This window comes from Enterococcus sp. JNUCC 77 (assembly GCF_054819945.1).
The window spans coordinates 1,370,686-1,601,371 of sequence record NZ_JBTHIG010000001.1 but is presented as its reverse complement, the minus strand read 5'-3'; the positions used below and the strand labels follow the sequence as shown (position 1 = coordinate 1,601,371).

The window sequence follows — 230,686 nt, the reverse complement described above, 5'->3', positions numbered from 1 at the left end:
GATGTTATGTGACTGAAGGTTCAATCCAACGAGATAGTGGAATTCGATTAATCCGTGAAGGAATTGTTATTTTTGAAGGCAAACTTGCTAGCTTGAAACGTTTCAAGGATGACGTGAAAGAAGTTAAAATGGGCTACGAATGTGGCGCTATGATTGAAAAATTCAATGATGTAAAAGTTGACGATATTATTGAAGGCTTCATCATGCAAGAAATCGAACAAAAATAAAAAGTTAGATTTTAAGTAAATATTATCTGAATAAAGGGAGTTACATGATGCCAAACTATCGTGATCGTCGTGTGGCCCAAGAGATTCTAAAAGAAGTGAATGATATTTTACGTAAAAGAGTGCGTGACCCTAGAGTGCAAGATGTAAATATTACTGATGTACATGTGACGGGTGATTTGCAACAAGCAACTATCTTTTACAGTTTATTATCTGAAAAAGCTTCTGATAAACAAAAAGCTCAAGCTGGTCTTGATAAAGCAAAAGGTTTGATTCGGCGAGAATTGGGCCAAGCATTATCGATTTATAAAACACCAGAATTGTTTTTTGAACTAGATGAATCTGTTGAATATGGGTCAAAAATCGACCAAATGTTAAGAAATCTGAATAAAGAATAATCTGTGAAAAAATCTGGACAATTCTGTTCAGATTTTTTTGCATTTTTCATGAAATCCTGTTACAGTTACCATTGTTAAAAAGATTTCTTTTTTTATCAAATCTAGGAGGCAATTAAAATGACCATCAATTTTGATGAAAAAATGCGGCAGCTTCATGAAGAGTTTGGCGGCATTTCACCTGAAGAAAAAAAAGAATTAAAACTACGCTTAAAGAAGAATAATTTATTAGCCTTCAGAAAAATTGAAAAAATCAAACATGACTTATTGCGTTTAGAAGCTAAACGAGGACAATTATGTTGTACCGTCAGTCATGAAGCAGAAATTCAAGAATTGGAAGATAAGATCATCCAAAAAAAACGTGAATTTCTTACAATTCTCATTAAAGCAAAACAAACTAAAATTAAAAGATAAGAGGTGATTCAATGGGTTTAATTGAAATAATCATTGTAATCGCCATCGCTATCACACTTTCAAATATTATCGCAAAAATACTTCCCAATATTCCTATTTTTATGATTCAGATATTATTAGGAATTCTCCTAGGTTTTACTGAACTTGGACGTTCAATAACCTTTGAGCCGGAAGTATTTTTGGTGATGATTATTGCTCCTTTACTATTTCGTGAAGGTGAAACTGCAGATATTCCATCCATTTTGAGACATTTTAAAATTATTCTGTTGTTAGCCTTTGGTGGAGTTATTTTAACGATTGTTGGATTGGGGTTTGCCCTCAAAGGATTGATTCCGACCATTCCGATTGCAGCTTGTTTAGCCTTTGGTGCATCATTGGGCCCGACAGATGCTGTGGCTGTGGGATCTTTAGCCAAACGTTTAAATATTCCTAATTCTGTTATGCATGTGTTAGAAGGAGAAGGATTAATTAATGATGCAACTGGGGTAACAGCTTTTCAGTTTGCTCTGGCGGCTTTATTAACTGGACAGTTTTCTCTAGTGGATGCTAGTGGCACATTATTATTTTCTAGTATTGCTGGTGCGTTAGCAGGATTTGCTGTGGTTTTTATCAAACGACAAATTACGAATTTAATTGAACGTATTTCGGCTCAAGATATTTCGGCTTATTTCATGATTGAATTAATTTTGCCTTTTGCAGCTTATTTTGTGGCGGAGTTATTTCACGCTTCAGGAATTATTGCAGCAGTGGTTACTGGTGTATTGGAAGCGGCAGGTTTTAGAAAAATCACTTTATTCGATGCGCAATTGTCAAATATTACTGAAAGTACTTGGGGAACGATTAGTTTTACTTTAAATGGTTTGGTATTTATATTTCTAGGTATTGAATTAACTCAAGTATTTTCTCCGGTATGGACTAACCGCAGCTATTCAAATCTGCATTTAGTAACGATAGTGTTATTATTAACTGCGTTATTATTTGTCTTGCGTTTTTTATTTGTAACAGTCTACTACGTATGTACAAAGGGCTTTAAAAATACTCATCGTCATATTCGAGAACGATTACTGCTGACTTTTGGTGGCGTAAAGGGAACAGTCAGTATTGCTACAATCTTTATTTTGCCAGCGACAATTAATGGTTTAGAGTTTCGAGATCGTTCACTACTGTTGTTTATTACGGCTTCGGTTACCTTTTTCACTTTAATTATCGGGACTTTTGTCTTGCCTCTTTTATCGGATGGTGAAAAAGTACCAGAACTAGAACCTAAATTAATGGGTATTTTTCGAGAAGTCATTGATAATTTAGAATCAGACTTGAATCAAAATGAATTAAGTGAAAAGGAGCAATTTGCTCTTCAGGCGGTGATTGCAAACTATCAAGACCGCATTCAAGAGGCGTTTAATAATGCAATGCCAGAGAGCAGCCAGCAAGAATTCCAAGAGATTCAAGCACTAATTATTTCTGTGGAGCAAGATGGCTTAGATGAAAGCTTTAGAAATCGGACCATCAATATCAATGCATATCGCTTATATTCTCGCTTTATATCAAATGTTGAATCCTCTGTGGCTAAACAGTTGCTCTCTTTCCTAAGCTTTTGGTTAATCTTTGTGAGACGCTTAATACGGATTATTCTACATCCTAAATTGGCTTGGCAAAGACGTCAGAAACGAGAAGAAATTGTTAGCAATATTGATATAAATGCTTTGAAATCAATATTTGAACGGAATAGTCAAATTATTTTAGATTCATTAGATAATTTAAGAGATGTATATGATGAAGAGTTAATCGATTTTTTTATCGCTACGCGAGAAAATTTGATGTTGCAGGTTGAAGGTGGCGGACTTTTTGGGACTTTTTTAATCCAACAAGATCCGATTTATTCAAAGGAATTGATTCGAGGCTATTATTTAGAGCGTAAAGTCATTGATGAGTTCGAAGGAGCTGGAGAAATCTCAACTTTTTCAGCGAATGAATACCGTCATCGGGTGAACCTTTTGGAGTCTTATGCGATGAAAAAAACTACCGAGTCGAGCGTTCATTTTCGCTTTAGAAATAAAAAACAGATTGCAAAGGAAAAAGCAGATAATCTTGAAGATCATTAATTAAAAAGGTGTCAGAATAAAGAGGCAAAATCTTTTTGTTCTGACACCCTTTTTTTGCTATGCTATAATATGTGAGTTGAATAAGAAACGAGGAAATGTAAATGGATGGCATTTTACCGCTATGGAAAGAACGCGGCATGACCAGTCATGATTGCGTATTTAAATTAAGAAAAATTTTGCAGACAAAAAAAGTTGGACATGGAGGAACCTTAGATCCTGATGTCGATGGTGTCTTACCAATCTGTATTGGTAAAGGCACAAAAGTCATAGAATATTTGCAAGACAATGGGAAAATTTATCAAGGAGAAATTACTTTAGGTTTTTCGACGACTACAGAAGATGCATCAGGCGAGATTGTGGAGAAAAAAGAGGTGAAAGAACCTCTATCAACCGAAGAAATCGATCAAATGATGACAAGTTTTATCGGTACAATTATTCAGGTACCTCCAATGTTTTCAGCTGTCAAGGTGAAGGGCAAAAGGCTTTACGAGTATGCTCGCGCTGGTGAAACTGTCGAAAGACCAATTCGACAAGCTGAAATTAAAAGCTTTGAACGTATTAGTGAGCCAATCTATAATCTAGAAAAGCATACTTTTTCTTGGCGTTTTCAAGTAGACTGTGGCAAAGGAACTTACGTCAGAACATTGGCAGTTGATTTAGGAGAAAAGTTGGGTTATCCAGCCCATATGTCTGACTTAACCCGTTTGGCCAGTGGCGGTTACTCAGCAGGACAGGCGAGAACCCTAGCTCAAGTAGCTGAATTAATGGAAAGTAATCAAATGAATCAAGCATTACAGCCAATCGAATCGGCAGTAACAGATTTTCCAAGAGTCAATTTGACTGACAATCAATGGCAGAAAGTAAAAAATGGGCAATTAATGCCAATTAAAGAATTTGGTTACAAGCAATTGCCTGCGCCATTAATTGCTTTTTTTTATCAAGATCAATTGGTTAGTCTATATCAGCAACATCCAGAAAAAAACTGGTTATTAAAACCTAGTAAAGTCATTCGAAATGAACAGGAGTCAAATTAATGGAAGTAATTAAACTACATCATCCTTATCAAAAAGCGATGATTCCCGATGATGATGTCGTATTGGTTTTGGGCTTTTTTGATGGTGTGCATCGAGGACACCAAGAAGTTATTGAAAAAGGTAAACAAATTGCGCATGAGCGGAACTTAAAACTCGCAGTCATGACTTTCAATCAACATCCTGCAGTTGTATTTAGTAAAGTAAAAGAGACACCGATTAAGTATTTATCGACCTTAAAACAAAAAGAAGTTTTAATGAAAAATTTAGGTGTTGATTATTTATATGAAGTGGCCTTTACCTCTGCATTTGCTGGACAGGATCCGCAGAAATTTGTTGATGAATATATAGTTGCGCTTCATGGGAAAGTCGCAGTAGTAGGATTTGATTATACTTATGGCGGTAAAGGAAAAGATGCCGATGTTGATCACTTGCCGATCTATGCTAAAAATCGTTTCGAAACAGTTGTTGTTTCAGAAAAAACTAAAGACAGTGAAAAAATCTCTTCCTCTCGCATTCGCCAATTGTTATCAGAGGGCGATTTAGAGGCGGCAAATGAATTATTAGGTTATGTCTATGAAACTAAAGGAACTGTTATCCATGGTGATGCTAGAGGACGCACGCTAGGTTATCCAACAGCCAATATTTTAATTGATCATGATATTCTTTTACCTAAAGAGGGCGTGTATGCCAATGAGATTTTTGTCGGCAATAAGTGGTATCAGGCAATGGGATCGATTGGACATAATGATACTTTTGAAGCAAATCGTCCCTTAACAGTTGAGTTGAATATTTTAGATTTTGACCAAGATATCTATGGAGAAAAAGTAAAAGTTCGTTGGTATCATTTGCTTAGAGGTCAAGTAGCATTTTCATCGGCAGAGGAACTAATTCAACAATTAGAGCAAGACAAAGAGAATACGTGTAAATATTTTGAACTCATCAAGTAGTTATTGATGAGTTTTTTTGCAAAAACTATTAGAATAACTAAAAAATATTTTGATCGCGTGTGATTTCTTCTATATAATAAAGATATCAATCATTGACGGGAGTGAGTTAATGGCAGTTTTATTAGGAGTTATTTCAGCTTTTTTCTTTTCGATAACTTTTGTTTTAAACCAAGTGATGTCTCTAGATGGCGGCGATTGGCTTTGGACTGCCGCACTCCGTTATTTAATTATGCTGCCATTTTTCTTTTTTATCGTAGCAAGAAAAAGACATCAGCTTCGAAAAGTCTTTAATGAGATCAAACGCTCACCTTTACGCTGGATTTTATGGAGTCAAGTTGGTTTTGGTTTGTTTTATGTTCCGCTGACTTTTGCGTCCACCTTGGCACCTGGCTGGTTAGTGGCGAGTACCTGGCAGATTACAATTATTGCTGGTAGTATCTTGGCACCGTTCTTAGCAAAAACGAATCAAGCAAAAATAGACAGTCGCATGACAACCTTTGATTTGTTTTGTTTTGCAGTTATTTTATTTGGAATAGTATTGGTGGAATCCAGTCATTTTTCTGCTAGTTCTTGGCAAAATAGTTTACTAGCTTTTTTTGTTGTTTTAGTCGCAGCTTTTGCTTATCCATTAGGCAATCGAAAAGTTATGTTGTTAAATGTGGAAGGGAGCAATTTAACAACGATGGAAAGAATTTTAGCGATGCTTATTTGTAGTTTGCCAACTTGGCTTATTTGCAGCGTTATCGCGTTCGTACGTAGTGGCTTGCCGAGTCAAAGCCAGGTAACGGCAAGTTTTATTGTAGCACTTTCATCAGGAGTGATTGCTACTTATTTGTTTTTCCGAGGTACCCAAATGGTGCATGATAATTTGCGATTACTTGCCACGACAGAAGCAACGCAGTCATTAGAAGTAGTTTTTTCCGTTTTATTAGGAATTATTATTTTAGGAGATCCATTACCAAATATTGTGACTTTTTTTGGTCTCGCATGTATTGTTGCTGGGATGAGTATAAAAGTAATGCGTTGAAACATCCATCTATTTGGATGTTTTTTTATTTAATGATTCATGTTAAACTTTGTTAGCAGATTCAACAAGGAGACCGAGAAATGAACCAAATGAACCGAGCAACGTCTGCCTATATTCATATCCCTTTTTGTCAACATCTATGTTATTACTGTGACTTTAATAAAGTTTTTATTGAGGGGCAACCGGTAGATGAATATATTGCAGCTGTCTTAAATGAAACAAAATTACAGTTAATCGAATATCCAGTGGAAAATGTTCCCACCATTTATGTTGGTGGAGGTACACCAACATCTCTTTCAGCCAATCAATTAGAGGTTTTATTGAAAGGCTTAAGGGAAATTCTGCCCTATAGTGAAGGTGAATTTACGGTTGAAGCAAATCCGGGAGATTTAACCGAAGAAAAACTTCAAGTTTTTAAGAATAATGGTGTGAATCGTGTATCAATGGGTGTTCAGACTTTTGATAATCATTTATTAAGAAAAATTGGGCGAAAACATACCGCTGAAGATGTCTATGATTCAATCAAATTGCTGGATAAAATGGACTTTAATAATATCACGATTGATTTAATCTACGCTCTGCCGGGACAAACATTAGAAAGTTTTCGTGAGACGATTCAGCAAGCTTTGGCTTTAGATTTGCCGCATTATGCGTTGTATTCTTTAATTTTGGAAAATAAAACAATGTTTATGAATTGGATTCGTAAAGGAAAAATGATTTTACCGGAGCAAGATATCGAAGCGCAAATGTATTTAGAAGTGATGGAAGCATTGGAAAAAGCCGGCAAAAAACAATATGAAATCAGTAATTTCGCTCAACCCGGCTATGAAAGTCAACACAATATGGTTTACTGGAACAATCAAAATTATTTTGGAATTGGTGCGGGAGCTAGTGGGTATTTAGGAGATAAACGCTATAAAAATAGTGGACCGATTCAACATTATTTACAGCCTCTAAAAGAGGATCAATTACCGATTATTGAAGAAGAATTTTTGACTGTTAAAAGCCAAATAGAAGAGGAACTATTTTTAGGTTTACGAAAAAAAGAAGGCGTGTCTAAAGAAAAATTTAAAGAACGCTTTGGTAGAAGAATTGAAGATATTTATTCACTAGTCATTGAAGAATTAGTCAATGAAAAATTGCTTCAAATCAGTGATCAACGAATCTTTTTAACTCAGGCAGGTATGTTTAAAGGCAATGAAGTCTTTGAAAAATTTTTAATTGATGATGCGATTAGCACTCTTTAATAGAGAGTGCTAATTTTTTTGTCTTTTCTCTTGACTTAATCTACAATTATGGTATATTTATAATCGAGTTAGCACTTAAAGATAAAGAGTGCCAACCAGAGGGTGAGCATATGTTAACGGAAAGGCAAAATTTAATTCTCCGCTTGATCATCCAAGACTTTACTGAAACTGGTCAGCCAGTTGGTTCGAAAAGGTTGATGGAAGAAGGCGTACAAGCAAGCTCGGCAACAATTCGCAATGATATGAAAGTATTGGAAGAAAATGGCTTAATTGAAAAGACTCATTCATCTTCCGGACGAGTACCTTCGAAAAAAGGTTATCGTTATTACATTGATCATTTATTGACGCCAGCTAAGGTGAATAAGCAAGAAGTAGAGCAAATTCGTTCTTCCTTAAAAAAAGACATTCATGAGATTGATGATATTATTTCACAATCAGCCAAAATTTTATCAGAAGTTACTAGTTATACAGCATTTTCTTTAGGACCTGAGATGAAGGACCGGACGTTGACAGGGTTTAGAATTGTTCCTTTGAATGACCGTCAGATTTTAGCAATTATCGTGACAGACAAGGGAAATGTAGAAAGCCAAGTCTTTAGAATTCCTGAGAATGTAGCAAGCAGTGACTTAGAAAAAATGGTGAAGATCATTAATGACCGTCTAGTCGGTCAACCGCTCTTAACAGTCTATCAGAAGTTAAGAACGGAAATTCCGATGATTTTACATCGTTATTTTCAAACAACTGATGGTATTGGCCGATTGTTCGATATCATTTTAAATGAAGCTTTTGAGGAAAAAGTTTTTGTCAGTGGTCGGATGAATATTTTGAACGCAAATCCTGACGATTTATCTCAGTTCAAATCAATGTATTCATTGATGCAAGATTCCGATGAATTGACAAAATTACTTTTACCAACTGATCAAGAGATTCATGTTCGCATGGGTGCTGAATTGGGAGATCGCATGTTTGATAATTTGACAATGGTGCAAGCCAACTATCAAATTATTGGTCATGGTCGCGGCACAATTGCTTTATTGGGACCGACTTCAATGCCTTATTCGAAAATATTTGGTTTATTAGATGTTTTTCGTTACGAACTGACAGCAATACTGGATGATTATTATCGTTCCCTTGATTTGAATCACTAAAATATTCCTCAGAAAGGAAGAGCAAAGTGGCAGAAAAAAACAAACACGATGATGCGGAATTGAATGAAGAAATGGATCAGGAAATTGAGACAACAATTGAAGAAAACGAAATTTCTGAGTTTGATCAATTAACCGCAGAGTTTAATGAGATGGAAGATAAGTTTTTGCGGGCACGAGCAGAAATTGCTAATATGCAAAACCGCAACAAAAATGAGCGAGAACAATTAGTTAAGTATCGTTCACAAGATTTAGCTAAAAAAATTCTACCTGTGATTGACAACCTTGAACGTGCATTAGCTACTGAAGTAAATGATGATCAAGGTGCTAGCCTTAAAAAAGGTGTGGAAATGGTGTTAGAAAGTCTGACTGTAGCTTTGAAAGAAGAAGGAATTACAGAAATTCCAGCAGTTGATGTTGTATTTGATCCAAATCTGCATCAAGCAGTGCAAACAATTCCTGCAACTGATGATGTTCCTACAGATTCAATTGTGGAAGTATTGCAAAAGGGCTATCAATTACATGATCGCGTGTTACGCCCAGCGATGGTTATTGTCGCACAATAAAAAAATTCACTGATTCGTCAGCTTAAAAAATAAAGGAGACTGAAAATTATGAGTAAAATTATTGGTATTGACTTAGGTACAACAAACTCTGCCGTTGCCGTATTAGAAGGTAATGAAGCAAAAATTATTGCAAATCCAGAAGGTAACCGTACAACTCCTTCTGTTGTGTCATTCAAAAATGGAGAAATCCAAGTTGGTGAAGTAGCAAAACGCCAGGCGGTTACTAATCCACATACTGTTTCATCAATCAAACGTCATATGGGTGAAGCTGGTTATAAAGTTGAAATGGATGGCAAATCTTATACACCTCAAGAAATTTCAGCAATGATCTTACAATATATGAAAGGTTTTGCAGAAGATTATTTAGGTGAAAAAGTTGAAAAAGCAGTTATTACTGTTCCTGCTTACTTTAATGATAGTCAACGTCAAGCAACAAAAGATGCTGGTAAAATTGCTGGTTTAGAAGTTGAACGGATCGTTAATGAACCAACTGCAGCAGCTTTAGCATATGGTTTAGACAAAACTGACAAAGACCAAAAAATCTTAGTATTTGACCTTGGTGGTGGTACATTTGACGTATCAATCCTTGAATTAGGTGATGGTGTCTTTGATGTATTATCAACAGCTGGTGACAACAATTTAGGTGGGGATGATTTTGATAACAAGATCATTGACTATCTGGTTGCTGAATTTAAAAAAGAAAATGGTATTGACTTAAGTTTAGATAATATGGCTATGCAAAGATTGAAAGATGCAGCTGAAAAAGCCAAAAAAGATTTATCTGGTGTAAGCTCAACTCAAATTAGCTTACCATTTATTACAGCAGGCGATGCTGGTCCATTACACTTAGAAAATACGTTATCTCGTGCAAAATTTGATGAAATTACTGCTGATTTAGTTGAAAGAACTAAAACACCAGTCCGTCAAGCATTAAAAGATGCTGGACTTTCTCAATCAGAAGTTGATGAAGTGATTTTAGTTGGTGGTTCTACTCGTATTCCAGCAGTAGTTGAAGCAGTACGTAAAGAAACTGCTAAAGAACCAAATAAATCAGTGAACCCAGATGAAGTAGTTGCCATGGGTGCTGCTATTCAAGGTGGCGTTATCACTGGTGATGTAAAAGATGTTGTTTTACTTGATGTCACTCCATTATCTCTAGGGATTGAAACAATGGGCTCAGTCTTCACTAAATTGATTGACCGCAACACAACAATTCCAACAAGTAAATCTCAAGTATTCTCGACAGCGGCTGATAACCAACCAGCAGTAGATATTCACGTGTTACAAGGTGAACGTCCAATGGCAACTGATAATAAAACTTTAGGTAGATTCCAATTAACTGATATTCCACCAGCTCCACGTGGTATTCCTCAAATCGAAGTAACATTTGATATTGATAAAAACGGGATCGTAAATGTTTCTGCCAAAGACTTAGGCACACAAAAAGAACAAAAAATTACGATTAAATCTTCTTCAGGTTTATCTGATGATGAAATCGAACGGATGGTTAAAGATGCAGAAGCAAATGCTGAAGCTGATAAAGTTCGTAAAGAAGAAGTTGATTTACGTAATGACATTGATGCCTTATTATTCTCAGTTGATAAAACTTTGAAAGAGTTAGAAGGAAAAGTTGACGCTGAAGAAGTTAAAAAAGCCGAAGAAGCTCGCGATGAATTAAAAGCTGCTGTTGAAGCTAACAACATCGAAGACATGAAGACTAAACGTGATGCATTGAATGAAATCGTTCAAAGCTTAACTGTAAAACTTTATGAACAAGCAGCTCAACAACAAGCAGAAGAAAATCCAGAAGCTGCACAAGGTGGCGCGGATGATGTCGTAGATGCTGATTTTGAAGAAGTTGACGGCGACGACAAAGATAAATAAGCTTAAGAATAATTAGATAGCGAGACTGAAGCAAAAAACATTTTGGTTTTTGTCTCAGTCTCGTTTCTGATTTAGCTGGTATTCATCTATCGTTAATGGAAACATTGTGATACAATACTAGCGATTCTATTTTATGGAGGAAAACAAATGGCTGAAAAAAGGGATTATTATGAACTCCTTGGGGTACAAAAAGGAGCTTCAGATGATGAGATAAAAAAAGCTTATCGGAAGCTTTCAAAAAAATACCATCCAGATATTAATAAAGAAGCCGATGCAGAAGAAAAATTCAAAGAAATTTCCGAAGCCTATGAAATTTTAAGCGATCCTCAAAAACGAGCAGCCTATGATCAGTATGGTCACGCGGGAACCGATCCAAACTTTGGCGGTGGAGCTGGTGGCTTTGGCGGATTTGGTGGCGCCGGAGGATTTGGCGGCGGCGGAGCTGGTTTTGGCTTTGAAGATATCTTTGAATCATTTTTTGGAGGAGCTGGTGGCGGACGTCAAGCGGATCCTACTGCACCAAGGCAAGGTGCTGACTTACAATATTCAGTTACCTTGGAATTTGAAGAAGCAATTTTTGGTGCTGAAAAAGATGTTAAATATAACCGTGAGGAAACATGTCATACTTGTCACGGTAATGGAGCAAAACCAGGAACACAACCGGAAGTTTGTCATAAATGTCATGGTGCCGGAACAATTAATGTTGAACATCAAACTCCTTTAGGACGAGTTGTTAGTCGTCAAACATGTGATGTCTGCCATGGGACAGGTAAAGAAATCAAAGATCCTTGTCCAACATGTCATGGTTCAGGACATGAAAAACGTCCACACACTGTAAAAGTAAATGTGCCTGCAGGTGTAGAAGATGGTCAACAAATGCGTTTAGCTGAACAAGGTGAAGCGGGTACAAATGGAGGACCTTATGGCGATTTATATGTGGTTTTCCAAGTAAAACAAAGTGATATATTTGATCGTGAAGGACCAGAAATTTATTACACATTACCATTGAGCTTTGTTCAAGCAGCTTTAGGTGATGAAATTGCGATACCAACAGTTCATGGTGACGTTAAATTAAAAATTCCTGCTGGAACACAAACAGGACAAAAATTCCGCTTACGTGGTAAAGGTGCACCACGTTTGAGAGGAAATGTAAATGGCGATCAACAAGTAACAGTAAAAATTGTCACTCCTAAGAATTTAAATGACCAACAAAGAGAAGCTTTAAGAACTTTCGCTGAAGCAGGTGGGCAAACCGTTTCTGAGCAAAAAGAAGAAGGTTTTTTCAATAAGGTCAAAGATGCATTCGGTGGAAAAAAATAAAGTTTAGAACAATCGAGGATAAAACTTCGGTTGTTCTTTTTATTAATCAAATACAGACCCAGAAGTCCTCTTTTGTTATAATTAAATATAAGGAGGGGTCTTATGGGACAAATTGAAGAATTATTTAATCGATTAGCAGAAGATTTTTATCATTATTTATTTGTAGGTAGTATGGATGATGCTGATTCACTTTTAGATACGATTGATTTTTTCTTAGATCGCGTAGATAAACAAAAGTTTAGCTATAAATTAGTGGATTCTAAGACTATTCTGCAAGTTTATACTGTGGACATTCCTAAAGATTTCCCCGTTTTTTTTGGTGAAGGCTTATTGATTCATCAAGCGTTGATGGACCTATATTTTGAGTTAAGACAAGTTGATTTAATTTCTAATGAGGATTTTAAAAAAATACAGACACTATTACAAGAAAACAAAAACTTATTTTTTTACCGATTGATTGATTCAAGCTTTTGGGGAGCAGATAAGCGAAAATTGTTGGTTGAAATGACTGATAATGAAATTATTGATTTTGCTCATGTTACTAAAACGATGTTAAATGAAATTAATTATGATAAACCACATACGAAAAGTAATGTCATTCCTTTTCCTAATATGGAGATCGATTTTTTTGAGCCGTTTGAAGATGATGACGGCATGCTAAAGGGATTTCAGCTACGAGTTGATATTGTTGGTGAAAAGCCACCTGTTTGGCGGAGATTATTAGTTCCGGAAGAAATTAATTATCGGCAATTAAGTGATATTATGCAAATGATTTTTCAAATAGATCGTAAAGGGAAGTATTCATTTAAAGCTTTGCAAGGGCAAATTCAAGGAGTCGAAGAGCTAACTGAAACTTATTTGAAGAGTCATCTAGTTAATGTTGAAGATCAGTTAGTTACAAGTTTTATGGGAAAAAATAAGGAACCTTTTCGCTATTATTACTCTTCTTTGGGAAATGAATTAGTTTTAAAAGTGAAAGTAGAAGATTTACTTGGTTTCGAAGATTTCTTTCGGGAAGTTCAACCGATTTGTGCTAAGCTGGTCGGTGAAAATCCTTACGTTAGTCAGCAAAAATTACCTCAACTAGAAGAAATCAATCGAAAACTATCTGTCTATTGGCATAAAGAAATGACATAAAAATGACGCAGTAAGTTTTAAAACTTATTGCGCCATTTTCTTTTATTTGAATGTGCATCATTTAAAACAGGTGCATTGTCAGTAATCAATAGGGCAGCCATAACATAGCCGATCCAGCTATCTCGTGGATAAAGAACATAAGCCGCAGACCACTTGGTAGCATATTTATCTTTGTATTCTTTTAAGCCGCCAAAAGAATAAAAACGAGAACCAAAATTATAGACTAGGTAGGCAATTCGTTCTTGAGTAAAACTTTTTCGAGAAGTGCCCACATTAGCTAAAGGAGCCATTCCCAAATCAAAATATTGGATACCTTGTTCTTGAAAATATTGGAACAAATTAATAAATAGAAAGTCCATTGTTCCCCCAGGAGCTTTTGTCGGACTATGCCGCATAAGGTCAATGGTTGCTAGTTGGTTATCTGTATAGGTTGGCATAAAATTAGCAAATGCAACAATCTCTTGATTTTCATTTCTGATTACCCCAATTGGTGCACGTTGTAAATAATCTTCTGAGAAAAAGCCGAGAGAATAGCCTTTTTCTTTACGACCATTTAACCACTCATCAGAGATATCCTTTAATTGTTGGATTATTTCTTTTGAAAATGGTGGTTGAATGACTTCAAAGATAAAGCCTTGTTTTACTATTTTGTTGAAACTGGCTCTTTGACCCTTCATTTTTTTTCCGCTTAGAGTAAAGTCTGGTAAGTAAACATGGGCTTTTTCGCCAAACTTGATAAAATCATACCCAACTTCATGTAACAACATCACCATGTCTTCGCTATTTTCATAAAAAACAGGTTGATAATTGAAACGATCAGCAATTTCAATAAATTCTTCGGTCGCTTTTTCAAAGTCGTCCTTTTTACCTGAAGGATCTCCCATGACTAAAAGCTTATTGTTAAAGCACGACATTTGGAAAAAGACAGTATCTTCTTCGCCATTATTGTAAATATAGACCTGTTTATCCTTTAAAAAGACCAATTGACTATCAGCATTTCCACCATAATTTGCTAAAATAGTCTCAATCTTTTGTGCATCTAAGTCTTCGCCAATCTTCACTTTTTTCCCTTTTAAATAGCGCACAAAGAATAATACAATCAGTGATACGACTAAGATGGCAATAAAGCCAACTCCCCAAATCCTTTCACTAGGAAATAAGAAAAATTCTGGCAAATGGTGGCGATGATGGATGTGAGGACTATTATAAACGCCAATAACAATATACAAAATAGCTAATCCACCAAAGATAAGTCCATCAATTGTTAGCCATTCCCAACTATAAACCAATTGCTCTCGATACAATTCGTTTTTAGAGAAAATAACGAAAAATAGTAAAAACAAAAGAAAAATCCCTGTTGACAATTGGAAGCCAGCAAAAAATGCATAGATGAAAGTCAAAAGAATTAAAAGAATTGTTGGCCAATAAGCTCGTTTGACTCTGGCTTGAATGCCACGACCAGCAATAATTAATAAATAACCTAGCAATATTGCTGGAAAAACAACGATGACTCTTGATTGAATCGGGTTAAGATGATTAAACCAGCTAAACCTGAAAAAGAATTCTGGAATTGTTGCTGATAAAACCATCATGATGCCAGTCAGATATAGGAGAAATACTTCAACTTTATGAAAGATTTCTTTCAATAAATTGATAGGAATGTCATTGTAGCGTTGATTAATTGTTGTATTGAAATTTTTAATAAAGAGAGTAACCCCAATAATAAATGGCACAATATAATAAAAAAGTCTAAACAATAACAACCATGCGACAACAGTTTCACGATTAATATTTAGAGCGGATAAGCCAATAATCATCATTAAATCAAAACTACCTAATTCGCCTGGAATCATTGAGGCAATCCCAATTACGGTAGCAGCGATGAATAATGGAATGACCTCACGAATTTCAAATGAGAGCCCCATTAATAATCCAGTAGCAATAAAACTAATTAAAACAAAAGACCATTCTAAGACAGAAGTTAAGATTAATTGGAAACGATGACGGTGAGACAAGTCACCTAAGTATTCACCTTTACCAAATAAGCTTAAGCAAAAAACAATCGGGAAGTATAAACCGCCGGCAATTAACCAAACCCAATACTGACTTAAATAACTATTTGATTCGTCAAAAAAAACTAGGAAAAAGGAAAGAAGGGCATATAATGAAAGCCCTGACATGGTAAAGATTAATATTTTGGATAAAGCTTGAACAACTTTTTTTCCAGTATTTTGTTTTCCATAAAATTCTGAGCGGAGGCCAGCACTGATAAAACCACCAAACCCAGCTAAATTATTCAAAGTATTCACTAGCCAGCTAGTTTCTAGGAGATAAGTTTTTTTTGGTTTTTGACCTAAGAGTTGATTCAAAATAACGTCATAGCCTAACATTGGAAGAATTGCTATCAAACCTATTAAAGCCATTAATAAAATATTAATCGGCGGGATATTTGAAAAAATATCCTTTAATTGATGAAACGAAATAGTCTTAGCAATATTCGATAATTCGTAGAAAACAATCACTATTACAGATATTAAAAAGATTGTTTTTATTTTTTTGGCGTTTCGTTTAAACCAATCAATCAGTTTTTCCATTTTAAGACCTCGTACTTTCTAGAAGAAAGCGTAATACTTCTTCATTAAATCGTTTTGGATTTCTTCTGGCAAACATGTGACCTTGACCTTTAACTAGTGCAAAGCTAGCATTGGGAATGGTACGGGCTAAATACATTGAGTGACTCGTTTTGATAACATCATGTTTTCCAACTATAACTAACGTTGGTGCCGTAATTTCTGCTAGATCTTGACTATTTAAACCAACATCATGAAACAGTAATTTCAAAATAGGTAAAAAATTCCGCATCCCTTTATCAAAGAAGGAACCTATCCAAACAATAGCATATTGTAAATAACTTGCTAGATGAGGCATCAAGCGAACACCGCTGACCAATGTGTTTCCCGCATTTAATACTAAATGGTCACAATGATCCGGATAAAGATGGGCAAAAACCATCGCTAAATTTGCACCATCACTAAAGCCCAACAAGTCAGCTTTTTCAATTTTTTCTTGTTTCATAATTGCCAATAGATCATCTGCCATTAATTGAAAACTCGTTACTTTTTTTGTATTTGTTGACCGTCCATGGCCACGACTATCAACCACAAATACAGTGAAGTACTGACTAAAATTTTCTAATTGTTTTGAGAAATATTTCCCACTCCCACCATTTCCATGAAGTAAGAACAAGGCACTACCACTACCATATTTTTCGTAATATATTTCTGAACCGTCTGCTACAACCACTGTTTTATTTTCCACTTTCACATCATCACCTACTATTACATTAGTATAACGATTTCTATGTTTACAATGCAATTAAAAAGAGAGGACCTTACAATAATTAAAGATTGAATAATAATAGTTTAAAGAAATATAAAACTGTCGAAGTTTACTTTTTAATCTCCGTAGCTTCTTGTACTATGGAAGTCATAAGAAATTTAGTTGGATGGTTATCAATGAGAAAAATTAAAAATTTTTTTAAGGGATTCGTTATTTTCATATTAATGGGCGTTTTAATAGTTGCAGGAATTCTATTTTATCGCACGTTTCAATTTACAAAAACAGTTAATGCCTATCGCTCAGAAGTTAGTGAAATTGCTGCAGATGAAGGTATTGAAGAATACACCGATACGATATTAGGTATTATGTATACTGAATCAAAAGGTCGTGGGACAGATTTAATGCAGAGCTCTGAGAGTGCTTATGGAACTACTGGGCAAATATCTAGCCAAGAAGAAAGCTTGAAACAAGGTGTTAGTCATTTTGCTGAAAGTTTGAAATTAGCGGAGGCTGCCGGTTGTGATTTATCTACTGCTATTCAAGCCTATAATTTTGGTTTTAAATACATCGATTACGTCAAAGAAAATGGTGGTGAAAATACTGTTAGTTTGGCTGAAAATTATTCGCGGGATGTGTTATCACCAGGTATGGGTAATACAGATCAGTCTCAGTATCGCTACATGAAAATTCAGTCCTTGATGTATAATGGTGGTTATTTGTATCGTAACGGTGGCAATATGTTTTATGCTGAAATCGTTGAGATGAACCGTAAGATTCTAGATTTTTTTGCTCCAATGCAAAAGTAAGCGTAATGCTTGAAATTTTTTTGGAATCTGATAAAATGATAAATGTATATTTGTGTCTTTGAGTCGCGCTGATTAGTTTTTGAATTAGGGCGATTTTTGTGGCTGTTATTCTTTTAAAGATAGGGGTGATGGGTATGGCACAGAGAATTCCTCAGGAAGTAATTGATGATGTTAGGGAAAAAACCAATATTGTCGAAGTAATTGGTCAATATGTTCAGTTGAAAAAATCTGGAAAAAATTATTCTGGATTGTGTCCTTTTCATGAAGAAAAGACCCCTTCATTTTCAGTAGCAGAAGACAAACAGATCTTTCATTGCTTTGGATGTGGAAAAGGCGGAAATGTCTTTACTTTTTTACAGGAGATTGAAGGAATTAGTTTTCCTGAATCGGTTCAAAAAGTTGCTGAAATGGAACAAATTCCGTTACAATTAAATATCAACCCACAGACAGAAGTGGTCGAAAATTCAGATCAAAAAAAATTAATTACGCTTCATGAAAAAGCTCGTGATCTTTACAATCATATGTTAATAAACACAGCAGTCGGTGAGGCAGCATTAGATTATTTGCAGCAACGAGGATTAGATGATTCAATCATTGAAGAATTTAAGTTAGGCTTTGCGCCAAATCAACGGGATTTTTTAGTGCAGATTAGTCGTCGTGAAGGTTTTTCTGATGACATTATGGAACGCAGTGGTTTATTTATTCGGCGAGAGGATGGTAGTTTTGTTGATCGTTTTTACCAGAGGGTCATGTTTCCTTTAAATGATTTTCGTGGGAAGACAATCGGCTTTTCAGGACGGTTGCTAAAAACAGCAGAATATCCTGGTGAGGATCAGCCAAAATACCTGAATTCCCCTGAAACTGAGTTATTTAACAAGCGAGTCGTGCTTTTTAATTTTGATAAAGCTCGGAATGAGATTCGTAAACAAGGCGAAGCAATCTTGTTTGAAGGTTTTATGGATGTGATTGCTGCTTGGCGAGCTGGCATTAAAACGGGGTTAGCTTCAATGGGTACAAGTTTGACCGAACAACAAATGGCGGCGATTGAACGAATCACAAATCAGGTAATCATTGCTTATGATGGTGATTCGCCTGGAATGGCGGCAACCGAACGAGCCATCACTAGTTTTAGTAATCACTCTCGAATAAATGTTTCTGCTGTTACCATTCCAGAACAATTAGATCCAGATGAATATTTAAAAAAATATGGTGCTGAAGCATTACAAAATTTATTTCAGCATGGCCGGCAAACACCTTTTGTTTTTAAGATGAATTATTACAAAAAAGACTTGAACTTAGATAATGAAAATGATCTGTTGACTTATTTAAACGAGTTGATGCAGGATTTAGCAAAAGTTCAGTCACCGGTTGAGCAGGATTTATATTTAAGTCAATTAGCAGATAATTTTCAGTTATCAAAAGATAGCTTGAAACAACAACTACAATTGGCAAGAAACCAGGTGCGTAATGAACGGCGTCAAACCAATGTACAAAGTGCACCACAAGTAGCAGTTCAGCAGCTATCTCAAACAGAAAAGGCTGAACGAATGTTAATTTATCGTAGTATGAATGAGCCGATGGTGAGAGAAGAACTAATCGCTGGCGGATTTCAATTTGTACACGATCAATATCAGGAATTGCTTCTTTATATCGATAGTTATATGATAGTTCATGGGAATTTTATTTTAGCGGATTTCTTGAATTATTTAAAGGATGATGGGATGAAGCAATTGATCGTCGACATCTCCATAATACCTATGTCACAAGATAGTAATGAACGGGAAATTTCTGATTTGAAAAAAGTTATTGCGCTGACTGGCCTAGCTGAAGAAATCAAAAAACGACAATTAGAGCAGCTTGAAGCCAGAAAAACCGGCAATCAACAAAAAGAATTGGAATTAACGGTTCAAATTATTGAACTGACTAAGCGCTTGAAACAAGCCTAGAAGTGAAAGGGGCATTTTGTATGGCAAACAAAACAGAAAACAAAGAGTATCAAAAAAGATTACAAGCCTTTATTAAGGAAAAGAAACCATTGGGACAAGTGGTTTATGATGAATTAACCAACAAAATGGCGACACCTTATGCTTTGAACGCTGAAGAAATGGATATATTGATCCAAAAAGTGGAAGATGCTGGGATTAGTGTCGTTGATGAAAACGGCGAACCTTCTAAAGCCAGCTTGAAAACACAAGAAAAAACAGCTGAAAAAGCAAAAAATGAAGATTTATCTGCACCAACAGGTGTAAAAATTAATGACCCCGTTCGTATGTATTTAAAAGAGATTGGTCGTGTTTCATTATTAACAGCTCAAGAAGAAGTTGAGTTAGCATTATTAATTGAACAAGGTGACCAAGAAGCTAAACAAAAATTAGCCGAAGCCAACTTACGTTTAGTGGTAAGTATTGCCAAACGTTATGTCGGTCGGGGCATGCAATTTCTTGATTTAATTCAAGAAGGGAATATGGGCTTAATGAAGGCCGTTGAAAAATTTGATTACCGTAAAGGATTTAAATTCTCAACTTATGCTACTTGGTGGATTCGTCAAGCAATTACACGTGCGATTGCTGACCAAGCAAGAACGATACGAATTCCAGTGCATATGGTCGAAACCATTAATAAATTAATCCGAGTACAACGTCAATTACTTCAAGATTTAGGTCGCGAACCGACACCAGAAGAAATTGGAGCGGAAATGGATTTACCAACTGAAAAAGTTCGTGAAATTCTAAAAATTGCGCAAGAGCCAGTATCTTTGGAAACACCGATTGGTGAAGAAGATGATTCACACTTAGGTGATTTTATTGAAGACCAGGAGGCTACTAGTCCGGCTGAACATGCAGCATCTGAAATGTTAAAAGAACAATTAGAAGATGTGTTAGACACCTTAACTGATCGTGAAGAAAATGTTTTGCGATTGCGTTTTGGTTTAGATGACGGCAGAACTCGTACGCTAGAAGAAGTAGGTCGGGTATTCGGTGTAACAAGAGAACGGATTCGACAAATTGAGGCAAAAGCTTTAAGAAAATTACGTCATCCATCTCGTTCAAAACAATTAAAAGATTTCTTAGAATAAAAGATCAAAAATGGAGCATGGATATTACTATCTGTTGCTTCATTTTTTTTATTCAAATATTAAATTTATAGAAATCTAGCAAAACATCTTTTACCTTGGTAGAGGATATGATAAATTTAACAGTAAGAATGAAAAAAAGGAGCAGATTTCATTGCATAAATGTCCCAATTGCGGTTTTGAACCCGTTGATGGCAGAGCTATTTGTCCAAACTGTGGTTTTGAGTTAACCGCCAAAAATGATAGAGCGAAAAAAAATGATGAAATTGAGTGGTCAGAGTTAGCATCTATGCCGATTGATTCGGTTAAGGAAATGTTTAGTGCTACAAACGATGAATCACCTGAAGATAACGAAGGTTCTCAAGATGAATTAAAAATTGTCGAAAAGAAAGCGGAACATTTACCTGAAACGGAAGCATCTTTTGACAGAACCAATCCAATTTTGGAACAATATATCCGAGAACATAAAGAAGAATCGGAAAAGTTAAAAGAAAAGTCAAGTGCTGAAGAAAAGGCCGAAGCTGAAAGAAAAGCACTAATTGAAGCTGAGCAAGCCAAAGTTATCGCAGCAGAGCAGGCCAAGGCAGCAGCGGACGAAACTCGTTCGTTGGAGAGTCATAAAGAAAGCAATCAAGAACCACCTAAAAAAGGAAAAAAAGGTCGCAACATTGCGATAGCTGCAGTTATTTTAGTAGCACTATTAGGTGGAGGTGGTTATTACTACTCTTACCAACAGGATCAAGCGGCAGAAGAAGCCGCAGCAGAGAAAGCCGCTGCTGATAAAAAAACTAATCAAGCAATTGACGAAATTGAAGCAGAAATAACTGATTTTTATACTAATAGTAAGCAAGTCTTCCTAAAAGTGGATAAAGTCGATACTAACACAGCTAAAATTGCAGAAGAGATTAATCAATATAAAAAGAATGACCGTTATAAAGAATTAAAAAATAGTTATGATACTTTAACAGCAAAACAAAAAGATGTTCAAGCAGTTAACAATCTATTTACATCTACGGCAATTAACGGTGACATCTTAGCGAGCGATTTAAAATTAAAAGCAGCAGAAGATGTTACTTTAACTGTTGATACAAAAGATAACCAATTTAACGATTTGTTAAATGAAGCAATTAATCAAGCAAAAACACAGTATGATCAAATTATTGATTTGAGGAATTCTGTAAGTACTCTTATTACTAATGGTACAGTTGCTAGTACAGCTACTCGATCGACTTATAATGCAACAATGCAAAAAGCTGGAACTGTTCCAAATCAAGAACTCATCACAGATCAAGTTAATCAATTGGCAGAAGTAAACCAAACTTTAACCGAATGGGAAACTGCTGCCAGTGAATCAGCAAGTCGTGCTGAGAAAGAGGAAGAAACTACTTCAAGTAGTGAATCTTCAACAAGTTCACCCTCATATAGTATGAGCGGTAATAATCAACCTATTATGTCAACAAACCAAAGTCAAGTTGCAGATTCTGGTAATAGTGCTTGGTCTTGGAATAGTGGTGTGCGCGAAAAATTCTTGCAAACAGTAATTGATCGTGGTTATGTTACTGAGGGTGGTTATTCACTTGTGCCAGTTCAAATTCAAGGTGGCGAAGGATATTACAACTTATTTGCAACTAACAATCAATCCGATTTAACTAAAGGATATACGTCCGCTGATTTACCAATGTATGTTGTAACTGTTAATTGTAAAACTGGTTGGTTTAAGGGAAATGGCGGCGGCGGAAGCAGAAGCTAAAATAGTAAAAATGAATTGAAAAGAGCTGTAACATCAGTGAAGTTTCACTTGTGTTGCAGTTCCTTTCGTTTGAAAAGGAGAAAATAAATGAACGATTTATTAGGTCAAGTCTTTACTGGCTTGATTACAGACGAAAATGAAGAAGCTTATTTTGTGCAAAAAAATGGTGTCACTTTTCAATTAGCGAAAACAGAAGGAGAGCACAAGATTGGTGATCCAGTAGAGGGATTTGCTTATGTGAATCAAAAAAAACAGGGGGCTTTTACAACAGAAATTCCAGCTATTAAAAATGGGCAATATGGTTTTGCTGAAGTGATTGGTGTGCGTAAAGACTTGGGTGTATTCGTTAATATCGGTTTGCCTGATAAGGACGTAGTTGTTTCATTAGATGAATTACCGACTATGAAAGAATTATGGCCCAAAAAAGGTGATCGTCTGATGATTACTTTACGTGTCGATGATAAGGATCGTATGTGGGGAACTTTAGCTGATGAGAATGTATTTCATGCAATGGCTCGTAAAGGCACTGCTGAAATGAAAAATAAAGATGTAAAAGGAACAGTATATCGATTAAAAGTTGCTGGAACATTTTTAATTACGGATGATTTATATTTAGGTTTCATCCATCCATCTGAACGATATAATGAACCTCGTCTTGGTGAAGTCATCGAAGGACGTGTAGTTGGCTTGGCTGCTCATGATAATATGTTAAATATATCTCTTAAGCCTCGTAGTCATGAAATGATTGACGGTGATGCGGGGATGTTGTTAGCAATGCTAGAACGAAGCGAAAATAAAATGTTGCCTTATGGAGACAAATCAGGTCCTGATGAAATTAAAGCGGGATTTGGTATCAGTAAAGGACAATTTAAACGAGCAATTGGCGCTTTATTAAAAGCTAAAAAAATTGAACAACGAGATAATCAAATTTACTTAAAAAACTAATTGAGAATAGCTTGTGTTAATGAAGAATATAAATTATACTTATTCTAAACTAATCACGAAAACCAAATATTTTGTTTATAATGATTATAAATTAGCAGGGAGGTTCTCAATGAATACCGTTTTAGCTCTACAAAAAACAAAAAAACAACTCCATGATTCAGGATTTAAATTAACTCCCCAAAGAGAATCTGTTGTGATTGTCTTGTTAGAAAATGAAAAAGATCATTTGTCAGCTGAAGAAATTTATTTTCTAGTTAAGAAGAAAAGCCCTGAAATTGGTTTAGCAACAGTTTATCGGACTTTGGAAATATTGACTGATTTGCATATTGTTAATAAGGTCAGTTTTGATGATGGTTTGGCTCGTTATGATCTGAGAAAAGAAGGGGCCGCGCATTTTCATCACCATTTACTTTGTTTGGAATGTGGAAACATCGAAGAAATAGAAGAGGACTTGCTGGGAGAAGTTGAACAAGTAGTCGAGTCACGGTATCATTTTATCGTGAAGGATCACCGGTTGACTTTTCACGGTATTTGCTCGGATTGTCAAAATAAAAAACAATAAATAGTTTTTTGATTAGAAAAGCTTGAGTCCCTTAGTTGATACGTGTATCATTTTAAGGGACTTTTTGGTATGATAAAGCGAAAGTGGTGAAACGATGGAAGAACAAATCATTGAATATTTACATTATTTGACGATCGAACGAGGCCTTTCTGCCAATACTAAAAGCAGTTATCAAAGAGATTTAAAACAGTATTTAGCCTTTTTGAATGAGGCTGGTATTTCCGATTGGCAAGCTGTCGATCGTTATACAGTAGTGGCTTTTTTAGCACATTTAAATCAACTGAATAAAGCATCGGCGACTGTTACTCGCATGATTTCTAGTTTACGTCGGTTTCATCAATACTTACGGCAAGAACGATTTACTGATCATGATCCTATGCAGCATATTGAAAGTCCTAAAAAAACTCAAAAATTACCTCAAACACTTTCCTTGCAAGAAGTTGAAAAACTGATTGCTACGCCTGATACAACAACAACTTTAGGTATTAGAGACCGGGCGATTCTAGAAGTGATGTACGCAACAGGATTGCGGGTGAGTGAATTGATTGGCTTGAAAATGGGCGATATCCATTTAGAGATGGGACTTTTACAAACCTTGGGTAAAGGAGATAAAGAAAGGATTGTTCCGTTGGGAGATTATGCGATTCATTGGATTGAGCGATATTTAGCGGAATCCAGACCTTTATTAACGAAAAAAAGACCCCAAGAGAATCATTTGTTTGTCAATAATCATGGCAGTGGATTGAGCCGACAAGGTATTTGGAAAAACCTGAAAGTTTGGGTTCTAAAAGCCGGAATTATAAAAGATGTCACGCCCCATACTTTACGACATAGTTTTGCGACTCATTTGTTAGAAAATGGTGCTGATTTAAGAACTGTTCAAGAATTATTAGGTCATTCGGATATTTCGACAACTCAGATTTACACACATATCACAAAACGACGAATGACAGAAGTTTATAAGGAGCATTTTCCTAGGGCTTAATAAAGGAGTTTATATGATTACTAGGTATCGAAAAAACCAAAGAAAAATTGCGATGGGACTTTTAAGCTTCCATCAAAATTTAAAAGAGCAACAGCATCTTTTAAAAGAATTAGATACTTATGAAGAAGATAATAATTACCAATTATTTTGTTACTATCATGAAGGTGAATCTGCTAATGTTCAAGGACTAATCGGGATTAGCATTGAGAACGATAATGAAATCGTTTTGCAAGATATTAGTTTAAATCCGTCTTATCGTGGTGAACGCATTGGTTTTCAAATGTTAGATGAATTACAATTTTTATTTTCTGGTCAAAAAATCTTAGCAACAAAGACTACGGCCGATTTCTTAAGTCATTGGCATGAAAGTAAAAAGGAAGCAACAAATGAGTGAAATTAGTTTAAAATTAGATGTTTTTGAAGGTCCTTTGGATTTACTTTTACATTTAATTCAGCAGTTAGAAATTGATATTTATGATATTCCAATTACTCAAGTAACTGAACAATATATGGATTTTATTCACACAATGAAAACTTTGGAATTAGAAGTTGCCGGAGAATACATCGTGATGGCTGCGACATTAATGTCCATTAAAAGCCAAATGTTATTGCCGAAAGTAGAAGTTTCTTTAGGTGAAGATGATCTCTATGAAGAAGATCCGCGAGAGGCTTTGGTACAACAGTTATTAGAATATCGAAAATATAAATACGCGGCGAATTTATTGTCTGAAAAGGCAAGTGAACGCGGTCAATATTTTTCTAAAGAACCAATGGATTTATCAGATTACAAGGAAAATAATACCTTACTACCGGCAAATCAAGTCAATACGATTGATTTGTTTTTAGCGATGCATGATGTTTTGCAAAGAAAAAAATTAAACCGCCCACAAGATTCTGTTGTTAGTGGTGAAACCATCACAATTGAGGAGAAAGTAAATCAAATTCGTTTTAAGTTAGATGAATTAAACTCGGATGAAGGGCTTCCTTTGGAGAACTTTTTTCAAAACTATACAAAAGATGAAATGGTGACGACTTTTATGGCGTTATTGGAATTGATGAAAAATGGGCAAGCAACGGCAAAACAAATTAAAAATTACGATCCAATTTTAGTCTACAAAGGAGTTTCAGATGAATAAATTAAGTCAAGTTGAAGCTTTGCTTTTTGTTGTTGGTCAAGAAGGTATTGGCTTAGATGAGCTTTCATACAATTTAAAAATATCAACGGCTGAAACCTATCAGCTGATTGAATCGTTAACAGCAGCATATCAAGCAGATCCGAATCGAGCATTAACTGTTTTGGAGGTGGGCAGTCATTTTGTGTTAACCACCAAAAAAGAATGTGCGCCATTGTTAAAAACTTTTGCACGTTCTCCATTAGTGAACAAATTGAGCCAAGCAGCTTTAGAAACTTTATCTATTATTGCATACAAACAACCAATCAGTCGTGTACAGATTGATGAAATGCGAGGGGTTCAATCTAGTGGAGCAGTTCAAACTTTGGTATCAAGGCATTTAATTGAAGAAAAAGGTCGTGTGGAAGGGCCTGGTCGAGCGATTTTATATGGTACAAATGAGCGTTTTATGGATTATTTCGGTTTAAAAGATTTAAGTGAATTGCCAGATGTTGAAAAAATGGAGGATGATTTATCTTCCGAAGAAGAAGTTCCACTGGATTTGTTTTTTGACCGGTTAAAAGAGGAGAATATATAGATGGAAAGATTACAAAAAGTAATTGCACACGCGGGAATTGCTTCTCGTAGAAAAGCCGAGGAAATTATTTCCAATGGCAGAGTTAAGGTCAATGGAGAAGTTATTACCGAGTTAGGCACAAAGGTTGGTAAAAAAGATGTGGTAGAAGTTGATGGTGTACCCATCTACCAAGAAGAACCGGTTTATTATTTATTTTACAAACCGCGCGGCGTGATTTCTGCTGTCACAGATGATAAAAATCGTCGAGTAGTCACTGATTTTTTCCCAGAAGTGACTGAAAGAATTTATCCAGTGGGTCGTTTAGATTATGATACATCAGGAATTTTAATTTTAACCAATGATGGGGATTTTTCACAAAAATTAGCCCATCCTAAACATCAAATCGATAAAGTATATGTAGCAAAAGTTAAAGGTATAGCTGATCAAAAGAATCTATATCCTTTGACAAAAGGAATTGTGTTGGAAGGCAAAAAAACAGCACCCGCACGTTACGATATTATTTCAAGTGATAAAAAATCTGAGACGAGTATCGTAGAGCTGACTATTCATGAAGGGCGTAATCATCAAGTGAAAAATATGTTACAAGCTGTTGGTCTACCTGTTCAAAAGCTAAAACGTGAAAAATATGGTGAACTTACATTAAAAGGTTTAAAACCAGGTGAGTATCGTCGCTTAAACGCAAAAGAAATCAAAAATTTGTTGCATCAAGCAAAATAAAAACTTTTTACTTGTATTTTGTTAGTGTTGTGCTATATTTGTATTGTAAATAAAAATAATTTTAAGGTTCGTCTTCAGGGGCAGGGTGAAAATCCCGACCGGTGGTAATAGTCCACGAACTGCGTTTACGCAGCCGAATCGGTGTAAATCCGATACCGACAGTACAGTCTGGATAAAGAAGATAGGGCTTATTTGAGTGTGAAATTCAAGTAACTCTATGCTTTTTTCTGAAGCATAGAGTTTTTTTGTACTTTCAAATTCGAGTGGTTCGTTGAAGATGATTCCTGAATCTTGGAGGATGTCAAATGAAGAACTTAAAGTTACAAAAGATGACAGCAGTAGCAGTAGCAGGAGCAATGGGATTGATTTTGCAATTTATCGCTTTTCCCTTAATTCCAATTTTCCCCTTTTTAAAGTTGGATTTTAGTGATATTCCTATTTTAATTAATATGTTCTTATTTGGACCAATTACTGGGATTGCGACAGCGTTAATCAGATCGTTGCTGCATTTAACTATGACTGGCTTTTCCTTTGATAATATGATTGGAGATTTTGCTAGTTTCTTTGCCACTACTATTTATACGTTACCAATTTTTGCATTATATAATAAAAATAAATTTAGTCGAAAATTTTCTGGTTTAGCTTTAGGGATTTTGGCGATGACTTTATTCATGAGCGTGGCTAACTATTTTGTTATCACACCACTTTATTTAAAAGCATTTGGCTTATCAGCTGGACAAATGTTAGGTATGAGTTTAGGTCGTTACGTATTGGTGGGTATTGTGCCATTTAATATTTTAAAAGGTATCATTGTCAGCAGCGCTTTTGTAATACTTCATGCGAAACTATTACCATGGTTAAGTAAGAAGAGTTTTAGTAGCCATTCCCATCACTCTATTTAAATAAAAGGACTAGCCATGATATTTTGGCTAGTCCATTTTTGTGTTATAGTGAATCGTAAGAAATCGCGTAAGCTGGGCATCTTTTTGCTGCTAGCCGAACGTCTTTTTGCGATTTTTCAGGAATAAATTGTTGTCGGGCTTTTTCTTCACCAGAAAAAATGATGATTCCATCATCACGATAGTCAAAAACTTCTGGTGCAATCGTTTGACAGAGTCCGCAAGCAATGCAGCGCTCTGGAAATATTTCTGCTTTCATTTTTCACCTCAAGGAGTATCTATATGACTTTGTTTATTTTAACGTTATTTCGTTCAGGCCACAAGTTAAGAGTATCTAGCATTTATCATTTATTGACTGGGAAAAGAACTAGTTCGGTCCTTATTTTCGGGTACTTTCATCAAATTTTAGTTTTTTTAGGTAGTTTGCCTTCACTAGAGAAAGCGGTATTTAATCAAGTAATCAAAAAATTATTGCAACTTAATTATATTGAAATGAATGATGAGTTTGGAAAAATAACTGATCTAGGACAGCAAGCTTTAACTGAAGTAGTCCAATTAAAACAGTTGACACAATTAGATGGTTTTAGATTTGGGCGGATGCGAATAGAGATGTGGCGGCTCATATTATTTGCGGTTCAAGTTATTAGCTTTATCAGTGTTCGTCAAAAAAAATATACGCCAATTGAACAAAGACCCGAAGCAGTCTATCAGTTAAAAAAATGGCTGAAAAATGCAGACAGTAATTTAATCGGACTATTGCTGGCTGAACTAGAGAAAATCTTTTCACAAATGCCCCAGAACCAAGCTGATTTTCTAGCGAATCAATTAAGTGGCTATCATCAGGATGGGAAAGTAGCTTTTCAGCTATTAGCTGAGGAGTGGCAAAGTGAACCATGGAATGTACTTTTCCAACAACAATGTATTGATTCTTTTCTTGAAAAAGTAATTCCAAATAGCCAGATTGATTTATTAATAAGTGATTTTTCACAACAAAATTGCAATCAAAGTATGTTGCAAACTAGAGATTTATTTTTAGCTGATTTGAATGAAACTGAAATCTTACAACAAAGAAGTATTAAAACTGGAACCTATTATGATCATATTATCGAGTGGGCAATTAGTGATGAAAATTTTCCATTCGAAAAATTTACTTTACTTGATTTTAAAGAGTCTAAAAATTTCGAGGAAGTAATTGATTTAAGTTATAAAAATTATCAGGAGAATTATTTGAATTTTCGTTTATCGCAAATAAAAAATTTGAGGGATTGCCAATGGAATTAAAAAAGGCTCTAGAACAGTATTTTGGTTATTCTGAGTTTCGTCCAGGACAAGCTGAGATTATTTCGACTGTTTTAAAAGGGGAACCGGTCTTAGGTATGTTGCCGACTGGTACAGGGAAATCTCTATGTTATCAATTAGCCGGTTATTTATTACCTGGGACAGTAATTATTATTTCGCCCTTGATTTCATTAATGGAAGATCAAGTCAATCAGTTACAGCAACTTGGAGAAAAACGCGTGATCGCTTTGAATAGTGTTCTTTCTTACAGTGAAAAAGATTATGTCCTTAAAAATATGAAAAAGTATAAGTTCATTTTTATGAGTCCTGAGATGTTTTTACAAGAAAAAATAATGGCACAACTAAAAACAAGTAATATTTCACTCGTAGTGGTCGATGAAGCCCACTGCATTTCACAATGGGGGATTGACTTTCGACCAGAATATCTAAAGCTGTCTGCAGGAATTCATCAATTACCCCAACCGCGAATCATGGCTTTAACAGCAACAGCGACCCCAAATGTACGAGAAGATATCAAACACTTATTGTTTCATCATCAAGTAAAAAGTTTTGTTTATTCAGTTGATCGCCCTAATATTAGTTATTTTGTGTTTCAAGCAGAGAAAAAAACTAAATTGAGAGAGCTACTGGAAACTTTGTCTGGTACGGGAATTGTTTATTGTGCTACTCGTAAACAAGTAGAATCACTATACCAGCTTTTTAGAAATGATTTTCCTGTTGCCTTTTACCATGGTGGTTTAAGCGGACAAGAAAGACGGGTCTTGCAGCAACAGTTTCAGCAAGATGAATTGAAAGTTTTATTTGCCACCAATGCTTTTGGGATGGGGATCAACAAGAATAATATTAGGTATGTGATTCATTATGATTTACCTGATTCACCAGAGAACTATCTACAAGAAATCGGTCGCGCTGGTCGTGATGGGCATCATGCACAAGCTATTTTACTATATGAAAATAATGATGAAAAAATTCACTACTTTCTCCAGGATCAAATTAATGACGTACGTAAACTATATGAAATGAAACAACAAAATCCCGAATTGCTCATTGAACTACCTCTGATTAAAAAATGGGAAACATATTTTCCTGACCAAAGCGATCAAATTATTTCATTATTGGAAAAACGCCAACAAGTAAAAAGACAGCAAATCCGCTTTATGTTGGCTTATGTTCAACAGACTGAGTGTCGCAGAAAATTTCTGACAAATTACTTTGCCGAAAAGTTAGAAAAGATTCCTAAGACTTGTTGTGACAATCATGGTGCCACTTTAACAACTGTAGAAAATAATCTGCAAGAAAAAGTCCAACCACAATCATGGCAAGAAATCTTAGAAAAAATTTTTAAAAATCCCTTGAAAATTTGAAAAAAACGCCATTCTTTTTGAAGCTATGATATAATATTGAACGATATTAAAGAGGAGGTACAAAGCGTGAGTAGAAAAGACCGTTACAATCAAACAGAAAGCAACGAGCCTTGGGATCAACATATATATGAGTCTGAGGAAAGTCAGACTGCAACGAACCGAGTTTCCCGGAGTGAAGCAAGAAGAAACAGTGAAGGAAATAAAGATAATAAAAATGGTGGAGGCAATACTAAATTTTTAACTATTTTAGTTATTTTGTTAGTGGCTCTGATTACCATTCCGGCAGCTGCCTATTTTTTTATAACTAGAGATGGAGGAAATACTGCTGCAAGCTCGTCATCAAGCAGCATTACCGCTTCGTCTACATCAAGTACGGAAGAATCAAGTACAGAAGAATCAAGCGATGATGACACTTCTGCCTCGTCAGAAGCAGAGCAACAACAAGCGGCTGCTTCACAGGCTGCGGCGTCATCCGAAGCAGCTGCATCACAATCAGTAGCTGGTCAACAGTCGCAATATGTTTCACCAGCAGGTGAGGGAGCAAATACGACAACTGTTCAAGCAGGTGAAGGCTTGCAACAAATAGCTAATCGAACAGGTGTAGATATTAGTACAATCGCAGCTTTAAATGGGATTACCATTCAAGGGGATTCATTCTATCCACCAATTAATCCAGGTCAACAAATTGTGATTAGCCAATAATAGTTAAATCTGAATGATGGAGTTGTGGTATGAGTTTTTTGGAACTCGTGTCACAACTCCCTATTTATTGAAGGGAAGTTTAAAAATGAAAAAAATTTCAATTGCGATTGATGGTCCAGCTTCATCAGGAAAAAGTACAGTAGCAAAAATACTAGCGAAGGATTATCAATTCATTTACGTTGATACCGGTGCAATGTATCGAGCGGTAACCTATTTAGCAATGATCAATCAAGTCGCTTTTTCGGATGAAAAAAAGATTGTTGGATTGATTGAAGAATATCCGATTCGCTTTGAACAAGTACCTGGTGGTCAACGTGTTTTTGTAAATCAAAGTGATATTACTGAAGAAATTCGATCACAAGCGGTAACCCAAGCTGTTTCAGAAGTGGCTGCGCATCAATTGGTTCGAGAAAAACTAGTTGAAATTCAGCAAAAACTCGGAGAAACTGGCGGCGTTGTGATGGATGGCAGAGACATTGGGACTACGGTTCTTCCAAATGCAGAAGTAAAGATTTTTCTTATAGCTAGTGTGGAAGAACGTGCCCAAAGACGGTATATTGAAAATCAGGCGAAAGGCTTTTCAGCTAGCTTTGAAGAATTAAAAGAAGCAATTTCAAAACGGGATTATTTAGATTCTCATCGCGAAGTGTCACCTTTGGTGCAGGCTGAGGATGCTATTTTGGTAGATACAACAGGTATGTCGATTGAACAAGTAGTGAAACGCATCAAAGAAATTGTAATAGCAAAGGGCTTTTAAATAAAATTTTGTCGTAAGTAAAATCATTTTTTACAAATTTTAAGAAAAAAAGAGAAATCGCTTTATTTTTCCCTGTAGATAAATTAAAATGGTAATTGTAGTCTATTCATATATTGAATTGTTGGTTAGGAGGACATATGTCATGGCAGATTTAGAACAAAATCCATTAGATAACGAAAATGTATCAATGGAAGCAGCAATGGAAAGTGTACATGAAGTAAAAGTCGGCGATATCGTGAGAGGCGAAGTGCTTGCTTTGGAAGACAAACAAGTCGTTGTCGGTATCGAAGGAGCAGGAGTTGAAGGTGTAGTTCCTGCAAAAGAGCTTTCTACTTTACCAGTAGAAGATATTTCACAAGAAGTAAAAGTCGGTGATGTCTTAGACTTGGTAGTCATTTCTTCTATCGGAAAAGATAAAGAAAATGGCAGCTATCTACTTTCTAAACGTCGCTTAGATGCGAAAAAAGTTTGGGAAGACATCGAAAAAGATTTCCAAGCTGGAAAAATAATCGAAGCACCTGTTACAAATAGTGTTAAAGGTGGTTTGGTAGTTGACGTAGGTGTCCGTGGATTCGTACCAGCATCAATGATTGACGATCATTTTGTAGACGATTTTTCCGCATATATCGGTCAAACCTTGGCCTTTAAAATTATTGAAATTGAACCATCAGAAAACCGCTTGATTTTATCACATAAGGCAGTAGTTGAAGCAGAAAAAGCTGAGAAGAAAAAAGAAATCTTAGCGACTTTATATGATGGTCAAGTAATCAAAGGTCAAGTAGCTCGTTTAACGGACTTTGGTGCATTTGTTGACTTAGGCGGCATTGACGGATTGGTTCACGTATCAGAAATTTCTCATAGCCATGTTGGTAAACCTTCAGATGTTTTATCAGTCGGTGATGAAGTGGAAGTTTTGGTACTTTCTGTCGATCCTGAAAAAGAACGGATTTCATTATCAATTAAAGCAAACTTGCCTGGACCTTGGACAGACATTGACGAAAAAGCAGCACCTGGAACTGTTTTAGAAGGAACTGTTAAACGTTTGACTAGTTTTGGTGCTTTTGTGGAAATTTTCCCAGGAGTTGAAGGATTGGTTCATATCTCTCAAATCTCTCACAAGCACATTGCCACTCCTCATGAAGTATTACATGAAGGTGATAAAGTTCAAGTGAAGGTTTTAGAAGTAAATCCGGATGAACACCGAGTAGCACTATCAATCAAAGCATTACAAGAAAAACCTGAAGAGTTAAAAGAAGAAGTTGTTGAAACTGATGACTACGAAATGCCTGAAGAAAGTTCTGGTTTTACATTGGGTGATGTTTTAGGTGATGCTTTAGCTGAAAGTGAAGCTAACGAAGACAAAGAGTAAAAAAGGCTTAAGGACGTACAATTATGTGCGTCTTTTTTTGTGGTTTTTTCATCTCTTTCTTGCTATAAAGTGATTTCTTCGTTAAACTAAGGAGAATTTTAAAAAAGGAGCAAAAACATGTCAAATCCTATTATAGCCATCGTTGGACGACCCAATGTTGGTAAATCTACATTATTCAATCGTATTGCAGGAGAAAGAATTTCAATTGTCGAAGATACTCCCGGTGTTACTAGGGATCGCATTTATGCGAAAGGTGATTGGTTAGATCATGAGTTTTCAATTATTGATACTGGTGGTATTGATCTAGGTGATGAACCATTTATGGAACAAATTAAACACCAAGCACAAATAGCAATTGATGAAGCTGATGTCATTTTATTTATTGCTAGTGGCCGTGAAGGTGTGACTGACGCTGACGAAGCAGTCGCTAAAATCTTATATCGTAGTAACAAACCGGTTATTTTGGTAGTCAATAAAGTAGACAATCCAGAGATGCGTAGTGACATTTATGAGTTTTATGCACTAGGATTGGGAGAGCCTTTCCCGGTTTCTGGGAGTCATGGCTTAGGTCTAGGTGATGTTTTAGATGAAGCGGTCAAACACTTCCCAGATGATAGTGAAAATGAGGAAGATGAGAGTATTAAGTTTAGTCTAATTGGACGACCTAATGTTGGTAAGTCTTCTTTGATTAATGCGATCTTAGGGGAAGACCGTGTTATTGTGTCAGAGATTGAAGGAACAACGCGGGATGCTATTGATACTAAATTTATTGGCGAAAATGGTCAAGAATTTACCATGATAGATACAGCAGGCATGCGTAAACGTGGTAAAGTTTATGAGAACACTGAAAAATATAGTGTGATGCGGGCTATGCGCGCAATTGATCGCTCAGATGTTGTCTTAGTCGTTATTAACGGTGACGAAGGAATTCGTGAACAAGATAAACGGATTGCTGGATATGCTCATGAGGCTGGTCGTGGAGTTATTTTAGTTGTAAATAAATGGGATTTAGTTGAAAAAGATACTAATACCATGAAGGATTTTGAAGCAGAGATTCGTGATGAGTTTGCTTATTTAGATTATGCGCCGATTATTTTTGTCTCAGCTTTGACGAAGCAACGTTTAAATAAACTTCCTGATTTGATTGAAACAGTCAGCATGAATCAGAACCTGAGAATTTCCTCTTCTATCTTAAATGATGTTATTATGGATGCTGTTGCGATTAACCCGACACCAACTGATAAAGGAAAACGTCTGAAGATTTTTTATGCGACTCAAGTGGCTGTTAAACCACCGACTTTTGTTGTCTTTGTCAATGAAGAAGAATTGATGCATTTCTCTTACGCGCGCTTTTTAGAAAATCAAATTAGAAAAGCTTTTGATTTTGAAGGTACACCGATTCGAATCATCGCTAGACGGCGGAAATAAGCCATTTTACCATAAGTTATTCTGTAGGACAAATATTTTTATCAATGTTTACCATATCTAGGAATTTTTGGTGATAATCGGCTAAAAACCTTGCTATCACAAGGTTCATATGCTATCGTAAAACAAGAATATTGACCAAATCAATATTTATGGTAACTGGACCACTCAGTTACTAAAAGATGTGCAAACATCAAATCATCACTCACGGAGGTGAAAATTTACATGGCAAACAAAGCAGAATTAATCGAAAAAGTTGCAGCTGCGACTGAATTAACTAAAAAAGACGCTACAGCTGCTGTTGATGCTGTATTTTCAAGCATTCAAGACGCTTTAGCTGAAGGTGAAAAAGTTCAGTTAATCGGTTTTGGTAACTTTGAAGTTCGTGAACGTGCTGCCCGCAAAGGTCGCAACCCACAAACTGGCGAAGAAATCCAAATCCCAGCAAGCAAAGTACCTGCGTTCAAACCAGGGAAAGCCCTTAAAGACGCAGTTAAATAATTGACGTCGTAGAACCCTTGTCTTACAAGGGTTCTTTTTTCTTTTTAAGAATTCCCTGATGTTTACAAAAATACATAAAAAAAAGCATCTAAAATACAATACATAGAAAAAAGTGAATGGAGTTTATATGGATAGTCGATTATTTCAAATTTTATATATTTTATTAGAAAGAGGAAGTATCACGGCAAAGGAATTAGCGGAAAAGTTTGAAGTATCTCCCCGAACAATTTATCGTGATGTGGATACTTTAAGTGGTAGTGGGATTCCAGTCTATGCTATGCAAGGCAAGGGTGGTGGTATTTTTATTAATGAAGATTTCGCTTTAAATCGTTCTGTGCTTTCAAAAGAAGAACAGCTTCAAATTTTAACTGCTGTTCAAGGTTTATCAATATTGCCTAGTACTTTTGATGATGACTTATTAACAAAACATGGAGGATTATTTCAGCACAGACAGGCTGGTTGGCTAGAAATTGATTTTTCCGATTGGGGACAAAAAAATCAAGAAGTATTCGTCAATATTCGTGAAGCGATTATTCATAAGAAAAGGCTGTGTATTTTATATTTGAGCCAAGAAGCTGTAGATTCAGAACGTACAGTTGAACCTTTCAAATTAGTTTTTAAACAAAATGCTTGGTACTTGTACGGCTACTGTTTAAAAAAAGAAGCGAATCGAATTTTTAAATTGAGTCGCATCAGGAAAGTTCAAATCTTAGATGAATATTTTTCACGAAACTATGAAGGGAAAATATTTGAATCTAAAGAAAGCCTTGCTTTACCAGAAACTCTAATAACTTTAAAATTTAAAAAGGATCAGCTATCTCAAGTGAAAGAAAATTATCAAAAATATACTCAATTGGGTGATGGTAGTTTATTGGTAAAAGAGAAATATCCGATATCTGAAGGCTTTTATGCTTTTATACTATCATTGGGGGCTAATGTTGAGGTTGTCGAACCATTAGATATTCGGGAAGAATTAATAAAAAGAATTCAAACAATGGCAAATAATTATTAAACTTGACATAAGGTGACATGTTTCACTTGTTATAATTATTTTATCTTATAGAAGTGAGGCGAGAATGATGAAATATGAATGGCGTAAACATGAGAAAGATTTATACAGTACAGTTAAGAAAACATTATTAGTAACTGTCCCAAAACAAAATTTTATAATGATTGATGGTGAAGGAGATCCCAATCAAACAGATTTTTCAGAACGAGTAGGTGTGCTTTTTTCTTTGGCCTATGCAATAAAAATGAATTATAAAAAGCTATGGGCTGATCCGAAAAATCTATATGACGATTTTACTGTTTTTCCATTGGAAGGGCTTTGGGATTCAAAAAATAGCCAAGATACTCGCGATAAAGCCAGTTATATTTATACGATTATGATTCAGCAGCCAGAATTTATTACATCAGAAATGTTTGAAAAAGCTTTATCTATGACCAAGAAGAAACCACATTCTCTACTTGATGAAATTTATTTTAATTCTATCGAAGAAGGAAAATGTGTGCAAATGCTACATGTTGGTCCCTTTGAGAATGAGGCAGCTACCTTTGAAAAAATGCACTTATTTATTGAAGATCAAAAATATCGCAGGAACGGTCATATGCATCGGGAGATTTATTTAAATGATGCGAGAAAAACACCACCAGAAAAGCGCAAAACTATTTTACGTTTTCCATTGGCTTGACCAGTAATAATAATCATGGTAACGTTAACATAAGAAATAGAAAGCGAGGAATCCCAATGAGATATTTCACCAAATAAGTAGAAGCTGCATTCAGACTAAACCAAGGATTTTCCAAGGGGACAGTGTGCAGATTTTTGAAAAATTGGTGGAACATATGATTTGAGGGATTTTAAGCAAAGGATCAGCTAGATTTTTTTGCTGTGTTAAAAACTCAAAATATAGATATGTTTAGGAGACACCGGTTTTTCATTAATAACTGGAGTCTTTTTTTGCTCCTTTTTTCAAAGGAAGTGAGCCAGTATGTCCAATATTAAAATTGAAAATTTGTCTTTTGGTTATGATCAAATGGGAACTTTATTATTTGATGATGCACAATTAATCATTGATGATCAATGGAAGCTAGGATTAGTAGGTAGGAACGGTCGCGGAAAAACTACATTTCTTAGAATTTTACAAAAGCAATTGCCTTATAGTGGAAGAATTCAGTATCAGATGATTTTTGATTACTTTCCCAAAACAATATCTGATGCGAAGCAGCTAACTTTTTATGCTTTATTAGAAATCCGGACATTTGAATTATGGCAGATGGAGCGAGAGTTAAATTTATTAGCCTGTGATCCAGAAGTTTTGTGGCGTCCCTTTGAGACCTTATCTGGTGGTGAACAGACCAAAGTATTGTTGGCCTTAATGTTTATTGAAGAAGGCCTTTATCCTTTGATTGACGAGCCGACCAACCACTTAGATGTAGTCGGTCGTAAACAGGTTGCAAATTATTTAAAGGAAAAAAGACAAGGGTATATTTTAGTTAGCCATGATCGCCAATTTTTAGATGAAACGGTCAATCATATTTTGGCGATTGAAAAAAATCAACTGGTATTATATCAAGGGGATTTTAGTACCTATGAAGATCAAAAGGCCCGTCAAGATGCTTTTGAACAAGCACAAAATATCAAACTGAAAAAAGAGATTTCGCGTTTACAGAAGACGGCAATTGAAAAAGCTGAATGGTCGAAAAATCGTGAAAAAGACAAACTAAATCAATCAAAAGGTTTTATTGATACTGAATATCGGCGGGTAAGCCCAGGTGCAATTGGTGCTGACGCTGCACGAATGATGAAACGATCAAAAGCCATTTTACAAAGAGTAGAAGGTCAAATCAGTGAAAAGTCACAGCTATTAAAAAATATTGAAACAGTTGATGGTTTAGAAATGAATTATCAGCCAAGTTATCATCAAAGAATATTACAAATGGAGAAGGTTGTGCTTACTTATCAACAAACTCCCCTTTTTGATCCAGTTAATATTGAATTATTTAAAGGGGAATGTTTAGCTATTACAGGAGCTAACGGAAGTGGAAAAACTTCATTATTGGCAGCAATTTTGCAGGAATTTAAAGGTAAACAAGCAGGGGAAATCCATTTACCTAAAGGTATCCAAATGAGCCATATTCGGCAAAATTATCAAGATAACTCTGGGACATTAGCAGCTTTTGCTGAAACAGAAGGGCTTGATTTTTCACAGTTTTTGAATAATCTCCGTAAATTAGGCATGGAACGCAATGTTTTTGAGAATAAAATTGAAGAAATGAGTATGGGACAACGAAAAAAAGTTGAAGTGGCTAAGTCTTTAGCTCAACCAGCTAATTTATATGTTTGGGATGAGCCGTTAAATTATTTAGACGTTTTTAATCAGAAACAACTATTAACATTGCTTAAAGAAGTTTCACCAACGATGATTGTAATTGAACATGATACTCGTTTTATTGAAGCAATTGCGGATAAAATTGTCTCGTTATAGCAGAAGTCACATTTGACTTCTGTTTTTTTAACCTTTTTTTGGTATGATAAGAAAGAGGTGGTGAGAAAATGGAAAGAACTTTTCAAAGAAAAGAACCAACTAAAATTTTCTATGGAAAAACTGTGGCTAGCTTATTTCGTTCAACTGACTTAAGGGATAGTCAAATTATTTTTTGCGGGAATCAACGCTACTATGATCATTTGGCTGAGAAACTGAATCAGTTTGTTCAAGCAGCAACTTCGGTTGATTGGTTTATTACAACCAATAATCGATATTGTAATGATTTTCGAACATTTGAAGATTTTATTTCCTTCATGAATCGATTCTCACCAAATAAAAAAATGATCATGATTGGCATCGGCAATCAAGGTGTGATGGAATTGATGAGTTTTTATCAACAAGTGGCAGTTTTTGATGTAGAACTTTGGTTGATTCCCTTATCACTACGTGCATTTGCTCAGTCTTTAAACAATCAAAGTCAAATTATTTCCCAAGAGAAAGTTCAAGCAGTTATGGCAACAGAAATTTCTCCTCAGAGAATTTTGTTCGATCAGACTTTAGCTGACCAACAAATTACTGGTAAAATAGTTGATTTATTAGTACTCATTCGATGTGGAATTGTTTTGGATTACCATTTTTTACAACAGGTTTTTCGAGCATTTCCCACTCGTCAAGTATTGAATACCAAATCCTCAGCGGCATTTATTGATGCAGTCATTGATTTTTATCAAGATAGCCGAACAGAATTGGCCAGTTTTGATGAAATTTTTACCGCAGCATTTTTTCAAACAGAAAACGGACATTTGTTATCAGATAGTATGAAAAATCAGTTTGGGCTACTTTTTGCTTTCTTTTGGAATGGTCAAGTCGCGAAACTTGATTTTAATTTCAAAAATTTTATGATATGGTTGATGCAATTAGATTTTCCAGTTCTCTTGCCGGCGGCGATTTCTTTAGCTGATTATGGCGAGCAAGTAGTTATTATGGCAAAAGGAAAAGGTTCGTTAGGATTAGCCGAGGTAGGGAAAACAAATGGGTATCAAGCAGTGACAGAAGTGCAATTGGATCGTGCTTTTGCAAACTACACAAAAGTATTAAAAGAAATTAGAGGGACAATCAATGAATAGTTATAGTGAAAAAATGTTAGATGCTTTAAGAAATGAAGATTTAGCAAAAGCTCAAGAGATGTTTCAAGCAGCATTGAAAAATGATTCGGCAGAAATATTAGCCAGTTTGGCCCAAGAATTACAGAATTTAGGATTTTTAACAGAAGCTCGTGAAATTATAACGCAGTTGTTGGAAGAATTTCCTGAGGAAGATTATTTTTATTTATCGTTAGCTGAAATGGCGATTGAAGATGACGAGATCGATCAAGCTTTTGAATATCTTGAAAAGATTCCGATGGATAGCCCTAATTATTTAGAAAGTTTATTAGTTACTGCTGATTTATATCAGGTTCTAGGCATTCCTGAGGTTAGTGAAGCAAAATTGTTACAGGCCAAAGCGATAGCACCTGAGGAAACATTGATTACTTTTGCTTTAGGCGAGCTACATTTTGCCAACAACCAATTAGGTGAAGCGATTGCTGAATATGGTCAACTACAAAAACAAGGAATTAATGAAGTCGCAAATATTTCGTTAAATGAACGGATTGGCAGTGGGTATAGTTTGTTAGGCGGTTTTGAAGAGGCGATACCTTTTTTAAAAGCAGCTATTGATGAAGAAAGCACCTCTGATCGATTGTTCCAATTAGGCTTTACTTATTATCAACTGAAAGAATATCAACAAGCTATTATTTATTTTGAAGAAGTTCAAAAAATGGATCCAGAATATCAAAGTGTTTATTATTATTTAGCAGACAGTTTGAAAGAAGAAGAATTAGTAGAAGAAGCTTTGAAAATTGCTGAAGCAGGAATAAAAGAAAATCCTTATCAGGTGGAAACTTTACATTTGGCTTCCGAATTGGCTTATCGTTTACATAATCGAGAAAAATCTGAAGACTATTTAGACCAAGCTCTAAGTACAGGTGAAAAAGTCGATGAAACATTGTTAACATTGAGCAATCTATTTTTAAATGAAGGTGAACCTGAAGAAGCGATTCAAGCGATTAGTAAAATGGATGAACAAGACAATCCATATGCTTTATGGAATTTAGCACAAGCCAATGACGAGCTAGAAGAATATGCTGAAGCTGGTAAATATTATCAATTGGCCTATGAAGAATTAAAGCAAGAAGCAGAGTTTTTGAAGGCTTACGGATTATTTTTGAGAGAAGAAGGCCAATTAGCGCAAGCAAGACAGGTGTTAGCAGATTATTTAGCATTGGAACCAGAAGATATTGAGGTGCAATCGATTTTACAAGATTTATTAGAGAGGTGATCAGATGGTAGATGTAGCAGATAAAAGAGAATTTTTAGTTTGGCTAATCAATAATGTCCCTTTTCAAAGAAGAGAGGTTGTCTGGATTTTAAATTATTTAATTAATCACGAGGCTATTTTAAAAAACGTCCATGTGGTGGAGCAAGCGGAAAAAACTGAGCGAGGAATTGTTTTTCGTGATGCTAGTCAAGAAAAGATGGAACCAATGATGTTGACTGTCTCTGGACAAAATTTTGCTAGTAGTGATCAAATTTTTCATGAAATTCGTCTCCATTGGCAACAACCCTTATATATAGAATGTATTTTTCCGAACCCTTGGCAAAATGCGCTATATTTATCTGTCTTAGAAGATAATCCAGCTATCTCCTGGAATGATTCTGTCAGTGCCGAAACGATCAATGAAGTAGAATCGTATATGGAAAAAGAAGCTCAACAAGCGACTTTGAAACATTTATATCAGCAAATCGATCAAGCTCTAGAAGATGGCGATCAAGATACTTTTGTCGAGCTATCCAATGAAATCAATCGTTTAAAATTATTGATTAAAGAAAAAGAAGTTCAATAAAAAACTAAGCAAAAAGGATAATCAACTCTTGTCCTTTTTGCTTATATTGAATGAATAAGGTGAAAAATTTTGACAACAATTTAGAAATGTTTAGAGCGTCACTCTAGGGGGAAAGAGTAGTGAGATGGGATCGGATTTTTAACAAGCGATATTTAAAATCAATCTTAAACGTGAATCATTTAGATAAAAACATGAAACGAGTTCAAAGAGTCGCCAGAAAAAGAAGAATCGACATGATCTTTTGGCTAAGTTTAGGGTTACTTAGTTTGATAATGTTAGGGATTCGTTTTAGTGAAGCTAATACACAAACGAATGAACCAACAAATACACCAGTAGTTACTAAAAAAAATGAACAAAAAGCGACCATCACAGCAAGCGGAGATATGCTGTACCATGATATTTTATTCAGAAGCGCCTATGATGGTTCCGGCTATGATTTAGACAATGATTATGCTCAAATCAAGCCAATTCTAAAAGAAGCGGATTTGTCTTTAGGAGACTTTGAAGGAACGATTAATCCTGACTGGCAATTAAGTGGTTATCCGATGTTTAATGCCCCAGAAGAAGTAGCAGACAGCATTAAAGAGGCGGGATTTGATGTTGTTGACTTGGCCCATAATCATATTTTGGATACTGGACTAGCAGGACTGAAATCAACGGCTGCAACTTTTAAAAAGATTGGTATTGATCCTATTGGTGTAGAAACGGATCAAGCAGATGCAATGGTCATTAAAGAAGTTAACGGCATAAAAATCGCTTTGCTCGCATATTCTTATGGTTTTAATGGTATGGAAGCTACTTTGACTAAAAAACAATACAATCAATATTTGAGAGATTTGGATATGGAAAAAGTTGCCGCTGATTTGAAAAAAGCTGAAGAAGTGGCAGATATTACAATCGTCATGCCCCAATCCGGAGTGGAGTACTCATTAGAACCAACTAAAGAACAACAAAAAAATTATCGTAAAATGATCGACTTAGGAGCAGATATTATTTTTGGCGGACATCCCCATGTAGCAGAACCGACTGAAATTATCGAAAAAGATGGTGAAAGAAAGTTTATTATTTATTCGATGGGCAATCTTATATCCGATCAACGTTTTGAAAGTGTAGGAGATTACTGGACTGAACGCGGAGTAATTATGGAGGTCGAGATTACTAAAAATGATGGAGGAACCAAACTAACTAAGGTAAAAGCTCATCCAACTTGGGTAGATAAAGAACCAATTGCTGGTCGCTTTTATCAGCACCCAGAATATGGAACAGTCCAAGCGCAAGATTATCAAGTTTTTTTAGCTGAAAATTATCTTCCTAAGGGTAAATATGCAGATACGGTTCCAGAAATAAAAAGACAGCGAATTGAAACTGCCTATTATCGCATGTTGGATTTACTAAATATCCAATGGTAAAAATATCGAATCCTATATAACAACATAAAAAAATCCAAGTCAGTATAAAAAATTTACTGACCTGGATTTTTTAGTTTTTCTTCAAAAAGAATTTTCTACGCTGTGGCTTGAGGTAAGTGAATCCTTCTCCTACCACATCATGAACATTTGAAATAGAGATAAAGGCCTTTTCATCCACAGTATGAATAATTTTCTTTACTTCATTCATTTCTTGAGGAGAAACAATAATATAAATAATTTTTTTCAAATCAGATGAAAAGCCGCCTTCACCATGAATATAAGTGACACCTCGCTCTAAATGATCCATTAAAATTTGAGCGATTTCTTCGTTTCGATTAGAAATAATCATTACACCTTTAGCAGCGTAACCGCCAGATGATAGCATATCGACGACCTTACTAAAGACAAAGGAAACAATTAAAGTATACATCATGCGCTTTAAATCTAAATAAGTTAGAGACAATAGCAATACAATCACATCAAAGATTAGTAATGATTTACCCATTGTAAAACCAATTTTTTGTTCTAATATGCGAGCAATCACATCGGCACCACCAGTAGTTCCACCGTAACGATAAACCAAGCCACTACCAAAGCCTGCGAATAAACCAGCAAGTAGTGAAACAATAAATAAATCGTGGTCTAAATTAATCACAAGAGGTACCCGCTGCCAAATCCATAAAAAGACAGATAAACAAACTGTTCCTAAAATCGTGTAATAAAATGACCGTTTGCCTAGAACTTTACCGCCAATTAAAATCAGAGGAATATTAATCAGTAAAGTTGTATAGGCTGGATCGATACCAAATAATGCACGGATGATTAAAGTGATACCAGTCACTCCACCTTCAGCCAAATGATTCGCGATATTTAAGTAAACCAAACCAAATGCATAAATTGCCGTTCCGCCAACAATGAAGAAAATTTCTTTCACACGGGTTGATGTTGATGTTTCCATTGTGTCCTCCTTTTAGATGTTTTCCACCTTCAAACTTATCATGAAAAAGCAGGACTTACAACATCAGGATAGGAAAGAAAAGCGTTTTTTGATAAGATAGTTCTGAGGTGGTTTGATGGAACAAAAAACATTAGCAAAAATGCAAATAGAAGTTGATCAATATATTCAACAATTTAAGACTGGTTATTTTTCACCCTTAGCACAAATGGCTAGATTAACTGAGGAAGTGGGTGAACTTGCTCGAGAAATTAATCATTATTATGGTGAGAAACCTAAAAAAGATACAGAGGCAATTATTTCTGTTGAAGAAGAATTAGGAGACGTTTTATTTGTTACTTTAATTATGGCGAATTCATTAGACATTGACTTGACGAAAAGTTTTAATCAAAATATGGCGAAATTTAATCAACGAGATGCTTATCGCTTTGAACGTAAAGATGGACAGACAGGTGAGACAAAATGAAATTAGAAAATTTACCGTTGGAGTTTCAAGGAGCGATGCCGATTTTACGAAAACTACAAGAAGCGGGATATGAAGCTTATTATGTTGGTGGTAGCGTGCGAGATATTCTTCTGAATAAACCCATACATGATGTGGATATTGCTACTAGTGCTTTTCCAGCAGAAGTAAAAGCTTTATTTCGAAAAACTATTGATGTCGGTATTCAACACGGCACAGTCATGGTTATTACAAAGGAAGAAACTTATGAAGTGACGACTTTTAGAACAGAATCAACCTATCAAGATTATCGTCGTCCAGACCATGTTGAGTTTGTACGTTCGCTGAAAGAAGATTTAAAACGTCGGGATTTTACAATCAATGCTTTGGCAGTGGGAATAAATGGTGAAGTGATTGATTTATTTGATGGCCTGAATGATTTACGAAATAAAGTTTTACGGGCAGTTGGTAACCCTTACGAACGATTTCATGAAGATGCGCTACGGATGATGAGAGCTTTACGTTTTGTTAGTCAACTAGGATTTAATTTACAAAGGGAGACTTTTGATGCGATTAGTGAATATCATTCTTTGCTGGCAAAAATTTCAGTTGAACGAATAAATATGGAGTTTGTCAAATTATTAATGGGTTCTTTTCGTCAAGCAGGGATGCGCTCGTTTGTGGAATCAGAATGCTATATCTATTGCCCAGGTCTAAGAGCCTACGGTGAAGGATTATTGAGTTTTGCAGAGTTAGTAGGGCCAGCCATTCCACTAGAAAGCCAAGCTTGGACGTTGTTAATTGATCAAATTCATTTGCCGGAGGACAAAATTCGTTCTTTTTTAAAAGAATGGAAATGTTCCAATCAAGTCATTAAAGATGTGCAGCAGATGGTTCCCGCTTTAAAGTATCGCAAAGAAAATGAATGGACAGCTTGGAAATTATATCAAATCGGACGAGAATTGGCCTTATCAGTGGATTACTTATTATATTATTTTGATCAAACACCTAACTTGTCCAAGATTCGGATGATGTATCAGACTTTACCGATTCACTCTTTAAAAGATGTAGTAATCAAAGGAAATGATTTGTTTTCACTATTTGACCGACCTAAAGGACCTTGGATTAATGAAGTATTACGAGCAATTGAAAAGGGAATTGTCGAAGGAGAATTAAAAAATCAAGAGAAATCACTCATTCAATTTGCCCAAAAATATTTAGAAGAGGTGGATAATGGAAAAATTGACTAAAGAGTTTGTAGTTTCGGCAACAGATACAGCAGAAAAATTAGGTTCGGGTGATCTAGCCGTTTTGGCAACACCATGTTTGGTAGCAATGATGGAAAACACCGCAAAAAATATGTTGGATTTAGCTAGTAATATGACTAGTGTTGGTTTTATTATGGAGATGAAACACCTAGCTCCCAGTCCAGTAGGAGCTCAAATAATCGTTACTGCTGAAATTCTTGAGAGAGGTGAGCGAACAGTTGATTTCACTCTCTCTGCTTATGCTGGAGATACATTAATCGCCACAGCAAATCATCAAAGAGTCATCGTGAATCGCTTGAAATTTATGGAAAAAATTCAAAATAAGCCAATCATGTGACCGTTTACTGCTACTTATGCTAGAATTAGTTTATCTTATAGATGTAAGGAGAATGCAAAAATGGCAAGAGAAATGAGTGCTTTAAAATTTTATTTCCGTAATGGGGAAACTTGGACAATTGACCGTCGCTACATTGGCGATTTATGGATTAAACAAATTACAACAAGTTATGGTCGGATTAATGGTAGTGAGTTTGTGGAAATTCACCCAGTTGCTGGTTTCAAAATTGAAATCTATCAAGAGGGCGATCATGTCCAAACATCTGATATTAACTTAGGTGGTTTAGAATTAGGCATGTTCGAAAGAGCCCATAAATTCCAAGATATTGAAAGAATGGAAATCATTTTCCGCAGTGGTAAACCTGATATTGTTTATTTCCCATACAAAGAAAAAGATGCTGATGGTTTAGACAATGTTTATCAATCAATTAAATTCTCTGAAAAAACTAAGAGCTTATACATCGTTATTGACCCAGAAAAAGATGTAGATAGTACGTATCCTGACAAATTTTAAATCCTAAAAGACAGAATTTTCGTAATTCTGTCTTTTTTGTATAAGAAATTATTAAGGTACCATAATAAAAAGAGGAATATTGTTGCAAAAATAGTAAGGTACCTGTATTATATAAACATAAGGTACCTGAAAAAAATAATAACCTTAAGAGGAGATTTTTATTATGGAAAACAATTTAAACGAACAATTCATGAAAATGCAACATGATTTGAGAAGATATTTTCATCGTCAAAGAGCAAAAAACCATGGATTAGAAGCGCATCAAGGACAAGGGCGAGTGTTAGCCTTACTAAAATTACATCCAGAAATTTCGCAAAAAGATTTGATCTTTGTACTAGGATTACGTCCCCAATCTGCTGGAGAATTAATTCAAAAATTAACTGATAAGGGTTGGGTAACTCGTGAGGCATCAGAAGAAGATCGTCGGGCCATGATTGTTAAGCTAACTGATTTGGGTCGCGAAGAGGCTGAAAAAATCGGTCAACGTCCTGATATTACGACAGAACTATTTGTAGATTTTACTGATGAAGAAAAAATGCAATGGTCGACTTTAGTTGACAAATTAAACCAAAAACTTGAAGAAGAATTGGCAGGTGAAGAAGATTCATTTGAAGATGGACCACACGGACATCATGGTAAACCTCATGGACATCACGGACCGCATCATCGCCATCACCATCACCATCATGGTCATGGACCACACTGTCATAGAGATTAATTTCGCAAGAGAAGGAGATGCCATCCTTCTCTTTTTTTGTTACAATGAGTTGAATAAATCTAAAGGTGGCTATCATGAAAGAATTAAAAGTAACAAACTTGCATAAAACTTTTGGGGATAAAACATTGTTTGATCACATTTCTTTTTTAATTCACGAAAAAGATCGTATTGGTTTGATCGGTGTTAACGGTACTGGCAAATCGAGTTTGCTTGCCATTTTAGCTGGTTTAGATAGTGGCGATGGAGATATTTCAGCGATTGAGAAGGCTAGTGATTATCGCATTGGCTTTTTGACTCAAGCACAAGAATTTCCACCTGATGAATCAGTTTTGGAAGTTGTTTTTGCAGGGAATAATCCCTTAATGCAAACAGTTCGTCAATATGAAAAAGCCTTAATAAATTTAAATTCCGACGGTAGTAATCAACAGTTTCAGGAAGAATTTTCTAATGCTGAAGAAGCAATGAATAAACAAGATGCTTGGACAGCCGATAGTGAAGCGAAAGCGATCTTAAATAAGTTGGGAATTGATACCTTACATAAAAAAATAAGTGAATTATCTGGTGGACAGAAAAAAAGAGTGGGTTTGGCACAAGTATTAATTGATGCACCTGATTTACTTTTGTTAGATGAACCAACTAACCATCTAGATTATCAAGCGATTACTTGGTTAGAAAATTATTTGAAAAACTATCAAGGTGCCCTTCTAATGGTGACTCATGATCGTTACTTTTTAGATCGTGTAACCAATCGTATCTTTGAATTGTCATTTGGAAAACTCTATGAGTATCAAGGGAATTATGAATATTATGTAGCTGAAAAGGCAGAGCGAGATCGGATTGCTGGGGAACAAGAAGGCAAGCGAAAACAATTATTTAAACAAGAATTGGCTTGGATGCGTGCTGGTGCAAAGGCTCGAACAACCAAACAACAAGCACGGATTAATCGTTTTGAAGATTTAAAAGAAAATTTGAATCAAGTGCAAACTGATGGGAAAATTGAAGTAAATATTGCTACAAATCGTCTCGGGAAAAAAGTTTTAAAACTTGAAGATGCGAATTATGCGATCAATGGTAAAATTTTGTTAGAGCATTTTAATTTATTAATTCAGGCCAATGAACGTTTGGGTATCACCGGAAAAAATGGTGCTGGAAAATCAACGCTATTAAATATTTTAGGTGGTCGACTTGAATTAGATAGTGGTATTTATGAGATTGGTGAAACTGTTCATTTGGCTTATTACACTCAGGAAAATGAAGTAATTGATCCTAACAAACGGATGATTGCTTATTTACAAGAAGTTGCCGAAGAAGTTAAGCAAAATGATGGGAACCAAATTAGTGTGGCTGAATTATTGGAAAGATTTCTATTTCCAAGATCAATGCATGGCACATTGGTTGGCAAACTTTCAGGTGGCGAAAAACGACGTTTGTATTTGTTGAAATTATTAATTCAACAACCTAATGTCTTGTTATTAGATGAACCGACAAACGACTTAGATATTGCGACTTTGACAGTTTTAGAAGATTATTTGCAAGATTTTTCGGGTGCCGTTATTACTGTGTCTCACGATCGTTATTTCTTAGATAAAGTGACTGACAAACTCTTAATTTTCGAAGGTGAAGGCAAGATTATAAGTACTTTAGCGAGCATTATGGATTATTTAAAAGAGACAGAGGAGTCGACAAAAGTCATAAAAGCTGTTAAAAATGAGACAAAAGAAAAATCAAAAAAGAAGAAATTGTCATATAATGAACAAAAAGAGTGGGCAACCATTGAAGATCGTATTGCCAAGTTAGAAGAAAAAATCGAACAATTAACCGAAGATATGAACCATCAAGGAGAAGATTTTTCTAAATTACAGTCATTACAAAAAGAAATTGATCAAACTGAAATAGATTTAGAGGAACAAATGAATCGTTGGGAATATTTATCTGAAATAGTGGAGGAAAGCTAAATGGAACAAGCATATCTAGATTTAGGTCGTAAATTATTAGAAGAAGGTCATCAGAAAGGTGATCGTACTGGAACAGGTACCAAAAGTATTTTTGGTTATCAAATGCGTTTTGACTTAAGTGAAGGGTTCCCATTATTAACGACCAAACGGGTACCATTTGGTTTGATCAAAAGTGAATTGTTATGGTTTTTAAAAGGAGACACCAATATTCGTTATTTATTACAGCATAATAATCATATTTGGGACGAATGGGCTTTCGAGCGTTATGTTTCTTCAGAAGATTATACAGGACCTGATATGACGGATTTTGGTCGCCGTGCTTTATTGGATGAAGCTTTTAATGAAAGCTATCAAAAAGAATTAAAAGAATTTTGTCAAAAAATATTAGATGATGAAAAATTTGCTGAAAAATATGGAGAATTGGGTAATATTTATGGTTCACAATGGCGTCATTGGCAAACAAAAGATGGTGGTTTTATTGATCAAATCAGTAATGTAATTGAGATGATTAAAACGACACCTGATTCTCGCCGTTTAATTGTATCAGCATGGAATCCTGAAGATGTACCAACAATGGCGTTGCCTCCTTGCCACACGATGTTTCAGTTTTATGTGAATGATGGCAAATTAAGCTGTCAATTATATCAACGAAGTGCTGATGTATTCTTAGGTGTTCCGTTTAATATCGCGAGTTACGCATTATTGACCCATTTAATCGCCCACGAAACAAACCTTGAAGTTGGCGATTTTGTTCATACTTTAGGGGACGCGCATCTTTATTCAAATCACGAAGAACAAATGAAAGAACAATTATCTAGAAAACCGCAAGCTTTTCCTAAATTAATTTTGAATCAAGAAAAAGAATCTGTCTTCGATTTTGAGATGGACGATATAAAAGTTGAAGGATATACACCGGCAGCTGCGATTAAAGCACCGGTGGCGGTATAAACTATGTTAGTTGCAATCTGGGCACAAGATCAGAACGGCTTAATTGGTAAAAAAGGAAAACTACCTTGGCGTCTGCCAGCAGATTTGAAGTTTTTCAAGGAAACAACAGAAAATCAGACAATTGTCATGGGGAGAAAAACCTTTGTCGGGATGAATAGTCGTCCGTTACCTAATCGCAAAACAATTATTTTAACTCGCGATACAGCCTACCATGCTGAGGGTGTTGAAGTTATGCATTCAATAGAAGATATTATGACATTCGCTGAAGCAATGGAAGACGATGTTTTTATTTGTGGAGGCTCAACTATTTATCAGGCACTGTTACCTCATTGCCAAAAAATATTACGAACACTTATCTATGAAAACTTTACAGGCGATGCTTTTTTTCCAGCACTTGATTGGGATAATTTTATGCTTTTAGAAAGAAGAGTTGGAACTAAAGATGAAAAAAATCCTTATGACTACCAGTTTGAAAGCTACCTGCGAAAATAAAAATCGATGATAAAAACTGCTTTAAATAGTTTTTATAATATGCTAGTCTAAAAATGGTCCATTTTATTTTTTAATCAAAAATTTGATTGAGCAAATATAAGACTAGCGTACATATTTAAGGCTAATATTTTTAGTAGTTTTAACTGGTATGAAGCTGGCAATTTTAATTGCCAGCTTTTTTTAATAAATCTATTTTTATTAAAAAGAGTTTAAAAGGGGGAGAAAAAGTGCATAAAGAAATAGATCACATTGAAAAAAAACGGTTTAAAATGTACAAAGCTGGAAAAAAATGGCTGATTGCGCCAATTATTTTCTTTGGGTTACTGGGATTGAGCATTGCTTCTACCAGTCAAGAAGTTGCAGCTGCTGAAACCGAAGCTGTTACAAATTTTTCCGCTGACAGTATTGCAGAAATAGTTGATTTAACCAATCAAGCTATGTCTCCACTTTCTGATACCGAAGCAATTGTCGTAGAATCTCAATCAACTGAATCACTCGAATTCAATCACGAGTCCAAAGAAGATGAATCAACTCAAGCAGTTTCATCAGAAGAAACACTTGATCCAACGGTAGCTGAATCGAATTCAGAACAACCTGATTTAGAAAATACGCCTTTAAATAGTAATACGAATGAAGTAAGTAATGAACAATCGGTTGAAAAAGTACCTAATAATACGAATACATCTACTCAATCAGCTGCTAAAGAAGCGACCAACACAAATGACCAACCGATTGAAGATTTAAACAAAGTAACTACGGTAGACACGATGGATGAAATAAGTGAACCCGACCCAAAAGTATTGGGGGGAACTGTCGATAATGCGCAACCAGCTGAGCAAATTCCAGTTTATCGGGTATACAATCCTCATTCAGGTGAGCATTTTTATACAAAAGATACGAATGAACGAGACTATTTAGTAAGTATTGGCTGGCAAGATGAAGGTATCGGTTCTTATAGTGTTACCGAAGGGAATGAATTGTACCGCGTCTATAATCCTAACTCTGGTGAACATCACTATACTTTATCGCGAGGAGAAATTGATGCATTAATTATAGCTGGTTGGCAGGATGAGGGAATTGCTTGGCTGACAGCAACTGATGGATTATCAGTTTATCGGTTGTTCAATCCAAATGCTCGCAATGCTGGGTCACATCACTATACGGTAGATCTCAATGAAAGAAATCAATTACTAAAATTAGGTTGGAAAAATGAAGGAATCGCATATTATTCTGCTGGAAATAGAGCTAGAATCGATAAAGTTCTTGATTGGTTTTATCAACGACAAGACAATGTAACTTATTCGATGCAAAATCGAAAAGGTCCAAGTTCATATGATTGTTCTAGTGCGGTTTTTTATGCTTTAATTGAGAGCCATTACTTACCGTCAGATCATCGAATTGGTAATACGGAAGACTTATTTGCATTAATAGATATTTTGTTTGTTCCAATAACAAGAGATCAAGTAAAAAAAGGTAGCCTATTTATTTCCGGCGTACAAGGAAGTTCTGGTGGAGCAAGCGGTCATACAGGATTTGCCACAGGCAACGGAACGATTATTCATTGCAATTATGATGATAATGGTATTACAGAAACAGAAATCGATGGACGTACCGGTAGTCCTGTTTTTTGGTTTGACTTAAAAGATATTTATAGCGATTAGTGATTGCATAAAAAGTATTTGAGAATTTTTAATTTTTCAAATAAAATGGAAAATGGGTCGATAATTCAAGCCCATTTTTTTGAAAGTGTTTCAAGTTTTTATAAGAAGACTTCGCGACCAATGATTTATTTTTGCGTGTCTGTTATACTGGTAAATGTGTAAATGTTCTATGAGAAAGAAGGATAGAGATGTCTAAAGTAAAAATAGTTACCGATTCGTCTTGTACCATTGAAAAAAGTGTGCGGGATGATTTAAATATTACAATGATTCCATTATCAGTGATGATTGATGATGTGGTTTATCCCGATGATGATAATTTAAGTGGCGAAAAATTTATGGATATGATGGCAGGGGCAAAGAGTTTACCTAAAACTAGTCAGCCACCAATTGGTTATTTTGCTGAACTTTATGATGAATTGGGTAAAGATGGTAGCCAAATTATTTCTATTCATATGGTTCATACTTTAAGTGGGACTGTTGAAGCAGCTCGCCAAGCAACTTTTTTAACTAGTAGTGATGTCACTGTAATTGATAGTGGTTTCATTGATCAAGGATTATCTTTTCAAGTTATTCGAGCAGCTGAAATGGCAAACAATGGTGCATCAGTTGAAGAAATATTAGCAGCTATTGGTAAAATTAAGGAAAATAGCTATTTGTTTATTGGTATTTCTTCGCTAGATAATTTGGTAAAAGGTGGCCGGGTTTCTCGAGCCAAAGGTGTTATTTCAAACGTATTAAACATGCGAGTGATTATGGAATTAGAAAATGGGTTACTCACGCCCATCGTTAAAGGCCGAGGGAAAAAAACTTTCACCAAGTGGTTTGAAAATTTCAAAGATGAATTAAGTAAATTTACCATTAGAAAAATCGGTATCTCACATACCGGCAAAACAGAATTCATTGAAGAAGCCAAACAAGCATTACAAGAAATGTTTCCTGATATGGAAATTCCAGTTCTGCATACAAATCCAATTGTAGCGACACATGCTGGTAAAGAAGCTTTTGCCATCATGTATTATACTGAATAAAAATTTTGGAGCTGAGTCAAAGTCCTAGCGACTTTTGCTCAGCTTTATTTGTAAAATTATCAATGAAAAGAGGCATCTTCTCTAAATGAAAAGCGTGAATATAAAAAAATTTCTACCAGTTATTGTTCCAATTATTACAGCATTGATAGTTTTGCTTAGTTTAAATCTGCTCTTACCTAAGGCCCAGCCAAAGTTAAAATTTTCTGCGGATAATACAAAGCAAAATTATAAAGAAACGATCCATTTTGTTGCTGTTGGAGATTCTTTGACTGAAGGTGTAGGTGATGAAACCGGTGATGGTGGTTATGTGCCAATAGTAGCTAATGAATTAAAGGAACACTATGATTTGTCTACTGTCCAAAATGAAAATTTTGGAGTTGCGGGTGAACGCAGTGATCAAATTTTAAAACGAATCAAAAAGGATGATGATTTGCAAACAAGTCTTGCTAGTGCTGATTTGATAAGTATTACTGTTGGGGGTAATGATTTAATGCAAAGCTTCCAAAAAAAGATTAACGCAAAAAAATCCAGTGCTTTTAACGGAGCAATAAAAAAATACGACAACAATATTCAAGATATTATGGATGAGATTAGAGAGCTAAATAAAGAAGCACCTATCTACATAGTTGGTATTTATAATCCGTATTATCTAAATTTTTCAAATATAAAAATTATGCAAGAAGTTGTTGATAATTGGAATGAATCAACAAAAGAAATCATTGCAGATAATCAGAATACTTTCTTTATTCCAGTAAATGATTTACTTTATAAAGGTTATAAAACCGCAAATTCTGATAGTGAGGATAATTCAGTCAAAAATAATCTCTTGTCTGACGATGATAGTTTCCATCCTAATAATACTGGTTATCACATCATGGCTGAGGCGATTAGTCAGGAAATGGTCAAGAGTCATAATTTGTGGTTGTTGAAGGAGAATGAATAAATGAAGAAACCAAAAAATATATGGAAATGGGCTTTTTTGATATTAATAGGTCTGATCTTAGGTAGTGGTATTTTTTTAGGTACTAGAATCTTTTCTCAACGAGAAACCAATCTACCACCAGCTAGTGAAGTGACCGTCACAAAAGGTACGTCAGTAGTAACCATGAACACGAATAAGAAAAAATTGAACACTTTAATGTCTTATTTTTTAAATAATTTTCAAAAAGATTCCGATGTTAAATATCAGTTTTATTTAGAAGATGAGGCTTTATTAACTGGAGAGTTTCCGATTTTAGGGACAAAAGTAGAGTTCAGTCTTTATTTTGAACCGTATGTGATGACGAATGGCAATGTCCAATTAAAAGCAACTGATTTATCCATCGGAACTTTGAATTTTCCAGTGCAGCAAGTTATGTCCTTGGTTGAAAAAAGTTATGATTTTCCTGAATGGGTGGAAGTCAATCCTAGTGAGCAAACAATGACGATCAAATTAAATCAATTTAAACTGCAAAACGATATGTACGTGAAAGCAGATCATATTGATTTAGTTGGCGACGATATTCAATTTAGTTTATACTTACCGTCAGATGAAGGAGATGGTGAGTAATGGAAAAAGCAATCTTTGCTGGCGGCTGTTTTTGGTGTATGGTTCAGCCATTTGATAGTTTAGCGGGCATTGAATCAGTTGTTTCAGGCTATACTGGTGGAACAACTGAAAACCCAACTTATCAGCAAGTTAAAAAAGGAGATACGGGACACACTGAGGCAGTTGAAATTACTTTTGACCCGACAATTTTTAGTTATCGAAAATTGTTAGAAGTGTACTGGCAACAAACGGACCCAACCGATGCTTTTGGCCAGTTTGAAGATCGCGGGGACAATTATCGACCAGTGATTTTTTATCAAAGTGAAGAACAAAGACGTGCAGCGGAAAAAAGTCGCCAAGCCTTGGCAGACAGTGGCCGTTTTAATGAGCCAATTGTCACAACGATTGAACCGGCACAAATTTTTTATGCTGCTGAAATGGAACATCAAGACTATTATCAAAAAGAGCCAGAGAATTTTTCAAAGAATCATGCCATTCGAGAAGATTTCCTAGATCAAAATTGGAGGTAAATTTTGCGTAGAAGTTTCTATCATTATATATTGACGCAACGCGGTCACAATGTAGGTGATCCAGTTGAGGATTTTGCAGCCAATGTGGCAAAAGATAATAACTTTCCTAAGCAGTCACAAGACTATCATGAATTAAGTAGTTATCTAGAATTGAGTGTTAACTATCTCTCATCGATGGATTTATTTGATCAAGTTTGGGACAATTATCAAGAAAATAATCAGTAAAATTATGGGAAAAGCCAAACAGCGCTTTTCCTTTTTTTTTTTACATGCTATCATGAAAAAAAGGGATGAAAGGAGTTTTTTTTTGCATAAAAGAACGATTCCACTACCGATTTTTTTAGTTGGACTTTTTTTTACTGTGGTTGTTACTGCAGTTGTTGTTCATTTTATTGAAACTAGAGCGAGTGTACAGAATCAATCGGTTGTTCGAGTGACCCGTAGTGATTTAGATGAAGTTCAGGATTTATATGATTTAATAAGTACGAATTATGTGGAAGAAGTTAGCAAAAAAGCTTTGGTAGAAGGGGGTCTAAGCGGCATGACCGCCGTTTTAGATGATGAATATTCAGAATTTTTAACTGCTGAAGAAACCAAAAAAATTGATGAGTCTGTTTCAAGCAATTTTGGTGGTATAGGGACAAGTATAAATTTAAAGGATCGTTTGCCAGTTATCGAAGGTGTTCCAATTAAAAATTCTCCTGCGGAAAAAGCGTCTTTAAAAGCTGGAGATATTATTTTAGCTGTCGATGGTCAGTCCACTGAAAATCAGACGATTGATGAGACAGCAAATAAAATTCGGGGAAAAAAAGATACAGAAGTGAGTTTGTTGATTCGTCGTGGAGAAGAAGAATTTAGCGTTGATTTAAAAAGAGAGGTTGTTCCCAATGAAACGGTCATGGGAGAAATTAATTCAGATAATCCGACTATTGGTTATGTTGAATTAACTAATTTCCGAGAGACAACTGCGTTAGAATTTCGCAATACGATTGAAGATTTAAGAACTCAAGGAGCTACTTCTTTTGTTGTTGATATCCGTCAAAACTCCGGGAATTTACTTTCTGAAGCAGAACGAGTAGCCAGCTACTTTTTATCGGATGGTGATACAATCGCACAATTTTCAGCCCGTGGTGAGGTGGTATCAACCGAAAAAGCTGGTAGTAAAATAGATAGCGGATTTAAGGTAATTGAACCGACTGTATTTCTAGTAGATCAGGAAACAGCGTTTGGTTCAGAAGTATTGGCTGCGGCAGTTAAGCATAAAGGTTTTTCTTTAGTTGGAGTGAATACTTTTGGCAAAGGAACCATCCAAAATGTCTTACCAATTGGTGAAAATAATTATTTACAATTAACAGTCATGAACTGGCTGACACCAGATGGTTCTTCGATTGATCAGACGGGAGTAAAGCCAACGATTCAAGCAGATTATCCTGACTATGCCAAATTGCCACCAATTTCTACCAGCTCAAACTGGCGAGTTGGTGATAATGGTGAAGTAATTAAGAATATTAATGTAATGCTAGCTGCCTTAGGCTACGAGACAAGTGGTGATTCTTTTAATGAACAAACATTAGATGCAGTCAAGGATATTCAAATCAATAATAATATGGAAGCAACTGGTGTAGTGGATGAGCCGACAGCTAAGAATATTCAAGAAAGCATTTTTCAATTAGTAAAAGAAAATGATACAGCATATCAAAGTGCGGTAGATATGTTAAAAATCAATAAAATCTCCTAACATAAAATTAGAAGGAAAGATTAGATGAAAAGATTTAAAAAAGAATATTTATGGTTAGGTCTAAAATATTTGATAATTGCTTTATTTTTTGGCGTAATTATTCGGGGTTTCATTTTAATTCCTGTACCGGTGACTGGTAATTCCATGTCACCGACTTTGAAACAGTCCGATATGGTAATCATGGAGAAATTTACATCAGTGAAACGTTTTGATGTCGTTGTTTTCGAACAAGCAGATCAAACTACTTATATTAAGCGCGTGATTGGATTGCCAGGAGACCAGATTACCTATCAAGATGATATATTGTATGTGAATAACCAAGCTGTTTCCGAGCCGTATTTACAAAAGAAAAATGCAAGCAAGCAAATGCCTTATACGACAAATTTCACGCTACGAGAATTAATTGGTGAGGATCGCTTACCTGAAGATCAGTATTTTGTTTTAGGAGACAATCGCCGAATCTCTAAAGACAGTCGTTCTTTTGGAACCGTCAAGGCGGATGAAATTATTGGAAAAGCAAGGTTTGTTTATTACCCTTTTAGTGATATGAAAATTATTTCTTAAGCTCTGAGATTAAATGTCTCAGAGTTTTTTTGTGAAAAAAATAGGGGAAATCCCTATATTTTTTCAATAAAAATACGTTTACAATATTTGTGAAATACTTAATTATATGGAGGGATAAAATGCCAGAAATTGATTTATCGCGAACTCTATTTGATATAGTCAAAGACTTTCCAGAAGTTCAAACCATAATGGCCGCTAATGGATTTAAAGAAATTGCCAAACCAGGCATGCTTCAAACAGCTGGCCGCTATATGACAATACCTAAAGGAGCAAAAATGAAAAAAATTCCTTTAGCAGAAATAGTTACAAAATTTGAAGAAGCTGGTTTTATTGTGAAAGGAGTAGATTAAATGGATCAAACTAAAGCACAAAGACAAGAGAAAATTGTTGAAATATTATCTTTGTTACACCAAGGAGGCTCTTTTGAAGAAGCCAAGGAGATGTTTAATCAAGAATTTGATGGTATCGATGTGACAGAAATTACTGCAGCTGAAAAAGCTTTAATTCAAAGTGGACTAGCGCCGACTGAAATTCAAAAATTATGTAATATTCATGCGGCAGTTTTTAAAGGTTCCATTAATGAGATTCATCGTTCTGATTACGAGCATGAACAACCAGGACATCCAGTTGCTGTCTTAAAGCTAGAAAATCAAGTGTTGCAATCGTTATTGACTGATGAAGTGGATGATTTGTTACAGAAAATAAAAACTGGCGATTGGTCTCAAAAAGAGCGCTTGCTATCGGCCTTGACTGATTTAAAACAAATTGATAAACATTATGCCCGCAAAGAAACGATCATTTTTTCTTATATGGAAAAATACGGTATCACAGCGCCACCTAAAGTAATGTGGGGCGTAGACGATAACATTCGGGAAATGCTAAAAGAATTAATTACTTATCTTGATTCGTCTAAAGCAGCCTTTAATCCGCTCTTTGAAAAGTGGACAGCTTTAAAAACAGAAATTGAAGAAATGATTTTTAAAGAAGAAGAGATTATGGTACCGATGACTTTAGATGTCTTTAGTTTAGCTGATTGGGAAAAAATTGCAGCTGATAGTTTTGATATTGGCTATGCGTTTATTCCCGAACCTTTACCATGGAAAGCTAGTGAAAAAGCGAAGGCTAGTGAAATCGAAAGAGAGCCGGCTAGGCAAATCGCAATTGCTCAAGCAAAAGAGACCACAGATGGTATTGCTGCAGGATTAGAATTAACTAAAAATATGGAAGAATCGATAACCTCTAACTCAGAAATAATTGGTCTTCCGACAGGTTCATTACAGCTAAAAGAAATGGTTGCGATATTTCAAGTATTGCCGGTAGACTTAACCTTTGTTGATAAAAATGACATCGTACGTTTTTACTCTGAAGGAAAATCTCGTGTATTTCCACGGACAAATTCTGTTTTAGGCCGAGAAGTAATTAACTGTCATCCGCCAAAAAGTATGCATGTTGTGCAACAAATTTTAGATGATTTTCGAGCAGGTGTGAGAGAAACAGCTGATTTTTGGATCGATATGAAAGGGATGAAGGTTTATATTCGCTACTTTGCTTTAAAAGATCAAGAAGGTGAATACTTAGGTTGTTTAGAAGTGACTCAAGATATTACTAAAATTCAAAAGATTGAAGGCCAAAATCGTTTATTAGATGAATAAGTTTGTTTAATAATGACGTTTTGCAGACGTTCTATGCGAGCGGCTTATTACAATAAAAAATTTTTTTATGCTATATTGAATTTATAGACAAGAAAGGATGATTCAAATGGCAAAAAAAATCTCACTATCAACAGTTGTTAATGAAGGCGGTCGTGAAGGCGAAAGTAAATCAGTGACAGGATATTTAGATGTTAAAACGACTGGTGCAAAAAAAGAGGGGTATACAAATCCTGAAGAACTATTTGCAGCAGGAATTGCTGCTTGTTTTAATGGCGCGATGGTTTTCCCATTAGAACGTGATGGTAAAGGGGATCTACATCGTTCTGTCCGAGCTGAAGTTGGTTTACTTGGTGATTTGCCTGATTTTAATACTTTACATTTAGAAGTGACTTTAATTGGAAAAATCGATGGCTTGTCTAAAGAAGAAACTTTAAAATATATGGAAGAAACAGAAGGTATCTGCCCATATTCTAAAGCAATCAAAGGTAATGTAAAGATTACTTTAGATGCTGAATAATAAATGAACAATCACAAGTTGAGTAATCGGCTTGTGATTTTTTTGCATAAATTTGTAATGATCACTCCTGTAATCTTTTTGAATTTGCTATACTAAAATAAATTAGTAAAGAGAGAAGGGATAAGAATGATTGATCATTTAAGTTTAGGTGTATCTGATTTATCAAAAAGCAAAGAGTTTTATTCAAAAGCTTTGGCACCTTTAGGCTATCAGGTAAAAATCGAAATGGACCACGGAATTTGCTATGGTGCCAGTGATGGTGGGGATCTATGGATTTTAAAAAGCGAGCCAACTAAAATTCATGTAGCTTTTGGCACAACCAAACAGGAAATTGTTGATGCATTTTATCAAGCAGCAATTAATGCTGGTGGAAGAGACAATGGGGCACCGGGTCTTCGTCCTAATTACCATGAAAACTATTATGCAGCCTTTGTAATTGACCCTGACGGTTATAATATTGAAGCCGTCTGCCATCAAGAATATTAGGAGGAAAACAATGATAATTATTAATGTTTTGTTGAAAGTTAAACCAGAAAAACGAGAAGAATTTTTAGTATTTGTAGAGGATTTAGTGAGTAAATCTAGACAAGATGAAGGGGCTCTTTTCTATGATTGTTTAGAGAGCTTGGATACGAAAAATCAGTTTATGATTATAGAAAATTGGCGGGATCAAGCAGCTGTTGACTTGCATAATGAAACAGCCCATTTGAAAAAATTTATTGTTGAAATCGATCAGTATTTAGCTGCTGATAAAGAACTGAAAAAGATAGCTTATCCTGAATAATAAAAAAGTAGAGAACTATTGGCAAAATAGTTCTCTATTAACTATAGTTGCAAAGCTTGTCGTCTTTCAAAACGTTGATATAATAAACGTGAGAGAAAAACAAAAATAATCGGACCAATAATCAAGCTGAAACCATCAACATAATTGCCTAATTTAAAAGGTTGATAAATTTGAAAACCAATTGCTAGCAATATACAAAGACAGACACTGATCGACAATAAATAATTGTTTTTTTTATTTTGAATTAAACGCTCATGATCACTGACAATATTTTTTTGAATAAAGAATGGAAAACTGATGGCAACTACAAAATATGGGATAGAACGAGCGACATTTGTCATATAGGTTAATTGATTGTAGAGATTACCTAAAAATTGATTATTTAAAGATAGTGTAAGAATCACTAAAGCTACCAACACGGCTTGTAACCATAAAGCATTAACCGGCATCTGATTACTATTTAATGAAACAAACTTTTTCGGCCAAATTTCTTTTGGTGTTCCTTGAATTAAACTTTTTAACGGCCCAAAAGTAATTGAAGATAACAAACTTAAATAAGCAACAAACAAGGTGAACGCCGTATAACGAATAAAAATTTGATAAAGTAGTGCTGTTTGACTGTTAGAAAAATTAAAACTAACAGCTAAGTTTTTAGCAGTTGTACCCATTAAACCGTACATAAGATTACCCAGATGCATCTGATTTGTTTGTCTTAAAGCCTCCAAGTTATTCGCACCACTCCATAGAATAATACCTATGAAGTATAATAAAGTAATAATTACTGCAGCAATAATGACTGCTCGAGGAAACCGGCTTTTGCTTTTTTTTGTGCGGTCAGCTAAACTAGCAACAGTATCTAAGCCACCAAAAGCAGTAATTGAAAAAATAAAAAATGGTAGTTGTGAAAAAAACTGGTTATTTGTGCCAGTAAAAAAACTATCCGCATGAATACTACCGATGATATTTGGGAAAAACTCAGCAGGATGACGGCTAATAATCAGTAAATTACTAATTAATGATAAGATTAGTAAGCCGACCATGGCAAAGCTTGAAATTTTCAAAAAAGAAACTATCACTTGAAAGCCACGAGTATTTAAAGCTGTTAATAAGAAAACTGACAGAATCGATAAAAGAGCTACCCAGATTTGGCTAGAAATGCCAAACCAACTGGCTGCACTAGAAATATCTTTACCAAATAGTAAAATAGAAAATGGAATCATGATTCGCATGAACAAACTAACCATCCAAGTAAAATAGCTGCAATACCATAAGGCAGCGGTAATAAAAGCCAACTTTGGTGACAAAGATTCTTTTAACCAGTCAAAAATAGTTCCTGATCGATCAGCGTATTTTTTAGTATACTGTGCGACAATTAAAGCATAAGGAATGAAGTAACAAGCACCGCTAATTAAAAACCAGGGGAGAGACTTACTGCCCATCATGAAAAAAGCGGTAGTCATACTGGAAAAAGAAAAAACAGTGGTTGTAATAATTAGGATTAAGGTAGGTAAGGAAAGATCCTTCTTCATAATTTTTAGCCTCCAAGATTAATAAGCGAAACCTGATTCTTATATTAGTGATATTTGTAACAAAGTACAAGTGAACGAGAAAAAAATAGGGAATTGGAGTAGTTTTGATGATAGAAATCAATAGCTGGTTAGAAATGCAAAGAAAGAAAATAGGTTGTGATTTTTTAGGCGTCGCAGAAAATGTTGCAGAAAAAAATCAAACAACTGAAATTCGTTGGCTACATGTCGCTGGAAATCAGGGAACAGCCTATCAAAAAATTCGTTTACGAGTCGGTCGAGGGATTGCTGGCATTGTTTGGAAAACAGGCAGAATGCATGAAGAACATCATATTTTAAGCCAAACAGATAAATTAGCGGAGTATCCAATTGCTCGTACTGAAAAACTTCAATCCTCATTAGCTGCCCCCATTATTGATAATCGAGAAGTTTATGGGGTGGTCTTAATGGGGTATCGCCAAGAAAAATATTTTTCAGAAAACGATAAAGAATCGCTGATTCAGATTTGTGAAGCTTTGAAAGGCAAATTAGAGGAGTGAAATATTATGGAAGTAACCACTAATTTATTTCGTGAAATCAAACAGGCTTTGTGGTTGCTGGATGATCGTTCTACCGTTTTAGCTCGAACGAAAAAAGCGGAACAGCTACAAGAAAAATTTCAAATAAATTTGACAAAAATTATTGAAATCAGTCAGGGTAAGGGTTGTGCACTACATAGTACCAAAGAAGAATGCTTAAATTGTCCATTGGAAGGTGAAATTTCAGCAAACGGCTTCCCTTTTGTTTTATTGGATCATCAGCAACAACCAAAAGAATTTTGGGGGAGCTTACAAAAGGACCAAGGGAAAACAATGCTTCAAATCGAAGTTCAAAAAAGTCCATTACTCCAACCAAGTGATTCGATGTTTAACTATTTAAATAATGCCCGTGAAAACGAGCGGAAAAAAATAGCGCAAGATCTCCACGATGGTATTGCTCAAAGTATTTATAGCCTAATGTTGGAAACACGTAATTTAAAATGGATCGATCCTTCTTTACGAAGTGAAAAATTAAAAGAAATTGATCATCATTTTAGTGATGTGTTAAAAGAAGTCAAAGATCTGGCTGGAGAATTACGTCCAATGACGATTGATGAATTTGGCTTGGTGCCGGCAATCGAACAATTTGTTGAGCGAACAGTTGAAATGACAGGTTTTGAAATTGCATTATCTGTTACAGGAAAACTTGAGGCTTTAAGTGAGAATAGCCGAATCTCAACCTATCGAATTATTCAAGAAGCAGTAGTTAATTCATTGAAATATTCTGGTGTGAACCAAGTGGAATTGACATTGAACTTTACCGATAATTTTCTGCACGTTCTCATCGAAGATCAAGGAGAAGGCTTTGATTTGAAACGGGCGGAAAATGGATTTGGATTGATTAACATGCAGGAAAGAGCACACGCTGTTGCGGGAGAACTGAATATAATTTCTGCACCACAACAAGGGACAAAAGTTATTTTAAAAGTGCCAATCAAGGAGGTTTTGGAATGAAAATCTTAATTGCTGATGACCATGCAATGATTAGAAATGCCTTGGCTTTTTTAATTAATGCGCAAAAAGATATGGACGTTGTTGCCGATGCGGCTGATGGCCACGAAGTCTTTATGAAGGTTGAAAATGAACCAGTAGATATTGTTTTGATGGATATTTCAATGCCACCGGGAGAGAATGGACTGTTGACAACAAAACGATTAAAAGAAGCTTTTCCAGAAGTAAAAGTGATCATGTTGACGATGCATGATGAGCGTTCTTATGTAAAAGAAGCATTGGGAGCAAATGCTGACGGTTTTGTATTAAAAGCTGCTGACGATGAAAAATTATTAGAAGCAATTCGCCGTGTTTATAATGGAGAAATATTTTATGATGGCTATACAAAAAAAGATCTATCTGAGTTTGCCGTAGAAAAGGAAGATCCTTTGTATGCTAGTTTATCAAAGCGAGAAAAAGAGATTTTACCTCTTATTGCGTTAGGATATAATAATAAACAAATTGCTGAAAAGTTATTTATTTCAGTCAAGACTGTTGAAGTTCATAAAGCAAATATTCGTAAAAAATTGCGATTGGAGAACTATGCTGGCTTGCTAAGGTATAGTTTGAAACACCATTTAGTTGATTTTTAGGAGGTATGAAGATGAAAGGAATCATTTTTGTTTTACATGGAAGACGCGAAAAATTGTCAAAGACTAATTTTTCAATCATCGAAGAAGTAGCAGCGCAATTAGAAAATCCTTCTGCAATTGGATTATTAGAAGGCGAAGAACAAATATTAGAAGATGCTATGGAAAAAATGCAAACAGAAAAAGTTGAAGAGATTATTTTTTTACCTGTATTATTGTTTGCAGCGACGCATGTTAATGAAGATTTGCCAACACGTGCAAAAAAATATTTGATGGATACCCCTTTTAGTATTTTACCAACTTTAGGAACTACTGAAGCGGTCTTGAATTTTGTAGTTGAAGAAATTTCACAGAAAAAAGAAGATTCAGCTGTTCTATTGATTGCTCATGGAACGCCTCATTATCAAGAACCTTATGTACAACTAAGTCGAATTGCAAATGAAGCTAGTTTAAGAAGTGGTAGAAATATTTATCCTGCTTCCTACATTGGTGAAGGAAACTATCAAGACTTTTTAATTAACCACCCAGAAGAATTTATAGTTTTACCATTGTTTCTGACTTCAGGCTTTTTATTAAATAAAATTAAGACAAAAACAACTGAAATTCATGGTGACGACGATATTTGGCTACCGACTTTAGAAAATCAGCCAGCGTTGAAAGCAGCTATTTGGGAGAGATTGAAGGACGCGCATGTATCCAGTACTAATTGATCTAGAAAAAATAAAAATTGTTGTCTTTGGTGGCGGAAAGATTGGCACCCGAAAAGTGCAAGGTTTGGTGGCTGAAGGAAGTTGTCCTGTGGTTATTGCACCAGAAATCACAAACCAACTGGAAATATTATTTTCAGAAGGGAAAATCAGTTGGCAAAAAAGAGTTTTTCAAAAAGGTGATACTACAGATTTTCAAATGGTTTTTATTTGTACTAACCAGAAAGAAGTTAATCAAGAAATCTTAGAGGAAACGTCAAGCACCCAATTGGTAAATGATACAAGTGATAAAAACAACAGCAACTTTTATAACCTAGCACTGTTAAAGCAAAAGGATTTTTCAGTAGCTATAACTACTCATGGTCAGTCTCCCACAAGAAGCAAAGCAATTAAAAACAAAATTAAGGATATACTTGAAAAGCTGCCAATTTAAATTGGCGGCTTTTTTTATTAAATAGGGGATTCCCCTATATTATCTAAAATCTATTTCATTTATTGTGAGTATATTAACAAAGTATAATTCTGAGGTGAAAATTATGAAAGAACGTTTAGTCGTTATTGGCAACGGCATGGCGGGTGTCAGAACGGTAGAAGAAATTATTGAGCGAGATCCCGATCGGTATGAGATTACCATCATTGGTAAAGAAGAATATCCTAATTATAATCGTATTATGTTGTCTAATGTTTTACAAAAGAAAATGACAGTTGATGAAATCATCACAAACCCTCTTAGTTGGTATGATGAAAATGATATCGCTCTGATCAATGATGATCCAGTTGTAGGGATTGATTCAGAAATTAAAAGTGTCGTTACAGAATCAGGTTTGGTTATTCCCTACCACAAATTAATTATTGCTACAGGTTCACACCCATTTATTTTACCAATACCTGGTGCTGATAAAGAAGGCGTAGTAGCTTTTAGAACAATTGATGATACGAAAGAAATGCTAGCAGCATCAGAAAAATATAAAAAAGCTGTTGTTATTGGTGGCGGATTACTAGGATTAGAAGCCGCTAAAGGATTACAAGAACAGGGAATGGAAGTTACCGTTGTTCATCTAGCAAAATGGTTGATGGAAACTCAGTTAGATGAAAAAGCAGGTAAATTATTGCAAGCTGAGTTAGAAGATCAAGGTTTGAACTTTTTGATTGAATACGCTACCCAAGAAATATTAGGTGACAATCATGTAACAGGACTAAAATTTTCTAATGGCGAAGAACTTGAAACGGATTTAGTTGTGATGTCAATCGGTATTCGTCCAGCTGTTGAATTAGCGAAAGAGGCTGGTTTAGAAGTCAACCGTGGGATTGTGGTAGATGATTTCATGCACACAAGTCAGAAAGATATTTATAGCGTTGGTGAATGTGCTGAACATAATGGTATTGCTTATGGATTGGTGGCACCTTTATATGAACAAGGCAAGGTTTTAGCCAATCTTTTAACGGATCAAGAAGAGATCAAACCTTATCAAGGTTCTAAAACTTTCACTTCTTTAAAAGTTTCTGGTGCTGATTTGTATTCGGCAGGGAATATTTTGAATACGGATGATTTAGACAGTATTGAAGCTTATGATAGTGCTTCTCGTAAATATAAAAAAATCTTTTTGAAAGATGGAAAAATTCAAGGAATCGTTTTATATGGTGATACAGATGAAGGTAGCCGCTACTACAATATGATGAAAAAAGGGCAACCGATTGAAGACTTGCAAACTATTGCTGTTTTACAGGCGATTGGTGAAAATCTTGGGGGCGCCGAAAGTGTTGTCGATTGGGATGACGATGAAACTGTCTGTGGCTGTAACGGCGTAGAAAAAGGTGCAATCTTACGTTCCATTCGTGAAAAGGGTCTGACAAGTGTAGCTGAGGTTGGTAAAGTTACAAAGGCAGGAACTTCATGTGGAAAATGTAAACCACAAATTCAAGCTTTATTGGAACATGAACTAGGCGACGCAGTGACTGCTGCAACCGGAATTTGTTCTTGTACTGATTTGAATCGCGATCAAATTGTAACTCAAATTTATGCCAAACACTTAACTTCAACTAAAGAAGTCTATGAAGCACTAGAATGGAAAAATCCAGAAGGTTGTCCAAAATGCCGTCCGGCCGTTAACTTCTATTTAAATGTTGCTTGGCCAGAAGAGCACCAAGACGAGAGTACTTCACGAGTAGTCAATGAAAGAATGCACGCTAATATTCAAAAAGACGGGACATTTTCAGTTGTTCCAAGAATGCGTGGGGGTCAAACTTCTCCACAGCAATTGATGAAATTAGCACAGGTTGCTGAAAGATACAATGTACCTTTAGTAAAAGTTACTGGTTCCCAAAGAATTGGTTTATACGGCGTGAAGAAAGAAGATCTGCCACAAATCTGGGAAGAATTAGATATGGTAGCTGCTCAAGCATACGGGAAAGTTTTCCGTTCAGTGAAAACTTGTGTTGGTCAAAGTTTCTGTCGCTTTGGTACCCAAGATACGATGGGGCTAGGTGTAAAATTAGAAGAAGAATTTGAATATATTGATACACCTCATAAATTTAAAGTGGGTGTTTCTGGTTGTCCAAGAAGTTGTGTAGAATCTGCTGTTAAAGATTTCGGCATTATTGGTGTAGAAAATGGTTTCCAAATTTATATTGGTGGGAATGGTGGAACCGAATTAGTAGCAGCACAATTGTTAACTACGGCAGAAACGGAAGAAGAAGTTGTTGATATTTGTGGTGCGATGATGCAGTATTATCGCGAAACTGGCATCTATGCTGAAAGAACAGCACCTTGGTTAGAAAGAATGGGCTTTGAAAACGTTCAGTCTGTTTTATTAGATCCAGAAAAACGCAAGGATTTGTGGAAAGACTTAAATCGTGCATCAGCTGCGAAAGGTCGTAAGGACACTTGGGGAGTAGTCCTTCGTAATCCTGATTTGAGAGAAAAAATGTATACTATTGATCGTCCAGAAGTTGTAAAGGTGGGAGAATAAGATGAGAGTATTAGCAACTAAAAAATCAAATTTAATCCCAAGGGTGGGACGTTCAGTCGAAATTAATAATCAAAAAATTGCAGTTTTCGAAACAACTGCTGGAAATATCTATGCTTTAGCAGACTTCTGTCCTTTAACCGAAGGGCCAATCTTAGAGGGTATGGTTTCAGGTGAATATGTTTATGAACCAATGCGAGATTTTAAAATTTCATTGATTGACGGTAAAATTCAAGAACCAGATGAAGGACAAGTAAAAACTTATCCAGTAGAAATTTTAGCGGATGATATTTACATTGAGGTGTAACAATGATTTCTTTTGTGGGTAGTGGACCAGGAGATTTGGAATTAATTACGGCCAAGGGTCAAAGAAGATTGCAAGAAGCAGACGTTGTTATCTATGATCGTCTAGTTAATCCATTATTATTATTTCATTGTTCAAAAACATGTCAATTTATTTATGTGGGTAAGACGCCTTACGTTGCCAGCATGAAACAAACAGAAATTAATCAACTTTTAACTATTTATGGGAATAAAAATCAACGGGTCGTACGTTTAAAAGGCGGCGATCCCGCGATTTTTGGTAGATTATTAGAAGAGTTAGCTGTTTGTAAAGAAAATCATATCTCTTTTGAAGTTATTCCGGGAATAACCGCTGCTAGTGGTACAGCTGTCTATAACGGCATGCCTTTGACTGAAAGAGGACAAGCGCAATCGGTCACCTTTATGACGGGGCGTATCCAAACAAGTGAAGAAAATCACTTTCCTGTCATGGGAAAAAATCAAACGATTTGTTTATACATGGGTGTAGAGGCATTAAAAAAATTTATTCCGCATTTAATCAATCAGGGCTTTTTACCTGACACAAAAATTTGTGCCATAAGTTGGGGGACATACGGCCGTCAACAAAAAGCAGTGGGTACATTACTAACAATTGAAGACTTAATTGAAAAGCAAAAAATAACTAATCCAGCAATGATTATTGTTGGCGAGGTGGTTTCTAATGAAGCTAGTTATAATTGGTTTCAACAGCTACCAAAATATGGTCAGCGTGTCTTATTAGTTAGTACAAGATCTCCTGAAATATCAGAATTAATTGCTTACACTGAAAAAGGTGCAGATGTTTGGTGGCAACAAGTAGGCGAAAAACGAGATCTTCGTTTTGATAGTATTTCTGAAAGATATTTGGCAGAACAATCGTACCATGAAGTTATTTTTGTAGATAAAAAAGCAAAAGAACTTTATCAAACTTGAAAGGAAGTGGCAACTTGTCATTATCGCCAAAAGAATTAGTCGATGAAGCAATTAAAAGAGGAACAGCAAAAGCAAATTATGGTTTTTTAACAACAGCAGTTTTAAGTATCATGGCAGGAGTTTTTATTGGTGTCGCTGGTGTTGCAATGATTCGAACAATGGGATCTATGCCAGCTGAATGGGATACTTTTGTTAATTTAATGGGTGCATTGATGTTTCCATTTGGTTTAATTTGTTTATTATTAGTTGGTGGTGAATTAGTCACCGGTAATATGCTTTCTGTCTCGATGGCATTGTATGCGAAAGCAATTACTTTGAAGCAGTGGGTCAGAAATATGTTTTTAGTGACAGTTTTCAATTTAGTAGGTGCAGTTGCGGTAGCCTTTTTCTTTGGTTATCTATCCAATACGTTGCAAGGCCCTTTTGTGGAAAGAACGATTGCTGTAGCGCAAGGTCGAATTGCTGACGCACCCTTGCAAGCTTTTTTATCAGGAATTGCTTGTAATATTTTGGTTTGTACAGGTGTGTATATGAATATGGCAGCAAAAGATTTTATTGGTAAAATTATGGGGACATTTTTGCCAATTGCTGGCTTCGTCATTGCTGGTTATCAGCACGTAGTGGCTAACATGTTTTTAATTGCTGCGGGAATATTTGCCGGTGGTGCAACGATGAATCAATATATTGTCAATCTAGTTGTTGTTTGGTTAGGGAACCTTGTTGGTGGAGGCGTGATTTTAGCGGGTATGTATTTCTTAGCCTTTAAAGTCGGCATGAAGGAACCAGCAAAAGAATTGGATAATGACGAATCTTCTTCTATAATAAGTGAGAGATTAAAATAAAAGAGGTATCCATGAAAAAATTAAGAGTAGGCACACGAAAAAGTCCTTTGGCTATGAGACAAACCCAAATTGTGATCGATTTACTAAAAGCAGTCGCACCTGAAATTGAATGTGAGGTTGTTGGTTTATCAACTAAAGGTGATCGTTTACAAAAAGCAGATCTCACAAAAATTGGTGGTAAAGGTGTCTTTGTTAAAGAAGTTGAATATCAACTTCAGCAGGGGTTAATCGATTTTGCTGTCCATAGTTTAAAAGATATGCCTGCAAAATTGCCATCGGATTTATTATTAGCGGCAACTCCTCAAAGAGCTCTTGCTTTAGATTGTTTGATTTTAAAAGAAGAGGTGGATTTGAATCGACCTTTAACTATTGGAACTAGCAGTATTAGACGTGCAAAACAATTAGCTAATCAATTTCCACAGATGCGCTTCGTACCTATTCGTGGAAAAATTGAAACTCGCCTGAAAAAAATGGTAACGGAAAACTTGGATGGCACAGTGTTGGCTTGCGCAGGTTTAGAACGAATGAATTATTTTGATATTCTTGATGAGTATCAAATATTAGCTCCAGAGATTTGTGTGCCTGCTGTTGGTCAGGGTATTTTAGGAATAGAATGTTGTAAAAATGATAATGAGTTATGTCAATTATTATCTAAAATCAATCACTTAGAAACCTATCAGGCGGCACTGGCTGAACGATATTTACTAGAACAAATGGATGGAAATTGTGATGTGCCGATTGGTGCTTATGCTAAAAAGCTTGCAGATGGAGAATGGTGTTTTTATGGCTTTTTAGCAGAAAACCGTGAATCTGATGGTGAAAAAGTTGTCTTAACAGGGAGTGATCCGTTATCACTAGCAAAAAAAGCCATGAAAAAACTATCTTATTGACACGTGGAAAAGGATTAAATCACCCAGATCGTATTTTTTTTGAAAATCTAGGTTATCAAACATTAGTCGCTCCATTAAGTGTGATAAAGATTCTTCCATTATCAGTTGAAGCAATCAATGAATTAGAGAAAAGTCAGTGGGTTTTTTTCACGAGTCAAGCTCCAGTGAAAACAATTTTATCTGTTGCGCCAAAAGATATAAAAATTGCAGCTATTGGGAAAAAAACTGCAAGCGAAGTTAAAAAATATGGTTATAATCCTGATTTTGTTAGTCCTATAGAAACAAAAAAAGCTATGTTAACAAGTTGGAAAAAATTATATCCTGAACGTACAAGTATTTTTTATCCCAAAAGCCAACTAGCAGACAAGTTTTTGGAAAACTTTTTAAAAACAGACAATGTTTATTCATATGTTGCATACGAGAATGATTTTACTCACGAGGATCAAAATTTTTTAAAAAAGTTACTAATGGAACATTCTATAAGTGCTGTTTATCTGACAAGCCCATCTGCATGGCAACGATTTTATTATGTAAATTCAGACTTCGAAGATTTAGAATTCATTGTGATTGGCGAAACAACTAAGGAAGCTATTTTGGCGGATTTTCCTAAAGCATGTATTAATTTAAAAAATGACTTTTAAAAGTTAGATGACCATTCTAACTTTTGAAAGTCATTTTTTTATATCATAAATTGAAGTTCGTTCTTTCAGTCATTATTTAACGCAAAAATATATTAAAATAATTAATTAATATTTGGATAAGTATTTTTTTGTAGTTTCATTGTTTTTTATTTGCAAAATTTTTTAAAAAAATATTCTAAATATTTTCCAAATAAATTTAAAATATTTAAATTGATTTAAATATAAAAAATATGTGGAAACATCATTATTTTTAATATTAGTATATTTAAAAAGTGATTAATAAATTCTTGTATAGACTATATATTTGAGTGAAAATGATAATTAATCTAGTGATTTCTTTACTTAATTGTATCTTGGAATTTTTGATAAAAATGCTGCAGATGCTACTGAAACCATGAATAACCAAACAGTCTCCTACGATAAAGATACAAATCTAAATATGAATCAGCATAAACCATCAGGCGACTTTTTTACTGGTTGGACTACTAATTCAGATGGTTCAGGCGATACCTATGAAGATAAAGTTAGCATGAAAAATTTGGCAGAAGTAGATGAAAGTATCACGTTATATGCTCAATAGTTTTGTTTTTTATCATTTGATTTGAATCAGATGATTTAATGGGAAAATACTCATTTAAATTTTTTGAAATTACTAAAGAAGAGTTACTTCAATTAGTAATTTATCAAATGTAAATTAGACTTTAGGGTCTGACTTTATGTATTATTGTATGGTAAAGATAATACTTTATTTAGATATATTGTTTATGTTTGTAATGGGGGAAGTTACTATGAAATGAACCGAGCGAGGCGCATCATAATCAAAATGTATATTCTAATTATGATATTATATTATGATTTGAAAAAAATTAATAATGTGTGAATTTATCTGTAGAGGCTTCCACAGCGATATTTTTGCTTATAACGGTTTAACAGTTTCAAATTGTTGAACTGACTGTGTTGAAAAAAAGCCCTCATTTAAAAGAGGACTTGAAATCTTAAAAAACGTAGTTATATTAATTCATTATTTAATTCTGGCAGAAGTTTATAAATCGAAAAGAAATAGTATGATCCAATTGTCTTTATAAGATGGTGCCTCAAACCCACTATTAAGAGATGTACATTTTTAAATATCTCTAACTTATTCGAGTAGCGATAAATTAAATATGATTTCTCTAGTTTCTGAATTTTTTTAAAATCTCTTTGAATATGTTCAGTGGAAGATTCTTTAAAAAGTAAAAATTCAAAGAATTATCATTTTAAGATTATTCAATCATTTCTTCATTATTTATTAGGTCTGTAACTTTTCCTTCATCATTTTTATTTTTGTCACTTTTTTTGCATAAAGAAGTTAGATAGATGCCTGATAGGCTAGGCAGCACAATTAAAATGATTGGCAATAGACTTTTAGTAAACCACACGGACAAGATCACTAACCCAAAAGAAAATATGATTTCTTGGATGTTACCTTTTATGGTTTCTAATAATGAATATTGCTGATTTTCTTTTGGCGTTACAATGAATTTCGGTTTAATCCCAATCCATGCTTTGGTCGCTCCATAAAAACTGATCCAATATAATGAACCATAAAGAAGAAAGGCAGAAAATAAGTATCCAAGGCTTTTTAGAATTGGATAACGGCCTAATAAATAGACCATGTCATTAATAGTTGGCGCATACAAGAATATAATTGTCGGTGTCATTAACCATAGCGGATACCCTGCGCTCACACCCAATACTGGCAGGAGAATTAAATTGTTAATCAAAAATAAAAAGAAAACTGTAGACATTGGTAAACTAAATGTGAATAGAACAACATCTAACTTTTCAAACCAGCGTAAATTTTTGCTAAACATTAATTTTTTTGCATAGTTACTAATAAATTCTAAATTTCCGCCTGTCCATTTCAGATGCCTTTTTTTAAAAGCGAAGTAGTCTACAGGGTACTCTTCTTCACATACAATATAAGTTGAGAAAGCTGTAAAATAGCCTTTAATTTTTGCTTCTATAGAAAAGCATAAATCTTCTGCAACAAGATGTGGAAACTGTCCCACTGCTTTAAAGCATTCTCTAGAAATCATTGCTCCATGTCCCAAAAATGACATAAATCCATATCTTTCTTTCATTGCTTGATAAGTTGGCCAATGTGCATCTACTCCTACAGAAAAACGTTCCATGAATTTCGTTTTGTTCCTTGTTGATATGTGATTAGCTTGTAATAGTCCTATTTCTGGATAATAGGAAAAGTAATGTAAGGATTTAGTAATAAAATCTTCTGGAATGATTTCATCGCTATCTAAAATAACAAAAAAATCATAATCATCTCGATCCACTAGATAATTATTCAGATTACCAGCCTTGTATCCTTCACGATCCTCTCTTCTTACAACTTCAATTGAATGGAGTTGAGCAAAAGTATCAATTCGTTCTTTGTATTGATCTTCGCTGGAATCATCAAGGATGACTGTTTTATAATTTGAATATTGTTGATTCATAGAAGTAGTTAAACTGTCTTCTATAAAATCATTGCAAGTACAGTAAAGCAACAGAACACGAGTATCCTTGTATTGAGGTAGTACATCTGTTTCTAATACCTTCAGTTCTTGTTTTTGCAATTTTCTATATTTAAACTGATAAAAGAAAATATAAACAATATCTTTCGTTCCATTTAACCAAAAATATAAGATGAAAACAGTATTTACCATTAAAAGAATAATGGTCCAGATAGATACATTCATGGCTTTGTTCTGAATAATTGTTGTAATGAAAGTAATTAAACCGAAAGCACTTAAAATTCCCCATGCAATCAATATCCATATATATAGACTACAGTTCTTTTTTATTGTGTTTTTTTCCTTTTCCAATTTGTCCAATTCCTTTCAACGATAAAACAGACACTGCTACAATTAATAATCCTAATAAAATCGGATTTTTCATTAAATATAGAGAGTGTAGATCATTCTCAAATAGTGTTACTAAAAAGTCCAATCCTCCTCCTCCTTTGCGAGCATGTTTCAATAGCAATTTTTATAATTGCATATTTTTTAAACATAAAGTGCTTTTTGAATCCGTTTACATAGTTTTTTTATTTAGAAAAACAAATTTTTATCTATATATAAAGTATAGTTTTTCTAGAAATATTGAAGTAAAAATACTTTTTTTTAGAAATAAAAAACCTTGTCAGGATATGAAACATTTCCAATGAAAAAAAGCACTCTTTTTTCTTCAATATTAAATGTACTGGCCTTTTTGTAGCCTAATATATTGTTTATTATGAAAAAAACCATCTATAAAATAAAAAAATTGATAAAATTTTTTAGAAATCAAATGATACAAAGGAACCATTTCATTTAAAAATTGTACATGCCATCATCGAACCTATGTTTTTGCTATATGTTGCAGCAGCATCGATTTATTTCTTTTTAGTGGAGTCACTAGACGGGTTAATTATGTTGATATTTGTTAGGTTAATTATTTCTATTGAAGTGGTCTAGGAATGGAAGACTGTGGCAAGCCGCTTCAGAAGATTACTGGCGGACAGACTATGTATACGCAGGAATGCTTGTTACAGTCGGAAGTTTAGTAGTTATGGTTGATAAAAATAGCTAAAGTTATTTTGGTAGCTTCTTTTTACTATTCCTCTGAAGGATGAATTGAGAATTAAACTATTTAGATGTGTAACTTTTATAAGAATTTAGAAAATTGTGAAAAGATGCAGATCGGTTGTGTCATTTTTTTATTAAAATAACCGTGTTCAAAAAATTGCATATTTTGTAAAAAAAAATAAAAACTGATAGTTGTTTTTTTAGGGGGAAATATAAACACCTGAGCAATTTTGAAAAAGAAAGTAGTTTTAATACTATTTAAATAATTTAAGTGGATTGTTTTGTATTATTCAAAGAAAAACATCCATTTAATTATGGTACAATCAGAGGTGTCTATCTAAGATTTAAGGTATTAGGAGGAAGTATTTATATGGCTATACAATGGTTTCCAGGACACATGGCGAAGGCTCGGCGTGAAGTTCAGGAAAAATTAAAATATGTAGATATCGTTTTTGAGTTGGTAGATGCTCGGCTACCAAAATCATCCCGTAACCCGATGCTGGATCAAATTATTCAACAAAAACCACGGATTATATTATTAAACAAAGCAGATTTAGCGGACCCTGTCCAAACCCAAAAGTGGCAAAACTATTTTAACAATCTTGGCTATGAAACATTGGCTTTGACTGCGAAAAATGATAAAAGTGTCAAACAAATTGTGCCAGCTGCTAAAAAGGTTTTGGCTGAAAAAAGAGCACGGGATAAAGAAAAGGGTCTAAAAGAACGAGCTATTCGAGCAATTGTTTTAGGCATTCCAAATGTGGGGAAATCAACATTACTTAATCACTTAGCTGGGAAAAAAGTTGCCACGACAGGTAACAAGCCAGGTGTAACAAAAGGTCAGCAATGGTTGCGTTTTAATTCACAATTAGAATTATTGGATACACCAGGAATTTTGTGGCCAAAATTCGAAGATCCAGAGGTGGGTAAAAAGCTGGCTTTGACTGGTGCGATTAAGGATGATTTATTACAATTGGATGATTTAGCCATTTACGAGTTGGAAATTCTTAGTCGTTTTTATCCAGAAATTTTGATGGAACGGTATCAATTATCTGAAGATGATTTGTTTCAACCAGCAGCGGAAATATTAATGGAAATCACCAAAAAACGCGGTTTTAAAGATGATTATGAACGTGGTAGTGAGTTGTTAATCAATGAATTACGTCAAGGACGTTTAGGACGATTCACACTTGATCGTTATGAGGAGAAGGTAGATTAATGGGGAAGCTGTCAATTCAGGAAATAAAACAAATTCTATTAACAATTACAGCAGATAATGACCCACAATTAATGATCTTTCGTGAGGATTCCAGAAAAGGTGTTCAGCAAGCAATTATTCAGTGGGAAAATCAACAGTTAAAAAAAATTGCTTTAAAAAAACAATATCAAGAAATGTCGCAATTTGAAAAAGAGAAAAAAGCGGCCGGTTTTACCGCAATTTGTGGCATTGATGAAGTCGGTCGAGGGCCATTAGCGGGACCTGTGGTTGCAGCGGCAGTTATTTTAAATGAAGACCATCAAATTCTTGGTTTAAATGATTCTAAACAATTATCTATAACAAAAAGAGAAAGTTTAGTTAAAGAAATTAAGAAAAATGCTCGCGCAATTGGAATTGGGGAAGCAACGGCTGAGGAAATCGATCAAATAAATATTTATGAAGCCACAAAAGTTGCGATGCAAAGAGCAATTGATCAGTTGGAAATCTCCCCAGACTGCTTGTTAATTGATGCCATGGTATTACCAAACGGCTTACCTCAAGAAAAAATTATCAAAGGAGATGCCCGTTCGGTGTCGATCGCGGCTGCCAGCATTATTGCCAAAGTTTATCGCGATGAGTGGATGACAAATTATGGTAAAGATTATCCGGCGTACGGTTTTGACAAAAATGCTGGTTATGGCACAAAACAACATATGGCTGCTATTGAGAGTCAAGGAATATTATCGATTCATCGTAAAACTTTCGCACCGATTAAAGATAAATAAAGCAAAACCTCTCTTTTAAACTACCTTATTAATAAATGGTAGAAAAGAGGGGATTTTTTTGGAAGAAAGAGATTTTTTGTTGCGGTTAAGCTTGACAAAAGGGATAGGCATCGTTAGTAAAACCAAAATTTACAATTTTGCTAAAACAAATCATTTTTGGAATCTGACGGCTAATGAAATTGGCTTAATTACCAAATGCCGTCAGCCGAATAATTGGCACGATTTGACTATGGATCATTTAGCTGAAATAAAACGAACGCATCAATACATTACTTACTGCGATGAAATATATCCTGAAGAATTACGTCAAATTCCTCAGCCTCCACTTGTTATTTTTTATAAAGGGAATATTGATCTTATTTCCAGAAGTAAAATTGCAGTTGTTGGTGCGAGAAATGCCTCTAATTATGGTTTTGACGTTTGTAAAAAATTGGTTGGAGATTTGGTGAAGCACCAATTTGTGATTGTTAGTGGTTTAGCTAAGGGAATCGATTCGTATGCCCATCAGTTTGCCATCAGTTATTTTGGAAAAACAATTGCTGTAATTGGTACAGGCTTAGATATTTGTTATCCTAAAGAGTCAGCAAACTTACAAATTGAGATGGCTAAAAATCATTTAATCTTAAGCGAGTATCCTAATGGCACGTCTCCACAAAAATTTCATTTTCCAATGCGGAATCGAATCATTGCTGCTTTGGCAAGTGGTGTGTTAGTTGTAGAAGCAAAAGTTCGTAGCGGGTCACTAATTACGGCTCAAGTTGCTTTGGAGTATGGTAAGGAAGTTTTTGCTGTACCCGGAAGCATTATTGATGGTCGTTCCAGTGGTTGCCATCAACTAATTCAAGATGGTGCAGTCTGTGTGGAGAACGTGCAGAATATTATAGATTCTTACCAATTATTGAAAAAAATTTACTAGCGCTTACTTGACAAATAAATTCTGAATGGCTAATATAGGCTACGATTTGAAAAAAGCTTCAAAAAAGTAGATATATAATAGAAGAAAAAATTTAAGGAGGCAAAAAACTTTGGCCTATAAGAATTTAGTCATTGTGGAATCGCCAGCAAAAGCAAAAACAATTGAAAAGTATTTAGGGAGAAATTATAAAGTTGTAGCAAGTGTCGGACACGTTCGCGATCTACCGAAAAGCAAAATGGGGATTGATGTTGAAAACAATTATGAACCTCATTATATCAACATTCGTGGAAAAGGCGATGTGATTAAGGGCTTGAAACAGGCAGCCAAAAAAGCGCAAAATGTCTATCTCGCAAGTGACCCGGACCGTGAAGGTGAAGCGATAGCTTGGCATTTGGCATATATTTTGAAATTAGATTTGGAAGATAAAAATCGAGTGGTTTTTAACGAAATTACAAAAGATGCAGTAAAAGCTGCCTTCAAAGAACCTCGGACAATTGATGTTTCACTAGTCGATGCCCAACAAGCCCGTCGTGCATTGGATCGTTTAGTAGGTTATAGCATTTCACCTATTTTATGGAAAAAAGTCAAAAAAGGTTTAAGTGCGGGTCGAGTCCAATCGATTGCCTTAAAAATTATTATTGATCGCGAGAAAGAAATTCGTGATTTTAAACCAGAAGAATATTGGAGTATTGACGGTAATTTTAAAAAGAAAACCAAAAAATTTAAAGCTAATTTCTGGGGAGTCGATGGTAAAAAGAAAAAATTACCAAACTCTGAGGCTGTAAAAGAAGTTATCAATCGAATTGATGGTAAAGATTATGATGTCACCAAAGTTGAAAAGAAAGAGCGTAAACGAAATGCGCCAAATCCATTTACCACAAGTAGTTTACAACAAGAGTCTGCTCGTAAAATAAATTTCCGTACTAGGAAGACCATGATGGTAGCACAACAATTGTACGAAGGAATTACTTTAGGGAAACAGGGAACAGTCGGATTAATCACTTATATGCGTACAGATTCCACTCGGATTTCTGATACGACTAAGACTGAAGCAGCGACTTACATTGAAGAAACTTATGGTAAAGAATATTCGCAACACCATGCCCGTAAAACAAAAAATCCACAAGGTTCACAGGATGCCCATGAGGCAATTCGCCCTACCAGTGTCACTCGTACACCAGAAGTAATGAAACAATACTTAGATAAAGATCAGTTAAAACTTTATACATTAATCTGGTCACGTTTTGTTGCCAGTCAAATGACACCAGCTGTTTTTGATACAGTTCGCGCAACTTTGGAACAAAATGGTGTGACTTTTGTAGCAAATGGCTCGAGAGTGAAATTTAAAGGTTATATGATTGTGTATATAGAAGGTCGCGATGATGGCAAAGAAGATAAAGACAATATTTTGCCAGATTTAGCTGAAGGCGATAAAGTGCAATCTATCGATATCGAACCAAAACAACATTTTACTCAACCACCAGCTCGTTATAGTGAAGCAACTCTAATAAAAACTTTAGAAGAAAATGGCGTGGGACGTCCATCAACCTATGCACCAACTTTAGAAACAATTCAACGACGTTACTATGTAAAATTAAATCAAAAACGCTTTGAGCCGACAGAACTAGGCGAGATTGTTAATTCATTGATTGTGGAATTCTTCCCACAAATTGTCGATGTTAACTTTACAGCTTCGATGGAAAATGACTTGGATAAAGTCGAAGAAGGCAAAGAAGAATGGATTAAAGTCGTAGATAAATTCTACCGACCATTTGCTGAAGAGTTAGAAAAAGCTGAAGAAAATATGGAAAAAATCCAAATTAAGGATGAGCCAGCAGGTTTTGACTGCGACGTTTGTGGTAATCCGATGGTGATTAAACTTGGAAGATACGGAAAATTCTATGCATGTAGTAACTTTCCAGATTGTCGTAATACCAAACCAATCATTAAAGAAATTGGTGTGGAGTGTCCTGTCTGTCATGAAGGTCAAGTTGTGGAAAGAAAGTCTAAGAAAAATCGTTTATTCTATGGTTGTTCTCGTTATCCAGATTGTGATTTTACTTCGTGGGATAAACCAATTGGCCGTAATTGTCCGAAGGATGGCGGCTACTTAGTTGAGAAAAAAGTTAAAGGTGGCAAACAAGTAGTCTGTGTGAACGGTGATTATGAAGAAGCACCGCAAAAATAATTTGAAGTGAGGAACAAGATGAAACCTGTGAATGTAATTGGTGCGGGATTGGCTGGTAGTGAAGCCGCATGGCAGATCGCCGAAGCAGGCGTCCTGGTGAATTTATATGAAATGCGCCCAGTTAAATCAACACCCGCTCATAAAACAGAAAAATTCGCTGAATTAGTTTGTAGTAATTCTTTACGAGGAAACAGTTTAGCAAATGCGGTAGGAGTTTTAAAAGAAGAAATGCGCCGCTTAAATTCTGTCGTCATATCTTCAGCTGATGAAACAGCGGTACCAGCTGGTGGCGCCTTGGCAGTTGACCGTGAAGGCTTCTCAGAATTGATTACAAAAAAAGTTAAAAATCATCCCTTAGTGACTGTCATTAATGAAGAAGTGAATGATTTACCAGAAGGAATTACCATAATTGCAACGGGTCCTTTGACTTCTGAAACATTGGCTGAGAAAATTGCTGAATATAATGGTTCCCACGGATTTTATTTTTATGACGCTGCGGCTCCAATTTTAGATGGTTCAACGATTGATCGAGAAAAAGTTTATTTGAAATCACGCTATGACAAAGGTGAGGCAGCTTATTTAAACTGTCCAATGAATAAAGAAGAATTTGATGCTTTTCGAGAGGCACTTATTGAAGCAGAAGTAGCTGAGCAAAAAGAATTTGAAAAAGAAAAGTATTTCGAAGGCTGTATGCCGATTGAAGTAATGGCTAATCGTGGAGAAAAAACGATGCTTTTTGGTCCCATGAAACCAGTTGGACTAGAAGATCCTAAAACTGGTAAACGTCCCTACGCAGTTATTCAATTACGTCAGGATAATGCGGCAGCGTCAATGTACAATATCGTAGGTTTTCAAACTCATTTAAAATGGGGCGAACAAAAAAGAGTCTTTCGAATGATTCCCGGTTTGGAAAATGCAGAGTTTTTACGGTACGGTGTTATGCATCGTAATAGTTTTATGAATTCACCAGAATTATTAAAACCCACATATCAAAGCAAAAAACGTGCTGATTTATTTTTCGCCGGACAAATGACTGGTGTAGAAGGTTATGTTGAAAGTGCGGGCAGTGGCTTAGTCGCTGGAATTAACGCAGCAAAATTAGCCAAGGGTGAAGAGTTGATTGAATTTCCACCAGAAACTGCGATTGGCTCAATGGCATATTATATTACTCATGCAGAAGGAAAACACTTCCAACCAATGAATGCCAACTTCGGTTTATTTCCAAGTTTGCCAGAACGAATCAAAGATAAAAAACTGCGCTATGAAACGTTAGCCAATCGTGCATTAGTAGCATTAGCCGAAACAAAAATTTAATAAAAGTAAAAGATGAAGTTCATATTGACTTCATCTTTTTTTGTTATCTTAAAAAACCTAAACAGGAAATTGTAAGGTAATTCGTGAAAACTCAATAAATTCTGACAATTTAATTGTATTTATCGATTGGCTGTGCTAAATTTACATATATCTGAGGTGATTAAATGGAGAACCAAAAATTAATTTCAGAATTTTTAAGTTATTTGATTAATCAAAGAGGTTATTCACCTGAAACGGAAAAAGGCTATGGGAATGATTTAGTTGATTTTTTAGAATTCTTAACAGAGTCTGGTGAAGCTAATTTACTAAAAGTGCAACATTTAGATGTTCGAATTTACCTTTCCTATTTAAACGATCTCAAGTATAGTCGCAATACGATTAGCCGTAAAATTGCTAGCTTAAGATCATTTTACCAGTATCTTTTACGTCTAGAGATGATAGAGGAAAACCCATTTTCTTATGTCCATTTAAAAAAGAAAAATGCTAAGTTGCCACGTTTCTTTTTTGAAAAAGAAATACAAGTATTATTTGATAGCGTATCTGGTGATAAACCATTGGATCAAAGAAATCGGGCATTATTAGAAATATTATACGGTGCTGGTTTGCGAGTGAGTGAATGCGCTAACTTAACCTTGTCAGTAGTAGATTTTGATAATAGTGTCTTATTGATTCACGGAAAAGGTGGTAAAGATCGTTATGTGCCACTGGGATCTTATGCAGCGGATGCTTTAAAAGAATATTTAAATGATGGCCGACAAAAAATCATGGCACATTTTCAACAAAGCCATGATTTTGTATTCATTAACCATCGAGGTGTTCAGATTACGCCAACTGGAATTGAATATGTCTTAAAACAAATTATAAAAAAGAGTAGTTTAGCTAGTGACATTCATCCACATATGCTGCGACATACTTTTGCCACGCATTTACTAAATAATGGGGCCGATTTAAGAACGGTGCAGGAACTATTGGGTCATAGTAATCTATCTTCCACTCAAATTTACACACATGTAACAAAGGAAAGTTTACAAAAAAATTATCGCTCATTTCATCCAAGAGCATAAACTAGGAGGAAACAGGAATGTCAGAATCACAATTTCATTCAACAACTATATGTGCCGTTGAAAAAGACGGCAAATTGGCGATGGCTGGAGACGGTCAAGTAACCATGGGACAACAAATCATGATGAAGGGAACCGCTAGAAAAGTTCGCCGCATCTATAATGGAGAAGTGGTAGTCGGATTTGCAGGCAGTGTGGCAGATGCCTTTACCCTTGAAGAAAAATTTGAAGGCAAATTAAATGAATACAATGGCAATTTACAAAGAGCAGCCGTTGAGTTAGCCCAAGAGTGGCGCACTCAACAAGCAATGAAAAACTTAGAAGCTTTGTTAATTGTTATGAATAAAGAAGAAATGCTATTAGTATCAGGAAATGGTGAAGTAATTGCACCAGATGACGGTATTCTAGCCATCGGTTCAGGAGGAAACTATGCTTTAGCTGCTGCTCGAGCAATGAAAAAACATAATCCTGAAATGAGTGCTAAAGAAGTTGCTGAGAGTGCTTTAAATATTGCGGCAGATATTTGTGTCTTCACTAATCATAATATCATTGTCGAAGAAATGTAAAGGAGTTAAAAAATGAGTGAAATGAATAAAACCCCAAAAGAAATAGTCGCTGAATTAGATCAATATATTATCGGTCAAAATGACGCTAAGAGATCAGTTGCCATTGCATTACGGAATCGTTATCGACGAATGCAATTAGAAGAAAGTATGCAGCAAGAAGTAACGCCAAAAAATATTTTAATGATTGGTCCAACTGGTGTTGGGAAAACTGAAATTGCTCGTCGATTGGCTCGAATTGTTAAAGCACCTTTTGTCAAAGTCGAAGCTACAAAATTTACCGAAGTTGGTTATGTTGGTCGTGATGTTGAGTCGATGGTGCGGGATTTAGTCGAAAATGCAATTACAATAGTTGAAAAAGAACAGTATTCTCGTGTATATAGCCAAGCCTTAAAAAAAGCTAATAAACGATTAGTGAAAGTTTTAGTTCCTGGAATCAAAAAAGAACAAAATAACCAAAATAATAATCCTTATCAACAAATGATGAATATGTTTAATCAGGCACAAACCAATGAACCTAAAGAAGAAATCACAGAAGAAATAAAAGTGAATCGTTCAACAATCTTAGAACAATTAGAAAAGGGTGCTTTAGATAGCCGCGAAGTGACTATTGAAATCGAAGAGCCGAAAAAAAATGCTCCCCAAATGAATAATGCGATGGAACAAATGGGTATTGATCTTAATGATGCATTAGGCGCGCTAAGTCCTAGTAAAAAGATCCAACGAACAGTCACTGTTAAAGAGGCGCAAGAATTATTAGTCAGAGAAGAGCAAGCAAAACTTGTTAACGAGGCGGATATTTCTACTGCAGCAATTCGATTGGCTGAAAGTTCAGGCATTATTTTCATTGATGAAATCGATAAGATTACTTCAAAATCCCAACAAAATTCAGGAGAAGTTTCGCGAGAAGGTGTTCAAAGAGATATCTTGCCAATCGTGGAAGGCTCACAAGTAAATACAAAATATGGTGCCATTCAAACTGACCATGTGCTATTTATTGCTAGTGGTGCATTTTCTTTATCTAAACCAAGTGATTTGATTCCTGAATTACAAGGTCGCTTCCCAATTCGGGTAGAATTATCTGATCTAACGGCGGAAGATTTTGTTCGTATTTTAACTGAACCGAACAATGCATTAATCAGCCAGTATGTTGCTTTAATCGGAACAGAAAATGTTAATGTGATTTTTACTCAAGAAGCTATCAAAAAAATTGCCGAAATTGCGTACAATGTCAATCGTGAAACGGACAATATCGGGGCTCGACGTCTTCATACTATTTTAGAGAAATTACTAGAAGATTTATTATACGAAGCACCAGATATGCAAATGGGGGAAATCCGCATTACGGAAGCCTATGTGGATGAAAAATTAGCTAGCATTGCTGAAAACAAAGATTTAAGTCGCTATATATTATAAAAAAGGGGTTGTTAAAAATATGGTCTCATTGCTAGAAAAAACTCGTCAAATCAATAAATTGATGCAACAAAAAAACGCTTTTGAACCACAAGCTGAAATGCCTTACAATAACATGGCTCGAATTTTAGGAGATGTGTTAGAAGCTTTGACGTATATTATCGGTTCTGATGGAAAATTATTAGGTTACAATGAAAAGATTGATATTAATACTGATCGGGTAAAGTCATTTATTGTTGATCGGCAATTTCCAGAAATATATGTATCGAATATGGAAAACGTTGAAAAAACGGAAGCCAATATTTCAGTGGAAAATCCTTTAACCGCTTTTCCAACCGAACGATCTGAATATTATCCTAATGGTTTGACAACAGTGATTCCGATTTTCGGTTCTGGAGAGCGTTTAGGAACAATTGTTGTAGCTAGAACAGATGAAGCTTTTGGTGACGATGATTTAGTCCTAGCAGAATATGGTGCAACTGTTGTCGGTATGGAAATTTTGTACCAACAATTCTTAAATGTTGAAGAAAATGTTCGTTCACAAACAGCTGTCCAAATGGCCATTAACACTCTTTCATATAGTGAATTAAAGGCTGTAAAAGCGATATTTGCAGCTCTCGAAGGTGATGAAGGAAGATTAACTGCTTCTAATATTGCTGATGAAATTGGGATTACTCGTTCAGTGATTGTAAATGCTTTACGAAAGTTAGAATCGGCTGGTATTATTGATTCACGATCTTTAGGAATGAAAGGCACATACTTAAAGGTGTTGAACCCGCTCTTTAAAGAAGAGCTGGCCCGTCACCGCTAAACGAGGGGGCTTGCAAATGTCAGTAACAATTAAGAATGAATATTTGACTGCAATAATTAATGAAAAAGGGGCAGAATTAACCAGTCTTTCTGCGAATCAAATTGAGTATATTTGGCAGGCTGACCCAAATTATTGGGGACGTCACGCACCAATTCTATTTCCTTTTGTGGGTCGTTTGAAGAACGACCAATATACTTATCAAGGGGAAAATTATCCAATGGGTCAACATGGTTTTGCCCGTGATAAAAAATTTGAATTGTTAGAGCAAACTGCTGAAAAAGCTACATTTATTTTGAAGAGTGATGCTGAAACAAAAAAGATCTATCCTTTTGATTTTGTTTTGATTGTTAGTTATGAGGTTTGGGGAGAGGGGCTCCGGATACGTTTTGAAGTCCAAAATCCTAGTTCAGGCGAATTAATTTTCGCTTTGGGTGGACATCCAGCGTTTAACATTCCTTTAGAAGAAAACTTAACATTTGATGACTATTTTATTGCTTTTTCACCGCAAAAAAGTCGGATAAAGATTCCTTTGGAGGGACCGTTTGCTAATTTAGATCAAAAAACTTTAGGTCAAACCAACACCAATATTCAATTGAGTCATGACTTATTTAAAGAAGATGCGTTAATTTATGAAACTCGTGGACTTAATTCATATACTGTTGGTTCAGAAGATTCAAAACATAACGTTACAGTGACTTATAATAATATTCCTTACGTTGGCTTTTGGTCTCCAATGCCAAAAGAAGCACCCTTTTTATGTATTGAACCTTGGTGGGGATTTGCGGATACAGTTAATAGCACTGGCAAATTGGAGGACAAAGCAGGTATGCAGCATTTGCCAGCAAACGAGACATTTAAAACCGAATTTTCAATTACTATTCATTGAGGTGAAACGAATGGAAATTATTAAGTATGATAAAAAATACCAGCAGCAGTTAACCGATTTGATTGTAGGTATTCAAACAGATGAATTTGAGGTAAATATTACGTTAGCAGATCAGCCAGATTTGGCTAATATTCCTGATTTTTATCAAAAAGATGGTGGAAATTTTTGGCTAGCTATCGACCAAGGTCAGGTGGTAGGGACAATTGCTTTGATCCGTTTGAAGGATGGCAATAGTGCTTTAAGAAAAATGTTTGTTAATAAAAAATACCGTGGCAAAGCTCAAGTTGGTCAGAAATTATTGGATGTGTTGTTGGATTATTGTAAAACCGAAGACATTCACTATGTATATTTAGGAACTATTGATATTTTCAAGGCGGCTTTGGGATTTTACAAGAAAAATCAGTTTGTCGCTTTACCATTGACTGATTTTCCAAAGGACTATCCGGTTGTTGCGGTTGATAATGTATTTTTAATGAGAGAAATTTAAAAAAACCAGCTCGTCGCCTAAGCGATTAGCTGGATTTTTTGTGTAAACCAAAGGATATTCGGCTTTCTGTACCATTTTTTATTCGAATGATGTTTTCTCGATGACGATAAATAATGTAGCAAGTTAGTGCAAAACAAATAATAGTTAATAACCAGTTAAAGTTAGGTAGAATTCCTGTATGTGTCAAGGGTAAAATAATTGTCGATAATGTTACAAAGATCGCTGCAATGATACTAGTAGCGCTCACCATACTGGTAATGTACAAAATAATGATAAAAAAGATTAGCGAATACAAGAAAAACTGGGGACTGTAACCTAATAACATGCCACCACTTGTTGCAACTGCTTTTCCACCTTTAAATCCAGCAAAGATTGGTAAAGTATGGCCGATGACAGCAACTAAACCGAACCAAAGTGGATTAATCTCTAAATGGAAAATCATTGGTAGGCAAGTTGCTAAAGTTCCCTTTAATAAATCCATCAAAAAAACAATTGCACCGGCTTTTTTACCTAAAACACGGAAGGTGTTGGTAGTGCCGGTATTTTTACTACCAAAATCACGGATATCTTTTTTAAAGAAAATTTTGCCGATCCAGACACCTGATGGAATCGAACCTAAAAAATAAGCTACTGCCAAAAGCATAGCTGTTTCCATATAAATCCTCATTTCTATCAATAATATGTTCATTTTAGCAGATTTCAAATATGTGAACAAATCAATTTCACATGTTATACTATAAAAAAAGAAAGAGGTGGACTGATGGCGTTTGAAAATCCTAGTCAAGAAAAGATTTTCGATTATCTGAATGATGCTAAAGTTATTGCGGTTGTAGGCTTAAGTGATAATCCAACTAAAACAAGCTATGCCATTGCGGATCTTTTGAAAAAATTTAATTATACATTATACGGTGTGAATCCGAAACTTGCTGGTCAGACAGTGAATGAGATTCCTGTTGTCGCAACCTTAGCTGAAGTTCCTGAGTCGATTGATATTGTTGATATTTTCCGTCGTAGTGAGTTTCTACCACAAGTAGCCGAAGATTTTATCAAAACAGATGCAAAAGTATTTTGGGCTCAATTAGGTTTACAAAGCGAAGAAGCTTATGAAATTTTGAAAGAAGCCGGAAAAAAAGATGTCGTGATGAATCGGTGTATCAAGATCGAATTAGGTAAAAGAGGATAAACTTTTATTTGTAATCATGACAAAAAATTGATAAAATGCCTCTCGGGTACTAAGGGAGGCTTTTTTTTTGGCCAAATTTAGCGTATCATACAAGAGATGTATTTTTTAGATAGGAGCTGTAGGATTGGCTAAGAAGATAAATAATGAATATAATGATGCTTCTATTCAAGTGTTAGAAGGATTGGAAGCAGTTAGAAAACGTCCAGGAATGTATATCGGTTCGACTGACAGCCGTGGTTTACATCATTTGGTTTATGAAATCGTTGATAATGCAGTTGATGAAGCATTATCTGGTTTCGGTAGTGACATTGAAGTAACTTTACACCCTGATAATAGTGTGGAAGTTAGCGATAAAGGTCGTGGGATGCCAGTTGGGATGCATGCTTCAGGAATTCCCACGGTAGAAGTAATTTTTACTATTTTACATGCCGGCGGAAAATTTGGTCAGGGCGGCTACAAAACGTCTGGTGGATTACATGGTGTTGGTGCCAGTGTGGTAAACGCTCTATCAAGTTGGCTGACAGTAAATATTGTTCGTGATGGTGTTGAGTATCAACAAGAATTTAAAAATGGTGGTAAACCACAAGGCACTCTGAAAAAAATTGGCAAAACTAAAAAACCAAACGGTACAATGGTTCATTTTATGCCAGATGATACAATTTTTAGCACAGTTAAATTTTCTTTTGATACTTTAGCTGAACGATTGCGAGAATCGGCTTTCTTATTACGTGGTGTCAAAATTACTTTAAATGATTTACGGGGAGAAGAAAAAAATTCCGAAGTCTATCATTTTGAAGAAGGTATCAAGGAATTTGTAGCTTATTTAAATGAAGACAAAGATACTCTAACACCGGTTACTTATTTTTCTGGAGAAAAAGAAGGAATCGAAGTTGAGTTTTCTTATCAATATAATGATGGCTACTCAGAAAATATCTTATCTTTTGTTAATAACGTCCGCACAAAAGATGGTGGTACCCATGAAGCAGGGATGAAGACATCGATTACAAAGGCATTCAACGAGTATGCTCGTAAAACTGGGTTACTGAAAGAAAAAGATAAGAATTTAGAAGGTACAGATTTCCGTGAAGGTTTGGCGGCAGTATTATCAGTTCGCATTCCTGAAAACCTATTACAATTTGAGGGCCAAACCAAAGAAAAACTCGGAACGCCAGCTGCTAGAGGAGCGGTTGATAGTGTGATTAGTGAACAGCTAGGCTACTATCTACAAGAAAATAGCGAAAATAGTCAGATGTTGGTCCGCAAGGCTGTCAAAGCCCGAGAAGCTCGTGAGGCTGCTCGTAAAGCGCGAGAAGAAAGCCGTAATGGCAAAAAACGTAAAAAAGGTGAGTCACTACTTTCTGGTAAATTGACTCCGGCTCAATCCCGGAATGCAAAACGTAATGAACTATTTTTAGTCGAAGGAGATTCTGCTGGTGGTTCAGCTAAGCAAGGACGCGATCGAAAATTCCAAGCAATTTTGCCTTTAAGAGGGAAAGTCATCAATACTGAAAAAGCCAAAATGCAAGATATCTTAAAAAATGAAGAAATCAATACGATGATTTATACAATTGGTGCTGGCGTTGGTCCAGAATTTAGTATTGAAGACTGCAATTACGATAAAGTGATAATCATGACCGATGCGGATACCGATGGTGCCCATATCCAAGTCTTATTACTGACTTTCTTTTATCGTTATATGAAACCATTGATTGAAGCTGGGAAAATTTATATAGCTTTACCACCATTGTATAAAGTTTCAAAAGGTAGCGGTAAAAAACAAGTAGTGGAATATGTTTGGACTGACGATGAATTACAATCAGCGATTGAAACAGTTGGCAAAGGTTATATGTTACAGCGTTATAAAGGTCTCGGAGAAATGAATGCTGATCAATTATGGGAAACAACCATGGATCCAGAGCATCGTACATTGGTTCGTGTAAGAATAGATGACGCTGCTAAAGCAGAACGAAGAGTCACTACTTTAATGGGGGATAAAGTTGAACCCCGTAGAAAGTGGATTGAAAGCCATGTTCAATTTACCTTGGAAGAAGATGGTAGTTTGTTGGACAGTAAAACAGAAGACGATATTACGGCAACTACCACTGTAGTTAAAGATCCAACTGAAACGGAAATTTATCAAGCAAATTTATTTGATGGGGAGGAATAGCCTTGGAAAATCAACATGCGATTCAAGAATTAACATTAGAAGAAGTCATGGGAGAACGCTTCGGGCGCTATTCTAAATACATTATTCAAGAACGGGCACTGCCGGACATTCGAGACGGTTTAAAACCTGTTCAACGGCGCATCTTGTATGCAATGGATAAAGATGGCAATACTTTTGACAAAGGGTTTCGTAAGTCTGCTAAGTCAGTTGGAAATATCATGGGGAATTATCATCCTCACGGCGACAGTTCAATTTATGAAGCTATGGTCCGAATGAGCCAGGACTGGAAATTACGGGAAGTATTAATTGAGATGCATGGTAATAACGGTTCGATGGATGGAGATCCACCTGCTGCGATGCGGTATACTGAAGCACGTTTATCAAAATTAAGCGGTGAAATGCTGCAAGACATCGAAAAAGAAACAGTCGACTTCGTCTGGAATTTTGATGATACTGAAAAAGAACCGACTGTTTTACCAGCTGCGTATCCTAATTTGTTGGTTAATGGTTCAACAGGGATTTCTGCAGGTTATGCAACTGAAATTCCGACCCATAATTTAGCTGAAGTGATAGATGGTACCATTTATTTGATTGATCATCCTAATGCTGATCTAACTAAAATTATGACTTATATTCCTGGACCAGATTTTCCAACTGGTGCAATTTTACAAGGAAAAGATGAAATCAAAAAGGCCTATGAAACAGGTCGTGGCAAAGTAATCTTACGTTCAAAGACTTCAATTGAACAGTTAAAAGGTGGCAAACAACAAATTGTCATTCATGAAATTCCTTATGAGGTTAATAAAGCTGTGCTAGTGAAAAAAATGGATGAAATCCGTTTAAACAAGAAAATTGATGGTATCGCAGAAGTTCGTGATGAAACAGATCGGACTGGTTTGCAAATTGTTGTGGAATTGAAAAAAGATGTGAATGCAGAAGGTATTCTAAACTACCTATTTAAAAATACTGATTTACAAATCAATTATAATTTCAATATGGTTGCAATTGATAATATGACACCAAAACAAGTTGGCTTGGTTCATGTTTTAAAGAGCTATATTGGTCACCGCCAATCCGTTATTACTAAACGAAGCCAGTATGAATTGACTAAAGCTCGTAAACGTCAGCATATCGTCGAAGGTTTGGTTAAAGCTTTGTCGATTTTAGATGAAGTCATTGCAGCAATTCGCGGAAGTAAAGATAAAAAAGATGCCAAAAATAATTTAGTTGCCCAATTTGATTTTACCGAAGAACAAGCGGAAGCAATTGTGACTTTGCAATTGTATCGTTTAACCAATACGGATATCACACAATTAGAAAAAGAAGCTGAAGAGTTAGCAGCTAAGATCAAAGAATTACAATTAATCTTAAACAGTGATAAAGAACTTTTTAAAATAATGAAACAAGAACTACGTCAAATTAAGAAACAATATGGCAATGACCGTCTGACTAAAATTGAAGAAGAAATTTCTGAAATAAAAATTGAAACTGAAGTTTTAATCACACAAGAAGATGTCATAGTGACCTTAACAAAGGAAGGTTATTTGAAACGTAGTAGTATTCGGTCATATAATGCCTCACAAGTAAATGAACATGGCATGAAAGATGGCGATCAACTAATCTTTATTGATAAATTGAATACCTTGGACCATTTAATGATATTAACCAATCATGGCAATATGATCTATCGACCAATTCATGAAATTACTGATTTAAAATGGAAAGATGTTGGTGAACATATTTCACAAACAATCTCAAATTTATCAATCGATGAAGAAGTGGTAGCAGTATTTCCTTATAAAGAGATTGATGAGAATGCTGTTTTTATCTTTATGACAAGATCAGGCATGATTAAGCAAACGAAGATGTCTGAATTTTCTCCATGGCGTACCTATCGAAGTCGTTCAACCTTAGCAATGAAAATGAAAAACGCTGAAGATAAAGTTGTTTCAGCGATTTTAACCAATCAGAAAAATGACATGGACATCTTTACTGCTACCAACCGAGCTTTTGGATTGCGTTATCCATTAACTGAAGTTCCTTGTTTAGGTGCGAAAGCTGCTGGTGTGAAATCAGTTAACTTGAAAGAGGGCGATTTCATTGTTGGTGGTGCACTAGTCTTTTCTGAAGGGGATTCACCAATTACATTAATTAGTCAACGAGGTGCGGCAAAACGTATCTTGGCTCAAGAACTACCTCAACTTGGTCGTGCTAAACGAGGGTTAATGATTTTCAGAGAATTAAAGAAAAATCCTCATCGATTGGTTTATTTAACGGATCAGTCAATAGGGGAATTAAACATCACTAGTCAAAATGGCACTGAACACTCAATCGCGATTTCTGATATCGTCTTAAGTGATCGTATGTCGAACGGATCATTTGTGATAGATGAAAAAAATGAAGGTCAAGTATATAGTGTTTCATTAGTGAAGGAATTATCTGAAGAAAACAGTTAATCTGTAATACACAGATTGATGAAAACGGCTATCTGTATTAATACAGATAGCCGTTTTTTGTATCACATAATAACTGTTTCAAGAAAATTTGTTAAGAATTTTAAAAAGTAAATATGTTGCAAAAAGCTTGATATCAGCGTTTTGTTAACGATAACAAAAACCTCGGGAAAATATTGTGCAAACTGTTACAAGAAAACCTTGCAAACATTTAAAGATGTGTTATACTCTTTTTGTAGAGCTGTAGCAATTAAATAGTTGGATATTTCTAAGGAGGTCTCTTGAATGGGAACTGCAACAAACGAACTTAAAAAAATGAACAATCTTGAAAAAAGCGCATGGGATGGATTTAAAGGTCACTTATGGAAAACTGAAATTAATACACGTGACTTTATCCAAGCAAATTACACACCTTATGAAGGCGATGCATCTTTCTTAGCTGACCCTACTGACGCAACTGACAAATTATGGGGCAGATTACAACAATTACAAAAACAAGAACGTGAAAATGGCGGCGTATTAGACATGGAAGCTGATGTTGTTTCAGCTGCAAATGCTTATGGTGCTGGTTACATTGATGAAGATTTAAAAGACAAAGAAACAGTTGTTGGTTTACAAACTGACAAACCTTTAAAACGTGCATTTATGCCTTATGGTGGTATTAAAATGGCTGAAGAATCATTGAAAAGCTATGGCTATACTCCTAACCCTAAATATACTGAAATTTTTACAAAATACCATAAAACACATAACCAAGGTGTTTTTGATGTTTATACTCCAGAAATCAGAGCAGCTCGTCGTAATAAAATTATTACTGGCTTACCTGATACTTATGGTCGTGGACGTATCGTTGGTGACTATCGTCGTGTAGCATTATACGGAATTGATTACTTGATGGAACAAAAATTCCATGATCACGAAAATGTAACACATGGTCAATTCTCAGATGAAGATATTCGTCTAAGTGAAGAAATTACTGATCAATACAATGCGTTAAAACGTATGAAAGAAATGGCTGCAGCTTATGGCTACGATATTTCTCGTCCAGCTGAAAATGCTAAAGAAGCGGTTCAATGGACTTACTTTGGTTACTTAGCTGCAATCAAAGAACAAAATGGTGCGGCAATGTCAATTGGCCGAGTTTCAACTTTCTTGGATGTATATATCCAAAGAGATATCGAACGCGGATTAATGAATGAAGATCAAGCACAAGAATTAATTGACCATTTAGTAATGAAATTACGTATGGTGAAATTTGCTCGTATCCCTTCATACAATGAATTATTCTCTGGCGACCCAGTTTGGGCAACATTATCAATTGCTGGTATGGGTATGGACGGACGTACTTTAGTTACTAAAAACGATTTCCGTTTCTTACACACATTGGAAAACATGGGACCATCTCCAGAACCAAACTTGACTGTTCTTTATTCTTCACGTTTACCAGAAGGCTTTAAAGAATATGCAACTAAAGTTTCAATTGATACTTCTTCAATCCAATACGAAAACGATGATGTTATGCGTCCAGTATGGTTAGATGACTATGCAATTTGTTGCTGTGTGTCTGCCACTCAAACTGGTAAAGAAATGCAATTTTTCGGTGCTCGTGCTAACTTAGCAAAAGGTTTATTATATGCTATCAATGGCGGGGTTGATGAAAAATCTAAAACACAAGTAGGACCTGCTTATCAAGCAATCACTTCTGATGATGCTTTAGACTTTGATGAAGTAATGGCTAAATACGATGACATGATGGAATGGTTAGCTGGTATGTATGTAAATACTTTGAACATCATTCACTATATGCATGATCGCTATTTCTACGAAGCAGCTGAACTAGCTTTGATGGATACAAACTTAAAACGTACTTTCGCAACTGGTATCGCTGGATTCTCACACGTAGTAGACTCATTATCAGCAATTAAATACGCTAAAGTATATCCAGTTCGTGATGAAGATGGTATCGTTATTGACTACCGTACTGAAGGAGAATTCCCTAAATATGGTAACGACGATAGCCGTGCAGATGATTTAGCAGTTTGGTTACTTAAAACATTCATGGAAAAATTAGAACATTACAAAACTTACCGTGATTCTGAACCAACTACTTCAATCTTAACAATTACTTCAAACGTTGTTTACGGAAAAGCAACTGGTGCTTTACCTGATGGTCGTGCAGCTGGCGAACCTTTAGCTCCTGGTGCGAACCCATCTTACGGTGCGGAACAACATGGATTATTAGCTTCATTAAATTCATTAACTAAATTGCCTTACGAATATGCTTTAGACGGTATTTCAAATACTCAAAGTATCAATCCTGATGCTTTAGGTCATGATGAAGAAGAACGTATTACTAACTTGACAAGCGTATTAGATGGTTACTTTGACCAAGGCGCTCATCACTTAAACGTGAACGTATTTGGTAAAGAAAAATTAGTTGATGCAATGGAACACCCAGAAAAAGAAGAGTATGCAAACTTCACAATTCGTGTTTCTGGTTATGCTGTTAAATTTATCGACTTAACTCGTGAACAACAAATGGACGTTATTAGCCGGACTTTCCACGCTAAAATGTAATTTGGTTTCACAATAACTTTAAGCTACAAATGGGCGGATGGACGGAATGTCTATTCGCCTATTCATTTCTAAGGAGGAAAAATCTCATGACTACTGCAACTGAAACGGCTGTTTTAGGAAATGTTCACTCAATTGAAAGCTTTGGTTCTGTGGATGGACCTGGTGTACGTTTTATTGTCTTTTTACAAGGCTGTCAAATGCGTTGCCAATTTTGTCATAATCCAGATACTTGGAAAATTAATGACCCAAAGGCAAAAAAAAGAACAGCTGATGATGTATTGGATGAAGCCCTACATTATAAAAGCTATTGGGGAAAAAAAGGCGGTTTAACAGTCAGTGGCGGGGAACCTTTATTACAAATGGACTTTTTAATTGATTTATTTAAAAAGGCTAAGGAAAGAGGCGTAAACACCACCTTAGATACCTGTGGAAAACCATTTACGAGAGAAGAGCCATTTTTTTCTAAATTTGAAGAACTAATGAAATATACTGATTTAATCTTATTTGATGTGAAACATATTGATGAAAAGCAACATAAAATTCTAACCGGTCATAGTAATGAAAATATTTTGGGAATGGCTAGATATTTGTCTGAAATTAATAAGCCAGTTTGGATTCGCCATGTCCTAGTGCCAGAACGTAGTGACTATGATGAATTTTTAATTCGTTTAGATGAGTTTATCAAAACTCTGAACAATGTCGATAAAGTTGAAATTTTACCTTATCATACAATGGGTAAATATAAGTGGGAAGAATTAGGCTTTAAATATCCATTGGATGGGATTGAACCGCCAACTGATGACCGTGTTGAAAATGCCAAAAAATTATTGCATACGAGTGATTATAAAGGCTATTTGAACCGTTAATCTAAAAGAAAAGAGCAGGATTTTGTTGCTCTTTTCTTTTTTTTTGATATGATAAAAAAGAACTGATAAAAAGGAGCGATAAAATATGTCAAAAGTTTTAATTTTCGGACACCAAAATCCAGATACTGATGCTATTGGTGCTGCTTTAGCCTTTGCACATTTACAAAAAGAATTAGGTGTTGACGCGGAAGCAGTTGCGTTAGGCACACCAAATGAAGAAACTGAGTACGCGTTAAATCAATTTGGTTTGATTGCGCCACGAGTTGTTGAAAAAGTTGCTGGAGAAACGCAAGATGTCATGTTAGTTGACCATAACGAGTTTCAGCAAAGTGTTTCAGATATTGAAGAGGTGAATATTTTAGCGGTTGTTGACCATCACCGAATTGCTAACTTTCAAACAGCTAATCCTTTATACTACCGCGCCGAACCAGTCGGTTGTACTTCAACCATCGTATTGAAATTGTACAAAGAAAATAATGTGACCGTACCTAAAGAAATCGCTGGCATGATGCTTTCAGCAATTGTTTCAGATACTTTATTATTTAAATCTCCAACTTCAACTGAAGAAGATATGAAAGCCGCTAAAGAATTAGCAGCAATTGCTGATGTTGATTTAGAAAGTTATGGCTTAGAAATGTTAAAAGCTGGTACTAACTTAAGCACAAAAACTGAAGCAGAATTATTAGACTTAGATGCTAAAAGTTTCCCAATGGGAGACAAAACTATTCGAGTGGCACAAGTGAATACAGTAGATTTAGCAGAAGTTTTTGCTCGTCAAGAAGCATTGGAAGCAGCGATGATTGTCGAAAACACAAAAAATAAATATGATTTATTTGTTTTATTAGTAACGAATATTTTGAATTCTGATTCTGAGATCTTGATTGCCGGAGAGCCTAAAGAAAAAGTCGAAGTGGCTTTTAATACAAAATTAGAAAATAATCGAGCATTCCTACCAGGAGTTGTTTCTCGAAAAAAACAAGTTGTTCCCCAATTAACTGAAGCCTTTGAAAAATAATTTGACTTGGAGACTTTCATAAGAGAGTCTCCTTTTTTAGGAGTAAAAATGAAGATTATATCTAATGAAGAAAAACTAATAGAATATATAAAAAAACCAGAAATTATGACTCTACTTAATTATTTTGAAAAACAAGAAAATCCTGTGATCCTGCGAGAAATTAAAAATAATTTTCCTAGTATGCGGCATTTGGATCAATATTTAGATCGTTTGATTTCGTTTGAAATAATTTTTCGTAGAAATCGGCGCTATTATTTGCATATTCCTCAGTTAAAGGCGTATCCTTTGGTAGAAAGTTGGAACAAAATAAATCAATTGGCTGAAGAGACAGCAAAAGTAACGTTGATTTCTTTCTTAATCCAAAATTATTGGCAAGAAAAATATCCTGGCACTATAGCAGTTGATTTTAATTTGCCGGAGATAACGCAAATAGCAAATGAGGAATATCAACTGATAACAGTAAATGTGGAAAAAAGGAATGATTTTACAATTCCTAATTATTTTTCTTTTCAAACAGAAGATTATCCTGAATCATTTGAACAATTGGAAAAATTAATTGGTGATGTGAACCAAGAATTTTATTTTAATCAAGTTAGTACGGTTTTAGATTTTGTTTTGAAACAAAAGAAACCGCGGCGAGAAACTATTTATTCTCAAAGTTTAATTGTTACTGATTTGATTCAATTAGATCCAGTGCCCAAAATTTTAGTACCAGTTGTAGATGAAATTCCTGATTTACCAGAATTAGACGCTGAACTTAAAAAATTATCTGGGGATATTCGTTATTTTGCAATTCGTCGATTAATGAAAATACTAGTTCCAACATTAGGTTTTACTTATCTCATAAAGAAGGCGTAAATATGCAAAAAATTTTCAAGATATTAGTAGCAATTATTTCAGTTTTTAGTGTAACTGGAATGTTTTACTATTTTCAAATACGTTCAATAAATGGTGGCAACATATCTAAACAAAAAGGAATTAATTATAGTCAAACACCAACTGTTTTTATTCATGGCTATCAAGGAAATAGTTTTTCTTTTGGTCCGATGCTAAAAATTTTAAATGATGATCAATATGCGAAACGTGCTATGACAATTACAGTTGCTGAGGATGGTCAATTGACTGTAAAAGGGAATTTATCAAAGAAAGCAGATAATCCAACGATCATGTTACTTTTTTCAAATAATCGTGCTAGTGAGATTAAGCAAAGCCAGTGGATTTCTGATGCAATGCAATATTTATCCAAACAAGGCGTAAAAAAAGTGAATCTAGTTGCTCATTCAATGGGTGGTGTATCAGCTTTACGTTACCTTTTAGAATACGATCAAGGTCCTAAAGTAGAAAAGTTGGTGACGGTTGCTACGCCATATAATGATTTAGAAATCGCCGAAGATACTGATGAGGTATTTGCTGCAGAATTGACCGAGACGGGTCCTAGCCAAGAGACACCTATTTATCAATATTTTGACCAACAAATGAATAAATTGCCAAAAAACTTACAAGTTTTAAATATTGCTGGAAATAAAAAAGACGGGACTCAAAGTGATGGTGCGGTCTCACTGCATAGTGCATTTGCCTTACGCTATTTAATCTCGTCTCATGTAAAGAGTTATCAAGAATATACAATTACTGGTATTAAGGCAAGTCATTCTTGGATAACTAAAACAGCCGCATTTGAAAAAGAATTAATTAAATTTTTATGGCAAAAATGAGCTAGAGAATCTATCAAGGATTCTCTAGCTTTTTTCGTGTAAAATAACGATTGGTTTTTAATAGATGATGAAATGAAGTGTTTTTTTAGAAGAGAAAGTTTTCAATTCATTTTCATAAAGCTATTATTTTCTGCATATTTAAATCATTTTAGTAAAAAAAAACTATTTTAATTAGTATTTCGAGCGATCGTACGCATTTTTTTATGTTCTTATAAAAGAAGAGAAAGTTAAAAAAATAATGAAATAGAATTTTTATTTCAGATTTTTTTACAAGTATTTTTTGAGTAAAATAAGTAAATGAGGTGGCCTATGAAAGAGAAATCTGATGTTGAAGAAAAGCCGTTACTTGAAGCCAAACAGAATTTTTTGTCGGGGGAAAACTTTTATGCCCAACATTTTTTAGGCGCACACTTAAAAAATGATCAATACACATTTCGAGTATGGGCACCTAATGCACAAATGGTATTTTTGGTGGGTGACTTTAATGACTGGAATGATTCTATTCCTATGGAAAAAGATGCTTATGGTATTTGGGAAGTAACAACCGCTTTACCTAGTGAAGGTGATTTGTACAAATTCAAAGTTCGTCAAGCAAACGGTCGTGAGATTATGAAAATTGATCCTTTTGCAATCTTTTTTGAAAAAAGACCAGGTGATGCTGCAGTACTTCATACAGTACCTGAAAAAAAATGGAAAGATGGTCTTTGGCGCGGCAGAAACAAACGTGTAAATCATTTTAAACGACCAATGAATATCTATGAAGTTCATGCTAGCTCGTGGAAACATCACGAGGATGGTCAGCCGTATAATTTCGCTGAATTAACGGAAGAACTAGTGCCATATTTAGTGGAAATGAATTATACTCACGTGGAATTTATGCCATTGATGGAACATCCTTTAGGGATGAGCTGGGGTTATCAATTAATTGGTTATTTTGCATTAAGTTCATATTATGGTACACCAGAAGAATTCCAAAATTTTGTAGAAGCTTGTCATTTAAACAATATTGGCGTGCTAGTCGATTGGGTACCTGGGCATTTTTGTATTAATGATGATACATTGCCTTACTATGATGGAACGCCACAATTTGAATACCAGGATCCAGATCGGGCAAATAACGTTCGTTGGGGATCAATTAATTTTGATCTCGGCAAATCTGAAGTTCAAAGTTTCTTAATATCTAGTGCGATGTTTTGGATTGAGTTTTACCATATTGATGGTATTCGTGTAGATGCTGTTTCAAGCATGATTTATCGCGATTACGATGATGGTCCTTGGACACCCAATCATGAAGGCGGAAATCAAAATTTCGAAGGCTATTATTTCTTGCAAAAATTAAATGCAGTTATCAAATTAGCCCACCCAAATGTACTAATGATGGCTGAAGAAAGCTCTTCAGATACTCAAATTACTGGTTTAATTGAAACAGGTGCTTTAGGTTTCGATTACAAATGGAATATGGGGTGGATGAATGATATTTTACGCTTTTACGAAATGGATCCGCTATATCGTGGAGACAATTTTAATCTATTGACTTTTTCGTTTATGTACATGATGGATGAAAATTTCATTTTACCTTTGTCTCATGATGAAGTTGTTCATGGTAAGAAAAGTTTGATGCATAAAATGTGGGGAGATCGCTATAAGCAATTTGCTCAGCTGCGAAATTTGTTTACTTATTTTATGACTCATCCTGGGAAGAAGCTATTATTTATGGGTAGTGAATGGGGTCAATTTTTAGAATGGAAATATGATGAAGGCTTAGAATGGGTGGATTTAAAGGATTCTCTTAATCATTCCATGCAATTTTTCACTAGCCAGTTAAATCAGTTTTATAAAGACAATCCAGCGTTGTGGGAATTGGAAGAATCTTACGATACTATCGAGATTATTGACGCAGATAATACGAATGAAACAGTACTATCCTTTATCCGCAAAGGAAAACGTAAAAAGGACTTTTTAATTGTTATTTTAAATATGACTCCAGTAGAAAGACAAGGTTTTAGAATTGGCGTGCCTTATGCTGGCAGTTATGAAGAAGTTTGGAATACGGAAATGCTAGAGTTTGGTGGAACTTGGACGGAGCATAATCCAGTAGCAGAAAGTGATGAATATCATTTTAAAGATTATCAATCTTCAATTACTACGACGGTACCGGCTTTGGGGGCATTGATTTTAAAACCGTTAAAAGTAAATACACGGACAAAAAAATAAAAAAGGGGGATGGTGAAAGCTAATTTTTTCACCAACAAAGATTATGAAAACAGAAATCTTAGCAATGATCTTAGCCGGGGGAAAAGGCTCAAGATTAGGGAAATTGACACAACATATTGCAAAACCCGCTGTTCCGTTTGGTGGAAGGTATCGGATTATTGATTTTACTTTAAGTAATTGCGTGAATTCAGGAATAAATAATGTTGGTGTCGTGACACAATATCAACCACTTGCTTTAAATAGTCATATTGGGAATGGTTCAAGTTGGGGATTTGATGGACTGAATTCAGGGGTCACTATCTTACAACCATTTTCTAGTAATGACGGTAGTAAATGGTTTGAAGGTACTGCTCATGCAATCTATCAGAATATGGATTACATTGATCAAATGGATCCACAGTATGTCTTGATTTTATCAGGAGATCACATTTACAAAATGGATTATGAAGCAATGCTTGATGTGCATAAAGAAAATAATGCATCTTTATCTGTTGCCGTTATAGAAGTACCTATGGAAGAAGCTTCTCGTTTTGGAATTATGAATACAGATGAAAATAATCGAATTATTGAATTTGAAGAAAAACCAGAAGAACCAAAAAGTAATCTTGCATCGATGGGGATTTATATTTTCAACTGGTCTCGTTTACGAGATATGCTACTAAATAGTTACCAAAAAGATGATCATATGCTTGATTTTGGGAAACATGTTATTCCTGCTTATCTTGAATCTGGTGAAAATGTTTTTGCTTATCGATTCCAAGGTTACTGGAAAGATGTTGGTACAATTGATTCATTATGGGAATCAAATATGGAATTTATAGATCCTAATCACAGCTTAAATATTCGCGATAAAAATTGGCGAGTTCTAGCTAAAAATACAGTTTCACCACCGCATTTCTTAACTGAAACAGCCTTGGTTAAAGATTCTTTGATAGTCGACGGTTGTTATGTCGCAGGTGAAGTTGATCACAGTATCTTATCAAATGATGTTCAAGTAAAAGAAGGCGCTGTGATAAAGGATAGTTTTATTATGCCGGGAGCTACAATTGGTCGAAATGTAAAAATGAATCGTGCGATTGTTGGCGAAAAAGCTATTATTGGTGACAATGCAGTAATTGATGGGACAGATGAGATTGCTATAGTTGGCTATTCTGAAGTGATTGGAGTGAATGTTGATGAGAGCGAATAAAATAGCGGCGATTATTAGCGGCGTATATGAAAGCAAAGAATTACTACCTTTAACTGAAAATCGACCTTTATCTACTTTACCTTTTGATTGTAAATATCGTATTTTAGATTTTAGTCTTTCAAATGCTGTAAATGCCAATATTAAACAAGTTTATATGATCTTTAATCAGCATCAGACTAAGTCAGTATTTGATCATATTGGTGGAGGACGAGAATGGCATCTTGATAGTGTTGATAGCCGTTTTTTCATTAATTTTTATCAAGAATATTTACAGAAAAAAGCAGAAGGTTTACCATATTATGATGATGCGATTGATTTTTTAAATAAATCTAAGTCAGAGTACACTGTATTTATGGGTAACAGAATGCTGTGTAATATTGATATTGAATCTGTTTTGAAAATTCATCAACAAAAAGATGTCGACTTAACAGTGGTGTATAAAAAAATGTCGAAAGAATATATTTCTGCAAAAGACGTTATCTTAAAAATCGATGATGGACACGTTATTGGTTATGATCGTTTTGAAAATAATAGATTGGAAGATGAATTGCATAATTTGTCCATGACAATTTTTATCTGCCGAACAGATTGGTTGATCCGACAATTTCAAGAGGGTCAGCTAAATAATTCACCGGCTTCTATGCAAGAATTTTTAATGGATCGGATGAATCAAGTACGAACATCTGCATATGAATATACAGGATTTTTAAGTAATATTTTTGATGTCAAATCTTATTATGATGCGAATATGGCAATGCTAGATTCAAAAAAATTCAATTCATTGCTATACACTAGTCAAAAAATTTATACAAAGTTAAAAAATGAAGTTGCAACTTATTATGCGCCGACTTCAGTTGTTAATAATAGTCAGTTTGCAACGGGCTGTATTATTGAAGGAAAAGTTGAAAACTCGTTATTTTCAAGAAAAACCTTTGTCGCAAAAGATGCCGAAGTGTATGATAGTATTGTAATGGCCAATGTGAAAATTCAAGAAAATGCTTTCATAAAAAATGCAATCGTTGATAAAAATGTCATCATTGAGCCAGGTGTGAAGATTATCGGAACAGCTGAAAAACCAGTTGTTGTGAGGAAAAATGCCCATGTCTTAAACGATATCTATGGAGGCGAACATTGATGAAAGTTTTATTTGCGGCAGCTGAATGTGCTCCCTTTTTTAAATCAGGTGGATTAGGCGATGTAGCCGGTGCTTTACCGAAGGAATTAAAGAAAAAAGGGGTCGATATTAAAGTTGTGTTGCCGTTTTTTACTAAGATGGCTGAAAAATATCAAGATCAACTAGAAGATTTGCTTCATTTTGATGTATATGTTGGTTGGCGTAAACAATACTGCGGGGTAAAATATTTACAATTAAATGGAATAGATTATTACTTTCTTGATAATCTCTATTATTTCAATCGTGAAGAATTGTACGGATATTACGATGATGGTGAACGCTTTGCCTTTTTCCAATTAGCTTTGATTGAGATGATGGAAAAAATTAATTTCATTCCTGATGTTCTCCATGTGAATGATTATCATACCGCAATGGTGCCTTTCTTGTTAAAGGAAAAATATAATTGGATTTCGGCCTTCTCTGATATTCGCATCATTTTAACGATACACAATATCGAATTTCAAGGTCAGTTTGATAAACAAATTTTAGTCGACCTATTTGGGATGGGAACAGAACGTTATGATGACGGTACAATCAAATTCAATGATTGTTTGAATTTTATGAAAGCAGGAATTTTATATGCTGATCGAGTGACAACAGTTAGTCCATCTTACGCTAATGAAATCAAAACACCACAATTTTCATCAGGTTTAGATGTCATTTTACAGATGGAAAGTGGTAAATTAAGTGGCATATTAAATGGAATTGATACGGAGGTCTTTAATCCTGAAACGGATCCCGCAATCTTTGAAAAATTCAATATCGAAAATTTAGCTGAAAAGAAAAAGAATAAAACTGATTTACAAAAAGTAATGGGTCTGCCCATTCGTGAAGACGTCCCATTGATTGGTGTGGTCAGTCGTTTGACATATCAAAAAGGTTTCCATTTGGTTTTACAAGAATTAGAAAATTTACTTCAATTTGACGTGCAATTTGTATTAATTGGTACAGGTGATCCGAATTTCGAAGCTGGTTTTAGCTATATTGGTAGCAAGTATCCAGAAAAAGCTAGCATTAATATTGCTTTTGATGTGAACTTGGCGCAAAAAGTTTATGCCGGAGCAGATATGTTTTTAATGCCATCAGCTTTTGAGCCATGTGGATTATCACAAATGATTTCCATGCGTTATGGCACTTTGCCGATTGTTCATGAAGTAGGTGGATTAAAAGATACCGTAATCCCTTATAATCCAATCACTCAAGCAGGCACTGGATTTGGTTTTAATATTTTTGAATCCTATATTTTGATGAATACTTGTAAGCAAGCAATAGCTTTGTACCAAGATGAACCTGATATTTGGCAAAAATTGATGGTTAATGGTATGAAAACAGACTTTAGTTGGGACTTGTCTAGTCAGAAATATTTGGCATTGTATCAAGGCATGCAATAATTAATAAAACCAGAGTCTGCGGTTTACCGTGAGATTTTGGTTTTTCTTATAAATTCGTGAAGGTTGTGATAATTAATGAACAAAAAAGAATTTAAGGCAATATTTAAAAAGCGTTTAGCAGAAAAATACGCAATGGAAGTAGAGGATGCTACTGCTACAGAACTTTATCAAACGCTAGGTTCAATTATTACTGATAGTTATTCGCCGGATTGGTATCAAACTTGGCAAGATTATCGTAAACAAAAACAAAAACAGGTTTATTATTTCTCAATTGAATTTTTACCTGGGCAGATGTTAAAAAGTAATTTATTAAATATGGGTTGGTTAGATATTGTTGAAGACGCCTTAGCAGATATGAATATTGATTTAGCTGATTTGGCTGCTGTTGAACCAGATATGGCACTAGGAAATGGTGGACTAGGTCGGTTGGCCTCATGCTTTATGGATTCAATTGCTTCTCGTGGATTGCCAGGAAATGGTAATGGAATCCGTTATCAATATGGTTTATTTAAACAAAAATTTGTTGACGGTTATCAAGTAGAGCTACCAGACGAATGGTTAAATCAAGGGAATTTATGGGAAGTTCGCAAAGAAAGTAAAGCAGTTAATGTTCATTTTGGCGGACATGTTTGGATGAAAAAAATGCTAGATGGTAATTTAAAACCAGTTTACGAAGGTGGCTCTAAAGTTCGGGCAGTCCCTTATGATACTGGTATGGTCGGATATCAGAATCAAACGGTTAATACGATGCGCTTATGGTCGGTGGAAATTCCTGAAGAAGAGGAAGATCGTTATCGTAGTGTAGAAGAAAGACGCGCAGTTGAAGATTTAACCTCTGTATTGTATCCAGATGATTCTAATGAAGAAGGTCGAAATCTAAGATTAAGACAAGAATATTTCTTTGTTTCGGCTGGACTGCAAAGTATTTTACGTCATTATCTTCAATTACATGAACCAATTGATAAAATTAATCAATATGTGGCGATCCATATTAATGATACCCATCCAGCTATGTGTGTGGCAGAATTTATGCGTCTATTAGTTGATGAGCAAAATGTTCCTTGGGAAAAAGCTTGGGATTTAACAATTAAAGTGATGAGTTATACTAATCATACAATTATGGCTGAGGCTTTAGAAAAATGGTCAGTCGGTATGATGAAGGCTGTTTGTCCCCGAATCTATCAAATCATTGAAGAAATTGATCGTCGTTTCGTCGTAGAGACATCTTGGGTTCATGGTGAAGAATTAGTCAGTCGCACACGTATTATCCAAAATGATCAAGTTCATATGGCTCATTTAGCAATTATTGGTTCTCATTCAACTAACGGAGTGGCAAAACTCCATTCTGATTTGTTAAAATCTGTTGTGCTCCATGATTTTTATATTTTATATCCAGATCGTTTTAATAATAAAACTAATGGAATCGCACAACGTCGCTGGTCACAAATTGCTAACCCTAACATGAGTCGGGTTTTAGATAAGACTATTGGCACTTCTTGGCGTCAAAATTCTAATGATTTAAGATTACTGTTGAATTATCAGGATGATGATACTGCTTTGGATGCTTTAGCGGTTGCTAAACGAGAAAATAAAATTGAATTTGCTAATTATATTAAAGAGACAACCGGAATTACGGTGTCACCAGACGCGATTTTTGATGTACAAATAAAACGTCTGCATGCATATAAACGACAATTATTAAACTTGATGCATATTTTAAATATGTACTTTGATTTGAAAAATGATCCTACATTGGAAATTCCTGCCCGTGTATTTATTTTTGGAGCAAAAGCTGCGCCAAGTTATCATTATGCAAAAGCAATTATTAAGGTCATAAATGAAGTAGCAAAATTGATCAATAATGATCCAGCAATCAATGATAAAATAAAAATCGTCTTTTTAGAAAATTACAAAGTTTCTTTAGCTGAAAAAATTATTCCAGCAGCTGATGTTAGCGAACAAATTTCTCTCGCATCAAAAGAAGCTTCAGGAACTTCAAATATGAAACTGATGCTAAATGGTGCGGTCACAATTGCTACACTAGATGGGGCGAATGTGGAAATTAGAAATTTTGTCGGTGATGACAATATTGCTATTTTTGGCTTAACCGAGGAAGAAGTTTATCGTTATTACCAAGACAATAGTTATAATGCCGGTGATATTTATAATCAAAATGAAAAAATTCACCGGGTAGTCAATGCTTTTGTGGATGGTACCATTCCAAACATTTTATTTGAAGGACAAGAAATTTATGATTCGTTAATTAAATATAACGATGAATACTTTGTTTTACGAGATTTTGATTCTTATTTAGCTGCTCAAAAGACGATTGAGGTTGCTTATTTAGACACAAGACGCTGGCGTCAAGTGAGTTTACAGAACATTGCCAATGCTGGAAGTTTCTCAGCAGATGACACGGTTCAAAAATATGCGGACGACATTTGGCAGATTGAGCCATTATTTAGTCACAATGATGAACGAGGTACAACCCATGGTCAATATTTATTATAATGCTTGGCAGGAAAAGTATAAGCAGCCTTTTGGTGCGATTCCGATCAAACAAACAGTTCATTTCAACATCAACGTATCTGACTTTGCTAAAGCAAAAGTATATTTGGTGATTCGTGAAGAGGATAGTGCTAAGGGTGCAGAAACTTTCATGATGAATCAATTGGAAGAGGATTTGTTTCATTTTTGTTATCGTCTTGGTGAACAGGCTGGTTTGTATTTTTATTATTTCAAAATTGATTTGATCAATGAAAATAATCAAGTATCTACCTATTATTGTAGTTATGGCGAAGATGGTGGTGCAGGAAAAATTTATGATTCAAAAAATCAGATGCCAGAGTATCAACTGACTTGTTATGAGACAGCTGAGATTGCACCTGATTGGTATCAACAGGCAGTTTTTTATCAGATTTTTCCTGATCGTTTTAATAACGGTAATGAAAATGGCCAAGTAAATGCGCCTAAAAAAAATAGTTTTATATATGGAACTAAAGAAGATACGCCGATGTATATTCGAAATGAAAAAAATGAAATTTTAAGATGGGATTTCTACGGCGGTAACTTAAAAGGTATCCAAGCAAAAATTCCTTATTTACTGGAGTTAGGAATTAACGCTTTATATTTAAATCCGATTTTCGAAGCAACTAGTAATCACCGTTATGACACGAATGATTATTTTAAAATTGATCCAATGTTAGGAACAGAAAAAGATTTTGTGGAATTATTAGATGCTTTACATCAAGTCGGAATCCATATTATTTTAGATGGTGTCTTTTCCCATGTTGGTCGCAATAGCCGTTACTTTAATCAAGCCGGCATCTATGGTGAAGAAGTCGGTGCTAGCAGAAATCAACAAAGTCCTTATTATTCTTGGTTCCAATTTACTAAATATCCTGACGAATATCGTTCGTGGTGGGGTGTGGCAGATTTGCCGGAAGTAAATAAAGAAAATCCTAGTTTTCAGTCCTTTATTTATGGACCAAAGGGAGTCATAGATAAATGGACAGCGCTAGGTGTAGATGGTTGGCGTTTGGATGTTGCTGATGAATTAACGGATGATTTTATCGGCGGAATACGCCAACGCTTGAATACATTTAAAAATAAAATATTGATCGGTGAAGTCTGGGAAGATGCTTCTAACAAGATTGCTTATGAAAAAAGAAGGAAATATTTATTTGGTAATCATTTACAGTCAGTGATGAATTATCCTTTACGTCAACAGATTCTAGATATTTTAACAATGCAAAAAAAGATGAGTCAAATTACTAAGGAAATGGTAGAAATTCAAGCCAACTATCCGAAAGATTTTTACTACAATCAATTAAATAACCTTGGGACACATGATACAGAACGAATTTTTACAATGTTGAATCAATCAGAAGATGATTTAGATGTCGCCTGGGGATTATTATTCATGATGCCCGGTATCCCTTGTGTTTATTATGGTGATGAAGCTGGAGTAACCGGTGGAACAGATCCTGACAATCGAAAATATTTCCCATGGAATCACGTGAATCCAACGATTTATCAAGATTGTCATAAATGGATCAAACGCAGAAAGACACATAGCTCTCTTATGAATGGTGAATTCTATCCATTTTATACTGAAACAGAAGATGTCTTTGGTGTATTGCGTTTTAATCAAGAAGAATATAGTGCGTATATTGTGAATCGCGGAGAAAACGACAAGGTTCTGAGATTGGCTGATTTGATTAATCCACGCCAGTTTAATGGTAATTTGTCAATTCTAGAAAAATTATTTTCAGAAAAAGTAATTGAAGGTCATGCAAATTTATTTTTATCGATAAGAATATAAGATATTTTCTCTAATTTGTGCTAGAATTTAAGTACAAAATAAGATAGGATGAATGGCTATGAGTGATCAATCATTTGACGGAAAACGAGCACGTTTTCCTGCTTACGACGATGAATTAGGTGTAAAATTGCATAGTGAAAGCACAAAGGATAAATTTGAAGGTGGAATTAATTTAATTACTGATTTTCGTTTAGACGAGAAAACAGTATTTGAAAGAGAAATTAGCCGACCAACCAAAAGACGTCCCGTTCACACTGATGATAAACCAAAAAGAGAATTGGCAAAACATCGTCAAAATTTACCAGACTATGGTCCTATTGGAAGCGATCTGAAAAAACCTCGTTCACTTTTTGAAGAGGTACCAGAGAAGAATGACCATAAACTACGTTTCAAACCAGAGCAAAAAAATCTAGCGCAATTTGAGCCAACTTATGTTCCAGCTTCTTTGATTCCAGATGAGCCTGAAGATAAAATTTCTCAGAGAGAACTGTTAAATAGTATGTTAAAGGATCCAGAAAACTATATTTTATTAGCAGAAGATCGAGAAGTTCCTAACCAACCTTCGATCAAAAAGAATCAAATCCGAAAAGGTGGCCGCTTAGATCGTTCATTGCGAGGTATTTTACAAGAAGATAGTGATGCAGTTGAAAATACAAAATATTTTAAAGAATAAGAGCGGGAAATCGCCGCTCTTTTTTGAGGTGATAAGATGCAAAATCCATTTGAAGAAAAAATCAAACAACTGCGATCAGGTGAAATTGCCCAATTAGAAGTGAAACATGACGACTTTTTTATGTTTCGTGAAGCTTGGCAGCAACAAGAAGATCGGAAATTTTTCCGGGGCATTGCTGATTTGAATGGTAATATTATTTATGTCTATGATACAACTATAGTATAAAATAATGCGGTGGTGTTGGAATTGGTAGACAAGCAAGACTAAGGATCTTGTGGGCTTTGGCCCGTGTGAGTTCGAGTCTCATTCGCCGCACTAAAAAACACATTAGTAACATTGTTAAAGCAATGTTGCTAATGTGTTTTTTTTATTCTTTTCATGGAAAATCTGCGGAAAGATTTTTAAAGTACTGCTTTAATATTTAAAAATCATCCCAGCCATCATTATCAATTTCCTTATGATCATTCAATTCACGCTCTCTTTTTTCAAGCGCGATTCTTTTTGCTCGTAATTCTAATTGTCTTTCGCGTTCAGCAAGCTCAGCTTCTTCTGCGGCATGCTGTTTTCTTTGCCTCATCTTTGGAATATAGATAATTAGTCCAATGATGACTGCAATGATTAAAATAAATAACAAGTAAGGTGCAATCGTAATGAAGATTGAGCATAAAAATAGAAAGCCAATAACACTCCAACAACCGCAACCAGATTCTTCGGTAACAACATATTTTTTCCCCATCATTAAACTCCTTATAAAAATTTATTATGATACCAACCTTTATAAGTTATTATACTATTATCAACAATTCACTTAAAGAAGAAAATAAACACATCGAGAACTAATTTATAATAAAAAAGCTAGTAGATGATCATCTACTAGTTTTACCAAGTAAAGAAATCTTGTGGTGTAGTGGAATCTAAATACTCAATCAGTGCTTTTAACTCAAATAGTTTTCGCTGGCTACTTTCAATTGGAGTTAATTTTTGGTCTGAAAATTCTTCTAAGGAATACTGGATTACAAACGAGTCACGATCGGGAATAAAGACAACATAGCCAGGCATTAAGTAAGTTTTTTCTTGGTATTGAGCAAAAAAAGAATTACTTAAATCAAAATTTCCGTCTTGTACAAAGTGAAAATCCTCAGATAAAGGAACAGACCAACTCTTTAATGGTTGCCAAATAAACTCTTTTTCTCCAGTTAATTTCAAAATTTGATTGATTGTTAGGGTCATTTTTTCACTTTCCTTCTTGTTTATAGTTAATTTTATTTAATTGTTACAAAAATTCGAAATCTATCTGAAAAAGTATAGCACGAGCGCTGGGAGGGACAAAATAATTGAACCGATTACAATAAGTTAAATCAAAGGATTCTTGTCACTATCATTTCTTTAGGATAAAATAAAGAAAATGCGAATTTGCATATTTGGAGGAAATCATGGTAACGATTGGTGAAGCATTAAAGGAATTCCGTAAAGAGCGTGGTTTTACTCAAAAAGAGTTGTCACAGGATATCTGCTCGCAAAGTGTTTTAAGCCGCATCGAAAATGATGAAGAAATTCCTAATATTTTAGTTATTTCTCAATTAAGTCAACGTTTGGGTATCAGTGTGATTCAATTAATTGGTGACTTATTGCCTGAAGAATTACTGTTACGCAAATATTTTAATAAAATGTTTATGTATTTAAGGCAACAAGGCTATTTAGAAATCGAAGGTATTTTGGCTTTTTTAGAGGCTAGAAAGACGATTTATTTAGATAAGGATTTACAGTTACTATATTATTTTAAAGGTATTTGCAGTTATTATATTGATAATGATCCGAAAAAAGCATTAGAAAAAATCAAAAAAGGTTTGTCAGTTTTTTTTACCCATAAATCACAGGGCTATTTTGATCAAAAAATATTGTTATTATGCTTTGCTGGTAAGATGCAACAAATTCTTGGAAACTTTAGTGAAGCGGAACGTTTATATAGTGAAAGTTTTCAATTATATAAAACAATGATGGCAGATTATTCAGAGCGACTTGAGTTAGTCAATATTTTTACTAATTATGGAAACTTTCTGTTTGATAAAAAAAATCTTGATAAAGCGGAAAAGGTAATTGATGCAGGCTTAACCTGGAGTAAAAATCAACACAGCTATTATCAGTTGGCAGAAATGTTGATTTTAAAAATAAAAATATTGGATACCCGTGGTTTAACTAAAGAGAGTGAATATTTTAAAAAGATTTTGGCAAATATGAATTAATTCCAAGAATGGTGTAGACCATTCTTGACTTTTTTTTTCGGCTGGAGTATTTTTATTGAAAAGAGAGGAAGTTTGAAGATGAAAACATATATTTATGCTGACAAATTCTTTTTAAATTCTGGAGTGAAACCAGCAGGTTATTTAGAAATTACTGATGGCTTTTTTGGTAACTTTAGTCAAGAATTACCAGAAAAAGATGCAAAAGTAATTGACCAATCAGGCAAATGGATTGCACCAGGTTTAGTAGATACCCATATTCATGGTTATTTAAATCATGATGTTATGGATAATGATGCGGACGGTTTAAAAATCATGTCAGAAGCATTACTTTCTTGTGGCGTAACAAGTTTCTTGCCAACGACTTTAACTTCAACTAAAGAACGTTTAAAAGATGTAGCAGAAACGATTGGTAAAGTTCACGAAGATGTGCCTGGAGCAAAAATTCAAGGAATTTACTTCGAAGGACCATTTTTTACGGAAGAACATAAAGGTGCACAAAATCCCAGCTATTTTGGGGATCCAGATCTGCAAACATTTAATGAATGGCAAGAAGCTTCTGGTGGATTAATTAAAAAAATTGCTTTGGCTCCTGAACGTAAAGGCGTGAAAGAATTTGTTTCGGCTGTAACTGATGAAGGTGTAGTCGTTTCTTTAGGTCATTCCAATGCCACTTTAGAACAAGCACAAGAAGCCGTGGAAGCTGGAGCAAGTGTTTTTGTTCATGCATATAACGGTATGCGTGGTTTAGATCATCGTGAACCAGGAATGGTTGGTGCTTTAATGACTTTGGAGCATGTTTTTTCTGAATTGATTTGTGATGGTCACCATGTCCATCCGCAAGCAGCAGATTTATTGATGGAAAAAGTGGGTCATGACCATGTAGCTTTAATCACTGATTGTATGATGGCTGGCGGTATGCCAGATGGTAATTATAATTTAGGTGAGTTTCCTGTAGTGGTTAAAGATGGGACAGCGCGTTTAGACTCTGGCAATCTAGCTGGTAGCATTTTGAAATTAAAAGAAGCAATTAAAAATGTAGTCGAATGGAATATTGCGACGCCCGAAGAAGCAGTTATGATGGCTAGTTATGTACCTGCCGTTAGCTGTAAAATTGACGACCAATGCGGTATGATTAAAAAAGGACGTGCAGCTGATTTTATCGTTTTGGAACCTACGATGGATTTAGTTGCAACTTATTTAGATGGTGTAGAACGTTATCACGTATAGAAATTTTAAAACCTAGCCAATTTTGGTTAGGTTTTTTTTATGTTAAACTATCAAAAGGAGGGGAAAGTTATGGCTTATATAGATGTGATTGATGAAAGTAAACATTATAAAATGGGAGAAACGATTATTTCTGCCAATGATAAAATAAATTTTTCGATTGAACAAGGGGAAGTAGCAGTTATTCTTGGCCCAAGTGGTGCTGGGAAATCAACTGTCTTAAACATTTTAGGTGGTATGGATACTTGTGATGAGGGCCAAGTAATTATTGATGGTACAGATATCGCTACTTTTAATAATCAACAATTAACAACTTATCGACGTAATGATGTCGGTTTTGTTTTCCAATTTTATAATTTAGTTCCAAATTTGACGGCTAAAGAAAATGTTGAACTGGCTGCTCAGATTGTTCCTGACGCAATCGATGCGGCTGAAGTTTTGTCTTCAGTGGGATTGTCTGGTCGTTTGGATAATTTTCCTGCTCAACTATCTGGTGGAGAGCAACAACGGGTGACGATTGCTCGTGCCCTAGCTAAAAAACCTAAATTATTGCTATGTGATGAACCAACCGGGGCCTTAGATTATGAAACGGGAAAGCAAATTTTAAAAATTTTGCAAGATACTTCGAAGGAATTAGGAACGACAGTAGTCATAATTACCCATAATTCAGCGGTAGCACCGATGGCAGATCGGGTTATTCGGATTAATGATGCAAAAGTTCGTAGTGTTGAACTAAACGAAAATCCTCAATCAATTGAAGAAATTCAATGGTAGGAGGTTCAAAATGAAGAGTGCATTAGGGAAATCAAATTTACGAGAAATTTGGCAAACGAAAACAAGGTTTCTATCTATTTTAGGGATTATTTTTTTAGGGGTCGCTTTTTTTGTTGGTTTATCAGCCACTGGTCCAGACATGTTGGAAACAGCCAATCAATATTATAAAAAAAGTCAGTTAGCTGATGCTACTGTTTTATCTTCTACAGGACTAACCAAAACAGATGTAGCACTAACTAAAAAAAATAAAAATATTGCAGCAGTGGAAGGTCGCTATTTTCAAGATTTTTCGGTTGAAAAGGAAAATCAAGTGTTGCGACTGTATAGTTATCAAAAGCAAGATAAAATCAATCAACTGACCTTACTTGAAGGAAAACTTCCTATTAAAGATAATCAAATAGTTTTAGATGAAGTGGCTAAAAATCGTCATGGGTACAGAATTGGTGATCAGGTAACTATTAATCAAACCAATCAACAAATGACTCGAAATAAGTTTAAAGTTGTCGGTTTTGTAAAAAGTGCCCAATATATTGAAAATATTTCTCGTGGCAATACCAATGTTGGTAAAGGTTCTGTAGATTACTTTGGCTATACTAAAGAAAAAAATTTTAATCAGTCAGTCTATACTGAATTACTAGTTCGTTTTAAAAATTTAGAAAACGTTTCTGCCTATTCAAAGACGTATGATGATCGTTTAGAAAAAAATCTTAAGAAATTAAAGAAAGATTTTAAAGTAGAATCAGACAAAAGAATCACTGCGGTTAAAGAAGCACGACAAAATCAATTAGACAAAATGAAAGAACAAATTGCCTCACCAAATGATCAAGGCCAAATGGATCAAGCTCAAGCTAGTTTGTCTGCTGGACAATCAGAATACCAGCAAAAAACGGCGGAAGGTACCGCTCAAATTACTGAAAGAGAAACTTTACTAGCACAAATCCAAGCACAAATAACCGCAAAAGAACAAGAATTACAAACTGTCGAAACTTTAAATCAACAAAAAGATGAGGCCCGCCAAACGGTTTCTACTGTTAATGATCAGCTGAATCAAGTTACCCAACAATTATCGGAATTAAATCGAGAAAAATTGTTGCTTACTGAATCAAATAGTATCATTAATCAGGCACTACAAGGAGATAATAGCCATCTGAATCAATTAAATCAATTAGCAGAGGCTTTATCTAACAATCAGAAAGAAGCTATCATAAACACTTTAAAAGAGCCATCACAAGGGAACCTACAAAGCTTATTGAATAGCCAAAATGAACGCCTGTCTGAAATTAATCAGCAAACTGTTCAATTGAATCCACAGCAAAGTGCTTTAAGTGATCAGTTGAGTCAAGCGCAAGCAATCATTGATCAAAAAGGCATGTCGACCTTGCAACAAGAACAAACTAGAAAAGAAATTGAGCAATTAAAAGAATCTTTAGTGACTGGGACGCAACAATTAGAAAAAGGTAAGGCCGATTTAGCCGAAAGTCAACAAACGGCTGAAGCAGAATTAAATGATGCACAAAAATCTTTTTCTGGTTCTCAGCAGACAATGGCAGAAATAACTGCCCAAATCATTGAGGAAGAAACTGCTATTACTAATTTAGATACTATTGATTATGTTTATCAAGATCGAAATGATAATCCTGGTTATAGTGAATACCAAGATAATGCCAACCGTATCTCATCATTAGCGACCGTGTTTCCGATTATTTTCTTTTTAATTGCTGCTCTAGTAAGTCTGACGACAATGACTCGAATGGTCGAGGAAAAAAGAAGTGAATTGGGTACATTAAAAGCGTTAGGTTTTCGTAACCGCGAGATTGCGCAAAAATATATTTTATATGCTAGTCTAGCTAGTGGAATTGGAACAGTTCTAGGTTTGGCAGTTGGTTTTTATTTCTTACCAACAATTATTTTTAATGCCTATGGACAACTTTATAATTTAACCAATATGGTAACGCCATGGTATCTAAGTTACGGATTAATTGCTTTAATTGTAGCGCTGTTATGTTCGGTAGGATCAACGCTTTTTGTTTTACGTTACGATCTAAAAAGTACCCCTGCCAGTTTGATGCAACCAAAAGCACCAAAAAGCGGGAAAAGAATTTTATTAGAACGAATCACGCCGATTTGGTCACGACTGTCATTTATTCAAAAAGTCACGTTGAGAAATTTATTCAGATATAAACAGCGCATGCTGATGACGGTTATTGGAATTGCCGGGTGTATGTCAATGGTAGTGACCGGCTTTGGCTTACGGGATTCGATTGGTGATATTGTCAACATCCAATTTGATAAACTATGGCATTATCAGGCAATGGTTACTTTTGATGATGATATTTCGGATAACCAATTGACTGATTATCTGAAAGAATTGGAATCCGATAAAAATTATGAAAACCACTTATTGTTAGATAGTGAGACTTATACGGTTAGTAAATCGGGTGTAAACACGCAAGATGTAAATTTACGAGTACCAAAAGAAGTAAAAAGAGTGGATGACTTTATTGAATTTAATGATCGAACCACTGACACTCAGTATCAATTAAACAATCAAGGAGCAATTATCAATGAGAAATTAGCAAAACTTTTTGATCTCAAAGTGGGTAATAAACTTACAGTAAAAAATACGGATGGAAAAGAATTTAAGGTGAAAATTGCTAATATCACTGAAAATTATGTCGGACATTTTATTTATCTAACACCAACATATTATCAGAAAATTTTTGATGAAAAACCGAAATATAATACCGATTTGGTTAATTTCAAAAAGGATGTCAGTCATAAAAAAGAAGATAGCTTTGGTCAGAAATTAATGGGTAAAAACGGTGTGGTAAATGTTACTTTCACTTCTCGTTCTCAAAATGCTTTGCGAGATACTGTGAATAGTTTGAATATTATCATGTGGGTATTGATTGTCTCTGCTGGATTATTGGCTTTCATTGTTTTATATAATTTAACCAATATTAATATTTCCGAACGAATACGAGAATTATCGACGATTAAAGTTTTGGGATTTTATGATAAGGAAGTAGTTGCTTATGTTTATCGGGAAAATATTTTGTTAACGCTGATGGGAATTCTTTTTGGCTTACTGTTAGGAAAAATTGAACATCATTATATTTTACAGACAGTCGAAGTAGATATAACGATGTTTTCACCTATCATTCAACCGTTAAGCTATCTGTATGCCAGCGGGATCACTTTATTATTTGCGATAATAGTCGGTGTAATCATGTATTTCAAACTTAAAAAAATTGATATGATAGAAGCCTTAAAAGCCAGCGATTAAAAAAAAAGACAGAACCAAAAAATTTATTTTTTAGGTTCTGTCTCTTTTATTTTTTTTTGGACTTCTGTTAGCATTTTAGTTAAATCAGCTTCTTTTTGTTTGAGGACTTGTAAATCTTCTTCAATTTCTTTTTCTTTTTCATCGCGATTAGGCGAGATAGTGACATTTAAAGCCAATGCAATCAATGTACCAATGAAAGTATCTAATACGCGGTTCAACGCATAGAGGGCTGATTCTCCTTCTGGAATACTTAAAGCAATTAACAGCATTGTGGCAATTGCAGAAATGATACCAGTATTATTATTTAAGCCATCAGAAATAACAATTACTAAGATGACTAAAAGAGGTAACAGAAAGATATCAAAATAAATATTTTCTCGAAAGAAAGACTGAATGTAATAATAGACGAGGGCTAATAAGCCACCTAAAGAATTACCTAAGACTCTGGAACGTCCGAAAGAAACACTTGTATTTAAATCTTGCCTCAATGAAAAAACAGCGGCTAAAGCAGCAATCAAGGGGGTACCACGATTAGTAAATTCAAATAAAGCGATACAAATCATTACAGCTAGTGCTGTTTTGATTGTGCGCATCCCTAAACGAAAACGACCGATTTGCATAATACTCCCTCCTATAATTATAGTTTAACCAATTTACTAGAAAAAAGCGAAAACGTAAGGGGCGTAAGATAAGCAAAGAAGGACCTCACGTTTTAGCTTAAGAGACTAATTATTTTCCCAATGTTGGCGCATTTGATCCAATAAGTCGATAACATCTTTAGTATAGAAAAGTGATTGATTTGTTTTTTTGTTAACTATCATGTCAGTCATATTCTTGATTTCATAATTCATGGCTTGATTGCTATCACCAACTTCGATAAATTCGTGGGTACCATCATTGAAAAATATTTCGGCTTTGTTTGCGCGGGGATAATCATCTACAGTAATATAACCATTTTCAAAGGCGACAATCCCTTTTTTGGGCATCTTAGCTTGAAAAGTTAAAGTAACAGCCGCTAATTCATTTTTATTATTTTGTAAAATCGTCACAGATTGTTCATCAACACCTGTTTCAAAAGGAACCATTGTTGAAGCAATCACTTGTGGTTGGGCAGTCATAAACCAACGTGCAAAGGAAACAGCATAGGTGCCAATATCTAATAAGGCGCCACCAGCTAAATCAGGGTTAAAGAAACGATTTTTTGGATCAGGTTCTTTGTAGCTGCCAAAAGGTGCCTGAATCATTTTTAATTTTCCTAACTTATTTGTATCTATCAAGCGATGTAATTCGTGATATAATGGCATATTGAAGATGGTCATTGCCTCAGCTAGAATTAAATGATTTTTTTCAGCTAAGACCATCGCTTCTTTTAGTTCAGCACTATCCATCGTAATAGCTTTTTCAGCTAATACATGTTTACCGGCGTTTAAAGCCTTTAAAATGTGTTCATGATGTTGACGATTTGGTACTGCAACATAGATAATGGAAATATCAGGATCGGCTAATAATTCATCATAGCTGCCATATGCTTTTGACAAATTATATTTTTTTGCAAAGGCCTCAGCTTTATCTAAGCTTCTTGAAGCACAGGCTGTTAGTTGACTATCTTCTTGATGGAAAGATTCAGCAAAATCGTTAGCAATACCGCCTAATCCGATAATGCCCCATTGTATTTTTGACATAAAAACAACTCCTTTTTTTAAGTATAGCAATAATTCTTAAATTATTTCAATCAATTAAGTAAAGGACTAGGCAATTTTGAAAATTTCAGTAAAATAGATGTGGAGGAAAGAAAAAATGAATCAAGTATATTTAGATTTAGTGTTGAATGCAATTATTGAACAATACCGTAGCGAAAAAGTTTTTTATGAGGAAATACTGGGTGCGGATGAAGCGAGTTGGTTAGCTTTTAAGCAAGGTGAGTATACTTTTTCAGCTGAAACCAATCAAAAAATTAAAAATTTATTTAGTGATTATGAATGGATGCTGAGCCAAAAAGTAATTCGTCAAGCCATTTTATTTCCTGAAAAACGCCATACAGCCGTAGCTGAATATCGTGAAATGAAGACGATTGTAGCAAGGAAATGGATTGCTAGTGGTGTGGCAGAAGTCTCTCTTATTCCTCATAAAAATGGGGAAAAACAAACAGCACGAGATTTTATCGATTTGAGAGTATCGATTGATTATCAAACTTGGGGATATAATGATATTTTAAGTTTCCGTTTGCCTGCGCATATGCAAAGTCAAATTGAGACTGCACAAAAACAAACAGCCTTATTAGATTGGGTCAATGAAAACTTGACTGAAGCTTATACGTCATCTTAATAAGGTAGACAACCATGAGAGGATTTTTTTAGTTGAAACAATTATTAGGTATTTTATCAGTTATTGTCATGTTCGGCATGGCGGGCTACTCAATTTTTTTCAGTACCAGCCCAGCTATTTCTGAAAACCAAACCGAAAGCACACAATCCAGTACGCAAAATTCTGAAGCAAAAAAAACAGCGGTTCAAAAGGAATTCCCTGATTTAAAAGCCAGTGATTGGAATATGGTCTTAGTGGGTCCTTCTAATAAAATTGCTAGCGAGGTGGCTGAAGATCAGTTAACAACGTTATCTGATAATTCTCATCAATTAGATAGTAGAGTAGCTGATGCTTATGAACAATTTTCTAATGCTGCAACAGAAGCTGGTTATCCGTTGGTAGTTGTTTCTGCCTTCCGGTCAGTTGCAACACAAGAACAAGTTTTTAATGCTAATGTTCAGACGCTCGAGGCACAAGGGTATAGTGCAGAAGATGCAAATACTGAAACTAAAAAAACAATTACTGAGCCTGGATTCAGTGAACATCACACAGGGTTAGCTATTGATGTTGTTGATCAAAGTTGGTACAACAATTACAGTACAACAGTTTTAGATTCTGCTTATGGTGAACAACCAGGCGCCCAATGGATTGCTGAAAATGCACCCAAGTATGGATTTATTATTCGCTACCCTGAAGGAGAAGAAGCTGTAACTGGTATTACTTATGAACCATGGCATCTTCGATATGTTGGAGTAAATGAAGCCGAATATATTAGTGAGCGTAATATGACCTTTGAAGCCTTTCTAAATCAATTGAACGGAAATTAAGGAGAAATTATGCCAAGAAAAAAACTAAAAAAACGCAAACTAACTATCTCAACGCCTCTAATTGTTTTGGGGGCGTTGATGATTGGTCTAGCCGGCGTTTTTTCTTTCTATATTTTACCAAGCCTGAATAGATATGAGAGTCAAACCAATATTGAGAATATGAGTCATGATGAATTTATTCAGACTTTGGAACCCCACGCAAAGCAATTACAACAAAGTTATGGTATTCTACCAAGTATTATTTTGGGACAGGCAATTTTAGAGTCAAACTGGGGGCAGTCAACTTTAGCCAGTCAATATTATAATTTATTTGGCATAAAATCATCTGGTAACCAATCAAGTATCCATTTGGAAACACAAGAATATGTCAACGACCAATGGATTACCATCCAAGGGAATTTTCGTGTATATCAATCTTGGGAAGAATCAATGGATGATCATACCTTATTATTTGTGAATGGAACAGATTGGAACAGTGATTTATATAAAAATGTGTTAAGTGCTACTAATTATCAAGAAGCGGCGACAGCGCTACAAACTGCGGGTTACGCTACTGATCCCGATTACGCCCAAAAAGTAATTAATGTTATTGAGACCTATCAGTTGAACCAGTACGACTAAACATATTAGAATGAATTTAGAGAAGTACTGGGAAGGAATGATGAAAATGGACGCACCAGAAATTATGACAGATTTAAAACAAGATATTGTTCGGGTACCAAAAGTTATCAAAGAAGCATCTGGAATTATTTTCTTTGGGAAGAGAATACGTTCAATTATTTTTACGACTGATATTGCCATAATCAGAAATACAGACGCGGAGGCGGTCATCGCTGTGTATCCTTTTACACCACATCCAGCAATCACCAAAAGTATTATTGAGGCTGCAGATATCCCAGTTTTTTCTGGCATTGGTGGGGGCTTAACTCATGGGCAAAGATCAGCGTATATGGCTTTGTTTGCGGAAGCGCAAGGTAGTCTTGGAGTAGTTGTAAACGGACCGACGCCAGTTGAAACAATTGCTGAGGTCAACAACGTTATTGATATTCCAATCATCAGTACGGTTACTTCAATTCATTCAAAAATTGACGAAAAACTAGCAGCAGGTGTAAAAGTTATCAATATTTCTGCGGCTAAAGATACGGTTGAAACAGTTAAATATTTCCGAGAGAATTATCCTGATTTGCCAATTATTGCCACTGGTGGCCCCGATGAAGAAACGATTCAAAAAACAATTGAAGCTGGGGCGAATGCCATAACATATACGCCACCTTCAAATGGAGAATTGTTTAGTTCGAAAATGAAAAAATATCGGAAGCAAGAAGAATCAGAAAAATAAAGGTGAAGACCATTTCAAATGAATGAAGTGGTCTTTTTTATATTCAATTTCATTTTATCATCTAGTATAATAAAAAAAAGAGGTGTGTTTATGAAAAAGAAAAAAAGACAAGTAACAGATTTAGAGACGATCAAAGAATTTGTCGCTGAAACCCAAGTTGCAAGATTAGCTTTTTTCGATGAAGAATATCCTTATATTGTGCCAGTAAATTTTGCTGAAAAATGGCAGGAAGATCAGCTTATTTTGTATATTCATGGAGCTAAAGATGGGAAAAAAATTGATTTAATTAAGAAAAATCCAAAGGTAGCTATTGAAATGGATGGGAAGCATGAATTGATTGCAACTGGTAGAAATGCAGCTGGTTATTCTTATGCTTATCAAAGTTTAATTGGTTTTGGTGAGGTGGAAATTATCGAAGAGTTAGCTGAAAAACGTCAAGCGCTGGAAGATTTGATGGCTCACGCAGCTCCGATGGCTGAATATGATGAAATTCCAGAAAAAATGATTAAAATTACCGGTATTTTAAAAATAACTTTAAATAGCTATACAATGAAACAAAATCCACCAAAAAAGACGTCTAATTAGACGTCTTTTTTCTGATTGATAGGCGATAACCCTCAAAATATTCTGGTTTATTTCGGCTAGCAAACCAAGCGTAAATCCCCATAATCAAAGCACCAATTGTGTTGGTTAATAAATCTCCCATCGTATCCATCAAAGCAGCCCGACCAACTAAAAGCGTTCCTCCAGAAGTCGCATAGCGTTGCAAATTCATATTTGCGACAGTGTCACAGAGAAATTCCCAAAACTCCCAAAAAACACCACAAGTTCCGGCAAAAGCAAAACCAAACAATAAAAATAGCCATGGAGAAGTTTTGTTAATGCTAGCATTTTTCATCAAGATACCGATTAATCCGTACCCTAAGGCAGTCAACACCATGGGGCTAACGGCATGTAAAATTTTATCCCAAAAAGAAATGATTGAAATCATGTGGAGAGAAGTTCCTAGAAAGACTGATATTATTAAGAAAAACCAGTAGAAATAAACAATTTTATCTGGAATAACAATTTTCAATAATTTATTAGCGATTTCCGGTAGAAAAATTAAGACAATTCCGGCAAGACATTCAATCAAAAAGATAATTCCTTGTTTTGTTGAGTATTTACTAATAAAAAATTCATAGAGATTATAAATAAAGCAGAGTGTTCCAAAGGCTACTAATCCTAATTGCATTTTACGATAAGTCATTAATTTCACCAGTTTCTAAAAATTTTTGAATTCCATGAAGAAAGTCTTCTTCGTTATTGGTTATTTGACCATTTAATTTCACTAAACCAGCGGTAAAAAGATTCAAATAATGAAATTGATTTTCGGCTGTTTCTTGTAAAGCAGCTAATTTTTTCTGGTTATCCGCACCTTGTTGGCGCGTATCAGAATACAATCCAATTACTGGAATTTCTTTCGCAAAAGCAATACCAATCTCTGATGCTACACCGGGATCAATTACTAAACCGTCCAAAATAGCAATTAATAAATCACTTTTTAACACTTCATCAGCATCTGCTTGAGCAATCATCTTGCTATCAGCATAAGCGGATTTTTCATTAATATCGCCATTTTCTTGAGGAAGATAAACTGTCACTTGGTGATTTAATTGACGAATTTTTTTCACCAAATAAGCATTGTACCGCAAATCGCTATTGGCAAACATTGGTGCTGCAAAATAAATATGTTTAGAAATAGTCACTAAAATACGCCTCCATATCAGGTAATGTTGTTTCTAAGAGTGAGATGGCTTTTTTATCAGCTTCTAAGCGCTCGATTCGTGCCAAATAAGAAGCTCTGCGATAATTCATCATCATGCAAGTTAAAGTCTGAATATCTAGTTTAACTTTTTGACCTTTTGGCTGATCTGTTACAGTCAATCGTTCGTTTTCGTCCCAGCTTAAAGCAAAAATACCATTGTTCCATTCCGCTGCTGGATCACTGACTTCAAAATAAAAATCAGCGACTGGTTTGAAAAACGGATAAGCCATTAAAAATTCTTTCACATCGACAATGCGAGCCATAAAGTAAGGTGCAATGGTTTCGGTTATTTCGCTATCGTCTAATAAAAATGATAATGGTTCGTTTTTAAAAATATCTCCTTGCACCCAGTAAATCATTGAAAAATGCGCACTGATAAAATTCCACAAACCATTTCTTGCTGCTTGATTTAAATAATACATCTCTTTAATATGAAATACTTCTTCTTCAATCCAATAAAACATCACACCCATTGGCTGCTGCTTTTGATCATAATAAATCGCAGCTGTTCGTTCTTCTTGATTTTCAAAGCGCCAGTATTCATCCCAGTTTAACGGTTTACGGATCATTGCGCCATGATTTTGCAATGCGAATTCATTATAAACTTTATAAACATCTGGATCATCGACATCTTTTCGTTCAACAATTCCTGGTACATCAACCGTTTTAGGTAATTGCGTATCACGAATTTTAAAGGAAAGTTTATCAGACATAATTTCCCAACCTTTACGACGATAGTAAGGGATGTTATAAGGATATAAATAAGAAATCCATTGTTTGTCTTTTCGCATTTCTTTAAGAGCTAGTGAAATTAGGTCTTTCATTAAACCATGATTGGCATATTCAGGATAAGTACCCACGCCAGTGACACCACCCATTTCGAAAACTTTGCCGTGAATATTTACTTGGCAAGGATAGATAGCAATCTGTGAGATTAATTGATCACCATTAAACCAACCAAAAACTTTTGATTGCTCTAATACTGGTTTTTTTGCTCGAACCATTTCTCTTTTATTTTCGTAACCGCTGCTTTCAATATCACTTTCGGTGACTTGAAAAACATAACTCAATAATTCGTCATATTGGGCTAAGTGTTCTTGTCCAACTTTTTTCAAAACTAATTCTCGATTAAAATCATTGTCCATTCTTTCATCTCCAATTGTTTATTACAGAACTAGTATAGCAAAACCAGCATTATTTTTCTCTTTTTAAAGCAGTTCGGGGAAAAGACTTTTTTTTATCGGTATTGGTTGGTATAATTGAAATTGCTGACTAAAGGAAATGAGGAACTATTTATGAATATAGAAGAAATGAAAGCACGGCAAGAGAAGATACGTAATTTCTCAATCATTGCCCATATTGACCATGGGAAATCTACCTTGGCCGATCGAATTTTAGAGCAAACCAATACAGTGAGCTCTCGTGAAATGCAAGATCAATTATTAGATTCAATGGATCTTGAAAGAGAACGTGGCATTACGATTAAATTGAATGCTGTTGAATTGCACTATACTGCAAATGATGGAGAAGATTATATATTCCATTTAATTGATACACCGGGACATGTCGATTTTACATATGAAGTATCGCGCTCACTAGCTGCTTGTGAAGGTGCGGTGTTAGTAGTAGATGCGGCTCAAGGAATTGAGGCCCAAACTTTAGCAAATGTTTATTTGGCGCTTGATAATGATTTGGAAATCGTTCCAGTAATTAATAAGATTGATTTACCTGCTGCTGATCCTGAACGTGTTCGTAAAGAAATTGAAGATGTCATTGGTATTGATGCCGAAGATGCAGTGTTAGCCAGTGCAAAAACAGGAATTGGAATCGATGAAATTTTAGAACAAATCGTATCCATCGTTCCTGCTCCAAACGGAGACTTAAATGCACCGTTGAAGGCTTTAATCTTTGATTCAGTTTATGATTCTTATCGTGGTGTTGTTTTAAATGTCCGCATCAACGACGGTATCGTTAGACCAGGCGATCGTATTCAATTAATGAGTAACGGTAAAACTTTTGAAGTCACAGAAGTCGGGGTCTTTTCACCAAAAGCGGTTCAACGAGATTATTTAATGGTAGGGGATGTAGGTTATATTACAGCGGCAATTAAATCCGTTCAAGATACGCGGGTAGGGGACACTGTAACTTTAGCAGAAAATCCTGCTGAAGAAGCTTTACCTGGGTACCGTAAGATGAACCCAATGGTTTATTGTGGACTATATCCAATCGATACTTCTCGTTATAATGATTTACGAGAAGCTTTAGAAAAATTGCAACTAAATGATGCAGCTTTACAATTTGAACCAGAAACGTCCCAAGCATTAGGATTTGGATTCCGTTGCGGATTTTTAGGCTTACTTCATATGGATGTTGTGCAAGAACGTTTAGAACGAGAATTTAATTTAGAATTGATTACGACAGCACCATCAGTAATTTATCATGTTAATCAAACTGATGGTACACAAATTGTCGTGGATAATCCAGCAGAATTTCCAGACCCATCAAAAATTCAAAATGTTGAAGAACCTTTTGTGAAAGCCAATATCATGGTACCAAATGATTATGTTGGTGCAGTGATGGACCTCTCTCAAAGAAAACGGGGAGAATTCGTTACGATGGATTATCTAGATGATTATCGCGTAAACGTGGTTTACAACATTCCTTTATCAGAAATTGTTTTTGATTTCTTTGATAAACTAAAATCCAGCACAAAAGGTTACGCGTCACTAGATTACGAAATGTCTGGTTATCGCGAAAGCCGCTTAGTAAAAATGGATATCTTATTAAATGCTGAAAAAGTCGATGCCCTGAGCTTTATTGTCCATCGAGAATTTGCTCAAGAACGTGGAAAAGCTATCGTTGATAAACTAAAAGCATTGATCCCTCGTCAACAATTTGAAGTACCCATCCAAGCAGCAATTGGGACAAAAATTGTTGCCCGTACAGATATCAAAGCTTTACGTAAAAACGTATTAGCAAAATGTTACGGCGGGGATGTCTCTCGTAAGCGTAAATTATTAGAGAAACAAAAAGAAGGTAAAAAACGAATGAAACAAATTGGTTCAGTGGAAGTCCCTCAGGAAGCGTTCATGGCTGTCTTGAAAATGGATGAGGATCAACCGAAGAAATAAAATTTTTAAAATGAAAATCCTATTAAATCAGCTTTTTTAAGTTACTAAAAAATGAATAAATGTTTTTAAATTGACTTAATGCTGTCGATTCAGCTGTCGCTAGCATTAGGTTGTAACAAAAATGAACATTTTCGTGTTGGGGTTTTTATTTTCATAAGGTACGAGTAGAGCATCTTCTTTTGGAGATGCTCTTTTTTTCTTTACTAAATCAGAAGGAACAGCTAAATAGTAGGGAAATAAATATTCAAAAGGATAAAAATTAGCTAAAATAACAAATATCAATTGTTTAACAATAGCAAAATATGATTGACGGATAACCAATACTTCAGATGAAAAAACCGTCTTATTAATACATTGTAAATTAAGACAGATATATATAATAAAGATAAAATTATTGAATTGTCCAGTAACTGTTCTTTCTGGTCGAGGTTAATTAGATGTATCTTTTTTTAAAAATATCCACTACTGACACTGTCTTTTTAAAGAATTTAAATACATAAAAAAACTGTAGACTTTATCCAAATTTTGGATTTTTGCCTACAGTCTGGAATAGACTATCGATAACTCGTTTCTTCTTTTACAAATTATTTTCCATAAAAAGCAACACCTTCATTTTGCCAATCAAGTCTTAATAAATGATCTCTTTCTTCTACATTACTGGTGTAATGATGATTGAAAGCCGTCTGATTTTTATTATAGACACGATAAATTGGTTGTCCATTACTCTCGGCAGAATAAAAAGCTATACCCTCTTGACGCCACCCGATATTACCTAGTTGATTGTATTCATCTTTGTTGGCAGTATAAAAATGCTCTCCAGAATTTGGATTGTACAAACGCCAAACCTCTTTTCCTGAAGTGGGTGTCATCCATGCATTTTTTTCGTCATGCCAGCCTATAGAAATCAAATGATTTTTTTCTTTTGTTGATAAAGTATAAAAATGTTCCCCAGTGTTTGGATTATACAAACGGTAAAGATTTTGACCATTGCTGGTAATTTTTACAGTTATCTCTTTTTTTATTTCTTCATTGAAAAGAATAGTCAAATTATAATCACCAGTCGCCGTATTTTCTTGAGTATCAATCAAACCTGTTTCATCAATTGTTGCACTCGGATTATTCGTTAAATCAGCTGTTTTTGATACTAATTGATACTTAATTTGATTCGTAATCCAAGAATCAGTGATTGGTTTCTGATTGCCATCTAGAATTTCTGAGTTAATGGATAATTGATTACCTTGACTAATTTCAAGTTCGTTGTTAAGAATACTAATTTTTTCCGGTCGCGGATGACTGATGATTGTTACAGTAGGTTGAAGATTTTTTGGATTCTTGATAGTCACATCTGAATTTTCAATTTCACCAGTAAAAGTATACTTTCCAGGGACTTTTTCATCATAATTTTTTGTATCCCATTTTGAAACGGATACTTCTTGTTGACGACCATCATCTAAAGTCATAGTAACGTTTTTTGGTAAATTCAATGTATCTACGGTTTGACCAGTTAAGATATGTTGTTCAGTTTGATTGAAAGAACTGATATTTCTGCTAAGCACTTTGTCTAAAAATGCTTGTAAAGTCTGCGTATATAATTCTGGATCTGCTTCGTAAGAGGCCGCGTGTTCAGCTCCTTCGACTGTTAACAATTCTTTGTATCCTTGACTTTTTGCATATAATTCTTCAGCAACACTGACGGGTGTCCCTGTATCTGCGCGACCATGAATGAAAAGTTTTGGAATGCTATTTTGTAAACTATCAATCGGTGCAATTTCCTCCAGCCTAAATCCTAAAAGTGCTTTCGTTCGTCTACTTACTTGTTCCGCTAATTGTTCAGGGTCAATAAAATCTAAGAATGGAAATTGCTCAAAAACTTCATCAAAACCACTAGTATCACCGTTGAATAAAACATCATATCCGCTGTCTTCGATATAAGCTGCTACATTTGGGTGAGGATTTTTTTGTGACATCATTGTTACAGAAGCACCCATTGATAGTCCCATCAGAATAATTCTTTGATCTGAACTAGTTTGATTTACTTCGTTATCAATCCATAGATTCAAGTCATCTTGTTCATAATAACCAAATGACAAATATTTCCCTTCACTGCCATTCAATCCTCGACTGGAGATAATCAAAACATTGAAGCCGTCTTCCGCAAAAATTTTAGCTTGTCGGATTAAATCATTCCAGTTTGCTCTGTAGCCATGATGCAAAATGGCTGTGGTATCAGATTTGTTGTCAATGTAACGACCAGTCAATTTGATTGGATGTGTTACCTGATTGCCTGAACTATCGTGATAAGTTTCAGTTGTTTCAATCGTTCTGATACTAATATTGTCTAAGCTTTGATACCAATTTTTGGTATACCAATCACGACTCCCTTCCTCTGGATTTTCTGAAATCTCAATATTTTCATTAAAGTTTAAAATTGGATTATCTGCTAAAAAAACAAAATTTATCACTAAGTCAATAAGTGCATCAGGCAATTGTCCATCTGCCGTTAAAGGCACGTTGTCACCTTTTACTCCGGCTTGCTCTAATTCTTGCTTCAATTCATTCATTTTTTGTTCTGAATTCACATCTGCTTTTTCATCAGCAAAAGTCTGACTACTGTACGCTGTTTGTAAACTTAAAAAACAACATGCAATCAGCAATAAACCAATATTTCTTTTCATCAAATCTACTCCTTACACTATATTTAATATAAACATAACATATAATAGTATTTTTAGGATGATAAAATTCTCTATTAGAAAAAGATTATTTACTTAAGATGTTAATATAATTGTATTTTCATGTAAATGTTAGTGTATGTAATAAAATTAAATACTTTAAACTATAAAGATTATTATTAATGTATTTATCTTTAACTTGAATTTCTCCGAATTAGTGACTTGAGAAAATATGAAAATGAATATAGGCTAGAGCAATTTATAGTTTAGACAATCGCGAATATTGAGCATAGTAAATCTGTATTCTGAGATGGAATAAAAGAATGTTTTAAATTATTAGAGACGGTACTGTCCCTCAAAAGTTAGATTTTTGGTCTAACTTCTAAGGGGCTTTTTAGACTGGTATAGTCAGGCCTTTTTTAGTTTTTTGAATTTAATACGAACGATGAAATTTCAAAGTATATTTAGCACTGAGTTCAAAAAATAATCTAAACATATGCGAACTGCTACTGTTTTTCAAAAATATACCGCATTGCAGTGGAAAAAGGTTCTATTCATTTTGAGAACGTTCTCCAATATACTTTTTATTAGAGAAAAGATATTAACTAAAATCTATCGATAGACAATAGTATTAAGTGAGAAGGTGATCTTATGAATAATATGATTTAAATATGTAAAGTAAAAACGATGATGTTAGTACTAGAGGTAATAAAAGAATGGTGTTACTAAGTTTGCAAATATGGGTGAATCATTAATAAGAGTGTCGCAAACTAATCTGAATTTCAATATGGTTACTTACTTATAGAGTAGTGGGTATGCAAATGCACTTAAAAAATTAGTATATGTCATTAATTATTTTGTAATGTTTTTACTTAATAGTAAATAAATTAAGTCAGTTAGAAAACTGATTTTAGGTTAGATCTCAGTATTCAGAAAGACTATCTATCTAAATAATCAAATTCTACAACTATATTTATGGTTGAATCGATGAATTTATCCAGTAGGAGATATGGAATATCTATGTGAGTATCAATTACAAAGAAAAATAATAGTCGTTAGACCATTCATGAACAATAGCAGAATCAAAACTCGGAATTCCATAAAGAAGGAAAAAGATTTTAGAGATTTTTATAATAAATAAAATGAACTATTTTAAATTTACTTAAATAATCATTAAAAAAATTGTAGCATATTCGAAATAAAATAACTAATGTTATTTAAAAGGCGATTCATTAATATACAAATTATTTGAGAGTTTTGTTTTAATAAAAAAATTGAAGGAGAAGGCTAATAAATGAAAAAAACAGGAATAATACTAGTTTTGTTAGGCAATCTATTTTTTTCCCCGCCTCATACATTAGCTGAGGCGACGATTCAAACTAACGAACAGCCATTAAGAAATAATATTCAAGTAGAGCGGGATGAACCAGATTTTAGTAGTCAAAAAGAAATGATAGATATTATCGAAGAGGAGATGAATAATACTGAAGAATCAAACAATCAGAAATTACCAGATATAGTAGCTAATATCATATTCAGAATGACATTTGAAGCGAATATCCCAATACTAAATCTAAAGGATGATCTAATTGTTACAGATGATTCAGAAGTAGGAAGTTTTGATTGGTACACGATGAATTGGTATGATCAGCTGGATAATACTAGTGATCGATATATTACAGCTAATGAAACTTATCAAGATATACATGGGGATGAAATAAATAGACCAATTAAGCTTCGGAGTAGATATATCGATAATGGTTCAGATACAACTGTTTTAATAAATCATGGTTGGCGAACACCATGGAATAAATTGATCAAACCAGCCAAATTTTTTTCTGATGAAGGTTACAATGTCATGATGATTTCTAATCGAGCGCTTAATGGAAGTGGAGGAAAATATTTTACTTTTGGTTATAGTGAACAATCTGATTTGAACCAATGGATTGAAGATGAGGTAACGAGAACTGCACCAAATCAAAAAATTGTACTAATGGGGGTATCGATGGGGGCATCAGTAGTGATGATGTCACAAAATAATCCCCATCCCAATGTGGCTGCTTATATTGAGGATTGTGGATTTGCCACATTAAGGGATGAAATTAAACATGTCTACGCAGGGTTTACTGAGCTAATCCCGTCATTGAAAAAAATTAGTGGTGATACCGTTGTGGAACAAATCAGTCAAAGAACAGAAATGACATTAGGATTTAGTATTGATCAAATTGCTCCTGTTGATGCTTTAAGTATCAATCAAACTCCTAAGTTATTTGTTCATGGAGGATCAGATGATTTTATTCCATTGAGTGCAGTTGAACAGATGTATGACACCAGTATTGGCCCCAAAGAAAAATTGATTGTTGCAGGTGCTGGACATGGTGATTCTTATAATGTTAATCCACTATTGTATCAACAAACTGTCCAAAGATTTTTACAAGATATTCTCCATAAAAAAATTGTATCGTTTGATGTTCATGAACATCAGGTTCCTGTTGGAACCGCTGTAGAAAACTTAAACTTACCAGAGGAAGTTACTGTAATTCTGAATGATGGGAGCCTAGAAGCCGTTAAAGTATCCAATTGGGAAGCAATTCATTATGATGACACTCAAGTCGGTAGCTACACTTTTAGTGGAACATTGGAAATAGAAAATCAAAATATTATTAATCCAGATTATTTGAAGCCAGTTTTAACTGTTGTGTCTCAAGAAAATTAAGTGGATAATAATTTTTCTAAAATATTTCTATGAGTAGGTTATAAGGTAAACAATATTTTACTGTTTAATATAAATTGATGCTTAGTCCTTTTAAACTATTTTTTATTGTTTCTAAGACAAATGAAAAGTCTGCTTTGTAATTTGAAGTTTATTTATTATTTTTATGAAGTTAAAAATAAATTATGGAGGTTAGATTTATAATGAAAAAAGTTGTTCTATTATGTGCTGCTTGTTTGGGATTTTCTTTAATTGGAATACCGATTGATGCTAAAGAAACAGCTCAAGGTCAAGAAATAACTGGAGAAGAAGTTAGATCATTGGTATCCCAAAGTGACTCACCTGATTTTAAATCAAAATTTAAAGAGACACTAGAAAAAGAACTAATACAAAAGGGGGTCAGTAATCCTGAAGAACTGTTGTCATCAAATAAACCATTGCCAGATTTTGTAATTGATATCGCTTTCAACATTATGTTTAACACAAATATTCCTTTAATGAATATGAATGACGATTTAATAGTTAGTGGAGACCCTGAAGAAGGATCTGCGGAATGGTATGTTACAAGTTGGTACAATCATTTGGAGAACACAAGTTATCGTTATATTAATGCACATGAAACTTATCGAGATATTCGAGGAAATGAAGTGAGTCATCCGATTAAACTACGTAGTAGATATATTGACCATGGAGCTGATAAAACAGCAATATTGTATCATGGATATCGAGCGAATTGGTTTGATACGATTAGACAAGCGAAATTCTTTTCTGATGAAGGATATAATGTATTAATGGTAGCTAGTCGTGCTTTGAATGGAAGTGAAGGTAAATATATTACCTTTGGTTATTATGAACAAGATGATTTAAATCAATGGATTTCTGATGAAGTTGCTCAAACAAATCCCAATCAAAAAATTGTTTTACAAGGAATATCAATGGGGGCTGCCACAACAATGATGTCACAGACTACTCCTCATCCTAATGTTTTTGCTTATATTGAAGATTGTGGATATAAGGGGTTGGTATCTGAAGATGCAGGGGAGTTTGTTTCGGCAATTTTTGGTCAGTTTAATCAGAAAACTGAAGAGAGACTTGGTTTTAATTTAAATCAAATTAGTCCTCTTAATAGTGTTTCAAAAAATGAGTTACCTAAATTATTTATCATTGGCAGTGAAGATACGGAAGATAATGTAATTGGGACAGACGATCTATTTAATGCAAGTGCTGGATATAAAGAGAAGCTCGTTGTGGAAGGCGCGGGTCATGGACAAGCATTTGAGACGGATCCTGAATTATATCAAAGAACAATGCGTAATTTCTTAAAGGTTGCTTTGAAGCAAAATATCAGCTCTTTTGAATTACCTGATTATCATACTTCCACAGGTCTTTCTGTTAATGAATTAGACTTACCAACTGAAGTGGATACCAAGTTAGAAGATGGAACTCAAGTTTCTGTACCAGTATCAAATTGGGAAATGATTCATTATGATGAAAACAAGGCGGGTAATTATACCTTTAGTGGCACAGTTGAAGAGGTAGATGGGATAGATAATTTGAATAATCTTAGGCCCACATTAAATGTGATTACACATCCGATTCTTAAAAAAATTGAGATTCTCAATAAAAATATGGAATTGCAGCAAGGAAACGAACTTCAAATTAATGTACAGTTAACTGATGAAAATAATCAGGTTATCAATGATGATTGGGTAAGAAATCAGGTTCAGTATAAGGTGGAATTTGACTCTGCAAATACAACCAATAATCACAATGTATCGGTTGACGAAGATGGGGTTATTAACACTGATGCAAACACTGCTGTGGGAACTTATAAAGTTACTGCCTATAGTGGTGAAGTATCTACATCAACTAGTTTAGAAGTTAAGAAAAATCAAGAGAATTTTAACTTGTATCGATTGTATAATGAAAGTAGTGGAGAGCATTTCTATACCTTGTCAAACGATGAGAGAAGTAATCTAATTTCATATGGCTGGACTGATGAAGGTGTCTCGTGGATAACTTCGGAGTCTGGAGATCCGGTTTGGAGAGCCTATAATCCTAATACGGGAGAACATATTTATACTGCTAGTTTAGCTGAATATGAAAATCTATACTCCAAAAATTGGGTGAAAGAGGGGCATGCATTTTATTCAATGAATACTTCTGAAGGGATACCGATTTATCGACTATATAATAAACAAAAAGCTTCTTTTAATCATCACTATACAAAAAGCTTAGAAGAAAAGAAATGGCTAATTGAGAATGGATGGTATGATGAAGGAATTGTATTTTACGGTAACTAATAATAATAATTGATACGAATAATAAGTAGAGCAGAGAAATCTGCTCTTTTTTTGTATTGGTAGGAAAGATCGAACTTATTAAAATTTAGTTATTAAGGCATCTTTAGTAAAAAAATACATTATCAATGCGGTAATAGTCTATATTCATTTATTATCTTTTATAATATATAATCAAATCATAAATATATGATTTATGCATAAGTTAGTCTTCGGATATATAGTTTATATTATTTTTTCAAATCATCAAAGAAGAAGGAGGTAGTTTTATGAAAAAAGCATTAATTATTTGTGCAGGAGGAATGTCTTCTTCTGTAATTGCAAAAAAGGTAACGAAAGAATTGAAAAATATGGGAAATGATATTGAAGTGACTGCAACATCCCAGTCTCAAGGAACAACAACAATTAATAAAGATGAATTTGAATTATATCTAGTAAGCCCGCAAACTAAAATGTTTTTTGCTAGTTTAGAAAAAGCGGCCAGTAAATACGGCAAACCTGCTATTAATATACCCCCGCAAGCATACATTCCTGTACCCACGGGGATACAAAAATTAGCTCAATTAATTACAGAGAATATTGAATAAGGATTGATTACTATGTTGAGTAAACGGGAATTTCAAATTTTAAAATTGCTTGTAGAACAAATAGGTCATTACTTAACTAGTCAAGATATTGCATTATCTCTTGAAGTCTCTGGCCGCACAGTTCGAAAATACTTACATTTGTTGGAAGATACATTAAAAAAAGAACAAGTTGCAGAAATAAAAGCAAAACAAGGAAGTGGTTATAAAATAATTATTCGTGATAAAAAGAAATTCAGTAATTTCTGTTTACGGGAGATTGAACAAGAAGCAAAAGCACAGGTTTTAGGTAACGTATCCATAGCAAATGATAGACAATATTATATTTTGAATCGTTTGTTCTTTGAACAAAGTAATATCTATGTTGATGATATTGCTGAGGAATTATTTGTCTCTCGCTCAACAATTTCTAACGAATTAGCGGAAATAAAAAGATTGTTATCTCCTTATGATATTGAGTTGCAGAGTAAGAATAATCAAGGAATTTATATCGTTGGGCAAGAGAAAAACATACGTCATTTTATAATGAGTTTCTTTTTTATGGACCGCTTACAAGATAATATGTTTGCATTTTCTATTTACTCAAATTTATTACAAGGAATTAATATTGAGGGAATTGTAATGATTGTTTTGGACGAATGTCGTAAATCGGGGCTCAAGTTATCTGATTTTATTGTTTATAATTTGGTTTTACATATCGGTTTGGCGATAAAAAGAATTCATGATGGATTTGAAATTGATGTATCTTTGGAGTCTTATTTAGATTTTAACTCTATCGAATACAAAACAGCTCTTAAAATAATTTCTCGGATTGAAGAATCTGATCAAATACATTTTCCCAAACAAGAAGCAGAATTTATTACTATGCATTTAAAAAGTCGCGTGACAGGGCGATCTGCTCTTCACAAAGAATATTTTGATGAAGTTGAAATAAGAGAACAACTGTTAAGATCCTTAGTAGAAATTGATCAAATAGGCGCTTTTGACTTGACTAAAGATGAAATACTCATTGAAGGATTGATGGTTCATTTCTTACCATTACTGACACGTCTTCAGAATCAGATAAAAATAGAGAATCCTTTAACCAGTGAAATCAAAAGTCAATATGCAGATTTATTCACTCTCACTGTTAAACAGCTTTCACAAATGCCGATTTTTACAAAATATGAAATAACAGACAGTGAATGGGCGTATATAGTTATTCATGTCATTGCAGCAGTGGAGCGATTTTATAATCATAGAAAAGCCAGAGTCATAGTTATTTGTACGACAGGACTTGGGAGCGCACAACTGATTCGAAATCGCTTAGAGCGAGAATTCGGGAGTAAAATATCGATTGAAAAAGTTATTAGTTACTATGAAGTTGCTAATCAAGATTTATCTAAAATTGATTTAATTATTTCTTCAATTAATTTAGGAAATATCACACTTAATCGTCCTATTCTTGAAGTTAGTGTTTTCTTGAATAAGGAGGATATACAAAAAATCAACCAGGCATTAGCTGATTTAAAAATTATGGAGCAGAAAACGGCAATCACTAATGTTATCCAAGAAGATATTTCAGAGAAAATTGTTCTGTTGAAAAAATGTTTTAAGCCAGAATTATTCTATTGCTTAACAGGAAAACCAGATAAAGAACAAGTTTTATCGAAATTAGTTCATGGTATTGAATCAATCGAAAATAGATCAATTGCTGAAATATTTTTCAAACAAATAAAATTGCGAGAATCGTATAGTTCGGTAGTATTTTCAAATTATTTGGCTGTTCCTCACCCGATTGAAGCTGTCACTAATAAAGCCTATGTAGCAGTTGCTGTTGTTCCTGAAGGTGTGATTTGGGATGGGAAATATGATGGAATTCAGCTGGTCTTTCTGCTGTCACCAGATAAGTTGCAGCAATTTGAGATAGAAAAGGTGAGTCAGCTTTTGATTTTGATTATGGAAGATGACCAACTGCGAAAGCAATTAAGTCAATGTGAAAGTTTTGAGAGTTTCATCGATACGTTTATTAGAGGAATAGAAAAATCTAATAATTAAGGGGAAAAAAATGGACAATGAAAAATTACAAGAAATTGCCTTTAAAATCATTTTAAGCAGTGGAGATGCAAGAACGCTAATACACGAAGCATTTAAAGCAATGCGAGAAAAAAATTTTAAGATGGCTCATCAATATATTGATGACGTGAACGAGGCTTTAATTGAGGCTCACAAGGTTCAAACGAGTCTCTTACAAAAATATGCAGAAGGTAAAAAAATTGAATTAGAAATAATTATGGTACACGCTCAAGATCATTTAATGACTACAATGACGTTAAAAGAGGTAGCGATAGAAATGTTATACCTTTACAAAGAAGTAGCGGAGAAATGAGGTGTGACGATGGAGGAGCAAAAAATTCAATATCAAAAGAAAAAAATGATGCTTAAGAATTTTAGATTTAATCGTTTTTTACTTTTGAGATATGTTTTGGCACTGTTTTTCTTTTCAAATTTATATTGGGGATTAGCATTGTTTATGACCAATCGGGTGTATTCATTAGTACCTTTTGGATTGTTAATATTTTCAATATTAGCAATTGTTGAACACGTTAAATTATATGGCTTTATTTCAGATAAGTTACGCAATCAATTAGACAATCATTTACGATATCAAAAAATTCAACTATCGATTAATGTTATCCTGATTATTACACTGCCTTTAAAAAAAATTCAATCGCAATTATTTCCATTTATGAATAGCAGCTTTTCTGTGAAAATTACTTTATGGTTGGTTTTTTTTGTTGGGATCACGCTATCTGTGATTGTGATCCAAATGATAAATAAAATATATACCCAAAAAGATAAGTATTATAAATATATTCAAATTATTAAAAAAAATAATGTATAGAAGGAGTGTGAAATCATTATGGAAGATTCGAGTAATAAGTTTTTTAGTTTTTTTGAAAAAACTTTGATGGAACCAATGGGGAAATTGGCACAATTCAAAATTGTTCGAGCTATCATGGGTGCCGGATTAAGTGCAATTCCTTTTACAATTGTTGGGTCAATGTTTTTGGTCTTTAATATTTTACCATTGACTTTTCCTTCTTTAGAAGGAATATTTAATGCAACATTTTTTAAAATCAGTGATTTATATATGCTAGCTAATAGTGCGACAATGGGCATATTAAGTTTGTACTTTTGTGTGGCTTTAGGCTATGAGTATACTAAAATTATTGCTGAAGAAGAAGAATTAAATATGACACCGATCAGTGGTGCCTTATTAGCGATGTTTGCTTTCTTTTTATCAATTCCACAACTGATAAATGACGGAGGACAAATTACTCGCTTAACGAATATAGATGATTTGATTATCAATGGTTGGGCGATGGGGAATGATGGTGTTACTCGATTAGGTACTATTGGTATTTTCACGGGAATTGTCATGGCTGTTATTGCTGTTCAATTGTATCGATTATGTGTGACGAAGAACTGGGTAATTAAAATGCCAGATTCAGTTCCAGAAGGTGTTACTCGTGCCTTCACGGCGCTAATTCCAGCTTTTGTAGTAGCTTTTGTTGTTTTAATAATTATTGGGATTTTAACTGTTTTTAATACAGATATCTTCCAAATGATAGCGATACCATTTAGTTTTGTAACAAAATTAACTAATAGTTGGTTAGGTATAATTGCTATTTATTTTTTAGTCCACGCATTATGGTTAGTAGGAATTCATGGGGCTAATATAATTTTCCCGTTAATTTCACCAATTCTTTTAAGTAACTTATCGGCTAATACAGAAGGAGCACATATTCCACTAGCTGGAGAATTTAACAACGCTTTTGTAACTATAGGAGGATCAGGTGCAACCCTCGGTTTATGTTTATTTTTGGTATATATGGCAAAGTCTGAACAACTAAAAGTTTTAGGGAAAGCCTCACTAGTTCCTGTGTTTTTCAATATTAATGAGCCTTTGATTTTTGGTATTCCATTAATCTATAATCCGTATTTAGCTATTCCATTTTTCTTAGCACCCATGGCATCCGCTAGCATTGGATATTTTGCTATAAAATTTGAAATGATTCAACCAATTATTGCAAACATGCCTTGGCCATCCCCTGTTGGTATTGGTGCATTTATTAGTACTGGAGGAGATTGGAAAGCTGCTGTTGTAGCGCTCATTTGTGCATTAGTTGCATTTTTGATTTATTTACCTTTTGCCCGTTTCTATGATCAAAAATTAGTGAAACAAGAAAAAAGAGAAATGTAATGTAAATCGATATTATTCAACACAATGAATAATATTATTATGAATAGGAATGAAAAATATGAATAGAAAACTAAAAAGAATTATTGTTGCCTCACTTTTTACAGGAATATTGGTGGGAACGGAAACAACAAATTTTTTGACTATTAATCAAGAGACGGCTCAAGCCGCAGTTATTGGTGGCAATATCAATGAAAAAACAATATTAACTACTGATTTTCAGCAGATTAAAAATATTGGTGCAAATTATGGACAATTCGTAGTAGAAAATTCAGCACTTGCAGAGTTTCAATTATTATTGAAAGGAAATAAAACGGCAGCTATTAAGATTCCTGATGAATTAAAAGGATATGTTTCACTAACAGCTGATGCACAAGTGACAGTTCAAATGGGACTCGATTTATCAGAAAATGTAAAATTGATAAAGGATCTGCTGACTGAGTCAAATAAGGCATTAGTGACTTTATCACAACTAATTGATGATCAATCTTTACTTGGATTTAGCATTAATGCAGAGGAGGTTTATACAGCATTAGATGCTGTAAATCAGTTAGTGAATGTAGATTTGGTCCAATCTTCTTCAAAAGTTGTAATCAGTGATGATGGAGCAGTTCTGAATGCAGAGTTCAATGAAGCAACAGTAAAATTGTTAGCTACTAAAGTTTATGAAATTGTTTCCCACTTGAAGTCGGCAATTAGTACTTTTGAAATGCAGGGGGCATCTAGACCTGTGTTAGTTCCTGTAATAAATATTGCACTATTACCTGTAAAAATGATTGTAAATGCTTATTTGGATCAATTTCCTAATCAGATAAATATGGTGCCTGAATTTGTGAAATTGCTAGGTGATGCGGCAATTTTAAAATCTTCTAAAATAATTTTCCCTGTAAGTTTAAATCTCGACAAAAATTGGTTTAAAAATAATGCACCAAATGGACTTGTAACTGAAGTCTTTGCCTCAATAGATGAATCTAATCTAATTTCAATCAATCTTTTTGAGAAGCAGGGAAATAATATCATACCACTAGTTTTTTCTGATATTATTGCTCCAAACGTTCCAATTGTTAGTAATATTAATGCTGAAAAAGATGGATTTTCTTTTGACATAACTGCTGAATCAGGTTCTATTATTACTGTCTACAATAACGAAGATACGATACTTACAAGTTCAAATTCTGTCCCGGGAACAGCGGATGGTAAAACTGCAGGAAAAATTTCCTTGGATGTAAAAGCAGATCCCGGAAGTAAATTGGTTGTGAAAGCAACAGATAAATCAGGAAATGAAAGTATGCCGTTAGAATTTTATTTACCAACTAAATCTGATAAAAATATTCCTTTATATCGTGCATATAATCCAAACTCAGGGGAGCATCTATATACAAAAGATAAAACTGAGTTAAACGATTTAATATCGAATGGTTGGATGGATGAAGATATCGCATGGATAACACCTTCTGAAGGTGTTATTGTGTATCGTTCATATAACCCAAATTCAGGAGAGCACTTTTACACAAAAGATTTAGATGAATTTGAGAGAATTATAGAACAAGGTTGGGAAAATGAAGGGATTGGTTTTTATTCAAACATTGACAAAGACCAAAATAATTCTATTTATCGAGTATTTAATCCTAATGCTAGTGGTCCTGGATCACATCACTTTACTAGTTCTATAGAAGAGAGGAACAATCTTATACTAAGGGGGTGGACTGACGAAAAAGAAGCGTTTTATAGTATTATCGAAAATTAATTTTCAGTTATTATTATAAAAAGTAGATATAAATAATTATATTTATAAATTAATGTGTTTCAATGGAGTTAATGGTGATAATGATAGATCAATATATTTTTAAATGAAAAATATTACTTCCCTTAATTTTTAGATCAGTGTTAATCCAAAAATTTTTTTGGATAAAAGTTGATTTTAGCAACGAGTCAAATTCTACCTTTGTAATTCTTTAAAATATGATTGAATCATTTATTATTGATTAACTTTTGAGAATAAATTCTAGCAATTAATTTTGTTAGAGGAGGCTGTAGACAAATTTTTGTCTGCAGCCTTTTCATTTATTGGTCCTAAAAAGCCGAGTTTCGTATGGACTTTGCTTAAAATAAAAAAACATATGCTGTGCAGGTAGAAACCATTGGTTATACAAAAAATATCATTCTTACAACTCAAATATTATACGACATACAAAATGGATGAGTGAATATCACATTATTTTTACTTCAAGATTAGACCGAAAATAATTTACAATTAATTGAGAAAAAAACTAAAATAATAAAAAAGATATATCCCAATTTTACACAAATGCTCATGATCTGAAGAATTGATATAAGTGTCGTTTTTAAATAATTTAAAAATTTGTTATTCTAATTCAATTAGTTTCAATTCTTCAATATTTAAAAAATGTTGTGCCGCGTATGCAACACCACCGTAAAGAACGGGATTCCATTCGATGGGGCTATTTATTATTTTGATATTCTTAGAAAATCGATTGGTTAAGTGTTCGTTGATCAAAGTAATCATATCCGGAATCTTTTTGGTTAAAGCACTATTGAAGATTACCAACTGCGGGGCGTACATCATTATCACATTATTTACTCCTACAGCTAAAAGAGAGGCATACTTTTGAACAAGAAGTCTAACTTCCTCGTCATTACTATCATATAAATCTTTCATGATTTCAGAATTTACTATGTCTAGATTTTTAATTTCCTTCGTTTCATCATAAATCTTTTTTGTTGAACAGTATTGATCAAAACAACCTCGGTTTCCACATGGACACTGACGCCCCTCGGGAAATAAAATCATGTGCCCAATTTCTCCGGCATTCCCATTATTACCAACCTCTAAGCGACCTCTTTTAACAATTCCAGCACCAATTCCTCTATGTAAGCTAATTGAAATTAAACTTTCAAAGTCAGATGAAAAAGTGTACTCTCCTAAAGCTGATAAATTTGCTTCATTCTCAATATAAATAGGAAATGAATACTTACTATTTAATATATCGTAAAGATCAATATTACTTAAATCATAGTAAGGAGTAAAAATAAGCTTGTTTTTAAAAACTTGGCCCTGTATACCGATAGTCATACCTACAATTCCGTGCGGTGTTTTAGGTAAATTTGCTTCAAATTGAACAACAATTTCATCGATAATTGTTTGTATATTTTCAGAAGTAACTAACAGATTTTTTCTCTGAACTCTACCAACTTCACTGCCATCTACATAAGTTAAGATAGCATCCACATAATTAAAGCCTAAATCTATAGCAATTAATAAAGCAGACTTTTTGTTAAAAGTAAGAAGAATGGGTTTTCTGCCACCTAAAATGGAGGCTTCTCCCGTACCTACTTCATGAATGAGATGTTCATCAATTAGTTTTTTTGTGATAGAAGAAACAGATGCCTTATTTAACGCTGAAATTTCAGATAGACTTGCGCGAGAAATTTTTTTGTTTTTTATAATGTAATTTAAAATGTTAGCTTCATTCTGTTCTCGAATCGTATATTTACTGGATATCATTTTAAATAAACTCCTTTATTTTCGATAATTCTATTATACTTTTTTTGAAAGCGGTTGACATTTATTTTTAAATGTTTTATAGTTTCCTTGTAAGTTAGTTTATCGTACTAACTAACTAAAATCAAGTACATCAACTATGAGAAATTGGAGGTAGCAAGATGAGTTTTTTCCCAAATGTAAAACAAGTGCAATATGAAGGTGTAAATAGTAAAAATAAGTACGCATTTCGCCATTACAATCCCGATGAAATTATTTTAGGGAAAACAATGAAAGCGCATTTAAGATTTGCTGTAGCTTATTGGCATACTATGACACAGGATGGATCAGATCCTTTTGGTGATGCAATTAACATACGTGACTGGCAAGCAGATTCACCTATGGAAGTTGCCAAGAAGAGAGTAGATGCTTTTTTTGAAATTTTAGAAAAATTAGATGTTGACTATTTCTGTTTTCATGATGTCGATATTGCACCTCAAGGAGATTCTTTAGAGGAATTTTTCCAGAATGTTGATACAATTACGGATTTAATTAAAGAGAAAATGGATCAAACTGGAAAAAAACTTTTATGGAATACCGCTAATATGTTTTCGCATCCACACTTTACGAACGGTGCTGGCTCAACTAACAATGCCGAAGTTTATGCAATCGCGGCAGCGCAAGTAAAAAAAGGAATTGATATAAGTAAAAAACTTAATGGAGCAAACTATGTATTCTGGGGTGGCAGAGAAGGTTACGAGTCATTACTTAATACAGATATGAAGTTTGAGCAAGAGAATATCGCACGACTATTCAAAATGTCAGTTGCCTATGGGGAAAAAATTGGATATAAACCACAGTTTTTAATTGAGCCAAAACCAAAAGAGCCTTCAAAACATCAATATGATTTTGATGCTGCTACAACGATGGCTTTCATTCAAAAATATCATTTAGAAAATGATTTTAAGTTAAATCTTGAAGCCAACCACGCAACGTTAGCAGGACATACCTTTGAGCATGAGTTAAATGTTGCACGGGTGTATGAGGCGCTGGGTTCGATTGATGCAAATCAAGGAGATTTGCTACTAGGCTGGGATACAGATGAATTTCCGACTAATATTTATGACACGACATTAACGATGTATGAGTTATTAGAAAACGGTGGAATTGCACCTGGCGGTATTAACTTTGATGCAAAAGTAAGACGTTCATCATTTGAAATGGAAGATTTATTATTAGCTCATATAGCTGGTATGGACACATATGCTAGAGGACTAAAAGCCGCTGCTAGACTAAAATCAGATGGCTTCTTTAATCAATTGAAGGCAGAACGCTATCAAAGCTTCAAATCAGATTTAGGAAAAAGTATTTTGGCAGACAAGGAGAGTCTAGACAGTCTAGCGGAATATGCAATGAAACACGATACGGTCAACTTAGAGTCAGGTCATCTTGAATATGTGAAGTCATTATTAAATGACTATTTAGTATAGGTGAAATTATGGAGTATGTTTTAGGAATAGATTTAGGAACCAGCAGTTTAAAAGGAATTGTAATGAATCAGGAGGGTAGTGTTGAAGAGACAGCCTCGACAAACTATGTCACATTTCATCCGCAATCTGGTTTTAGCGAACAAGACCCCAAAGTTTGGATAGAAGCTTTCCATGAAGTTTTAACGGAATTGTTGGCAAAGAAACCGGCTCTAAAGGAAAATCTTGTTGGTATAAGTTTTTCGGGACAAATGCATAGTTTAGTCGTACTAGATGAACAGAATCAGGTACTAAGAAATGCTATCTTGTGGAATGATGTCCGTACGACAGAACAAACACAAAAAATTACTGAATATTTTGGTGATGAGCTATTAAAAATCACTAAAAATATTGCTTTAGAAGGATTTACATTACCCAAAATACTTTGGATTCAGGAACATGAACCAGATGTTTGGCTAAAAGTCAGACATTTATTGTTACCGAAGGACTATTTAAATTATCACCTTACTGACAAAATGACGACAGATTATTCTGATGCAGCGGGAACATTATTGTTAGATATGCAAAAAAAAGAATGGTCTACAGAAATACTAAAAGAATTTAATATTCCAAGGGAGTACTTACCAGATTTAAAAGAGTCTAATGATCAAACTGGAATACTTAACCATGAGATAAAACAAAAATATGGATTTGAAAGAGAAATAAAGGTATTTGCCGGAGGTGCTGACAATGCATGTGGTGCCGCTGCCTCAGGAATTTTTGACGAAGAAATGGCCATGTTAAGTATTGGAACTTCTGGGGTATTCTTATCGTTTGAAAAAAATGTTACTTCAGATTACAACGGCAAACTACATTTATTTAGTCATGTATTTAAAAATGGGTATTATTCGATGGGTGTCACTTTGGCAGCAGGAGATAGTTTAAGTTGGTATAAAAATACTTTTGCAATAGACAGTACTTTTGATGAGTTAATTAGTGAAATTCCAACAAGTTCTGAAGGATTATATTTTACTCCTTATATTTCTGGAGAACGTACACCCTATGCTGATAGTAAGATTCGTGGGAGCTTTATTGGGATAGATACTAGGCACCAAAGAGGGCATTTCACAAGAGCAGTATTGGAAGGAATTGTCTATTCATTAAAGGACATACAAGTATTAATGAGAAATGTTAGTAAGAAATCTTTCACTAAAATAGTATCTGTTGGTGGAGGAGCTAAAAGTTCCTCGTGGTTACAAATTCAAGCGGATATTTTAAATATCCCGATTGTCTGTTTGAAAACCGAGATGGGCCCTGGATTTGGTGCTGCAATGATAGCTGCAGTTGGTATAGGCTGGTACGACAGTATTATCGATTGCGGAGAAAAAATAATTGAATATACAGAACCTATTTATCCAATTGAAGAAAATGTAAAGAGATATAAAAAATTATATTCTATTTATCAACAAATTTATCCGGCAACTCGTTCAATTTGTCATATGAGTAGAAATTAGTAGCAGGAAGAAGTGATGATGTGATTAGAGTAGAAAAGGACTATTTTGAGAGTCGATTTGATAATGAATTATTGATTGTGGAGGCATGGGGGAAAGATTCATTGAGAGTTCGCTCATTTGCTGATCAGAATGATTTTGAAGAAAATTTTGCTTTATTAGAAAAACCAGAAAGTAATATTAACGAAATTGAGATAAAACAGTCCGAGGATTCTGTTGAAATCGTAAATGGTAAAATTCGTGGGAAACTAGATCATCGAAATCGTTTAATTTTTTATAATGACAAAAACGAGATCTTATTGAAAGAATATATTCGCTTAAGGGCTGTTAAACATGATGATGGTGCGGAAGATGCGGGAACTGTTGAAGTAACATCAGATTTTAATTCAACTTTAAAATTAAGTTCTCGAGAATACAAAGCTAATCAGGGTGGGGACTTTAAAGTCACTACGAGATTTGAGTCTGAACCAAAGGAAAAAATATTTGGCATGGGTCAATACCAACACAGTTTTTTAGATCTGAAAAACACGATTTTAGAATTGGCTCAAAGAAACTCACAAATTTCTATTCCCTTTTATATTTCTAGTTTAGGATATGGATTTTTATGGAATAATCCTGGAATTGGTGAGGTTAATTTTGCAAAGAATTTAACCGAGTGGAAAATGTTTGGGACTCACTTTATTGATTATTGGATCACTTGTGGAGAAGAGCCAAAAGAAATTCTGCAAAAATACGCGAATGTTACTGGTAAAGCACCTAAAATGCCTAATCATTTATTAGGACTTTGGCAAAGTAAATTAAGATACCGAACACCAGATGAAGTATTGGAAGTTGTCAAGAAATATCAAGATAGGGGCATTCAGTTATCTTCAATCGCGATAGATTATTTCCATTGGCCAAAACAAGGAGAGTATCGTTTTGATTATGATTATTGGCCAGATCCTAGTGGTTTAGTAAAAGAATTAAAAGAGAATTATCATGTGGAACCCTTAATTTCGATTTGGCCTACTGTTCAAAATGATGCCGAGAACTACAATCATTATTTAGAAAATGGTTATTTGGTTCAAGTGAATCGTGGTGTCCGCATGACTATGCAAATACAAGGAAGCACAATTTTTGTCGATATGACAAACCCAGATGCGCGTGATTATATTGCCGGTTTAATCGAGCAAAATTATAAAAAATTTGGAATTAACTATTTTTGGTTAGATGTAGCTGAACCAGGTTACGCCGTTTATGATTTTGATAATTTTCGATATAAAAAAGGCACTGATTTACAGTGTGGGAATATGTATCCAATCGATTATTTGAAAATGATTAGTCAGGTGAATTCAAATCAAGATTCTCCTGTAACACTTGTTCGTGGAGGTTGGGCTGGTGCACAAAAATATGGTGCCTTACTATGGTCTGGAGATATTGACTCTAGTTTTGAAGCTTTTAAAAACCAGGTGAATACTGGACTAAATGTCGGGATGGCAGGAATTCCATGGTGGACAACCGATATCGGGGGATTTCATGGAGGAAATCCTAAAAATGAAGAATTTCGAGAATTACTGGTTCGTTGGTTTCAATATGCGACTTTCTCGCCAGTTTTACGAATGCATGGTGACCGCCTGCCTCATAGTAAACCACTTTCTGAAAGTGGTGGTGGGTCTATGGTTACAGGTGCACCCAATGAAATTTGGTCTTATGGATCTGAAGTAGAAGATATTTTGACGAAATATATTCATATGAGGGAGAAATTAAAACCATACATTGAGTTATTGATGACAGAAGCACACGAAACAGGTGATCCGTTAATGAGACCTTTGTTTTATGAATTTCCAAGTGATGAAAGGTCATGGGAAGCAGAAGATACTTATTTATTTGGGCCTGATATTTTAGTATCTCCAATAATGAAATATGAACAAAGAACTGCAAAAGTTTATTTACCAAAAGGTATAGAATGGATTAATTTGTGGTCAAACGAAATATATGAGGGAGGGTCAGAAATAGAAATGACCGCAAACCTCGAGGAAATACCATTGTTTTTAAGGGCTGACAAAAGTGAACAGTTTACAGAATTAATTAAGTTTGCAAGGGAGGAAGAATAATGGAAGCGAATTTTTTTCAGATAGTTTTAATTGTTTTATATGGTTTTTTTATTAATTTTGAAAAGAACTCTACAATGTTTGGCACTTATCAACCAGTAACAGCAGGTTTTATTACTGGTTTAATTTTAGGGGATGTAACAACAGGTCTTTATATTGGCGGAACCTTACAATTACTTTCATTAGGAATTAGTAACTTTGGTGGAGCATCAATTCCAGATTATCAAACAGCCAGTATTGTAGCAACATTTATTACAATCACTACTGGACAAGAAGCATCTGTAGGTATTTCTATCGGAATTCCAGTAGCTTTGTTAATGGTTCAATTAGATGTTATTAGAAACACAATTGGAATTTGGTTGGTTCACCGCGCTGAAAATGGTGCAAAAAATGGTGACTATAGTTACATCACAAAAATGCAAATGCTAGGAGTTTTTTTAACAGCGGCAACAACCGGGATTCCTGTAGCATTGGCGGTTATTTTTGGTCCTTCATTAATTAATACCATTTTAAATTACACACCAGAATGGTTAACTACAGGGTTAAGTGTTGCAGGCGGTTTATTACCAGCTGTCGGGATAGGTTTGTTACTAAGATATTTACCTGTGAAAGAATACTTTAGTTATTTAGTCATTGGTTTTGTATTAGCTGTTTATATGAACGTTCCTTTATTAGGTGTAGCATTAGTTGGCGGTGCAGTAGCTTTGATTATTTATAAAAAAAATAGTGCTAATGCTGAGCTTGCAACTTCTGCAGTAGGAGGTATGGATGAAGATGAATAATATTTCAAATGTAGATGAGAAGACAAAAAAAAGTGTATTATGGCGTTGGTTTTTTACAAGTTCAGTTTCATCAAACTATGAAAAAATGCAAGCATTAGCATATTGTTACGCTGTGTTGCCTTTTTTGAAACAAGCATATAAAGATAAACCAGAAGCTTTGCAAAATGCTGTATTAAATCATTTGCAGTTTTTTAATACAAATCCCTGGGTTGCCCCTTATATTTTGGGAATTAATGTGGCAATGGAAGAAAACGCTGACGAAAATACCGAGGAAGCCGTGACTTCAATTAAAACTGGTTTGATGGGTCCTGTCGCAGGGTTAGGAGATAGCCTATTTGTAGTTATTCCTTGGACAATTTTTGGTGCGATTGCTGCAAATATGGCTCTTGACGGAAGCCCTGTAGGTATATTCTTATGGATTGCAGTAAGTATTGCTTTGAAAATGTTAAGTATACCATTGTTTAATGCAGGATACACTTCCGGTACAAAATTGATTTCGACAATTGAAAAAAGCTTGAAACGTTTAACTGAAAGTACATCTATTTTAGGATTAATGGTAGTGGGTGCTTTAATTCCTTCTGTGGTGAAAGCAAATATTGCTTTAAACTTTAAGCAAGGTGACTTCACAATGAAAGGGCAAGAAATTTTAGATCAAATTATGCCTGGATTAGTTCCAGCATTATTAGTTGGTATTGTTTTTTGGGCGTTGAAAAAAAATGTAAAACCAATTTATTTAATACTAGGTGTGATGGTAGTAGCAGTTATTTTGGCAGCTTTGGGTATTTTAGAATAGAAAGGACTTGTGTAGTTTGGAAATGAAGGGAATTAATAATATTCGTATAGATGATCGTTTAATTCATGGGCAAGTTGCAACTATGTGGAGTAATAAATTGGGTGTAACTAGAATTATGGTGGTGAACAATGCAGTTGCCAATAATGATGTACAAAAAAAAGTATTAAGAATGGCTGTTCCGGCTGGAATTGCTTCGTCAATTATTACAAGTGAAACAGCACTAAAAAATATTACTGCTGATAAATATGAAGGACAGAATGTTTTGCTAATCGTTAAATCACCTATTGATTTATTACCATTTGAAGAAGCCGGTTTGGATTTGGGAGTTGTGAACGTAGGAAATATGTCAAATCGGAAAGATACAGAAGTATTGCGACCTAATATCAGTGTAACATCAGAGGAAAGAGCAGCCTTTGAAAAATTACTGTCGGATGGTGTTGAATTTACGACGATTATGACACCTGACGACAAAAAAACCTATTTGAAAGATATCTTGTAGGTATGCTTATGAATAAAAATATTATATTAATGAGTCACGGAAAAATGGCTGAAGAAACTTTAAATTCAGCAAAGATGATAGTCGGTGATATGTTAGATTATCCTGTAGTTTCAATGGCGTCACAAGATGGTATTGAGGGAACTATAGAAAAATTGAACCAAGCTCTAAAAAAATATGAACGAAGTACAGAAATTTTAGTCATTGTTGATTTACTTGGTGGAACTCCTGGTAATGCAGCTCTTTTGAAAGCACATGAAGATCCACGAATTAGTATATTGACAGGATTAAACTTAGCAATGCTTTTAGAAAGTATCTCTTTACCACCAGAAAATTTGGCTTATAATTTGAAAGAAATCGGACAAAATAGTATTCAAATTCCGTCAGATAATAAACTTAATGAAGACGATGAATAATGGATTTGAGATGTGATTAACTTTATAAAACTCCTATAATATGATTATGGACGAATCGTTCGTCAGGATCTATTAAAGGAGTTTTTTATTAAAACAAATGGAAAAAATATGAAATATTATGGATTAATAAATTTAACTAAGATTATTAAAGAAAAAGTACTAGTATTTGGAAAAAATCATAGAAAGAACTAGACACTCTAATCTTGTTTCTATTTTCATAATACATTTTTAGGAATCGTAACCGTTATTTTTTTAATGAGGGTGTTTTTTGAGAGTGTTACGAAAAAGTATCTGAAAATTCAATTGCAATTAGATAAAAAAGAGTCTTTAGAGCCTTAATTTCACCCAAAGTCATATGAAAATCACATCTCAGAAATCAGTTAGAATGCTGCTTATATTAAATTTGATTTATGTAAAATCAAAGGTGAAATCCTAATACTTCATCGCGATGGAAATCTTATGAGAATGACTACTCAAAGTAGATAAATCAAAGATTATAATTATAGTAATTTAAAGCACCAATTAAATTCGGGAGAATATCTGAGCCAGATTCAATTTCTTGGTTAGTTCAATAGTTGAAGACATGAGTATTGAATCTTTATTTTATCTTATTTTTCATGATCATTGAAACTCATATAAATCGATCTTATAACAAACAAGGATTTTGACTATAACATTATCAACCAACTATACTTCAATCACTGAGGGAGATAAGAAACTTAGCGTGATTGAAAATTAGGAGGAATAGATATGTTATACGGACAAAATTTATTAAACAATCCATTTTTGAATAAAGGAACTGCTTTTACAAAAGAAGAAAGAGCTAAATATGGAATAACTGGCATGTTACCAAGTACAGTTCAAACTTTAGAGCAACAATCTGTTCAAGCCTACGGACAATATTTGAGTAAAGCGACTGATTTAGAAAAAAGAATCTTTTTAATGAATGTATTTAATACAAATCGAACATTGTTTTATAAATTAATGGGACAACATTTAGTTGAATTTATGCCAGTGGTTTATGATCCAGTTGTTGCTGATGCAATTGAACAATATAATGAAATTTTCTTAAAACCGCAGGATGCAGTATTTCTTTCGATTGACGATCCTGAAAATATTCAAGCGAGCTTAAAAAATGCAGCTGCAGGTCGGGATATTCGTTTAATTGTGGTGACTGATGCAGAAGGTATTTTAGGTATGGGCGACTGGGGTGTTAATGGAGTTGATATTGCAATTGGGAAATTAATGGTTTACACAGCGGCAGCTGGTATCAATCCGGCACAAGTTTTACCAGTCTCAATTGACGCTGGTACGAACAATCAAGAGTTAATCGATAATCCATTGTATCTAGGCAATCGTCATGCAAGAGTGACTGGCGATAAGTATTATCAATTTATTGATCAATTTGTTAATGCGGCTGAAACATTATTTCCTGAATTATTATTGCACTGGGAAGATTTTGGTCGGGGAAATGCAGCAACTATTTTAGAAAAATACCAAGATAAAATCACTACGTTTAATGATGACATTCAAGGAACTGGGATTGTTGTTTTAGCTGGTGTGTTAGGTGGATTGAATATTTCAGGTGAAAAATTAGCTGATCAAAGAATCTTAACTTTTGGCGCAGGAACTGCTGGTGTGGGAATTGCCAATATTATTTTAGACGAAATGGTTCGGCAAGGAACACCGATTGAAGAAGCTCGTCAACACTTTTATCAAGTAGACAAACAAGGATTATTGTTTAAAGATACAGAAGGTTTGACTCCTGGACAAGTTCCATTTGCTAGAAATCGTGATGAATTTACTAATGCTGATGAATTAACCAATTTAGAGGCTGTAGTAAAATCAATTAAACCAACCATCATGATTGGTACATCTACACAACCTGGTGCATTTACCGAAACGATCATTAAAGAAATGGCTGCAAACACAGCGCGTCCAATCATTATGCCCTTATCAAATCCAACCAAATTAGCAGAAGCAAAAGCAGCTGATATTATTGAATGGACAGATGGTAAAGCATTAATTGGAACAGGAATTCCTGCAGGCGATGTTGAATATAAAGGAGTCACTTATCAAATAGGACAAGCCAATAATGCTTTAATGTATCCTGGTTTAGGTTTAGGACTAATTGCGTCAACTGCAACTCGTGTAAACGCAGAAATTATTTCTCAAGCCAGTCGTGCTTTAGGTGGAATCGTAGATGTAACCCAACCTGGAGCTGCTGTTTTACCACCTGTTGCAAAAATTACTGATTTTTCACAAATTATTGCAGAAGTCGTTACTAAATCTGTTGTAGAGCAAGGATTAAATCGCGAAGAAATTATTGATATTGAAGCAACAGTTAAAGCTGCTAAATGGTATCCAGAATATCAAGACTTAGAAACAAGCAAGGAAGCAAAATTAATTAAATAAAAAAAACAGTAAGTTGATCAATTTCAACTTACTGTTTTTGTATTTGATTGATGAACTTTATTTCATTTTTTCTACAAACCAATCAATAACTTTTTCTTCATAACTGGAGGTGGCTGCTTCTTTGTCAATAATAACTTTTCTCGTCTCAAAATTTATTTTAACAGCCAATTTACCCCAGATAAAAAGAGAAGTTTCATTTTTTGATTTTTTGATGCGATATTTTTCGATAATTGGTGAATTGGTGCTGCAACATCCATAATTTTTAGCTATTCGTCGACTTTTGATAACAGCTTCTCCATTTTTTTGTGCTTCTTCGTATAGTTGGTCTAATTCTTGATCGATTCCTAACATTGACTGTCAGCTCTTTTCTGAATGATTTCTACCACATAATTTTAACAGATTTTTGGCAATTCAGAAATTTATAGCGATTGAATGATTAGAAATTTATTGTTTACATAAAAAAGCCTCCAGTTCTCACTGAAGACTTTCGATTTAAAAATTATTTAACTCCGTAGAAGGCGATTCCTTCATCAATCCAGCCATTACTGTGGATGAAATCTTGTTCAGCGGCTGAAGCAGTGTATAAATGAGAGCCAGCGCCACGTGCATTTGGATTAAAGCTACGGTAAATAGGTGTACCTTCGTTTACATCAGAGTAGAAGGCAATACCTTCCTTAGCCCAACCTTCCTTAGCCACTGAATTATATTCTTTCTCATTCATCGTGTAGAAATGTTCACCAGAGTTAGGGTTGTATAGGCGATATACAGGTGTGCCAGTTTCAGCTGTTTGCCAAGCAGTACCTTCGTCGACCCAGCCAAGATTTACAATATAATCGAACTCAGCTTTGCTTCCAGTATAAAAATGTTCACCGGAATTAGGATTATATGCACGATATAAAGGAAGTCCTTGCATAACTGGAGCTTCTAAATTAATTGAGATATTTTTTTCGGCAATCAGATTGTTTTGATCAACCGCTCGACTTAGCGGATTTGTTGAACCATAAACTTTTATCGTTGCATTATATTCTCCTGGATTCGCTTTTAAAGCAGCTAATAGTTCTGCATCGGTTTTTCCGGCAGCAGCGCCATCTAAATCGACCTCATAAAAATACTTGTTACTTTCTAAAGTTTCAGTTGGTAACAAAGCAACATTTCCAGCAGTACCGTTATTAGACCAAGGGGCACCTTCGGAAGAACCCAAAATTAATCGCGTTAACATGCCATCTCCGCCAAAGTCTTCAAAAGGAATGATTTTGTTGACACCAGCTGTAAATGGGCCAGGGAAATTTGCACTAGAAAGATATTCGCCGGGAACTTTAACACTATCCTTTGTATTTTCAGCTACGGTATTTTGAATACTTTGATCAATATTTACAGTTGCCATTTTAGTTGCTACAATATCTGTTGTTCCAACAGTATAAACATTGATTGTTGCATTATATTGCCCAGGATTTTCTTGAAGTGCTTTAATTAATTCAGCCCCCATTAAACCTTCAGCAGCGCCATCAAGTGTGACCTGATAAGTATATTGATCAGCTTGGAAATCAGCAGCTGGTAGTAAAGCAGCATTTCCAGCAGTGCCATTATCAGACCAAGGAGCACTGTCTGAAGAATTCAATAGTAATCTAGTCAACATACCATCACCACCGAAGTCTTCAAATGGGATCGTTTCATTGACACCAGCAGTAAATGGTCCAGGGTTAACAGCATTTGTAATTGCACTGGTAGATACATCGATAGAGTCTTTTATATTAGTATCTAGTTGCTGTTGAAGATTATTGGTACCGATATTTAATGTAACATTTTTTGTAGCAACTTCGGTTGGATTACCTGTCTCAAATACTCTGACAGTTGCGTTATATGAAGTTGCTGTGCTAGTTTGTAGCGCTTGAATTAACGGTTCTCCTGTTAATCCTGCAGCTTCACCATCTAAATCTACTTGATAAGTATAAGTACCATTTTGTAGATCAGCGACAGGGGGTAATGCAGTATTCATGCCAGTACCATTGTTTGACCAAGGTGCACCATCTGAAGATTTCAGCAATAATCTAGTCAACATACCATCGCCACCAAATTCTTCAAAAGGAATTGATGAATTTACTCCAGCAAGGAAAGGACCAGTGCCGTTTGAATATGCACTGTCAATTATAGTTTTTGGAACATATAGAGAGTCTTTAATATTATTATCAATCGCTTGTTGTACATCACCAGTTTCAATAGCAGTCACTACGGGTGCTGTCTCAGCGTTAGCAGATGATGAACTGTGGATTACCGCGAAACCACTTGTACCTAATACAGCTAATGAAATTAGTGAAATAGCGATTCTTTTTTGTTTTGTCTTTGATAAAGCCCTTGTTTGCTTATTTAACAAATTATATTTTTTCCCACTCATTTTTATTCCTCCAATATTTTCTTGACTTGAACAAATGCTATAAATCATCAGAATAATTCTTTGATAAATTATTCAATATGGTCTTAGGAGATGTCATTAGATTTATCCCCCGGCTTTTATTCTGCAAATTCCCCCCTATATGCAGATGATATTAAACTGAAGGTACTCTCATAGATAGAAAAATGTTTGGAAGTATAAGAAAAGAGATTTTAATATCTGATATTTTTGTTATTTAATTTTTTGAAATCTTTTTTGTATTTGCTTTATATAGAGTGGGATTTAAATATAATGTAATTTTAAGCGAGGTGAATCAATCTTTAATTCAGATGGAAAAAAGTGATTGTTATAGATGAAATAGGTTGTGTTAGAAATTTTTTATGTAAAAAGACCAAGACAGAGATGTCTTGGTCAGAGTTTTAATAGTTATAATAACCATTAAAAAAACTCGAAATTAATGCTGCAAAAAATAAGAAATAAAGGATTACTCCAGCGATTGCTATAATGAATTGCACTAAGCCAGCACGATTCCATGTTTTTTGAACTGCCAAAAAGGTTTCGACATCTTGATAATTCCCTTTTTGCCAAGCCCATTCATTCCCTTTAAACCCACAAACAAAGATCCAAACAATATTAAAGAGTGGAATTAAACAAAGTAATGGTAAATATGTTTGATTTCCGATTCCCCAAAAGATGTTGTACATAAAGGCGCCCCAATTCCAGCCTTTAATTTCTCTTGGAACAATTTTTGTTGAAATTTCATCCATTTTTCATTCCTCCTTTTCTGAAAATAATAGTACCATAACTTGACTTATTCAGCTAAAGATATTGTGAAGGAAAGTTTAAATGGTTTTAAGATTTGGATTTCTTAACAAAGCAAATGCTATACTAATGAAAATAATTGAAGAAGGAAGATTTATTTGCAAAATAAACCACGCGTTGTTGCAAGTCAGTGGCTGTCATTGTTTTTTAGTGTAGCGACAATTTTTTTAATTAGTAGTAGCTCTTTGATATATCGAATTTTTCCTGCGGATTGGACTATTTTAAACACCATACGCAATCAGAGTTATGGACAAATCGTTTTAATAGGCCTTTTGATTTTTATAGTTGTAGCCGTGTATCAATTTTCTCCCTTATCAATTTATTTTAAAAGAAAACAAATTGGAGGTAGAACAATAAACGATCCTGCAGAAATTGAATTTTTGTCAGTTGTCAATGGGGCTGTTTATCAGCGATTACTAAAACGTTATCCAAATGCCAAAAAGGCTAGGTTGTGGATAATCGATGAACGGGAAATTAATGCTTTTGCGTTAGGTTATCGAGATATTTGTTTGTATCGTGGTTTGTTGCAGTTGGTAGAGGTGGACCAATTAGAAGCAATTTTAGCGCATGAATATGCTCATTTGTACCATCGTGACACATTAGGATTGTTGTTAATTCGTACCAGTTATGTAGCTTCGGCATTTTTATTGTTGTATATATTCCATTGGCTCATTGTGATAGTATTTTTAATCGGTCTTATTTTTAGTTTGTTATCAATAGGTAGAAGGAAAAATTTATTCAAAACAATAAGTAATTTTACTAGGAATTTGTTTTATCGTTACTATAAATTAATTCACTTTTTAATGGCGCAAGTAAGTAAGCAGCAAGAATATCGTGCAGATGAAACAGCCTTATATCTAGGTTTTGCGCAAGGATTGGAAAATTTCTTTTATTTGCTGACTGAGATGACTTATCAATCTAACAACAACTTTTTAAAAATGTTACAGTCCAATCATCCTAGTATTAAAGCAAGATTAAAAAATATTCGAAAAAAGATGGAAAGGTGAAGTTATGTTCATTTAGTGAACATAGCTTTTTTTACTGTTTTTTTTGCGAGGTGTTATAATAAAAGAAAAGGAGATGATCAAAATGAAAACTAGCTATCGAAATATTTTAGTAGCTCTGGACGGATCAGAACAAGCCGATAATGCTTTGTTAGAGGCAGTTGAGACAGCCAAACGAAATGATACCAAATTGTACTTAGTTTCTGTCATTGATGATAGTAATTTGTTGATGAATACAGCTATTCCCGTAGATAAAGTTATCGAGGAAGAGAAAAGTTCTGTTAATGCTGAATTGACAAAAAAAATTAAAGAAATCGATTATCCTAAAGCAGAAATTCTGATTGCTGTTGGAAATCCTAAAAAATATTTAACTGTAGATTTACCAAAAAGTCTAAATATTGATCTTATTTTCTTAGGAGCAACTGGTAAAGGTAGAATTGAACGTATCTTGGTGGGTTCCGTAGCAAATTATGTTGTCAATCATGCGCCGTGTAATGTTATGGTGGTCAGAGACTAAGTATTTAAATTTACAGTAATGATGACGTTACCAAAAAGGAATATTCTTGCTTTTTTTCTAGATTTGAGGTGTTATTAGGATACCTTAAATATTTAGGAGCAAGTTTATGAATATAATGATTGCATTAATCCCTGCGATTAGCTGGGGGCTTCAACCTTTGTTTGCGAAGTGGCTAGGTGGGCGACTGAGTAACCAAATTTTGGGAGTAGGTATGGGTGCAATGATTGTTGGTAGCGGGGTATATTTATCTATTTCACCAGAAAAAATTAGTTTTGGATCTTTTATGCTGAGTCTTTTATCTGGTCTTTTTTTCTTAGTTGGACAACTAGGGCAATTAAGAGCTTTAAAAATGATTGGTGTTACACAGATGATGCTTATTTCAGTCGCATCGCAATTGATTATTTCTGATTTAAGCCAATTGATTTTTAACGGGTTTAATGGAGTATCTGGATTAATACTGGTTCTTGTGAGTATTTTGATGATTGGTGCTATTTTTATATTAGCATTTAGGGATCTGAAATCGACAAGAAATAAATTCTTGCAAGCTTTGGTTATCATATTTTTTTCTAGTTTTAGTTTCAATTTGTATTTTTCTATCAGTAATGTAATTAATACTGGAAACTTTTCATTTTACTTTCCACAGATGGTGGGTGTGTTTATAAGTGCCATCGTTTATGTGTTACTAACCAATCCGAAAAGCTTTGTCCAAAAGAAAAGTTGGTATAATGTGATTATTGGCTTGTTAATTAGTGTATCAACTATTGGCTATCTTTTTTTAGATAAACTTTATGATCAAAAGATTAATTACCTTATTTCAGCCGTCGCGGTTGTAATCACCATGATGGGTGGTATGATTGTTTTTCACGAAGTTGAGCAAAGAAGATTAAAGTATTTTCTTCTAAGCGGTGGTTTGTTTGCACTAGGAAGTATTTTGCTTAGTTTATATTAAAAAATGCGCAAAACTGTATAAACAGTTTTGCGCATTTTTTGTAGGTTCTAAAAGAAAATAAAGTATACATTAATAGCATAGTAAATCAATAAACCTAAAGCGATTAGCATGGAGAAAAACGTAATCCAGACAGTCGCTTTCTTTCTTTTCTTGGGTTTCTTTTTTCTACGAGCCCGTCTACTCATATCTGGATCAAAATCAGATGATGTTTCGATTTTTTTGGGATGCAATAATAAGATAGCCAATAAATCAAAAAAGAATAATGCTTGCAACATCGTGGTGATTAAAAAGATAAGTTGATCGCCACCTACAATGCGGTAAATCAGCATCAAAAACATTGCGATATCAAGAATTAATGTAAGTAATAACGCCATAAATAGACTCCTTTAAACATTTCTACCTTTCACAGTATAGCACAAAAAAATTATCTGTCTTGCTGACAAGTAAATTTTATTGTCATTTATCAAAAAAATAAAACTTTTTCGATTTAAGAAGGCTCAAAAATGTTTTATCGCTTCATTTAGTCTATAATTAAATTTAAGGAGGGGATAGTTGTGAAAGAAGAATATAAAAATATTTTAGTTGCCGTAGACGGCTCTGAACAATCAACAGAAGCGTTTAAAGAAACAATGGCTGTTGCCAAAAGAAATCAAGCGAAGGTGACAATCTTAGCGGTAGTAGATGTAAAATACGCTTTTGGCGATCCTGCTTTTGTAAATGATTCTTTAACCATTCATACGAATAATGCCGAAATTGAAATTGATAAATTAATTGCAGAGTATGAGCCAGCACAAATCGATTTTGAAAAAGTAGTCCTTTCAGGGAGTCCTAAAAGAAAAATTGTTGATTATGCAGAAGAAAATGAAATAGATTTAATTATGATAGGTGGAACCGGTACGGGTGCAATCGAACAAATGGTAATTGGCTCAACAACTTCATATGTTGTAAACCATGCACCATGTAACGTGATGGTAGTAAAAAATTAGAAGCCAAACAATTTGTTTAGCTTCTATAAAATTATTTTCCTGCACCTTGTTTTAAGGCTGCAAGAACAAGATTCCCATTTGAAAAACCTAATTGAATCGGAAGCTCTTCTTGTCGAATCATTAAGGTAAGTAAGATCCCATTGATTTTTTTCTTACCGCTAATTTCGGTGGCTTGGTGCAAATTATAACGATAACTTTTTTGTTTACTTAAAACATATAACGTATTTCCTGAAATACCATAAGCAGTCAAGCCTTCTTGTTTTTTTAGGCCGTAATATTTATGAAAACCGATGAAAGCAAAAGAAAAATCAACTTTGGGGAATTCATTTACGAATAAACTAAAAAGTGCAGTACCTTTTTCTTCATTCAGGTTATAGTTTACTTGGTATTTTTTGGTAAACTGGTAAAGTTGTTTGGCTGTATTCATTTAGCTCATCCTTTTTTATTTGTAATACTACAAGTATAGCAAAAAGATAGCGCCTTGCCAGTATGTTTTATTTAGAAAGAAATAATCATGAGAATTTGGTGGCAAAAAAAGACGATTTCTTTAAATAATAATCGTTCTTAAAAAAGCATAACATCAACTTGAAAGCAACTTTTTTATCAAAAAAAAGAATAAAAAAAAGATAAATCAATATAAATCCTGTGTTTTCGGTTGTAATGAATCTTGATGTCCGTTATAATTGCGAAAATACTTAACCAAAAGCTAGATAGTAGAAAATATCGATACTGGAGGATTTATTATGAATGAAGAAGAAATTGAATTAGGTAAAACATACCGTTGTCACCCTATTGGATTTATTGAAGATGTTGAAGGGGAAGTCGTTTCAAAAATGACAAACACTGCTGTTTTACGAATTGAAACTTGTAATCCAACAGATCAACTTCAATTGGAAGAAAAAGCTAAGATGGTGGTTGCTAGATATTCTAGCTTTATCTCATAAAAAGCAAAGGTGAGATTATTGAATTTTTTTACCATTTTACTATTAGTATTTACACTAGTATTGTATCTATACTTAATTGTAAACCGTCGGGCAATTATTATCCCGATAGCGTCATCAAAAAAAAGATACGTGATATATCCATTTTTGATGGGTGTAGTTATCTGGGTGGCTGTAACCCAAGCAATAGATGTAGACCAGCGAATTAGAACTATTTTAGCTGGCTTAATCCTTTTAAGCTTTGTTTTAGATAAAAAGGGCCTAACAGAAGATCGATTGATTTTAAATAGTTTAGACTTGAAAGGAATTCCATTAATAGAGATTGATAGAGTGGTTTTAGTGGAAGATGAACTAACTCAACTTGTCAAGGTTAACTATTTTAGAAAAGATCGTCGCGGACCAGTCCTTTTGTTTGATGAAACTATTACTGAATTGGCTATCTTTTTTTCTACACATCTAAAAGAAGGTAGTAAATTAGAAATTGTAACTACGGAAGATTGACTTTTTGGTTAATCTTCTTTTTTTGTTATACTAATTATTAAAGGAGATGATTGTGTGAAGAAAATTTTTTGGAGTTGTTTTGCGTTGAGTGCTTTTATTGGTATCGCAGGATTTGCTCAAGAAAATCAAGCATCCACGTTATATCGTTTATACAATACCAATAGTTCTGAACATTTTTATACGATTCATAATGAGGAAAAGACAAACTTAATGCGTTCAGGTTGGCGTTATGAAGGAACTGGCTGGCAAACTACCGACACAGGACAATCCGTTTATCGGTTGTATAATGAAAATGCTGGCGACCATCATTACACTTTATCAGAGACAGAAAAAAATGATTTGATCAGCAAAGGTTGGAAGGATGAAGGAATTTCTTGGTATACACCAGAATCTGGAATCAATGTTTATCGTTTGTATAATAAAAATGCAAAAGCTGGGGCTCATCATTACACAACTAGTGTGACTGAGCGAGATAATTTAATCCATGCTGGCTGGCAAAATGAAGGAGTTTCTTGGAAAGCAACCGGTGAAGGAACGACAGTTAGTGATAGTGCATCATTAAATGCACCATACATTAATCAAAACTCAGCAGGATATCCAATGGGTTGTGAAGCAGCAGCACTTTTGCAGGCGCTTCAAACAAAGGGACAAGCAAATAATTACAACTTGAGAAGCTTCATTGATGAGATGCCTCTAGCAGCAAATGGAAATCCCAACGATGGTTTTGGTGGTAGACCAGATCAAATTTTAAATGGTACATATCAATCAATCTATCCAAAACCACTAGCCACTTGGGGAAGTCGTTACGGTAATGTTGAAAATATTTCTGACTATTCACCAGAAGAATTAAAAGAAGAATTACGTGGAGGAAATCCTGTGGTAGTTTTTGTCACTTTGGATTTTGCAGATCCTCGTTATGGCAATTATTGGTGGGGAACTGGAATTAATAATGCTCATGTAATGACCTTAGATGGCTTTGATAATCATACCAATCGTTACCATGTATCAGATCCGAATGCTGGTCAATACTGGGTGGAAGGTCATGCTTTTGAAGCAAGTTACAATTTGACTCGCTATGCGGTAGTAGTAAGATAAAAAAGTCATGAAGTAAATTTTCTTTTACTTCATGACTATATTTTTATTTAATGACTTTAAACCGATCTTCATCGTTCATAAATTCTTTTTCTCCAGCTTCTGCTTCTTTTGAACCAAAAACTAATTGGCCGCGTAATTCCCAGTTTGCCGGAATATTCCAAGTGCTTGTAACTTCTGCATCAATCAATGGGTTGTAATGTTGTAAGTTTGCACCAAGACCTTCTGCCGCTAGTGCAGTCCAGGTATTTGCTTGAGCGATACCATTAGATTGTTCTGCCCAGATAGGGAAGTTATTCGCATAAAGTTCGAATTGTTCTTGTAAGTTTTTAACAGTATCTTTTTCTTTAAAGAATAATACTGTGCCATAAGCGTTCTTAAAGCCCGCTAATTTTTCTTGTGTATTTGAAAATGCTTCTGCTGGTGTAACTGGTTTTAAAGCAGCTTCTACGATTTTCCATAATTTTTCATGAGCACCATCAAACAAAATAACTGCTCTTGTAGTTTGTGCGTTAAAGTCAGTGGGACTTAGTTTAACAGCTTCCTTGATCGTAGTTGAAATCTCTTCTTGTGATAAGTTAACGTTGCGTCCTAAAGCATAGATAGAACGACGATTTTTTAAGGCATCTAAAAATTGTGACATGTGAATTTCCTCATTTCTTTCTATTAATTACAAAACTCAATATATCATCTTACATTTAGTAAGTAAAAGAATATGCTTATCGATTTAATTCGAAAAATTTGTTAAATAGAGTTTGAAATAAGTCTATTTTTTAATGACTATGTTAAACTGTTATTATTGAATAATTGGAGGATGTTACATGAAGCTAAAAGAAGTGGTAAAAACTATTATATATTTTGTCATTTTGGCAGCTGTACTTTTTGGTTTGCGGCAATTTGTTTTTACCCCGGTGGTTGTAAAAGGAGATTCAATGGATCCAACCTTGATTGATGGAGAACGAGTTATTGCTTTAAAAAATACAGATGTGAAACGGTATGACATCGTTACTTTTCCAGCTCCAGACGAACCGGGAAAGAATTATATTAAGCGTGTGATTGGTTTGCCAGGGGATACTGTTGAGTATCGAGATGATCAATTATATATAAACGGTAAGAAATACAGTGAACCTTATTTAGATGAATATAAGAGTGAATTAACTGATGGAGAACCTTTGACTTATGATTTTACTTTAAAAGATTTATTTGGCTCTGATAAAGTGCCAGAAGGCAAATTATTTGTTTTGGGTGACAATCGACGTATTTCAAAAGATGGTCGTATTATTGGTTATATCGATGAAGACGATATTATGGCTGATGTGAAATTTGTTTTCTGGCCGATTAACAGAATCGGAACTATTGACTAGCAGATGTTTGCTAGTCTTTTTTTTTTATTGTTATAATGTAAAAAGAAGAGGTGAAAAAATGAGTTTACAATTTCTTAGAAGCGTTGGACAAAGTGATGCTGATCAAAAAATGGTCGAAGTTGCTGAAAGTTGGTTAAGTAATCATCAAACAGGCCGCGTTTTTTTTATTGTACCCAATTATAATAAATTCGAAAAAGAAATCCATTTGTTGCGTTTGATGAAAGAAGCACAACAGACAAGAACTTTTAGCTCGATTAATCGACAAGTATTTAGTTTTAACCGTTTAGCTTGGTTCTTTTTACAAAAAGATGGGAAAATCCCTGGTAATCAGTTGTCAGATGCTGGTAATGCAATGGTTTTAAGAAAAGTCCTAAAAGAAAAAGAAATGGACTTAGTCATCTTTAGAGGTGAAATTAATAAATCAGGTTTTATTGAAGAAGTCATGAAATTCTATCAAGAAATGCAAATAGGAAATCTGACTGTCGATGATTTATTCTTGTTAGCTGAAAATAAAACGATTGATATTGGCTTAAAAATGCAAGATTTACAAACTATTTTATCTGCTTATGAAAAAGAGCTTGCTCAATATCAAGTCGAAAATAACGACCCATTGCAATTATTAAGTGAATATTTATCAGATAATAAACGCGTGGACGATTTGTTCATTGTCAGCGGTTTTACCAGCTTTACTGGAAAAGAAATGCAAGTATTAACAACATTAATGGCTCAAAGTCAACTTTTAGTAGCTTTAGAAGTAGATCAATCTTATGTTGACCAATTACCTAATCCATTAGAATTATTTTCAGTAACTGGCAAAACTTATTATCAGTTGGTTCAAGCTGCACGTAGTGAAAAGATCCCAATCCAGCTTGATTTAATTGCTGTCAATAAAAAAAATGTATTTAATCAGATTGGTGAATTTTGGCGCACACAAAAGCCGCAAAAATTGCAAGCATCAGCAGCAATTCAAATTTGGCAGACTACTACATTAGCTGAAGAAGTCAGACGAGTGGGTAATGAAATTAGACAGCTAGTAATTAAACAAGGATATCGTTATCAAGATATTCAAGTTTTAGTTCGCAATGATGATCGCTATCGCAGTGTTGTTGCAACAATTTTTAACCAATTGGCGATCCCTTATTATTTAGATGAAAAACAAAAAATGGCTGAACATCCTTTATTGGACTTTTTACAAGCCTTATTTTTAATTGATCAATACAATTACCAAATTACAGATGTCATTCGTTTGTTAAGGACAGAGTTATTTGTTCCTTTTGAATGGGCTACCAATACTTGGAAGCTAGAACAAAAAATCTTGCGAGAAAAAATTGATCAGACTGAAAATGTTGCTTTGGCTTACAATTTCAAAGGCTTCTATTGGACGAGAGAAAAAGACTGGAAATTTGTGGACTATGATTTTGAATCTGGCGAATATCATGCAAATGAAACTATAGAAAATGACAGTAATTTAGTACGTCGAATGGTTCAAGAATACTTACCTCCATTTTTTGAAGAAATAAAGAAAGCGGAAAATGGTCGTACAGCAGCAAGTATTTTTTATCATTTTTTAGATCGAGTAGGTGTGAAGCAACAATTGTTACATTGGCGTGATCAAGAAGTTGAACGAGGATTCTTGGAAAAGGCTCGTAATCATGAACAGACGTGGCAAGCTTTATTAGATTTGTTAGATGAGTATGTATTGATTTATGGCGATGAAATTTTTGACTGGGATATTTTTCAAGAAATATTTGTCGCTGGATTAGTTAATTTAGATTACGGAAAAATTCCGACAACGATAGATCAAGTTCAAATTAATCGTTTGGATATTCGCGGTAAACAAACTAAGGTGACATTTGCTTTAGGTCTAAATGATCATGATTTTCCTGCACGCTTTGATGATACTGGTTTATTGACTGCCGATGAAAGAGAAGTTTTCAGTCAGGAATTACCAGAGGATAAGTTCTTACCAGAAGCCAATAGCCAAAAAATCATGAGTGAACCATACGTTGCCTATGGTGTTTTTTTATCAGCATCAGAAAAATTGTTTTTAAGTTACGCTACTATTGTAGAGGAAAGTAGTTATGGGATTTCTCCGTTTTTGAAAAGACTGAATGTAGGTTTAGCTATTCCTATTTATTCATTTGAAAATTTGAATTTAACAACAAATCCGGCTGAGTATGTCGGTACGTTTCGGACTATGATTAGTGATGTAATAAATTTGAATCGTCAGAGTAAAGACCAACAATATCCATTATCGGCAGCATGGGCCAAGCTTAGTCAAAGTTTGAAAAAAAATGCTGAAGTGGGCGATTTGGCTGGGAAAGTTTTTGCTAGTTTAACCGATTCAAATGTTCCCTTTGATTTGGGACCAGATATTGCCGGAAAGCTTTACGGAAAAGAGTTGTATGCCTCAGTTTCACGAATTGAGAATTTTTATAGTTGTCAGTTTAAATATTTTGCAAATTATGGGCTTAAACTAAAAGAGCGTTCATTATACGAATTGACACAAGCAGGAAAAGGCGACTTTTATCATGAAGCCTTAGATATTTTCTTTAAAAAATTAAATGAGAATGATTTAAATTTAGCAAAAATTAGTGATGAACAACGGCAAAAACTCGCTGATGACGTATTAGCTGAAGTTTTTGGTAAGGTAAAATTTGAAATTTTAAGCAGTTCTCCAAGGATGAACTATATTCGTTATCAATTGGCGAAAACGATTGAAAAGGTTAGCTGGGGCTTAATGCAACAAAGTAAACGGACAAATTACCAAACAGAAAAAACAGAGGTAATTTTTGGATCGCTTGCTGGTCAAAAAGGTATTAGGGGATTAGATCTGCCATTAGTAAATGGCGGAGCACTACATCTGCGAGGGAAAATTGACCGAATTGATACTGTGACAAATCAAGAAAATCAATGGTTTAGCGTAGTGGATTACAAATCTAGTCAACAAAGATTTAAGTTAACGGATGCCTATTATGGATTAGCATTGCAGCTAATCACCTATTTAGATGTAGCAATTACTGATTTTTCTGAAGGTAATAATAAAACAGTTAAACCAGGAGGTGCCTATTATTTCCACGTTCAAAATCCTACGATTAAACCGACAGATAATGTATCAGAGGAGACTTTAAAAGAATTTAAATATAATGGTCTGTTTGTTAAAGATGAAGCACTTTTTAAAGAGATGGATAAAGAATTGGCAGAAGGTGAGAAGTCTTCTCTATTTCCACTGGAAATGACAAAAAAAGGAGCTTACTCAATTGGTCGCAATCAGCAAACTTTCTATGATATAAACGAAATTGATTTGTTGAGAGACTATAATAAACAAAATTTAAAACAAGCGGGTGATCAAATTGTTTCTGGAGAATTGAAATTGAATCCGACTTTGGATAATGAGAAAAAAAGGGCTTGTGAATTTTGTCCATTCCAAAGTGTGTGTAAATTTGACGTCATGATGCCAGATAATCAGTATCACCGCTTTGAAAGAATGAAGCGGGAGGAAATTTTAGATCGGATGCGAAAAGACCTGGGAAATACGGAGGAAGAAGGCAATGAGTAGAAAAATACCTATTCCTGAACGAACAGCCGATGTGATGTTTACGGAGCAGCAATGGCAGGCAATTTATGATCAAGGAGACAATATTTTAGTTTCTGCTTCAGCTGGTTCAGGTAAAACAGCTGTTTTGGTCCGCCGTGTGATTGAAAAGATTCGTCAGCAAAATTTTTCAGTCGATGATTTGCTAGTTGTGACTTTTACTGAAGCTGCAGCTGCTGAGATGAAGGAACGCATCCAGCAAGCGATTCAACAGGCGGCTGAAGAGGCGAAAACTTCTGAAGAAAGAAATTATTTCAACCATCAATTAAGTAAGTTACCGATGGCTAATATCTCCACCTTACATGCCTTTTGTGCAAAAGTGATTCAACGATTTTTTTATTTAATTGATTTAGATCCAAATTATCGTATGTTAACGGATGAAACAGAAACAATCTTGCTGAAAGAAGAAGTATGGGATAGTATCCGTGAGCTAAATTATGAAAAAAAGGAAGTCGAATTTTATCGCTTGACTGAAAATTTTTCTAGTGATCGAGATGATCGTGGTTTAGAAAATTTAATTTTTTCCATGTACAATTTTGCTCGGTCCAACTCTGAACCGGAAAAATGGCTAGACTCGCTGTTAGAAAATTATCAGTTTGATGGAGAATTTGCTCACTCCAAAATTTTTACCGAGCAATTGCGACCTATGATTGTAACAGAATTAGATCGTGTGATTGAAAACTATCAATTGATGATTCAACGGTCGCAAGCGATAGGTGGTTTAACCTTAATTATTGAATTAGCAGAAGATGAACTAAATCATGTATTAACGGTTAAAGAAGCTTTATTAAAAGGGGACTTGGCAATTGCTTATCAAGTGATACAAGCAACTACCTTTAAGACATTTCCATCTACAAAGAAAGAAATAAAGGCTGTAAAAGAGGCCTATCCTGAAGAATTTGCGGAAATTCAAAATTTACGAAATTTGAATAAAGATCAGTTGCAAAAAAACATCCTACCGAATTATTTTTCTGAACCTTTTGAAATACAAGGTGAAATCTTAAAAGAATCGGAAAAATTAGTCAGTGGCTTAATCGAAGTAGAAAAAGCTTTTATCCAACAATTCTCAGAGAGAAAAATGAGTAAGAACTTGTTAGATTTCAACGACTTAGAACATTTTGCTTTGAAAATTTTAGAAACTGAAATTGACGGAGCCTATCCTGCTAAAAATTATTATCGGACTCAATTTAAAGAGGTTTTAGTTGATGAATATCAAGATATCAATCAACTTCAAGAAACAATTTTACAAGCAGTTAGCCAAGAGCATCCAGGAAATATGTTCATGGTTGGGGATGTAAAACAATCAATTTATGGTTTCCGTTTAGCTGATCCGACATTGTTTATTGAAAAATATGAAAGCTACCAAAACGATGTTGATTTTGATGGTAACCGAAAGATTATTTTGCCAGATAATTTCCGCTCTCGTAAAGAAGTATTGGATTTTACCAATTTGATTTTTAAACAAATTATGGATAAAGAGCTGGGCCAGATTGAATATGGTTCTCAAGAAGAACTGATTGCAGGATCCAAGGCTTTTCCTGAGTCGGATCATTTTTCAGCAGAGCTTTTAATTGCAGAACAAAAAGTCGAGGAAGATGACTTGATCGATGAGAGTGCGACTGCGGAAATCTATTTAGTTGCGAATAAAATTCGTGAAATGAAAGATCAAAAATTCCAAATTTTTGATAAAAAAATGGGTATTGATCGTGCTTTAGATTATCGGGATATTGTTTTATTGACGCCAACCCGAAAAAATCATCTAACTATTATTGACGTCTTTAAGAAAATGGGGATTCCGTTAAATGTAAATGATGCCCAAAACTATTTTCAAACAACCGAACTAAGAATTATTGTTGCATTAATGCAGATTATTGACAATCCTTTTCAAGATATTCCATTAGCTGCAGTTTTGCGGTCACCAATTACTGATTTGGATGATCAAGAGTTAGCAACGATTCGGCTAAAAATGGTCGAAGGAGATTTCTTTACGGCAATTAAAAACTATCAAGTCACTGAAGAAGATAAAATCAGTCAAAAGCTTGCTATTTTTCTGAACCAATTGGATAATTGGCGGGAACTATCTCATCGTACGTCGATGGTAGATCTTTTATTGAATATTTATCAAGAAACAGCTTATTTAGATTATGTTTTAGGAATGCCGGCTGGTCAGCAACGACATGCAAATTTATTGGCATTAGTAGAACGCGCGAAGGATTATGAGAAGAGCAGTTATCGAGGCTTGTATCAGTTTATTCGATTCATTGAAAAAATGCAGGAGAAGTCAAAAGATTTGGCTGAACCGCCTGCAACAGAAACTGGGGATGCAGTGACAGTAATGACAATTCATGCCAGTAAAGGCTTGGAGTTTCCGGTAGTATTCTTATTAAATAGTAGTCGAAAAGCTAATTTAAGTGATTTACGAAATAAATATATATTTGACGAGCATGCCGGTATTGGCATAAAGTATTTAGATCCTTTTACAAGGGTAAACTATATAACAATTGCCTTTAAATTAATTGCCAAGAAAAAAAATAATAAATTATTGTCTGAAGAAATGCGAAAACTGTATGTAGCTTTGACGAGAGCTGAGCAAAAATTGTTCATTGTTGGTTCCTATGACAGTCAAGAAGCGGCATTAAAAAAATGGCAATTGGCAGCAACGAATGAAGACATTGTTTTAGACACCGCAATTCGTAATGGTCAAGGGGTCTTTTTAGATTGGATTGGGCAAAGTTTATTCCGTCATGCAACGATGGAAAATTATCAACAACAATATCCGATAAACCAAAAAAATTCACTTTACCATCATCCTGCAAAGTTTAAAATTACTTTTGCTAATGCTCAAGAAATTGCTCAGACAGCAAATAGTTATCAGCCTGTTTTTACAAAAGTTAAAGCAGATGATCAAGAAATTGATGTTAGCCAGATTTTACAACAAGCCGGCTATCAATATATTTTTCCTGAAGCAACGAAAACTACTAATTATCAGTCAGTTTCCGAAATAAAACGATTATACGATGACCCTGATAATCGAGAAGTATTAGATATTTCTGACAATCAAAATTTGAATCAAAATCGTTATCGCTTTACCGAGAACCAACTACCGGAGCCGCGATTTTTAGTCCAAACAGATGAAATTAGTTCGGCTGAAATCGGTACGGCAACACATTTGGTGATGCAATTGATCGATGTATCCACACAACCAACTGAAAAAAGTGTTCGGGTATTAATCGAATCATTGATTGCGCAAAAAAGTTTAAGCCAAGAATTAGCTGACAGCCTTTCAATAGAAAATATTTTAACTTTTTTTGAAACTGATTTAGGGAAAAAACTGTTGGCTACACCAGATTTACTTCATCGAGAAGAACCCTTTGCAATGTTGTTATCAGCAGATGAAATTTTTAAAGATTATCGAAATAACGACGAAATCTTAATTCACGGGATCATTGATGGCTATTTGGAATATCCAAATGAGATTATTTTATACGATTTTAAGACAGATTATTATAGTGAAAGTCGTGAACAAGAATTAATCAATCGCTATAAAGGGCAATTAACTTTGTACAAAGAAGCATTAGAAAAAGCCAAGCAAAAAAAGGTTAGTGAAATCAATTTAGTTTTTTTAAGAGGAAATAAAATCATTAACTTATTATGAAAAATAGAATTCTAAGCAACTTATACTTATTATTTGTAAGTGATGTGCTATAATTCGTACATCGAGGTGAGAAAGATGGCGGAATTACAAATGACTGAGTTCACACTTTGTCCGACATTTGAAAAGTGTTTTCAAATTTTAGGTAAAAAGTGGAACGGTCTAATCATTGATGTGTTATTAGAAGAAGGACCACAACGTTTTGTTGATTTAGCTGCCAAAATTCCAGAAGTAAGCGACCGAGTTTTAACGGAACGTTTAAAAGAATTAGAGGCGCAAGGAATTGTTGGCCGTGTGATTTCCTGTGAAGGTCAGAAGCGGATGGATTATTGTTTGACTCAAAAAGGATTGTCGTTAGAAAAAGTAATGTCAGAAGTTCATTCATGGGGTGAAACTTGGATGGCTTAAAGAACTTGCGTAAAAGGTTAATTTCTTGTAATATAAGATTTAATCGAATACGAAAAAGCGTTGATGGAAAAGAGTAGTTTTTTTAAAACTTTTCAGGGAGTATCTGCCGTAGACTGGAAGCAGATTAAGTCAAAGAAAAATGAAGTTCACTTCTGGAGCTTGTCTTTAAGACCGGCAAATTGCCGTTAGAATAAGTAAGAGCGCCAATAGGCGAATTAGGATGGTAACGCGAGACCTCGTTCCTTTAAAAGGAAAACGAGGTCTTTTTTTTGTGGAAAGGAAGAAGAAAATGGATTTACAAACGCAGTTAGAAGATTTAAAAACAGCCACACTTGAAAAAATTTCTGCTACTAAAGAGTTAGCTGAAGTTGAAAAAATTCGTGTGGAAACTTTAGGGAAAAAAGGACCAATCACTGAAGTATTACGAGGAATGAAAGATTTATCAGCGGAAGAACGTCCGAAAGTTGGCGCTTTTGCCAATCAGATTCGTGATTTATTAACAGAAGCAATCGAAGAAAAGAAAACTGTTTTAAATCAAGTCGCTTTAGAGGCGGCTTTAGCTAAAGAGACTATTGACGTAACTTTACCTGGAAAACAAATTTCTCAAGGGAGTCGCCACGTATTAACACAAATCATGGAAGAAATTGAGGATACTTTTGTAGGAATGGGTTATCAAATTATTGAAGGTAATGAAGTTGAAACCGATCATTATAATTTTGAACGGATGAATCTACCTAAAGATCATCCTGCCCGTGACATGCAAGATACCTTCTATTTATCGGATGATTTATTGTTACGGACCCATACTTCACCAGTTCAAGCACGAACAATGGAAGATCATGACTTTTCAAAAGGTGCCTTAAGAATGATTTCGCCGGGGAAAGTTTTCCGCAGAGATACTGATGATGCCACTCACAGCCACCAATTTCATCAAATTGAAGGATTAGTGATTGATAAAGGTATTACTATGGCAGATTTAAAAGGTACATTAGAAACTATGTTGAAAACATTATTTGGTGAAGATCGTAATGTGCGTTTACGTCCAAGTTATTTTCCTTTTACAGAACCTTCAGTTGAGGTAGATGTGAGCTGTTTTAAATGCGGTGGTAAAGGTTGTAATGTTTGTAAATATACTGGTTGGATTGAAATTTTGGGGGCGGGCATGGTTCATCCAAATGTTTTGGAAATGTCAGGTATTGACCCAACAATTTATTCTGGTTTTGCTTTTGGTTTAGGACCAGATCGTATTGCTATGTTGCGCTATGGCGTCAATGATATTCGAAATTTCTATCTCAACGATGTTCGCTTCTTAGAACAATTTAAGGGGGAGTAAGCAATAATGTTAGTTTCTTATAAATGGTTAAATGAATACGTAAATATTAAAGATATTAACCCAAAAGATTTAGCTGATCACTTGTCTTTAACAGGAATTGAAGTAGAGGGATTACATCAACCTGAAACTGGTTTGAAAAAAATTGTGGTAGGGGATGTTAAAGAATGTATTCCTCATCCTGATTCTGATCACTTATCGATTTGCCAAGTGGATATTGGTGAAGCAGAATTGTCTCAAATTGTCTGCGGTGCACCGAATATTAAAGCCGGAGTCAAAGTGATTGTTGCTTTACCAGGTTCAAGAATTACTGGCAATGTTAAAATTAAAAAAGGTAAAATGCGTGGTCAAGTTTCAAATGGGATGATTTGTTCTTTACAAGAAGTTGGTTACAGCGAATCAGTAATTCCTAAAGAATTTGCTGACGGGATTTATTTTTTACCTGCTGAAGCAGTTGTTGGCGAACCAGTTTTTCCTTATTTAGAAATGGATGACACAATTATTGATCTTTCCATCACACCAAATCGGGCAGATGCCTTAAGTATTCGTGGTGTTGCTCATGAAGTTGCAGCAATTTACAACAAAAAAGCTGTTTTTCCAGAGGTAAAATTAGTTGAAGGCGAACAAGCAACCAGTGAAAAAATTAAAGTAACGGTGACTGATCAAGCAGATGCACCTCATTATGAAATTCGTGTAATCGAAAATGTAAAAATTGGCCCAAGTCCACAATGGTTGCAAAACCGTTTAATGAACGAAGGTATTCGTCCGATTTCAAATGTGGTAGATATTACCAACTATATTTTACTATTATTTGGTCAACCTTTACATGCATTTGATTATGATAAATTAGGCAGTCAAGAAATTTTGGTGCGCCGAGCAGAGCAAGATGAGCTGTTAACAACTTTAGATGGTGTGGAAAGAAAACTTTCACCAAATAATATTGTCATTACTAATGGACAACAACCTGTAGCATTAGCTGGTGTGATGGGAGGATTAGATTCTGAAATCACTAATACAACAACGACAGTAGCTTTAGAATCCGCGATGTTTGATAGCACTTCAATTCGCCGGACCTCACAAACATATAATTTACGCAGTGAATCTTCAATGCGTTTTGAAAAAGGGATCAATCAAGCAGAAATTTCTTTAGCAGGCGAAGTCGCTGCTCAAATGATGGTAGATTTGGCTGGCGGAACTATTTTAAAAGGTTCTGTTAAAGGCAGTCAGGTACATCCTGAAAATATTGAAGTGACAACAACTTTGAAACATATTAATCAATTTTTAGGGACAGAATTAACACAAGCTCAAGTCAATCAAGTTTTCACTGCGTTAGATTTTTCTTATGAAGAATTAGGTGAAACAATTGCTGTGAGTGTGCCTCCACGCCGTTGGGATATTAAAATTGAAGCGGATTTAATGGAAGAAGTTGCTCGTATTTACGGTTACAATAATATTCCGTCAACATTACCTAGTGGTCAGACAGTAGCTGGCTTTTTAACTCATGAACAAAAGTTGACTAGAAAAGTTCGTGGTATTTTAGAAGGTAGTGGCTTATCAGAAGCGATTAGTTATGCTTTAACGACTGCTGAAAAAGCACAACAATTTATGCTCAGAAAGAGTAAAGTGACTGAATTAGCATTTCCAATGAGTGAAGAACGGTCTACTTTACGGATGAATTTAATTAGTGGATTATTGGAAGATTTAGCTTACAATACTGCTCGAAAAAGTAAAGATCTGGCTTTTTATGAATTTGGACGGGTCTTTTATCAAGACAATGACCCCAAAAAAGATTTACCAAAAGAAGAAAAGCATCTAGCCTTTGCTATTACAGGTGATAAAATAGAAAAATCTTGGCAAGAAACAGCAGAATCAGTTGATTTTTATCAAATCAAAGGATTATTAGAAAATCTAGTAAAAGCATTAAACTTAAAAAATCGCATTAGCTATCAAGCAACCAGTGATTTAAAAGAAATGCATCCTGGTCAAACTGCATTGATTTATTTAGATGATCAAAAAATTGGTTTGATTGGTCAAGTTCATCCTAGTTTAGCTAAAGCCCATGATTTAAAAGCAACTTTTGTGATGGAACTGAATTTTGAAGCTTTAGTTGAGGTAGAAAAACCAGCTCTAGTTTATCAGACTGTTTCAAAATATCCTGCAGTAAGCCGTGACATTGCTATGCTAGTGGATGAAACTGTTTCAAATGGAGACATTGTTGCTGCTATTCGAGAATCTGCTAATCGTTTCTTGACGGATATTAAAATATTTGATGTTTATCAAGGAGAAAATATTGAGGCAGGTAAAAAATCGGTGGCCTACAGTTTAACTTATGTAAATGCTGAAGCAACGCTGACAGATGAAGAAATTAATAGTTTTATGGTGAGAATTGAAAAAACGTTAACAGATAAATTTGCGGTAGTCATTCGCTAAATAAAAAAACGTTGTCTTAGCAGACAACGTTTTTTAATAAGCACGATGCAATAAATCAACAGTAATACTTTTCAAAGTTTCTTTGGAAGCCGATTCTGGCAGTAAATCAATTTCTCGAATAGCTTTTTCAGTTAACTTTTCGGCAAAAATCAAGGCATCTTCTAAGCCACCAGTTTCAGCGACTAACTCAGCTAATTCAGTTCGTTCTTTAATAGATAGATTTTCAGGATGGATTAAATAAGGATTTATTTTTTCCGGTGAATTATTTTTGGCTGCTAACAAAGGGTAGGTATAAATCCCTTGAACAACATCAGTCAAAATTGGTTTTTCATCACTTCCTAAATCCAATGAAAAGTTTAAAATATCATCATAGACTTGGAAGGCTAAGCCAATCGCTTTGCCAATTCTTTTAGCTCGTGCTTGAGTGACAAGATCAGCACCACCAAAATAAGTACCTTCCCAACAGCTTAAACTGATGAGTTCGGCAGTTTTTCCATTGATGCTTTTTAAATACTGCCAAATACTTTGATCTTTTTGATAAGTTAATGACATTTGATGGAGTTCACCCTGTAAAATTTTTTTCATTGATTTGGCATTTTTCATTAGAAATGGGGTGCCTGTCATTGTTTCCGCCAATAGTTCAAAGTAAATTGTATAGATAAAATCTCCCGTGTAAACTGCGATATCTTTGCCAAATTGTGATTGGATCGTTGGCAGCGCACGACGAGTAGGAGAATCATCAATGATATCATCGTGAACTAAAGTAGCTGAGTGTAATAACTCTAACGAAGCAGCAATTTTTACGAATTTTTCATCAGAAACTTCTCCATGAGCAATTTCTGCAAATAAAAAGAAGAGCGCTGGTCGAATTAATTTTCCGCCTTTTGTACTAAAAGCTTGAATAGCACCTTCTATTTCTTTATTTTGAATTACTAATCTTTCAGCCATTAAATCTTGAACTAAGGTAAGTTTTTGCTGGAGATTAGGATAATCTTTCCAATAATCTAACATGTTTACTCCTTTTTCTTTTAGACTCGTTTTTCATTTTAGCTTATCTCAAAGAGAAAAACTACTAGAACCATCTGGATTAGATTAAGTTTTAATTGAAATATGGTAAGTTTTCAGAAAATATTAACTTTTGACCAGCTTTTTGGAGCATAGTTTTTGAAGAAATTGACAAAAACAGGCATAATGTAGAAGAAAGTTTGATAGGAAGAAGGAAGAAATGAGTTTAGCCGTTTTTTTGGAATTAGTCGAAATTAAAGCAAAAACAGCAAGTGTAATGCCTTTTTTTATTGGGATTTGTTTTAGCTGGTATAATTATCGATCACTTCATTTAGGTTTGGTACTTTTATTTTTTATTTCGATGTTTGTTTTTAACATGGCCGTTGACATCTTAGACAACTATAATGATTATCATCACGCCAGTGAAATTCATGACTATCGAGAGAAGACAAATATCATTGGTCGAGAAAAATTAAATGTGCGTCTGGTATTTTGGATGATGATTGCAATGATTATATTTTCTGCGTTATTAGGAATAGTGATTGCAATGATTGTTGGCTGGCCCTTTTTATTAATGGGTGTCTTTTGTTATTTTGTTGGTGTTTTTTATTCCTCAGGTCCACGACCTTTATCAAGCTTGCCACTCGGTGAGTTTTTTTCTGGGTTTACTATGGGCTTTATGATTAGTTTGCTTTGTGTTTATTTAAACACATATCAAATATTCCAATGGAATATTGTGACATTGGCGAGTATTTTTCTGATTTCTCTACCGAATACGTTGTGGATTGCAAATCTAATGTTAGCCAATAATATTTGTGATTTGGAAGAGGATGAAAATAATAATCGTTTTACACTCGTTCATTATTTAGGAAAACCAAGGGCAATTCAACTTTTTACTTGGATGAATGTGATTGCTTTCTTAAGTATCGTTTTAGCAGTCGTTTTTCAAATTGCACCATGGACATTTTTGCTAACTTTTTTAATTTTGCCATTTGTGTATAAACAGGTCGCATTATTTCGGAAAAAACAAATTAAAACAGAAACCTTTATTTGTGCCATTCGCATCCTAGCAGTTGGTGCTTTGGCTCAGGTTGTAACTTTCGCAATTATTTTTATTTAATCTTATAGGAGGTCTTTAAATTGAAAGAAATCGTTATTTTAGGAGCAGGATACGCTGGCTTAAGCGCACTGCATGTATTACAAAAATCTTCAGCAGATATTCATATTACTTTGGTGGATCGCAATGACTACCACTATGAATCAACCGCTTTGCACGAGGTAGCTGCAGGGACACAATCAGGAGAAAAAATTAGTTATCCAATCATGGATGTGGTGAACCCTAAAAAAACAACTTTCCTTCAAAAGACAGTCGAAAAAATCAATGCTGATGAACAATCCGTTTTGTTAACAGATGGTCAAAGCTTGAATTATGATTATCTGATTGTCGGTTTAGGTTTTCAATCTGAAACATTTGGTATTCCTGGTGCGGATGTGAATGCATTAGAAATGGTGGATGTAAAAACAGCTGCTAAAGTTTATGAACATATTGAAGCACAATTAAAAGAATATAAAACAAGTAAAGATGAAGCAAATTTACGCATTGTTGTTTGTGGCGCCGGTTTTACTGGAATTGAATTAGTTGGTTCACTAGTTGAAAATACGAAACATTTCGCTGAGATTGCTGGTGTTAAACCAGAACAAATCGAAATTTATAATGTTGAAGCAGCTGATAAAATTTTACCAATGTTTAGTGACAAATTAGGTCAATATGCAATTAACCATTTTAAAAAATGGGGCGTAAAACTAATGACCGGTAAAATGATTAAAGAAGTAAGACCAAATGAAGTCGTCTATCAAAATGGTAAAGATGGTGATTTAGAATCTCTTCATGCCAAAACAATCATTTGGACAACAGGTGTAAGTGGTAATAAAATTGTCGGAGAATCTGGTTTTGAAGAACGACGTGGACGAGTTATGGTAAAACCAAACTTAACCGATCCAACCTATGACAACGTCTATATTCTTGGAGATGTAGCGGCTGTAATGGATCCAGCTAGTAATCGTCCATATCCAACAACAGCGCAAATAGCTTTGAAGATGGGGCATTATGCCGGAAAAGACATATTAAATCAAATGAGCGGAAAAGCAAGCACGCCATTTTCATTTAAATCATTGGGTTCAGTTGCATCAATCGGCAATACCCATGCTCTTGGTTTAGTTGGTAAAGCTGAAATGACGGCTTACCCAGCATCAGTTATGAAAAAAGTAATTGCCGATCGTTCACTATTAAAAACAGGTGGTTTGAAAGAAGTTTTTGCTAAAGGTCGTTTTGATTTCTATCATTAAAATAAATTTGAAAGCTATTGCCTGTTTAGGCAATAGTTTTTTTGTAGATAAAATTATGGTATCATGGAATATATTTATTTTTAAAAGGAGTTTAATGTGAAAAAAGGGATATTATTGGTGAATTTGGGAACGCCACAAGCACCAACAGCAGAAGCGGTAGGTCGCTATTTAAAACAATTTTTAAGTGATCGACGAGTTATTTCACTGCCACGTGCTGTTTGGTTACCAATTTTACATGGAATTATTTTAAAAACAAGGCCCAAAAAATCAGCAAAACTTTATCAAAGCATATGGACTGATGAAGGCTCACCACTATTTTTTTATACGAAAAAGCAGGCACAGCTTTTACAAGAGCTAGTTCCTGATCAGCAAGTTCATTTTGCAATGACTTATGGCGAACCGAAAATAGCAAGAGTTTTAGATGAAATGCTAGCCAAAGGAGTCACTGACTTAACTGTTTTACCTTTGTATCCACAATATTCAAATACAACTGTTGCACCAATTTATGATCAAATCAACCGCTATTTCAAAGATCAGGGTAAACAACCCAATTTACGAGCAATCGCCCATTTTTATGACAATCAAGATTATTTGAATTTATTAGCTGAAAACATAAAAAAGCAATGGGAAAAAAATGATTACGACATGATTCTATTTTCTTACCATGGCATACCAGTTTCTGAAATAAAAAAGGGTGATCCCTACGAGAAACAATGCCAAGAGACTACCCGTTTACTTTTGAAATGTCTGGGAGAGCTGCCATATGCCCATACTTATCAATCCAAATTCGGTCCAGGTGAATGGTTAAGACCGGCTACTAGTGAAACGTTAAATGCTTTACCGAGTCAGAAAGTCAAAAAGATCCTTGTAGTTACACCAGGATTTGTATCCGATTGTTTAGAGACATTAGAAGAAATTGAAGTTGAGAATCGGGGATATTTTATGGAGGCTGGTGGAGAAATATTTGATTATCTTCATCCTTTTAATGAGGATGCTGCTTTTACTAAAGTCTTGCAAAAAGTTGCCTGTGAGGCTAATTAAAAAAACTGTTTCTGCTTAGCAGAAACAGTTTTTTGCTTAACTGAAATAAGCAATTCCCATTGCTTTTTTGACTTCCAATAAAGTATTGGCAGCAACTTTTTGGGCTTCTTGACTGCCTTTTTGTAGAATGTTCATCACTTCAGCAGGATCTTTGGCAAATTCTTCACGACGCGTGCGAATTGGTCCTAATTCTGCTTCTAAAACCTCGATCAAGTAACGTTTGATTTTCACATCGCCAAGACCACCACGACGGTAATGTTCTTTTAATTCTTCGATTTTTTCTTTATCTGTTCCAAAAACATCTAAATAAGTGAAAACCATGTTGCCTTCTACTTGGCCAGGGTCTTCAACATGAATATGGTTAGGGTCAGTATACATACTCATTACTTTTTTTGCGACTGTTTCAGCAGAGTCGGCTAAATAAATGCCATTACCTAAACTTTTACTCATTTTTCCATTGCCATCAATTCCTGGTAAACGTCCCATATTTTTAGCAGGAAAGACACCTTTTGGTTCAACTAAAACTTCACTGTAAGTATGATTAAAGCTGTGAACAATTTCTTGTGTTTGTTCTAGCATTGGTTTTTGATCTTCACCAACGGGCACCAAATTGGCTTTAAAAGCAGTAATATCAGAAGCTTGAGAAATCGGATAAACAAAGAATCCAGTTGGAATACTTTCACCAAATTTCTTTTGTTCAATTTCTGCTTTAACCGTTGGATTTCTGCGTAAACGTCCAACACTCACCAAATTCATGTAGTACATCGTCAATTCTGCCAATTCAGGAATTTGTGACTGGATCAAAAATGTAATTTTTTCAGGATCTAATCCAATGGCTAAGTAATCTAACGCAACTTGTAAGATATTTGAAGAAACTTTTTCAGGGTTTTTCGCATTGTCAGTCAAAGCTTGCATGTCTGCAACCATGATATACAATTTATTATTTGGATCATCTTGCATCATTAAACGATTCTTCAAAGAACCTACATAATGTCCTAAATGTAATTGTCCAGTTGGTCGATCACCAGTTAAAATAATATTTTTCATTTAATCACCTTTCTAATTTGAGCTATCTATCAAATAGTAACCTTTTTTAGTTGATTAGACAACTTTTATTCAACAATTCAAGTTTGATAAAACCATCATCCATGTAATTAAATCTAACATGGAAATAGTAGGAGTTTGACGGAATATTGAAAAATTTTGGATTTATTTCTTTACAAACTAAAATTTTGTGGAATATAATGAGAACTAGCCTATTTTAAATTAGAGAAAATTAATATAAAAGAGATTGGGAGTTGTGATGACATGTCAATGGTGGAATTTAAGCATGTAGATAAATATTTTGGGAAATTTCATGCCCTGAAAGATATCAACTTAACTTTTGAAAAAGGAGAAGTGGTGGTTGTAATCGGTCCTTCTGGTTCAGGTAAAAGTACGATGCTACGCTGTATCAATGCATTGGAAAGAATTTCTTCTGGTGAATTATTTATTGAAGACAGAGATTTATACAGTAAGGAAGTCAAATTAAAAGATATCCGGACAAAAGTAGGAATGGTTTTTCAACATTTTAACTTATATCCTAACAAAACAGCGTTGGAGAATATTACTTTGGCGCCAATTAAAGTCCTAAAGCAATCAAAAGAAGAAGCGACTAAAGCAGCCGAAAAAATGCTGGATCGCGTAGATATGTTAGATAAAAAGGATTCTTATCCATCAATGTTATCTGGTGGACAGCAACAACGGGTAGCAATTGCACGCGGTTTAGCGATGAACCCAGATCTACTTTTATTTGATGAACCAACTTCAGCACTGGATCCAGAAATGATTGGCGATGTGTTGAATGTTATGAAAAAAATCGCTCGTGATGGCATGTCTATGATTGTGGTAACTCATGAGATGGGCTTTGCCAAAGAAGTAGCCGATCGGATTGTTTTTATGGCAGATGGAGAAGTTTTAGAAGATACCAAAGATGTGGAAGGTTTCTTTGAAATGCCAAAAGATGAACGAGCACAACAATTTGTTAGAAAAGTAATCAATCATTAAGAGGAGGGTGACTTATGTCAAAATTTAAGAAATTTGCCTCTTTGATTGCTATTGGATTAGCGGTTGTTTTATTCTTATCCGGTTGTCGTGGACAAAGTGTTGCCGATGAAAACATCGCCACTCGGATTGATGAAACGCCAACAATTAATTGGGGCGTCAAATATGATACACGTTTGTTTGGGTTAATGAATATTAAAGACCGGACCGTTCAAGGATTTGATATCGATATTGCAAAACAAATTACTAAGGAAATTTTAGGTGATGAAGGTAAGGCTGAATTCGTCGAAGTGACTTCTAAAACTCGGATTCCTTTATTAAAAAATGGGAACATTGATGCAATCATTGCGACGATGACCATTTCTAAAGAAAGATTGGAACAAGTTAACTTTTCTGATATTTATTTCTCAGCTGGTCAATCATTATTAGTTGAAAAAGGAAGTCATATCACGGGAGTCGACAGTTTAACAGCAGATGATACTGTGTTAGTGGTAAAAGGCTCAACTTCAGCAGTAAATATTCGCGAAGCCGCACCAGAAGCAAATATTATTGAGTTAGAAAACTATTCAGAAGCTTTTACTGCTTTACAAGCTGGACAAGGTCAAGCAATGAGTACTGATAATGCAATTTTGTTAGGAATGGCTTCAGAAAATGATAAGTATGAATTAGTCGGTGGAACTTTTACCAATGAACCTTATGGTATTGCCATTAATAAAGGTCAAGATGATTTCTTAAATGAAGTCAACAAAGCATTAGAAACCATGCATGATAATGGCACCTACGACAAAATTTATGACAAATGGTTCCCTAATGATTCAGATGGGAAAGCAGCAAAGGGGGCAAAATTTAATGCTTGATTTATTTAATACTTATTCAGCTGATTTTGTCAGTGGTTTTAAATATACGATCATTGCAAGTGTTGTTGCTTTGATTTTTAGTCTGGTAATTGGTACGTTGATGGCTATTTTTCAATTATCCGGAAATAAGATTGTTAGTTCACTAGCTAAAGCTTATGTTGCTTTCTTTCGGAATATTCCATTGCTAATCATCGTGATGTTTTTCTATACAGTGGCGCCGCTTTATTTCTTTCCCTTTGATGGTTTGCAATCTGGAACAATCGGTTTAACAATTTATACTTCAGCTTTTATTGCTGAAACTGTTCGTTCTGGGATTCAAACAGTTCCTTATGGACAAACAGAAGCTGGTCTATCTTCTGGTTTTTCTTATTGGGAATCAATGCGCTATATTGTTTTACCTCAAGCCTTTAAAATTGTTGTACCACCGTTAGGAAATCAATTTATCAATTTGATTAAAAATTCATCAATTTTAGCAATGGTAGCCGGTTTAGATTTGATGTACCAAGGAGACTTAATTGCCTCAACGACTTTTAATACATTTGGTACGTATATTATTGTTGGTTGTTTTTATTTAGTTCTAACTTTGCCATTGTCTTATTTGATGAATTACTTAGACAAGCATTGGGCCAACGTCTAGAAAAGGAGGAATTGATGAATGAATTTTAGTGGAGCTTTTTCATGGATTAATATCCGATTCCTGCTGGACGGTTTATGGGTAACAGTACAAGTTTCGGTGTTTTCAATTATTTTTAGTATGATTTTAGGTGGTATTTTAGGGACGATTCGTTACAGTGGTATTCCTTATCTTTCAAAGATTGTCGGACTTATCGTAGACATCATTCGTAATTTACCTTTATTATTAATTATTTTCTTTACTTATTTCGCTTTACCGCAAATTGGGATTGCTTTTAATATTTTTTGGGCAGCCGTTGCGGCTCTGACTATTTTTGAATCGGCAATGTTATCAGAAATATTTCGAGCAGGGTTAAACGCTGTACCAGATGGACAAACAGAAGCCGGGATGTCGTCAGGCTTAACTTATTTTCAAACATTAACTATTATAATTTTTCCGCAAGCATTAAAATCAATGTTACCAGCGATTTTAAGTCAATTAATTTCGTTAATTAAAGATACTTCATTGGCTGTCATTATTTCATTACCAGAATTATTGCACAATGCCCGTATTATTTATGGTGAAAATACCAATTATGTGGTGCCAATGTTTCTTGCTATGACGGCTATGTATTTTGTGATTTGCTACTTATTGAGCCTAGCATCTGGTTATTTAGAAAAAAGAAATTACAACTATTAAGTCTATCATTTTTGATAGGCTTTTTTTGTTTTATCGTAGGACTTGAAAAATTCGGTTAAAAAGTGGAAAATAACAATAGTTGAAAATTTTTGAAATTGAGGTTAAATATTTTGTCAAATAAACAGCCAATTGGTTTTATTGATTCGGGTGTCGGCGGATTAACTGTTGTTAAAGAAGCCTTACGTCAATTACCAAATGAAAATATTCTTTATCTCGGAGATACTGCACGTTGTCCCTATGGCCCACGGCCAGCAGAGCAAGTCATCGAATTCACTTGGCAAATGACCCGTTTTTTAATTGATCAAGGCATTAAATTATTAGTCATTGCATGCAATACTGCAACAGCAGTCGCTTTAGAAGAAATAAAAGCTCAAGTAGATATTCCAGTAATTGGCGTGATTCAGCCAGGTGCACGAGCAGCCTTAAAAGCAAGTCAAACTGGAAAAGTTGGTGTGATTGGTACTTTAGGTACGGTGAAAAGTATGTCTTATGAAAAAGAATTAAAAGAAAAATCACCAACTGTTTCAGTTACCAGCCTGGCTTGTCCAAAATTTGTACCGATTGTTGAAAGTAATCAATTTTTAAGCCCAGTTGCAAAAAAAGTAGTGGCAGAAACACTTGTGCCGCTTCATAATAAGTATTTAGATACGTTGATTTTAGGGTGTACCCATTATCCATTGCTACGACCAATTATTCAAAATGTGATGGGTAAAAAGGTAACAATGATTGATTCAGGCGCTGAAACTGTCAACGATTTGAGTACGTTACTCGATTATTTTGATTTAAATAACTATGATTTGAACGATAATAAAATTTGTAAGTTTTATACAACAGGATCACCTAAAATGTTTCAAGAGATTGCAGATGAATGGTTGGATATACGTGATTTGATTGTTGAACATATTAGTTTAGATGATTAATGAGGAGGAAAATTAATGCGTCATGATGGTCGAAAGCAAGATCAATTAAGAAATATAAAAATTGAAACCAATGTATTTAAACACCCAGAAGGTTCGGTAGTAATTTCATTTGGTGATACAAAAGTCATTTGTTCGGCAACAGTAGAGGATAGTGTGCCACCTTTTTTAAGAGGGTCAGAGACTGGCTGGGTTACTGCAGAATACAGTATGCTACCACGGGCAACCAATACTAGAAACCGTAGGGAAAGTGCAAAAGGCAAATTGTCTGGTAGAACCATGGAGATTCAACGTTTGATTGGCCGTGCTTTGAGAGCTGTAATAGATTTGGAAAAACTAGGAGAGCGGAGCATTATCATTGACTGTGATGTTATTCAGGCAGATGGTGGGACTAGAACGGCTAGTATTACTGGTGGATTTGTTGCATTAAGATTAGCAATCAATAAATTATTGACTACCGGTGAATTAAAAGAAGACCCTATTATGGAACATTTAGCAGCAATTAGTGTTGGCATTTTACCAGATGGGTCAGTAGTTAGCGATTTAGATTATGTTGAAGATTCTTCCGCAGCAGTTGATATGAATATAGTGATGACTGAAAAAGGTCAATTTGTTGAAATTCAAGGAACCGGCGAAGAAGCAACATTTAATGGTGAAGAATTAAACGCAATGTTATTTCATGGAAAAAATGCGATTGAAGAATTAATTATTTTACAAAAAGAAGCTTTGTACTCTGAGTTTATCCTAAACGAAGACAAAACGATTGTCATTGCAACTGGGAATCCGGGAAAAGTAAAAGAATTTGAAGCTTTATTTGCTAAAGAAGGTTATCAAATAAAAACGTTGAAAGATTATCCAGATTTACCGGATGTCGCAGAAACTGGTCATACTTTTGAAGAAAATGCTCGTTTAAAAGCTGAAACAATCGCTCAAATTTTACAACAACCTGTTTTAGCTGATGATTCTGGTCTAATTGTAGATGCTTTAAATGGTATGCCAGGAGTTTATTCTGCACGTTTTGCGGGAGAAGAAAAGAATGATGCAGCTAACAATGCAAAATTATTACATGAATTAACCGAAATTCCTGATGATCAAAGAACTGCACGCTTTCATTGTACGTTGGTATTTGCTGCACCAAAAAAAGAAAGTTTAGTGGTTTCAGCGGATTGGAAAGGTTTAATCGGTCGCATCCCAAGAGGAGATAACGGGTTTGGGTATGACCCATTGTTTATAGTTCCAGAATTAAACAAGACTGCGGCTGAATTGAGTCAAGAAGAAAAAAATAAATTAAGCCATCGCGCCCAAGCAGTCACAAAGCTTGAAAAAGTCTGGTTGGATTGGTTGGAGGAAAATAAATGAAATATTTAGTAGTTAGTGATAATCACGGTGATCGAGATATTTTAGTTCAATTAGTTGATCGATACAAAGGAAAAGTGGACCACATGTTTCATTGTGGTGATTCAGAGCTTCCTTCAAGTGATGAACTATGGAAAAATTTCACCGTCGTAACTGGAAATTGTGACTTTGACCCTGGTTTTAAAACAGAACAAATTGTAAAAATCGGCTCTGATACGATTTTTATGACTCATGGACATCAATCAAATGTCCGTTTTGGGTTAACGACCTTAGCATTACAGGCAGCTGAAAAACAAGCTGATATTGCTTTGTTTGGACATATTCATCAAGCAGTTGCTGAAATGGATAAAGGGATTCTATTTGTAAATCCTGGTAGTATTTCCCAACCAAGAGGACCGATTCAAATTCCAAGTTATGCGATTATTACAAGTGAATCGACTTATTACGAAGTTGATTATTTTAATCGAGCACACAAGCCAGTAGAGGAATTATCTGTTCATTTGTCCAAATAATTTCTAATTTTTAGTTAATCAAACTTAAAAATTCACTTTTCTTCTAAAAAATTAGGTAAAATAGTGATGTAGAAATGGAGGCAGCCTCATGATTAGTCCTGAAATTGAACAATTAATGATGAACAAAAAGAAAACAATGGTGATTCCGGCTGATAATGTCGCAAATGTCATGAAGGAAAACCCTTTAGAACATGCTCTTCTGGTACTATCACAAGTTGGTTATTCGTCCATTCCAGTCCTAGATAAAGATGATCGTTTTGTTGGTTTATTAACACTGACTGATGTCGTAAGTAAAATGATGGAATTAGATGAAATTGACAGCGATAATTTAAGTCAATTTACAGTAGCTGATGTGATGCAAACAGATATTGGCACGATCACTGAAAAGTCTGATTTGGAAGATATCTTACATCTTTTAGTAGATGCAAATTATTTACCAGTATTAGATGAAAAAGGATTGTTCAAGGGAATTATTACTAGAAGAGAAATTTTAAAAGCCGTGAATCACACGTTCCATGAATTTAACAAAGAAACTAAAATTGAACCTAAAATTTTACTGCAAGTAAGTGCGGATCAATAGAAAAAAGCTTTTTACCATGAAAATTCGGTAAAAAGCTTTTTTATCTTATTTAAAAAGACTAGCCACAGCCCCAGCAATTTTGTTTTCTTCAGGAATATATGGGATTGTAATGTGATCCGTTCCTTGATTATTTTTATTATATTCTATAGAAGTTTCAATAGCATGTTCATTGCGAGCCCAGCTACGCCGAGCTACTCCGCCCATCGTATCCCAAGCGATGGCTGATTTGATGATTTCGTCAACTTCTTCAGAGCCATCTAATACAAGTCCAAAGCCACCATTGATCGATTTTCCGATTCCAACACCACCACCATTATGCAAAGCAACTAATGTCATTCCACGCGCAGCATTTCCAGCATAACATTGCGTGGCCATGTCGGCGCAAACATTACTGCCATCTTTAATATTAGAAGTTTCTCTAAATGGTGAATCTGTACCAGACACATCGTGATGATCTCGTCCTAACATAACTGGTCCAATTTTTCCTTCTCGCACCATCTCGTTAAATTTCAAGGCAATATTTATGCGACCCATGCAATCTTGATATAAAATTCGTGCTTCTGTACCAACAACTAATTGATTTTCTTCAGCATCGCGAATCCAATTATAATTATCTCGATCTTGATAACGCCGATTTGGATCAATTACCTCCATTGCAGCTTGGTCAGTCGCCACTAAATCTTTATGATCATGGCTTAGACAGACCCAACGGAATGGACCATAACCATAATCAAACAGCATCGGTCCCATGATATCTTCAACATATGAAGGCCAGATAAAACCATCTTTATCATCGATACCATTCTTTGAAATTTCTTTTACACCTGAATCGTAAATGGCTTTCATAAATGAATTCCCATAGTCAAAGAAGTAAGTACCTTTTGCAACTAATGATTTAATGACTTCATAATGACGAGCTAAAGTTTGGTCAACTAATTGATGAAATTTTTCTTTGTCAGTTGCTAATAATTCTGTTCTCTCATCAAAGGTAATACCAGCAGGACAATAGCCGCCTTCATAAACATTGTGACAAGAAGTCTGGTCAGATAATAGATCGACATGAATATTATTTTGATCAATATACTCTAACAAATCAACAATATTTCCATGATAGGCAATTGAGGTTCGTTCTTTTTTAGTAATATATTCTTTAGCAATTCGCATAGCCTCTGCGGGTGTTTCAGCAAGATTGCTAATCCAACCTTGATTTAAACGAGTTTCAATTCTAGATTTATCTACTTCAGCGATGATTGCAACTGCGTTGGCAATTTCTCCGGCTTTTCCTTGTGCGCCGCTCATACCACCAAGTCCAGATGAGATAAATAATTTTCCTCTCAAGTCTCCATCATCAGGAATACCTAATTTTAGACGTCCCGCATTTAATAAAGTATTGAAAGTACCATGAACAATACCTTGCGGTCCGATATACATCCATCCTCCAGCAGTCATTTGCCCATAATTAGTGACACCCATTTCTTCAGCGATTTCCCAATCATCAATATTGTCATATTCGCCAACTAATAAACCGTTGGTGATAATGACTCGGGGTGCATCTTTTTTTGATTTAAATAAACCTAATGGATGACCAGATTCTAATACTAAAGTTTGTTCATCTGTCATGACTTCTAAATATTTTTTAATTAAGTGGTATTGCATCCAGTTAGAACAAACCTGTCCAGTTTCTCCATAAGTGACTAATTCATAGGGGTAGAGAGCCACATCAAAATCTAAATTATTATCTATCATAACTTGCATCGCTTTAGCAGCGGTACATTTTCCTTTATACTCTTGAATTGGTTTTCCATGAACTCTTTCTTTTGGGTACCAACGATAGCCGTAAATACGACCACGTTTTTTTAATTCTTCTAAAAATTCGGGAATCACTTCATCGTGATATTTAGGATGTACGTAACGTAGGGCATTTTTTAACGCCAAGGCCGTTTGTTCTTTTGATAAGCGGAAGCCCCGATCAGGAGCTCGGCGAATACCTTCATGAAAGATGGTTTTTTCTGGTAATATATCATCTAGTTTGATGGTCATCGCGGCTTCGATATCTTTATAATCGACCATTTATTTTTCCTCCTTAAGTGTCAAAATGATTGATTTTTAGAAAAACTGTTAATTGATGGCTGTACTTTAAGTATAAAAAAAACAGTCAATAAAGAGTCAATCAAAAAGAATTTTTTAATTTTTGAAATCAAGAGAAGCGCTTACAAAAATTTGACATTAATTTGACTGTGATTGATGATAATGGAAAAGAAAAAAAGAGGAGAGAAAAACATGCAGGCAGATAAATTATTAGTGAATTTTAGCCAAATATTTTGTCCTAATGACCTGGGGCATCCTTTACGTGGTGCTGAAATGGATGAGGCACAAATAATTGAACACGGTTATATCGCGATTAAAGAAGATAAAATTCTGGAAGTGGCAGCTGGTGAACCTTCTGCTTCATTGATTGGTAAAGCAACTGAAATAGTAGATTATAGTGGAAAATTAGCAACACCTGGTTTAATTGATTGCCATACTCATTTGGTCTATGGTGGTAGTCGAGAAAATGAATTTTCACAAAAATTAAATGGTGTACCATATTTAGATATTTTAGCAGCTGGTGGTGGTATTTTAAGCACGGTGCGCTCCACTAGAAGTGCAACTTTTGAAGAATTGTATCAAAAATCAGAACATCTATTAAATGAGATGATAGTTCATGGAGTAACGACGGTTGAGGTTAAAAGTGGTTATGGCTTAAATTGGGAAACAGAAGAACGTCAATTAAAAGTTGCCCGTCAATTAAATGAAGATCATGATATTGAGCTAGTCTCAACTTTTATGGGCGCTCATGCCATTCCGGAAGAATATAAAGATCGTTCAGATGATTTTATTGAATTGGTAATTGATGAAATGTTGTCAAAAGTCAAAGCTGAGAACTTAGCTGAATTCTGTGATATTTTTTGTGAACGTAATGTTTTTACTGCTGAACAATCCTATCGTTTATTATCAGCAGCTAAAGAACTGGGCTTTAAATTACGGATTCATGCAGATGAAATTGCTTCAATCGGGGGTTCTAAGGTCGCAGCTGACTTGCATGCAGTCAGTGCAGAACATTTAATGGTTATTAAAGATGAAGATATTGATCTTCTCAGCGAGGCAAATGTAATTGGGAACTTGCTACCAGGAACAACCTTTAGTTTAATGGAAGATACTTTTGCTCCTGCTAAAAAAATGATTGAAAAAGGAATGGCAATTACTTTAACGACTGACAGTAATCCTGGAAGCTGTCCGACGGCCAATTTACAGTTTATTATGCAATTGGGCTGTTTCCAAATGAAATTAACGCCGATCCAAGTGTTTAATGCTGTAACCATTAATGCTGCTTATTCAGTAGCTCGCAATGAAAAGGTTGGTAGTTTGGATGTTGGCAAACAGGCGGATATTGCTATTTTTGATGCAGCAAATATTGATTTTCCGATGTATTTTTTTGCAACTAACTTGGTTAGCCAAGTTTATAAAGCGGGCAAATTAGTTGTTAATGAACGTCAAAGGTTAGAATAAAAATTTTATTATAAATAATCTATAGGATTTGGGGAGCAGATACTCTTCAAATCCTTTTTTCTATGATAAAAAATTTTGTTGTTATGATTGTAACTATTAGAGATTATAATTGGCTATTATTTTTTAAATAATTATCGTAAAATGAATGAAAGAAGGTGAATGTATGCGAAAGGTACTACGTTGCCAATTGTTTGGTAACCCTCAAATTTTTTTAGATGATCAACCAGTGTTTTTTGCTTTTTCTAAAATCAATGCGTTAATTTATTACTTGACAGTAAATATTTCGGCCAGTCGAGATGAAATAGCCGGGATGTTGTGGCCTAATAAAACAGAACAAAATGCTCGTAAAAATCTGCGCAATACTATTTACCAAGCCAATAAAGAATTAGGAGCAGAGTTCATTGTTTCTCCCAATAAATCAATTTTACAATTAGATGGAGCGTTAGTTGCTCCCAGTGACGCACGTTTGTTCACGGAAGATCCTATCCACTATCTAGATGAATATCGAGATGAATTTCTAAAAGGATTTTTTTTGAAGGATTCTGAAAGTTTTGATCTGTGGGTCATTAAAATGCGCAATTTTTTTGAACAGAAATTTATTCAAAGCTGTTATAAAAAAGTAGCTGAAGATATTGAAAATAATCATTTGGAAGATGTCGAAAAGAATATTCATCGATTGATTGATATTGATGAATATGATGAACGCAACTATCAGATGTTGATGCGTTTTTATCAAAATAGTCATCGTAATGGTAAAGTTATTGAAACCTATTACAGTTTAGCGGGCACACTAAATGAAGAATTAGGTATTCAGCCAAGTGATGAAACACGAAAAATTTACGAAGATACTTTAACAATCGTTAAACGTAACAAAGAACAAAAAGATGCGACCAAGTATCGTTTCTTTGGACGGACTGCTGAACTTGAAGTATTAGAAGCAAACTTGGATTGTTTTGATCGTAACCAACCGTTTCAATCAGTCTTGATCCAAGGAGATGATGGAGTTGGCAAAACCGCTCTTAGTCAGTTAGTTTTGAATAATGCCTCTGAAATATTATTAGTTAAAGCTAGCTGTTTTCAGGCAGAGCAAACTTTTACTTTAAGAATGTGGCGAGAAATAATGACTCAGTTGGAGCCAATTGTTTTAACGGAATCAATCATGACAGAAACTTTATGGCGACAAATGTGTCAGCGTTTTTTTCCTAGTTTTTTAGATATTGCCAGCACTCAATTTGAAGAAAAAATAAGAGATACTGATATCAATCATCTCTCGCAATTTTTGCTGACCATAATGGATAAACTAGCTGCCAAGTATCACATAATTGTATATATTGAGAATCTACAGTGGATTGATCAGCCTAGTTTGAAGTTATTGACAAGTCTTTTACTGCATAATCAAAACTGCTTATTTCTAATGACCTTAAGAACTGATCATCATCGTGAAGTGACTGATTTTATTAATGCAGTCAGTCACTACGATAAATTATTACAAATTACTTTAAAGCCTTTTCCAAAAGAAGCGATTAAAGCTTTTGTTAAAAAGCAAATACCGGAACAACAATTTGATTATGAGATTTGTGACAAACTATATGAAGAATCAGAAGGAAATCCAATGTTTTTAATGGAGTATGTCAAACAATTGCGGCAGGGCGGATCGATTAATTACATGACGGCAAAAATTAAAAAGGAATTGGAATTTTCACTTGTTCAGCTATCTTCAATGGAACGATCAGTATTAGAAGTGGTAGCTTATTTCAAAAATCCCCCTTATATAAGCATGATTGCTTTAATTTTAGAGGTTTCAGAACAGGAAATTGCGAAAGCAGTCGCAAATCTTAGCGAGCGGAATCTTTTAATTGAGCAGGCAATAAATAGTAAAATTCATGTATTTTTCAAGAAAAAAAAATTAAGAGAACATATTTATTCTTGTCAATCAGCCAGTAAAATCCGGTTAATTCATGAAAAAATTGCCCGTTTGCTAGAAGAACAATATAAAGCATCTAATGACAAAGGACTACTCTCGTTGGTGGCTTATCATTATAAAAATGCTGACCAAGAGTTAAAATCTTTAGATTATGAACTTTCTAATTTAGAACTTTCGTTAAAATTTCAACATGAACTTTTTCCAATTTATAACGAACAAAGTAAAGTGGCTTTAGAATTACATCCGCTGGAATTTCAAAAAGAGTTTGAAAAGTTTGAAGAGATTGGTCACCAGTTAAAATCTAATGAAGAACTTTATGGAGATATGAATGACTATCAACAGCTTTTAATGAAGTATTTATATCTGGAAGGTCGTTATTTAATTAATCGTGGTGATTATCATAGCGGGATTGAAGATATCCAAAGGGTGATTGTTCAAGCGAAGGAATACCACCATGACGATATTTTAGCCAAAGCCTATCGACAAATGATTTATTTTTTTATTCAAACAGACAATGCAATCGAGATGGCTCTTTATATTGATATGGCGATGACCATTGCAATTAAATCTAATGATCATGAGTCAATCGGTATTTTACTTAGATTAAAAGGTTTGTATCATTTAATGATTGGCGAATTATCAGAAGCAGAGCGCTTATGTCAGGAATCGATTACGATTTTTACAATTTCAAATGAAGTTAGAGAAAAATATGCCAGCAACATTGCTGCTTCCTATGATTATTTAGCAGAAATTGAACGGCTTCGAAAAAATTACAATCAAGCTGTTTTTTATATGAAAAAAGCTATAGCTCTATGCGAAGAAACCAGTTTAATAACCAGTCTAGTGATTTTTTATGTAGATATGGGTATTTCGTATTTTGCTGCGGGGAATTACCAACAAGCAAGACATTATCTTCAACGTTCAAATGAAATGTACACCAATATTATTTCACCTTGGAAACGGACACAATTAAGTGTGTATTTAGCTTTAATTGATTTACTGGAAGGAAATTATCAAGCAGTGTATGAGTCCTTACTACGTTTTAGTGAAGTTCAAGGTCAAATGACTAATCCACGTGATTCTGGTATCGTTTATTTTTTTAAGGCAATTGTTAAGCATCTTCTAACTATTAAAGCACTGGATACACCGAAGATAGAAAAACTATTAAATTACAGCTCAAATCATTATTATAAGAAAGCTGTAGAAAACCTTAGTGCTTATCGTGATCAATTTGAATTAAATTATTTGAAGGATACTTTTGAAGAAGTAAAAACAACTGAATAGTTTTATAAAGATCGTCTGAAAAAAATTTAAAGAGATCTCGATAGTCTAATATTTGAGATTCTTTTTTTTAACGGTCTTTTTTTTCGAGTTTTTTTGTACAGCAAAGATTTCGATTTTAAATGAGAAAAATTTTATTTTTTTATTTTTTTCTCATAAAAGTATCAATAAAACGTCAAAAAATCATTTAAGCAAAAAATCATTTAAATCATTAAAAAGAAATATCGATGACTGTTTTTTACATTTTCAATTTTTACTTTTAAAAAGCAATTAAATGATAAAGCGAACCTCTATAAAATATATACATAATATCCTACTGTTATGAAAAGATACTGATAATTTAACGAATTCTTTGAAGTTAAATTTCAGCTTCTTTTTCGACATTCAGATTAAGAATGTCGAAAAAGTGTCAAATTTTTGTCTATAGAAAAATACGATTAAAAAATTAAAATTATACTTAACAAAAATCTTTAAATAAAATTCTGAGGAAGGGCTTAATCTCAGCATTTATATGAGATTGACCGACCTTTTAAATAATGATAAGGTTGTTCCATGAATGGAAGCGCTAACAACGATTTAATTTGTTTATTGCGCAAAATAAGATTTTTAAGATGTAGAACTGTTAAGAAAAAGCTGTGAACTATTTAGTTTATAAGGGAGTGATGCCCCTTATAAAATCGAAAAATGTTATGCAATTATTAAAAAGAGAGGATGTTTTTAAAATGGCAAAATTAATTGAATGTATTCCTAATTTTAGTGAGGGAAGTGACGAAAAAGTCATTAACGGATTAGTGAAAGTTGCCAAAAGTGTTGGAGGAGTGACCTTGTTAGATTATTCTTCGGATGCTAGTCACAATCGTAGCGTCTTCACTTTAGTCGGGGATGAAGCTGGTATCCAGGAAGTTGCTTTCCAACTTGTAAAATATGCTAGCGAAAATATTGATATGACGAAACAGCATGGAGAACATCCCCGAATGGGTGCGACTGATGTGGTACCTTTTGTACCGATTAAAGATGTAACAACCGAAGAATGTGTGGAAATCTCTAAAAAAGTTGCGAAGCGTATCAATGATGAATTGAACATTCCAATTTTCTTATATGAAGAATCGGCTAGTACACCTGCTCGTAAAAATTTAGCAAAAGTACGTAAAGGTCAGTTTGAAGGGATGCCAGAAAAATTACTAGAGGAAGACTGGGCACCCGATTTTGGAGAAAGAAAAATCCACCCAACGGCTGGTGTAACTGCTGTAGGTGCACGGATGCCGTTGGTTGCTTTTAATGTCAACTTAGATACCGATAATATTGATATTGCGAATAAAATTGCAAAAATTGTCCGTGGATCTGGTGGCGGCTTTAAGTATTGTAAAGGAATCGGCGTAATGCTGGAAGAACGTAATATTGCTCAAGTATCGATGAACATGGTGAATTACGAGGGTACACCTTTATATCGTGCCTTTGAAACGATTCGATTTGAAGCCAAAAGATATGGCGTGAACATTATCGGCAGTGAAGTAATTGGCTTAACACCAGCCAAAGCATTAATTGATTGCGCTGAGTATTATTTGCAAATTGAAGAATTTGATTACAACAAACAAGTTTTAGAAAATCATTTATTAAATTAGGAGGATAACTATGCAACTAATAGATTTGAAAGTTAATGAATTTATGACTGTATTGGGTTCAGATGAACCAGCTCCAGGAGGCGGTTCGGCGTCAGCTTTAGCTGGAGCAATGGGAATCTCCTTAACAAAAATGGTGACTGAATTAACAATCGGCAAAAAGAAATATGCTGAATTTGAAGAAATAGTAAAACAAAGACAGGCTGAAGCTGCTAGACTTCAAGACGCTTTTATAATAGCGATTGATGAAGATACAGAAGCCTTTAATAAAGTATCAGCAGTATTTACAATGCCAAAGGATACCGAAGAAGAGAAGGCAGCTCGTAAAGAAGCGATGCAGAATGCTTTAGAGGGAGCAACCAAAACACCTTTTAAAATGATGGAAATTGCTACAGAGGCTTTGAAAGTTACTGAAGCTTTAATTGGAAAATCAAACACTAATGCTGCTAGTGATCTTGGGGTTGCGGCACTTAATTTAAAATCTGCTTTACAAGGCGCTTGGCTAAATGTCCTAATCAATCTTTCAGGGGTTAAGAACGAAGATTTTGTAAAACATTATCGTAAAAATGGCTTGGAATTATTAACAGAAGGAAGTAAGTTAGCCGATCATATTTACACAGAAATCGAAAAAATTGTGTAAGAAGGGTTGAGTAAAATGACGATTTTATCAGATATCGAAATTGCAAATCAAGTAGAGATGCTACCGATTAAAGAAGTAGCAAATAAATTAGGTATTCCTGAGGACAGTCTTTCATTATATGGAAATTACAAAGCTAAAATAAATGTTAGTAAACTAAATGATTTAGAAGATACCAATAGAGGCAAATTAATTTTAGTTACGGCGATTACGCCAACGCCTGCTGGTGAAGGAAAAACGACAACTTCAGTTGGTTTAGTAGATGCACTTTCAAAAATAGACAAAAAAGCGGCTATTGCTTTACGAGAACCTTCTTTAGGACCCGTTTTCGGTGTTAAAGGAGGCGCCGCTGGCGGTGGCTATGCCCAGGTTGTCCCAATGGAAGATATCAACTTACATTTTACCGGCGATTTCCATGCGATCGGTGCAGCAAATAATTTGTTAGCTGCCATGTTAGACAATCATATTCATCAAGGAAATGCTTTGGGGATTGATAGTCGTCGAATTACCTGGAAACGTGTGGTGGACATGAACGATCGTCAATTACGACATGTTGTCGATGGTCTGCAGGGACGTGTTAATGGAGTACCAAGAGAAGACGGCTTTGACATCACAGTGGCTTCAGAAATTATGGCAGTTTTATGTTTGGCTAATAATATTACTGATTTGAAAGAAAAACTAAGTCAAATTATTATTGGCTACTCTTTTGAAGGTAAGCCTGTGACTGCCAAAGATTTAAAAGCTGAAGGGGTAATGACCGCTTTATTAAAAGAAGCTATTCAACCAAATATTGTCCAAACTTTAGAGCATTCACCTGCTTTTATTCATGGTGGGCCATTTGCCAATATTGCTCACGGCTGTAATAGTGTTTTAGCAACAAAATTAGCTTTAAAATATGCTGATTACGCAGTTACTGAAGCTGGTTTTGGGGCTGATTTAGGTGCTGAAAAATTTGTTGATATTAAATGTCGTTTAGCTAATTTGAGTCCTGATGCGGTAGTTTTGGTAGCGACCATTCGTGCTTTGAAAATGCATGGTGGAATGAAAAAAGCAGATTTAGCGAATGAAAGTGTTGATGCGGTTATTAAAGGATTACCAAATTTAGAAAAACATCTTAGTAATATTCAAGAAGTTTATGGAATGCCCGTTGTTGTTGCTATCAATAAATTTCCAACTGATACTGAAGCAGAATTAGAAGCTGTGAAAAAAGCTTGTCAGCAAAGAAATGTTGATGTCGCTCTTTCAGATGTATGGGCAAATGGTGGTGCAGGCGGTGTTGATCTTGCGAATAAAGTCATTGAATTAACTGAAAGACAAAGTAATTTCAGTTTTGTTTATGAAGGAACTGATTCAATTGAAGAAAAATTAACTAAAATTGTTCAAAAAGTTTACGGTGGTAAAGGTGTCGAACTAGCGCCAGTAGCTCGAAAAGAATTAGCAGAATTAGAGAAATTAGGTTTTGGGGAATATCCAATTTGCATGGCTAAGACACAATACTCATTCTCTGATGATGCGACTTTATTAGGTGCACCCACTGACTTTACTGTCAAAATTCGAAACTTGAGAGTTTCGGCGGGAGCTGGTTTTATTGTGGCTTTAACTGGGGCTGTTATGACAATGCCAGGATTACCGAAATCACCTGCAGCAGAAAGAATTGATGTTGATAGTGAAGGTAATATCTCTGGGTTATTCTAATATGAATATTACCTATTTAAAGGAAAATAAGTATCATATTTCACTTTGGAGCAGCGGTCAAACGACTGAAATCGTCTTATCTCCAGAAAATGGACAATACCTATTAGATGAATTTGACTATCGAATATCAAGTGCCACGATTGAAACCGAGACTAGTACATTTACATCATTACCTGGTTATAAAAGATTATTGATGTTATTAGCTGGGAAAGTAAAACTTGAACAAGAGAATAATGAGGTGAGGCTTGATCCTTTTCAAGTTTTTGCCTTTAACGGATCCGTATCAACGAAAAGTTTTGGTCAGTGTATAGATTTCAATTTAATCTATCGTGATTCGATGAGAGGATTAATGAAACCCTTAGTAACAAATGAAACCTACCTTTTACCAAAAGCAGAAAGTCTTTTGTATTGCATTGAAGATTGTAAAATTGTGATTAATAATATTGAGTATTTTGTGTCAAAATCAGATAGCTTACGACTAACAGAAGTTAAACGACCAGTTGAGTTGTCAATTTTAGGAGAAGAGAAAAGAGTAAGTCTAGTCAATGCAAGTTGTAGCTTATAACAAAGGTTTGAAAGCGTTTTAAGTAAGAGGAGTACAAAATATGGAAAACAATGAAGAACAGATTCCAGGCATTAAAAACCCTGAAAAACTTGTCGCTGAAGGTGAAAAAGCTAAATTTAGTCTTAGTGGAGCAACTCTTTATGGGATAAATGCTGTAATTGGTTCTGGAATTTTTTTATTGCCTCGTACTATTTATCAGGATTTAGGACCTGCCTCTTTAGTTGCAATGTTAGTCGATGTTATTTTAGTCGTGATGCTGGCTGTATGCTTTGCTGAAGTATCGGGATATTTCAACAAAAATGGTGGTGCATTTCAATATGCTAAAACCGCTTTTGGTGATTTTGTAGGATTTAATGTAGGGATTTTAGGTTGGTTTGTAACAATTATTTCCTGGGCTGCGATGGCTTCTGGTTTTGCCGAATTGTTAATACAAGCTTTTCCTAATTTAACTGGCTATAACACTTGGATTAGCGTTTTATTGGTAATTTTATTATCGGTCATTAACAGTATGGGTATTAAAACGTCGAAAATTTTTACAATTGTCATTACGATTGCAAAATTGATTCCAGTCATTGCATTTGCTTTAATGAGTATATTCTTTATTAAAAACGGAATCAACATGGGAAATTTCACGCCATTTTTACAACTAAATCCTGACATGACAATTTCTCAAGCAATGGCATCAACTTCACTGACTGTTTTTTATGCTTTTATTGGTTTTGAAGCCTTACCAATTGTTGCGGGTGAAATGCGGAATGCGAAAAAAAATGTCCCTAAAGCAATTTTAAGCTCAATAAGTATTGTGTCGACTTTATATTTTTTAATCATTGCTGGTACAATCGCAATGTTAGGCACTGGAATTTTACAAAGTAATGCACCAGTACAAGATGCTTTTGTACAAATGATTGGACCCGCTGGCAAATGGATTATTTCCATTGGTGCTTTGGTTTCAATTGCTGGATTGAACATGGGAGATTCTTTAATGATTCCTCGCTATGGTGCTTCGATTTCCGATGAAGGATTGTTACCCAAGGTTATCGCTAAAAAGAATGCAAAAGGTGCGCCAATTGTAGCTATTATTGTTTCAGGGATCATTACGATTGCTTTCTTAATGAGTGGTTCATTTGAACAATTAGCTGAGCTGAGTGTGGTATTTCGATTCTTTCAATACATTCCGACAGCGTTAGCCGTTATTTGGTTACGTCGTAAAGGTATGGATACGAAACCAGTCTTTAATCTGCCATTTGGATCGGTAATTCCAATTATTTCAATTATTGTTAGCATTTGGATGGTTGCGGCTGCTAATCCAGTAAACTTGATTGCTGGACTTGTAGGGGTAATCGTGGCTAGTATTTTGTATTTTATAATTAATCGTAAACCAAATGTAGTGCAATAAAATTTAAAACAAAGATAAAATTCAACAATTATTTAATAAAACGATTTTTGTATAAGTCATGGCATCTAAAATTGGAGGATTTGGACATGAGAGAGGAAAAAATAATTGTACTAGATGGTGATCATTTAACTTTAGAAGAAGTTATCGCTGTTGCAAGAAATAATATCAAAGTAATAATTGCTGAAAGTGCTGAAGAAGCTGTTAATCGTTCTCGAAAAATAGTGGATGACATCGTTGCCGAAAAACGAGTAGTTTATGGAATAAATACTGGCTTTGGTTCATTGTGTAATGTCAGTATTTCTCAAGAGGATACCGCTCAGTTACAAGAAAATTTGATCCGAACACATGCTTCTGGATTTGGCGATCCATTTCCGGTAGATGTTGTGCGGGCCATCATGTTAATCAGAGTGAACTCTTTAGTCAAAGGTTATTCTGGAATCCGTTTAGGCACCGTAAAAGCATTAATGGAAATGTTAAATAATGGGGTACATCCACATATTCCTGAAAAAGGATCGTTAGGAGCTTCCGGAGATTTAGCTCCATTAGCTCATATGGTCATGCCATTATTAGGTTTGGGTAAAGCTTATTACCAAGGGGAATTATTACCTGGTAGAGAAGCAATGGAAAAAGCTGGTTTAGAAATTATTCAGTTAAGTGCTAAAGAAGGTTTGGCTTTTATTAATGGAACCACTGTTTTAACCGCAGTAGGAGCTTTGGCTACCTATGATGCTATTGAATTATTGAAATTAGCAGATATTGCTGGGGCGTTGTCTTTAGAAGTTCATCGCGGTATTTCCAGTCCATTCGAAGAAGAATTACACACTATTAGACCACAAAGCGGTCAATTAGCAACAGCTAGAAATATTCGTCGATTAATTGAAGGCAGTGTCTATACAACAGAAGCAACTCCAGATAATGTTCAAGATGCGTACACATTGCGCTGTATGCCGCAAATTCATGGTGCAAGTAAAGATTCAATCGCTTATGTGAAAAGAAAAGTTGAAATCGAAATCAACTCAGTCACAGATAACCCAATCATCACAAGAGACGGAAAAGTTATTTCTGGTGGGAATTTCCATGGTGAACCAATGGCTCAGCCGTTTGATTTCTTAGGGATTGCGATTGCTGAAATTGGTAATGTTTCTGAACGCCGGTTAGAGAGATTAGTTAATAGACAGCTAAGCAAATTGCCGTCTTTCTTAGTGAAACATCCTGGTTTGAATTCTGGCTTCATGATTACTCAATACGCATGTGCATCATTGGTCTCTGAAAATAAAATTCTAGCTCACCCTGCTAGTGTTGATTCGATTCCATCGTGTGAAAATCAAGAAGATTTTGTCAGCATGGGGACCACAGCAGCTAGAACGGCGGCAGAAATTTCACAAAATTCTCGTCGCGTGGTTGCTACCGAAATTATGGCTGCTTGCCAAGCGATTGATATTCGTCAAGCACAAAAAAATCTCGGTAAAGGGACTCAAGTGGCTTATGATACTTTCCGTGAATCCGTGGATTTCATTGAAAATGATAAAGATATTGAAATTTATGATGAACTAAACATAGCAACAAACGTATTAGTAGATGGCAGTTTATTAGCTGCTGTTGAATCAAAGATTGATTTAGACATTCAGTTTGAAGATTAATAGATCATGGAACAAGTAAAAAGTGACTTCTTATTGTTGCTTTTGCTTGTTCATCTTGTTTTAGCAAGTTCATAAATATGGAAGGGGCACTTTATGCTAAAAGGGAAACAAAAGGAATTTTGGCAAGATACAGTTACTAAACTAACAATTGCCCTAATTTACGCTTTTTTGTATTCAATTGCTTTAAACTTCTTTTGGCAACCTGGTCAAATTTATGCAGGTGGAATTACTGGGATTTCACAAATTTTGACGACTCTTTTTGATCGCGGTAGCGGTGCAAACATACCAATTTCAATCATTTATTATTTATTAAATGTACCAATGTTCATTTTAGCATGGTTTAAAATCAATAAAAAATTTGTCGTTTTTACAGTTATTTCTGTAACATTTGCTTCTTTTGCAATGTACATTGTGCCAAATATAAGTTTGACGAATGATCCGATTATTTGTGCAATTTTTGGTGGTGTTATTAATGGGTTTTCTTTGGGATTGGCCTTGAAATATGGTATTTCAACAGGTGGAATGGATGCTCTCATTATTACTTTAAGACAACATACAGGTCGAAGTATTGGCGCTATTTCAATGATGATTAATGGTGTGATTATATTGACAGCTGGATACTTATTCAGTTGGCCGTATGCTTTTTACAGTCTCTTAGCAATTTTTGTCAGTGGAAAAGTAACTGATTTAGTTTATGTGAAACATCAAAAAGTTCAAGTGATGGTGATCACGCAAAAGCCAGCAGAAGTCATCGCCGCCTTACAAGAAGATTTAACTAGAGGGATTACGGTTATTCCTCAAGGCTATGGTGCTTACGACCATCAAGAACAGACGATTTTAATTACTGTTATAACTTTCTATGAAATGGAAATTCTTAATCGTATCATGAAAGAAGTAGATCAGAAAGCCTTCGTGAGTGTCTCTCAGGATATTAAAATACTGAGTCATTTTGAAGAATTAAACATTGTTTAAAAAGATTTTCTTCAAGGAGTTGAATCAATGTTTAGTCCAACTAAAATTTTACAGCAAAGTATTCTCGTTGGAATTCAAAAATTCAAAAACCATTATTAACTAAACTTATTTTAGGTTTTATCGGAGGTGCCATGATTTCCTTAGGTTATCTGGCTTATATTCGAGTTTCAGCTTCTATTGCAACGGATTTACCTAGCATTGCTAGTTTAGTAGGTGCGTGTGTCTTTCCGATTGGCTTGATTGTCATTTTATTGGCGGGTGGAGAATTAGTCACTGGAAATATGATGGCCGTTAGTAGTGCCTACTTTGCAAAAAAAATCGTTTTTGGTGATTATATAAAAAATATTTTAACAATTACATTTGCTAATCTAGTGGGTGCAATTTTTGTTGCATATTTTTTTGGTCATTTTGTTGGATTAACCCATAGCGGTGTTTTTCAAGAACAAGTAATCAATATTGCTCATCACAAAGTAGAAGCAACTTTTTTTCAAGCTTTTGTTTCTGGGATAGGCTGTAATTGGTTTGTAGGGTTAGCTTTATGGTTATGCTATGGTGCCAAAGATAGTGCGGGGAAGATTATAGGTATTTGGTTTCCTGTAATGATTTTTGTAGCGATTGGTTTTCAACATAGTGTGGCTAATGCTTTTATAATTCCAGCAGCCATTTTTGAGGGTGGCAGTACCTAGGTAGCTTTTATCAGTAATTTTATCCCAGTTTTTTTAGGAAATATTGTTGGAGGAGGAATTTTTGTTTCCGGTTTTTATTATTTAAGTTATAATCAGCATTGATAAAAAATAAACAGAGTAGAAGACAAAGCGTTAAGTGTCTTGAAGATGGAATGTTGCTTCAGGAACGAAGAATGGCGATTCGCGGTTTTGTCTTCGCATTCGCTGCATGCTTTTTTGTGTAGCAGCTCTAAAGGAGATGCTCATCGTGAAAAAATTAAACGCTCACGCAATTGCTACAATGGGATTATTAATCGCCTTAATGGTTGTTTTATCCCAAATTTTTGGATTTGAAACGCAGCTACTAAAAGTTACCTTTGATTTTGTACCAGAGGTAGTATTAGCTAGCCTTTTTGGTCCTTTATGGACAGGGGTTGGAGCTGCCATTGCTGATATAATCGGCAATACAATGTTAGGAAAAGCGCCATTTTTCATCGGCTTCACTTTGAATGCTTTTATTGGTGGCTTGATTTATGGTTATTTTTTCTATAAGAAAAAAGTAACTATAAAAAATGCATTTTTCTGTGTGTTACTGAATACAATAATCATTAGCTTATTTTTAACACCACTATGGTTGTCAATTATGTATGGTATTCCTTTTACGGACAAAGCCTTATGGACAATTCGCTTGACTAAGGCTGCGGTTATGCTTCCTTTACAAACTGGGTTAATTTTCTTTTTTAGCAATGCATTACCGTTAAAAATGATCAGCAAGCGCTATGCTTCATAAAAAATAATTTATATCGGTAAGAAATCCGCGGATCTCTTACCGATATTTTTTTTATTTCACGAAAAAAACAGCGGAAACTTCCCACTGTTTTTGAAGCTCGTTTAATTTACGACAATCGGATTATTGGGAATTGTAAATCCGTGTTGGTTGAGTGTGTTTACGTAAGCAGTTAAAAATTCTTCCTTCAGATGGTATTGTTTACCATTTTCTACATACATAACCGTTCGGATTGCATAATTGCTATTTCCTAAATCCACCATGCCAAACAATGTAGGACCATCAAAAATTTCTGATTTAAATTTTTCACTTAACTCTGTGTTAACCTGCATGATTAACTGGCTGATAGCATCGTAACCTTCATTAGGATTAATTCGAATATCTAGCAGTACTTGCATATGAGCTCTTGATAAATTACTAATAGTGGTAATATTACGGTTGGGGATAAAATGAACCGTACCATCTGTCGACTTCATTTGAATAGTCCGAATACCCACTGAGGTAACAGTTCCTTCAAGTTGTAAATTAACCAACCGAATATAGTCGCCAACATCAATCTGTTGTTCTAAGATAATAAAAAATCCGGTAATAATATCATTCATAAATCCTTGGGCGCCCAGTCCGATTGCAACGCCGGCAATCCCAGCCCCCGCTAATAATGAGCCAACTGGAATACCAATTGTATCTAATACTGCGTACAAGAAAAAGAACAATAAAAAGTAGGAAAACACATTGCTAGAGAGTGTGTGAATAGTCTTTAATCTAGTGATACTGCCGGTCATCTTTTGTTGCTGTCGTTCAAAAGACTGATTGATTAGAAAATTTCCAACTCGTCGAATGATGATAAATAATACTAAAACAATTAGTAAAGTAATACTTTTTTGAATAAAAGTCGCTAATATATCATCCCAATTGATTGAATCCCAGTATCTTTGCCAAGCGGATAATTTTTTGGTTGCTTGATCAACAACATCTAAATTCGTGCTGGAATCCACTGTTGTATTAAGAAAAAACATATGAAAACTCCTTTTTAAAATTAAGGTAATTATTTGTGCAATGATAGTCTTTAAAAGATGCTCCCATCAGTTTAACAAGTTTTCTAAATACTGTCGATGAAAAATCTTGAAAGAATTTATCTGAAAATTTCAAATATTTCTAAAAATACCATGACATTTTGATGTGAAAATGGTAGACTTTCTATAAATTAAAAGGAGATGGTAAAATGGTGGATATCAAATGGGAAGAATTAGGCTTTAGTTACATTAAAACTCCTTATCGCTATATTTCATATTGGAAAGATGGCGCCTGGGACGAAGGAAAATTAACTGAAGATAATATGATTCATATTAATGAAGGTTCAACAGCTTTACATTATGGTCAAGAAGCTTTTGAAGGGTTGAAGGCATACCGTACAAAAGAAGGCGGAATTAATTTATTTAGACCAGAACAAAATGCGAAACGATTAAATAGAAGTGCTGAAAGAATGATGATGCCGGAAGTTCCTCAAGATAAATTTATTGATGCATTGAAGGAAGTTGTTTTAGCTAATGAAGAATACGTGCCACCATATGGAACTGGAGCGACTTTATATTTACGTCCATTTCTGATTGGTGTTGGACCAAATATTGGTGTGAACCCTGCGCCGGAATATATTTTCAGTATTTTCTGTATGCCAGTAGGACCTTATTTTAAAGGTGGAATGGCGCCAACTAATTTTATCGTTTCTGAATACGATCGAGCGGCTCCCCATGGTACTGGTGCAGCAAAAGTGGGTGGGAATTACGCTTCAAGTTTATTGCCAGGGCAAGAAGCACATGATCGTAATTTTTCTGATTGTATCTATTTAGATCCTGCTACTCATACTAAAATCGAAGAAGTTGGTTCTGCAAACTTTTTTGCAATTAGCAAAGACAATCAATTTGTTACCCCAACTTCACCGTCTATTTTACCAAGTATTACCAAATATTCTTTACTGCAATTAGCAGAAGAACGTTTTGGTATGGAAGCAGTTGAAGGGGACGTCTACATCGACAAACTAGATGATTATGTTGAAGCGGGCGCATGTGGGACAGCAGCGGTAATTTCACCAATTGCAGGAATCCAAAATGGAGACAACTTCCATGTTTTTTACAGCGAAACAGAGGTCGGACCGGTAACTAAAAAACTTTATGATGAACTTGTAGGAATCCAATATGGAGACGTAGAAGCTCCGGCAGGCTGGATTGAAAAAGTAAAATAATTTTTTATACTCAGGAATTTCCTGAGTATTTTTTTATTTAAAAATTTTGATATACTTTAAAAAAGGAGGGAAATATGTGAAGAAGAGAAAAATACTGCTTGCCTTAATATTTACTCTTACACTATTTTTAGGAGCTTGTTCTACTAAAAATGATGAGCAGGTTGATGAATCTGTCGATTTAGAAACTCAAGAAATGATGGATGATGTAACGCAAGGTGATGGTACAGGGACTGGTGATTTTAAACTATTGACTGAATCAGTTAATCCAGATGAAAATCAGTTAACCTTTGAAGCAACAGGGATTGATGAAAATCAAGTGACTTTTGTGTATGTAGCGAATCAACTAATTCTATCTGAAAAATTAAAAAATGGAGAGCCTTATAATTTAGATATTACAAATATCGCAGAGGCCCATTCAACAGATTATTCGCCTAAAATTCAATTTGTTCAATTTGAAGACAATGAAGAAGGAAATACGCCAACATTATTTAGACAACTTAGATATGAAGTAAAATAAGAAAAGGACTATGACAATTTTTGTCATAGTCCTTTAGTAATTGCTAAAATATAATAGTTCAAATTAACTTAAATGAACACCTTTATCTACATAAATAATATCACCAATAATACCAGTTGCAAGTGGACTTAAAAGAAAAGCACAAGTGTTACCGACTTCTTCGATTGTTACACTAACTTTGTCCGGTGTTCGTTCTTCAGATAGGTTCAATAAACTTTGATAATCCTTTACCCCAGTTACTGCCAATGTTTTAATCGCACCAGCTGAGATGGCATTTACCCGAATATTCTTAGGCGCCATTTCAGTCGCTAAATAGCGAACTTCAGCCTCTAATGCAGCTTTTGCAATACCCATCATGTTGTAATTTGGAATAGAGCGCTCAGAGCCCATATAGGTCATAGTGACAATACTTCCGCCCTCAGTCATCAAAGGTGCTGCATATTTTGATACCGCCAATAAAGAGTAGGCTGAAACATCTTGCGCCAAAGCAAAACCTTCACGACTAATATCAGTTACATCTCCAGATAATTCTTCTTTATTAGCAAAAGCAATTGAATGCAGTAATCCGTCAATTGTTCCTACAGTTTCTTTGATTTGATTAAATGCTTTTTCGATATTTTCATCAGCAGAGACATCTAGTTCTACCATAATCGCTTCTTCGCCAACTAATTTGACAAGATTTTTTTTCATACGATCATTTTGATAAGTATAAATGACTTGGCCGCCTAAATCAGAAATGGCTTTGGCACATCCCCAAGCAATACTTTTTTTGTTAGCAACGCCAGTCACAACGATTTTTTTTTCAGATAAAATTGACATTCTTTGGCACACTCCTAAATAATATAAAATAAGTATGAGCCTATTATGTTTTAAAATGCTTTGATTGTCAAACTATTTTTTTATTTATTTTTTGGAGGCTTGATAAACTTGAAATAGTATGATAGTTTGATAATCAAATAAATAAATTGAGGTGCAAAAATGAACAAATTGATGAACGTTGAAGAGATTATGGCGGCGATTCCAAATCGTTTTCCCATTTATTATTTAGATGCAGTAACTGAATTTGAAGATGAAAAACATATCACTGCTAAGAAGAATTTAACGATGAATGAAGATTTTTTTCAAGGTTATTTTCCGGACCAACCAATTATGCCCGGCACATTGATTGTAGAAGCTTTGGCTCAAGCAGGTTCTTTACTAATATTAGAATCTAAAGCATTTAAAGGGAAAACAGCCTATATCGGTGGGATTAATAAAGCAGTTTTTCATGAATTCGTTCGGCCAGGCGACACTTTATTCTTAAATTTTGATATTCAAAAGATTAAAGGACCTGTTGGCACTGCTAAAGCTTGGGCAACAGTTGAAGAAAAAATAGTTACTGAATGTGAATTTACGTTTATCGTTGGAGATAAAGAACAAAAATAAGACCGTTGCAAAACTTCGTAAATACTATTACGAAGTTTTTTTATATCTTAAGAACTTATAAAGCAAAAGTTAAATTTGCTATCGAAAGATAGAAAAAGCCAAGATCAACAAATGATCTTGACTTAATAATTAATTTGATGAAGTAGTAGTTGTTTCGGAATTTTCCGTTGCTTCAGTTGAATTGCTAGAATCCGTTGCTTTACTATCACTAGGTTCTTGTAAAATACTAATTGTATCGATGGTTACCGGATTAGTTGGTTTTGAGTTTTCGCCACCAGTATTAGTTGTAACTTCTGCTGCGGCAATTTTATCAACGACATCCATACCTTCAGTCACTTGACCAAAAACAGTATATTCACCGTCTAAGTTTGGTGCACCACCATTTTGATAAGCTTCAATAATCCTTTCAGGATAATATTGAATAGCTAAACCGTCAGAAACATTTTTATTGTTCTGAACGATAAAGAATTGGCTACCATTACTACTGCGAGATTGGGAACGGGCCATCGCAAGAGCACCACGGATATTATAAAGCTGATCAGAATTTTCAGTTTTAAATCCTTCACCCCAGATACTTTCACCGCCAGTGCCATCTCCACTAGGATCGCCACCCTGAATCATAAAATCTTCAACGACACGATGGAAAGTGGTGCCATTATAATAGCCATCCTTTGCATGAGTAACAAAATTTTCAACAGCTTTTGGTGCTTGTTTAGGAAATAGTTTCATCTGAATGGTTCCTTCAGAAGTATCCATTTGAACTAAATATTCATCGGCTGCTACACCTTCATCTAATTGAGGTAAATCGACTTTGCTTAGATCTACACTCGATTCAGTTGTTTTTGCTGAACTTTCTGAAGTTTCTGTTTCATTATTGCTATTGCAAGCTGTTAGAATCAGAGCAGAACAGGCTAAAGCTGCACCAATCATAAATTTTTTGAGTTGCATAAAAAGCTCCTTTCACATTTTCTCTATTTTATGATAACAAAAAAAACACAAAGTAGATATGAAAAAAATGTGAAAAAAAAGAAGAGATCGAAATCTCCTCTTAAATCTAATCTTAAAGGTTAGCAAATTTTTCTAACAAACGAATCATTTGGCAAGTGAAGCCATATTCATTGTCATACCAAGCAACTGTTTTAACTAATTGAACGTCGCCGGCAGTTGTAACTTCTGTTTGAGTTGGGTCAAAGATTGAACCAAAAGTTGTACCAATAACATCAGTTGAAACGATTTCGCGATCGTCATAACCAAATGATGGATTATCAACGGTATGTTTTTTGATTGCTTCGTTAACTTCATCAGCAGTTACTTTAGATTTTAATACAGTTACTAATTCAGTTAATGAACCATCAACAACCGGTACACGTTGTGCATGTCCTTGTAATTTACCATTCAATTCTGGGATAACTAAGCCAATTGCTTTAGCAGCACCAGTTGAATGAGGAATAGTATTGTCAGCAGCTGAACGTGCAGCACGTAAGTTGCCACCACGGACAGGTCCGTCTAATAACATTTGAGTAGAAGTGTAAGCATGAACAGTCGTCATAGTTCCAACTTCAACACCAAATTCATTATTTAAGAAATAAGCCATAGGAGCTAAACAGTTAGTTGTACAAGAACCAGCTGAAATAATTTTATCGTCAGAAGTTAATGTATCATCATTAACATTATAAACGATTGTTTTCATTGCGCCAGCAGGAGCTGAAATAACAACACGTTTTGCACCAGCATCAATATGTGCTTGTGCTTTTTCTTCAGAAGTGTAGAAACCAGTACATTCTAAAACGATATCAACGCCATTTTCTTTTACCCAAGGGATTTTGCTAGCATCAGGTTCAGCGTAAATGCGTGTTTTTTCTCCGTCAACTACGATTGAATCTTCAGTTGCGCTAACATTTCCAGGATAAGTGCCATGAGTTGAATCAAATTGTAATAATTGAGCCAACATTGTAGGGCTTGTTAAGTCATTGATTGCTACTACTTCGATATCATCTGATACTTCTTTGATACGACGGAAAGCTAAACGACCAATACGTCCAAATCCATTAATACCTACTTTTACTGTCATAACCAAAAGTTCCTCCTTTATATAGAAAAAGCAATCACGTGCTCTTTCTTATGAGGTTATTTTGCGACGAATCCTTTTTTTTGTCAAAACAAAACACCTATCAGAATTATTTTTCTGTAACTAATTGAAAATTTTATAATTATTTCCTTAATAATGAGAATTGTATAGAAGATGTTCACTTAAACATGGACTTTTCTTGATAATCTAGCTAAAATGTAAAAGATGTAGATAGTTTGGCTTTAGTAGATAGGAGAATATAATTATGTCAATGTTTTTAGATCAAGTAACAATCGATGTCAAAGCTGGAAAAGGCGGAGACGGAATGGTTGCTTTTCGTAGAGAAAAATACGTTCCAGATGGTGGACCTGCTGGTGGCGATGGCGGACATGGCGGAGCGGTTATTTTAAAAGTTGATGAAGGCTTACGTACTTTAATGGATTTTCGGTACAATCGTCATTTCAAAGCAACACCGGGAGAAAAGGGAATGAGTAAAGGGATGCATGGTCGCGGTTCGGAAGACACCTATGTTAGTGTCCCACCAGGTACAACTGTAAGAGATGCTGAAACAGGCGTTTTAATTGGTGATTTAATAGAAGACGGACAAGAATTGGTAGTAGCAAAAGGTGGACGTGGCGGACGTGGAAATACCCGTTTTGCTTCTCCAAGAAATCCAGCACCAGAATTAGCTGAAAACGGTGAACCAGGACAAGAGCGTAAAATTGAATTGGAATTAAAAGTATTAGCTGATGTTGGTTTAGTAGGATTTCCATCAGTTGGTAAATCAACTATTTTATCTGTTATTTCTGCTGCCCGACCAAAAATTGGTGCTTATCATTTCACTACTTTAGTGCCTAATTTAGGCATGGTAACCACTAGTGATCACCGCAGTTTCGTTGCTGCAGATTTACCAGGTTTAATTGAAGGAGCTTCACAAGGTGTAGGTCTAGGTACGCAATTTTTACGTCATATTGAACGTACGCGGGTTATTTTACATGTTATCGACATGAGTGGTTCAGAAGGCCGTGACCCATACGAAGATTATTTGGCAATTAATCATGAATTGTCTAGCCATAATTTACGTTTGCTAGAACGTCCACAAATTATTGTAGCCAATAAGATGGATATGCCAGATTCAGAAGAAAATTTAAAAACCTTCAAAGAAAAATTACAAGCAGAAAAAGAAGATGAATTTGCTGATGATATCCCGGTTTTTGCAATTTCTGCCTTCACTAAACAAGGATTGGAAAATTTGTTAAACGCTACTGCTGATTTATTAGAAGTGACACCCGAATTTCCATTATATGAGGATGAAATTGAAGAAGATGTGGTTAATTATGGTTATGAATCAGATGAACCAGCCTTCACAATTACTCGTGAACCAGATGCAACTTGGGTATTAGGCGGCGATAAGCTGGAAAAATTATTCAAGATGACCAACTTTGATCATGATGAAACAGTGATGCGTTTTGCCCGTCAACTACGTTCAATGGGCGTTGATGAAGCTTTGAGAAAACGCGGTGCCAAAGATGGCGATATTGTCAGAATTAACAATTACGAATTCGAATTTGTAGACTAAAAAATACGAAGAGAGCATCTGGTTAATTAAATCAGTTGCTTTTTTTTTTATAATTATCATTTGAAATTTCCCCCTTTAAAACTTCACAAGCTTGAAAACCTAAATCATAAGCAGGTCGTGGCATAGCCGTTAACTGTGGGGTAGTCATCATTGATAAATTGATATTATCAAAAGCAATAATGCTAAGATCTTCAGAATTTTTATTTCAAAAAGGCCTTTTAAGTATTCATTTTCTACAATAATTGATACACTTAGACAAAAGCATAAAGGATGTGTTTTATATGGAAAAACGAGTAATTATTATGAATTTTGAAATTTCGTCACAAGCGTATGAAGCTTTTTCAAAAGTGAAAAAAATGCATATGAGTAGAGAAGTTAAAGGTGATCAAATGGCTGTTATTCGTCATAGTGAAGATGGACAACACCAATTTGAGATCGAAGACTTTTTAGATTTTACTGGTAATAATAAGAGTGCCACTGGTGGTTTAATTGGGATGCTAGTTGGTATTTTAGGTGGGCCAATCGGCATTTTGTTAGGTTGGTTTACTGGAAGTGTAATCGGTGGCACACAAGATGTTAAAGAAGTTCGTAATGCACAAGGCGTATTTTCATTCTTAATCGATAAAGTTTCTGAAGGTTCAACAGCGCTATTGCTAATTGCTGATGAAGATGACAATCGTCCTTTAAATCAATTAATTATGAATGAATTAGGCGGAGAAATTACGCGTTTAGACTATGATGATGTTGAAGAAGACATTAAAAAAGCCCAAGATATGGCGAAAGAAAAAGAAAATCATTCAAACCTAGAAAAATAAGTTTGCACTGGCTGACAAAGTCTTCTAAAATGGTGTTATTTGATAGAAAGACAGGAATAAGATGGAACTTGAATTTTTAGGAACAGGTGCTGGTGTTCCAGCAAAGCATCGAAATGTTAGTGCACTAGCATTAAAATTATTAGAAGAACGGAATGCAGTCTGGCTTTTTGATTGTGGTGAAGGGACGCAGATGCAAATTTTACGGACCAATTTAAAACCGCGAAAAATTGAAAAAATATTTATTACTCATCTGCATGGTGACCATATTTTTGGTTTACCTGGTTTATTAAGTAGTCGTTCTTTTCAAGGCGGTGATGAACCGCTTGAGATCTATGGTCCTAAGGGATTAGAAACTTTTGTCCGGACGAGCTTACAAATTTCAAAGACAAAGCTTTCTTATCAGCTGAAATTTTTTGAGATTGCAGAAGGAATTGTTTTCCAAGATAAGCAATTTACCGTTTCTTGCGCGAAATTAGACCACGGGATTGAAAGCTTTGGCTACCGAATTGTCGAATCAGATCATGAAGGTACACTTCAAGTAGAAAAACTAGCTGCTTTAAATATTCCAGCCGGACCTTTGTACGGGAAACTAAAAGCAGGTAAAGAAGTCACTTTACCTGATGGTCGAGTTTTGAACGGCCAAGAGTTTGTTGGTGAAAAGAAAAAAGGTCGTGTTATAACTATTTTTGGTGATACCCGTGTGACAAAACAGTCAGTTGAACTAGCAAAAGATAGTGATGTTATGGTTCATGAATCCACTTTTAAAAAAGATGAGAGTCAGATGGCCAGGGCGTATTTCCACTCTACAACGAAACAAGCCGCTGAAATTGCTCAAGCAGCGAATGTGAAATTATTGATTCTTACTCATATTTCAGCACGCTATTTGGCAAAAGATGCTCAAGAACTAGTGGCAGAAGCACGAGAATATTTTCCAAATACAAAAATAGCGAAAGATTTTGATTTGTATAATTTACCGTTGAAGGAGTGAAATTGGAATGGATTTAACAGATAAAGTAGTGGTTGTGACCGGTTCTTCTGCTGGTCTTGGTGAGCAAATTTGCTATGAAGCTGCTAGACAAGGTGCGATTGTTGTGACTTGTGCGCGACGAATCAATTTAATTGGTCAAGTAAAAGAAAAATGTATGGCTTTAAGCGGTAAAGCAGCTTATGCCTTTCAATTAGATATTGCCGATCCTCATAGTGTTGAAAATGTATTAGCCAAAATTGCTGACGAAGTAGGTAACGTGGATGTATTAGTAAATAATGCCGGTTTCGGTTATTTCGAGGACTTTGTAAATTTTGATTTAGATATGGCTAAAAATATGTTTGAAGTCAATGTTTTAGGCATGCTTTATTTCACACAAAAAATAGCGATCCAGATGGTCGCAGAAAAGAGCGGTCATATTTTCAATGTTGCTTCAATGGCTGCAAAAATGGCGACTCCAAAATCGACCATTTATTCGGCAACTAAATTTGCTGTGTTAGGTTTTTCTAATGCTTTACGATTAGAGTTGAAACCGGTCAATGTTCAGGTGACCACTATTAATCCCGGACCAATTGAGACAGATTTTTTTGGTAAGGCGGATCCTAGTGGGAATTACTTAGAAAATATCGGTGCGATTGTCCTAACGCCAGAGAAAATAGCCAAGATAATTATCAGTAAGGTAGGTACGAATACTCGTGAAATTAATCGTCCCCATATGATGGAAGTGGCTAGCCGCTTTTATACATTATTCCCAAGAATTGGTGATTTTTTGGCTGGCGGTTTATTTAATACAAAATAGGATGTGACGCGGATGAAAAAGCAATGGAAAGTGATCGTAGGTTTTCTGCTAGTTTTATTAATCGTATTATTTGCCGTGTTGAACAGTCAAGATGTACCAGTTAGTTTCGGATTTTCTAGTTTCAAAAGTCCGTTAATCATCGTGATTATTGGCTCTGCACTAATTGGTGCCTTAGTGGTTTTCTTAACTTCAAGTGCGAATTTATTTCAACAAAGAAAACAGATTAAACAACTTGAACAGCAAGTAAAGGATTTTGAAACTGATCATGATAAAAAAGTTGATCAGGCTATCGCTGATTATAAAACCGATCATGAACAAGAAGTAGCCACTTTGACTGCGAATTATGAAAGTATGTTAAAAGATAAAGAAGCTGAAATTAATCAATTAAGAAATCAAGAAACAGAAAACAAAAGTGAACCTTTAAATTATTACGATTAAAAGCAAATCTGAGAACAAATAAGCAAAAATTTGTTCTCTTTTTTGTTGTCAAAAATATTCCATGCTATACTATTAAAGTTGGGATGTGAAAGCGTGAAACAAAATAATTATCAATGGAAGATACCGCCAGTCGAAACGGTTGATGAAAATTTTAAAAATGAAATGGAAAAAGCCGGATATACAGAAAATTTCATTACATTATTATGGCAAAGAAATATACATACGATGGCTGCTTTTGAAGAATTGAAAAATACCGATATCAGCGATTTACATGATCCATTTTTACTTCATGATATGGATAAAGCAGTTGAGCGTATTCAAACTGCGATAATGGAAGGCGAGCCGATTTTGATTTACGGCGACTATGATGCAGACGGAATAACTAGTACATCGATTTTAAAGGAAGCATTAGAAACATTAGGTGCTGAAGTCGGTTTTGTCTTACCCAATCGTTTTATTCATGGTTATGGGCCAAATAAAGAATTATTTGCTGAAAAAATTGACGAAGGATTTAGTTTGATTATTACGGTGGATAACGGAGTTGCTGGGAATGAAGCGATTGCTTATGCCAACCAACAAAACATTGATGTGATTGTGACAGACCACCATGAATTGCCACCAGAACTTCCTGAAGCCTATTGTATTATCCATCCAAGATTTCCAGGTGGTAATTATCCATTTGGTGAATTATCGGGAGCAGGTGTGGCTTTTAAACTAGCAACGGCTTTACTTGAAGAGGTTCCAGTAGAGTTGCTTGATCTAGCTTGTGTAGGGACGATTGCGGACTTAGTTTCCTTAACTGGAGAAAATCGTACAATTGTTAAACTAGGTTTACAAGTAATTAAGCAAAATCAACGATTAGGACTGACTCAATTACTAAAAGTCAGCGGTGTAGATTATCAAAAGATTGATGAAACGAGTATTGGTTTTAGTATCGGGCCTCGTTTAAATGCGATCGGACGTTTGGGAGATCCTAATCCAGCAGTGGATTTAATGACTACTTTTGATCCGGATTTAGCCAACGAGCTTGCTGAAAAACTTAATTTAATAAATGATGAGCGAAAAAAAATTGTTCAGGATATTACTGCAGAAGCTTTAACGATGCTTGATGAGACAGCACAAGTCCATTTACTAGCAAAAGAAAACTGGAATCCTGGAGTATTGGGTATTGTTGCCGGAAATATTTTAAAACAAACAGGAAAGCCAGCGATTGTATTAGCTATTGATGATGAAGGAAATGCTAAAGGCTCTGGTAGAAGTGTCGATAGTTTAGACTTATTCGCGATGTTAAATACGATGAGAGAATACTTTACTCATTTTGGCGGTCACGCAGCAGCTATCGGTTTAACCATGCCCGTAGAAAAAATACCTGCTTTACAAGCAGAAATGAATCAATATATTTCAAATAATCAGATCGATTTATCAAAAAGCAATAGCTTGTTAATCGATGAAAAAATATCTATATCGGATATCTCTTTAAAATTAACCGATGAATTAAAAGTTTTAGCCCCTTTTGGCACTGATAACCCTGCTCCACAGTTTATGCTTGAGACGGGCAAAGTGAGTGGCTTTCGTTTAATTGGTGGCGACCATCAGCATGTAAAATTTAGCTTAGTGGACAAAGAGTCAGAAGTAGACGTTATTGGTTTTAATTTTGGTGAAAGTCAAGAGGAATTACAACAAGATGATCTTTCCTTTGTTGGCGTATTAGAAATCAATGAATGGAATGGACAGAAGAAAGTTCAGTTTCGACTTATTGATTTTAAGTCAGAAGGTCTGCAAATAATTGACCGTCGTGCCAAACATACTTGGCAACAAAAAATTGACGGAGATAAACTGTTATACCTAGCTTTTCAACCAAAGACTAAAAAAGTTTTTCAACCAATTTTTGGTGATCAGATAATCACATTCGACCAAGCGTTACCAGCTGAAATTGATAGTTATCAGCAATTGGTGGTATTAGATTGTCCAGATGAATTAGCTATTTTGAAACAAATCGTTCACTTAGGTAACTTTCAAAAAGTCTATCTCTATCTTTATAGTCGTGATCAAGCTTATATTAATGGCATGCCTGATCGGCAACAATTCAAAGATTTATATAAATTTATCATAAAGCAACAAAAATTAGATGTGCGGTACAAGTTAAAAAACATTTCAAATTACTTAAGAATTCCTGAGAATCTGCTAGTCTTTATGATTCACGTGTTTTCCGAGTTGAAATTTGTTACAATAGACAACGGTGTTTTGGAAGCTGTCTCGCAGCCGGAAAATCGTTCATTTGAAGAAAGCCAAGCTTATCAGAAACGATTAGGTCAAATAAATAGTGAAAAATTTTTATTATTAGAAGATATCCAAAGCATCAGAAATTGGCTGCAAAATTAAAGTAAATAAATAGGTTATAGTATGAAGCAGGAGGAAACACAGATGAATTTGAAAGATTATGTGGCAAGTATTGAAGACTATCCTAAAGAGGGAATTGTTTTCCGTGATATTTCACCATTAATGGCAGACGGAGATGCTTACCGAGAAGCAACTAAGCAAATTGTTGATTATGCTAAAGAAAAGCAAATTGACATGGTCGTTGGGCCAGAAGCACGTGGTTTTATTGTTGGTTGCCCAGTGGCTTATGAATTAGGTGTTGGTTTTGCACCTGTTCGTAAACCTGGTAAACTTCCGAGAGAAACAATCGAAGTGGAATACGATAAAGAATATGGAACAGACACATTAACTCTTCACAGTGACGCGATCAAACCAGGACAACGGGTTCTAGTGACAGATGACTTATTAGCGACAGGTGGGACAGTTAAGGCGACGATCGAATTAATTGAACAACTTGGTGGGATTGTAGTCGGTTGTGCATTTTTAATCGAGTTAGAAGATTTACATGGCCGTGATAAAATTGCTAATTATGAAATTTTGACATTGATGGATTATTAAAAAATCAGCCAAAGCTATATGTAGCCTTGGCTGATTTTTTATTATGCTGATTTATGAAAATGATCGGTATAATCATAAGGATTTACGTAGTAGTAATCTTCTCGTGGTTCATCTTCTGGATAATAATGTGGATTCATTTGTGCCATCTTGCGGCGTTTTTGCCGTTGTGCGTATCTCTTGTCATCCCAAAGCATGAACCAAGTCAAAAACAATCCCGAAAAGAACAGTACGTTAGCCAAAAGACTCAATTTTCCAATCAATAAACCTAACAATAAAACTGCAATAATTAGTCCAAAACGACGAATAGCTTTCATTTTTGATTCACTCCTTAAAAATATGTATAGAACAAACGTTCGTATTTCTATTATACGAATGTTTGTTCGATTTGTAAAGAAAAAAATTAATCGGAGTTCCACCGATTAATTGATTCTTAAAAAATATGATTTCGATATAAGCCAACGACTTTTCCTAAAATAGAGACATTTTCTAAAATAATAGGTGCCATGGTATCATTTTCTGGTTGTAAGCGAAAATGATCAGTCTCCCGATAAAATCTTTTACAAGTTGCTTCGTTTTCATCCGTCATCGCAATGACAATCTCTCCGTTAACAGCTGAAGCTTGTTTACGTACAATCACATGGTCACCGTCATAAATGCCAGCATTAATCATACTTTCTCCTCGAATCGTTAGCATAAACAAACTGCCATCTTCACTTGATAAATCTGGCGGCACAGGGAAAAAGTCAGATGCTTCTTCTACCGCGAGAATCGGTTCGCCTGCTGTAACGACGCCTAACATTGGTATGACTTTTGGTGCAGCACCAATCTTTTCTAATCCCGTGATCGTTAATTCTATTGCTCTAGGCTTTGTTGGATCTCGTTGAATCCAGCCTTTTTTTTCAAGTCTTGCTAAATGACCGTGAACAGTTGAAGTCGATGATAAGTTCACCGCTTCTCCAATCTCACGAACGGTTGGCGGGTAACCTTTGAATTCAACCCGTTCATGGATAAAACGAAGAACTTCTAATTGTTTCGTCTCGGTTCTCTTTGCCATGATCACACCTCTTTCTATAAACAAAGTTTAGCATAGAATAAAAAATCAAACAAGCGTTCGTATTTATTTTTCTATTCTAATTATTATTTTTTGAATTTTTATGTATAATATAGTCAAAGTGAGGTGTATAAAATGCTTTCTGAAGAAAAAATTGCTCGTATCAATGAGTTAGCAAAAAAGAAAAAAACAAGTGGATTGTCTGATGAAGAAACAAAAGAACAAAAGGAATTACGTGAAGAGTATTTGCAATCTGTTCGTGGTGGGATGAGACATCATATTGAAGGGATGAAGGTAGTCGATCCTGATGGAAAAGATGTTACACCTGATAAATTGAAGAAAATTCAAAAAGAAAAAGGACTGCATAATAGAAAATAATCATGTATTTCTATATTGAATAACCGTATTAAATCGGTTACAATGAAATTTGTAATAATAAAAGTATTTAGCACCAAAAAGGAGGAAAAGTTTTTGTTCGACAAAACAGATCAACTAGGTGTCAACACCATCCGTACATTAAGTATTGAAGCAATTCAAAAAGCCAATTCAGGTCATCCAGGTTTACCAATGGGTGCTGCACCTATGGCTTATGCATTATGGACAAAACATTTGAACATCAATCCAGCAACTTCATTAAACTGGCCAAATCGTGACCGTTTTATTTTATCTGCAGGACACGGTTCAGCAATGCTTTATAGCTTGCTTCATTTAGCAGGATTTAATGTTACTATTGATGATTTGAAAAATTTCCGTCAATGGGAAAGTAAAACACCAGGGCATCCGGAATACCATTTTACTGATGGCGTCGAAGCAACAACTGGTCCTTTAGGCCAAGGAATTGCCATGGCTGTTGGGATGGCAATGGCTGAAGCACATCTAGCTGCTACTTATAACCGAGACAGTTTTAAAGTGATGGATCATTATACTTACACGCTTGTTGGTGATGGTGATTTAATGGAAGGTGTCTCACAAGAAGCTAGTTCTATGGCTGGTCATATGAAACTTGGCAAATTAATTGCTTTATATGATTCAAACGATATTTCATTAGATGGTCCAACCAATAAAGCTTTTACCGAAAATGTTGGTGCTCGCTATGAAGCTTATGGTTGGCAACATATTTTAGTAAAAGATGGTAATGATTTAGAAGCCATTTCAAAAGCGATTGAAAAAGCAAAAGCTGAAACTGAAAAACCAACTTTGATTGAAGTTAAAACAGTTATTGGATTTGGCGCTCCAGATGAAGGAACTAGTAAAGTTCATGGGGCACCATTAGGAGCAGAAGGTATTGACGTGGCGAAAGCAGTCTATGGTTGGGAATATCCTGATTTTACAGTGCCTGAAGAAGTAGCTGCACGTTTTAAAGCAGATATTCAAGATAAAGGTGCAAAAGCCGAAGCTGATTGGGATGAAATGTTTGCTAATTATGCTAATGTTCATTCTGAATTAGCAAAGCAATTTAAAGATGCTTTCAACAATGTTTTACCTGAAAATTGGGATGAAGCTATTCCTGTTTATGAAGAAGGTTCAAGTCAAGCGAGCCGCGTATCTAGTAAAGATGTGATTCAAGGAATTGCTAAGAATTTACCAACTTTCTGGGGCGGATCTGCTGATTTATCTGGTTCAAATAATACAACAATTGCAGATGAAAAAGAATTCCAACCAGGTTCTTACGAAGGACGTAATATTTGGTTTGGTGTTCGTGAATTTGCAATGGCGGCAGCTATGAACGGTATTCATCTACATGGTGGGACAAGAGTTTATGGCGGAACATTCTTTGTTTTCGTTGATTATCTTCGTCCAGCGGTTCGTTTATCTGCGATTCAAGGTTTACCAGTCACTTATGTCTTAACACATGACTCAGTAGCGGTTGGTGAAGATGGACCGACTCATGAACCAATCGAACAATTAGCTAGTATGCGTGCAATGCCAAATGTTCAAGTAATTCGTCCAGCTGATGGTAACGAAACAGCAGCAGCTTGGAGAGTGGCTATCGAAACAAATGATAAACCAACAATTTTAGTTTTAAGCCGTCAAAACTTACCAGTCTTACCAAATAGCAAAGAAATTACTGATGCTGGCGTGAAACACGGTGGATATGTCGTGTCTAAACAATCTGGTGAAACACCAGAAGGAATTTTAATTGCAACTGGTTCTGAAGTAAGCTTAGCAATCGAAGCGCAAAAAGTTCTGAAAGAACAAGGCAAAGATGTTTCTGTCGTATCATTACCAAGTTTTGATTTATTTGAAGCACAAGATGCAGCTTATAAAGAATCTGTTCTACCTAAATCAGTTAAAAAACGTGTAGCAATTGAAGCTGGTTCAAGTTTTGGTTGGGAACGGTATGCAACGACTGAAGGAACAACGATTACGATTGATCATTTTGGTGCCTCAGCACCTGGACCATTTGTATTAGAACAATTTGGTTTCACAACTGAAAATGTGGTAAATACATTTAACCAATTATAAAAAAATATCTGAAGGAAGTAACCTATTAAAGGTTGCTTCTTTTTTATTACGAAATTAAAATTTAGTTGCTTAATGATTACAGATGTTACACTCTTTTAACAAATCCATCAAAATATTTTGAAACGTTTGTGAATTATTTCTTGATGACCTATAATTATTATGAAAATAAAAGGATAATTAGGGAATAATTTGGAGGTACCAATGAATCAATATAAAACACGTAGTGAAAAACATCTAATTAAAAAGATGAGAAGAAAAACTATTGCAAAAAAGTCATTTGTATTGGCAGGAACGACTTTAGCGATTTCACCAATTGCAGTTAGTTTAAGTAATCATAGTTTGGTTGCTCAAGCAGAAGAAGTTTCAAGTCAGTCTGCTTTTATTAATCAAATTGGTCAATCGGCAGTAACTATTTCAGCAAATCACGATTTGTACGCGTCAATTATGATTGCTCAAGCTCTAGTGGAAAGTGGTTACGGTTCGTCTTCATTGTCACAAGCACCATACTATAATTTATTTGGGGTAAAAGAATACAATGGTGGCGCATCTGTCAGTATGAGTACCCAAGAATACTTAAATGGTCAATGGGTAACGATGTCGGAACCGTTTGCCGTATATAATTCGTATAATGAATCTTTTGAAGCGCACGCCGATCTTTTACAAGGAACTTATTATGCTGGGGCTTGGAAGAGTCACACGAGTAATTATCAGGAAGCAGCTTACTATTTACAAGGGCGTTATGCTACGGACCCAAGTTATGCCAGCAAACTAATTTCAATCATCCAAACTTATAATTTAACCCAATATGATACAGGTACTACCGTTAACAATACAACTAATACAGCTCCCGCAACAGAAAGTACAGTAACTACTGAAACGAATGTAACAGCCACAACAAGTACTTACACTGTTGCAGCAGGAGATTCTTTATGGGGGATTGCATCTAGTCACGGAATTTCAGTTGATCAGTTATTAGCTAATAATGGTTTAAGTGCAGATTCCACATTATTACCAGGCCAACAACTTACAATTTAAAAATGATTAAAAAGTACTGAAATTTCAGTGCTTTTTATTTTGAAAAACTTGATTATATCAAGGAATTATCTATAATAAGCTGGCTTTTATTTAAAAAGAATAGTATTATTTAAGAAAGATTATAAAAAGGAGGTTTCCTTTCATGACAGAACAAACTGTAAACCACGCGATAGACGATTTAAAGGCTGGTGGTATTCGTATCACACCGCAACGTCATGCTATTTTAGAATACTTAATTACATATAAAAACCATCCAACTGCTGATGAGATATTTCAAGATTTAGAAAGTCGTTTTCCTAATATGAGTGTAGCAACGGTTTATAATAATTTAAGAAAATTTGTTAGTATCGGTATTGTTACAGAAATGAGTTATGGGGATACTGCTAGTCGATTTGACTATACTCAAAAAAAACATTACCATGCAATATGTAATGAATGTGGGAAAATTGAAGATTTTTCATATCCAGGATTAGAAGATGTAGAAATGGCTTCAAGTAAACTAACCGGCTTTCAAATAAATGAACATCGGCTAGAAGTTTATGGTATTTGTCCAGATTGTCAACAGAAAAATCAATAGGCTAAACAACTTTGCTCGAGATAAAAATCTCGAGCTTTTTCTTTGTCTTTTTATTGGAAATACGTGTAACATACACTTTAACAAATATAAAGCTTCTTCTGTTTTAATAACGATGGTAGCGGAATCATAATTTTTGTTTTTTATAAAAAAATGAAAATGAAAAAAAGCTAATAAAAAAACGCACAAGCAGCAAGGGTTTTATGAATAAAAAAAATTATTAATTAATTTAAAATGAAGACAGATGAGACAATGATAACATCTGAATCGTTTTCATTGCGTTGAGTTTTTATTGTGATATATTTTACATGTTAAAAGAAAACAATCAAAAAATAATTTATAGAGGTGAATGATTTTGAAAATTGGAGTTATTAAAGATCCAAAACAAGGTGAAGCTCGTGTAGGGATGACACCTGAAAATGTCAAAATTTTAGTTGAAGCAGGTAATGAAGTTTTAGTTGATAATAACGCTGGTGCTGGTTCAGGTTTTAATAACGATCAATATGAAGCGGCTGGCGGAAAAATTGTAGATACAGATACAGCATGGACTGCTGATTTAATTGTAAAAGTAAAAGAACCAATGGAAAGTGAATATCACTATTTTAAAAAAGGCCAAATTATTTGGGGATTTTTACATTTAGCAGCTAACAAAGCTTGTGTTGAAAAAATGATGGAAGTTGGCGTAACAGCTTTATCTGGAGAAAATATTTCAATCAACGGCGTTTTAGAATTGTTAAAACCCATGAGTGCAATTGCTGGTCGTCGCGCTGTTAACTTAGGTCAATATTATTTAGAAAAACAACATGGTGGCGAGGGTATTTTATTACCAGGTATCGAAGGTGTTGAAGCTGCGACAGTCGTTATTTTAGGCGGCGGTAATGCTGCTGAAAACTCTGCAGATATGGCTGTTGGTTTAGGTGCCCATGTAGTTATTTTAGAAGTAAATGAAAACCGCATCAAACAATTACAAGAACGTTACAAGAATGACAATGTTGAAGTCATTGTTTCTAATACCGAAAATTTAGAAAACCGGATTAAAGATGCAGATGTATTTATTTCAACTGTTTTAATCCCAGGTGCTCGCCCACCAAAATTAGTTAAAGAATATATGGTTGAATCAATGAAACCAGGTAGTGTGATTGTTGATATCGCAATTGACCAAGGTGGTACGGTTGAAACAATTGATAAACCAACCAACCATGCTGATCCAGTATTTACAAAACATGATGTAATTCATTACGCTGTTCCAAATATGCCAGGAGCTGTACCTCGTACAGCAACTATTGCCTTAGCAAAAGGAAATATTTCATTCTTAAAAGAAGTTAGTGTTAAAGGATTAGACGAAGCTTTGAAATCAGACAAAGAATTATTATCTGGTTTAAGCGTGTATAACGGAAAAGTAGTTTCAAAAGCTTTAGCGGATTCAATTGATGTAGAATACACAGAAGTGGGAGATGTTTTATAATGACAAGAATTGCGACAGATTTACCAGTAACGATTGAAGATATTCATGAAGCAAAGAACGTGGTAAAGCAATATGGTCGTAAAACACCATTGATTCAATCAATGTTTCTAACTGCCAAAACTGGCGGCGAAGTTTATTTGAAATTAGAAAATATGCAATTAACTGGCTCATTTAAATTCCGTGGGGCTTACAATAAAATTGCACATTTGACCGAAGAAGAAAAAAATCGCGGTGTTATTGCAGTTTCAGCAGGTAACCATGCCCAAGGTGTAGCGTTAACTTCTAAATTATTAGGAATTAAAAGCACTATCGTTATGCCAGTGACTGCACCAAAAGCTAAAGTTGAAGCAACTGAAGGCTATGGTTCAGAAGTAATTTTACATGGGGAAAGCTTTGATGAAGCAAGAGCTTACTGTGAAAAAATTGTTGAAGAAACTGGTGTGACTTATATCGCACCTTACGATGATGAATACGTAATGGCTGGTCAAGGAACAATTGGTTTAGAAATTTTAGATGATTTATGGGATGTTGATACTGTATTAGTTCCTGTCGGCGGTGGTGGCTTAATCGCTGGAATTGCAGTAGCTTTGAAAACATTTAACCCACATATTAATATTATCGGTGTCCAAGCTGAAAATATTCATGGTATGACCGCCTCTTATGAAGCTGGAAAAATTGTTTCTCATAAAGAAGCAGCAACTATTGCTGATGGTACTGCAGTAGCAGTTCCAGGAACACTAACGTTTGAAGTAGTAGAAGCTTTAGTTGACGATATGGTTGTAGTTTCTGAAGAAGAAATTGAAGCTGCTATGAAAGACTTAATTCAACGGACTAAAATTGTTGTTGAAGGCTCTGGTGCACTTGCAACAGCAGCAATCCTAGCAGGTAAAGTGGATAAATATGTAAACAACAAAAAAGCAGTTTGTGTAGTATCTGGTGGTAACGTTGACTTAAAACGGATCATCGATGTAATTGGTCACTTCTCAGTTGCAAACGAATTAAAATAAACTTTGAACTTAAAAGCATTCTTTCTTCCGTATTTAAAGGAGGAGAGAATGCTTTTTTTATGGACATACAAAGGGGTAATTTATAGAATTATTTCTAATGAATATTAATAATTCAAAAATAAAAATATTTTGATGTTTAAATGATGAATAAATACGTATGGTTAAGGCACTTTAGTATTTGTACTTTAGTGAGCAAAAAAATAGGGCTTGCTGCGCTAGTTTGTTATACTTTTCTTGTGCAAAAAGGCGCAAATTTCTAAATAATAGAAAGAGGGAATGGAATGAAAGTAGTAGTAGTTGGCTGTACCCATGCAGGAACAGCTGCAGTAAAGAGTATTTTAGAAAATCACCCGGAGGCAGAAGTAACCGTTTTTGAACGGAATGATAATATTTCTTTCTTGTCTTGCGGGATTGCATTATATGTCGGTGGTGTTGTGAAAGATCCAGCAGGCTTATTTTATTCAAACCCTGAAGAACTGGCTTCACTAGGTGCAACTGTACACATGGAACACGATGTGACAAAGGTTGATACCGATGCAAAAACTGTAACTGCTAAAAATTTAAAAGACAATGAAGTACAAACAGTCTCTTATGATAAATTAGTCATGACCACCGGTTCTTGGCCGATTATTCCACCAATTAAAGGCATTGATTCAGAAAATATTTTATTATGTAAAAATTATAATCAAGCCAATGAAATTATTGCTTCATCAAACGATGCAAAAAGAGTCGTCGTTGTCGGTGGTGGCTATATTGGAATCGAATTAGTTGAAGCTTTCGCTGAAACTGGTAAAGAAGTCACCTTGATTGATGGATTACCAAGAATTTTAAATAAATATTTAGATAAACCATTTACAGATGTATTAGAAGAAGAATTACGTCAAAAAGGTGTGAAGCTAGCATTAGGTGAAAATGTTAGCGAATTTGTCGCTAACAGTGAGGGTAAAGTTGAAACGGTTGTGACGCCAAGTGATAGCTTTGAAGCTGATTTAGTTATTTTGTGTGTTGGATTTAAACCGAGTACGGACTTACTTAAAGACCAAGTGGAGATGTTACCAACTGGTGCTATTAAAGTGAATCAGTATATGCAAACAAGTAATCCAGATATTTTTTCAGCTGGTGATTCTACAATGGTTCATTACAATCCAAGCCACACAGAAAATTATATTCCACTAGCAACCAATGCAGTTCGTCAGGGTATGCTAGTCGGCAAAAATTTAGTAGAACCAACTGTTAAATATCGTGGTACTCAAGGAACTTCTGGCCTTTATTTGTTTGGTTGGAATATTGGGTCAACTGGTTTGACAGCAGAAAGTGCTAAAATTAACGGCGTTGATGTAAATGTGACAGTTTTCGAAGATAATTATCGACCTGAATTTATGCCAACAACAGAAAATATTTTAATGGAAATTGTTTCTGAAAAAGGTACAAATCGAATTGTTGGGGCTCAATTCTTATCAAAATATGATATTACCCAAAGTGCTAACACGATGTCAGTTGTTATTCAAAATGAAATGACTTTGGAAGACTTAGCATTACAAGATTTCTTCTTCCAGCCACATTTTGATCGTCCATGGAATTACTTGAATCTATTGGCACAAGCGGCTTTGAAAAATATTAAATAATTTTTCCAGCAGTGACTCTTTAGTTGCTGCTGTTTTTCTTAGCCTATTTGGTGTAAACTCAAATGAGAAATGGAGGAAGATAGATGATTTCCTTAGATGAATATTTAGCCGCTGGACAAACGACTGTCTCAAATTTACTTTTAAAAAATTATCGTAGGTTAGGCTTAAATACCAACGAGTTCATGCTTTGGTTGCAATTATATGTTGAAAACCAAACGGGAAATATTTTTCCTGATATGACAGAGATTGCCCGTAGAATTGGTTTACCAGCTGATCAAATTTATCAAATTTTAAATAGTATTATCGGCAAAGGATTTGTAGCATTGGAATCAAAAAAAGATGAAGCAGGTCGCCAAGCCGATTATTATAACGTTTCATTAGCCTTTGATAAGTTAACAATATTGGTTGAACAAGAAAAGTTTAAGAAAACTGAAGATGCCCAACAAATTTCCCAAAAGAACATGTTCACCACCTTTGAAAAAGAATTTGGTCGTTCTTTATCACCAATAGAATATCAGAAAATTGGCTATTGGTTGGAAGAAGATGGTTATACGCCAGAATTAATTACTTTGGCGCTGCAAGAAGCCGTGCTAAATCAAGCCTACAATTTTAAATACATTGAAGCAGTTTTACAAAATTGGGAGAAAAAAAATATCCAAACCAAGCAACAAGTCATGGATGAACAAAAACGTAGAAAGCAGTTAATTCTACAAAAAGAAGAAGCGAATTACCAAGAAAATTTACCTGAAGTGTCGCTAGATGATTGGTTAAATGGGGAGGATTAGCATGCTTAGTCAGACAAAAACAATGGAAGCCATGAATTTAATGTACCAAATGTTTCCAGAGGCCCATGGTGAGCTGGTAGCAGCGACTCCTTTTCAATTAATTATTTCAGTTATCTTAAGCGCACAAGCTACGGATGTCTCTGTTAACAAAGCAACTCCGGTTTTATTTGAAAGCTATCCAGATGCAGTACATTTAGCAGCAGCACCAATCGAAGATATTATTGCTAAGATTAAGACAATCGGTTTATATCGAAATAAAGCCAAGAATATTAAAGCCTGTAGCCAAATGATTTTAACAGATTTTGGTGGAGAAGTTCCAAAAACAAGAGAAGAGCTGGTTAAGCTACCAGGTGTCGGTAGAAAGACAGCTAATGTTGTTTTAGGGGATGCTTTTGATATTCCGGCCATCGCCGTGGATACCCATGTAGAACGGGTTAGCAAAAGACTTAGAATTTGTAAGCAAAGAGCATCGGTTTTAGAGGTAGAGGAAACATTAATGAAGAAAATTCCAGAAAATCTTTGGATAAAATCTCATCATACAATGATCTTTTTTGGAAGATATCATTGTACAGCCAGATCTCCTAAATGTCATTCATGTACTTTGCTTGATTTATGTCAAGAAGGAAAAAATAGACTAAAAGCCAACGGAAAAAAATAATTTCCGTTGGCTTTTTTCATGGGGTAGTTCCGGCATCGCCACCAGTTGGGTCATCGCCACCACCATCTACCGGAGGTGTGCTACTGCCAGTTCCATCATTATTAGTATTACCATTGTTTACACTTGAAGATGGAACTGTTTCATTGCCAGTAACTGAAGAGCTAGAATAATTGTTATAATCCTGAGCAGCAGAGCTTGATGAACTGCTGTTATCATAATAGTTATTGTAGCTAGATGTTGAATTATTGTAATAATTATTGTAACTAGTGCCATCTACTGAGTTAGAGGCGGTTGAACCATTTATATATAATTCTCCACCGACTCGACTGACATTACTTGGTTTTGTCCAGTCTGCGGGTGCTTGATCCTGAGAAACATATTGCATCATATTTCGATAAAATAATTGTGCGATATTTTCTGAGGCAGTCGTAATCGGCGTCATTCGGTTGCTATACCCTGTCCAAACAGAAAGTGCATAATTTGTTGTATATCCAGTAAAAGACACATCTGGTGAAATAGTTGAGTAATGAGGGATTTTCGCTAATTCCTCGGTACTGTAATTTGAAGTTCCAGTTTTACCGGCTTGAGTAACGTTATAAATTGAAGCATACGTACCTGAACCTTTTGTAATAACATCTTTTAAGACATCAGTGACCATGTAAGCAGTGGATTCTTCCATTGCTTTTTGACCAGCACTTGAAAAACTTTGAGTTGTTCCGTCTAAGTATTCAATATGGTCAATGTAAGAAGGTTTATAATAGGTCCCTCCATTTGAAAAAGCAGCATAAGCGGCAGCCATTTTTTCAGTAGAAATACCATATTTCGTTCCTTCTTGCGTTTCAGTATTACTAGAGATGGCATTAGAGGCCAAGATATCTTTATATTGAATACCTAATCCATTTAAAAATTCAGCTGATTTATCAGCTCCAACTTTTTCAAAGAGTTTTACAGCCGGAACATTACGTGAATCATATAGTGCTTGTCTTAAGGTAATGGTTCCCATATAAGAGTTATCCCAGTTGTTTACAGCCGTTTTGGTACCAGGATAATTATATTTAGCGTCGGTAATAGTTGCACCTGTCGAATATTGTAAGTATTCAAACGCCGGACCATAATCAGTAATTGGTTTAACAGTGGAACCTAAATCGCGATCCGTACTAACAGCTTGATTAAAACCTAAATATACATCATCAGCAATGTTTCTTCCGCCAATTTGAGCTGTTACATTACCAGTATTTACATCAACCATCGTAGCGGCTACTTGAAAATCATCATCAGGATAGGTAATCGTACCATCGGTATTATTGGCTAAATTATAGATGTAAGTTTGCTGATCCATATTTAAGTTAGTATGGACTTCTAATCCGTCTGTATAGACATCTTTATCAGTTTCTTCTTCAATTTGATTAATTACTTCTGTTAAATAGTTATCAACAATTTTTCGCGTAGTATTATCGCCTGTATTTAAAGGTTGCAGGCCTGCTTGAATATCAGTTGCGACAGCTTCATCATATTCTGATTGGGTGATTTTATCATTTTCGAGCATGGTGTATAAAACAGTATCTCGACGTTTTTTAGCAGCTTCTGCATGTTCATAAGGTTCATATGAATTTGGTGCTTGTGGTAGTCCAGCTAATAGGGCTGTCTCAGCAATTGATAAATCACTTAAATTTTTACCATAATAAGTTTCTGAAGCAGTTTTCATTCCGTATAATCCGTTACCCATATATACTTTATTAATATAATAGGTAAGGATTTCTTGTTTGCTTTTTTCTTTCTCTAAACGAGTAGCTAGCCATGCTTCTTGGGCTTTTCGTTTTAAGGTTTGATCGGATGCCTTGGTAGAAAAGACTGATAGTTTAACTAACTGTTGAGTTAAAGTACTACCGCCTTGTAAACCACCTGAATCAGAATTGGTGATGTTGTGTATTAAAGATCCGGCAATTCGAATTGGGTCAATACCGTGATGCTTATAGAAGCGTTGATCTTCGACAGAAACAATTGCATCGTCTAAGCGTTGAGGAATTTCTTCGCTAGTTGCTTTTTCTCGATTTTCTGAGCCAATATCTTCAAATAAATTACCATTAATGTCATAAAATTTTGAAGAAGCGGTAGAATCTAAACTTTTTTCAGTAATTGGTTCTGCGTCCTTTGCATAGTAAGCAAATACGCCAATTCCGCCAAGAACACCAATAAGAACTAAACCCACAAGTGCTGTCAGAATTTTTAGAATAATCGACCCAGACTTTCTCGTTTTTTTACCTTTTTTTACCTTAGTGGATGTCCCATGACTCTGATTGGAACGGCTTCGGTTGGCCATAAATTATAACTCCTTTTGTTGAATATATTGATTGACTGC

At 34.8% G+C, this 230,686-nt stretch carries 213 protein-coding genes, 1 tRNA gene, 1 pseudogene, 2 riboswitches and 1 other annotated feature (2 of these 218 running past the window's edge); of the genes and pseudogenes, 180 read left to right on the top strand and 35 right to left on the bottom strand.

The annotated features are described in order from the left end of the window. The 13 genes from infB to ACVWNY_RS07810 all read left to right on the top strand — a co-directional run. Positions 1-227, top strand: partial view of a translation initiation factor IF-2 gene (infB, locus tag ACVWNY_RS07870; RefSeq protein WP_218325028.1) — the 3' portion only. Its footprint begins 2,464 nt before the window's first position; only the last 227 of its 2,691 coding nucleotides appear in the window; its start codon lies off the left edge, out of view; its stop codon occupies positions 225-227. Positions 228-274: 47 nt separating this feature from the next. Beyond that, positions 275-622, top strand: a complete 348-nt coding sequence (gene rbfA / locus ACVWNY_RS07865; protein ID WP_218325029.1) for a 30S ribosome-binding factor RbfA — start codon at positions 275-277, stop codon at positions 620-622. A 117-nt stretch (positions 623-739) separates the two neighbouring features. Continuing rightward, the gene (locus ACVWNY_RS07860; protein ID WP_218325030.1) at positions 740-1,033 is read left to right on the top strand and encodes a hypothetical protein; all 294 of its coding nucleotides are present in this window, start codon (positions 740-742) and stop codon (positions 1,031-1,033) included. A gap of 11 nt (positions 1,034-1,044) precedes the next feature. Then, on the top strand, positions 1,045-3,135 hold the full coding sequence (locus ACVWNY_RS07855; protein WP_218325031.1) for a cation:proton antiporter: 2,091 nt from the start codon (positions 1,045-1,047) through the stop codon (positions 3,133-3,135). Between the two features lie 101 nt (positions 3,136-3,236). Next, the gene (truB, locus tag ACVWNY_RS07850; protein ID WP_218325032.1) at positions 3,237-4,169 is read left to right on the top strand and encodes a tRNA pseudouridine(55) synthase TruB; all 933 of its coding nucleotides are present in this window, start codon (positions 3,237-3,239) and stop codon (positions 4,167-4,169) included. Then, positions 4,169-5,116, top strand: a complete 948-nt coding sequence (gene ribF, locus ACVWNY_RS07845; protein WP_218325033.1) for a riboflavin biosynthesis protein RibF — start codon at positions 4,169-4,171, stop codon at positions 5,114-5,116. The genes truB and ribF overlap by 1 nt, the downstream gene beginning before the upstream one ends. Before the next feature lie 109 nt (positions 5,117-5,225). After that, a complete protein-coding gene (locus tag ACVWNY_RS07840; RefSeq protein ID WP_218325034.1) occupies positions 5,226-6,143 on the top strand; it encodes a DMT family transporter in 918 nt (305 codons plus the stop codon). A gap of 89 nt (positions 6,144-6,232) precedes the next feature. Beyond that, on the top strand, positions 6,233-7,390 hold the full coding sequence (gene hemW / locus ACVWNY_RS07835; RefSeq protein WP_218325443.1) for a radical SAM family heme chaperone HemW: 1,158 nt from the start codon (positions 6,233-6,235) through the stop codon (positions 7,388-7,390). A gap of 110 nt (positions 7,391-7,500) precedes the next feature. Beyond that, the gene (hrcA, locus tag ACVWNY_RS07830) at positions 7,501-8,538 is read left to right on the top strand and encodes a heat-inducible transcriptional repressor HrcA (protein WP_218325035.1); all 1,038 of its coding nucleotides are present in this window, start codon (positions 7,501-7,503) and stop codon (positions 8,536-8,538) included. Positions 8,539-8,564: 26 nt separating this feature from the next. Next, positions 8,565-9,101: a nucleotide exchange factor GrpE gene (gene grpE / locus ACVWNY_RS07825; protein WP_218325036.1), complete on the top strand. Its 537-nt coding sequence runs from the start codon at positions 8,565-8,567 to the stop codon at positions 9,099-9,101. 48 nt (positions 9,102-9,149) lie between these two features. Beyond that, entirely contained in the window at positions 9,150-10,985 is a 1,836-nt protein-coding gene (dnaK, locus tag ACVWNY_RS07820; RefSeq protein WP_218325037.1) for a molecular chaperone DnaK, read from the top strand. 147 nt (positions 10,986-11,132) lie between these two features. After that, entirely contained in the window at positions 11,133-12,305 is a 1,173-nt protein-coding gene (gene dnaJ / locus ACVWNY_RS07815; RefSeq protein ID WP_218325038.1) for a molecular chaperone DnaJ, read from the top strand. Positions 12,306-12,407: 102 nt separating this feature from the next. After that, complete coding sequence (locus ACVWNY_RS07810) at positions 12,408-13,442, top strand: IS1096 element passenger TnpR family protein (RefSeq protein ID WP_454071211.1); 1,035 nt, start codon at positions 12,408-12,410, stop codon at positions 13,440-13,442. Positions 13,443-13,459: 17 nt separating this feature from the next. On the opposite strand, the gene mprF is transcribed toward ACVWNY_RS07810, so the two are convergent. After that, the gene (gene mprF / locus ACVWNY_RS07805) at positions 13,460-16,036 is read right to left on the bottom strand and encodes a bifunctional lysylphosphatidylglycerol flippase/synthetase MprF (protein ID WP_218325040.1); all 2,577 of its coding nucleotides are present in this window, start codon (positions 16,034-16,036) and stop codon (positions 13,460-13,462) included. Between the two features lies 1 nt (position 16,037). Next, the gene (locus ACVWNY_RS07800) at positions 16,038-16,766 is read right to left on the bottom strand and encodes an alpha/beta fold hydrolase (RefSeq protein WP_218325041.1); all 729 of its coding nucleotides are present in this window, start codon (positions 16,764-16,766) and stop codon (positions 16,038-16,040) included. A 191-nt stretch (positions 16,767-16,957) separates the two neighbouring features. On the opposite strand from ACVWNY_RS07800, the gene ACVWNY_RS07795 reads away from it, so the two are divergent. From ACVWNY_RS07795 to ACVWNY_RS07740, 12 genes are all read left to right on the top strand, one after another. Then, a complete protein-coding gene (locus tag ACVWNY_RS07795; RefSeq protein ID WP_218325042.1) occupies positions 16,958-17,587 on the top strand; it encodes a lysozyme family protein in 630 nt (209 codons plus the stop codon). Between the two features lie 134 nt (positions 17,588-17,721). Continuing rightward, positions 17,722-19,533: a DNA primase gene (dnaG, locus tag ACVWNY_RS07790; RefSeq protein WP_218325043.1), complete on the top strand. Its 1,812-nt coding sequence runs from the start codon at positions 17,722-17,724 to the stop codon at positions 19,531-19,533. A gap of 20 nt (positions 19,534-19,553) precedes the next feature. Beyond that, positions 19,554-20,663 carry an RNA polymerase sigma factor RpoD gene (gene rpoD, locus ACVWNY_RS07785; protein ID WP_218325044.1) on the top strand — a complete coding sequence of 370 codons (1,110 nt, stop codon included), beginning with the start codon at positions 19,554-19,556 and terminating at the stop codon, positions 20,661-20,663. 151 nt (positions 20,664-20,814) lie between these two features. Continuing rightward, complete coding sequence (locus tag ACVWNY_RS07780) at positions 20,815-22,410, top strand: cell division site-positioning protein MapZ family protein (protein ID WP_218325045.1); 1,596 nt, start codon at positions 20,815-20,817, stop codon at positions 22,408-22,410. Positions 22,411-22,497: 87 nt separating this feature from the next. Beyond that, positions 22,498-23,355, top strand: a complete 858-nt coding sequence (locus ACVWNY_RS07775; protein WP_218325046.1) for a CvfB family protein — start codon at positions 22,498-22,500, stop codon at positions 23,353-23,355. Between the two features lie 109 nt (positions 23,356-23,464). Next, positions 23,465-23,917: a ferric iron uptake transcriptional regulator gene (gene fur, locus ACVWNY_RS07770; RefSeq protein ID WP_218325047.1), complete on the top strand. Its 453-nt coding sequence runs from the start codon at positions 23,465-23,467 to the stop codon at positions 23,915-23,917. A 94-nt stretch (positions 23,918-24,011) separates the two neighbouring features. Next, the gene (gene xerD / locus ACVWNY_RS07765; RefSeq protein WP_218325048.1) at positions 24,012-24,902 is read left to right on the top strand and encodes a site-specific tyrosine recombinase XerD; all 891 of its coding nucleotides are present in this window, start codon (positions 24,012-24,014) and stop codon (positions 24,900-24,902) included. Positions 24,903-24,915: 13 nt separating this feature from the next. After that, positions 24,916-25,296 carry a GNAT family N-acetyltransferase gene (locus tag ACVWNY_RS07760; RefSeq protein ID WP_218325049.1) on the top strand — a complete coding sequence of 127 codons (381 nt, stop codon included), beginning with the start codon at positions 24,916-24,918 and terminating at the stop codon, positions 25,294-25,296. After that, on the top strand, positions 25,289-26,038 hold the full coding sequence (locus ACVWNY_RS07755; RefSeq protein WP_218325050.1) for a segregation/condensation protein A: 750 nt from the start codon (positions 25,289-25,291) through the stop codon (positions 26,036-26,038). Before ACVWNY_RS07760 ends, ACVWNY_RS07755 begins: the two co-directional genes overlap by 8 nt. Then, complete coding sequence (gene scpB / locus ACVWNY_RS07750; protein ID WP_218325051.1) at positions 26,031-26,612, top strand: SMC-Scp complex subunit ScpB; 582 nt, start codon at positions 26,031-26,033, stop codon at positions 26,610-26,612. The genes ACVWNY_RS07755 and scpB overlap by 8 nt, the downstream gene beginning before the upstream one ends. Continuing rightward, positions 26,613-27,329: a pseudouridine synthase gene (locus ACVWNY_RS07745; RefSeq protein ID WP_218325052.1), complete on the top strand. Its 717-nt coding sequence runs from the start codon at positions 26,613-26,615 to the stop codon at positions 27,327-27,329. 66 nt (positions 27,330-27,395) lie between these two features. Continuing rightward, positions 27,396-27,516, top strand: a riboswitch (FMN riboswitch). Between the two features lie 118 nt (positions 27,517-27,634). Continuing rightward, positions 27,635-28,231 (top strand): ECF transporter S component, encoded by a 597-nt coding sequence (locus tag ACVWNY_RS07740; protein WP_218325053.1) that lies wholly within the window; start codon positions 27,635-27,637, stop codon positions 28,229-28,231. Between the two features lie 43 nt (positions 28,232-28,274). Here ACVWNY_RS07740 and ACVWNY_RS07735 read toward each other — a convergent pair whose 3' ends face one another. Then, positions 28,275-28,487: a ferredoxin gene (locus tag ACVWNY_RS07735; protein ID WP_218325054.1), complete on the bottom strand. Its 213-nt coding sequence runs from the start codon at positions 28,485-28,487 to the stop codon at positions 28,275-28,277. Between the two features lie 23 nt (positions 28,488-28,510). Between ACVWNY_RS07735 and ACVWNY_RS07730 the strand changes: the two genes are divergently transcribed. From ACVWNY_RS07730 to ACVWNY_RS07665, 14 genes are all read left to right on the top strand, one after another. Beyond that, the gene (locus ACVWNY_RS07730; protein ID WP_218325055.1) at positions 28,511-29,509 is read left to right on the top strand and encodes a helix-turn-helix domain-containing protein; all 999 of its coding nucleotides are present in this window, start codon (positions 28,511-28,513) and stop codon (positions 29,507-29,509) included. After that, positions 29,500-30,891, top strand: a complete 1,392-nt coding sequence (locus ACVWNY_RS07725) for a RecQ family ATP-dependent DNA helicase (RefSeq protein ID WP_218325056.1) — start codon at positions 29,500-29,502, stop codon at positions 30,889-30,891. Before ACVWNY_RS07730 ends, ACVWNY_RS07725 begins: the two co-directional genes overlap by 10 nt. 66 nt (positions 30,892-30,957) lie before the next feature. After that, positions 30,958-31,593 carry an SAG1386/EF1546 family surface-associated protein gene (locus tag ACVWNY_RS07720; RefSeq protein ID WP_218325057.1) on the top strand — a complete coding sequence of 212 codons (636 nt, stop codon included), beginning with the start codon at positions 30,958-30,960 and terminating at the stop codon, positions 31,591-31,593. Between the two features lie 85 nt (positions 31,594-31,678). Further along, complete coding sequence (gene cmk, locus ACVWNY_RS07715; RefSeq protein WP_218325058.1) at positions 31,679-32,350, top strand: (d)CMP kinase; 672 nt, start codon at positions 31,679-31,681, stop codon at positions 32,348-32,350. Between the two features lie 142 nt (positions 32,351-32,492). Beyond that, complete coding sequence (gene rpsA / locus ACVWNY_RS07710) at positions 32,493-33,719, top strand: 30S ribosomal protein S1 (RefSeq protein WP_218325059.1); 1,227 nt, start codon at positions 32,493-32,495, stop codon at positions 33,717-33,719. A 117-nt stretch (positions 33,720-33,836) separates the two neighbouring features. Then, positions 33,837-35,147, top strand: a complete 1,311-nt coding sequence (der, locus tag ACVWNY_RS07705) for a ribosome biogenesis GTPase Der (protein ID WP_218325060.1) — start codon at positions 33,837-33,839, stop codon at positions 35,145-35,147. Between the two features lie 222 nt (positions 35,148-35,369). Then, a complete protein-coding gene (locus ACVWNY_RS07700; RefSeq protein WP_218325061.1) occupies positions 35,370-35,645 on the top strand; it encodes an HU family DNA-binding protein in 276 nt (91 codons plus the stop codon). A 127-nt stretch (positions 35,646-35,772) separates the two neighbouring features. Next, on the top strand, positions 35,773-36,657 hold the full coding sequence (locus ACVWNY_RS07695) for a helix-turn-helix transcriptional regulator (protein ID WP_218325062.1): 885 nt from the start codon (positions 35,773-35,775) through the stop codon (positions 36,655-36,657). 67 nt (positions 36,658-36,724) lie between these two features. Then, the gene (locus ACVWNY_RS07690) at positions 36,725-37,336 is read left to right on the top strand and encodes a GyrI-like domain-containing protein (RefSeq protein WP_218325444.1); all 612 of its coding nucleotides are present in this window, start codon (positions 36,725-36,727) and stop codon (positions 37,334-37,336) included. Positions 37,337-37,636: 300 nt separating this feature from the next. After that, on the top strand, positions 37,637-39,133 hold the full coding sequence (abc-f, locus tag ACVWNY_RS07685) for a ribosomal protection-like ABC-F family protein (RefSeq protein WP_218325063.1): 1,497 nt from the start codon (positions 37,637-37,639) through the stop codon (positions 39,131-39,133). 68 nt (positions 39,134-39,201) lie between these two features. Next, a complete protein-coding gene (locus ACVWNY_RS07680; protein WP_218325064.1) occupies positions 39,202-40,260 on the top strand; it encodes a PI-PLC domain-containing protein in 1,059 nt (352 codons plus the stop codon). Next, positions 40,253-41,512 carry a tetratricopeptide repeat protein gene (locus tag ACVWNY_RS07675; protein WP_218325065.1) on the top strand — a complete coding sequence of 420 codons (1,260 nt, stop codon included), beginning with the start codon at positions 40,253-40,255 and terminating at the stop codon, positions 41,510-41,512. Before ACVWNY_RS07680 ends, ACVWNY_RS07675 begins: the two co-directional genes overlap by 8 nt. Positions 41,513-41,516: 4 nt before the next feature. Continuing rightward, positions 41,517-42,077, top strand: coding sequence for a YpiB family protein (locus ACVWNY_RS07670; protein WP_218325066.1), 561 nt, complete (start codon positions 41,517-41,519; stop codon positions 42,075-42,077). Positions 42,078-42,268: 191 nt separating this feature from the next. After that, the gene (locus ACVWNY_RS07665) at positions 42,269-43,486 is read left to right on the top strand and encodes a CapA family protein (protein ID WP_218325445.1); all 1,218 of its coding nucleotides are present in this window, start codon (positions 42,269-42,271) and stop codon (positions 43,484-43,486) included. A 70-nt stretch (positions 43,487-43,556) separates the two neighbouring features. Here the strand turns inward: ACVWNY_RS07665 and ACVWNY_RS07660 are convergent, their stop codons facing one another. After that, positions 43,557-44,444 (bottom strand): YitT family protein, encoded by an 888-nt coding sequence (locus tag ACVWNY_RS07660; protein ID WP_218325067.1) that lies wholly within the window; start codon positions 44,442-44,444, stop codon positions 43,557-43,559. A 115-nt stretch (positions 44,445-44,559) separates the two neighbouring features. On the opposite strand from ACVWNY_RS07660, the gene ACVWNY_RS07655 reads away from it, so the two are divergent. The 21 genes from ACVWNY_RS07655 (at position 44,560) to ACVWNY_RS07555 (ending at position 61,116) form a co-directional block, all read left to right on the top strand. After that, positions 44,560-44,907, top strand: coding sequence for a nucleotide pyrophosphohydrolase (locus tag ACVWNY_RS07655; RefSeq protein ID WP_218325068.1), 348 nt, complete (start codon positions 44,560-44,562; stop codon positions 44,905-44,907). Continuing rightward, positions 44,904-46,133 carry a CCA tRNA nucleotidyltransferase gene (locus ACVWNY_RS07650; protein WP_218325069.1) on the top strand — a complete coding sequence of 410 codons (1,230 nt, stop codon included), beginning with the start codon at positions 44,904-44,906 and terminating at the stop codon, positions 46,131-46,133. Before ACVWNY_RS07655 ends, ACVWNY_RS07650 begins: the two co-directional genes overlap by 4 nt. Beyond that, the gene (locus ACVWNY_RS07645; protein WP_454071210.1) at positions 46,117-46,488 is read left to right on the top strand and encodes a thioesterase family protein; all 372 of its coding nucleotides are present in this window, start codon (positions 46,117-46,119) and stop codon (positions 46,486-46,488) included. The genes ACVWNY_RS07650 and ACVWNY_RS07645 overlap by 17 nt, the downstream gene beginning before the upstream one ends. Positions 46,489-46,548: 60 nt before the next feature. Next, entirely contained in the window at positions 46,549-47,001 is a 453-nt protein-coding gene (locus tag ACVWNY_RS07640; protein WP_218325071.1) for a hypothetical protein, read from the top strand. Between the two features lie 163 nt (positions 47,002-47,164). Then, positions 47,165-47,719 carry a MarR family winged helix-turn-helix transcriptional regulator gene (locus tag ACVWNY_RS07635; protein ID WP_218325072.1) on the top strand — a complete coding sequence of 185 codons (555 nt, stop codon included), beginning with the start codon at positions 47,165-47,167 and terminating at the stop codon, positions 47,717-47,719. A gap of 74 nt (positions 47,720-47,793) precedes the next feature. Continuing rightward, entirely contained in the window at positions 47,794-49,674 is a 1,881-nt protein-coding gene (locus ACVWNY_RS07630) for an ABC-F family ATP-binding cassette domain-containing protein (protein WP_454071209.1), read from the top strand. After that, positions 49,675-50,622 carry a thymidylate synthase gene (locus ACVWNY_RS07625; RefSeq protein ID WP_218325074.1) on the top strand — a complete coding sequence of 316 codons (948 nt, stop codon included), beginning with the start codon at positions 49,675-49,677 and terminating at the stop codon, positions 50,620-50,622. A 3-nt stretch (positions 50,623-50,625) separates the two neighbouring features. Then, positions 50,626-51,114 carry a dihydrofolate reductase gene (locus ACVWNY_RS07620; RefSeq protein ID WP_218325075.1) on the top strand — a complete coding sequence of 163 codons (489 nt, stop codon included), beginning with the start codon at positions 50,626-50,628 and terminating at the stop codon, positions 51,112-51,114. Between the two features lie 227 nt (positions 51,115-51,341). Continuing rightward, positions 51,342-52,775: a peptidoglycan amidohydrolase family protein gene (locus tag ACVWNY_RS07615; RefSeq protein WP_218325076.1), complete on the top strand. Its 1,434-nt coding sequence runs from the start codon at positions 51,342-51,344 to the stop codon at positions 52,773-52,775. Between the two features lie 188 nt (positions 52,776-52,963). After that, a complete protein-coding gene (locus ACVWNY_RS07610) occupies positions 52,964-53,803 on the top strand; it encodes a DegV family protein (protein WP_218325077.1) in 840 nt (279 codons plus the stop codon). Between the two features lie 85 nt (positions 53,804-53,888). Then, on the top strand, positions 53,889-54,746 hold the full coding sequence (locus ACVWNY_RS07605) for an SGNH/GDSL hydrolase family protein (RefSeq protein ID WP_218325078.1): 858 nt from the start codon (positions 53,889-53,891) through the stop codon (positions 54,744-54,746). Next, on the top strand, positions 54,747-55,352 hold the full coding sequence (locus ACVWNY_RS07600) for a YpmS family protein (protein ID WP_218325079.1): 606 nt from the start codon (positions 54,747-54,749) through the stop codon (positions 55,350-55,352). Then, positions 55,352-55,861, top strand: a complete 510-nt coding sequence (gene msrA / locus ACVWNY_RS07595) for a peptide-methionine (S)-S-oxide reductase MsrA (RefSeq protein WP_218325080.1) — start codon at positions 55,352-55,354, stop codon at positions 55,859-55,861. The genes ACVWNY_RS07600 and msrA overlap by 1 nt, the downstream gene beginning before the upstream one ends. Before the next feature lie 3 nt (positions 55,862-55,864). After that, on the top strand, positions 55,865-56,086 hold the full coding sequence (locus ACVWNY_RS07590; protein ID WP_218325081.1) for a YozE family protein: 222 nt from the start codon (positions 55,865-55,867) through the stop codon (positions 56,084-56,086). A gap of 82 nt (positions 56,087-56,168) precedes the next feature. After that, on the top strand, positions 56,169-57,599 hold the full coding sequence (locus ACVWNY_RS07585; RefSeq protein WP_218325082.1) for a S41 family peptidase: 1,431 nt from the start codon (positions 56,169-56,171) through the stop codon (positions 57,597-57,599). A 24-nt stretch (positions 57,600-57,623) separates the two neighbouring features. Beyond that, entirely contained in the window at positions 57,624-58,163 is a 540-nt protein-coding gene (gene lepB / locus ACVWNY_RS07580) for a signal peptidase I (protein ID WP_218325083.1), read from the top strand. Between the two features lie 119 nt (positions 58,164-58,282). Further along, positions 58,283-58,513, top strand: coding sequence for a DUF1858 domain-containing protein (locus tag ACVWNY_RS07575; protein WP_218325084.1), 231 nt, complete (start codon positions 58,283-58,285; stop codon positions 58,511-58,513). Further along, positions 58,514-59,815, top strand: a complete 1,302-nt coding sequence (locus tag ACVWNY_RS07570) for a DUF438 domain-containing protein (protein ID WP_218325085.1) — start codon at positions 58,514-58,516, stop codon at positions 59,813-59,815. Positions 59,816-59,921: 106 nt separating this feature from the next. Further along, the gene (locus ACVWNY_RS07565) at positions 59,922-60,332 is read left to right on the top strand and encodes an Ohr family peroxiredoxin (RefSeq protein WP_218325086.1); all 411 of its coding nucleotides are present in this window, start codon (positions 59,922-59,924) and stop codon (positions 60,330-60,332) included. A 126-nt stretch (positions 60,333-60,458) separates the two neighbouring features. Then, positions 60,459-60,818: a VOC family protein gene (locus ACVWNY_RS07560; RefSeq protein WP_218325087.1), complete on the top strand. Its 360-nt coding sequence runs from the start codon at positions 60,459-60,461 to the stop codon at positions 60,816-60,818. Positions 60,819-60,828: 10 nt separating this feature from the next. Next, entirely contained in the window at positions 60,829-61,116 is a 288-nt protein-coding gene (locus tag ACVWNY_RS07555; RefSeq protein ID WP_218325088.1) for a putative quinol monooxygenase, read from the top strand. A 41-nt stretch (positions 61,117-61,157) separates the two neighbouring features. Here ACVWNY_RS07555 and ACVWNY_RS07550 read toward each other — a convergent pair whose 3' ends face one another. Beyond that, a complete protein-coding gene (locus tag ACVWNY_RS07550; protein ID WP_218325089.1) occupies positions 61,158-62,645 on the bottom strand; it encodes an amino acid permease in 1,488 nt (495 codons plus the stop codon). 107 nt (positions 62,646-62,752) lie between these two features. Between ACVWNY_RS07550 and ACVWNY_RS07545 the strand changes: the two genes are divergently transcribed. The 12 genes from ACVWNY_RS07545 to ACVWNY_RS07490 all read left to right on the top strand — a co-directional run bounded on the left by ACVWNY_RS07545 (position 62,753) and on the right by ACVWNY_RS07490 (position 72,680). Continuing rightward, positions 62,753-63,181 (top strand): GAF domain-containing protein, encoded by a 429-nt coding sequence (locus tag ACVWNY_RS07545; RefSeq protein WP_218325090.1) that lies wholly within the window; start codon positions 62,753-62,755, stop codon positions 63,179-63,181. 6 nt (positions 63,182-63,187) lie between these two features. Then, positions 63,188-64,174 (top strand): sensor histidine kinase, encoded by a 987-nt coding sequence (locus ACVWNY_RS07540; RefSeq protein ID WP_246601401.1) that lies wholly within the window; start codon positions 63,188-63,190, stop codon positions 64,172-64,174. Beyond that, positions 64,171-64,803 carry a response regulator transcription factor gene (locus ACVWNY_RS07535; protein ID WP_218325091.1) on the top strand — a complete coding sequence of 211 codons (633 nt, stop codon included), beginning with the start codon at positions 64,171-64,173 and terminating at the stop codon, positions 64,801-64,803. The genes ACVWNY_RS07540 and ACVWNY_RS07535 overlap by 4 nt, the downstream gene beginning before the upstream one ends. Before the next feature lie 11 nt (positions 64,804-64,814). Next, a complete protein-coding gene (locus ACVWNY_RS07530; protein ID WP_218325092.1) occupies positions 64,815-65,510 on the top strand; it encodes a sirohydrochlorin chelatase in 696 nt (231 codons plus the stop codon). Continuing rightward, positions 65,491-65,940, top strand: a complete 450-nt coding sequence (locus ACVWNY_RS07525; protein ID WP_218325093.1) for a precorrin-2 dehydrogenase/sirohydrochlorin ferrochelatase family protein — start codon at positions 65,491-65,493, stop codon at positions 65,938-65,940. The genes ACVWNY_RS07530 and ACVWNY_RS07525 overlap by 20 nt, the downstream gene beginning before the upstream one ends. A gap of 103 nt (positions 65,941-66,043) precedes the next feature. Then, positions 66,044-68,476 carry a nitrite reductase large subunit NirB gene (gene nirB / locus ACVWNY_RS07520; RefSeq protein WP_218325094.1) on the top strand — a complete coding sequence of 811 codons (2,433 nt, stop codon included), beginning with the start codon at positions 66,044-66,046 and terminating at the stop codon, positions 68,474-68,476. A gap of 1 nt (position 68,477) precedes the next feature. After that, the gene (locus ACVWNY_RS07515) at positions 68,478-68,780 is read left to right on the top strand and encodes a nitrite reductase (NAD(P)H) small subunit (protein ID WP_218325095.1); all 303 of its coding nucleotides are present in this window, start codon (positions 68,478-68,480) and stop codon (positions 68,778-68,780) included. 2 nt (positions 68,781-68,782) lie between these two features. Beyond that, positions 68,783-69,727, top strand: coding sequence for a uroporphyrinogen-III C-methyltransferase (gene cobA / locus ACVWNY_RS07510; protein ID WP_218325096.1), 945 nt, complete (start codon positions 68,783-68,785; stop codon positions 69,725-69,727). 14 nt (positions 69,728-69,741) lie between these two features. Next, positions 69,742-70,569, top strand: coding sequence for a formate/nitrite transporter family protein (locus ACVWNY_RS07505; RefSeq protein WP_218325097.1), 828 nt, complete (start codon positions 69,742-69,744; stop codon positions 70,567-70,569). Positions 70,570-70,580: 11 nt separating this feature from the next. After that, entirely contained in the window at positions 70,581-71,459 is an 879-nt protein-coding gene (hemC, locus tag ACVWNY_RS07500; protein ID WP_218325098.1) for a hydroxymethylbilane synthase, read from the top strand. Next, the gene (locus tag ACVWNY_RS07495; protein ID WP_218325099.1) at positions 71,456-72,100 is read left to right on the top strand and encodes a uroporphyrinogen-III synthase; all 645 of its coding nucleotides are present in this window, start codon (positions 71,456-71,458) and stop codon (positions 72,098-72,100) included. The genes hemC and ACVWNY_RS07495 overlap by 4 nt, the downstream gene beginning before the upstream one ends. Positions 72,101-72,446: 346 nt before the next feature. Beyond that, positions 72,447-72,680, top strand: coding sequence for an InlB B-repeat-containing protein (locus tag ACVWNY_RS07490; protein WP_218325100.1), 234 nt, complete (start codon positions 72,447-72,449; stop codon positions 72,678-72,680). A gap of 682 nt (positions 72,681-73,362) precedes the next feature. Here the strand turns inward: ACVWNY_RS07490 and ACVWNY_RS07485 are convergent. Then, on the bottom strand, positions 73,363-74,961 hold the full coding sequence (locus tag ACVWNY_RS07485) for a glycosyltransferase family 2 protein (RefSeq protein ID WP_454071208.1): 1,599 nt from the start codon (positions 74,959-74,961) through the stop codon (positions 73,363-73,365). Next, the gene (locus tag ACVWNY_RS07480; protein WP_218325102.1) at positions 74,924-75,085 is read right to left on the bottom strand and encodes a hypothetical protein; all 162 of its coding nucleotides are present in this window, start codon (positions 75,083-75,085) and stop codon (positions 74,924-74,926) included. The genes ACVWNY_RS07485 and ACVWNY_RS07480 overlap by 38 nt, the downstream gene beginning before the upstream one ends. 987 nt (positions 75,086-76,072) lie before the next feature. On the opposite strand from ACVWNY_RS07480, the gene ylqF reads away from it, so the two are divergent. From ylqF to ACVWNY_RS07425, 11 genes are all read left to right on the top strand, one after another. Further along, positions 76,073-76,921, top strand: coding sequence for a ribosome biogenesis GTPase YlqF (gene ylqF, locus ACVWNY_RS07475; protein ID WP_454071207.1), 849 nt, complete (start codon positions 76,073-76,075; stop codon positions 76,919-76,921). Then, on the top strand, positions 76,921-77,685 hold the full coding sequence (rnhB, locus tag ACVWNY_RS07470; RefSeq protein WP_218325104.1) for a ribonuclease HII: 765 nt from the start codon (positions 76,921-76,923) through the stop codon (positions 77,683-77,685). Before ylqF ends, rnhB begins: the two co-directional genes overlap by 1 nt. Before the next feature lie 58 nt (positions 77,686-77,743). Continuing rightward, entirely contained in the window at positions 77,744-78,601 is an 858-nt protein-coding gene (gene dprA / locus ACVWNY_RS07465; protein ID WP_218325105.1) for a DNA-processing protein DprA, read from the top strand. A 109-nt stretch (positions 78,602-78,710) separates the two neighbouring features. Beyond that, on the top strand, positions 78,711-80,789 hold the full coding sequence (gene topA, locus ACVWNY_RS07460; RefSeq protein ID WP_454071206.1) for a type I DNA topoisomerase: 2,079 nt from the start codon (positions 78,711-78,713) through the stop codon (positions 80,787-80,789). A gap of 18 nt (positions 80,790-80,807) precedes the next feature. Beyond that, a complete protein-coding gene (gene trmFO / locus ACVWNY_RS07455) occupies positions 80,808-82,103 on the top strand; it encodes an FADH(2)-oxidizing methylenetetrahydrofolate--tRNA-(uracil(54)-C(5))-methyltransferase TrmFO (RefSeq protein ID WP_218325107.1) in 1,296 nt (431 codons plus the stop codon). 164 nt (positions 82,104-82,267) lie between these two features. Beyond that, positions 82,268-83,167: a tyrosine recombinase XerC gene (gene xerC / locus ACVWNY_RS07450; RefSeq protein WP_218325108.1), complete on the top strand. Its 900-nt coding sequence runs from the start codon at positions 82,268-82,270 to the stop codon at positions 83,165-83,167. A gap of 17 nt (positions 83,168-83,184) precedes the next feature. Then, positions 83,185-83,730: an ATP-dependent protease subunit HslV gene (gene hslV / locus ACVWNY_RS07445; RefSeq protein WP_218325109.1), complete on the top strand. Its 546-nt coding sequence runs from the start codon at positions 83,185-83,187 to the stop codon at positions 83,728-83,730. A 12-nt stretch (positions 83,731-83,742) separates the two neighbouring features. After that, the gene (gene hslU, locus ACVWNY_RS07440) at positions 83,743-85,143 is read left to right on the top strand and encodes an ATP-dependent protease ATPase subunit HslU (RefSeq protein WP_218325110.1); all 1,401 of its coding nucleotides are present in this window, start codon (positions 83,743-83,745) and stop codon (positions 85,141-85,143) included. Positions 85,144-85,162: 19 nt separating this feature from the next. Beyond that, positions 85,163-85,951: a GTP-sensing pleiotropic transcriptional regulator CodY gene (gene codY / locus ACVWNY_RS07435; protein WP_218325111.1), complete on the top strand. Its 789-nt coding sequence runs from the start codon at positions 85,163-85,165 to the stop codon at positions 85,949-85,951. 16 nt (positions 85,952-85,967) lie between these two features. After that, the gene (locus ACVWNY_RS07430) at positions 85,968-86,837 is read left to right on the top strand and encodes an aldose 1-epimerase family protein (protein ID WP_218325112.1); all 870 of its coding nucleotides are present in this window, start codon (positions 85,968-85,970) and stop codon (positions 86,835-86,837) included. 10 nt (positions 86,838-86,847) lie between these two features. After that, a complete protein-coding gene (locus tag ACVWNY_RS07425; protein ID WP_218325113.1) occupies positions 86,848-87,324 on the top strand; it encodes a GNAT family N-acetyltransferase in 477 nt (158 codons plus the stop codon). Between the two features lie 25 nt (positions 87,325-87,349). On the opposite strand, the gene plsY is transcribed toward ACVWNY_RS07425, so the two are convergent. Next, positions 87,350-87,979 (bottom strand): glycerol-3-phosphate 1-O-acyltransferase PlsY, encoded by a 630-nt coding sequence (gene plsY / locus ACVWNY_RS07420; protein ID WP_218325114.1) that lies wholly within the window; start codon positions 87,977-87,979, stop codon positions 87,350-87,352. 105 nt (positions 87,980-88,084) lie between these two features. On the opposite strand from plsY, the gene ACVWNY_RS07415 reads away from it, so the two are divergent. From ACVWNY_RS07415 to ACVWNY_RS07335, 17 genes are all read left to right on the top strand, one after another. After that, positions 88,085-88,507 (top strand): CoA-binding protein, encoded by a 423-nt coding sequence (locus ACVWNY_RS07415; protein ID WP_218325115.1) that lies wholly within the window; start codon positions 88,085-88,087, stop codon positions 88,505-88,507. A gap of 124 nt (positions 88,508-88,631) precedes the next feature. Next, positions 88,632-90,674, top strand: a complete 2,043-nt coding sequence (gene parE, locus ACVWNY_RS07410) for a DNA topoisomerase IV subunit B (RefSeq protein WP_218325116.1) — start codon at positions 88,632-88,634, stop codon at positions 90,672-90,674. Positions 90,675-90,721: 47 nt separating this feature from the next. After that, on the top strand, positions 90,722-93,130 hold the full coding sequence (gene parC / locus ACVWNY_RS07405; RefSeq protein WP_425514601.1) for a DNA topoisomerase IV subunit A: 2,409 nt from the start codon (positions 90,722-90,724) through the stop codon (positions 93,128-93,130). A 282-nt stretch (positions 93,131-93,412) separates the two neighbouring features. Then, on the top strand, positions 93,413-95,704 hold the full coding sequence (gene pflB / locus ACVWNY_RS07400) for a formate C-acetyltransferase (protein WP_454071205.1): 2,292 nt from the start codon (positions 93,413-93,415) through the stop codon (positions 95,702-95,704). Between the two features lie 86 nt (positions 95,705-95,790). After that, the gene (gene pflA, locus ACVWNY_RS07395; RefSeq protein ID WP_218325119.1) at positions 95,791-96,570 is read left to right on the top strand and encodes a pyruvate formate-lyase-activating protein; all 780 of its coding nucleotides are present in this window, start codon (positions 95,791-95,793) and stop codon (positions 96,568-96,570) included. An 85-nt stretch (positions 96,571-96,655) separates the two neighbouring features. Beyond that, positions 96,656-97,585, top strand: coding sequence for a manganese-dependent inorganic pyrophosphatase (locus tag ACVWNY_RS07390; RefSeq protein WP_218325120.1), 930 nt, complete (start codon positions 96,656-96,658; stop codon positions 97,583-97,585). Between the two features lie 48 nt (positions 97,586-97,633). Then, entirely contained in the window at positions 97,634-98,443 is an 810-nt protein-coding gene (locus ACVWNY_RS07385) for a DUF1803 domain-containing protein (protein ID WP_218325121.1), read from the top strand. Between the two features lie 2 nt (positions 98,444-98,445). After that, positions 98,446-99,297 carry an alpha/beta fold hydrolase gene (locus ACVWNY_RS07380; RefSeq protein WP_218325122.1) on the top strand — a complete coding sequence of 284 codons (852 nt, stop codon included), beginning with the start codon at positions 98,446-98,448 and terminating at the stop codon, positions 99,295-99,297. A 309-nt stretch (positions 99,298-99,606) separates the two neighbouring features. Beyond that, positions 99,607-101,511, top strand: a complete 1,905-nt coding sequence (gene glgB / locus ACVWNY_RS07375) for a 1,4-alpha-glucan branching protein GlgB (RefSeq protein WP_218325123.1) — start codon at positions 99,607-99,609, stop codon at positions 101,509-101,511. Between the two features lie 43 nt (positions 101,512-101,554). Further along, entirely contained in the window at positions 101,555-102,700 is a 1,146-nt protein-coding gene (locus ACVWNY_RS07370; protein ID WP_218325124.1) for a glucose-1-phosphate adenylyltransferase, read from the top strand. Then, positions 102,687-103,835: a glucose-1-phosphate adenylyltransferase subunit GlgD gene (gene glgD / locus ACVWNY_RS07365; protein ID WP_218325125.1), complete on the top strand. Its 1,149-nt coding sequence runs from the start codon at positions 102,687-102,689 to the stop codon at positions 103,833-103,835. Before ACVWNY_RS07370 ends, glgD begins: the two co-directional genes overlap by 14 nt. Further along, positions 103,835-105,265 carry a glycogen synthase GlgA gene (gene glgA / locus ACVWNY_RS07360; protein ID WP_218325126.1) on the top strand — a complete coding sequence of 477 codons (1,431 nt, stop codon included), beginning with the start codon at positions 103,835-103,837 and terminating at the stop codon, positions 105,263-105,265. Before glgD ends, glgA begins: the two co-directional genes overlap by 1 nt. A gap of 75 nt (positions 105,266-105,340) precedes the next feature. Continuing rightward, entirely contained in the window at positions 105,341-107,776 is a 2,436-nt protein-coding gene (locus ACVWNY_RS07355) for a glycogen/starch/alpha-glucan phosphorylase (RefSeq protein WP_218325127.1), read from the top strand. Next, a complete protein-coding gene (locus ACVWNY_RS07350) occupies positions 107,757-109,589 on the top strand; it encodes a glycoside hydrolase family 13 protein (RefSeq protein ID WP_218325128.1) in 1,833 nt (610 codons plus the stop codon). The genes ACVWNY_RS07355 and ACVWNY_RS07350 overlap by 20 nt, the downstream gene beginning before the upstream one ends. Before the next feature lie 58 nt (positions 109,590-109,647). Beyond that, positions 109,648-110,262 (top strand): hypothetical protein, encoded by a 615-nt coding sequence (locus ACVWNY_RS07345; RefSeq protein WP_218325129.1) that lies wholly within the window; start codon positions 109,648-109,650, stop codon positions 110,260-110,262. A gap of 36 nt (positions 110,263-110,298) precedes the next feature. Continuing rightward, positions 110,299-110,487 (top strand): protein YkzS, encoded by a 189-nt coding sequence (locus tag ACVWNY_RS07340; protein WP_218325130.1) that lies wholly within the window; start codon positions 110,299-110,301, stop codon positions 110,485-110,487. A gap of 6 nt (positions 110,488-110,493) precedes the next feature. Then, a tRNA-Leu gene (locus ACVWNY_RS07335) sits at positions 110,494-110,577 on the top strand. 106 nt (positions 110,578-110,683) lie between these two features. Here the strand turns inward: ACVWNY_RS07335 and ACVWNY_RS07330 are convergent. Both ACVWNY_RS07330 and ACVWNY_RS07325 read right to left on the bottom strand, forming a co-directional pair. Beyond that, positions 110,684-110,998, bottom strand: coding sequence for a hypothetical protein (locus ACVWNY_RS07330; protein ID WP_218325131.1), 315 nt, complete (start codon positions 110,996-110,998; stop codon positions 110,684-110,686). Between the two features lie 143 nt (positions 110,999-111,141). Beyond that, positions 111,142-111,492, bottom strand: a complete 351-nt coding sequence (locus ACVWNY_RS07325) for a hypothetical protein (protein WP_218325132.1) — start codon at positions 111,490-111,492, stop codon at positions 111,142-111,144. Between the two features lie 203 nt (positions 111,493-111,695). Here ACVWNY_RS07325 and ACVWNY_RS07320 point away from each other — a divergent pair, with 203 nt between their 5' ends. The 4 genes from ACVWNY_RS07320 (at position 111,696) to ACVWNY_RS07305 (ending at position 117,789) form a co-directional block, all read left to right on the top strand. Then, positions 111,696-112,505, top strand: a complete 810-nt coding sequence (locus ACVWNY_RS07320; protein ID WP_454071204.1) for a helix-turn-helix domain-containing protein — start codon at positions 111,696-111,698, stop codon at positions 112,503-112,505. A gap of 78 nt (positions 112,506-112,583) precedes the next feature. Next, entirely contained in the window at positions 112,584-113,732 is a 1,149-nt protein-coding gene (nagA, locus tag ACVWNY_RS07315; protein WP_218325134.1) for an N-acetylglucosamine-6-phosphate deacetylase, read from the top strand. A gap of 69 nt (positions 113,733-113,801) precedes the next feature. Next, on the top strand, positions 113,802-114,503 hold the full coding sequence (locus ACVWNY_RS07310) for an ABC transporter ATP-binding protein (protein ID WP_218325135.1): 702 nt from the start codon (positions 113,802-113,804) through the stop codon (positions 114,501-114,503). A 10-nt stretch (positions 114,504-114,513) separates the two neighbouring features. Next, positions 114,514-117,789, top strand: a complete 3,276-nt coding sequence (locus ACVWNY_RS07305) for an FtsX-like permease family protein (protein ID WP_218325136.1) — start codon at positions 114,514-114,516, stop codon at positions 117,787-117,789. 23 nt (positions 117,790-117,812) lie between these two features. Here ACVWNY_RS07305 and ACVWNY_RS07300 read toward each other — a convergent pair whose 3' ends face one another. Both ACVWNY_RS07300 and ACVWNY_RS07295 read right to left on the bottom strand, forming a co-directional pair. Beyond that, a complete protein-coding gene (locus ACVWNY_RS07300) occupies positions 117,813-118,409 on the bottom strand; it encodes an FUSC family protein (RefSeq protein WP_218325137.1) in 597 nt (198 codons plus the stop codon). A gap of 105 nt (positions 118,410-118,514) precedes the next feature. After that, positions 118,515-119,471, bottom strand: a complete 957-nt coding sequence (locus tag ACVWNY_RS07295; protein ID WP_218325138.1) for a Gfo/Idh/MocA family protein — start codon at positions 119,469-119,471, stop codon at positions 118,515-118,517. A gap of 115 nt (positions 119,472-119,586) precedes the next feature. On the opposite strand from ACVWNY_RS07295, the gene ACVWNY_RS07290 reads away from it, so the two are divergent. The 5 genes from ACVWNY_RS07290 (at position 119,587) to ACVWNY_RS07270 (ending at position 122,844) form a co-directional block, all read left to right on the top strand. Beyond that, positions 119,587-120,114 carry a hypothetical protein gene (locus ACVWNY_RS07290; RefSeq protein ID WP_218325139.1) on the top strand — a complete coding sequence of 176 codons (528 nt, stop codon included), beginning with the start codon at positions 119,587-119,589 and terminating at the stop codon, positions 120,112-120,114. A gap of 32 nt (positions 120,115-120,146) precedes the next feature. Next, positions 120,147-120,920 (top strand): M15 family metallopeptidase, encoded by a 774-nt coding sequence (locus tag ACVWNY_RS07285; protein WP_218325140.1) that lies wholly within the window; start codon positions 120,147-120,149, stop codon positions 120,918-120,920. Between the two features lie 9 nt (positions 120,921-120,929). After that, positions 120,930-121,541, top strand: coding sequence for a glycoside hydrolase family 73 protein (locus ACVWNY_RS07280; protein ID WP_218325141.1), 612 nt, complete (start codon positions 120,930-120,932; stop codon positions 121,539-121,541). A gap of 37 nt (positions 121,542-121,578) precedes the next feature. Beyond that, positions 121,579-122,259 (top strand): beta/alpha barrel domain-containing protein, encoded by a 681-nt coding sequence (locus tag ACVWNY_RS07275; protein ID WP_218325142.1) that lies wholly within the window; start codon positions 121,579-121,581, stop codon positions 122,257-122,259. Between the two features lie 90 nt (positions 122,260-122,349). After that, complete coding sequence (locus ACVWNY_RS07270; RefSeq protein WP_218325143.1) at positions 122,350-122,844, top strand: pyridoxamine 5'-phosphate oxidase family protein; 495 nt, start codon at positions 122,350-122,352, stop codon at positions 122,842-122,844. Here ACVWNY_RS07270 and ACVWNY_RS07265 read toward each other — a convergent pair. From ACVWNY_RS07265 to ACVWNY_RS07255, 3 genes are read right to left on the bottom strand one after another with little or no spacing between them, the layout of a single operon-like run. Next, positions 122,837-123,508, bottom strand: a complete 672-nt coding sequence (locus ACVWNY_RS07265) for a DUF2238 domain-containing protein (RefSeq protein WP_218325144.1) — start codon at positions 123,506-123,508, stop codon at positions 122,837-122,839. The two genes, ACVWNY_RS07270 and ACVWNY_RS07265, sit on opposite strands and share 8 nt — an antisense overlap. Continuing rightward, complete coding sequence (locus ACVWNY_RS07260; protein ID WP_246601422.1) at positions 123,495-123,971, bottom strand: nucleoside 2-deoxyribosyltransferase; 477 nt, start codon at positions 123,969-123,971, stop codon at positions 123,495-123,497. Before ACVWNY_RS07260 ends, ACVWNY_RS07265 begins: the two co-directional genes overlap by 14 nt. 22 nt (positions 123,972-123,993) lie before the next feature. Beyond that, complete coding sequence (locus tag ACVWNY_RS07255; RefSeq protein WP_218325146.1) at positions 123,994-125,211, bottom strand: GNAT family N-acetyltransferase; 1,218 nt, start codon at positions 125,209-125,211, stop codon at positions 123,994-123,996. A 150-nt stretch (positions 125,212-125,361) separates the two neighbouring features. Between ACVWNY_RS07255 and lepA the strand changes: the two genes are divergently transcribed. After that, the gene (lepA, locus tag ACVWNY_RS07250; RefSeq protein ID WP_218325147.1) at positions 125,362-127,197 is read left to right on the top strand and encodes a translation elongation factor 4; all 1,836 of its coding nucleotides are present in this window, start codon (positions 125,362-125,364) and stop codon (positions 127,195-127,197) included. 584 nt (positions 127,198-127,781) lie between these two features. On the opposite strand, the gene ACVWNY_RS07245 is transcribed toward lepA, so the two are convergent. After that, the gene (locus ACVWNY_RS07245; protein WP_218325148.1) at positions 127,782-129,872 is read right to left on the bottom strand and encodes an Ig-like domain-containing protein; all 2,091 of its coding nucleotides are present in this window, start codon (positions 129,870-129,872) and stop codon (positions 127,782-127,784) included. A 1,291-nt stretch (positions 129,873-131,163) separates the two neighbouring features. Between ACVWNY_RS07245 and ACVWNY_RS07240 the strand changes: the two genes are divergently transcribed. From ACVWNY_RS07240 to ACVWNY_RS07205, 8 genes are all read left to right on the top strand, one after another. Next, positions 131,164-132,585, top strand: a complete 1,422-nt coding sequence (locus ACVWNY_RS07240; RefSeq protein WP_218325149.1) for an Ig-like domain-containing protein — start codon at positions 131,164-131,166, stop codon at positions 132,583-132,585. Positions 132,586-132,785: 200 nt separating this feature from the next. Next, positions 132,786-134,885 carry an Ig-like domain-containing protein gene (locus ACVWNY_RS07235; RefSeq protein ID WP_454071202.1) on the top strand — a complete coding sequence of 700 codons (2,100 nt, stop codon included), beginning with the start codon at positions 132,786-132,788 and terminating at the stop codon, positions 134,883-134,885. A gap of 266 nt (positions 134,886-135,151) precedes the next feature. Next, positions 135,152-135,469 carry a PTS cellobiose transporter subunit IIB gene (locus tag ACVWNY_RS07230; protein ID WP_218325151.1) on the top strand — a complete coding sequence of 106 codons (318 nt, stop codon included), beginning with the start codon at positions 135,152-135,154 and terminating at the stop codon, positions 135,467-135,469. 12 nt (positions 135,470-135,481) lie between these two features. Beyond that, positions 135,482-137,503 carry a BglG family transcription antiterminator gene (locus ACVWNY_RS07225; protein WP_218325152.1) on the top strand — a complete coding sequence of 674 codons (2,022 nt, stop codon included), beginning with the start codon at positions 135,482-135,484 and terminating at the stop codon, positions 137,501-137,503. Positions 137,504-137,513: 10 nt separating this feature from the next. Further along, a complete protein-coding gene (locus ACVWNY_RS07220) occupies positions 137,514-137,834 on the top strand; it encodes a PTS cellobiose transporter subunit IIA (protein WP_218325153.1) in 321 nt (106 codons plus the stop codon). Positions 137,835-137,843: 9 nt separating this feature from the next. Then, complete coding sequence (locus ACVWNY_RS07215) at positions 137,844-138,350, top strand: hypothetical protein (protein ID WP_454071201.1); 507 nt, start codon at positions 137,844-137,846, stop codon at positions 138,348-138,350. A gap of 18 nt (positions 138,351-138,368) precedes the next feature. Next, on the top strand, positions 138,369-139,712 hold the full coding sequence (gene celB / locus ACVWNY_RS07210) for a PTS cellobiose transporter subunit IIC (protein ID WP_454071200.1): 1,344 nt from the start codon (positions 138,369-138,371) through the stop codon (positions 139,710-139,712). A gap of 58 nt (positions 139,713-139,770) precedes the next feature. After that, positions 139,771-141,456: an adhesive domain-containing protein gene (locus ACVWNY_RS07205; RefSeq protein WP_454071199.1), complete on the top strand. Its 1,686-nt coding sequence runs from the start codon at positions 139,771-139,773 to the stop codon at positions 141,454-141,456. A gap of 618 nt (positions 141,457-142,074) precedes the next feature. Here ACVWNY_RS07205 and ACVWNY_RS07200 read toward each other — a convergent pair. Then, on the bottom strand, positions 142,075-143,235 hold the full coding sequence (locus ACVWNY_RS07200) for an ROK family transcriptional regulator (RefSeq protein WP_454071198.1): 1,161 nt from the start codon (positions 143,233-143,235) through the stop codon (positions 142,075-142,077). Between the two features lie 158 nt (positions 143,236-143,393). Between ACVWNY_RS07200 and xylA the strand changes: the two genes are divergently transcribed. The 8 genes from xylA to ACVWNY_RS07160 all read left to right on the top strand — a co-directional run bounded on the left by xylA (position 143,394) and on the right by ACVWNY_RS07160 (position 153,180). Next, positions 143,394-144,701, top strand: a complete 1,308-nt coding sequence (xylA, locus tag ACVWNY_RS07195; protein WP_454071197.1) for a xylose isomerase — start codon at positions 143,394-143,396, stop codon at positions 144,699-144,701. Positions 144,702-144,709: 8 nt separating this feature from the next. Next, on the top strand, positions 144,710-146,191 hold the full coding sequence (xylB, locus tag ACVWNY_RS07190; RefSeq protein ID WP_454071196.1) for a xylulokinase: 1,482 nt from the start codon (positions 144,710-144,712) through the stop codon (positions 146,189-146,191). Positions 146,192-146,211: 20 nt separating this feature from the next. Next, on the top strand, positions 146,212-148,281 hold the full coding sequence (locus ACVWNY_RS07185) for a glycoside hydrolase family 31 protein (RefSeq protein ID WP_454071195.1): 2,070 nt from the start codon (positions 146,212-146,214) through the stop codon (positions 148,279-148,281). Next, on the top strand, positions 148,281-149,060 hold the full coding sequence (locus ACVWNY_RS07180) for a PTS mannose/fructose/sorbose/N-acetylgalactosamine transporter subunit IIC (RefSeq protein WP_218325161.1): 780 nt from the start codon (positions 148,281-148,283) through the stop codon (positions 149,058-149,060). Before ACVWNY_RS07185 ends, ACVWNY_RS07180 begins: the two co-directional genes overlap by 1 nt. Then, positions 149,047-149,853 carry a PTS system mannose/fructose/sorbose family transporter subunit IID gene (locus ACVWNY_RS07175; protein ID WP_218325162.1) on the top strand — a complete coding sequence of 269 codons (807 nt, stop codon included), beginning with the start codon at positions 149,047-149,049 and terminating at the stop codon, positions 149,851-149,853. Before ACVWNY_RS07180 ends, ACVWNY_RS07175 begins: the two co-directional genes overlap by 14 nt. A gap of 16 nt (positions 149,854-149,869) precedes the next feature. After that, entirely contained in the window at positions 149,870-150,352 is a 483-nt protein-coding gene (locus tag ACVWNY_RS07170) for a PTS sugar transporter subunit IIB (protein WP_454071194.1), read from the top strand. Positions 150,353-150,360: 8 nt separating this feature from the next. Continuing rightward, a complete protein-coding gene (locus tag ACVWNY_RS07165) occupies positions 150,361-150,765 on the top strand; it encodes a PTS sugar transporter subunit IIA (protein WP_454071193.1) in 405 nt (134 codons plus the stop codon). Positions 150,766-151,515: 750 nt separating this feature from the next. After that, positions 151,516-153,180, top strand: a complete 1,665-nt coding sequence (locus tag ACVWNY_RS07160; protein WP_454071192.1) for a malolactic enzyme — start codon at positions 151,516-151,518, stop codon at positions 153,178-153,180. Between the two features lie 57 nt (positions 153,181-153,237). Here the strand turns inward: ACVWNY_RS07160 and ACVWNY_RS07155 are convergent, their stop codons facing one another. The 3 genes from ACVWNY_RS07155 to ACVWNY_RS07145 all read right to left on the bottom strand — a co-directional run bounded on the left by ACVWNY_RS07155 (position 153,238) and on the right by ACVWNY_RS07145 (position 156,336). Further along, positions 153,238-153,531 (bottom strand): hypothetical protein, encoded by a 294-nt coding sequence (locus ACVWNY_RS07155; protein WP_454071191.1) that lies wholly within the window; start codon positions 153,529-153,531, stop codon positions 153,238-153,240. A 148-nt stretch (positions 153,532-153,679) separates the two neighbouring features. Next, positions 153,680-155,572, bottom strand: coding sequence for an SSURE domain-containing protein (locus ACVWNY_RS07150; protein WP_218325167.1), 1,893 nt, complete (start codon positions 155,570-155,572; stop codon positions 153,680-153,682). A 416-nt stretch (positions 155,573-155,988) separates the two neighbouring features. Next, a complete protein-coding gene (locus ACVWNY_RS07145; protein ID WP_218325168.1) occupies positions 155,989-156,336 on the bottom strand; it encodes a ribonuclease G in 348 nt (115 codons plus the stop codon). 153 nt (positions 156,337-156,489) lie between these two features. On the opposite strand from ACVWNY_RS07145, the gene ACVWNY_RS07140 reads away from it, so the two are divergent. From ACVWNY_RS07140 to ACVWNY_RS07130, 3 genes are all read left to right on the top strand, one after another. Continuing rightward, complete coding sequence (locus ACVWNY_RS07140; protein WP_218325169.1) at positions 156,490-157,398, top strand: M48 family metalloprotease; 909 nt, start codon at positions 156,490-156,492, stop codon at positions 157,396-157,398. Positions 157,399-157,480: 82 nt separating this feature from the next. Beyond that, positions 157,481-157,912 carry a universal stress protein gene (locus ACVWNY_RS07135; RefSeq protein WP_218325170.1) on the top strand — a complete coding sequence of 144 codons (432 nt, stop codon included), beginning with the start codon at positions 157,481-157,483 and terminating at the stop codon, positions 157,910-157,912. A 106-nt stretch (positions 157,913-158,018) separates the two neighbouring features. Then, entirely contained in the window at positions 158,019-158,861 is an 843-nt protein-coding gene (locus ACVWNY_RS07130; protein ID WP_218325171.1) for a GRP family sugar transporter, read from the top strand. Between the two features lie 47 nt (positions 158,862-158,908). On the opposite strand, the gene ACVWNY_RS07125 is transcribed toward ACVWNY_RS07130, so the two are convergent. Continuing rightward, positions 158,909-159,235 (bottom strand): hypothetical protein, encoded by a 327-nt coding sequence (locus ACVWNY_RS07125; protein WP_218325172.1) that lies wholly within the window; start codon positions 159,233-159,235, stop codon positions 158,909-158,911. Between the two features lie 180 nt (positions 159,236-159,415). Here ACVWNY_RS07125 and ACVWNY_RS07120 point away from each other — a divergent pair, with 180 nt between their 5' ends. Beyond that, a complete protein-coding gene (locus ACVWNY_RS07120; protein WP_218325173.1) occupies positions 159,416-159,847 on the top strand; it encodes a universal stress protein in 432 nt (143 codons plus the stop codon). A gap of 31 nt (positions 159,848-159,878) precedes the next feature. On the opposite strand, the gene ACVWNY_RS07115 is transcribed toward ACVWNY_RS07120, so the two are convergent. Continuing rightward, on the bottom strand, positions 159,879-160,274 hold the full coding sequence (locus ACVWNY_RS07115; protein ID WP_218325174.1) for a hypothetical protein: 396 nt from the start codon (positions 160,272-160,274) through the stop codon (positions 159,879-159,881). A gap of 316 nt (positions 160,275-160,590) precedes the next feature. Here ACVWNY_RS07115 and ACVWNY_RS07110 point away from each other — a divergent pair, with 316 nt between their 5' ends. The 3 genes from ACVWNY_RS07110 to ACVWNY_RS07100 are packed head-to-tail and all read left to right on the top strand — an operon-like array spanning position 160,591 to position 162,384. Next, on the top strand, positions 160,591-160,791 hold the full coding sequence (locus ACVWNY_RS07110; RefSeq protein ID WP_218325175.1) for a hypothetical protein: 201 nt from the start codon (positions 160,591-160,593) through the stop codon (positions 160,789-160,791). Positions 160,792-160,800: 9 nt separating this feature from the next. Continuing rightward, on the top strand, positions 160,801-161,289 hold the full coding sequence (locus ACVWNY_RS07105; protein WP_461211727.1) for a hypothetical protein: 489 nt from the start codon (positions 160,801-160,803) through the stop codon (positions 161,287-161,289). Between the two features lie 54 nt (positions 161,290-161,343). Then, positions 161,344-162,384: a C39 family peptidase gene (locus ACVWNY_RS07100; RefSeq protein WP_343214706.1), complete on the top strand. Its 1,041-nt coding sequence runs from the start codon at positions 161,344-161,346 to the stop codon at positions 162,382-162,384. Between the two features lie 43 nt (positions 162,385-162,427). On the opposite strand, the gene ACVWNY_RS07095 is transcribed toward ACVWNY_RS07100, so the two are convergent. Beyond that, positions 162,428-163,024, bottom strand: a complete 597-nt coding sequence (locus ACVWNY_RS07095) for a nitroreductase family protein (protein WP_218325177.1) — start codon at positions 163,022-163,024, stop codon at positions 162,428-162,430. A 178-nt stretch (positions 163,025-163,202) separates the two neighbouring features. On the opposite strand from ACVWNY_RS07095, the gene lepB (ACVWNY_RS07090) reads away from it, so the two are divergent. From lepB (ACVWNY_RS07090) to pheT, 6 genes are all read left to right on the top strand, one after another. After that, positions 163,203-163,745 (top strand): signal peptidase I, encoded by a 543-nt coding sequence (gene lepB / locus ACVWNY_RS07090; RefSeq protein ID WP_218325178.1) that lies wholly within the window; start codon positions 163,203-163,205, stop codon positions 163,743-163,745. Positions 163,746-163,803: 58 nt separating this feature from the next. Next, the gene (locus tag ACVWNY_RS07085; protein ID WP_454071189.1) at positions 163,804-167,304 is read left to right on the top strand and encodes a PD-(D/E)XK nuclease family protein; all 3,501 of its coding nucleotides are present in this window, start codon (positions 163,804-163,806) and stop codon (positions 167,302-167,304) included. After that, positions 167,297-170,995 (top strand): helicase-exonuclease AddAB subunit AddA, encoded by a 3,699-nt coding sequence (addA, locus tag ACVWNY_RS07080; protein WP_454071188.1) that lies wholly within the window; start codon positions 167,297-167,299, stop codon positions 170,993-170,995. The genes ACVWNY_RS07085 and addA overlap by 8 nt, the downstream gene beginning before the upstream one ends. 75 nt (positions 170,996-171,070) lie before the next feature. Then, on the top strand, positions 171,071-171,400 hold the full coding sequence (locus tag ACVWNY_RS07075; RefSeq protein WP_218325181.1) for a winged helix-turn-helix transcriptional regulator: 330 nt from the start codon (positions 171,071-171,073) through the stop codon (positions 171,398-171,400). 51 nt (positions 171,401-171,451) lie between these two features. Then, positions 171,452-171,647 (top strand) — a binding site (T-box leader). A gap of 42 nt (positions 171,648-171,689) precedes the next feature. Then, on the top strand, positions 171,690-172,733 hold the full coding sequence (gene pheS / locus ACVWNY_RS07070; RefSeq protein WP_218325182.1) for a phenylalanine--tRNA ligase subunit alpha: 1,044 nt from the start codon (positions 171,690-171,692) through the stop codon (positions 172,731-172,733). 6 nt (positions 172,734-172,739) lie between these two features. Next, entirely contained in the window at positions 172,740-175,160 is a 2,421-nt protein-coding gene (gene pheT / locus ACVWNY_RS07065) for a phenylalanine--tRNA ligase subunit beta (RefSeq protein ID WP_218325183.1), read from the top strand. A gap of 33 nt (positions 175,161-175,193) precedes the next feature. On the opposite strand, the gene ACVWNY_RS07060 is transcribed toward pheT, so the two are convergent. Continuing rightward, a complete protein-coding gene (locus ACVWNY_RS07060) occupies positions 175,194-176,171 on the bottom strand; it encodes a polyprenyl synthetase family protein (RefSeq protein ID WP_218325184.1) in 978 nt (325 codons plus the stop codon). Between the two features lie 214 nt (positions 176,172-176,385). On the opposite strand from ACVWNY_RS07060, the gene ACVWNY_RS07055 reads away from it, so the two are divergent. The 3 genes from ACVWNY_RS07055 to hemH all read left to right on the top strand — a co-directional run bounded on the left by ACVWNY_RS07055 (position 176,386) and on the right by hemH (position 179,552). Then, positions 176,386-177,285 (top strand): prenyltransferase, encoded by a 900-nt coding sequence (locus ACVWNY_RS07055; protein WP_218325185.1) that lies wholly within the window; start codon positions 176,386-176,388, stop codon positions 177,283-177,285. A gap of 20 nt (positions 177,286-177,305) precedes the next feature. Further along, positions 177,306-178,511 carry an NAD(P)/FAD-dependent oxidoreductase gene (locus ACVWNY_RS07050; protein WP_438719979.1) on the top strand — a complete coding sequence of 402 codons (1,206 nt, stop codon included), beginning with the start codon at positions 177,306-177,308 and terminating at the stop codon, positions 178,509-178,511. Positions 178,512-178,607: 96 nt separating this feature from the next. Next, positions 178,608-179,552, top strand: coding sequence for a ferrochelatase (hemH, locus tag ACVWNY_RS07045; RefSeq protein WP_454071187.1), 945 nt, complete (start codon positions 178,608-178,610; stop codon positions 179,550-179,552). A 36-nt stretch (positions 179,553-179,588) separates the two neighbouring features. On the opposite strand, the gene trpS is transcribed toward hemH, so the two are convergent. Continuing rightward, entirely contained in the window at positions 179,589-180,599 is a 1,011-nt protein-coding gene (gene trpS / locus ACVWNY_RS07040; protein WP_218325188.1) for a tryptophan--tRNA ligase, read from the bottom strand. A gap of 261 nt (positions 180,600-180,860) precedes the next feature. Between trpS and ACVWNY_RS07035 the strand changes: the two genes are divergently transcribed. The 8 genes from ACVWNY_RS07035 (at position 180,861) to cbpB (ending at position 187,129) form a co-directional block, all read left to right on the top strand. Next, the gene (locus tag ACVWNY_RS07035) at positions 180,861-181,598 is read left to right on the top strand and encodes an amino acid ABC transporter ATP-binding protein (protein WP_218325189.1); all 738 of its coding nucleotides are present in this window, start codon (positions 180,861-180,863) and stop codon (positions 181,596-181,598) included. 14 nt (positions 181,599-181,612) lie between these two features. Continuing rightward, positions 181,613-182,452: a transporter substrate-binding domain-containing protein gene (locus ACVWNY_RS07030; RefSeq protein ID WP_218325190.1), complete on the top strand. Its 840-nt coding sequence runs from the start codon at positions 181,613-181,615 to the stop codon at positions 182,450-182,452. Beyond that, on the top strand, positions 182,445-183,089 hold the full coding sequence (locus tag ACVWNY_RS07025; protein ID WP_218325191.1) for an amino acid ABC transporter permease: 645 nt from the start codon (positions 182,445-182,447) through the stop codon (positions 183,087-183,089). The genes ACVWNY_RS07030 and ACVWNY_RS07025 overlap by 8 nt, the downstream gene beginning before the upstream one ends. A gap of 18 nt (positions 183,090-183,107) precedes the next feature. Beyond that, on the top strand, positions 183,108-183,764 hold the full coding sequence (locus ACVWNY_RS07020; RefSeq protein ID WP_218325192.1) for an amino acid ABC transporter permease: 657 nt from the start codon (positions 183,108-183,110) through the stop codon (positions 183,762-183,764). A gap of 110 nt (positions 183,765-183,874) precedes the next feature. Further along, the gene (racE, locus tag ACVWNY_RS07015) at positions 183,875-184,684 is read left to right on the top strand and encodes a glutamate racemase (protein WP_218325193.1); all 810 of its coding nucleotides are present in this window, start codon (positions 183,875-183,877) and stop codon (positions 184,682-184,684) included. 15 nt (positions 184,685-184,699) lie between these two features. After that, positions 184,700-186,040 (top strand): ribonuclease PH, encoded by a 1,341-nt coding sequence (gene rph / locus ACVWNY_RS07010; RefSeq protein WP_438719982.1) that lies wholly within the window; start codon positions 184,700-184,702, stop codon positions 186,038-186,040. Then, positions 186,037-186,549, top strand: a complete 513-nt coding sequence (locus ACVWNY_RS07005; RefSeq protein ID WP_218325195.1) for a metallophosphoesterase — start codon at positions 186,037-186,039, stop codon at positions 186,547-186,549. The genes rph and ACVWNY_RS07005 overlap by 4 nt, the downstream gene beginning before the upstream one ends. An 88-nt stretch (positions 186,550-186,637) precedes the next feature. Next, positions 186,638-187,129: a cyclic-di-AMP-binding protein CbpB gene (cbpB, locus tag ACVWNY_RS07000; RefSeq protein WP_218325196.1), complete on the top strand. Its 492-nt coding sequence runs from the start codon at positions 186,638-186,640 to the stop codon at positions 187,127-187,129. 45 nt (positions 187,130-187,174) lie between these two features. On the opposite strand, the gene hutU is transcribed toward cbpB, so the two are convergent. Beyond that, a complete protein-coding gene (gene hutU, locus ACVWNY_RS06995; RefSeq protein ID WP_218325197.1) occupies positions 187,175-189,199 on the bottom strand; it encodes a urocanate hydratase in 2,025 nt (674 codons plus the stop codon). A 210-nt stretch (positions 189,200-189,409) separates the two neighbouring features. Between hutU and hutI the strand changes: the two genes are divergently transcribed. The 11 genes and pseudogenes from hutI (at position 189,410) to ACVWNY_RS06940 (ending at position 203,862) form a co-directional block, all read left to right on the top strand. Next, on the top strand, positions 189,410-190,678 hold the full coding sequence (gene hutI / locus ACVWNY_RS06990; protein WP_454071186.1) for an imidazolonepropionase: 1,269 nt from the start codon (positions 189,410-189,412) through the stop codon (positions 190,676-190,678). A 163-nt stretch (positions 190,679-190,841) separates the two neighbouring features. Beyond that, positions 190,842-193,886: an ATP-binding protein gene (locus ACVWNY_RS06985; protein WP_218325199.1), complete on the top strand. Its 3,045-nt coding sequence runs from the start codon at positions 190,842-190,844 to the stop codon at positions 193,884-193,886. Between the two features lie 719 nt (positions 193,887-194,605). Next, positions 194,606-195,505 (top strand): glutamate formimidoyltransferase, encoded by a 900-nt coding sequence (gene ftcD / locus ACVWNY_RS06980; protein ID WP_218325200.1) that lies wholly within the window; start codon positions 194,606-194,608, stop codon positions 195,503-195,505. 10 nt (positions 195,506-195,515) lie between these two features. Next, complete coding sequence (locus ACVWNY_RS06975) at positions 195,516-196,142, top strand: cyclodeaminase/cyclohydrolase family protein (RefSeq protein ID WP_218325201.1); 627 nt, start codon at positions 195,516-195,518, stop codon at positions 196,140-196,142. A gap of 15 nt (positions 196,143-196,157) precedes the next feature. Then, positions 196,158-197,834 carry a formate--tetrahydrofolate ligase gene (locus ACVWNY_RS06970; RefSeq protein WP_218325202.1) on the top strand — a complete coding sequence of 559 codons (1,677 nt, stop codon included), beginning with the start codon at positions 196,158-196,160 and terminating at the stop codon, positions 197,832-197,834. Between the two features lies 1 nt (position 197,835). Beyond that, positions 197,836-198,399 (top strand): HutD family protein, encoded by a 564-nt coding sequence (locus ACVWNY_RS06965; protein ID WP_218325203.1) that lies wholly within the window; start codon positions 197,836-197,838, stop codon positions 198,397-198,399. A gap of 40 nt (positions 198,400-198,439) precedes the next feature. Further along, entirely contained in the window at positions 198,440-199,795 is a 1,356-nt protein-coding gene (locus ACVWNY_RS06960) for an APC family permease (protein ID WP_218325204.1), read from the top strand. Between the two features lie 86 nt (positions 199,796-199,881). Continuing rightward, positions 199,882-201,435 carry a histidine ammonia-lyase gene (hutH, locus tag ACVWNY_RS06955; protein WP_218325205.1) on the top strand — a complete coding sequence of 518 codons (1,554 nt, stop codon included), beginning with the start codon at positions 199,882-199,884 and terminating at the stop codon, positions 201,433-201,435. Positions 201,436-201,528: 93 nt separating this feature from the next. After that, the gene (locus tag ACVWNY_RS06950) at positions 201,529-202,407 is read left to right on the top strand and encodes a YitT family protein (RefSeq protein WP_218325206.1); all 879 of its coding nucleotides are present in this window, start codon (positions 201,529-201,531) and stop codon (positions 202,405-202,407) included. 27 nt (positions 202,408-202,434) lie between these two features. After that, positions 202,435-203,195: pseudogene (locus tag ACVWNY_RS06945) on the top strand (formate/nitrite transporter family protein). Between the two features lie 9 nt (positions 203,196-203,204). Then, positions 203,205-203,302, top strand: a riboswitch (THF riboswitch). Between the two features lie 29 nt (positions 203,303-203,331). After that, the gene (locus ACVWNY_RS06940) at positions 203,332-203,862 is read left to right on the top strand and encodes a folate family ECF transporter S component (RefSeq protein ID WP_218325207.1); all 531 of its coding nucleotides are present in this window, start codon (positions 203,332-203,334) and stop codon (positions 203,860-203,862) included. Between the two features lie 101 nt (positions 203,863-203,963). On the opposite strand, the gene ACVWNY_RS06935 is transcribed toward ACVWNY_RS06940, so the two are convergent. Then, positions 203,964-204,875 carry a mechanosensitive ion channel family protein gene (locus ACVWNY_RS06935; RefSeq protein WP_218325208.1) on the bottom strand — a complete coding sequence of 304 codons (912 nt, stop codon included), beginning with the start codon at positions 204,873-204,875 and terminating at the stop codon, positions 203,964-203,966. A 206-nt stretch (positions 204,876-205,081) separates the two neighbouring features. On the opposite strand from ACVWNY_RS06935, the gene ACVWNY_RS06930 reads away from it, so the two are divergent. Next, entirely contained in the window at positions 205,082-206,098 is a 1,017-nt protein-coding gene (locus ACVWNY_RS06930) for a branched-chain amino acid aminotransferase (RefSeq protein ID WP_218325209.1), read from the top strand. A gap of 76 nt (positions 206,099-206,174) precedes the next feature. Next, on the top strand, positions 206,175-206,615 hold the full coding sequence (locus ACVWNY_RS06925; RefSeq protein ID WP_218325210.1) for a hypothetical protein: 441 nt from the start codon (positions 206,175-206,177) through the stop codon (positions 206,613-206,615). A 63-nt stretch (positions 206,616-206,678) separates the two neighbouring features. Here the strand turns inward: ACVWNY_RS06925 and fabI are convergent, their stop codons facing one another. Continuing rightward, positions 206,679-207,434: an enoyl-ACP reductase FabI gene (gene fabI / locus ACVWNY_RS06920; protein ID WP_218325211.1), complete on the bottom strand. Its 756-nt coding sequence runs from the start codon at positions 207,432-207,434 to the stop codon at positions 206,679-206,681. A gap of 159 nt (positions 207,435-207,593) precedes the next feature. Between fabI and fabZ the strand changes: the two genes are divergently transcribed. Then, complete coding sequence (gene fabZ / locus ACVWNY_RS06915) at positions 207,594-208,040, top strand: 3-hydroxyacyl-ACP dehydratase FabZ (protein WP_218325212.1); 447 nt, start codon at positions 207,594-207,596, stop codon at positions 208,038-208,040. A 129-nt stretch (positions 208,041-208,169) separates the two neighbouring features. Here the strand turns inward: fabZ and ACVWNY_RS06910 are convergent, their stop codons facing one another. Together ACVWNY_RS06910 and gap are read right to left on the bottom strand one after the other, a co-directional pair. Beyond that, on the bottom strand, positions 208,170-208,988 hold the full coding sequence (locus ACVWNY_RS06910) for a peptidylprolyl isomerase (RefSeq protein ID WP_218325213.1): 819 nt from the start codon (positions 208,986-208,988) through the stop codon (positions 208,170-208,172). A 112-nt stretch (positions 208,989-209,100) separates the two neighbouring features. Then, positions 209,101-210,111 (bottom strand): type I glyceraldehyde-3-phosphate dehydrogenase, encoded by a 1,011-nt coding sequence (gene gap / locus ACVWNY_RS06905; RefSeq protein WP_218325214.1) that lies wholly within the window; start codon positions 210,109-210,111, stop codon positions 209,101-209,103. 262 nt (positions 210,112-210,373) lie between these two features. Between gap and obgE the strand changes: the two genes are divergently transcribed. Next, complete coding sequence (gene obgE, locus ACVWNY_RS06900) at positions 210,374-211,687, top strand: GTPase ObgE (protein WP_281419008.1); 1,314 nt, start codon at positions 210,374-210,376, stop codon at positions 211,685-211,687. Between the two features lie 31 nt (positions 211,688-211,718). Here obgE and ACVWNY_RS06895 read toward each other — a convergent pair whose 3' ends face one another. Beyond that, positions 211,719-211,868 (bottom strand): hypothetical protein, encoded by a 150-nt coding sequence (locus ACVWNY_RS06895; protein WP_454071853.1) that lies wholly within the window; start codon positions 211,866-211,868, stop codon positions 211,719-211,721. A 100-nt stretch (positions 211,869-211,968) separates the two neighbouring features. Between ACVWNY_RS06895 and ACVWNY_RS06890 the strand changes: the two genes are divergently transcribed. From ACVWNY_RS06890 to ACVWNY_RS06865, 6 genes are all read left to right on the top strand, one after another. Beyond that, the gene (locus tag ACVWNY_RS06890; RefSeq protein WP_218325215.1) at positions 211,969-212,502 is read left to right on the top strand and encodes a DUF456 domain-containing protein; all 534 of its coding nucleotides are present in this window, start codon (positions 211,969-211,971) and stop codon (positions 212,500-212,502) included. A gap of 61 nt (positions 212,503-212,563) precedes the next feature. Continuing rightward, positions 212,564-213,490: a ribonuclease Z gene (gene rnz / locus ACVWNY_RS06885; RefSeq protein WP_218325216.1), complete on the top strand. Its 927-nt coding sequence runs from the start codon at positions 212,564-212,566 to the stop codon at positions 213,488-213,490. A 7-nt stretch (positions 213,491-213,497) separates the two neighbouring features. Beyond that, a complete protein-coding gene (locus ACVWNY_RS06880) occupies positions 213,498-214,286 on the top strand; it encodes an SDR family NAD(P)-dependent oxidoreductase (RefSeq protein ID WP_218325217.1) in 789 nt (262 codons plus the stop codon). A 12-nt stretch (positions 214,287-214,298) separates the two neighbouring features. Further along, positions 214,299-214,724 carry a LapA family protein gene (locus ACVWNY_RS06875; protein WP_218325218.1) on the top strand — a complete coding sequence of 142 codons (426 nt, stop codon included), beginning with the start codon at positions 214,299-214,301 and terminating at the stop codon, positions 214,722-214,724. A 93-nt stretch (positions 214,725-214,817) separates the two neighbouring features. Then, complete coding sequence (recJ, locus tag ACVWNY_RS06870) at positions 214,818-217,106, top strand: single-stranded-DNA-specific exonuclease RecJ (protein ID WP_218325219.1); 2,289 nt, start codon at positions 214,818-214,820, stop codon at positions 217,104-217,106. A gap of 42 nt (positions 217,107-217,148) precedes the next feature. Further along, entirely contained in the window at positions 217,149-217,661 is a 513-nt protein-coding gene (locus tag ACVWNY_RS06865; RefSeq protein WP_218325220.1) for an adenine phosphoribosyltransferase, read from the top strand. Positions 217,662-217,702: 41 nt separating this feature from the next. Here the strand turns inward: ACVWNY_RS06865 and ACVWNY_RS06860 are convergent, their stop codons facing one another. Together ACVWNY_RS06860 and lexA are read right to left on the bottom strand one after the other, a co-directional pair. Then, positions 217,703-217,975, bottom strand: a complete 273-nt coding sequence (locus ACVWNY_RS06860; protein WP_218325221.1) for a hypothetical protein — start codon at positions 217,973-217,975, stop codon at positions 217,703-217,705. Between the two features lie 116 nt (positions 217,976-218,091). Continuing rightward, positions 218,092-218,715, bottom strand: a complete 624-nt coding sequence (gene lexA, locus ACVWNY_RS06855) for a transcriptional repressor LexA (protein WP_218325222.1) — start codon at positions 218,713-218,715, stop codon at positions 218,092-218,094. Between the two features lie 132 nt (positions 218,716-218,847). Here lexA and ACVWNY_RS06850 point away from each other — a divergent pair, with 132 nt between their 5' ends. The 9 genes from ACVWNY_RS06850 (at position 218,848) to nth (ending at position 228,327) form a co-directional block, all read left to right on the top strand. Then, positions 218,848-219,090 (top strand): DUF896 family protein, encoded by a 243-nt coding sequence (locus tag ACVWNY_RS06850; protein WP_218325223.1) that lies wholly within the window; start codon positions 218,848-218,850, stop codon positions 219,088-219,090. Between the two features lie 93 nt (positions 219,091-219,183). Beyond that, positions 219,184-221,178, top strand: a complete 1,995-nt coding sequence (gene tkt / locus ACVWNY_RS06845) for a transketolase (RefSeq protein WP_454071185.1) — start codon at positions 219,184-219,186, stop codon at positions 221,176-221,178. Positions 221,179-221,379: 201 nt separating this feature from the next. Next, a complete protein-coding gene (locus tag ACVWNY_RS06840) occupies positions 221,380-222,213 on the top strand; it encodes a glucosaminidase domain-containing protein (protein WP_218325225.1) in 834 nt (277 codons plus the stop codon). A gap of 142 nt (positions 222,214-222,355) precedes the next feature. After that, positions 222,356-222,790 carry a Fur family transcriptional regulator gene (locus ACVWNY_RS06835; protein ID WP_218325226.1) on the top strand — a complete coding sequence of 145 codons (435 nt, stop codon included), beginning with the start codon at positions 222,356-222,358 and terminating at the stop codon, positions 222,788-222,790. 352 nt (positions 222,791-223,142) lie between these two features. After that, on the top strand, positions 223,143-224,252 hold the full coding sequence (gene ald, locus ACVWNY_RS06830) for an alanine dehydrogenase (RefSeq protein ID WP_218325227.1): 1,110 nt from the start codon (positions 223,143-223,145) through the stop codon (positions 224,250-224,252). After that, positions 224,252-225,259, top strand: a complete 1,008-nt coding sequence (gene tdcB / locus ACVWNY_RS06825; protein ID WP_218325228.1) for a bifunctional threonine ammonia-lyase/L-serine ammonia-lyase TdcB — start codon at positions 224,252-224,254, stop codon at positions 225,257-225,259. The genes ald and tdcB overlap by 1 nt, the downstream gene beginning before the upstream one ends. Positions 225,260-225,540: 281 nt before the next feature. Further along, positions 225,541-226,884, top strand: coding sequence for an FAD-dependent oxidoreductase (locus ACVWNY_RS06820; RefSeq protein WP_218325229.1), 1,344 nt, complete (start codon positions 225,541-225,543; stop codon positions 226,882-226,884). A gap of 83 nt (positions 226,885-226,967) precedes the next feature. Beyond that, positions 226,968-227,669: a DnaD domain protein gene (locus ACVWNY_RS06815; protein WP_218325230.1), complete on the top strand. Its 702-nt coding sequence runs from the start codon at positions 226,968-226,970 to the stop codon at positions 227,667-227,669. A gap of 1 nt (position 227,670) precedes the next feature. After that, a complete protein-coding gene (gene nth, locus ACVWNY_RS06810; protein WP_218325231.1) occupies positions 227,671-228,327 on the top strand; it encodes an endonuclease III in 657 nt (218 codons plus the stop codon). A 16-nt stretch (positions 228,328-228,343) separates the two neighbouring features. Here the strand turns inward: nth and ACVWNY_RS06805 are convergent, their stop codons facing one another. Together ACVWNY_RS06805 and recU are read right to left on the bottom strand one after the other, a co-directional pair. Next, positions 228,344-230,647: a PBP1A family penicillin-binding protein gene (locus ACVWNY_RS06805; protein ID WP_454071184.1), complete on the bottom strand. Its 2,304-nt coding sequence runs from the start codon at positions 230,645-230,647 to the stop codon at positions 228,344-228,346. Between the two features lie 3 nt (positions 230,648-230,650). After that, positions 230,651-230,686: the end of a Holliday junction resolvase RecU gene (gene recU, locus ACVWNY_RS06800; protein WP_218325233.1), read on the bottom strand. 576 nt of this gene lie beyond the right edge of the window; only the last 36 of its 612 coding nucleotides appear in the window; its start codon lies beyond the right edge, outside the window; it ends in the stop codon at positions 230,651-230,653.

Excerpts from the sequence above, each read along its gene's own strand:
- pflB (WP_454071205.1), top strand. The coding sequence starts at position 93,413 with ATGGGAACTGCAACAAACGAACTTAAAAAAATGAACAATCTTGAAAAA.
- plsY (WP_218325114.1), bottom strand. The coding sequence starts at position 87,979 with ATGGAAACAGCTATGCTTTTGGCAGTAGCTTATTTTTTAGGTTCGATT.
- ACVWNY_RS07340 (WP_218325130.1), top strand. The coding sequence starts at position 110,299 with ATGCAAAATCCATTTGAAGAAAAAATCAAACAACTGCGATCAGGTGAA.
- ACVWNY_RS06985 (WP_218325199.1), top strand. The coding sequence starts at position 190,842 with ATGCGAAAGGTACTACGTTGCCAATTGTTTGGTAACCCTCAAATTTTT.
- ACVWNY_RS07355 (WP_218325127.1), top strand. The coding sequence starts at position 105,341 with ATGAACAAAAAAGAATTTAAGGCAATATTTAAAAAGCGTTTAGCAGAA.
- ACVWNY_RS07640 (WP_218325071.1), top strand. The coding sequence starts at position 46,549 with ATGGCAAGAGAAATGAGTGCTTTAAAATTTTATTTCCGTAATGGGGAA.
- ACVWNY_RS07205 (WP_454071199.1), top strand. The coding sequence starts at position 139,771 with ATGAATAGAAAACTAAAAAGAATTATTGTTGCCTCACTTTTTACAGGA.
- ACVWNY_RS07265 (WP_218325144.1), bottom strand. The coding sequence starts at position 123,508 with ATGACTTATCGTAAAATGCAATTAGGATTAGTAGCCTTTGGAACACTC.
- obgE (WP_281419008.1), top strand. The coding sequence starts at position 210,374 with ATGTCAATGTTTTTAGATCAAGTAACAATCGATGTCAAAGCTGGAAAA.
- ACVWNY_RS07675 (WP_218325065.1), top strand. The coding sequence starts at position 40,253 with ATGAATAGTTATAGTGAAAAAATGTTAGATGCTTTAAGAAATGAAGAT.
- ACVWNY_RS06910 (WP_218325213.1), bottom strand. The coding sequence starts at position 208,988 with ATGCAACTCAAAAAATTTATGATTGGTGCAGCTTTAGCCTGTTCTGCT.
- rbfA (WP_218325029.1), top strand. The coding sequence starts at position 275 with ATGCCAAACTATCGTGATCGTCGTGTGGCCCAAGAGATTCTAAAAGAA.
- ACVWNY_RS07665 (WP_218325445.1), top strand. The coding sequence starts at position 42,269 with ATGAAACGAGTTCAAAGAGTCGCCAGAAAAAGAAGAATCGACATGATC.
- ACVWNY_RS07175 (WP_218325162.1), top strand. The coding sequence starts at position 149,047 with ATGAAGATGAATAATATTTCAAATGTAGATGAGAAGACAAAAAAAAGT.
- ACVWNY_RS07760 (WP_218325049.1), top strand. The coding sequence starts at position 24,916 with ATGATTACTAGGTATCGAAAAAACCAAAGAAAAATTGCGATGGGACTT.
- hutU (WP_218325197.1), bottom strand. The coding sequence starts at position 189,199 with ATGGTCGATTATAAAGATATCGAAGCCGCGATGACCATCAAACTAGAT.
- nagA (WP_218325134.1), top strand. The coding sequence starts at position 112,584 with ATGAAAACATATATTTATGCTGACAAATTCTTTTTAAATTCTGGAGTG.
- ACVWNY_RS07075 (WP_218325181.1), top strand. The coding sequence starts at position 171,071 with ATGGCGGAATTACAAATGACTGAGTTCACACTTTGTCCGACATTTGAA.
- fabZ (WP_218325212.1), top strand. The coding sequence starts at position 207,594 with ATGAACAAATTGATGAACGTTGAAGAGATTATGGCGGCGATTCCAAAT.
- ACVWNY_RS07085 (WP_454071189.1), top strand. The coding sequence starts at position 163,804 with ATGAGTTTACAATTTCTTAGAAGCGTTGGACAAAGTGATGCTGATCAA.
- hemC (WP_218325098.1), top strand. The coding sequence starts at position 70,581 with ATGAAAAAATTAAGAGTAGGCACACGAAAAAGTCCTTTGGCTATGAGA.
- xerC (WP_218325108.1), top strand. The coding sequence starts at position 82,268 with ATGGAGAACCAAAAATTAATTTCAGAATTTTTAAGTTATTTGATTAAT.
- pflA (WP_218325119.1), top strand. The coding sequence starts at position 95,791 with ATGACTACTGCAACTGAAACGGCTGTTTTAGGAAATGTTCACTCAATT.
- ACVWNY_RS07430 (WP_218325112.1), top strand. The coding sequence starts at position 85,968 with ATGTCAGTAACAATTAAGAATGAATATTTGACTGCAATAATTAATGAA.
- ACVWNY_RS07385 (WP_218325121.1), top strand. The coding sequence starts at position 97,634 with ATGAAGATTATATCTAATGAAGAAAAACTAATAGAATATATAAAAAAA.
- xylA (WP_454071197.1), top strand. The coding sequence starts at position 143,394 with ATGAGTTTTTTCCCAAATGTAAAACAAGTGCAATATGAAGGTGTAAAT.
- ACVWNY_RS07555 (WP_218325088.1), top strand. The coding sequence starts at position 60,829 with ATGATAATTATTAATGTTTTGTTGAAAGTTAAACCAGAAAAACGAGAA.
- ACVWNY_RS07680 (WP_218325064.1), top strand. The coding sequence starts at position 39,202 with ATGGAAAGAACTTTTCAAAGAAAAGAACCAACTAAAATTTTCTATGGA.
- ACVWNY_RS07625 (WP_218325074.1), top strand. The coding sequence starts at position 49,675 with ATGGAACAAGCATATCTAGATTTAGGTCGTAAATTATTAGAAGAAGGT.
- ACVWNY_RS07540 (WP_246601401.1), top strand. The coding sequence starts at position 63,188 with ATGGAAGTAACCACTAATTTATTTCGTGAAATCAAACAGGCTTTGTGG.
- ACVWNY_RS07855 (WP_218325031.1), top strand. The coding sequence starts at position 1,045 with ATGGGTTTAATTGAAATAATCATTGTAATCGCCATCGCTATCACACTT.
- abc-f (WP_218325063.1), top strand. The coding sequence starts at position 37,637 with ATGTCCAATATTAAAATTGAAAATTTGTCTTTTGGTTATGATCAAATG.
- ACVWNY_RS07200 (WP_454071198.1), bottom strand. The coding sequence starts at position 143,235 with ATGATATCCAGTAAATATACGATTCGAGAACAGAATGAAGCTAACATT.
- ACVWNY_RS06880 (WP_218325217.1), top strand. The coding sequence starts at position 213,498 with ATGGATTTAACAGATAAAGTAGTGGTTGTGACCGGTTCTTCTGCTGGT.
- hrcA (WP_218325035.1), top strand. The coding sequence starts at position 7,501 with ATGTTAACGGAAAGGCAAAATTTAATTCTCCGCTTGATCATCCAAGAC.
- ftcD (WP_218325200.1), top strand. The coding sequence starts at position 194,606 with ATGGCAAAATTAATTGAATGTATTCCTAATTTTAGTGAGGGAAGTGAC.
- ACVWNY_RS07155 (WP_454071191.1), bottom strand. The coding sequence starts at position 153,531 with ATGTTAGGAATCGATCAAGAATTAGACCAACTATACGAAGAAGCACAA.
- ACVWNY_RS07350 (WP_218325128.1), top strand. The coding sequence starts at position 107,757 with ATGGTCAATATTTATTATAATGCTTGGCAGGAAAAGTATAAGCAGCCT.
- ACVWNY_RS07035 (WP_218325189.1), top strand. The coding sequence starts at position 180,861 with ATGTCAATGGTGGAATTTAAGCATGTAGATAAATATTTTGGGAAATTT.
- ACVWNY_RS07115 (WP_218325174.1), bottom strand. The coding sequence starts at position 160,274 with ATGAATACAGCCAAACAACTTTACCAGTTTACCAAAAAATACCAAGTA.
- ACVWNY_RS07560 (WP_218325087.1), top strand. The coding sequence starts at position 60,459 with ATGATTGATCATTTAAGTTTAGGTGTATCTGATTTATCAAAAAGCAAA.
- ACVWNY_RS07745 (WP_218325052.1), top strand. The coding sequence starts at position 26,613 with ATGGAAAGATTACAAAAAGTAATTGCACACGCGGGAATTGCTTCTCGT.
- rpsA (WP_218325059.1), top strand. The coding sequence starts at position 32,493 with ATGGCAGATTTAGAACAAAATCCATTAGATAACGAAAATGTATCAATG.
- truB (WP_218325032.1), top strand. The coding sequence starts at position 3,237 with ATGGATGGCATTTTACCGCTATGGAAAGAACGCGGCATGACCAGTCAT.
- ACVWNY_RS07370 (WP_218325124.1), top strand. The coding sequence starts at position 101,555 with ATGAAAACAGAAATCTTAGCAATGATCTTAGCCGGGGGAAAAGGCTCA.
- ACVWNY_RS07325 (WP_218325132.1), bottom strand. The coding sequence starts at position 111,492 with ATGACCCTAACAATCAATCAAATTTTGAAATTAACTGGAGAAAAAGAG.
- celB (WP_454071200.1), top strand. The coding sequence starts at position 138,369 with ATGGAAGATTCGAGTAATAAGTTTTTTAGTTTTTTTGAAAAAACTTTG.
- ACVWNY_RS07345 (WP_218325129.1), top strand. The coding sequence starts at position 109,648 with ATGAGTGATCAATCATTTGACGGAAAACGAGCACGTTTTCCTGCTTAC.
- ACVWNY_RS06940 (WP_218325207.1), top strand. The coding sequence starts at position 203,332 with ATGCTCATCGTGAAAAAATTAAACGCTCACGCAATTGCTACAATGGGA.
- ACVWNY_RS07310 (WP_218325135.1), top strand. The coding sequence starts at position 113,802 with ATGGCTTATATAGATGTGATTGATGAAAGTAAACATTATAAAATGGGA.
- ACVWNY_RS07125 (WP_218325172.1), bottom strand. The coding sequence starts at position 159,235 with ATGGCGTTATTACTTACATTAATTCTTGATATCGCAATGTTTTTGATG.
- ACVWNY_RS06805 (WP_454071184.1), bottom strand. The coding sequence starts at position 230,647 with ATGGCCAACCGAAGCCGTTCCAATCAGAGTCATGGGACATCCACTAAG.
- ACVWNY_RS07260 (WP_246601422.1), bottom strand. The coding sequence starts at position 123,971 with ATGTTTGCCAATAGCGATTTGCGGTACAATGCTTATTTGGTGAAAAAA.
- ACVWNY_RS07775 (WP_218325046.1), top strand. The coding sequence starts at position 22,498 with ATGAACGATTTATTAGGTCAAGTCTTTACTGGCTTGATTACAGACGAA.
- ACVWNY_RS07030 (WP_218325190.1), top strand. The coding sequence starts at position 181,613 with ATGTCAAAATTTAAGAAATTTGCCTCTTTGATTGCTATTGGATTAGCG.
- ACVWNY_RS07650 (WP_218325069.1), top strand. The coding sequence starts at position 44,904 with ATGAAATTAGAAAATTTACCGTTGGAGTTTCAAGGAGCGATGCCGATT.
- ACVWNY_RS06865 (WP_218325220.1), top strand. The coding sequence starts at position 217,149 with ATGAATTTGAAAGATTATGTGGCAAGTATTGAAGACTATCCTAAAGAG.
- trmFO (WP_218325107.1), top strand. The coding sequence starts at position 80,808 with ATGAAACCTGTGAATGTAATTGGTGCGGGATTGGCTGGTAGTGAAGCC.
- ACVWNY_RS07645 (WP_454071210.1), top strand. The coding sequence starts at position 46,117 with ATGGAAAAATTGACTAAAGAGTTTGTAGTTTCGGCAACAGATACAGCA.
- ACVWNY_RS07150 (WP_218325167.1), bottom strand. The coding sequence starts at position 155,572 with ATGAGTGGGAAAAAATATAATTTGTTAAATAAGCAAACAAGGGCTTTA.
- ACVWNY_RS07025 (WP_218325191.1), top strand. The coding sequence starts at position 182,445 with ATGCTTGATTTATTTAATACTTATTCAGCTGATTTTGTCAGTGGTTTT.
- ACVWNY_RS07300 (WP_218325137.1), bottom strand. The coding sequence starts at position 118,409 with ATGCAAATCGGTCGTTTTCGTTTAGGGATGCGCACAATCAAAACAGCA.
- gap (WP_218325214.1), bottom strand. The coding sequence starts at position 210,111 with ATGACAGTAAAAGTAGGTATTAATGGATTTGGACGTATTGGTCGTTTA.
- ACVWNY_RS07525 (WP_218325093.1), top strand. The coding sequence starts at position 65,491 with ATGTATCCAGTACTAATTGATCTAGAAAAAATAAAAATTGTTGTCTTT.
- ACVWNY_RS06835 (WP_218325226.1), top strand. The coding sequence starts at position 222,356 with ATGACAGAACAAACTGTAAACCACGCGATAGACGATTTAAAGGCTGGT.
- ACVWNY_RS07390 (WP_218325120.1), top strand. The coding sequence starts at position 96,656 with ATGTCAAAAGTTTTAATTTTCGGACACCAAAATCCAGATACTGATGCT.
- lepA (WP_218325147.1), top strand. The coding sequence starts at position 125,362 with ATGAATATAGAAGAAATGAAAGCACGGCAAGAGAAGATACGTAATTTC.
- ACVWNY_RS07725 (WP_218325056.1), top strand. The coding sequence starts at position 29,500 with ATGGAATTAAAAAAGGCTCTAGAACAGTATTTTGGTTATTCTGAGTTT.
- ACVWNY_RS06930 (WP_218325209.1), top strand. The coding sequence starts at position 205,082 with ATGGTGGATATCAAATGGGAAGAATTAGGCTTTAGTTACATTAAAACT.
- ACVWNY_RS07690 (WP_218325444.1), top strand. The coding sequence starts at position 36,725 with ATGAAATATGAATGGCGTAAACATGAGAAAGATTTATACAGTACAGTT.
- ACVWNY_RS07860 (WP_218325030.1), top strand. The coding sequence starts at position 740 with ATGACCATCAATTTTGATGAAAAAATGCGGCAGCTTCATGAAGAGTTT.
- ACVWNY_RS06935 (WP_218325208.1), bottom strand. The coding sequence starts at position 204,875 with ATGTTTTTTCTTAATACAACAGTGGATTCCAGCACGAATTTAGATGTT.
- scpB (WP_218325051.1), top strand. The coding sequence starts at position 26,031 with ATGAATAAATTAAGTCAAGTTGAAGCTTTGCTTTTTGTTGTTGGTCAA.
- fabI (WP_218325211.1), bottom strand. The coding sequence starts at position 207,434 with ATGTCAATTTTATCTGAAAAAAAAATCGTTGTGACTGGCGTTGCTAAC.
- ACVWNY_RS07660 (WP_218325067.1), bottom strand. The coding sequence starts at position 44,444 with ATGGAAACATCAACATCAACCCGTGTGAAAGAAATTTTCTTCATTGTT.
- lepB (WP_218325178.1), top strand. The coding sequence starts at position 163,203 with ATGAAGCTAAAAGAAGTGGTAAAAACTATTATATATTTTGTCATTTTG.
- nirB (WP_218325094.1), top strand. The coding sequence starts at position 66,044 with ATGAAAGAACGTTTAGTCGTTATTGGCAACGGCATGGCGGGTGTCAGA.
- ACVWNY_RS07215 (WP_454071201.1), top strand. The coding sequence starts at position 137,844 with ATGGAGGAGCAAAAAATTCAATATCAAAAGAAAAAAATGATGCTTAAG.
- ACVWNY_RS07330 (WP_218325131.1), bottom strand. The coding sequence starts at position 110,998 with ATGGGGAAAAAATATGTTGTTACCGAAGAATCTGGTTGCGGTTGTTGG.
- lexA (WP_218325222.1), bottom strand. The coding sequence starts at position 218,715 with ATGGCAAAGAGAACCGAGACGAAACAATTAGAAGTTCTTCGTTTTATC.
- cmk (WP_218325058.1), top strand. The coding sequence starts at position 31,679 with ATGAAAAAAATTTCAATTGCGATTGATGGTCCAGCTTCATCAGGAAAA.
- ACVWNY_RS07060 (WP_218325184.1), bottom strand. The coding sequence starts at position 176,171 with ATGTTAGATTATTGGAAAGATTATCCTAATCTCCAGCAAAAACTTACC.
- ACVWNY_RS07135 (WP_218325170.1), top strand. The coding sequence starts at position 157,481 with ATGAAAACTAGCTATCGAAATATTTTAGTAGCTCTGGACGGATCAGAA.
- ACVWNY_RS07275 (WP_218325142.1), top strand. The coding sequence starts at position 121,579 with ATGATGAAAATGGACGCACCAGAAATTATGACAGATTTAAAACAAGAT.
- msrA (WP_218325080.1), top strand. The coding sequence starts at position 55,352 with ATGGAAAAAGCAATCTTTGCTGGCGGCTGTTTTTGGTGTATGGTTCAG.
- der (WP_218325060.1), top strand. The coding sequence starts at position 33,837 with ATGTCAAATCCTATTATAGCCATCGTTGGACGACCCAATGTTGGTAAA.
- ACVWNY_RS07795 (WP_218325042.1), top strand. The coding sequence starts at position 16,958 with ATGAGAAAAATTAAAAATTTTTTTAAGGGATTCGTTATTTTCATATTA.
- ACVWNY_RS07635 (WP_218325072.1), top strand. The coding sequence starts at position 47,165 with ATGGAAAACAATTTAAACGAACAATTCATGAAAATGCAACATGATTTG.
- mprF (WP_218325040.1), bottom strand. The coding sequence starts at position 16,036 with ATGGAAAAACTGATTGATTGGTTTAAACGAAACGCCAAAAAAATAAAA.
- ACVWNY_RS07415 (WP_218325115.1), top strand. The coding sequence starts at position 88,085 with ATGGCGTTTGAAAATCCTAGTCAAGAAAAGATTTTCGATTATCTGAAT.
- ACVWNY_RS07280 (WP_218325141.1), top strand. The coding sequence starts at position 120,930 with ATGCCAAGAAAAAAACTAAAAAAACGCAAACTAACTATCTCAACGCCT.
- ACVWNY_RS07530 (WP_218325092.1), top strand. The coding sequence starts at position 64,815 with ATGAAAGGAATCATTTTTGTTTTACATGGAAGACGCGAAAAATTGTCA.
- addA (WP_454071188.1), top strand. The coding sequence starts at position 167,297 with ATGAGTAGAAAAATACCTATTCCTGAACGAACAGCCGATGTGATGTTT.
- ACVWNY_RS07550 (WP_218325089.1), bottom strand. The coding sequence starts at position 62,645 with ATGAAGAAGGATCTTTCCTTACCTACCTTAATCCTAATTATTACAACC.
- ACVWNY_RS07305 (WP_218325136.1), top strand. The coding sequence starts at position 114,514 with ATGAAGAGTGCATTAGGGAAATCAAATTTACGAGAAATTTGGCAAACG.
- ACVWNY_RS07425 (WP_218325113.1), top strand. The coding sequence starts at position 86,848 with ATGGAAATTATTAAGTATGATAAAAAATACCAGCAGCAGTTAACCGAT.
- ACVWNY_RS07545 (WP_218325090.1), top strand. The coding sequence starts at position 62,753 with ATGATAGAAATCAATAGCTGGTTAGAAATGCAAAGAAAGAAAATAGGT.
- ACVWNY_RS07160 (WP_454071192.1), top strand. The coding sequence starts at position 151,516 with ATGTTATACGGACAAAATTTATTAAACAATCCATTTTTGAATAAAGGA.
- ACVWNY_RS07320 (WP_454071204.1), top strand. The coding sequence starts at position 111,696 with ATGGTAACGATTGGTGAAGCATTAAAGGAATTCCGTAAAGAGCGTGGT.
- ACVWNY_RS07270 (WP_218325143.1), top strand. The coding sequence starts at position 122,350 with ATGAAAAAGAAAAAAAGACAAGTAACAGATTTAGAGACGATCAAAGAA.
- hutH (WP_218325205.1), top strand. The coding sequence starts at position 199,882 with ATGAGAGAGGAAAAAATAATTGTACTAGATGGTGATCATTTAACTTTA.
- rnhB (WP_218325104.1), top strand. The coding sequence starts at position 76,921 with ATGGGGAAGCTGTCAATTCAGGAAATAAAACAAATTCTATTAACAATT.
- ACVWNY_RS07240 (WP_218325149.1), top strand. The coding sequence starts at position 131,164 with ATGAAAAAAACAGGAATAATACTAGTTTTGTTAGGCAATCTATTTTTT.
- ACVWNY_RS06815 (WP_218325230.1), top strand. The coding sequence starts at position 226,968 with ATGATTTCCTTAGATGAATATTTAGCCGCTGGACAAACGACTGTCTCA.
- ACVWNY_RS07610 (WP_218325077.1), top strand. The coding sequence starts at position 52,964 with ATGTCTAAAGTAAAAATAGTTACCGATTCGTCTTGTACCATTGAAAAA.
- dnaJ (WP_218325038.1), top strand. The coding sequence starts at position 11,133 with ATGGCTGAAAAAAGGGATTATTATGAACTCCTTGGGGTACAAAAAGGA.
- tdcB (WP_218325228.1), top strand. The coding sequence starts at position 224,252 with ATGACAAGAATTGCGACAGATTTACCAGTAACGATTGAAGATATTCAT.
- pheS (WP_218325182.1), top strand. The coding sequence starts at position 171,690 with ATGGATTTACAAACGCAGTTAGAAGATTTAAAAACAGCCACACTTGAA.
- dnaG (WP_218325043.1), top strand. The coding sequence starts at position 17,722 with ATGGCACAGAGAATTCCTCAGGAAGTAATTGATGATGTTAGGGAAAAA.
- ACVWNY_RS07735 (WP_218325054.1), bottom strand. The coding sequence starts at position 28,487 with ATGAAAGCAGAAATATTTCCAGAGCGCTGCATTGCTTGCGGACTCTGT.
- ACVWNY_RS07535 (WP_218325091.1), top strand. The coding sequence starts at position 64,171 with ATGAAAATCTTAATTGCTGATGACCATGCAATGATTAGAAATGCCTTG.
- ACVWNY_RS07005 (WP_218325195.1), top strand. The coding sequence starts at position 186,037 with ATGAAATATTTAGTAGTTAGTGATAATCACGGTGATCGAGATATTTTA.
- ACVWNY_RS07180 (WP_218325161.1), top strand. The coding sequence starts at position 148,281 with ATGGAAGCGAATTTTTTTCAGATAGTTTTAATTGTTTTATATGGTTTT.
- ACVWNY_RS07130 (WP_218325171.1), top strand. The coding sequence starts at position 158,019 with ATGAATATAATGATTGCATTAATCCCTGCGATTAGCTGGGGGCTTCAA.
- nth (WP_218325231.1), top strand. The coding sequence starts at position 227,671 with ATGCTTAGTCAGACAAAAACAATGGAAGCCATGAATTTAATGTACCAA.
- hslV (WP_218325109.1), top strand. The coding sequence starts at position 83,185 with ATGTCAGAATCACAATTTCATTCAACAACTATATGTGCCGTTGAAAAA.
- hutI (WP_454071186.1), top strand. The coding sequence starts at position 189,410 with ATGCAGGCAGATAAATTATTAGTGAATTTTAGCCAAATATTTTGTCCT.
- ACVWNY_RS07295 (WP_218325138.1), bottom strand. The coding sequence starts at position 119,471 with ATGTCAAAAATACAATGGGGCATTATCGGATTAGGCGGTATTGCTAAC.
- rnz (WP_218325216.1), top strand. The coding sequence starts at position 212,564 with ATGGAACTTGAATTTTTAGGAACAGGTGCTGGTGTTCCAGCAAAGCAT.
- ACVWNY_RS07225 (WP_218325152.1), top strand. The coding sequence starts at position 135,482 with ATGTTGAGTAAACGGGAATTTCAAATTTTAAAATTGCTTGTAGAACAA.
- xylB (WP_454071196.1), top strand. The coding sequence starts at position 144,710 with ATGGAGTATGTTTTAGGAATAGATTTAGGAACCAGCAGTTTAAAAGGA.
- glgA (WP_218325126.1), top strand. The coding sequence starts at position 103,835 with ATGAAAGTTTTATTTGCGGCAGCTGAATGTGCTCCCTTTTTTAAATCA.
- ACVWNY_RS07165 (WP_454071193.1), top strand. The coding sequence starts at position 150,361 with ATGAATAAAAATATTATATTAATGAGTCACGGAAAAATGGCTGAAGAA.
- ACVWNY_RS07565 (WP_218325086.1), top strand. The coding sequence starts at position 59,922 with ATGGCAAAAAAAATCTCACTATCAACAGTTGTTAATGAAGGCGGTCGT.
- ACVWNY_RS06965 (WP_218325203.1), top strand. The coding sequence starts at position 197,836 with ATGAATATTACCTATTTAAAGGAAAATAAGTATCATATTTCACTTTGG.
- glgB (WP_218325123.1), top strand. The coding sequence starts at position 99,607 with ATGAAAGAGAAATCTGATGTTGAAGAAAAGCCGTTACTTGAAGCCAAA.
- codY (WP_218325111.1), top strand. The coding sequence starts at position 85,163 with ATGGTCTCATTGCTAGAAAAAACTCGTCAAATCAATAAATTGATGCAA.
- ACVWNY_RS07235 (WP_454071202.1), top strand. The coding sequence starts at position 132,786 with ATGAAAAAAGTTGTTCTATTATGTGCTGCTTGTTTGGGATTTTCTTTA.
- ACVWNY_RS07700 (WP_218325061.1), top strand. The coding sequence starts at position 35,370 with ATGGCAAACAAAGCAGAATTAATCGAAAAAGTTGCAGCTGCGACTGAA.
- trpS (WP_218325188.1), bottom strand. The coding sequence starts at position 180,599 with ATGAAAAATATTATTTTAACTGGTGATCGACCAACTGGACAATTACAT.
- ACVWNY_RS07380 (WP_218325122.1), top strand. The coding sequence starts at position 98,446 with ATGCAAAAAATTTTCAAGATATTAGTAGCAATTATTTCAGTTTTTAGT.
- ACVWNY_RS07515 (WP_218325095.1), top strand. The coding sequence starts at position 68,478 with ATGAGAGTATTAGCAACTAAAAAATCAAATTTAATCCCAAGGGTGGGA.
- ACVWNY_RS07245 (WP_218325148.1), bottom strand. The coding sequence starts at position 129,872 with ATGAAAAGAAATATTGGTTTATTGCTGATTGCATGTTGTTTTTTAAGT.
- cobA (WP_218325096.1), top strand. The coding sequence starts at position 68,783 with ATGATTTCTTTTGTGGGTAGTGGACCAGGAGATTTGGAATTAATTACG.
- ACVWNY_RS07740 (WP_218325053.1), top strand. The coding sequence starts at position 27,635 with ATGAAGAACTTAAAGTTACAAAAGATGACAGCAGTAGCAGTAGCAGGA.
- fur (WP_218325047.1), top strand. The coding sequence starts at position 23,465 with ATGAATACCGTTTTAGCTCTACAAAAAACAAAAAAACAACTCCATGAT.
- ylqF (WP_454071207.1), top strand. The coding sequence starts at position 76,073 with ATGGCTATACAATGGTTTCCAGGACACATGGCGAAGGCTCGGCGTGAA.
- parC (WP_425514601.1), top strand. The coding sequence starts at position 90,722 with ATGGGAGAACGCTTCGGGCGCTATTCTAAATACATTATTCAAGAACGG.
- cbpB (WP_218325196.1), top strand. The coding sequence starts at position 186,638 with ATGATTAGTCCTGAAATTGAACAATTAATGATGAACAAAAAGAAAACA.
- ribF (WP_218325033.1), top strand. The coding sequence starts at position 4,169 with ATGGAAGTAATTAAACTACATCATCCTTATCAAAAAGCGATGATTCCC.
- ACVWNY_RS07230 (WP_218325151.1), top strand. The coding sequence starts at position 135,152 with ATGAAAAAAGCATTAATTATTTGTGCAGGAGGAATGTCTTCTTCTGTA.
- ACVWNY_RS07810 (WP_454071211.1), top strand. The coding sequence starts at position 12,408 with ATGGGACAAATTGAAGAATTATTTAATCGATTAGCAGAAGATTTTTAT.
- ACVWNY_RS06840 (WP_218325225.1), top strand. The coding sequence starts at position 221,380 with ATGAATCAATATAAAACACGTAGTGAAAAACATCTAATTAAAAAGATG.
- ACVWNY_RS06860 (WP_218325221.1), bottom strand. The coding sequence starts at position 217,975 with ATGAAAGCTATTCGTCGTTTTGGACTAATTATTGCAGTTTTATTGTTA.
- ACVWNY_RS07095 (WP_218325177.1), bottom strand. The coding sequence starts at position 163,024 with ATGTCACAATTTTTAGATGCCTTAAAAAATCGTCGTTCTATCTATGCT.
- ACVWNY_RS07110 (WP_218325175.1), top strand. The coding sequence starts at position 160,591 with ATGAATGAAGAAGAAATTGAATTAGGTAAAACATACCGTTGTCACCCT.
- ACVWNY_RS07655 (WP_218325068.1), top strand. The coding sequence starts at position 44,560 with ATGGAACAAAAAACATTAGCAAAAATGCAAATAGAAGTTGATCAATAT.
- ACVWNY_RS07570 (WP_218325085.1), top strand. The coding sequence starts at position 58,514 with ATGGATCAAACTAAAGCACAAAGACAAGAGAAAATTGTTGAAATATTA.
- ACVWNY_RS07020 (WP_218325192.1), top strand. The coding sequence starts at position 183,108 with ATGAATTTTAGTGGAGCTTTTTCATGGATTAATATCCGATTCCTGCTG.
- xerD (WP_218325048.1), top strand. The coding sequence starts at position 24,012 with ATGGAAGAACAAATCATTGAATATTTACATTATTTGACGATCGAACGA.
- ACVWNY_RS07630 (WP_454071209.1), top strand. The coding sequence starts at position 47,794 with ATGAAAGAATTAAAAGTAACAAACTTGCATAAAACTTTTGGGGATAAA.
- ACVWNY_RS07145 (WP_218325168.1), bottom strand. The coding sequence starts at position 156,336 with ATGGATGAAATTTCAACAAAAATTGTTCCAAGAGAAATTAAAGGCTGG.
- ACVWNY_RS06970 (WP_218325202.1), top strand. The coding sequence starts at position 196,158 with ATGACGATTTTATCAGATATCGAAATTGCAAATCAAGTAGAGATGCTA.
- ACVWNY_RS07220 (WP_218325153.1), top strand. The coding sequence starts at position 137,514 with ATGGACAATGAAAAATTACAAGAAATTGCCTTTAAAATCATTTTAAGC.
- ACVWNY_RS06820 (WP_218325229.1), top strand. The coding sequence starts at position 225,541 with ATGAAAGTAGTAGTAGTTGGCTGTACCCATGCAGGAACAGCTGCAGTA.
- ACVWNY_RS07605 (WP_218325078.1), top strand. The coding sequence starts at position 53,889 with ATGAAAAGCGTGAATATAAAAAAATTTCTACCAGTTATTGTTCCAATT.
- ACVWNY_RS07755 (WP_218325050.1), top strand. The coding sequence starts at position 25,289 with ATGAGTGAAATTAGTTTAAAATTAGATGTTTTTGAAGGTCCTTTGGAT.
- hemW (WP_218325443.1), top strand. The coding sequence starts at position 6,233 with ATGAACCGAGCAACGTCTGCCTATATTCATATCCCTTTTTGTCAACAT.
- rph (WP_438719982.1), top strand. The coding sequence starts at position 184,700 with ATGCGTCATGATGGTCGAAAGCAAGATCAATTAAGAAATATAAAAATT.
- ACVWNY_RS07670 (WP_218325066.1), top strand. The coding sequence starts at position 41,517 with ATGGTAGATGTAGCAGATAAAAGAGAATTTTTAGTTTGGCTAATCAAT.
- ACVWNY_RS06850 (WP_218325223.1), top strand. The coding sequence starts at position 218,848 with ATGCTTTCTGAAGAAAAAATTGCTCGTATCAATGAGTTAGCAAAAAAG.
- ACVWNY_RS07620 (WP_218325075.1), top strand. The coding sequence starts at position 50,626 with ATGTTAGTTGCAATCTGGGCACAAGATCAGAACGGCTTAATTGGTAAA.
- ACVWNY_RS06960 (WP_218325204.1), top strand. The coding sequence starts at position 198,440 with ATGGAAAACAATGAAGAACAGATTCCAGGCATTAAAAACCCTGAAAAA.
- ACVWNY_RS07255 (WP_218325146.1), bottom strand. The coding sequence starts at position 125,211 with ATGGACAATGATTTTAATCGAGAATTAGTTTTGAAAAAAGTTGGACAA.
- ACVWNY_RS07575 (WP_218325084.1), top strand. The coding sequence starts at position 58,283 with ATGCCAGAAATTGATTTATCGCGAACTCTATTTGATATAGTCAAAGAC.
- hslU (WP_218325110.1), top strand. The coding sequence starts at position 83,743 with ATGAGTGAAATGAATAAAACCCCAAAAGAAATAGTCGCTGAATTAGAT.
- ACVWNY_RS07730 (WP_218325055.1), top strand. The coding sequence starts at position 28,511 with ATGACTTTGTTTATTTTAACGTTATTTCGTTCAGGCCACAAGTTAAGA.
- ACVWNY_RS07055 (WP_218325185.1), top strand. The coding sequence starts at position 176,386 with ATGAGTTTAGCCGTTTTTTTGGAATTAGTCGAAATTAAAGCAAAAACA.
- ACVWNY_RS07600 (WP_218325079.1), top strand. The coding sequence starts at position 54,747 with ATGAAGAAACCAAAAAATATATGGAAATGGGCTTTTTTGATATTAATA.
- rpoD (WP_218325044.1), top strand. The coding sequence starts at position 19,554 with ATGGCAAACAAAACAGAAAACAAAGAGTATCAAAAAAGATTACAAGCC.
- ACVWNY_RS06950 (WP_218325206.1), top strand. The coding sequence starts at position 201,529 with ATGCTAAAAGGGAAACAAAAGGAATTTTGGCAAGATACAGTTACTAAA.
- ACVWNY_RS06875 (WP_218325218.1), top strand. The coding sequence starts at position 214,299 with ATGAAAAAGCAATGGAAAGTGATCGTAGGTTTTCTGCTAGTTTTATTA.
- ACVWNY_RS07840 (WP_218325034.1), top strand. The coding sequence starts at position 5,226 with ATGGCAGTTTTATTAGGAGTTATTTCAGCTTTTTTCTTTTCGATAACT.
- ACVWNY_RS07290 (WP_218325139.1), top strand. The coding sequence starts at position 119,587 with ATGAATCAAGTATATTTAGATTTAGTGTTGAATGCAATTATTGAACAA.
- dnaK (WP_218325037.1), top strand. The coding sequence starts at position 9,150 with ATGAGTAAAATTATTGGTATTGACTTAGGTACAACAAACTCTGCCGTT.
- ACVWNY_RS06890 (WP_218325215.1), top strand. The coding sequence starts at position 211,969 with ATGGAAAAACGAGTAATTATTATGAATTTTGAAATTTCGTCACAAGCG.
- glgD (WP_218325125.1), top strand. The coding sequence starts at position 102,687 with ATGAGAGCGAATAAAATAGCGGCGATTATTAGCGGCGTATATGAAAGC.
- ACVWNY_RS06975 (WP_218325201.1), top strand. The coding sequence starts at position 195,516 with ATGCAACTAATAGATTTGAAAGTTAATGAATTTATGACTGTATTGGGT.
- ACVWNY_RS07695 (WP_218325062.1), top strand. The coding sequence starts at position 35,773 with ATGGATAGTCGATTATTTCAAATTTTATATATTTTATTAGAAAGAGGA.
- pheT (WP_218325183.1), top strand. The coding sequence starts at position 172,740 with ATGTTAGTTTCTTATAAATGGTTAAATGAATACGTAAATATTAAAGAT.
- lepB (WP_218325083.1), top strand. The coding sequence starts at position 57,624 with ATGAAAAGATTTAAAAAAGAATATTTATGGTTAGGTCTAAAATATTTG.